Raw genomic sequence first — 230,686 nt, 5'->3', positions numbered from 1 at the left:
GCACGTCGATTGCCGCACGCCCGGCGGCTTCAGCGATGAGATACGCCCACCGGCGGGTATAGGGGCCGTTGTGCAGCGAAATCTTGCCTCCGCGCTCACCCACGATACGAAGATTGTCGGCGCCCTTGATCTGAAACGTGACGTCGTAGAGATCCACTGCGGCCTGACTGAGTTCGACATGGATCTCGAATCCACGGTACACGATCATCCGATACATGAGACGCTCCGTTGAGAGTCAGAGGGCAGCCGGTAACCAGCGCGGGGTTCGCTTCAGCCACTGCGGACCCGTGCGCAGCCCGCACCGCGGCCCGCGAGGCAATGTGCAAGCACATCGACGTTGATTCGCACGGCCGGGACCGGTCTGGAAGAAGCCCTGCGCCGGGCTCGTCGCTTCACGCCGAGGTGCGGTCCGCCGCTTTCCACCGCGGATCGATTCTTCCGAAAAAAACGATGGTGAAACAGGCCGGCAGCAGCAGCGCCGGTCAATTGCTCGCGTACGCCCGCAACGCTTTCACATGTCGACGACTGAAGCTCCGCTCACCTTTCCGTCGACGATGTCCTTTCCCTGCTGCCGGGCAGCACGCCTCGCCACGCCAAAATCGGAGAATGTATGGGGCTGGTTCAGCCGAAAAACGCGGCTTGCCGGAGCGCTTGCCATCGAGGCCGGACGACAGATTCGCACCGCGATGTCATACCCTTCGGCGTAACGGGAATGTCTGTCGAAGCGAATGAACGTGCGGGAGAAGACAAGAGGATGAAGTTCGTACCCCTTGTAGAGAAGAAACGGGTATGCCGGCATATTGGTCACTCCACAGGGGGAAGCTCACTATACAGGGGAACAGGCAACGCAGGGCGACGCGGATTTCTCCGCCCTGCATTTGCCGAAGGCGCTCTCGCGCGTATCGCGATCACCCGGTCTGCAAGCGGATCGCTGCCCGCACGTGACGACGGATATCGGCCGGCGAATCCGGCACCCGCACCGCCCGGACCGGCGGTGGCTCGTTCCCCTGCGCTCGCCCCCCCGAACGGCTCGCCCTGTTTGTTCGTAGTCTTTATAAATAGGCGATCACGAACGACGACATCGAATACGAGTACGTCGCGTCGCAGCCGAAATAAAACCGTTGCGTCATTGGCGATGCGCGTATGATGGTTTCATCCGAGCCCCGTGTGCAGATTGACGGCTCACCCCTCTCCCCGGTTTTGTGCCGCCCCTGTTTGCGCACAACCTTCCCGCCTCCTACCACACCCATCGTGCGGCAGTGCCCGTGCTCGGAATCGGCTCCTGCGCCGTGAACTCGAGTGTTCTCGCGGGGCAGCGCGTCAAGAGGCAAAACGTAATCAAAAGGCGGCAAACATGAGCGGGTACTGCGATATGAGCGGGTACTGCGATGCGGAACGCGAATTGGTCCATATCAGGCGAGCGATCGGACTGCTTGAGCAGGCCCGACATGCCTTCATCAACAGATCGTCTGTCAGCGATCCGGCGTATTGGCGAGTCAGGCTCAACAAACTTCGCACGCAATCCGAGCGAAACAGGATCCTCGAACTCCAGGTGGACGAGCTTTTGGGGCGTCTCGGACGAATCCAGGATTCGCGCCGCCGCAAATAGGCACCTTGTTTCGCACCCTTTTCCTGTGCACGCGTAATCCGGGAGGCCGTTCGAGCGAGTCGGATTCAAACTTCGGAGCAACATCATGATCGACGCCAATCCACGCAACACGTTTCGGCACCTTCCACTCTCGCCAGAGCAAGACGCGGAAATCCGGCACTACATCAAGAAGAAGAAACAAAGGGGCGAACCATGGGACACCCCGGAACTGGCAATGATGCTGGGAGACATGCTGTCCCCGCCGCCCAGCGACGACGAGGCGCCCGATCCTGACGTCGAGGAAACGAAGCTCGCGTGCGAGTACGCGTTGGCATCGATCGACGAAGCCATGGAATCCGGTTCCGCAAGCGAAGAACGACTCGCGGTCGTGGAAGCCGAGGAAATGAAGCACCCCAGGCGATAGGGCGTTGCCCGCGCTCACGTGTCATGTCCGCGACTTGACGATCACGGGTGGCCGCCGTCGCGGATACCTTCGAGAGCAGGTCGGATAGCGCTCCTCTCGCACAGGGACTAGCATGCGGGCAACAGCAGCAAGCCGCCGAGGTGATGGGCTCGATGATCGGCTCGAATGGGTCGACAGCGTTCTCGACGACGACCACGTCTGGAGGAGAAAATGCGCTTCGATTCGACACGATTCCGGATCGATCCGACACCACGCAGGGCCGATCGGCAGTACGTCGCACACGTGAGGATTACCACGACACTCGTTGACGGAGCGGAGCGAGAAGTCCACACCAGCGGCGATTTGGCGGCCTTCGAGCGTCGTGACGATGCAGTTGCGTACGCAACGAAATGGGCGGAGGGATGGCTGACGTCACAGTTTGGTTGACCGCCGTCTCGATACTCCGTCCCTCACTACGTTGTTGTGCAGGACGGCTGGCGGCCGGACAGAGGGATCGAGACCGCACATCAGGTGCGGTTGCCAGCAGATCCCTGAAGCGTGCGGCACAGCAATGCTTCGATCGACGGCAAGTCGCCGACAGCGGCGCAATGGATCTCCATCTTCGCCCCTTCGGTCGGATGCTAGATGCTTCGCTCGTTCATACGCCGTGAAAGCGCTTCGGCGCTCTCCTTCCGCTCGCTGTACCGATCGACCAGGTACGGGCCGACGTCTCTCGTCAGCAACGTAAATTTAACCAATTCTTCCATCACGTCCACGACGCGATCGAAATAAGCGGATGGCTTCATCCGCCCCGCTTCGTCGAACTCCATGAAAGCCTTCGCCACCGACGACTGGTTCGGGATGGTCAGCATGCGCATCCAGCGCCCGAGCACACGCATCTGGTTCACCGCGTTGAACGACTGCGAACCGCCGCTGACCTGCATCACCGCGAGCGTCTTGCCCTGCGTCGGCCGCACGGCGCCAACCGACAGCGGGATCCAGTCGACCTGCGACTTCATGATGCCGGTCATAGCGCCGTGCCGCTCCGGCGAGCACCACACCATCCCTTCCGACCACATCACGCATTCGCGAAGCTCGACGACCTTGGGATGACTGTCGGGCGCGTCGTCGGGTAGAGGCAGTCCGCTCGGATTGAACACGCGGGCTTCGGCGCCCATCGCCGTGAGCAAGCGTGCCGCTTCCTCGACCAGCAAGCGGCTGAACGAGCGCTCGCGGAGCGAGCCGTAGAGCAGCAGAATCCGGGGAGGATGGGTCGACGGCGTTGCTGGCCGCAATTGGGCGGCATCCGGCACGCGGAACAGCTCGGTGTCGAGTTGCGGTAAATCGTTCATGTAGTCAGTCATGTGCAGATCCCTGGTGTGCTCAGGCCCGGCACTCGTACCAGCCCTTCGACCGGTTGACGACACGCACGACCAGCAACATCACCGGCACCTCGATCAGCACGCCGACGACGGTCGCCAGCGCGGCGCCTGAATGAAATCCGAACAGGCTGATCGCCGCTGCGACGGCCAGCTCGAAGAAATTGGATGCACCGATGAGCGCCGACGGACAGGCAACGCTGTGCTTCTCGCCGACCGCGCGGTTGAGCCAGTAGGCCAGTGCCGAATTGAAGAACACCTGAATCAGGATCGGTACCGCGAGCAGCGCGATCACCAGCGGCTGCGCCAGAATCGCCTCGCCTTGAAATGCGAACAGGAGTACGAGCGTCGCGAGGAGCGCGGCGATCGACCAAGGCGCGATCGTCACCATCGCGGCATCGAATGCGGCCATGCCCTTGGCGAGCAGGCGCTTGCGCCACACCTGCGCGAGGATCACCGGAATGACGATGTACAGCACGACCGACGTGAGCAGCGTCGCCCACGGCACAGTGATCGCCGACATGCCGAGCAGCAGCCCGACCAGCGGTGCGAACGCGATCACCATGATGCTGTCGTTCAGCGCGACCTGCGACAACGTGAACAACGGATCGCCACCCGTGAGCCGACTCCACACGAATACCATCGCCGTACACGGCGCCGCGGCCAGCAGAATCAGGCCCGCGATGTAGCTATCGAGCTGGTCCGTCGGCAACATCGGTGCGAACAGGTGGCGAATGAACAGCCAGCCCAGGAAGGCCATCGAGAACGGCTTGACGAGCCAGTTCACGACGAGCGTGACGCCGATGCCTTTCACGTGTCGACGTACCTCGTGCAACGCGGCGAAGTCGACCTTGACGAGCATCGGGATGACCATCACCCAGATCAGCAGCCCGACGGGCAGATTGACCTGCGCGTATTCCATCCGGCCGATCTGCTGGAACAAACCGGGCAGCAGCCGGCCGAGCGCGATCCCCGCGACGATGCACAGCGCGACCCAGAGAGTGAGGTAGCGTTCGAAGAAATTGATGGCCGGCTTGGCAGCGGCCTTGCTCGGCGGGGCGGCGTTGTACGGGGTCATTGGACGGGGTCCGGTCTCGAAGGCGTCGCCCGCCGCTCACGCCGGCGGGCCGTCGTACGGGCGTCAGTTTCGCGAGATATCGGTCAACGCGTCCTGAAGCTCGGCATTGCTCATGCGCTCGAGCGGCAACGCCAGCAACTGCAGCATGCGATAGCCGATCGCTTGACGCGTAAGGTCGAAGACAAGTCGCTTGCCTTCGTCACCGCCGACCGCATTCGACGGATCGGCGTAACCCCAATGGACCTTGACGGGGCTGCCGGGCCAGTACGGGCACGTCTCGGCTGCCGCGCCATCGCACACCGTGATGACGACACGCATCTCAGGCGCCCCGTCGCCGACGAATTCGTCCCAGCTTTTGCTGCGGTATCCGTCGACGTCGGCGCCGGCGTTTGTCAACGCCTCCAGCGCGAACGGGTTCAGGCGACCGCTCGGCGCACTGCCGGCGCTGTACGCCCGGACGTCCTTGCCGAGCGTCGCGGCCCATAAATTGAGCATGCCCTCTGCCAGCACGCTGCGGGCAGCGTTGTGGGTGCAGAGAATCAGTACGTTCGTGGTCATTGGCGATGCACGCGAATGCGCGTCAGGATCGGCAGCTACCGGGCGTCGAGCACGCCGACACCGGCGAACAGGGATGACCGCCGCAGCAGTTCTCGGTGAGGTACGCCAGCAAGCCGTTCATCGTCGCGAAATTTGCGCAATAGAACACGAAGCGGCCTGCTTGCCGGCTCGTCACGAGCTGCGCGTACGCCAGCTCCTTCAAATGGAAGGACAGTGACGACGGCGGCACGTCCAGCAACGTGGCAATCTGCCCGGCGGACATGCCTTCCGGCCCGGCCTGGACGAGCGCGCGAAACACGGCGAGCCGGGACTCATGCGCGAGCGCTGCAAGCGCGGCGATGGTTTGGTTCGTTTCCATATTTCGATAATAGTCGAAATATGGAACACCGTATAGCTCTGCGCGCGAATTTTGAGTGGCATTAGGTTCGCTGCCAGCCTGCAAAAAGGGGGTATCAGAGGCCCTTACCAGTCGGGCATCTTACGCCCGCCCGCCGTTCGCTCTCGTTCGCTCGAAATCGCGCCCAGTCGGAAAAAGCGGGCATCGTTTGAAATCTTCAGGGACGATACCCGCTTTTTTCACCGTGCCACTTACCGACATCAAGATCCGACAAGCGAACGCAGCCAACAAGCCTGCCAAACTTGCCGACGGCAATGGACCGTACTTGAGGTGCGTCCGTCAGGTTCGACGCTCTGGCGATACCGATACAGAAGGGCCCCAAAGGAGAACGTAATCGCGATCGGCGCATATCCACGGTCGGTCTGCAAGACGCTTGCGAATCCGCGCGCAAACCGCTTCGGTCACCGCTGGCGCGAGTCTGACGGGAGGCGCAATGCAGCGATCTCCGTCAATCCGCCGGCTGTAGGGCGGCGACCTTGTTCCGACCGGTCGCCTTCGCGTAGTACAGCGCCTCATCAGCCGCCTTGATTACGGCATCAGGCTGCCCTTCCTGATCCGGCATCCAGCACGCCAGGCCAATGCTCGCAGTGACACGTCCGTATTCGCTGCCAGCGTGCTCAAGGGCCAACGCATCGATTGCCGCACGGATCCGCTCGGCAATCTGCGCCGCTCCGGTCTGTGGCGTGTCAGGGAGCAGCACGACGAACTCCTCTCCGCCATAACGAGCCGCCGTATCGGCCGGCCGGCGAATATTCTCGCCGATGCACCGCGCGACAGCCGCCAACGCATCGTCCCCGGCCTGATGACCGTATGTGTCGTTGTAAGCCTTGAACCGGTCCACATCCACGAACAGCAGCGAGAAAACGGAATGCGCACGTCGTGCGCGACGCCACTCCTGGTCCAGTACCTCGCCAAAGCTGCGGCGATTGCTCAGGCCGGTGAGACCGTCCGTCCGAGCGAGCAGCACGAGTTCCGACTCGGCCCGCATACGGCGCCGCAGCTGCGAACCGAGCAGAAGGGACAGCGCGATAAACGCCACCCCGAACGTCGCGACCAGTCCGCCGATCGTGATCGCACGTTGCCGCCATGCAGCGTAAATGTCCTGCTCGGCCTCTGCCACCATGATGATCAGTGGCAGTTTCGGCAAATGCTTGAAGTAGTACAGGCGGCGCACGCCGTCGATCGATGAGGTTTCGGAGAAGGAGCCCTCTCGCGCGGTCTGAAAGCGCCGGAACGTTGCGGCTTTGCTGAGGTCGCGGCCGATAGTATGCACATCGTACGGCTGACGCATCACCATCTTGCCGTCGTCGCCGATCAGCGAAATCGAGCCATGTTTGCCAAGCGAGAGCCCGGCGAAGAGTTGATGGAAATATTCAAGATTGACCGCGATAACGGCAATGCCGCCAAACGATCCATCGGGGTTCGAAATCCGCCGCGTGAGCGCGATACTGAGCATGCCTCCACGCAAACGGGATACGAACGGGTCACTGATATAGAGTCCGACGTTCGGATTATCGCGGTGGACCGTGAAGTATGGGCGATCGGCGAAATTGCCTTTGCGCGGCTCGTCGTAGCCCGAATCCAGAATGATATTGCCGCCCGCATCCATCACGAGCATCGAACCGAGAAATTGTGCGGTCATGGCGTGATCGAACAGCACCGCACGGCGCAGACTGGGCGAAGCGTCCATCACATCGTGGCGCTGCAACCCATGGATGACCGCTTGCAAAGACAGGTCGTACAACTCGATATTGCGTTCGATGTCGCGCTCGGCGACAAGTCCGAGGTTGCGTGAAGTTTCCCTTGCACGCTCCATCGCGTCGTCGCGGCTCTGCAAGAGTTGCAGCACGCAGAGTGCCATGAGAGCGCATGCGATCACGGAAGCAATTGCCACGATGACGTAAGGGGCAGTCTTACGGGGATGCATGGGTCTCCTCACGGCGAATGAGCGCCTCTCCCGTCGAGCGCAGATTGCTCATACTAAATCAGTTGGGCCGATATTCGCGCCCAGCGCGAACGGAAAAGCTCCGTCGTGCGCGATTATAAATATCCAGCGCGAAAAGTTGCCCGCTCGTAGCGGGCTTTTGCCTCCCGATACACGCGTTCGACGCGTTTATGGTTGTCTCGCCCGCCTTCCCGGCGAAGCATCCCGTACACGCGGGGCGCACCGTAATGCCCCCCACTTCCGTGATTGCCTCGATGCGCATCTCCAGCGCGCTTTGATCCCGCGCGACCGACTCGTAACGGTAGACCGTGCGGGACAGCTGCAACGACGCGCAGCTCTGCCGCTGGCTTGCGCGGATACGCTGGTCCGTGACCCGTTCACGGCACCGGGAATGCCTCGGAACTTTTGAACGCACATCCTGCAGTATGGCCTCGTCCAGCGACAGATCGACCACGAGCCGCTCGAGCTTCGCGTTCTCTTCCTCAAGCTGCTTCAGCCGGCGAAGCTCCGAAGGCGACAGCGCGCCGTACTTCGTCCTGGGCCGTTCGAGATCAGGCGACGATGCCTCGTAGTGCGGGCATGCGCAGGAACGCGGATTGCGGGGCTTCGCGCGCGCTGTTGCGGCGCATGCCGGCCTGTCACGACCCTGGTCGACACAATGCGGCGATTCGTTTCCTGTCCGGCATCAATCGCCGGCGCGATACGCCATTGCCGATCGCTTTGCCACTGGATATCCGGAGTGCATTAATCCGCATCCATTAAATCGCACATTTTACCGGCGCGACGGGTAATAATTGCGACCGGTTTTGCAATTCAATATTCGAAAACAAAAAACATTATTGACTTCGACTTTCCCGTAAATTTAGAATCGCCTACGACGGCTTACGTATCGTTTTCTTCGCTGCCCCGGATTCGTCACTCGCCTGCGCGAAGGCCTTTCGCATCGCCTTTTCCCGCGGGGCATCGGCGCGTCACCCCTGCTGTTTTCAGTTTTCGGCATTGATCGGCCATTCGGTTATTTGCCAACCCATTTTCCTTTCGAAGAATCGCAACACCCCGATTAATTCCCGTCATTCGCCAGAATGAATGCAAACCGGGATCAAACGGACCCAAGATCCGCCGATTAGAACATCCAGATAAAAATCGCCAGTCATCAGGAGGGACATCAACATGCATCGCCTTGCGAAGTCGCTGTGTCTCGGGCTCGTCTGTGCCGGCTTGCTGTCGGCCTGCAACGACGACGACGTCAAATCGAACAGCCCGCCGTCGAACACCGCCGCGTTGTCGTTCCGCATGGATACCGGCGGCCAGATCAACGCGTTCTACCGGCAGGACAAGGTCGCCGCGCACCTGCTGGTGCGCTCGTCGACGAAGCCGCGCCTGCTCGTGGTGTTCCCCGCCGGCAACAGCGGCACCGGGCTGTGGTTCGACGACACCGCGCAGCCGGTGAACTGGAGCCTCGACACGCCGCCGTCCGCGCTGTCGGCCCCGGACGCACACGGCCGCCCGCTGTATGGCATCGGCGCCGACGTGTCGGTCGACACCGGTACGCTGACGATCCGCCAGGGCGTGCTCAGCAACGTGCGCTTCCTGCGCGACTTCAACGGCGGCGCGACGATTCCGCAGCAGATCCTCACCGCGCCGACGGTCCAGGGCAGCGCCGCGCAATGGCAACGCGACCGGCTCGACGGCGCGCCCGGCTATGCGCTGCGCATCACGCTGCGCGACGGCGGCAGCATCGCGCCGGCAGCGGGCGGCAAGCTCGTGCTGAGCGCGCCGGCGGGCTCGCACACGCTGAAGCTGCACATCGATGCGCTATCGGGCGAGACGCCACTGTCGCCGATCACGCACGCCGACCTGTTCGCCCCGTCCGTGAATCCCGACCCGGTCAGCCAGAACGTGCTCGAATTCCTGAGCTTCAACGACAAGCTGCTGGCCGGCTCGTGGCAGTACGACACGTACTTCGGCCGCGACACGCTGATCTCGGTCCGCATGCTGATGCCCGTGCTCGAACCCGCGGCGATCGAGGCCGGCCTGTCGTCGGTACTGAGCCGCCTGTCGGCCGACGGCAAGGTCGCGCACGAGGAAGGCATCGGCGAATTCGCGCTGGTCGACAACCAGAAGAACGGACGGCCGAACGATGCGACACCGACCTACGACTACAAGATGATCGACAGCGACTACCTGCTCGCGCCGATCGCGGCCGCGTGGCTGGTCGACGATCCGCGCGGCCAGACCCGCGCGGCTGCGTATCTGGCGCAGCGCGGCAGCGACGGGCAGACCAACGGCAGCCGCCTCGTCGTCAATCTGCTGCACGTCGCGACGACCGCGCAGCCGTTCGCGCAGCAGCCGTCGGTCGCGAACCTGATCCACCTGCGGCCCGGCGAAATCGTCGGCAACTGGCGCGACAGCACCGACGGCCTCGGCGGCGGCGTCTACCCGTACGACGTGAACGCGGTGCTCGTGCCGGCCGCACTGCGCGCGGCGAACGCGTTCCTCGCCCGCGGCCTGCTCGATCCGTACCTCGATGCCGGGCAGCGCGCGACGCTCGCCAACACGGCGAACCAGGCGGCCACCTGGGAAACGCAGGCGCCGCCGCTGTTCCAGGTCAGCGTGCCGGCCGCTCAGGCGGCCACCGACGTGTCGGCCTATGCACCGTCCGCCGGCGTGCCGGCCGGCGCCGCGCCCAACGCACCGCTGGCCTTCTACGCGCTGTCGCTCGACCAGCAGGGCAACCCGATTCCGGTGGTGAATTCCGACGGCGGCTTCGCGCTGCTGTTCGGCACGCCGCCGGACGATCAGCTTCAGCGGATCGTCGCCGACGTCACGCGGCCGTTCCCGACCGGGCTCGTGACCGATGTCGGGATGCTGATCGCGAACCCCGCGTATGCGAACGCGTCGCTGTGGCCGAAGTTCACGAGCTCCGCGTATCACGGCACGGTGATCTGGTCGTGGCAGCAGGCGATGTGGGTGGCGGGGCTCGATCGCCAGCTTGCGCGCCAGGACCTGTCGGCCACGACACGCACGCTGCTCACGCAGGCGCGCCAGACGATCTGGCAGGTGATCTCGAACGGGCGCGACATGCGCACGTCGGAAATGTGGACGTGGTCCTACGTGAACGGCAAGTACCAGACCGACGCATTCGGCACGCGGAGCGCCGATGCGACCGAAGCCAACGCGGCTCAGCTCTGGAGTACGACGTATCTCGCGATCCGCGATCCGCAGCAGCGCGCGGGCAAGTACTGGTGGCAGGCGTCGCAGCCGAAGCAGGCGACGGCGGTGGCGTCGCGCTAGCGTGTCGCCGCGCGTGTGCCGGCCGTCACCGGCCCCGGCGCCGGCCTGCAAAAGCCCCGACGGCGCGCCCGCCGCCGGGGCGTCGGTGGAATGCGGATTACCGCGACACCACGCGGTTGCGCCCTTCCCGCTTCGCCTGGTACAGCCGCTCGTCGACCATCCGCAGCAGCGCATCGACCGTGCTGCCGTCGACGCCGTATTGCGCGACGCCGACACTGACCGTCACCTGCACGCGCTTGAAGTCGAGCCCGAACGGCGCACTCGCGATCGACGAACGCACGCGCTCGGCCGTCATCCGCGCGCCCTCGAGCGGCATCTCCGGCAAGAGCGCCATGAACTCCTCGCCGCCGACCCGCGCGAGCGCGCCCGCCGGCCGGATTGCCTCGAGGCACTGGCGCACGACGCCGCGCAGCACCTCGTCGCCGATCTGGTGCCCGTAGGCATCGTTGATGTTCTTGAAATTGTCGAGATCGAGCGCGAGCAGGCAGAACGGCGTGCCCTCGCGCTCGGCCCGCACGATCTCGCGCTCGACCTGCGCGATGAACTGCCGGCGGTTCGACGCGCCCGTCATCGGGTCGGTCGCGGCCATGTACTCGAGCTTCTGGTTCGTGCGCCGAAGCTCCTGCAGCGCGCTTTCGGCGCGCGCCATCGATTCCGACAGCCGGCTCATCAGGTCTTCCTGGCTGTAGATCGCCGAGAACGAGCGCGTCGTCTGCAGCGCCTGCACGACGCCGTAACTGAGCAGGAAGAATCCGCCCGCGAAGATCGCATGCGCGAGCCACCACATGTGATTCCACGGCTTGCCGAGGATGAACGCGAGCGACGACAGCGCGAACGCCATGATCGACACGCCGTAGATCACCATCAGCGGCGAGCGGATCCGCCGCGCGAGCAGCAGGCACACGTTCAGCAGCGAGAACACCAGCGCGCCGCCCTCCATCGACAGCCGCGTGCCCAGCGCGCCGGCGACCGGCGAATACGCGACGTACGCGACGGCCACGTTGACGATCAGGAAGAACACGATCCACGGCAGCCACGTCCGCACGCTCGTGCGCTTGTCGATCCGGTCGGGCGGACGCGAATACGACAGCAGGCCCGTAAGCAGCAGCGCCGACATCACGAACCGCGACGCGGGCCCATACAGCAGGAACAGCCAGATATTGTGGTGCGCCATCCCGGTGAATGCACCGTGCAGCGAATAGATCATCGCGAAGCCGAGAAAGCCGAGCGTCAGCCAGCGCAGCAGCGGCTCGCCGGACGACCGGTAGCACACCCACGTCACGTAGGTGACGAACGCGCCTTCGAGCGTCGCCGCCGCGATCGCGATTTCATGGAAGGCGTGGTTCTCGAACACGACGCTCCGGTCGCTGAAGAACCACAGATAGGCAATCAGATACGCAGGCAGCAACGCGAATCCGACCAGCAGGCATTTCGCGTAGAGCCTCGCGGCCGCGCTGACGACGCGCGGCGGTTCCCCGGCTGCATAGGTCGTACTCATTCGATCCCCGGTCGGTCTGCTGCGTTGGTTCGAATCTTCGCGGCACGGATCGCGCAACGCACGATCCGGCCCATCATGCCGAAAGGCAAATGTCAGAGCAAGTATAGGAGGGGTAATTCGTTTGACAAGTCAGGGGAAACGGCATTGCCGGGTGCATGCCTTTTGATTCCCGATTGTTTCGAATGGCGTGTCGGCCGCGCCGATTCGCTGCGGCGGCGCCGCGGTGGCGCCGATGCGCCGCCGCGGCGGCCGCCGGTCAAAGATCAGAGGATTTCGAACAGGCCGGCCGCACCCTGCCCGCCGCCGATGCACATCGTGACGACCACGTACTTCACGCCGCGCCGCTTGCCTTCGATCAGCGCATGGCCGGTCAGGCGCGCGCCCGACACGCCGTACGGATGGCCGACCGCGATCGCGCCGCCGTTCACGTTCAGGCGGTCCTCGGGAATCCCGAGCGTGTCGCGGCAGTACAGCACCTGCACCGCGAACGCCTCGTTCAGCTCCCACAGGCCGATGTCGTCGACTTTCAGCCCGGCCTGCTTCAGCAGCTTCGGCACCGCGAACACCGGGCCGATGCCCATTTCGTCCGGCTCGCAGCCGGCCACCGCGAAGCCGCGGAACACGCCCAGCGGCTGCAGCCCGTCGCGCTGCGCGGCCTCGGCGCTCATCACGACGCACGCCGACGCGCCGTCCGAGAACTGGCTCGCATTGCCCGCGGTGATCACGCCGCCCGGCACGGCCGAACGGATCTTCGACACGCCTTCGAGCGTCGTGTCGGGGCGGATGCCTTCGTCGGCCGATACCGTCACTTCCTGCGTGAACAGGCGGCCCGTCGCCTTGTCGGCGATGCCCGCGAGCACGGTGATCGGCACGATCTCGTCGCGGAAACGCCCGGCTTCCTGCGCGGCCGCGGCGCGCAGTTGCGACTGCACGCCGTACGCGTCCTGCCGCTCCTTCGAGATGCCGTAGCGCTTCGCGACGTTCTCGGCGGTCTGCAGCATGTTCCAGTAGATCTCGGGCTTGTGCTGGACGAGCCAGCCTTCCTGGACCATGTGCCGGTTCATCTCGTTCTGCACGCACGAGATCGATTCGACGCCGCCGGCCACGTAGACCTCGCCTTCGCCCGCGATGATCCGCTGCGCGGCCAGCGCGATGGTCTGCAGCCCCGACGAACAGAAACGGTTCACCGTCATCCCCGGCACGCTTACCGGCAAGCCGGCGCGCAGCGCGATCTGCCGCGCGATGTTCGCGCCCGTCGCGCCTTCGGGGTTCGCGCAGCCCATGATCACGTCCTCGACGCGCGCCGGGTCGAGCTTCGCGCGTTCGAGCGCGGCCGCAACCACGTGGCCGCCGAGCGTCGCGCCGTGCGTCATGTTGAAGGCACCGCGCCAGGATTTCGCCAGCGGCGTGCGTGCGGTCGATACGATTACGGCTTCGGTCATGCGAGTCTCCTTCGGTCCTGCTTCATGTCCTGAATCGGATGGGAATGCGCTACGCCGCCGGGCGCGCGCCCGCGGACGTCACATGTGCGACGCCCGCTGCCTGCATCTGCTGCCATGCGTGCGCGAGCGACCCGTTCAGGTCGATCGCACGGCACGCATCGTTGATCACCGCGGCTTCGAAGCCTGCCGCGCGCGCATCGAGCGCCGACCACGCGACGCAATAGTCGGTCGCGAGCCCGCAGCACCACACGCGCTTCGCGCCGAGTTCGCGCAGGTAGCCCGCGAGCCCCGTGCGCGTCGTGCGGTCGGCTTCGACGAACGCGGAATAGCTGTCGACCTGCGCGTCGCCGCCCTTGCGGATCACCAGCCGCGCGTGCGGGATGTCGAGGTCGCGATGCAGCGCCGCGCCGTCGGTGTTCTGCACGCAATGCACGGGCCATAGCACCTGCTCGCCGTACGGCAGCGCGAGCGTCGAGAACGGCTCGCGGCCCGGGTGGTTCGCCGCGAACGACACGTGCTCGCGCGGGTGCCAGTCCTGCGTGAGCACGACCTGGTCGAAACGTTGCGCGAGCGCGTTGATCACCGGCACGACCGCATCGCCGTCGGGCACCGCGAGCGCGCCGCCCGGCATGAAGTCGTATTGCACGTCGATCACGAGCAGGACGTCGTCGGTGCGTTTCATTGCGTGTCTCCAGACAGGATCGGTCGCGCCGCGATGCGGCGTCGTCAGCCGTTGAACCCGCGGCCGGCCTTCGCCAGTTCCGCGATCGACGGCGCGAGCTGCCAGGCGTCGCCGTTCGGCGCGGCCGCATAGCGGCGAATCGCGCGCTCGACGTTGTAGAGGCCGACCGCGTCCGCGTACAGCATCGGGCCGCCGCGCCACAGCGGGAAGCCATAGCCGGTCAGGTAGACCATGTCGATGTCGGACGCCTTCGACGCGATCTTCTCCTCGAGGATCTTCGCGCCTTCGTTGACGAGCGCGAACACCAGCCGCTCGACGATCTCGTCGTCGCCGATCTTGCGCCGCTCGACGCCGCGCTCCTTCGAATACGCGACGACCATCTCGTCGACGAGCGACGACGGCTTCGCCTTGCGATCGCCCGGCACGTAGTCGTACCAGCCGGCGCCCGTCTTCTGGCCGAAGCGGCCCTGTTCGCACAGGCGGTCGGCGATCTTCGAATACTGCAGGTCGGGCTGCTCGACGTAGCGTCGCTTGCGGATCGCCCAGCCGATGTCGTTGCCGGCGAGGTCGCTCATCCGGAACGGCCCCATCGCGAAGCCGAACTTCTCGATCGCGCGATCGACCTGCGCGGGCAGCGCGCCTTCCTCGAGCATGAACAGCGCCTGGCGGATGTACTGCTCGATCATCCGGTTGCCGATGAAGCCGTCGCACACGCCCGACACGACCGCCGTCTTGCGGATCTTCTTGGCCACCGCCATCACGGTCGCGAGCACGTCCTTCGCGGTCTGCGCGCCGCGCACGACCTCGAGCAGCTTCATCACGTTCGCCGGGCTGAAGAAGTGCATGCCGACCACGTCCTGCGGACGCTTCGTGAACGCCGCGATCTTGTCGACGTCGAGCGTCGACGTGTTCGACGCGAGGATCGCGCCCGGCTTCGCGACTTCGTCGAGCTTGCGGAACACCTGCTCCTTCACGCCGAGTTCCTCGAACACGGCCTCGACGATCAGGTCGGCGTCCTTCAGGTCGTCGTAGGACAGCGTCGGCGCGATCAGCGCCATGCGCGCGTCGAGCTTCTCCTGCGTGAGCTTGCCCTTCTTCACCTGCGCGTCGTAGTTCTTGCGGATCGTCGCGATACCGCGCTCGAGCGCGTCCTGCTTCGTCTCGAGCAGCGTGACGGGCAGCCCCGCGTTGATGAAGTTCATCGCGATCCCGCCGCCCATCGTGCCCGCGCCGATCACGCCGACCCGGCGGATCTCGCGCAGCGGCGTGTCGGCCGGCACGTCGGGAATCTTGCTCGCCGCCCGCTCGCCGAAGAACGCATGGCGCAGCGCGCGGCTTTCCGGCGTCATCATCAGCGCGACGAAACCTTCGCGCTCGGCGATGCTGCCCTGGTCGAAACCGTTCAGCACGCCAGCCTCGATCGCGTCGATGCACTTGTGCGGCGCGGGGAAATTCGGCGCGGCGGCCCGTGCGGAATTGCGCGCGAACTGGATGAAACCCGCCGCGTTCTCGTGGACGATCTTGCGATCGCGCACGCGCGGATGCGGCCCCTTCTGCGCGCCGACCTTGCGTGCGAACGCGACGGCCGCGTCGAGCAGGTCGCCGTCGGCCATTTCGTCGAACAGCCCGCTCTTCGCGAGCTGCTCCGACGGCACCGGCGCACCCGACACGATCATGTTCAGCGCGGTTTCGAGCCCGACCGCGCGCGGCAGGCGCTGCGTGCCGCCCGCGCCCGGCAGCAGGCCGAGCTTCACTTCGGGCAGCGCGACCTGCGCGCCGGGCGCCGCGACGCGGTAATGCGCGCCGAGCGCGAGTTCGAGGCCGCCGCCCATCACGACGCTGTGCAGCGCCGCGACGACCGGCTTCGCGCTCGCCTCCACCGCGCGGATCACGGTGTGCAGCGTCGGCTCCTGCAGCGCCTTCGGCGTATTGAATTCGGTGATGTCGGCGCCGCCCGAGAACGCGCGGCCCGCGCCGGTCAGCACGATGGCCGTGACCGACGGATCCTGCGCGGCGCGATCGAGCGCGTCCATGACGCCCTGGCGGGTCGACAGGCCGAGCCCGTTGACGGGCGGATTGTTGAGCGTGATGACGGCCACGCCGTCGCGAGTCGAGTAATCCACTGCCATCTGCCTGCCTCCATGCATCGCGCGCCGGATTGGCTGCGCTTCATTGTGCGCGGTCGAACGGCCGCATGTCCGGATGAACGCAGGCAGCATACAACGAAAAAGCACGGTCGTTCAATTTGAATTTCGTTCCCGATCCGGGGACGGATCGGGCGACCGGCATCGGGTGACCGGCATGGGCGACCGGCATCGGGCGACCGGTTCGCAGGCCGTCGCCAGCCCGGGCGCTGCGCTTACGGCTCGCACACCGCCGTCGGCAATACGTAGTCGCGGAACGTCTCGCGCAATTTCAGCTTCTGCAGCTTGCCGGTCGCGGTGTGCGGCAGCGATTCGACGAACACGACGTCGTCGGGAATCCACCATTTCGCGACCTTGCCCTCGTAGAACGCGAGCAGCGTGTCGCGGCTCAGGTTCGCGCCTTCGCGCGGCACCACGACGAGCAGCGGCCGCTCGGTCCATTTCGGGTGCGCGCAGGCGATGCAGGCGGCTTCGGCCACCCCAGGATGCGCGATCGCGACGTTCTCGATGTCGATCGAGCTGATCCACTCGCCGCCCGACTTGATCACGTCCTTGCTGCGGTCGGTGATCTGCAGGAAGCCGTCGGGGTCGATCGTCGCGACGTCGCCGGTCGGAAACCAGCCGTCCGACAGCGGCGACGCGTCGCCGCGAAAGTAGTGGTCGATCACCCATGGCCCACGCACCTGCAGTTCGCCGAACGCGACGCCGTCCCATGGCAACTCATGGCCATCGTCGCCGACGATGCGCATGTCGACGCCGCAGATCACGCGCCCCTGCTTCTCCAGCAGCCGGCGCTGCGCGTCGAGCGGCCGCTGCGACTGCGCCCAGTTGAGCTTCGCGAGCGTGCCGAGCGGCGACAGTTCGGTCATCCCCCACGCATGAATCACGCGCACGCCGTATTCGTCCTCGAACGTGCGCAGCATTGCGGGCGGACACGCGGAGCCGCCGATCACCGTGCGGTTCAGCGTCGAGAAACGCACGCCGGCTTCGCGCATGTAGTTCAGCAGGCCGAGCCACACGGTCGGCACGCCCGCGGAGAACGTCACGCGCTCGGCCTCCATCAGCTCGTACAGCGATTTCCCGTCGAGATCCTTGCCGGGCAGCACCAGCTTGCCGCCCGTCAGCGGCACCGCGTACGGCAGCCCCCAAGCGTTGACGTGGAACATCGGCACGACGGGCAGCACGGCGTCCATCGCGGACAGGTTCATCGCGTCGGGCAGCGCGGCGCCATACGCGTGCAGCACGGTCGAACGATTCGAATACAGCACGCCCTTCGGGTTGCCGGTCGTGCCGGACGTGTAGCAGAGCCCCGACGCCTGCTGCTCGTCGAGGCGCGGCCAGTCGTAGCGGCCGTCCTCGGCTTCGACGAGCGTTTCGTAGCAGAGGAACGGTGTGGCGCCGGACGGCAGGTGCGCGGCGTCCGTCAGCGCGATCCAGCCCTTCACGCGCGGGCATTGCGGCGCGATCGCGTCGACCAGCGGCGCGAAATTGATGTCGAACAGGACGTAGCCGTCTTCCGCGTGATTGACGATGTACGCGATCTGTTCGGGAAACAGGCGCGGGTTGATCGTGTGGCACACGGCGCCCATCCCGCCGATCCCGTAATACGCCTCCAGATGCCGGTAGCCGTTCCACGCCAGCGTGCCGACGCGCTCGCCGGTTTCGACGCCGAGCCGCGCGAGCGCCTGCGCCAGTTGCTTCGCGCGGCGCTCGCAATCGCGGTACGTATAGCGATGCAGGTCGCCTTCCACGCGCTTCGACACGATCTCCGTGTCGCCGGCGTGCCGCGCGGCATGCGAAATCAGCGACGACACCAGCAGCGGCACATCCATCATCTGGCCCAGCAACGGCTTACCCATCGTCTTGTTCTCCCTGAGGATGCGAATCGGTGACCAGCGTGGGGGCTGTTTCCGGACGGAAGCAGTCCCGCTGCGCGCCTGTCGGCGGCCCCGGACGGGCGTGGCGCGCGGTGCGCGGGCCGCCATGCGGGCGGCGCGGCGCCGCCTTACAATATCGGCTTACCCAGAGGCGCTCAACATGTCGTTTTCCCGAAGCGCAGCCGATGCGGCTGACACCCTGCCCGACCTCGCCGCGACGCTCGGCGCGCCCGCCGAACGCGCGTTCGTCACGCTCGGCGACGCGTTTCATACGCGGCTGCCGGCCGCGCCGCTCGCCGCGCCGTACGTGGTCGGCTGTTCCGACGAAGTCGCGCAACTGCTCGACCTGCCGCCCGAGATCGCCGCGCAGCCCGGCTTCGCCGAGCTGTTCGCCGGCAACCCGACGCGCGACTGGCCCGCGCACGCGATGCCGTACGCGTCGGTCTATTCCGGCCATCAGTTCGGCGTGTGGGCCGGCCAGCTCGGCGACGGCCGCGCGCTGACGATCGGCGAATTGCCCGGCACCGACGGCCGGCGCTACGAACTGCAGCTCAAGGGCGGCGGCCGCACGCCATACTCGCGGATGGGCGACGGCCGCGCGGTGCTGCGCTCGTCGATTCGCGAATTCCTGTGCTCGGAAGCGATGCATCACCTGGGCATCCCGACCACGCGCGCGCTGACGGTGATCGGCTCCGATCAGCCGGTGGTGCGCGAGGAGATCGAGACGGCGGCCGTCGTCACGCGCGTGTCGGAGAGCTTCGTGCGCTTCGGCCACTTCGAGCACTTCTTCTCGAACGATCGCCCGGACCTGCTGCGCCAGCTTGCCGATCACGTGATCGACCGCTTCTATCCGGCCTGCCGCGACGCGGACGATCCGTACCTCGCGCTGCTCGAAGCCGCGACGCTGCGCACGGCCGACCTCGTCGCGCAGTGGCAGGCCGTCGGCTTCTGCCACGGCGTGATGAACACCGACAACATGTCGATCCTCGGCGTGACGATCGACTACGGTCCGTTCGGCTTCGTCGACGCATTCGACGCGAACCACATCTGCAACCATTCCGATACCGGCGGCCGCTATGCGTACCGGATGCAGCCGCGCATCGCGCACTGGAACTGCTATTGCCTCGCGCAGGCGCTGCTGCCGCTGATCGGGCTGCAGCACGGCATCGCCGACGACGATGCGCGCGCCGAGCGCGCGGTGGACGACGCGCAGGCCGTGCTCGCGAAATTCCCCGAACGCTTCGGTCCCGCGCTCGAACGCGCGATGCGCGCGAAGCTCGGCCTCGAGCTCGAACGCGAGCACGACGCCGACCTCGCGAACAAGCTGCTCGAGACGATGCATGCGAGCCACGCGGATTTCACGTTGACGTTCCGCCGGCTCGCGCAGCTCTCGAAGCACGACGCGAGCCGCGACGCGCCCGTGCGCGACCTGTTCATCGACCGCGAAGCGTTCGACGCATGGGCGAACCTCTACCGCGCGCGGCTGTCCGAGGAAACGCGCGACGACGCGGCTCGCGCGGTTGCAATGAACCGCGCGAACCCCAAATACGTGCTTCGCAACCATCTGGCCGAAGTCGCGATCCGGCGCGCGAAGGAAAAGGATTTTTCGGAAGTGGAGCGGCTCGCGCAGATCCTGCGCCGCCCGTTCGACGAACAACCGGAGCATGAAGCGTACGCGGCGTTGCCGCCCGACTGGGCCGGCTCGCTCGAAGTGAGCTGCTCGTCCTGAGCCCGCAACCCGCGCATCTCGACCGACCGATCAGGAGAACCCCCATGTCACACGATTCCGACGATAAAACCTTCCCGTACCAGAAGGACGACGCCGAACTGCGCCGCCGGCTCACGCCGATGCAGTACGAGGTCACGCAGCACGCGGCGACCGAGCGCGCGTTCACCGGCGAATACACCGACACCGAGGATACCGGCATCTACAAGTGCGTCGTCTGCAGCACGCCGCTGTTCGAATCCGGCGCCAAGTTCCACTCGGGCTGCGGCTGGCCCAGCTACTTCAAGCCGCTCGACGGCGAGGTGATCGACGAGAAGGTCGACTACTCGCACGGGATGGTGCGCGTCGAGGTGCGCTGCAATCACTGCGGCGCGCATCTGGGCCACGTCTTCGAGGACGGCCCGCGCGACCAGACCGGTTTGCGGTACTGCATCAATTCGGCTGCGTTAAACTTCGAGTCCCGACCCGAAAACGAATGAGCGGCGCCGGGCGGATCGCCGAGGCAGCCAGCCCCGGGCTGGCCGCCCCGATCCGCGACGGCGATGCCTGGCGGGTCCCTACAACGATGACAGGCCGCGCCAGCGGCCCGTCACGCAGCTGCGAGCGCCATGAAATTCCTGTTCGATCTGTTTCCGATCATCCTGTTTTTTGTCGCCTTCAAGGTCTGGGGCATCTTTACCGCCACTGCCGTCGCGATCGTCGCGACGCTGGCCCAGGTCGCATGGGTCGCCTTCCGGCACCGGAAGGTCGACACGATGCTGTGGGTCAGCCTCGGCGTGATCGTCGTGTTCGGTGGCGCCACCCTCGTCCTGCATGACGAGAAATTCATTCAATGGAAACCGACTGTGCTGTACTGGCTGTTTGCGATCGGGTTGCTCGCCGCGCGTTATGCGTTCAGCAAGAACCTGATCGAGAAGATGATGGGCAAGCAGCTCACGCTGCCGTCCCCCGTGTGGGACAAGCTGAACCTCGCGTGGGCGCTGTTCTTCGCGGTGCTCGGCGTCGCGAACCTGTACGTGGTGCACAACTTCACCGAATCGCAATGGGTGAACTTCAAGCTGTTCGGTACGACGGGCGCGATGGTCGTATTCATCATCCTGCAGAGCCTGTGGCTCACCAAGTACCTGAAGGACGAGTGACATGAGCGACACCTTTCTCCACGCCTCCCCCGACGAACGCATCGCGCTGATCGAAGCGCGCCTGACCGCGTCGCTCGCACCGCAGTCGCTCACCGTGCGCGACGACAGCGCGCAGCACGCAGGCCATGCCGGCGCGGCTGCCGGCGGCCATTTCACGGTCGCGATCGTATCGTCCGCGTTCGCGGGCAAGCCGCGCGTCGCGCGGCATCGGCTGGTGTATGATGCGCTCGCTGATGCGATGCAGCGCGGCATTCACGCGCTCGCGATCGTGGCTTACACGCCCGAAGAATTCAACGAATCTTCAATCTAGTCTCATTAGGAATTCCCGATGATCCTGAAATCCCCCCGCCTGTGGGTCGCGGCGGCTGCTTTTGCAGCGGCACCTGCATTTGCCCAGAACATCGCCGTCGTCAACGGCACGCCGATTCCGAAGTCGCGCGCCGACGCGATGGTCGCGCAGCTCGTCCAGCAAGGCCAGACCGACGGCCCGCAACTGCAGCAGGCCGTGCGCCAGGAACTGGTGAACCGCGAAATCCTGATGCAGGAAGCGATCCGCGAAGGCATCCCGAATCGTCCGGACGTGAAGGCTCAAGTCGCCGTCGCGCAGCAGACCGTCGTGCTGCGCTCGATGATCGAGAGCTTCCTGAAGAAGAACCAGCCGACCGACGCCGAAGTGAAAGCGCGCTACGACGAACTCGTCAAGGGCGTGGGCGGCAACCGCGAGTATCACCTGCACCACATCCTCGTCGACAACGAGCAGCAGGCGAAGGACCTGATCGCGAAGATCAAGGGCGGCACGAAATTCGAGGATCTCGCGAAGCAATACTCGAAGGATCCGGGTTCGGGCAAGAACGGCGGCGATCTCGACTGGTCCGACCCGAAGGCATACGTGCCGGAATTCGCGGCGGCCGCGCAGAAGCTGCAGAAAGGCCAGATGACCGACACGCCGGTGAAGACGCAGTTCGGCTGGCACATCATCCGCGTCGACGACATCCGCGACATCGCCCCGCCGCCGTTCGACCAGGTGAAGGCGCAGATCGCGCAGCAGCTCGTGCAGCAGAAGCTGCAGGCGTTCGAGGAAGGTCTGCGCCAGCAGGCCAAGATCCAGTAACGCCGGCGCGCATCGCACGCGCATCGAAAGCCGCTCTTCGGAGCGGCTTTTTCTTTTGGCGCGCACGAACAGGTGTCTCGCGACGCGATGGCGTTCAGCCAACGCGCAATAAAAAACCGCTCCGAAGAGCGGCTTTTCCCGTGCCAGGCGTCACCCGCCCGCAGCGTTCGCTACGCGGGATAAAACACGTCGTGATAACGCGCTTCGCCCGACGGCGGCGGGGCCGATTCGTCGAACGGCAGCGCGAGGAAATACTCGGACGGCACGCCCGGAAACACGATGTCGCCATGCGGCTCGAACCCGAAACGCGCGTAATACGCCGGCTCGCCGAGCACCACGCAGCCGCGCGCGCCGAGCCGCCGCAACGCGTCGAGCCCCGTGCGCACGAGCCCCGCGCCGATGCTTTGCCGCTGGCAATCGGGCCGCACCGCGAGCGGCGCGAGCCCGTACCACGGCTGGCTGCCGGCCGGCTCGCGGCCAATCGCAACCGGCGAGAACGCGACGTGCCCGACGATACGCCCGTCGCGCTCCGCGACGAGCGATACGCTCAGCGCACCGTCCGCGCGCAGCGTCTCGACGATGCGCTGTTCGAACTGCCCGCCCTGCGGCTCGCCCGCGAACGCCGCCCGGATCACGCGGCCGATCGCGTCGGCCTCGCTCGCACGTTCGTCACGCAGCGTGACGACCTCGACCGGCGCGTTCGGGTCGAACATCATCCGGATCAGCCGATCCAGCGGCGTGCGTTGCGGAACACCCGCATCCACGGGCTCGCCTCACCCCAGCCTTCCGGGTGCCAGCTCATCGCGACCGTGCGATGCACGCGCTCCATGTGCGGCATCAGCACCGAGAAGCGGCCGTCGGCCGTCGTGACCGACGTGATGCCGGCCGGCGAGCCGTTCGGGTTGAACGGATAGCGCTCGGTGGCTTCGCCGCGGTGGTCGACGTAACGCATCGCGACCGCGACGCGATCGATGTCGCCCTGCTGCGAGAAGTCCGCATAGCCTTCGCCGTGCGCGACCGCGACCGGAATCCGCGAGCCTTCCATGCCCGCGAAGAAGATCGACGGCGACTTCTCCACTTCGACGAACGAGAAGCGCGCCTCGAACTGCTCGGACTTGTTGCGCGTGAACTTCGGCCAGGCTTCCGCGCCCGGGATCATCGACGCGATGCTCGACAGCATCTGGCAGCCGTTGCAGATACCGAGTGCGAACGTATCGGGGCGCGCGAAGAAGGCCGAGAACATGTCGGCGAGGTTCGCGTTGAAACGGATCGTCTTCGCCCAGCCTTCGCCCGCGCCCAGCACGTCGCCGTACGAGAAGCCACCGCACGCGACCGCGCCCGCGAAATCGGCCAGCGTCGCGCGGCCCGCGAGCAGGTCGCTCATGTGCACGTCGTGCGCGTCGAAGCCTGCGCGGTCGAACGCATACGCGGTTTCCAGATGCGAGTTCACGCCCTGTTCGCGCAGGATCGCGACGCGCGGCCGTGCGCCCGTCGCGATGAACGGTGCGGCGATGTCGTCGGCCGGATCGAACGTCAGCACCGGCGAGAGGCCCGGATCGGCGGCGTCCAGCAGTGCGTCGTATTCGGCATCCGCGCAGGCGGGGTTGTCGCGCAGGCGCGCGATGCGCCAGCTCACTTCGCTCCATGCGCGATGGAGTTCGGTGCGCGGCGCGTCGAAGATCTTCTTCGCGTCGCGGTACACCTCGATCACGTCGCGATCGTTGACCGTGCCGATCACGTGCGAGCACGTCGACAGGCCGAACTCGCGCAGCGCGCCGAGCACCGCGTCGCGGTCGGACGCGCGCACCTGCACGACGGCGCCGAGCTCTTCGGAGAACAGCGCGCGCAGCGTGCGGTCGTCGCGACGGCCGCTCGTCTGCTTCGCCCAGTCCTTCGCGTCGCCGTAGTCGGATTCGTGGTTCGGGTCGAGCGTCAGCATGTCGACGTTCAGCGATACGCCCGCATGGCCCGCGAACGCCATTTCGCACACGGTCGCCCACAGGCCGCCGTCCGAGCGGTCGTGGTACGCGAGCAGCTTGTCTTGCGCATTGAGCGACTGGATCGCGTTGAAGAAGCGCTTCAGGTCTTCCGCGTCGTCGACGTCAGGCGTCGCATTGCCGACCTGCTGCGTGACCTGCGCGAAGATGCTGCCGCCCATCCGGTTCTTGCCGCGGCCGAGATCGATCGCGATCAGCACGCTGTCGCCCGCGTCCGCCACGCGGCGCAGTTGCGGCGTGAGATGGCGGCGCACGTCCTCGACCGGCGCGAATGCGGAGATGATCAGCGACACCGGCGACACGACTTCCTTCGCGACGCCCTGCTCGTCCCACTTCGTCTTCATCGACAGCGAGTCCTTGCCGACCGGGATGCCGATCCCGAGCGCCGGGCACAGCTCCATGCCGATCGCCTTGACCGTGTCGAACAGCGCGGCGTCCTCGCCGGCCGTGCCGCACGCGGCCATCCAGTTCGCCGACAGCTTCAGCTTGTCGAGCGACGCGATCGGCGCGCTCGCGATGTTCGTGATCGCTTCGCCGACGGCCATGCGGCCCGATGCCGGCGCGTCGATCACCGCGAGCGGCGTACGCTCGGCCATCGTCATCGCTTCGCCCTTGAAGCCCGCGTAGTCGAGCGCGGTGATCGCGCAGTCGGCCACCGGCACCTGCCACGGGCCGACCATCTGGTCGCGCACCGACGTACCGCCGACCGAACGGTCGCCGATCGTGATCAGGAACGACTTGCTGCCGACCGTCGGGTGCTTCAGCACGTCGAGCGCGACTGCCGACAGCGCGATGCCCGTCACGTCGACCGGCGCACGCTCGGTGCTCACGCGCACGACGTCGCGGTGCATGCGCGGCGGCTTGCCGAGCAGCACTTCCATCGGCATGTCGACCGGGTATTCGTCGGCGCCCGTCGCTTCGTCGTCGACGAGCTTCAGCTGGCGTTCGTCGGTCGCGACACCGACCACCGCGAACGGACAGCGCTCGCGCGCGCAGATCGCCTCGAAGCGCGGCAGGTCGGCCGGCGCGATCGCCAGCACGTAGCGCTCCTGCGCCTCGTTCGACCAGATTTCGCGCGGCGACAGGCCCGATTCCTCGAGCGCGACCTTGCGCAGTTCGAAGCGCGCGCCCTTGCCCGCGCCGTCGACGATTTCGGGGAACGCGTTCGACAGGCCGCCCGCGCCGACGTCGTGGATGCTCAGGATCGGGTTTTCCGCGCCGAGCTGCCAGCAGCCGTTGATCACTTCCTGCGCGCGGCGTTCGATTTCCGGGTTGCCGCGCTGCACGGAGTCGAAGTCGAGCTCGGCCGTGTTCGCGCCGGTCGCCATCGAGCTCGCCGCGCCGCCGCCCATGCCGATTCGCATGCCGGGGCCGCCGATCTGGATCAGCAGCGAGCCAGCCGGCACGTCATGCTTGTGCGTGTGCTGATCCGCGATGTTGCCGAGGCCGCCCGCGATCATGATCGGCTTGTGATAGCCGTGCACCGTGCCGCCGACGTTCTGCTCGTACACGCGGAAGTAGCCGCCGAGGTTCGGGCGGCCGAATTCGTTGTTGAACGCGGCGCCGCCGAGCGGGCCGTCGATCATGATCTGCAGCGGCGACGCGATGCGGTCCGGACGGCCGTACGGGCCGTGCTGCTCGTTCGGGTTGCGCTCGGCCACCGGCTGCGCCGCGTCGCGCGCGTTTTCCCACGACTGGCGGGCGTCCGGCAGGTCGAGGTTCGACACGGTGAAGCCCGTGAGGCCGGCCTTCGGACGCGCGCCGCGGCCCGTCGCGCCTTCGTCGCGGATCTCGCCGCCTGCACCGGTCGCCGCCCCCGGGAACGGCGAGATCGCCGTCGGGTGGTTGTGCGTTTCGACCTTCATCAGCGTGTGCGTGAGCTCGGTGTGGCGGCCGTAGCGTTCGCCCGGCTCGCCGGCCGCGCCAGCCTTGCGCGGGAACCAGCGCTCGGCTTCGGCGCCGACCATGATCGACGAGTTGTCCGAATACGCGACGATCGTGCCTTGCGGGTTCAGCTTCTCGGTGTTGCGGATCATCGCGAACAGCGACATGTCCTGCGCCTCGCCGTCGATCGTCCACTGCGCGTTGAAGATCTTGTGGCGGCAGTGTTCGCTGTTCGCCTGCGCGAACATCATCAGCTCGACGTCGGTCGGGTTGCGTTCGAGCTTGCGGAACGCGTCGACCAGGTAGTCGATCTCGTCGTCGGCGAGCGCGAGGCCCAGCTCGACGTTCGCGCGCTCCAGCGCGCCGCGGCCCACACCCAATACGTCGACGCTCGCGAGCGGCTTGGCCGGCAGTTCGTCGAACAGGTGCTTCGCGTCGTCGCGCGTCGCGATCACGCTTTCGGTCATCCGGTCATGCAGCGCGGCCGCGACGGCTGCGCGCGCGTCGTCCGACAGCGCCTTCTTGCCGCCGAGCAGGCCCGACTTCAGCGTGACCGTGAATTCGACGCCGCGCTCGATGCGGCGCACCTGCGTGAGGCCGCAGTGCTGCGCGATGTCGGTCGCCTTGCTCGCCCACGGCGAGACCGTGCCGAAGCGCGGCAGCACGACGAAGGTCTCGGTCGCGCCCTTCTCGCCCGCCGGCTGGAACGGCGCGCCGTAGTGCATCAGCGCATCGATGCGCGCGCTGTCGTCGGCCGACAGCGGCTCGGCCGCATTGACGAAGTGCAGGAACTGGCCGCGCACCGCGACGATGTTGGCGTCGATTTGCCTGAGCGTGTCGAGCAGACGGGTTTGACGGAAATCGGAGAGGGCCGAAGCGCCGGGAAAACACGAGAAGTGAGCCATGGGCTGGACTGACGTCGATGAGTCGCGCGAGGTGGCGACGTGGGGCGAAAGGAAGGCCGTAATTATACCCGGAAGTCGGCCGCCCAAGACCGGCCGATCGGTAGTCCGCATGCACCGCACCGGTGCCCGGGCGCGCGGCGCGCACGGCCGCCCGCCGGGCCGGCCTGCGCGGGCCCGCGCGCCGGCCGCCGTGGCGCGACCGCACGGCCCATGCTCGGCCGGCGCCGGTTCGCGCACTTTTGGCGCTATCATTCCGGGTTCACCGGGCCCGGGCCCTCAGCGAATTCTCACCGGGCGGCGCGCGCGCCGCCCGTCATCGAAGCAATCCAATGGATGTCATCGTCATCGGCGGCGGAATCAGCGGCGTCGCCACCGCCTACCAGCTGCGCGCGGCCGGCCATCGCGTGTGCGTGGTCGAACGCCACGCGACCGTCGCGCAAGGCGCGACCTACGGCGACGGCGGCGCGCTGCTGCCGAGCCCGCTCGACGTCTGGTTCGGCCCGACCTTCATGCGCCAGCGCCAGCCGCGCGACAGCGGCATCGTCTACAAGCCGGGCTTCAACGGCGGCGTGCGCCACTTCGTCAAGCAGCTCGGCACGCTGCGCGAGCCCGACGCGTTCGCCGCGCAGTACGCGCGGCTGCGCCCGCTGATCGACGTGTCGCGCGACACGCTCGCCGATATCGAGGCGCGCCTCGAGCTCGAATTCGAACAGAAACCCGGCATCCTGCACGTCGTGCGCGATCCGCGCGACTGGGACGCGCTGCAACCCGCGCTCGACCTGCTGCGCACGCTCGACCAGCCGTACCGCACGCTCACCGCCGACGAATGCGCGGCGCTCGAACCGTCGGTGCCGGCCGAGCCCGGCTTTGCCGGCGGCGTGCTGCTCGAAACCGAGCGCACCGGCAACTGCCCGCTGTTCGCGAAACTGGTCAAGCAGACGCTCGACGAGCACGGCGTGCAGTTCCGTTTCGGCGCGGACGTCGCCGCGATCCGCGTCGACAACGGCCGGGCCGCGGTCGAGCTCGTGCCGCCGGGCAACCGGAGCGCGGCGAAGGCGCGCGAGGTCGACGTGATTTCCGCCGACGCGATCGTGGTCGCCGCCGGCGCCGGCAGCATTGCGCTGCTCGAACGGCTCGGCTGGCGCCTGCCGCTGCACCCGGTGCGCGTCCACACGCTCACCGCCCCCGTCGCATACGAAGAACACTCGCCGCACCTTTGCGTCGTCGATTCGATCAAGCGGATCTCGATCACGCGCACCCACCAGCGGCTGCGCGTCGGTGGCGCCGCCGTGCTGCAAAGTCTCGCCGACACCGCGAAGCCGCTCGCCGAACCGCTGTCCGAGGCCGCGCTCGCGCTGCTCGGCCAGGCCGTCCATGACTGGGTGCCCGGTGCTGCAAAGATCTCGGCCGCGCTGTCGTGGCGAGGCGTGCAACTGCTGTCGCCGGACGGCCTGCCCGTCGTGGGTCCGACCCCGCATCCGCGCGTGTTTGTCAATTTCGGCCATGGCCCGGCCGGCTGGGGCCTCGCGTGCGGGTCTGCTAAAGTGGTGACCGACTATCTGGGCGGCAACGTCCAGCACTGGCCCGCCGACACGCTCGCCGCGCTGAGCGCCGGCCGCTTCACGACCTGACCGCCGCGGGCCGACCCGTGGCGGCATCCTTGCCAGCCGCCACGATCCCGCGATGACCGTTACCCGCCCGCTTCCCGATTCCGACCCGATCGCGCTGCTGCGCGTCGCCGACCTGCGCGCGGCCGAAGCCGACGCAACCGCCGCGCTGCCGCCGCACACGCTGATGGGCCGCGCGGGCGCCGCCGCCGCGCGCTGGCTGTCCGAGCGCGTCGCCGGCGACGATCGCCCGGTCTGGTTCGCGGTGGGCCCCGGCAACAACGGCGGCGACGCGCTGGTAGCCGCCGCGCAGCTCCAGCAGCTCGGCGTCGCGACGCATGTGTGGATGCCGGTGCCGGTCAAGCCGGACGACGCGCAATGGGCGCTCGGTCTCGCGCGCACGGCGGGCGTGCCGCTGTCGGCCACCCCGCCCGCGTCGCTGGAAGGCTATGCGTGGGTCGTCGACGGGCTGTTCGGCATCGGTCTCGGCCGCGCGCTCGACGGCGCGTTCGCCGAGCAGGCCGCACGCATCGCCGCCCATGCGCGCAGCGGCGGCCGCGTGCTCGCGCTCGACGTGCCGAGCGGGCTCGACAGCGACACGGGCCGGATCGTCGGCGCGGGCGTCGCCGTCGCGGCCACCCACACGCTCACCTTCATCGGCGCGAAGCCCGGCCTCTACACGGGCGACGGCCGCGATCTCGCCGGCGCAATCCACGTCGCGTCGCTCGACGTCGCGCCGCCCGCCGCGCCGGCCATCGTGCTGAACGCGCCCGCGCGGTTCGCCGCGGCGCTGCCCGCGCGCGCCTTCGCGTCCCACAAGGGCACGTACGGCAGCCTCGCGGTGCTCGGCGGCGACACGGGCATGTGCGGCGCGCCGATCCTCGCCGCCCGCGCCGCGCTGTTCGCGGGCGCCGGCAAGGTGCACGTCGGCTTCCTTGGCGCCGGCGCGCCGCCGTACGACCCGCCCTTCCCCGAACTGATGCTGCATCCGGCCGACACCCTCGATCTCGGCGCGATGACCGCGATCGCGGCCGGTTGCGGGCTCGGCACGCGCGAAGCCGCGGCAACGCTCGCGCGCGACGTGCTCGCGCACGACATCGCGACGCTGCTCGATGCCGACGCACTGAACCTCGTCGCGACGCACGCGGATCTCGCGGCCGCCGTCGCCACGCGCGGCGCGCGCGGCAATCCATGCGTGCTGACGCCGCATCCGCTCGAAGCCGCGCGCCTGCTCGGCGGCGACACGGCAGCCGTGCAGCGCGATCGCGTCGCGGCCGCGCAGGCGCTCGCCGCACGTTACGCGAGCATCGTCGTGCTGAAAGGCTCGGGCACGGTGATTGCGGCGCCCGACGGGCGGGTGGCGATCAACCCGACCGGCAACGCGGCGCTCGCCACCGGCGGCACCGGCGACGTGCTCGGCGGCCTGATCGGCGCGCTGCTCGCGCAGCGGGTCGCGCCGTACGAAGCCGCGCTGGCCGGCGTCTATCTGCACGGCCTCGCGGCCGACACGCTGACCGCGAACGGCACCGGCCCGGCCGGGCTCACCGCGGGCGAGCTCGCGCCGATGGCGCGCACGCTGATCAATCGCCTTTTTTATCCGTCGCCGCGCGCCGACACGTAACGCCGCTATACTGACTGCCCCGCCGCACGGCGGGCCTTCTCGTCCGCCGGCTTTCCGATCCCGATGAGCCGGCGCGGCATTCCTCCCGATTCACGCTTCACTCGAACCGCCATGACGCTGAAATCGCTCCCCGCCTGGACTGCCCTTCAATCCCACTTCGAACAGATCCGCCACGCGCGGCTGCGCGACTGGTTCGCGCCGGAAAACGACCGCGCGCCGACCCGCGCCGAACGCTTCACGATTCCGGGCGGCGGTCTCGCGGCCGATTTCTCGAAGAACCGCATCGACGACGAAACGCTGCGCCTGCTCGTGCAGCTCGCGCGCGACGCGGGCGTCGAAGCGCGCCGCGACGCGATGTTCGCGGGCGAGATCGTCAACCCGACCGAAGGCCGCGCGGCGCTGCACACCGCGCTGCGCGCGACCGACCCGCAGGCGCCGTTCCACGCGCAGGTGAGCGCCGAGCGCGCGAAGATGGCGACGTTCGCGCGCGCCGTGCGCAGCGGCACGTGGACGGGCTATACGGGCAAGCGCATCCGCCACGTGATCAACATCGGCATCGGCGGCTCCGATCTCGGGCCGAAGATGGTCGTGCATGCGCTGCACCACGTCGCCACGCCCGAAATCTCGACCCACTTCGTGTCGAACGTCGACGGCGCCGATCTCGCGCGCGTGCTCGAACGGGTCGATCCCGAGGAAACGCTCGCGATCATCGTGTCGAAGACCTTCACGACGCTCGAGACGATGACGAACGCACGCTCGCTGCGCGACTGGTTCGTCGCGCGCGGCTGCCCCGAGGACGCGCTCGCGAAGCACTTCGTCGGCGTGTCGGCGAACCCGGCCGAAGTCGTGAAGTTCGGCATCGCCGCAGAGAACGTGTTCGAAATGTGGGATTGGGTCGGCGGCCGCTATTCGCTGTGGTCGGCGGTCGGCCTGTCGATCATGATCGCGGTCGGCCCCGAACAGTTCGACGAGCTGCTGGCCGGCGCGAACGACATGGACCGCCACTTCCGCGAAGCGCCGCTCGAGCGCAACCTGCCGGTGCTGCTCGGCCTGATCGGCATCTGGTACCGGAATTTCTTCGGCTCGCAGAGCTATCTCGTCGCGCCGTATTCGGAAGCGCTGCACTACCTGCCGTCGTACCTGCAGCAGCTCGAAATGGAGAGCAACGGCAAATCCGCGCGCCTGGACGGCACCTTCGTCGACTACCCGACGTCGGCCGTCACGTGGGGCGAGCCGGGCACCAACGGCCAGCATGCGTTCTTCCAGATGCTGCACCAGGGGCCGACGATCGTGCCGATCGACTTCATCGCGGTGCTGACGCCCGAGCATCCGCTCGCGAGCCATCACCCGAAGCTGCTCGCGAACTGCTTCGCGCAGAGCGAGGCGCTGATGCTCGGCCGCACGCTCGAAGAAGCGCGCCAGGTCGCCGGGCCCGGCAAGGAAGCGCTCGCGCCGCACCTGACGTTCCCCGGCAACCGGCCGACCACGACGCTGCTCGTCGATGCGCTGACGCCGCGCTCGCTCGGCGCGCTGATCGCGCTTTACGAGCACAAGGTGCTCGTGCAGGCGACGGTATGGGACATCAATCCGTTCGACCAGTGGGGCGTCGAGCTCGGCAAGATTCTCGGCAAGGTCGTCGAAGCCGACCTGTCGGCCGAATCGGTCGACCCGGCGAAACACGACTCGTCGACCACGGCGCTGATCGAGCGCGCCCGCGCGGCGCTCAAGCGTTGAAGCGTTGAAGCGCTGACGCGACGGCGTCATGCCCATGCCGGCCGCGCGATCCACCCTGCGCGGCCGGCACGAATATTCACGCGTTGCGCGAAGCCGCTTGCGGCGCGACGATGCGCCCGGCGTCGATGGTGACCGTCGTTGCGCAGCGGCGCGCGAGTTCGGCATCGTGCGTGACGAGCACGAGCGTCGCGCCATGCGTGCGGTTCAGTTCGAACATCAGGTCGATGACCGCGTGGCCGGTTGCCGCGTCGAGGCTGCCGGTCGGCTCGTCGGCGAACAGGATCGCCGGGCGCGTGACGAACGCGCGTGCGAGTGCGACGCGCTGCTGTTCGCCGCCCGACAGCAGCTTCGGATAATGCGCGGTGCGTTCGCCGAGGCCGACCTGCACGAGCAGCGCCCGGGCGCGATCGGCCGCATCGCGCGCACTGATGCCGCCCTGCAGTTCGAGCGGCAGCATCACGTTCTCGAGCGCCGTCAGATGCGGCATCAACTGGAACGACTGGAACACGAATCCGACCGCGCCGTTGCGCAGTGCCGCGCGTTCGTCCTCGTCGAGCTGGTCGAGCGCGCGGCCGAGCAGGCGAACCGTGCCGCTCGTCGCGCTGTCCAACCCCGCAAGCAGGCCGAGCAGCGTCGATTTGCCCGACCCGGACGCGCCGACGATCGCGAGGCTGCTGCCCGGCTGCACGGCGAGCGTGATGCCGTCGAGGATCGTCAGCTCGCCCGTGGCATCGGCAACCCGCTTGCACACGTCATGGACTTCGATGATCGGATCGGTAATCTTGAACATGGACACGACATTCCGCTGGAAAAGACGCGCGGCGGCCGCCGCGCTGCTGGGCACCCTGCTGGCCGTCACCGTGCCCGCACGCGCCGCGACGGCGCCGGCATCGAGCCCGCCCGTGATCGTCGTGCTCGGCGACAGCCTGTCGGCCGAATACGGATTGCCGCGCGACACCGGCTGGGTGTCGCTGCTGCGGCAACGACTCACGACAGAGCGAATCGATTATAGCGTCGCGAACGCCAGCGTCAGCGGCGACACCACGAGCGGCGGCCGCGCGCGGCTGCCCGCGGTGCTGCAGCGACTCAAGCCGTCGATCGTCGTCGTCGAGCTCGGTTCGAACGATGCGCTGCGCGGCGTGCCGCTCGCGACGACCGAGCAGAACCTGCGCGACATCATCGCCGGCGCGCGGCGTGCGCAGGCAAAGGTCGTGCTGGTCGGCATGTACGTGCCACCCAATTACGGCCCCGACTACACGCAGAAGTTCCACGCGGTCTATACGCGGCTGTCGAAAGACCTCGGCGTGCCGCTCGTGCCGTTCCTGCTGGCCGGCATCGAGAACAAGCCCGAGATGTTCCAGGCCGACCAGATGCATCCCGCGCAGCAGGCCCAGGGCGTCCTGCTCGACAATGTGTGGCCGGCACTGAAGCCGTTGCTCGGCAAGCCGCGCGGCTGACCGCCGTACACCGGAAAACAAAAAGCCCCGCTTCAAGCGGGGCTGTTTGATGGTTGCGGGCGAAACGATGCTCAGTTGTCGCCGTCCTGCTGCTGGCTGGCCGTCGTGCTGCCGTACAGCTTCACCTTCGAGCGATCGCGCAGCGCGGCGAGATACGCTTCGCCTTCGCTCTGCGCGTCGACCTGCGCCATCTGCTGCTGCGCGGCCGCCAGTTGCTGCGGATCGACCGCCGAACCCGGGATCACCGCGTTCACACGGTAGATCGCATAGCCGTCCGCGCCGAGATCGACACCGACGTAAGCCGGCAGCGTCTTCGCATCGACCTTGTAGACGGCGCTCAGCGCAGCCGGCGTCAGGCCCTGCGACTGCGTGCGCGACACCTTCTGCGCGGCCGCGAACCCGTCGGTCGACTTCGACTTCTGCAGCTCGGCCAGCTTCGCCGCACCGTCCTTCTTCGCGAGTTCCGCGGCCTGCTCGGCGATGACCTTCTGGCGCACGACGTCCTTGATCGTGTCGAGCGCGGGCACCGCAGCCGGCTTGTAGTCGGTCACGCGCGCCGAGATCAGCGTGTTGTTGCCGACGTCGATCGCCTGCGTGTTGTTCTGGTTCTTCACCGCGTCGTTCGCGAACACGGCGGCCAGGAACTTCGGATTGTTCAACGGGCTCGTCGGCGGCAGTTGCGGATTCGGCGTCGGCGTGACGGTGGCCGTCTGGATCGTCAGCTTGTACTTGTCCGCGGCCGGCTGCAGCGTCTTCGCCTTTTCATAGACGGTCGACGTGAAACCTTCCGCGTTGTCCGTGAACGCCTTCGATGCGTACTGCTGCTTCAGGTCGACCGCGATCTGGTCCTTCACTTCCGCGAACGGCTTGACGACCGCCGGCTTCACTTCGGTCGCCTTCAGGATGTGGAAACCGAGATCCGACTGCACGATCCCGCTCACGTCGCCCTGCTTGAGCGAGAACGCCGCATCGTCGAACGCCTTGCCGCCCGCGGTCGAACCGCGCGTGATGAAGCCGAGGTCGCCGCCCTTCGCTGCCGACGGCGCGTCCTGCGAGCTCTTCTGCGCGATCTGCGCGAATTGATCCGGATGCGCCTTCACGTCGGCGAGCAGTTGCTCGGCCTTCGCCTTTGCGGCTGTCTTGTCGGCCGCGCTGGCGCTCCCCGGCGCGGCGATGAAGATGTGGCTCACGCGCACCTGTGCTTCGCTACGGAAGTGCGTCGGATTGTCGTCGTAGAACTTCTTGATGTCCGCTTCGGTCGGCTGCGCGCTCGCGGCCGCTGCGGCCGGCGAATAGACGAGGTACTGGATCGTCGCGGTTTCCGGCGTCGCGAAGCTCTGCTTGTGTGCGTCGTAGTACGCGGTGAGCTGCGCGTCGGTCGGCTGGACCTTCGCTGCGAAGTCGCTCGTCTTCAGCACGAGCGCCTGCACTTCACGCTGCTGCGCGGCGAGTTCGGACAGGCGTTGCGCGAGGCTCTTCGGCGTGAACGCGCTCGACACGATGCTCGCCGGAATCTGCTGCAGCGAGAGGCTGTAACGCACGCGCTCCTGGTACTGCTCGGGCGTCATCCCCTGGAACGACAGCAGTTGCGCGTAGCGTTCGACGTCGATCGTACCGTCGGGCTTCTTCAGCGACGCGATCATCGGATCGCTCATCAGCGCGTCGCGCACAGCGTTGTCGGATGCGGTCAGGTGCAGGCGTTGCGTCTCGTCGGCCAGCACGCGTTGCTGGATCAGGCCGTCGAGCACCTGCTTGCGATGCTCGGGCGTGTCGAACATCTTGATGTCGAACTGGCCGCCGAGCGCCTGGCGCGCCTGGTCGATCTGCTGGCGGAACGCGCCGTCGAATTCGACCCGCGTGATCTTGTGCCCGTTGACTGCCGCGACGTTCGCACTGTCGTCGAAGAAGCCGCGGAAGCCTTGGATCCCGACGAAACCCAGCCCCGGCAATACGATCAGGAGCAGGAGCGCCATCATCAGGCGCTGGTGATTACGGAAGAAATCGAGCATGCGTGACGGGAAAATTGGACAAAACGACCGATATTACAACATACGGGGTGGGACGGGAAAAAAGCAGACGTGCCGCGGGCAGGCGCAGCCGGAAATACAAATGAAAAAGCCCACACGAGGCGGGCTTCTTCATTTTCTGGCGGAGCGGACGGGACTCGCCTACCTCCCGCAGGCCGCGGCTGCGCGTGCACGCGCAGCCCTTCGAGTCCCGCCGGAAGCCGCGCAGGCGGCTTCCTCCGCTCCGCAGTCACGCGCCCGCCCGCGGGCGCAACCGACAATACAAATGAAAAAGCCCGCACGAGGCGGGCTTTTTCATTTCTGGCGGAGCGGACGGGACTCGAACCCGCGACCCCCGGCGTGACAGGCCGGTATTCTAACCGACTGAACTACCGCTCCTTGGTCTGGCTGAATCGGGAAACTGGTGGGTGCTGAGGGGTTCGAACCCCCGACCTACGCCTTGTAAGGGCGCCGCTCTACCAGCTGAGCTAAGCACCCGTTTCCGATTCGTTCTGACTGCGATCTGCGTTTCCGCATCAACAATCAGCGAGCCCGCAAGTTTAATTCATCCCCGATCATTTTGCCAAGCCTGCGCGTGAATTTTTTTAACGCACGCGCTCGCACGATTCCGAAGCGCATAAAAAACCCGCGGACACCGCCGCGGGTTTCGTGAACGACCGTCAGCAACGACGGTGCTCGGGGCCTCAGTGCTTGACCACTTCCGTCGAGCCGGCATCCTTCGCCGCCTCGCCGACCGGCGCCGCTGCCTTCGCTTCTTCTTCCGGCGGCAGCGGAGTCGGCGAACGCTCGAGCGCGAGCTCCAGCACCTTGTCGATCCAGCGGACCGGCACGATCTCGATCGCGTTCTTCACGTTGTCCGGAATGTCCGCGAGATCCTTCACGTTCTCTTCCGGAATCAGCACGAGCTTGATGCCGCCGCGGTGAGCCGCCAGCAACTTTTCCTTCAGCCCGCCGATCGGCAGCACTTCGCCACGCAACGTGATTTCGCCCGTCATCGCGACGTCGGCCCGCACGGGAATACCCGTCAGCACCGACACCAGCGCGGTCGTCATCGCACCGCCGGCGGACGGACCGTCCTTCGGCGTCGCGCCTTCCGGCACGTGGATGTGGATGTCCTGCTTCTCGAACGCTTCGTCCTTGATACCGAGACGACGCGAACGCGAACGCACGACCGAACGCGCAGCCTCGACCGACTCCTTCATCACGTCGCCGAGCGAACCCGTACGGATCACGTTGCCCTTGCCCGGCATCACCGCGGCTTCGATCGTCAGCAGGTCGCCGCCGACTTCCGTCCACGCGAGGCCCGTCACCTGACCGACCTGGTTTTCCTTCGCCGCGAGGCCGAAGTCATACTTGCGCACGCCGAGGAACGTGTCGAGGTTCTCGCCATCGACCTTGATCGCGCCCGATGCCTTCTTCAGCAGCAGCATCTTCACGACCTTGCGGCAGATCTTCGACACTTCCCGCTCGAGCGAACGCACACCGGCTTCGCGCGTGTAGTAGCGGATGATGTCGCGGATCGCCTGCTCGGTGACGTCGATCTCGCCTTCCTTCAGCCCGTTGTTCTTCTTCTGCTTCGGCAGCAGGTAACGCTGGGCAATGCTGACCTTCTCGTCTTCCGTGTAGCCCGACAGACGGATCACTTCCATCCGGTCGAGCAGCGGCGGCGGGATGTTCAGCGAGTTCGACGTCGCGACGAACATCACGTCCGACAGGTCGAAGTCGACTTCGATGTAGTGGTCGGCGAACGTGTGGTTCTGTTCCGGATCGAGCACTTCGAGCAGCGCCGACGACGGATCGCCGCGGAAATCCATGCCCATCTTGTCGACTTCGTCGAGCAGGAAGAGCGGATTGCGCACGCCGACCTTCGCAAGGCTTTGCAGGATCTTGCCCGGCATCGAACCGATGTACGTACGGCGGTGGCCGCGGATCTCGGCTTCGTCACGCACGCCGCCGAGCGCCATCCGGACGAACTTGCGGTTCGTCGCACGGGCGATCGACTGGCCGAGCGAGGTCTTGCCGACGCCCGGAGGCCCGACGAGGCACAGGATCGGCGCCTTGACCTTGTCCACGCGCTGTTGCACCGCGAGATACTCGAGGATCCGTTCCTTGACCTTCTCGAGGCCGAAGTGATCCTCGTCGAGCACCTGCTCGGCGTTCGACAGGTCGTTGTTGACCTTGCTCTTCTTGCGCCACGGCAGGCCGATCAGCGTGTCGATGTAGTTGCGCACGACGGTGGCTTCCGCCGACATCGGCGACATCAGCTTCAGCTTCTTCAGCTCGGCGTCGGCCTTCTTCTTGGCTTCCTTCGGCATGCGCGCGGCGTTGATGCGCTTCTCGAGTTCCTCGAGATCCGCCCCTTCCTCGCCTTCGCCCAGTTCCTTCTGGATCGCCTTGACCTGTTCGTTCAGGTAGTACTCGCGCTGGCTCTTTTCCATCTGGCGCTTCACGCGCCCGCGGATGCGCTTTTCGACCTGCAGGATGTCGATCTCGGCTTCGAGCTGCGCGAGCAGGTGCTCGAGGCGCTCGATGACCGGGAACATCTCGAGGATGTGCTGCTTCTGGTCGAGCTTCAGCGGCAGGCGCTCGGCGATCATGTCGGCGAGACGGCCCGCTTCGTCGATGCCCGACAGCGACGTGAGGATCTCCGGCGGGATCTTCTTGTTCAGCTTCACGTACTGGTCGAACTGCGACACGATCGCGCGGCGCAGTGCTTCCGTTTCGGCGCTGTCGGCGTGATCGGGCTCGAGCGGCATCACTTCGCAGGAGAACTGCGTCTCCTGTTCTTCGATCGACAACGCCTTCGCGCGCTGCAGGCCCTCGACGAGCACCTTCACGGTGCCGTCCGGCAGCTTCAGCATCTGCAGGATGTTGGCGATACAACCGACCTCGTACATGTCCTTTTCGGTCGGTTCGTCCTTGGCCGCGGTTTTCTGGGCGACGAGCATGATGTGCTTGCCGCCTTCCATCGCTGCTTCGAGGGCCTTGATCGATTTCGGCCGGCCCACGAAGAGCGGAATCACCATGTGCGGGAAAACGACGACGTCCCGCAGCGGCAGCAGCGGGAGCGTGATGCGTTCCGGCGGGAGAAGTTGGGTGCCTGACATTTTCATTTCCCCATGAGTGGAATCAATTGTTCGGTAATTGAGGCCGCCACAACGAATTGCAAGCCTTCAAGTGCGGGAAATATTCGGTAAGAAAGTAACCACCGCGTGTCGAGTCAGAGTTACCCACAAGATAAACGAAAAAAAGCCGCCCACGGACTCATGAACGGCCTTTTTCGATGAACATCGTCGGCAAGCCGGTCAGTTCGAACCCGCCACCTTCGGCGTGTCCTCGTAGATCAGCAAGGGCTTGCCGTCCCCATCGATGACGTTCTCGTCGATGATGACCTTGCTGACCCCTTTCATCGTCGGCAGCTCGTACATCACGTCGAGCAACGCCTGTTCGATGATCGAACGCAAACCGCGCGCGCCGGTCTTGCGGCGGATCGCCTTGCGGGCGACTGCCTGCAGCGCGCCCGGCCGGATTTCCAGCTCGACGCGCTCCATTGCGAACAGCTTGTGATACTGCTTGACGAGCGCATTCTTCGGCTCGACCAGGATCTTCATCAGCGCGGCTTCGTCGAGCTTGCCGAGCGTCGCGACCACCGGCAGGCGGCCGATCAATTCGGGGATCAGACCGAATTTGATCAGGTCTTCCGGTTCCGTTTCGCGCAGCACTTCGCCCGCGTCGCGTTCCTGCTTGCTCTTGACCGTCGCGCCGAAGCCGATGCCGGTCTTCTCGGTACGATCGGTGATCACCTTTTCGAGACCGTCGAACGCGCCGCCGCAGATGAACAGGATGTTGGTCGTGTCGACCTGGATGAAATCCTGGTTCGGGTGCTTGCGGCCGCCCTGCGGCGGCACCGACGCCATCGTGCCCTCGACGAGCTTCAGCAGCGCCTGCTGGACGCCCTCGCCCGACACGTCGCGCGTGATCGACGGGTTGTCCGACTTGCGGCTGATCTTGTCGATTTCGTCGATGTAGACGATCCCGCGCTGGGCCTTGTCGACCTCGTAGTTGCAGTTCTGCAACAGCTTCTGGATGATGTTCTCGACGTCCTCGCCGACGTAGCCGGCTTCGGTCAGCGTCGTCGCATCGGCGATCACGAACGGCACGTTGAGCAACCGCGCGAGCGTCTGCGCGAGCAGCGTCTTGCCGGAGCCCGTCGGGCCGATCAGCAGGATGTTGCTCTTCGACAGCTCGACGTCGTCCTTCTTGTCGAGATGCTTCAGGCGCTTGTAGTGGTTGTACACGGCCACCGCGAGGATTTTCTTCGCGCGCTCCTGGCCGATCACGTACTGATCGAGGATGTCGCGAATTTCCTGCGGACTCGGCAGATCCGACCGGGACAGGGTGGCCTCGACGCCGGCGGCAGCCGCCTCGTCGCGAATGATTTCGTTGCAGAGGTCGATACATTCATCACAGATGAACACCGACGGGCCCGCGATGAGTTTTTTCACCTCATGCTGGCTTTTCCCGCAAAACGAGCAATACAACAGCTTCTCGCTGTTCGAACCTTTTTTGTCCGCCATGAATGTAGAGCCTCCGGACAGGTAAATGACATGATACGCCGATTGCTCCGAACGCCGCGCCTAGGGCGCGACCGGAGCCGGCTGGATGCGCTTGCCGCAGATGCTCAGGGGCACTCGGGACGTTTGGGGGCGCCGCGCGAATCGGGGCGGCACCCCGTTTAAGCTCACGGGCGCTTCAACAGCACCTGATCGATCAGCCCGTACGCCTTCGCGTCCTCGCTCGACATGAAGTTATCACGGTCGGTGTCGCGCGCGATGCGCTCGACGTCCTGGCCCGTGTGCTGCGCGAGCAGGTTGTTCAACCGTTCCTTCAGGTAGAGGATCTCGCGTGCCTGGATCTCGATGTCGGATGCCTGGCCGCGCGCGCCGCCCAGCGGCTGGTGAATCATCACGCGCGAATTCGGCAGCGCGAAGCGCTTGCCCTTCGCACCCGACGCGAGCAGGAACGCGCCCATGCTGGCCGCGAGGCCCATGCACAGGGTCGACACGTCCGGCTTGATGAACTGCATCGTGTCGTAGATCGCCATCCCGGCCGACACCGAGCCGCCCGGGCTGTTGATGTAGAGGCTGATGTCCTTGTCGGGATTCTCGCTCTCGAGGAACAGCAATTGCGCGACCACGAGGTTGGCGGTCTGGTCGTTCACTTCGCCGACCATGAACACCAGGCGCTCCTTCAGGAGACGCGAATAGATATCGTACGAACGCTCGCCGCGGCCGCTCGTTTCGACGACGATCGGCACCAGCCCCAGCGCTTGCGCCTCGAAACCCTGCGGCGCGTTCGAAGCAAGCATGTCCAGCAATTCAGCGCGAGTGATCATTCAATGAACCTTGTTCGAATGGAAAATTGAACGGAAGGAAGCCGCCCGCTCAATCGCCATATTAATGGCAACCGTGCGCTTGACGTAAAAACGGCGTGCGGGCCGTCGCTCCGACAGCCGGCACGCCGCTAGAGCGACACTTACGCTTGCGCCGATGCGCTCGCGAGTGCCTCGAAGCTCACTTCCTTGTCCGTCACCTTTGCCTTGCCCAGCACGAAGTCGACGACGTTGCTTTCAACGACGAACGCTTCCATCTCGGCGAGGCGCTGCTGGTTGGAATAATACCAGCGGACCACTTCCTTCGGGTCTTCGTAGCTCTTCGCGAACTCGTCGACTTCCGCGCGGATCTGTTCCGGCTTCGCTTCGAGGCCGTTCGACTTCACCAGCTCGGCCAGCACGAGGCCCAGCTTCACGCGGCGCTCCGCCTGGTCGGCGAACATCTCGGCCGGGATCGGTGCGTCCTTCGCGTTCGGCACGCCGCGCTGCGCCAGGTCCTGGCGAGCCATTTCGACGAGGCGTTGCTGGTCCTGCTCGATCAGTGCCTTCGGCACGTCGAGTTCGGAAATCTTCAGCAGCGCGTCCATCACCTGGTTCTTGACGATCGACTGCGTGCGACGCTTCGCTTCGCGCTCGAGGTTTTCCTTGATCTCGGCGCGCATCTTCGTGAGGTCGCCGTCTTCGATACCGAGCGACTTCGCGAATTCAGCGTCGATTTCCGGCAGGTGCGGCCACTCGATCTTCTTCATCGTGACCGTGAACTGCGCCGTTTTGCCGGCGACGTCTGCACCGTGGTAGTCGTCCGGGAACTTGAGGTCGAACGTACGCTGTTCGCCGACCTTCAGGCCCAGCGCTGCCGTTTCGAATTCCGGCAGCATGCGGCCTTCGCCGAGCACGAACGGGAAATCTTCGGCCGTGCCGCCCTGGAACGCGACATCGTCGATCTTGCCGACGAAGTCGACCGTCACGCGGTCGCCGTTCTTCGCTGCGGTGTCCGCGCCGCCGTCGCCGTGCTCGCCGGCTTCGCCACGCGCGTGGAAGTGCACGCGCTGCTTGCGCAGGATGTCCAGCGTACGGTCGATTTCGGCGTCGCCGATCGACGTCGTCGAGCGCTCGACTTCAGCCGTCGCCAGATCGCCGATCTTCACTTCCGGGTAGACCTCGAACGTCGCGTCGAACGCGTATGCGTCTTCAGCCTGTTCCTGCTTCGGCTCGAAGCTCGGCTGGCCGGCGACGCGCAGGTTTTCCGCGCGGCTGACCGTGAAGAATTCCTGGCCGATCTTGTCGCTCAGCACTTCGGCTTCGACCTGACCCGCGTATTGCTGGGCGACCATCTTCACCGGCACCTTGCCCGGGCGGAAACCCGGCATGCGCACGGTCTTCGCGAGTTTCTGGATGCGGGCGTCGATTTCCTTCTGCACGGTGTCTTTCGGCAAAGAAATCGTCACGCGGCGTTCAAGCTTGCCGAGGTTCTCAACAACGTTAGCCATGGCTTCAATCGTCCTAAAATTATTCGAGCGAATCGGGTTTTCCTTGCCGTGCCTGCCTGCAGCGTGAGGTGCATCACATGGGTGCGTCGCACTCACACGCCGCGCCGGAGCGCCACGCCATCCCTGCACGCGCCGGATGGCTAGCGCAAGCGGCTCGGAGCACGGCTTTGGCCGGAAGAATCGACTATTCTAGCAAACAATTTTCCTCGTACCGCCAGATCAGCGCGACACGCGTGCGTCCCCGCCCCATCGACGGCCCGTTGCACGACCCTGCACGCGGATCGCCGCTATGCCGAACGGCGTATCCACCCCGGGCCTGCCATCCTGTAAGCTCCGATAGCGTGTGAGCCACCCTCGTGGCACCACCGTTCATTCTTCACACCAATAAAGCCCTCCGGAGACACCATGCCGCACCACCCGTCCGCGCCTGTCGTCGTCATCGCGCCCGATTCGTTCAAAGGCTCGCTTTCCGCCGAGCAGGTCGCGGACGCGATCGCCACCGGCATTCGCCGCGCCCGGCCCGACGCCGTGGTGCGCTGCTGCCCGATGGCCGACGGCGGCGAAGGCACGCTCGACGCGATGCTGGCGGGCGGCGGCACGCGGCGCACGCTGCGGGTGGCCGGCGCGTCGCTGGCGGCACGCGACGCGGCGGTCGGCGTGATCGATGCGCGCACCGCGATCGTCGAGACGGCCGAGGTCGTCGGCATTACCGACCCGGTCGGCATGAGCGTGCCGGTCGACGCGCGCAGCACGCGCGGGATGGGCGAGGCGATCCGCACGCTGCTCGACGACGGCGTGCGCCGCTTCTTCGTCGCGCTCGGCGGCAGCAGCACCAACGACGCGGGCGCCGGGCTGCTCGCGGGCCTCGGCCTGCAGTGCTTCGACGCGGGCGGCCAGCCGGTCGAGCCGGTGCCGTCGCGGCTCGCCGATATCGCGCGCATCGACGCGTCGGGGCTCGATCCGCGCCTGAACGAAACGGAATTCGTCGGCATGTCCGACGTCGACAACCCGCTGACGGGAGCGCATGGCGCCACCGCCGTGTTCGGTCCGCAAAAGGGCGTGACGGCCGCACAGGTTGCGACCCTCGATGCGGCCCTCGCCCGCTTCGCCGACCTGCTCGAGGCCGCGCTCGACCGCCGCGGCCGCGATCTGCCGGGCGCGGGCGCCGCGGGCGGCCTCGGTTTCGCGCTGCACATGTTGGGCGCACGGTTCGAGGCCGGCGCCGAAGTGGTCGCGCGTCAGGTCGGGCTCGACGCCGCCCTGGCCGGCGCCGACTGGCTGATCACCGGCGAAGGCCGCTCCGACGTGCAGACGCTGCACGGCAAGGCGCCGTTCATCGCGTGCCGGCACGCGCAGGCCGCCGGCGTACCCGCATCGCTGCTGTCGGGCGCGGTCGATCCGGCCGCGCTGCCGCGCCTGTCCGAGCATTTCTCCGGCTGCTTTTCGCCGGCTCCCGGGCCGATCACGCTCGACGTCGCGATCCGCGACGCGGCCAACCTGCTCGCGAACGAGGCAGAACAGTTGACACGCCTGAAGTACGGTGCACACTGACCGTTGACCCGAGCGCGCGATACAGGAACAATCGGGCCCGCCCTTTTTCTTCAGGATTCGACATGAAAGGCCGTCAAGCCGGGCTCGATCAGTTTCTGACCTATCGCCTCCATGCGCTCACGAAGCGCTCCGACCGCGGGATCGGCGAGGTGTACCGGCACAAGCTCGACATCTCGCTGCCCGAGGCGCGCGTGATCGCCGCCGTCGGCGCGTTCGGCCCGTTCTCGATCATGGATCTCGCGCGCCACACCAATCTCGACAAGAGCCAGGCAAGCCGCGCGGCCGAAGCGCTGCTGCGCCAGGGGCTGCTCGAGCGCAGCGCGAGCGAGGAAGACGGCCGGATCGTGCTGATCGCGCTGACCACCGATGGCCGCGCGCTGCATCGCAAGATCATGCCGATCGTGCGCAAGTGGAACGACGGCTTGCTCGCGTGCCTGTCCGACAGCGAACGTCAGACGTTCGAGCGGCTGCTCGACAAGGTCGTTGCGCACGCAGTCGACCGCGACGACTGAGCCGCGTGTCGGCCCCGGCATCGCCAGTTCGCCGGATGGCCGAGCGCTGCCGGCAGGATTGATCCGATGAATCAGACAGACACGCCGCCCGGGTCGCGTCACGCGCGATCCGGGCGGCCCGTTTTGCATCATGCGGCGGCATCGCGCGAAGCGCGTGTGGCCGCGTTGCCGACGGCCGCGAATTCAGCGGCATCGCGCACACTACAACCCGCTGTTCGTCGCACGCTGACGCAACAATCCGAGCACCGCGTCGCAGTACGGCGTCGGCACACCAAGCTTGCGGCCGAGTTCCGGAAACACGCCGAGAATCGGCCCGATCTCGAGCGAGCGCCCCGCCTCGAAATCCTGCAGCATCGACGTCTTGAATGCGCCGAGCTTGCGCGTGACCGCGATCCGCTCGGGGCCGCTCATCCCCGTGGACAGGCCGAGCTTCGCGCCGATCGCGGCCGCCTCCTCCATCATCCGCAGCGCGAGATCCTGCGTGAACGGATCGTCGAGCAACTGCTCGGCCGTCGACCCGGTCAACGCGCTCAGCGGGTTCATGTTCATGTTGCCCCACAGCTTCGTCCAGATCTCGGTCCGGATCGCGGGCGTCGACTCGACGTCGAAACCGCCGGCCGCGAGTGCCGCGGCGAACCGCGCCGTGGCCACGTCGAGCCGCGGATCGGGCGCGCCGACGATCAGCCGGTTGCCGCGCCCGCGCCGCACGACGCCCGGCGCGTCGGTACTCGACGACAGGTGCACGACGCAGCCGATCGCCTGCGCGGGCGGCAACGCGGCCGACACCGCGCCGGCCGGATCGACCGCATCGAGCGGCACGCCGTCGATCGCCCCTTCGAGCCCGTGCGTGAACCACCACGGCAGCCCGTTCATCGCCGCGACGATCACCGTATCCGGCCCGACCAGCGGCGCAATGCGCGCGGCGAGCGCCGGCAGCGCCTGCGCCTTCAGCGCGATCACCACGTAGTCCTGCACGCCGAGCGCGGCCGCATCGTCGCTTGCGCGCACCGGTACCGACACGGTTGCGCCGGCCTCGTCGATCACGCGCACGCCGTGCGCATTCAGCGCGTCGAGCGTCGCGCCGCGTGCGTACGCGCTCACGGCCATGCCCGCTCGCGACAACGCGGCCGCGAGCAATCCGCCGATCGCGCCGACCCCGACCACCGCCGCGCGCACCGACCCTGAATTCGTGTCGTTCATGATGGAATTCCGTCTCCTGGGAGCTGACGAGCATAACGCTCAATGGTTGCGGGCACAACCATTCAGGCAGCGCAGTGCGCACCGTGCGGCACGGGTTCATGCGCGTCAGCGCGGCATGCCGCCGGCTTCCACCGCGTCGTCATCGGTCGCGCCTCCCGTCGCGCCGAGCACGCCGGCGATCTGGCTCTTGTCGTGCATGCCGAGCTTGCGGTACGCGCAGCGCAGGTAGTGGCGTACGGTCGTCGGCGAGATCGCCATCTGCTGCGCGACCTCCTTGTGCGAACGCCCGGCGCCGTAATAGCGGATCGCCGCGAGCTCGCGCGGGCTCAGCCGGTCGAGCAGCGAGCGCGGCCGCGCCTCGATCTGGAACAGCCCCGCGACGGGCACGCACTGGATGCGCAGCGCGTCGCCGACGAACGGCTGGCCCGACTGGCGCCGCAGGTGCGCGACGAGCGGCTCCGGCACGCGTGCGCCGGCCCAGGCCGGCCACTCGGTGCGCAGCACGTCGTCGAAACCGTGATCGGCATGGTGCAGCACACCGAAGTTGTCGCACAGCGCACGCGCCGCCGGCGCGACCGTGTCGGCGCGCTCGCGCGTGAGCTGGGCGGCGCGATTGATCGTCAGCGCGGCGGCCAGATGCGGAATCACTTCCTCGAAACGCCGCGCGTCGTCGTCGCTGAACGGCCGGTTCAGGCCCTGGCGGTAGATCGACATGAAGGTCGTCAGGCCGAAGCGGCGATCGAGCGTACACACGCACATCAGTTGCGCGAGCCCGTACTTCACGCACCAGTCGCGAAACCGCGCATCGAGCCCCGGCTCGACGACCGACAGCCGCACCGCGCGGCCATGCGCGCCGTGCAACGTGCGGTGCGCGAGCGGATCGCAATCGCGCACGCGCTTCCAGTCGGTGAAGAACGCGTGCGGCAATCGGTACAAGAAGCTGTTGTGCATCACCGGGCCGGTCGGCACATGGGTCGCGACGCCCGTCCACGCGGCATCGAACGGAACGAGCGCCTGCAGCAGCGAAAAGAACCGGTATTCGAATTCGCCGATGGCGGATTGCGCGGCCACCGCGTACAGGTCGAGCAGCATCAGCCCGAGTTCGCGCTGCGCCGCGTCGCCACGCGTGACGCCATCGAAATCGGCGCGCCGGGACGGCAGCGGCGGCCACGCGAATTCGTCGAGCGCGATGGCGGCCGGCACGTCGCGCAGCGCGTCGAGATCCTGCCCGATATCCGTCGTGATCCTCACTTTCCGCTCTCCTGTCCGGTCGGGCTGCTGATGCGCGCAACGACACCGGCCGATTATAGCGAGCGGCTTTTTTGGCGGCCCACGGCGCCGGAACGCTCGCCAGCCCCATCCATTTGAACGGTGCACCGCACGTTGCTGCTGCGCAGCACGGCGCGCGGCGGCATCGCGCGGCGTTCACGCCGCGCACCGCGGGTTTTCCGCACCGTTCATCTGGACGACTGTTCGACGGTTTTCCCGCTGCGGACACTGCGTCGCGACAACACCCACGACACACCGATGCAGGACGGTATGGAGAGCCCCACGTGACGACACCCCGCTTCATCCGCACGGCCGCGGCCGCCGCGACGCTTGCCGCGTGCGGCGCCGCCGCGCAGGCGCAGTCCGCCCTCACGCTGTACGGCGCGCTCGACGCCGGCGTGCAATACCTGACGCACGCCGACGGGCGCCACTCGGCCGTGCGGTTGCAGAACTACGGCATCCTGCCTTCGCAGGTCGGGATCAAGGGCCACGAGGATCTCGGCGGCGGCTGGCGGGCGCTGTTCAAGCTCGAACAGGGCTTGAACCTCAACGACGGCACCGCGACCGTGCCCGGCTACGCATTCTTCCGCGGTGCATACGTGGGCATCGCGGGGCCGGCGGGCACCGTCACGCTCGGCCGCCAGTTCAGCGTGCTGTTCGACAAGACGCTGTTCTACGACCCGCTCTGGTACGGGTCGTACAGCGGCCAGGGCGTGCTCGTGCCGATGAGCGCGAACTTCATCGATCACTCGGTCAAATACCAGTCGCCGACCTTCGCCGGCTTCGACGTCGAGGCGCTCGCCGCGACCGCCGGCGTCGCCGGCAATACGCGCGCCGGCCGTGTGCTCGAGCTCGGCGGCCAGTACACGAGCAACGGCCTGTCGGTGAGCGCGGTGCTGCATCAGGCGCACGGCGACGTATCGGCGGCGGCCGATGCGTCCGCGCGGCGTCGCGAACTCGGCACGCTCGCCGCGCGTTATGCATTCGCCACGCTGCCGCTCACCGTCCATGCAGGCGTCGAACGCCTGACCGGCGACCTCGACGCGGCCCGCACGATCGTCTGGGGCGGTGCGCGCTACCTGACGTCCAACGGGATCGGCCTGAACGCGGGCGTCTACCACACCGATTCGCGCACGCCGGCGATCGGCCACCCGACGCTGTTCATCGCGAGCACAACGTACGCGCTGTCCAAACGCACCGTTGCCTACGTGAACGTCGGCTATGCGCGAAACGGCGGCCAGAGTTCACAGACCGTCTACGAATACGACCCGACGCCACTCGCCGGCGCGTCGCAGTTCGGCGCGATGGTCGGCATGTACCACCTGTTCTGATTCCCTCAACGAGATCCCGCCATGAAAACCCTGTCCCCGGATGCCGCCCTCTCGCCCGACGGCCGCGCGTCGACGTTCGCGCGCTCGACGCTCGTCGCGCTCGTCGTGTTCGCGGCCATCACGCCGCTGTTGCTGCTCGTGGCGCCCGCCGTCGCCGGTCAGCTCGCGACGCAGCTCGGCTTGTCCGCGTCGCAGATCGGCACGTACTTCTTCGTCGAACTCGGCGCGTTCAGCCTCGCGACCGTGCCGTCGTACCTATGGCTCGGTCGGGTCGACGCGCGCCGCGTCGCCGCGTTCGCCATCGCGCTGTTCGGCGCGGGCAACCTGCTGACCGCGCTGTGGATGCCGGGGTTTGCCGCGCTGCTCGCGCTGCGCGCCGTCACCGCGCTCGGCGGCGGCTCGCTGATGGTGCTCTGCATGACGAGCGCGGCGACGAGCAGGAACAGCGATCGCGTGTACGGCCTGTGGGTCGTCGGCCAGCTGATCGCGGGCGCGGTCGGCCTGTTCGTGCTGCCGCACGTGTTCGCCGCGTTCGGGCTGCGCGCGCTGTACGTCGCGCTCGCCGTGCTCGCGCTGCTCGCGGCGCCGCTGTCGCGCGGCTTTCCGTCGTCGCTCGGCTCGCGGACGGCATCCGCGCACACCGCCCACGGCGACGCGCCGCCGACGCCGCGACGCTTCGTCGTGCTCGCCATCGGCGCGGTGCTGACGTTCTATCTCGCGATCGGCAGCGTGTGGACGTTCGCGAGCCGCGCGGCGGCCGAGGCCGGGCTCGATCCGCAGTCGACCGGCAACGTGCTCGCGATCGCGAGCGTGATGGGGATCGCCGGCGCGGCGCTCGCGTCGTGCGCGGGCGGCCGGCTCGCGCGGCGCGCGATGCTGGCGGCCGGCTACGCGCTGCTCGCGGCGTCGCTCGTCGCGCTCGCCGCGATGCGTCACACCGGCGGCTACAGCGCGGCGATCTTCGCATTCAAGTTCGCGTGGACCTTCGTGCTGCCGTTCATTCTCGCGACGGTCGCGCAGATCGACACGTCGGGCCGCCTCGTTGCGACGCTGAACTTCGTGATCGGCGCGGGGCTCGCCGCCGGCCCGCTGCTGGCCGGCCTGATGCTCGACGCCGGCGGCACGATGCGCGCGCTGTTCGCAGCCGCGACGGCCGTCGCGATCCTGTCGTTCGCCGCGCTGCGCCACATCGATCGCCGTTCTTCCATTTCCTCCCAACCGTGACAGGTCACGCATCCATGAATCGCACTGCCTTCTTCACCGACGAACGCACTTTCTGGCATACCGGCGGCACGCACGCGCTGTTCTTCCCGGTCGGCGGCTGGGTCCAGCCGCCGTCGAGCGCGGGCTACGCGGAATCGCCCGATTCGAAGCGCCGCTTCCTGTCGCTCGTGCAGGCGTCGGGCCTCGCCGCCCAGCTCGACCTGCGCGGCGCCGAGCCCGCGACGACGGCCGACCTGCTGCGCATTCATCCGGCGCACTATCTCGACGCGTTCCGCGCGCTGAGCGACGCGAACGGCGGCGACCTCGGCGATCTCGCGCCATTCGGCAAGGGCAGCTACGAAATCGCCGCGCTGTCGGCCGGTCTCGCGATCGCGGCGGTCGATGCGGTCGTCGGCGAGCGCGCGGCGAATGCGTTCTCGCTGTCGCGGCCGCCCGGCCATCACTGCCTGCGCGACCGCCCGATGGGCTTCTGCCTGCTCGCGAACATCCCGATCGCGATCGAGGCCGCGCGCGCGAAACACGGCATCGAGCGCGTCGCGGTGATCGACTGGGACGTGCATCACGGCAACGGCACGCAGTCGATCTACTACGACGATCCGGATACGCTGACGATCTCGCTGCACCAGGACCGCTGCTTCCCGCCCGGCTACAGCGGCGCGGACGATCGCGGCGAAGGCGCGGGCGTCGGCGCGAACCTGAACGTGCCGCTGCTCGCGGGCAGCGGCGACGATGCATACCGGTATGCGTTCGAGCGGATCGTGCTGCCGGCGCTGGCGCGTTTCCGGCCCGAGCTGATCGTCATCGCAAGCGGCCTCGATGCGAGCGCGGTCGATCCGCTCGCGCGCATGCAGTTGCATACCGACAGCTACCGGTTCATGACGCGCGCGGTGAAGGAAGCCGCGCAACGCCATTGCGGCGGGCGGCTCGTGATCGTTCACGAAGGCGGCTATTCGGAGGCGTACGTGCCATTCTGCGGGCTCGCGATCGTCGAGGAACTGGCCGGCCTGCGCACCGAGGTCGCCGATCCGATGCTCGACCTGGCGATCGCACAGCAGCCGGGCGAGCGGTTCGTCGCGTTCCAGCGCGCACTGCTCGACGAACTGGCCGTGTCGTTCGGGTTGTAACGCGCGCTGACGAACGATACCGGGCCGGCATGCGCCGGCCCTTGCGCGATCGATGCGGATGGGGTTTCCTGTGTCTTTACCCCTGTTCCGGCCCGAGGCCGCACTCTTCCGATGAAATCGTCCCCGCGCGATAACAACGACAACGCCAAAACGCGCCGCCAGCCGTCGAAGCTGGCCCTGAACATCGCCGCCGTGACGGTCGGCCTCATCACGTTCGCGATCGGCGCGGCGTGGGTGATCTATAGCTGGATCGTCGATCGCGAAGCGCAGTATTTCGCGATTCCGCTGGTGTTCTCGGTGCCGGTGATCGTGGCCGTCGCGATCCGCAGCTTCTGGGAATAGGCGCGCCGGAAACGACGAAGCGCCGCGGTCGGGCGACGCGCGGCGCTTCGTATCGCGCTGGTTTCAACTGAAGCGGTGCGCTCCGCGATCCGCTTGCAAGCGAGTCACAGGCCGGGACGCGGGCACGGATTGGGGGCGGCGCCCTGATATCCGCCGGCGACGGCACCCAGCGCGGCGCCGGCCGCCAACGTGCCGAGCGTTTTCAGCACACCCTCGGTCGACAGCGGCTGGCCGTTGCCCGACATCGCGCGCCCCGAGTACGCGGTGCATGCCGACGACGACGCGACCGTCTTCACAGGCTTGGCACTCCAGGCGATATTATCGGCAGGCGTATTGGCGAAGGCCGGTGCAGCCAGCATCAGCGCCAGAACGGAAATCGGGATACGTACGGTGTGTTTCATCGGCGGCCCCTCGGTGTCGTTGTGCTGCTTGTATGAAAAGTGAGCACGATATTACACGCGGCCGGTTTGTCGGGCGAGGCCCGGATGCCGGGCGAGGAAACCGGCGTCAATAGTCAATAAAAAAGCGCTGCGGTCAGCCGACCGGCAGCGCTTTTTCGCGAACGGCCCCTGACGGGGGCGCGTTCGACTTCTGGTGCGTGAGGCCGGACTCGAACCGGCACACCCTTGCGGGCGTCAGGACCTAAACCTGGTGCGTCTACCAATTTCGCCACTCACGCGCATTTCCGTCGCCTGACCGCGCGGACGCAAGATGCGTGCTCCACGCGCCTGGGACTTCACGCCGGCCCGAAAACCGGCACGCCCGATCAGGCGAGCGCGAGATTCTACCCGATCCGTGCGGCCTTGTCTCGCCCCGTCGGCGCCCGTCGTGCCGCGGTGCTAGAATGCCGCGCTCGACGTTTCGGCAGCGCGCCGCCGCGCGTCCCCCGAACCCGCCCCACCCGATTCAGCCCGTGAACTTCGACGACTACTGTCAGCAAAAGGCCGCCCCCGCAGGCTCCAGCGTCTACTACGCGCTGCGCCAGGCGCCGCTCGTCACGCAGCCGCGCCTGACCGCGCTGTTCGCGCTGCGCCGCGAACTCGAGGAAACCGTCAAGGAAACCAGCGATCCGACCATCGGACACACGAAGCTCGCGTGGTGGCACAAGGAACTCGCGGCACTCGCCGACGGGCAGCCGTCGCACCCCGTCACGAAGGCGCTCGCGCAGCATCACCCGGCGATCGCCGCCGAGGCCGATGCGCTGCGCACGCTCGTCAACGGTTACGGGATGGACCTCGAACAGGCGCGCTACCTCGACTTCGCGAATCTGCAGCGCTATATCGCGCAGGTCGGCGGCACCTTCGCGTCGCTGGTCGCGCGCGCCAGTTCGGCGAACCCGGCCGCCCCGCAGCCGTGGGCCGCGGACGTCGGCCGCGCGCTGATGCTCGCGCAATTCGTGCAGGAACTCGGCAACGACGCGCGCCACGGCCGCATCTATCTGCCGATCGACGAACTGCAGCGCTACAACGTGACCGCCGCCGATCTGCTGAACCGCCGCTACAGCCCCGCCTTCACCGAATTGCTGCAATTCCAGACGGCCCGTGCGCGCGAGGCGCTCGCGGCGGCCGATGCGGCGATTCCCGCCGCCGAACGCCGCGCGCAGCGCACGCTGCGCGCGCAGATCGCGCTGGCCGGCGCGCTGCTCGACGAAATCACGCGCGACGGCTACCAGGTGCTGCACCAGCGCATCGCGCTGACGCCGATCCGCAAGCTGTGGACCGCATGGCGCGCCGTTCGCCGCCGCTAAGCGGCGCGCATCACGCCTTCAGCAGCGGCAGCGTGTCGAAACGCTGCTGCAGCACGCGCGTCGCGTCGAGCCCCCACCAGGACCCAAGCACGGTCGCGTAAAGCTGGCGGAAATCGACCGCGACCGGCAGGTTGCCGTTGCCGTCGAGCCGCCCGAGCGCCGGCGGCGCACCGTACAGCCCGCCCGCCACGCGGCCGCCCATCACGAAATGCGGCGCGGCGGTGCCGTGATCGGTGCCGTTGCTCTGGTTCTCGCGCACGCGCCGCCCGAATTCCGCATACGTCATCACGAGCGTCTCGTTCCAGCGCCCGAGTTCGATCAACGCCGCGCGCATCGCGCTCATCCCTTCCGCGAACTGCTTGAGCAGCGCGGCGTGCTGCCCCGGCTGGTTCTGGTGCGTGTCGAAGCCGTTGAGCGTCAGGCGCAGCACCGCGACACCGTCCTGCGCGCCGGGCCCCGACGCTTCGCACGCGGCCAGCACCTGCATCGCGGTCTTGACCGACGTGCCGAACGCACCGGCCGGAAAGGCCGTCCTGAATTCCCGCATCCCGCCGCGCGGGCGCAGCCGGTCGGCCGCCTTCACGATGTCGTTCTCGACGTCGATGATGTGCGCGAGCGCCGGGTTCTGCTCGCGCAGCGACGACGGCTCGGCGAGCCGGGCCGCACGGATGAACTGCGCGGGATTGACGAGTGCGATCGCGCGCGCGCCGTTCGACAGCGGTCCCATCTCGGCGCTGCCGAGCACGACGCCGTCCGCGGCGAAACCGGGCGGCACGGGCGCCTGCGCGAACGTGCGCGTGAGCCAGCCTTCGTGCAGGTACTGATCCGAACGCGATGCGGTGTCCCAGATCTCGATCGAGCGGAAATGCGACAGGTTCGGCTGCGGATAGCCGACACCCTGCACGACCGCGACCTGCCCGTCGTGCCACAACGGCATCAGCGGCGCGAGCGACGGGTGCAGCCCCGTCTGCGCGTCGAGTTGCAGCACCTGCTCGCGCTTGATGCCGATGCTGCGCCGTAACGAGTAGTACAGCGGGTCCGCGTACGGCACCACCGTGTTGAGGCCGTCGTTGCCGCCCTTCAGCTCGACGAGGATCAGCACGTTCGCATACCCGGCCGCCGGCTTTCGCCCGGCCTGCGGCGCGGCAGCCGCCATCGCGGGCGCCTGCCACATCGACACGCCGGCCGCCGCCGCAGCGCCCGTCAGCGTCAGAAAATCACGTCGGTTCATCGCACATCCTTTGGTTCGCCGCCCGGCGCCTTTGCCGCGGCGGCCGCCCGCTTCGTCGTCGTTTGCATCATTTCAGTTGATAGGCCGGATCCATCAGCAGCGCCTCGAGATACGCGCTGCCGGTCGAATCCGTGTCGATCGCCGCGACCGGCGAAAGCTGCAGCACCGCGTGCTGCAACTGCAGCTCGGTCGACAATCCCGCGATCGCCTGCGGCCGCGCACGATACTGCGCAAGCCAGCGCTCGAGATCGAAACGCAGGCCGCCGCGCGCCGGCTTCGCGGGCGTGCCGCGCATGCCGGTGCCGGACGCCGCGTCGGCCACCGGCATCGCGCGCGCACGCGCGTTCGGCGGCGGCGCGATCGCACGGGCCGGCGGGCGCATGCCGGCCGTCTCGGTCGCGCGGAACAGCTGCTCGACGAACTGCTTGCGCGACAGCAGCGTGGTGCTGTTGATCCACAGCGCGCCGCCCGGCCAGCCCTTCACGTTCGGCGGATAGAACAGGTTCTGCCCGAGCGTGCGCACGGTGTCCGCGAGCATCTGCGGATCGCCGTACGCCACGTCGAACAGCCGCACCGAGCCGACCACGAATTCCGCCGGCGACTTGACCAGCACGCCGCGGTTGCGCGGATCCCAGAACGCGTCGGTCGACCACAGCGCGGCGAGCGCCGCGCGAATGTCGTAGCCGCTCGCGCGAAACCGTTCGGCCACCGCGTCGAGCGCGCCGGGCTCCGGCGTATCGGACACGAACTCGCGCCACAGCTTGCCGGCGATGAAGCGCGCGGTGCCCGGCCGCTTGAGCAGGATGTCGAGAAAGCCGTCGCCGTCGAACGGCCCGGTTTCGCCGAGGATCGTCTTGTCGCCGGTATCGTGCCACTCGGGCCGCACCGCGAAGCGCAGCGTGTCGGGATCGACCGTCCAGCCCGTCATCGCGCGCGCGGCCTCGGTCACGTCGGATTGCGTGTAATGCCCTTCGCCAAGCGTGAACAGCTCCATCACCTCGCGTGCGAAATTCTCGTTCGGACGGCCCTTGCGATTGCTCGCGCCGTCGAGATACTGCAGCATCGCCGGATCCTTCGCGACCGCGTGCAGCAGCGTGCCGAAGTTGCCGAGCGCCTCGCGGCGAAACAGCGCGTTCTGCGCGGCCATCGTCTGCGGGTAAGGCACCTTGTCCTGCCCGGACGTGAAATGCCCGTGCCAGAACAGCGTCATGCGCTCGGTGAGCGGCGACGGCGTCGCGACCATCTCGTTGACCCAGGCCGCACGCAACGCATCGTAGCGGCGATTGCGCTCGCGCTGCTCGTCGCGCCGCATGTCGGGCGTCAGCGCCTGGCGCTGCGCGCGCGTCGGCGGCAGCTCGGCGAGCCAGTCGGGCCATGTCGCGACGGGTTCGCGGCGCACGCTGCCGAGCGTATCGGCCACGACCTGCGCGCGCGTCATGCCGACGATGCGCGCGACCTCGGCGGGCGCGGGAGAGAAACCGGTGCGACTGAGGAAAAACAGCGCGTCGTCGGCATCGAGCGGCGACTGCATGGCAGGCGACGGCGCCGGTGCGGCAGCGTTCGCTTTCATCGTCAGGGACTCCCGGAACGCACCGGCGGTGCGGATGCCCGTACAACGGCATTCGGCAGCCGAAAGTTGACGGAAAAAGTGCTACGAATTCTTTCCGCGCGGAGATTTCCGCGCAAGGCGAACGACGGCACGCTTCAGCGCTTGTACAGCTCGCGAACGGCGTCTTCGATGTGCTGGCGCAGCAGGTGCCGCTCTTCGGGCGTCATGTGCCCGTCGCGGCGGCGCTGTTCGAGATCGGGAGGCACGGCGGAACGGACCGTCATCTCGGCGGCGCGATCGGGTTGCGGCGCTTTGCCGCGCGGCAGCTTGCGCGACGATGCGCCCTGCTCGGGGCGCTGCGCATACGCGAAGTTCGACGCATACGGACCGGCAAGCGCGATCGTCAGCATCAGTGCAATCCGGGCAGATCGCATGACCGTCCTCGCTTCTTTGGTCGATTTGTTCCCTTCGTCACGCGGCAACCGGCTACCTCTGGTACTTGAAAAACCCTGCGGAATTCGGGTGTGCAAAGATGAAAGATTGAGTGCAGGGGAGTATCTACCGAATTTCGGCTTCGAGTAAAGGAGTCTCTATAGACTGCCTTTACTCCGCGCGACACTACGGGTAAATTTTGTAACCGACTGTAACGCACGAAAATACGCGGCCGTGCGCCAATTCCCATTCGCGATAAGATGCCGATCATGGAAACGAAAAACCCCTCCAAGATTCTCGTCGTCGACGACGACCCTCGCCTGCGCGACCTGCTGCGCCGCTATCTCGGCGAACAGGGTTTCAACGTCTATGTCGCGGAAAACGCGACGGCGATGAACAAGCTCTGGGTCCGCGAGCGTTTCGACCTGCTCGTGCTCGACCTGATGCTGCCCGGCGAAGACGGCCTGTCGATCTGCCGCCGGCTGCGCGGCAGCAACGACCGCACGCCGATCATCATGCTCACCGCGAAGGGCGAAGACGTCGATCGCATCGTCGGCCTCGAGATGGGCGCCGACGATTACCTGCCGAAGCCGTTCAACCCGCGCGAACTGGTCGCGCGCATTCATGCGGTGCTGCGCCGCCAGGCGCCGGCCGAACTGCCGGGCGCACCGTCGGAAACCACCGAGGTGTTCGAGTTCGGCGAATTCTCGCTGAACCTCGCCACGCGCACGCTGACGAAGTCCGGCCAGGAAATTCCGCTGACCACCGGCGAATTCTCGGTGCTGAAAGTGTTCGCGCGTCACCCGCGCCAGCCGCTGTCGCGTGAAAAGCTGATGGAGCTCGCACGCGGCCGCGAATACGAAGTGTTCGACCGCAGCCTCGACGTGCAGATCTCGCGCCTGCGCAAGCTGATCGAGCCGGATCCGGGCAGCCCGCGCTTCATCCAGACCGTCTGGGGCCTCGGCTACGTGTTCATCCCGGACGGCGCCGCCTGAGCTTTTTCCTTCCCGGTTTCGCCCCGCCCACGGCCCGTCCCATGCGTATCGACCGGCGCCTTCTGCAGCTCGCGTTCGGCGGGCTGTTCTGGCGCACCTTCCTGCTGATCGCGCTGCTGATCTCGGTCAGTCTCGCCGCGTGGTTCCAGAGCTTTCGCGTGATCGAGCGCGAGCCGCGTGCGCAGCGCGTCGCGCTCCAGCTCGTCGCGGTCGTGAAGCTCACGCGCACCGCCCTGCTCTATTCCGATCCCGACTTGCGGCGCGCGCTGCTGCAGGATCTCGAGAGCAACGAGGGCGTGCGCGTGTACCCGCGCGAGAAAACCGACAAGTTCAAGCTGCAGCCCGACGAATCGCTGAACCGTCTGATCGAACACGACATCCGCAGCCGCCTCGGCGACGATACCGTGATCGCGCAGTCGGTCAACGACATTCCCGGCGTGTGGATCAGCTTCAAGATCGACGACGACGATTACTGGGTCGCGCTCGACCGCGACCAGCTCGACAACGTCACGGGCCTGCAGTGGGCCGGCTGGGGGCTGTTCGCGCTCGCGCTGTCGCTGTTCGGCTCCGCGTTCATCACGAGCCTCGTGAACCGGCCGTTCTCGCGGCTCGCGCTCGCGGCGCGCCAGGTCGGTTCGGGCCAGGCGCCCGAGCCGCTGCCCGAGCGCGGGATGGGCGTCGCGGCCGACACCAATCGCAGCTTCAACCAGATGGTGCGCGACCTCGAACAGCTCGAGGCCGATCGCGCGCTGATGCTCGCCGGCATCTCGCACGACCTGCGCACGCCGCTCGCGCGGCTGCGGCTCGAAACCGAGATGAGCCCGTCCGACCAGGCGACCAAGGACGCGATGGTCGACGACATCGAACAGATGGACCGCATCATCGCGGCCTTCATCGACTACGCGCGCCCGTCGCAGCGCAAGCCCGAGCCCGTCGACCTGTCGTCGGTCGCACAGGACGTCGCCGCGCGCGTGTCGGGCGAGGACGGCGTCGAGATCCGCACGCGGCTCGCGCCGAGCGCAATCATCGAAGCCGACGAGACCGACATGCGGCGCGTGATCGGCAACCTCGTCGAGAACGCGCGCAAATACGGCCAGAGCACGCAGGACGGCATCTCGCGCATCACGCTCGAGACGCGCGTGTCGCATGCGCGCGTCGAGCTGTCGGTGAGCGACGAAGGCCCCGGCATCCCCGAGGATCAACTGCCGCTCGTGATGCGGCCGTTCTACCGCGTCGACACCGCGCGCACCAAGGCGGACGGCACGGGCCTCGGGATGGCGATCGTGCTGCGGCTCGTCGGCCGCTATCGCGGTGCGCTGCGCCTGCGCAACCGCGACCCGGAAGCCGGCCTCGAAGTCACGCTCGAATTCCCTGGCGCCGGCAAGGCGCGTGCGACCGCGTGACACGCGCGCGCACGCATCTCGCGCGCCACACTATCGACCCGGTTGACAAAAGCTATGAGGGTCGTTAGTCAAAATCTATTGAAGCGCACCGTTAATAGTGTTACAGTGTTCCGCATGCTGTCACATCACCGTTGCAGCACCGAGGTAGCTTGACTCAGTCTTCTTCCCAACTCACACAGGAGTATCCGCATGAAAACCGTGGGCGATAAACTCGAAGCATTCACCGTCGTAGCCGCGAAGCCGGGCTTCAACAATCACGAGGAAAACGGCCAGTCGGCGTTCGAGACCGTCACCGAAGCGTCGTTCCCGGGCAAGTGGAAGATCATCTACTTCTATCCGAAGGATTTCACGTTCGTGTGCCCGACGGAAATCGTCGAGTTCGCGAAGCTGACGAAGCAGTTCGAAGAGCGCGACGCGGTCCTGCTCGGCGGCAGCTCGGACAACGAATTCGTGAAGCTCGCATGGCGCCGTGAGCACAAGGATCTGGACAAGCTGAACCACTACTCGTTCGGCGACGTCAAGGGCGAGCTGATCGACCAGCTCGGCGTGCGCGACAAGGAAGCCGGCGTGGCCCTGCGTGCAACGTTCATCGTCGATCCGGACAACACGATCCAGCACGTTTCGGTGAACAACCTGAACGTCGGCCGCAGCCCGGAAGAAGTCCTGCGCATTCTGGACGGCCTGCAAACGGACGAACTGTGCCCGTGCAACCGTGCAGTCGGCGGCGCAACGCTGTAAGCGCATCGATGCACGAAGCCCGCGGCGCACGTCTGCCGGCGGGCTTTTTTAACGGCCAACCCATAGGAGATATCAATGGAATTCATCGATTCGATTAAGGCGCGTATCCCCGACTACGCGAAGGACATCCGCCTGAACCTGGACGGCACGATCTCGCGCTCGTCGCTCGAAGGCACCGATGCGGTCGGCGTGGCGCTGGCCGCGGCGATCGCGGCGAAGAGCACCGTGCTCGTGAAGACGATCCGCGAAGCCGGCGTGCTGTCGCCCGAAGAGACGAACGCCGTGCTGACCGCGGCCGCGCTGATGGGGATGAACAACACCTGGTATCCGTATGTCGAGATGGCCGACGACGCCGACCTGAAGACGCAGCGCGCCGAATTGCGGATGGGCGCGTATGCGACGCACGGTGGCGTCGACAAGCGCAAGTTCGAGATGTACGCGCTCGCCGCGTCGATCGTCGGCAAGTGCCACTTCTGCGTGAAGTCGCACTACGCGCTGCTGAAGAACGAGCAAGGGATGACGACGACGCAGCTGCGCGACGTCGGCCGCATCGCGTCGGTGATCAACGCCGCCGCGCAGGTGATCGCCGCCGAAGGCGAATGAGCGATCCGGCCGCGCGGCCGTGAGCGGCGCCGGCTGCAAACGAAAATGCCACGCATTCGCGTGGCATTTTTCATTCTGGCGACGCGGCGTGCGGCGCGAACCGCACGCCGCCACGGCCGGACGTCAGCCGCCCTGCTTCACCAGCAGCGCGGCGGCCTGTGCCTCGATGCCCTCGCCGCGGCCGAGATAGCCGAGCTTCTCGTTGGTCTTCGCCTTCACGTTCACGCGCTCGAGCGGCAGCCCGAGATCCGCCGCGATGTTCGCGCGCATCCCGTCGATATGCGGCGCGAGCTTCGGCGCCTGCGCGATCACGGTGCTGTCGACGTTCTGGATCGCGAAGCCGGCCGCCTTCACGCGGGCGACGCACTCGCGCAGCAGCACGCGGCTGTCCGCGCCCTTGAACGCCGCGTCCGCGTCGGAGAAATGGCGGCCGATGTCGCCGAGCGCGGCCGCGCCGAACAGCGCGTCGGTGATCGCGTGCAGCAGCACGTCCGCGTCCGAGTGGCCGAGCAGGCCGCGCGCGTACGGAATCGTCACGCCGCCGATGATGAGGGGGCGCCCTTCGACGAGCTGGTGCACGTCGTAGCCTTGTCCGATTCTGAAGTCCATGCGTAATCCGGTTTGAGATGAGGTGAAAGTCAGGAAGCGTTCGCGGGGCGCGCGAGAATCGCTTCCGCGAGCGCGAAATCTTCCGGGTACGTGACCTTGAAGTTGCGCAGGCTGCCCTGCACGACGCGCGGCGTGTGGCCGGCCCATTCGATCGCGCTCGCTTCGTCGGTCAGGTCGTGCCCTTCGCGCTGCGCGCGCAGGATCGCGTCGCGCAGCATGCCGATGCGGAACATCTGCGGGGTCTGCGCCTGCCACAGCGCGTCGCGCGACTCGGTACGCGCGATCGCGTCGCCGCCGGCCGGCACGCGCTTGAGCGTATCGGCCACCGGCAGCGCGACGATGCCGCCGACCGGGTCGTCCTTCAGCGTCGCGACCAGTGTGCGGATCAACTCCGGCGTGATCCCGGGGCGCGCGGCGTCGTGCACGAGCACCCAGTCGTGGTCGGTCGCGCCGAATTCGGCCAGTTCCAGCAGCCCGTTCAGCACCGACGCCTGCCGCGAGCCGCCGCCGCAGCGGCGCACCGCGAAGCGCAGGCCCGCGAAGCGGCGTGCGTCGAAATGGGAATCGTCGGGCGCGAGCACGACGAGCGTCTGCGCGAATTCGCTGCACGCGTCGAACGCGGCAAGCGAGTAATGCAGGAGCGCGCGGCCGGCCAGCGTGCGGTATTGCTTCGGCACGGCCGAGCCGGAACGGCTGCCCGTGCCGGCGCAAGGAATCAGGGCGAAAAGTCGGGGAGTCACGAAGGGGAAACGCCGGAAAGATGAAATCGAGAAGCGGATTTTATAATAGGTCTTTCGTCTCGACCGGCGCGCCGCGCCGCGCCGTGCCCGCCACCCCTGCCGTCCCTATGCCAGACAACGCTTCCACCCCGTTCGCCTCGCCCGTCGCCCGCGTCAAACCGGGCCAGCGTTTCGCCTTCGACGGCGCGCACGGCTCCGCCGACGCGCTCGCCATCGCCCGCTATCTCGCCGACAACCGCGACGCGGTCCCGCTCCTTGCGGTGATCTGCGCGAACGCGGTCGACGCGCAGCGGCTGTCGCAGGAACTCCGCTACTTCTCGCCCGATGCGCGCGTGCGCCTGCTGCCGGACTGGGAAACGCTGCCCTACGACACGTTCTCGCCGCACCAGGATCTTGTCTCCGAGCGCCTGGCGACGCTGCACGACCTCGGCGAGGGGCGCTGCGACATCCTGCTCGTGCCCGCCACCACCGCGCTGTACCGGATGCCGCCGGCGTCGTTCATGGCCGCGTACACGTTCGCGTTCGCGCAGGGCGAGCGGCTCGACGAGGCGAAGCTGAAGGCGCAGCTCACGCTGGCCGGCTACGAGCACGTGAGCCAGGTCGTGCGGCCTGGCGAATACTGCGTGCGCGGCTCGCTGATCGACCTGTACCCGATGGGCTCGCCGCTGCCGTACCGGATCGACCTGTTCGACGACCAGGTCGACTCGATCCGCGCGTTCGATCCCGACACGCAGCGCAGCCTCTACCCGGTGCGCGACGTGCGCCTGCTGCCCGGCCGCGAATTCCCGTTCGACGAAGCCGCGCGCACGGCCTTCCGCAGCCGCTGGCGCGAAACCTTCGAAGGCGACCCGAGCCGCGCGCCGATCTACAAGGACATCGGCAACGGCGTGCCGTCGGCCGGCATCGAGTATTACCTGCCGCTGTTCTTCGACGAGACGGCCACGCTGTTCCACTATCTGCCGCAGGACGCGCATCTCGTGTTCACCGGCGATCTCGAAGCGTCGATCCGCCGCTTCACGGCCGATACGAAGCAGCGTCACGCGTTCCTGTCGCACGATCGCGAGCGGCCGATCCTCGAGCCGCAGCGGCTGTTCCTGTCCGACGAGGATTTCTTCGCGTTCGCGAAGCCGTTCGCGCGCGTCGTGCTGCCCGCGCAGCCGGCCGGCGGCTGGGCGACCGCCCTGCCCGAACTCACGGTCGACCGCCATTCGGACGATCCGCTCGCATCGCTGCGCACGTTCGTCGAATCGTCGGGCAAGCGCGTGCTGCTGACGGTCGAATCGGCCGGCCGCCGCGAGACGATCCTGCAACTGCTGGCCGAACACCACCTGCGCCCCGCGTCGAACGACCACTTCGCGGGCTGGCTCGCGAGCGACGACCGCTTCGCGCTCGGCGTCGCGCCGCTCGCGAACGGCTTCGCGGTGCCGGGCGAAGGCTATGCGATCGTCACCGAGACCGAGCTGTACGGCGCGCTCGGCCGCCGCGCGGGCCGCCGCCGGCAGGAGCAGGCGAGCAACGTCGACGCGATGGTGCGCGACCTGTCGGAGCTGAAGGTCGGCGACCCGGTCGTCCACGCGCAGCACGGCATCGGCCGCTACATGGGCCTCGTGTCGATGGATCTCGGCGAAGGCGAGACCGAATTCCTGCATCTCGAATACGCGGGCGACAGCAAGCTCTACGTGCCGGTCGCGCAACTGCACGTGATCTCGCGCTACAGCGGCGCGGACCCCGACAGCGCGCCGCTGCACGCGCTCGGCTCCGGCCAGTGGGAGCGCGCGAAGCGCAAGGCCGCGCAGCAGATCCGCGATACGGCTGCCGAGCTGCTGAACCTGTACGCGCGCCGCGCGGCCCGCGAAGGCCATGCGTTCTCGCTCGATCCGCGCGACTACGTGAAATTCGCGGAAAGCTTCGGCTTCGAGGAAACCCCCGACCAGGCCGCGGCGATCGCGGCCGTGATCGGCGACATGACGAGCGGCAAGCCGATGGATCGCCTCGTGTGCGGCGACGTCGGCTTCGGCAAGACCGAGGTCGCGCTGCGCGCCGCGTTCATCGCGGTGCTGGGCGGCAAGCAGGTCGCGCTGCTGTCGCCGACCACGCTGCTCGCCGAGCAGCACACGCAGACCTTCGCCGACCGCTTCGCGGACTGGCCGGTGCGGATCGTCGAGCTGTCGCGCTTCAAGACCACGAAGGAAGTGAATACGGCGATCGCGCAGATCAACGAAGGCAGCGTCGACATCGTGATCGGCACGCACAAGCTGCTGTCGTCGGACGTGCAGTTCAAGCGCCTCGGCCTCGTGATCATCGACGAGGAACACCGCTTCGGCGTGCGCCAGAAGGAGGCGCTGAAGGCGCTGCGCGCGGAAGTCGACGTGCTGACGCTCACCGCGACGCCGATCCCGCGCACGCTCGGGATGGCGCTCGAGGGGCTGCGCGACTTCTCGGTGATCGCGACCGCGCCGCAGAAGCGGCTCGCGATCAAGACCTTCGTGCGCCGCGAGGAAGAAAGCGTGATCCGCGAGGCGATGCTGCGCGAGCTGAAGCGCGGCGGCCAGGTGTACTTCCTGCACAACGAAGTCGAGACGATCGAGAACCGCAAGGCGATGCTCGAGGCGCTCGTGCCCGAGGCGCGCATCGTGATCGCGCACGGCCAGATGCACGAGCGCGAACTCGAACGCGTGATGCGCGATTTCGTCGCGCAGCGCGCGAACGTGCTGCTGTGCACGACCATCATCGAGACCGGCATCGACGTGCCGAGCGCGAACACGATCATCATGCACCGCGCGGACAAGTTCGGCCTCGCGCAGCTTCACCAGTTGCGCGGCCGCGTCGGCCGCTCGCACCACCAGGCCTATGCGTACCTGCTGGTCCACGATCCGCAGTCGCTGACCAAGCAGGCGCAGCGCCGGCTGGAAGCGATCCAGCAGATGGAGGAACTCGGCTCGGGCTTCTATCTCGCGATGCACGACCTCGAGATCCGCGGCACCGGCGAAGTGCTCGGCGACAAGCAGTCGGGCGAAATCCACGAGATCGGCTTCCAGCTCTATACGGACATGCTGAACGACGCGGTGAAGGCGCTGAAGAACGGCAAGGAGCCCGACCTCACCGCCCCGCTCGCCGCGACGACCGAAATCAACCTGCATGCGCCCGCGATCCTGCCGGCCGACTACTGCGCGGACGTGCAGGAGCGGCTGTCGCTGTACAAGCGGCTCGCGAACTGCGAGCACGGCGACGCGATCGACGGCATCCAGGAGGAACTGATCGACCGCTTCGGCAAGCTGCCGCCGCAGGCGCACGCGCTGGTCGAGACGCACCGGCTGCGGATCGTCGCGAAGCCGCTCGGCATCGTGAAGATCGACGCGAGCGAGGTCGCGATCGGCCTGCAGTTCGAGCCGAACCCGCCGATCGACCCGATGCGGATCATCGAGATGGTGCAGAAGCATCGCCACATCAAGCTCGCGGGCCAGGACAAGCTGCGCATCGAGACGCGCTCGCCCGACCTCGCGATCCGCGTGTCGACGATCAAGGAAACGCTGCGCGCGCTCGCCCCGAAACAGGGAGCAGCCGTCGCGGCCCGTTGATGCGATCCTGACGGGCGCGACGTTGCTGCACCGCATCGCGCCCGACGAAGGCGGGCCGGCGCGTTTTTGAGTATGATTTCCCATTCATCAGACGGAGTTTTGCCATGTCCACTCTCGACGCGACGGCGCCGTCCGCCGCACCCGAAGGCGACGCATCGCTCGTCAGCCTGCCCTGGGTCAAGCAACTCGTGTCGATGGACACGACGAGCCGCGTGCCGAACCTCGGCCTGATCGAAACGGTGCGCGACGCGCTCGCCGCGAAGGGCATCGCGTCGACGATCACGCACGATCCGCGCGAAGGCTGGGCGAACCTGTTTGCCACCGTGCCCGCGCACGATGGCTCGACGAACGGCGGCATCGTGCTGTCGGGCCACACCGACGTCGTGCCGGTCGACGGCCAGCAATGGGACAGCAACCCGTTCGCGCCGGAAATCCGCGACGGCCGCCTGTACGGCCGCGGCACCTGCGACATGAAGGGCTTCATCGGCACGGCGCTCGCGCTGCTGCCCGAAATGCAGGCGACGAAGCTCGCGAAGCCGATCCATTTCGCGCTGTCCTACGACGAGGAAATCGGCTGCGCGGGCGCGCCGCTGATGATCGCCGATCTCGTGAAGCGCGGCGTGCAGCCGTCCGGCTGCATCGTCGGCGAGCCGACCAGCATGCGGCCGATCATCGCGCACAAGGGCATCAACGCGTACCGCTGCTGCGTGCGCGGCCACGCGGCGCATTCGTCGCTGACGCCGAAGGGGCTCAACGCGATCGAGTATGCGGCGCGCCTCATCTGCCACATCCGCGACATCGCCGAGCGCTTTCGCGCCGAAGGCCCGTTCGACGAACTGTACGACGTGCCGTTCACCACCGCGCAGACGAGCACGATCCAGGGCGGCAACGCGATCAACACGGTGCCGGCCGAGTGCCGCTTCGACTTCGAGTTCCGCAACCTGCCGACGCTCGATCCCGAGCAGATCTTCACGCGCATCGAAGCGTATGCGCAGGAAACGCTGCTGCCGCAGATGCTGCGCGAACATCCGAACGCCGCGATCGAGTTCTCGAAGATCGCCGCGGCGCCCGGCCTCGACGCGACCGAACAGGCCGCGATCACGCAGCTCGTGCGCGCGCTGACGGCCGACCAGGACAAGCGCAAGGTCGCGTACGGCACCGAGGCCGGCCTGTTCGAACGCGCGGGCATTCCGAGCGTCGTGTGCGGCCCCGGCAACATCGAGCAGGCGCACAAGCCGAACGAATATGTCGAGCTCGCGCAGCTCGCCGGCTGCGAGCAGTTCCTGCGCAAGTTCATCCGCAGCATGTCGGTCGACGCACACTGACTGCCTCCCGCCACGCCGGCCCGCGTGTGCGGGCCGGCCCACTCCGCCACCCGCCACGTCATGTCGACTGAACAACAGGGCACTGCCCATACGACGATCGACGGCGAGCCGATTCCGACGCTCGACGAAATCGCCGCGCAGCATTTCGCGTTGTCACCGTGGGTCGCGCGCACGCCCGTATTCGAGCGCGCCGACCTGCCCTCCCTCGAAGGCACGCACGTCAACTTCAAGTTCGAGCTGCTGCAGGCGAGCGGCAGCTTCAAGGCGCGCGGCGCGTTCACGCACCTGCTCGCGCTCGACGAAGGCCGCAAGAACGCCGGCGTCACCTGCGTGTCGGCCGGCAATCATGCGGCGGCCGTCGCGTATGCGGCGATGCGGCTCGGCAGCAGCGCGAAGGTCGTGATGTTCCATACCGCGAGCCCGACCCGCATCGCGCAGTGCAAGCAGTACCGCGCGGAAGTCGTGCTGGCGGGCAGCGCGTCGCAGACGTTCGATCTCGTGCGGCGCATCGAGGCCGAGGAAGGCCGCTTCTTCATTCATCCGTTCAACGGCTATCACACGATCCTCGGCACCGCGACGCTCGGCTATGAATGGGCGACGCAGACGCCGGACCTCGACGCGGTGATCGTACCGATCGGCGGCGGCGGGCTCGCGGCCGGCATGGCGACCGCGCTGCGGCTCGCGAATCCGCGCGTGCACGTGTACGGCGTCGAGCCGGAAGGCGCCGACGCGATGAGCCGCAGCTTCGCGGCCAATCACACGATCAAGATGAGCGCGATGCAGACGATCGCCGATTCGCTGATGGCACCGCATACCGAGGAATACAGCTACCAGCTGTGCCGGCGCCACCTCGACCGCATCGTCACCGTCTCCGACGACGCGCTGCGCGCCGCGATGCTGTTCCTGTTCTCGCACCTGAAGCTGTCGGTCGAGCCGGCCTGCGCGGCCGCGCTCGCCGCACTGCTCGGCCCGCTGCGCGAAACGCTGCAGGGCAAACGTGTCGGCGTGCTGCTGTCGGGCACGAATACCGACCCGGCCACGCTCGGCATGCATCTGGCGCACGCGCAACTGCAGCACTGATCGCGCAGCGCGCGTGCGCAGGCCCTATGGTCTGTTTACATATGGAACGCACATGCGAATGCCCGAAATCGCCCGTCCCCCAAGGGGACTTCCTTCGGGGCGTATGGCAAGAAGTGAGGAGCGCCGTTTGGCCGCGCCAAACAAGCGACGCGCGACGCCGCCATACGGGCAATTTCGGACATTCCCGTAGAATGTTTTTTAACTTGGGGTTGCCACGAGAACGGCCGCTCGCCGCGTTGCGCTCCTTGCGAATACGTCAAGTATTCGCGGCGTCGCGCGCCTCGCGAGCGGCCGTTCTCGTGGCAACGCATGCGCGTTCCATATGTAAACAGACCCTAGGGTTATCCCCAGATTATGTTGACAGCCCTGTTGATAACCCGCCGGACACGCCCGCAAGTGGTTGAGCGCGCAGCGTTTTGCGCGCGCGAAGGTCGATCGTCACGAAATGGGCAGATGCGACGGCTGGCTGCATGCGCGGCGGCGCTCGCGCTGCTCGCCGGTTGCGCGGCACCACCCTCGTCCATTTCCAGCGCGCAACCTGCGTCCTGCACGCAACCGGGCGAAAGCCGCATGCTGCAGGCCGACCTGCTGTTCGGGCGCGACATCGCCGGGCGCGGCCCCGTTACCGATGCCGAACGCGCGGCATTCCTCGCCGACACGGTCACGCCGCGCTTCCCCGACGGCCTCACCTACTGGGACACGCATGGCCAGTGGCGCGACCGCACGACCGGCGGCGTCACGCGCGAAGACAGCTTCGTGATCCGTATCATCGCCGACGATACGTCCGACACGCGCGCACGCCTCGCCGCGATCCGGCAAGCATACGTCCAGCGATTTCACCAGCAATCGGTCGGCATGACCGTCGTGCCGGCCTGCGCGTCGTTCTGATTCACGGCCTTCCGCTTTCGGCCGCGCGCAAAAAAACGGGCGCCCGAAGGCGCCCGTCGCATGGGTGAAGCACAGCGTACCGCTTACTTGTTCTCGAACATGTCCATGATCTGCTGCTTCTCCTGCGGCGTGACGGGCGGCGGCGCCAGCCCTGCCGCGCCGGCCGAACCGAGTGCGTCGTTCGCGCTGATCGCGTTCTCGGCCGGGTTGATGTCGACGTTCGCGACGAAGCCGTTGCCCGGCGTGCGATCGGCGTAGTACAGCTCGCCGTCGATCGAGGTCAGGCCGTCCGGCATCGGCATCTGCTGTTCGGGCACGCCGTTCAGCGCGGTGCGCATGTAGTTCACCCAGATCGGCAACGCGAGCTGCGCGCCGAATTCACGGCTGCCGAGGCTCTTCGGCTGGTCGAAGCCCATCCACGCGACCGCGACGAGCGACTGCTGATAGCCGGCGAACCAGCCGTCCTTCGCGTCGTTCGTGGTACCCGTCTTGCCCTGCAGGTCGTTGCGGCCCAGCGCGTTGGTGCCCGCGCCCGTGCCGGCCGTCGCGACCGAATGCAGCAGGCTGTTCATCACGTACGCGTTGCGGCCTTCGATCGTGCGCGGCGCCGTGCCGCCCGCGACCACCGGCTGCGACTTCTGCAGCGGCTGGCCGCGCGCGTCGTCGACTTCGGCGATCAGGTACGGATCGACCTTGTAGCCGCCGTTCGCGAACACCGCGTAGCCGGTCGCGAGCTGCAGCGGCGTCACGAGGCCCGCGCCGAGCGCCATCGGCAGGTACGGCGGCGTCTTCGCCGGATCGAAGCCGAAGCGCTGCGTCACGTACTGCTGCGCATACTGCGTGCCGATCGACGCGAGGATCCGGATCGATACCAGGTTCTTCGAACGCTGCAGGCCGGTGCGCATCGTCATCGGGCCATCCGGCTGGTCGTCGTCCTTCGGCTCCCATGCGGTGCCGCCCGGCACGCTCGGCGGGAAGTACAGCGGCGCGTCGTTGATCATCGTCGCCGGCCCCATCCCCTTGTCGAGCGACGCCGAGTAGATGAACGGCTTGAACGACGAGCCCGGCTGCCGCCACGCCTGCGTCACGTGATTGAACTTGCTCTTGTTGAAGTCGAAGCCGCCGACGAGCGAGCGGATCGCACCGTCCTGCGGCGCGATCGCGACGAGCGCGCCTTCGACCTGCGGCAGCTGCACGACCTGCCAGCCCGTCTTGCCGTCCTTCAGCACGCGCACGACCGAGCCCGGCTTGATGCGCAGCGTGTTGTTCGCGCGGGCCCCCAGCGCGGCCGACACGAAACGCAGCCCGGCCGGGCCGATCGTCGTGGTCGCCCCGCCGACGAACTGCACCTCGACCGCGTTCGGCGATGCCGACAGCACGACCGCCGACTGCAGGTCGCCGTTGTCCGGGTGATCGGCGAGCGCGTCGTCGATCGCCTCGTCGCGTTCGTCGCCGGCCGCCGGCAGGTTGATCGACGCTTCGGGGCCGCGATAGCCGTGACGGCGCTCATAGTCGAGAATGCCGCGACGCACGGCCTGGTACGCGGCCTCCTGATCGGCCGAGTTGATCGTCGTTGTGACGGTCAGCCCGCGCGTGTAGGTTTCGTCCTTGTATTGCTGGTACATCATCTGCCGCACCATCTCGGCGACGTACTCGCCGTGCACCGCGTACTGGTTGCCCGGCGTGCGCACGTGGATCTCTTCCTTGATCGCTTCGTCGTACTGCGGCTGCGTGATGTAGCCGATGTCGAGCATGCGCTTCAGGATGTATTCCTGACGCACCTTCGCGCGCTTCGGATTGACGACCGGGTTGTACGCGGACGGCGCCTTCGGCAGCCCCGCGAGCATCGCCGCTTCCGCGAGCGTGATGTCCTTCAGGTCCTTGCCGAAGTACACGCGCGCCGCGGCCGCGAAGCCGTACGAACGCTGGCCGAGATAGATCTGGTTCATGTACAGCTCGAGGATCTGGTCCTTCGTCAGGGCCTTCTCGATCTTGTACGCGAGCAGCATCTCGTAGATCTTGCGCGTGTAGGTCTTCTCGCTCGACAGGAAGAAGTTGCGCGCGACCTGCATCGTGATCGTGCTCGCGCCCTGGCGCGCGCCGCCGTGCATCAGGTCGGCCACGCCCGCGCGCAGGATGCCGACGAAATCGACGCCGCCGTGCTCGTAGAAGCGGTAGTCCTCGATCGCGAGCACGGCCTTCTTCATCACGTCGGGAATGTCCTGGAAGCGCACGAGGCTGCGACGCTCCTCGCCGAACTCGCCGATCAGCACGTGATCGGCGGTGAACACGCGCAGCGGCACCTTCGGCTGGTAGTTGGTCAGCGCATCGAGCGACGGCAGTTGCGGCGCCATCACGACCAGCGCATAGCCGACGATCAGCGCGCCGACGACCGCCAGCGTCGCGAACAGGCCGACGAACCACAGCGCGACGCGCGAGCCGAACGTGCGGCGACGCCCTCCGCCACCGCCGCTGCGCTGCTGCGCGCGGCGGCCGTCGTCGTGATCGTCGTCATCGGGGTAATAGGCTCCGGACGGCGAACGGCGCAGCGTGTAGTGGGGTTCGTTCCTGTCGGAAGAAGAAGGCGGTCGTTTGATAATTGGCATGTCGGAATGGCGGGCGTACGTGGCGCCCTCGGACGCATGCGGAAATGCAAGCGGATGAATCAGAGTGGGTGCATCGAGATACGGCTGTCACGTCGACAGACCCCGCCGCGCGGCGATCCGTTCCCGCGACGTGACAGCGCATTTTAATGAAATCGACCGGGGGCCTTCGCGATTTTTTGTAAAAATTCCCGCAATGCCGTGATTTCCGGCACGTATTGTCGGCATCCTCGGCCTATGATGGACACGCAATGCGGCACGCGCGGGCGAATTTCTTTCAGCCGCGAAAGGTTGGGCGTCCTGATGCGCGAGCCGCTTGAACTCGCGCGTTTAAGCCGTATTTAAGTGAACCGGTGGTGTAATATCCGCCGGCTCACGCGGGTCGGAACCGGCTCGCAGCGGGCACTGCCGCGGTCACGCGGCGCCTTTCAACCACGGAGGATTTCATGTCGCTTTTCGACTCTATTTCGCGCACGATCAAAGGCCTGCTGAATGATGCGGCCGATTCGGTACAGGATCCGTCGCGCGACGCACGGCAGATCGTGCGGGAGCTCGACGACAGCATCGGCCGTGCCGAGAATTCGCTGATCGAGATCGAGGCACAGGTCGCGACCCAACGCAGCAAGCGTGATGCGGCCGACGACAAGGTGAAGAAGTACGAGGACGGCGCGAAGCGCGCGCTGCAGGGCGGCGACGAAGCGCTCGCCCGCGAGGCGCTCGCGGCCCAGTCGAACGCGGAAGCCGAGCGCGATGCGCTCGCGGCCGAGCTGACGACGCTCGAGCCGTCGGTCGAGAAGCTGAAGGGGCAGATCGCCGACATGCGTCAGCGCCGCAACGACCTGAATGCGCGCTCGAACATCCTGCAGGCCAAGCAGGAAATCGCGCAGGCGAAGGACGTGGCCGCCAGCGCGCTGGGCGGCATCGGCGGCAAGAACCTGTCCGAGGATTTCCAGAAGCTCGAGGACAAGGTCGCGCTGCAGAACGCACGCTCGGATGCACGCATCAATTCGGCCGACACGGCGAGCGGCAAGGCGCTCGACGACAAGCTCGCCGCGCTGAACAAGGGCCCGTCGGTGGAAGATCGCCTCGCCGCGCTGAAGAAGCAGCTCGATACGCCCGCGCAGTAACCGCCACGCGGGCAACCGCGCCGCGCCCCGGCCCGGGTGCGCGGCGCGAACCGATCGTCAGGAGACGGGCGCCTGCGCCCGGTTCGACCATGAAGAAATCCCTCGCCGCACTCGGCCTCTCGCTGATGTTGCTGTCGTCCGCCGCGTTTGCGGTCCCGTCGCTGCAGCAGGTCGAGCAATCGATCGCGCAGCGCGACTGGCAACGCGCGGACACGCAGCTGTCGCAAGTCATCGACGCCCATCCGAACAACGCGCACGCGCGCTACCTGTATGCGCAGGTGCTGGACCGCGAAGGCCGCGCGTCCGACGCGCTCGCGCAACTGCAGCGTGCGAAATCGCTCGATCCGCAACTGAAGTTCACCGACGCGTCGCGCTTCGCGCAGACGGAGTCGCGCATTCGCGCCGACGCCGCGCGCGTGAGCGGCAACACGCCGTCGGCCACGCAGGCCGGCACGCTGCAGCCGGGGCTCGCCCCCGCCGTCGCGCCGGCCGAAAAACATGGCCCGTCGACCGGCATGTGGATCGGCCTCGGGCTGATCGTCGCCGTGATCGCGCTGGTGCTGCGCTGGACGCTGCGGCGCGCGCGCACGGCCGACAACGGCCGCGCCGACGACGAACGCCGCACGCAGCTCAAGCGCTCGACCGACGTGCTGAACGACATCCGGCCGCTGAAACTCGATGCGAAATTGTCGACGGCGCCCGGCGCCGCCGCGCTGACCGGCGAACTCGAGGCGATCGAGAACGACGCGCGCACGCTCGTCGAGACGCTGTCGAACGGCAAGAATCCGGTGCCGCCGTATCGCGTCGATGAACTCGAACAGCGTCACGCCAGCGTGAAGGCGCGCGTCGAAGGCCGCCCCGACCCGGCCGCGCAGCCCGCGGCGCCGGCGAACGGCAGCGGCTCCGTATACGCACAGGAAGCCGATCGCATGACGGGCGCCCAGGGCCAGCCGTATCAGCAACAGCCCTACCCGCCGCAACAACCCTATCCGCAACAGCAGCCGCCCGTCGTGATCCAGCAAGGCGGCGGTTTCGGCGGCGGAATGGGCGGGCTGCTGACCGGCGTGCTGCTCGGCGAAGCGATGTCCGGCGGCCGCGAGCGCGTGGTCGAACGCGACGTGATCGTCGACGGCGAGCACCGCCGGCAGGAAGCCGATCCGGGCGTCGACCTCGGCCGCGGCGACGATTCGAACTGGAGCGACGGCAGCGGCGGCGGTAGTGGCGGCGGGATGGACCTCGGCAGCAACGACGACGGCTGGACCGACGACAACACCTGAGCACCCGCGCACCGGGCGTCGACCTGCGTGTCGACACCCGGCCACGCACGCCAGGCCCTGCTGCATGACCGGCCGCGCCGACGCGCGGATTTGTCAATCATTTCAAGATGGGCTACCGGCAATGGGGCACGTTCGCTATCATGCGGCCATCGGCGTGCCACCGACCGTCATCCGACGCAAAGCAATCCTGCGCGTCGCGGCACGCCTCCCCTCGCCCCAACCAGGAGAAAGCCGCTCATGAGCATCATCAAGGAATTCAAGGAGTTCGCCGTCAAGGGCAACGTGATGGATCTCGCCGTCGGCGTGATCATCGGCGGCGCGTTCTCGAAGATCGTCGACTCGGTCGTGAAGGACCTCATCATGCCGGTCATCGGCGTGCTGACCGGCGGTCTGGATTTCTCGAACAAGTTCGTTCTGCTCGGCACCATCCCCCCGTCGTTCAAGGGTAATCCCGATTCGTTCAAGGACCTGCAGGCCGCGGGCGTCGCCGCATTCGGCTACGGCTCGTTCATCACCGTGGCGATCAATTTCGTGATCCTTGCGTTCATCATTTTCCTGATGGTGAAATTCATCAACAAGCTGCGCAAGCCGGACGAAGCCGCGCCGGCCGCGACGCCGGAAGACACCGTGCTGCTGCGCGAGATCCGCGATTCGCTCAAGCAGCGCTGATCGCTACACGCTCCGCCAGCCAGGCCCGCCCCGTGCGGGCCTTTTTATTGCGCCCGCGATGCACCGCCGCATGCGGCTCATCTCATTTTTTTGTGACGAGCGAATGCACGCGCGGGAAAAGCAGGTCTATGATGGAGACTAAACGACAGTACGGGCGCCAAGACGCTGGCTGTGTCGATCATGGCGAGCAGGTCGACGGGAGACATTGATCGTCGTACTGCACGAATGCAGCATTTTCGTGTGCTATAAAGGATCGACATGCGGCGTACATAGCCGGGAGTGGGTCGCATGAAAGTGCCGCATTTCTTGCAATTGTTTTTGAGGCGAGTGTTTATGTCCTTCCCGAAAAAACGTCGGCGTGCGCCGCAGGATGGCCAGGAGTCGTTCCTCGCGGTCTTGCGCCACTCGAAACCGTTTGCCCAGCTCGACACCAAGATTGCCCGCGCCCGCGCGCAGGACGAACCCGTCCTCTATGCGCACGTGCTGCCCGGCCTCGACGTGCTCCTGTGCAGCGTGCGCGGCGCGCAGCCGCCCTATCCGGCCATTGCCGAGCTGCGCAAGCGCTGCATCGAGTCGATCGCCAACGCGCTCGAGCAGCCGCTCGACGGCCTCGAGAACGGCGGATACTGGTACGAAGCGAACGGCTTCGGCTTCCTCGTGTTCGCGAGCCGTGCGCGTGCGCGCATCCTGCCCGAGTTTGGTGCAGGCACGAAAGCGAGCCTGCGCGGCGGCCTCGGCCGCCAGAACGCGGGCGACACGACACCCCGCTCGCTCGGCTGATCCTCCAGTCATTCGATGGGCCGCCTCCGGGCGGCCCATCTGCCATTCACGCGTCCCGCTTGCCCGTCACGATACCTGCCGACGGCCGTTGTTCGGCCGCACGATGTCGATGAACGCGGCGAAATCGGCGCCGGCGAGCCCCTGCGCGGCGCCGAGCCTCAGCACCTGCTGCACGGTGGCCGACACGGGCATCACCGCGCCCGTGTCGCGCGCCGCGTCGGCGATTGCATCGACATCCTTCTGGAACGTGCCGAGTGCACCGATCGGAGCGTGACCGCCCGACGTCATGCGCGGCACGAACGTCTGCAGCAGCACCGAATCGGCCCAGCCGCCGGCCAGCGCCTCGGCCAGACGCGCGGCGTCGATGCCGCTCGCCTGCGCCAGGCCGACCGCCTCGGCGATCGCGGTGACCGTCGCGGTGACGATCGCCTGATTGCACAGCTTGGCCGTCTGGCCCGCGCCCGCGTCGCCCATGTGCGTGATGCGCGACGCATACGTATCGATCAGCGGGCGCACCGCGTCGAGATCAGCCGCGCGGCCGCCGGCCATCACCGCGAGCGTGCCGGCCTGCGCGCCCGGCACGCCGCCGGACACCGGCGCATCGACCCAGCCGACTCCCAGTGCGGCCGCACGCGCCGCATAGTCGCGCGTGGCGGCCGGCGGAATGCTCGAATGATCGACGATGCGCTGCAGGCGGCGCGCGCTCGCGTCACCGGAAAGCAGCCCGTGTTCACCGAACACGACATCACCGACCGCACGACCGTCGAGCACGCACACGCATACCGTATCGACGCGCTCGGCCAGCTCGCGCGGCGTACCGACCACCTGCGCGCCGTCCTTCACCAGCGCGTCGGCCTTGTCGCGCGAGCGATTCCACACGCTGACGCGATGCCCGGCCGCCAGCAAATGCCGAATCATCGGCGCGCCCATCAATCCCGGTCCGCAAAATCCGACTTCCACGATGTTCCTCGTCTCCGATATGGGTTGCACTTGCCGCCCATCATACCTATCACTCAAGAAGCCGGGCACGCACGGCACCGTTGTGGAACCGTAGCGGGACCGCGCCTTGCACCGGCCCACCATACGAACGTCCCAGGGAGCGCATCATGAGCGACCACGTGTACAAATTGATCGAACTGACCGGTTCGTCGCGGCAATCGAGCGACGACGCGATTCGCAACGCGATCTCGAAAGCCGGCAAGACGCTGCGCAACCTGCACTGGTTCCAGGTGACCGAAACGCGCGGCCACATCGAAGGCGACCAGGTCGTGCACTGGCAGGTCACGCTGAAGGTCGGCATGCGCATCGACGACTGACGCGCCGCGCGCGTCACGCGCGCCGCCCCACTACCGGATGCGTGCAATGCGCATCCGCGGGGCGTCGCGCCCGCCTGCATTTCACCCCATTCTGGCCCCTTGTCGCTGCCCGGCCGGCGGGTAGCCGCGGGTATCCATCGCTTGACGCTGATTTTCGTTCATATTAAAAACGATATACCCGACCGACCCCTCGATCAGCCCAGCCATATAAACCGGAGATAACATGAGTCAGCAACGCGAGGCGATCGACACGTACCTCTTGCGCGTCTTGCACACCTTGTTGATGGAGCGCAGCGTCACGCGCGCGGCCGTCAAACTGAACCAGTCGCAACCGGCGATCAGCGCCGCGCTGCGGCGCCTGCGCGACATCACCGGCGATCCGCTGCTGGTGCGCGGCAAGTCCGGCATGGTGCCGACCGAATACGGGCTGCGCCTGCTCGAACCGGTGCAGAACGCGCTGCGGGAAATCGAGCGCATCAAGTTCCAGCAGCACAACTTCGACCCGGCCACGTCGATCCGCTGCTACCGGATCGGCTGCCCCGACTACCTGAACGTGCTGTTCGTGCCGACCGTCGTCGAACGCTTTCGGCTGGCCGCGCCGAACGCGACGCTCGAGTTCCACTCGCTCGGCCCCGCGTTCGACTACGAGCTCGCGCTGGAAGACGGCAAGCTCGACATCGTCGTCGGCAACTGGCCCGAGCCGCCCGAGCAGCTGCACCTGTCGAACCTGTTCGTCGACGAAATCGTCTGCCTGATGAGCAACACGCACCCGTTCGCGAAGCGCGGCGGGCTCACGCTCGACCAGTACCTGAACGCGCCGCATCTCGCGCCGACGCCGTACTCGGTCGGCCAGCGCGGCGCGATCGACGTGCATCTCGCGCGCGAGCGGCTCAAGCGCCACGTGGTCGTCACGCTGCCGTACTTCAACCTCGCGCCTTACGTGCTCGTGAAGTCGGACCTGATCTTCACGACCACGCGGCTGTTCGCCGATCACTACGCGAAGTTCCTGCCGCTGTCGGTCGTGCCCGCGCCGCTCGACTTCCCGCCGATGCAGTACTACCAGCTGTGGCACGAGCGCTGCCATTACTCCGACGAAGTGCGCTGGCTGCGCAGCCTCGTCGCCGAAGCCACCCGCACGCTGATCGAGGCGTAATCGCGCACGACCCGCGCATCAGGCAGGCCGTTGCGGCGTGGCCTGGTGTGGCGCGGTGTGGCGGTCGACAACTACCGCCGCGCGCGGCGCCACATCCCCACCGACGCGTCAGCGCGATGCCTCCACGAGCGCGTGCGCAAGCACGTTGTGACGCTCGATCACGGGCGGCAGATCGAGCGTCGCCAGCCGCCCTTCCCGCACCACCACCTTCCCGTTCACCACCGTGTACGCCGTCTGCGACGGCGCGCAGAACACGAGCGCCGCGACCGGATCGTGCAGCGCGCCCGCGAACAGCGGCTGACGCAGGTCGAACGCGGCGAAATCCGCGGCCATGCCGGGTTTCAGCGCGCCGATGTCGTCGCGGTTCAGCACCTTCGCGCCGCCGAGCGTCGCGATCTCGAGCGCTTCGCGCGCGGTCATCGCGTCGGGTCCGAAACCGACCCGCTGCAGCAGCAGCGCCTGGCGCACCTCCGCCACCATCTGCGCGCCGTCGTTCGACGCGGAACCGTCGACGCCGAGGCCGACCGGCACGCCCGCGAGCCGCATCTTCTTCACCGGCGCGATGCCGGAAGCCAACCGCATGTTCGAGCACGGGCAATGCGCAACGCCCGTGCCGGTACGCGCGAACAGGCCGATGCCCGCATCGTCGAGCTGCACGCAGTGCGCATGCCACACGTCGTGGCCGACCCAGCCGAGATCTTCCGCATATTCGGCGGGCGTCATCCCGAATTTCTCGCGGCTGTACGCGATGTCGTTGACGTTCTCCGCGAGGTGCGTGTGCAGCGACACGCCGTATTCGCGCGCGAGCACGGCCGCGTCGCGCATCAGCTCGCGGCTCACCGAGAACGGCGAGCACGGCGCGACCACCACGCGCAGCATCGCGTAGCGCCCTTCGTCGTGATAGGTCTCGATCAGGCGCTGCGCGTCGCGCAGGATGTCGGGTTCGCGCTCGACGACCGAATCGGGCGGCAGCCCGCCGTCGCGCTGGCCGACGCTCATCGCGCCGCGGCTCGCATGAAAGCGCATGCCGATCCGCTGCGCGGCGGCGATGCTGTCGTCGAGCCGGCTGCCGTTCGGGTAGATGTACAGATGGTCGCTCGACGTCGTGCAGCCCGACTGCAGCAGCTCGGCCATCGCGGTGAGCGTCGACACCTCGATCATCTCGGGCGTCAGGTGCGCCCAGATCCGGTACAGGTTCGTGAGCCAGCCGAACAGTTCGGCGTTCTGCGCGGCCGGCACCGCGCGCGTGAGGCTCTGGTACATGTGATGGTGCGTGTTCACGAGCCCCGGGATCACGAGGTGGCCGCGCAGGTCGAGCACTTCGTCGGCCGTGTCGGGCAGCTCGGCGCTCGGGCCGACCGCGACGATCCGGTTGTCTTCGATGTAGAGCCCCGCGTCGCGCAGCTCGCGGCGCGTGTCGTCCATGGTCACGAGCACGTCGGCGTGCTTGACCAGCAGGGTCGTCGGGCGGGATGAGGAGGGGTTCGGCGCGCGTGCGCCAGCGTGCTGCTCGAGATTCATGCGTTCTCCGCGTCGGTCTGCCTCCAGGGGCTGTCCTGGAGGCGGTCACACAGCCGTTCGAACGCTGAATCGCGGCACGCCCCGGTGCCTGCGTCCGTTCGAACGCCCTGGCCCGGTTACCCGGCGTGCTCGCCGTCTTCGGGGTACGCGCCGGCCACGGGCCGACGCGCACGGCGGGAGGATCGCCCAAGCGCGCGCCGCGCACAATGCGCGATCCGGAATACCGCCCTTCAGGGATTCGGTATGGTACGCCGCCCGACGCCCCGCCGGGCGGCCGAAATCGGCGCGCGAAGCCGTATCCGGCGGGCCGTCGACAGCCGCTCATGCGCGGCGCATTATCTTCGATATCGCGCCCGTATTTGCGCGGGGAACCTTTTTACAATGCCTGCACGGCGCTCGCTTCACTCTCGCCGACGGGTATGTAGCCACGTGACGTGGAGCCTCGATCCGCCGCACAGTCATGGATCGAGTCGCCGCCGAACCTCGCATTCACACAAGGACACAACGAATGGGAAAGCTCACTACCCACGTACTCGATACGGCGCACGGTCGCCCCGGCGCGGCCATCAAGGTGGACCTCTACGCGCTGGACGGCGAATCGCGCCGCGCGATCAAGACCGTGCTGACCAATAGCGACGGCCGCTGCGACGAACCGCTGCTCGACGGCGCGGCGCTCGCCGCCGGCGAATACGAACTCGTGTTCCATGCCGGCGACTACTTCGCGGCGCTCGGCGTGAAGGTGCCCGAACCCCGCTTCGTCGACCGCGTCGTCCTGCGCTTCGGCATCGCCGACACCGGCTCGCACTACCACGTGCCGCTGCTCGTGTCGCCGTGGTCGTACAGCACCTATCGCGGCAGCTGACAGACGAATCAGCGCCTGCATCAAGACAAACGATCTGAGTCTGGAGGAGTTTCATGGAAGGCTTCATCACCGACTGGCTGAACCTCGCGCTGCGATGGCTGCACGTCATCGTCGCCATTGCGTGGATCGGCGAGTCGTTCTATTTCGTCGCGCTCGACAACAGCCTGAAACCGCCGACCGACCCGAACCAGCGCAAGCGCGGTGTGTTCGGCGAGCTGTGGCACGTCCACGGCGGCGGTTTCTACAACATGCAGAAGTACACCGTTGCCCCGCCGGAAATGCCCGATGACCTGCACTGGTCGAAGTGGCCGTCGTACACGACGTGGCTGTCGGGCTTCACGCTGTTCTTCGTGCTGTACCTGCTCGCACCGAACACGTACCTGATCGACAAGAACGTGCTCGACATGGGCCCGGTCGTCGCCGTCGCGTCCGCACTCGGCTTCCTCGCCGCCGGCTGGATCGTCTACGACTCGCTGTGCCGCATCCTCGGCACCAACGACCGCGTGCTCGGCATCTGCGTCGGCCTCTACGTCGTCGTCGCGGCGTACCTCGCATGCCACATCTTCTCGGGCCGTGCCGCCTACCTGATCGTCGGCGCGATGCTCGCGACGATCATGTCGGCGAACGTGTTCTTCGTGATCATCCCGGGCCAGCGCAAGATGGTCGACAAGATGCTCAAGGGCGAGGAACCGAACCCGATCTACGGCAAGCGCGGCAAGCAGCGTTCGGTGCACAACACGTACTTCACGCTGCCGGTCGTGTTCGCGATGCTGTCGAACCACTATGCGATGACGTACACGAACAAGTTCAACTGGGTCGTGCTCGTGCTGATCATGCTGGCCGGCGCGCTGATCCGCCAGTTCTTCGTGATGCGTCACCGCGGCAAGCAGCTGTGGTACCTGCCGATCGGCGGCGTCGCACTGCTGTCGGGCGCGCTGGTGTGGACGATGCCGAAGCCGGTCGCCCCGGAAGCGCAGGCCGCGAATGCGCCGAAGATCGTGATCAACGACATCATGCCGATCCTGCAGCAGCGCTGCGTCGAGTGCCATTCGTCGAAGCCGACGCTGATGGGCAGCGCCCCCGCGGGCGTGATGTTCGACACGCCGGACGAAGTGTCGAAGAACGCGCAGCGCATCTACGACCAGGCCGTGCGCCTGAAGGCGATGCCGATCGGCAACGTCACGCACATGACCGACGACGAGCGGACGAAGCTCGCCGCGTGGTTCGAGGGCGGCGCGGTCAAGTAGCCGCCGCGCGCCGGAAGTGTCATTCGCCGGCGCCATCCTCTCCGTTCGCGGGCCCGGTAACGGGCCCGTTTTTTTGCCCGCGCGCAATGCCCTTCGCGCGTCAGCCGCGCATCGCGTCGCGCTGCAGTGCGATGAGTGCATCGCATGCGCGCGGGCCGTCATCGAACGGCACGAAGATGTGATCGTGATACGCGGCGGCCATCACGTTGCAACTGATGCAGGCCGCGCCGAGCGCCCGCGCGAACGCCGCCGTGAGGCCGACGGCCGCGAGGCCGGAATGCACGGTCAGCGTGATCCACGCGGCGCGGAACAGCACCGGCCAGCCGCGACGCGCGGCCGTTTCCTCGTCGACCACGACCGTCAGCCCTTCCACTTCGCGGAACGTCGCGATCACTTCGGATAACGATACGTCTGCGTCGTGCGGCAGCGCTATGAATGCGAACGCGCCCGGATGCAGTTCGGGCTGCATCGTGCGCAGCAGGACCGCGAGGTCGTTTTCAGGCTGGCTCATCGGAGGAACACGCCCGGAACCGGACGTCGTAGGGTGGCGATGCGGGCACGATAGCACGCACTACGCGCGCACCATCGCGACTTCGTCCGCGAGCCAGCCGCGCAACGCGACGATGCGCGGATCGTCCTGCAGGTGCGCCGGATACACGACGTGATACGCAAGCGCGGGCGCGACGTCGACGTCACGTCGAACAGCCGCACGAGGCGCCCCGCTCACGCGCCGGCCGTCTCCGGCAGCCGCGCGATCGCCTTGATCTCGAACTGGAAGCCGTACAGCCAGGTCACGCCGACGGCGGTCAGCGTCGGATGCGGTGCGTCGCCCCAGTATTCGGGCACGATCTCCCAGACCCGCTCGAACGTCGCTTCGGGATCGACGAGAAACACCGTCACGTCGACGACGTCGTCGAACGTGCAGCCGGCCGCGCGCAGCACCGCATTCAGGTTGTCGAACGCGCGGCGCACCTGCGCGCCCAGTTCCGGCTCGGGCGAGCCGTCCTCGCGGCTGCCGACCTGCCCGGACACGAACAGGAAGCCGTTCGAGCGCAGCGCCGGCGAATAACGGTTGCGGTCATACAGCGCCTGGCGACCCGGCGGAAAAACTACGCTACGCTTTGCCATTCGACACCTCCATCGGTCTGTGGGGCGGCATGCCCGTGCATCAACGATGAAGGCACTTTAAGGACCGTTGCGCGGCGGATAAACCGGCAACCTTGTCCAACACTGTTTGGTCACTCCAAACAATCTGCGACCGACGCGGAGCCCCGACCCGATGGATCGATTCGACGCAATGCAGGCGTTCGCCCGCGTGGTGGAAGCCGGCAGCTTCACCAAGGCAGCCGACACGCTGCACATGAGCCGCACCACCGTCACGCAACTGGTGCAGCAGCTCGAAGCGCGGCTGCGCGTGAAGCTGTTCAACCGCACGACGCGCAAGGTCGTCGTCACAGCGGACGGCGCCGCGTACTACGAGCGCGTCGTGCGGCTGCTGGCCGACATGGACGATGCCGAAACGAGCCTGTCCGCGGCGTCGGCGTCGCCGCGCGGGCGGCTGCGCGTGGACGTGCCGAGCCCGTTCGCGCGCCTGATCCTGATCCCCGCGCTGCCCGCGTTCCATGCGCGCTATCCGGACATCCAGCTCGACATGGGCGTGAGCGATCGCGTGGTCGACGTGATCGGCGAGAACGTCGATTGCGTCGTGCGCGGCGGCGAGCCGACCGACCGCTCGCTGGTCGCGCGCCACATCGGCGACCTGCGGCTCGGCGTGTACGCGTCACCCGCCTATCTCGCGCGCGCCGGCACGCCGTCGCATCCGGGCGAACTCGAAGACACGCATCACCGGGTGGTCGGCTTTCTGTGGGCGCGCACCGGCAAGGCGCTGCCGTTTGCGATGGCAGGCGACGGCGAACAGGTCCACGTGCGCGGGCGCTACGTGCTCGCGGTCGACGACGGCAATGCGTACCTCGAAGCCGGCCTCGCGGGGCTCGGCATCCTGTGGTTGCCCGACTACATGGCCGCCGCGTATCGCGCGAATGGCGAGCTGGTGCCGCTGTTCGATCAATGGCAACTCGAACCGATGCCGATGTATGTCGCATTCCCGCCGAACCGGCACGTCAGCGCGAAGTTGCGCGTGTTCGTCGACTGGGTCGCCGAGCTGATGGCGCAGCATGCGCCGGTCGTGAACCGGCGGCGCGGCGGCCGTGGTTTGCGCGACACGCGCGAGGCCGCGCCGACCTGATTCGCGAGCCAGCGAGCGCCCATAAAAAAACCCGCGCGGATTGCGCGGGTTTCGACAGACGGACGATCAGCCTGACTCAGGCCGTCAGCGCATCCAGCGCATCTTCGGTGAGCCACAGCGACTCCTGCAGATCCTGCTCGTTCAGGTTCAGCCCGTCACCACCGCGATCGACGACGATGAAGTCGCTGACGCCGCCGAGCGCGATCAGCGGGTGATGCCATACGCCCTTCGCGTAGTTGACGCCCTGCCAGCCGCTCGTCACGAATGCGCGGATCTTCGCCGGATCGAGATCGCCCGCGGGCGCGACGACGACGAGATACGGCTGGTCGTTCAGCGGCACGAACGCCTGGCTGCCGAGCGGATGCCGCTCCAGCATCTTCACTTCGAACGGCAGCGTGCGCGGCTGGCCGCGGAACAGGTTGACGAGCGTGCGGCCGCCTTCATCGGTCACGTCGACTTTCGCGAGATCGTGAAAGCGGATCGTCGTGCCGAGGTTGATCGGGATCTGCTTCGCCCCTTCCGTTTCGATCACGTCGCCGAACGGCGCAAACGCTTCCTTGGTCAGCGGTTCGATGGCAAGCGTCTTCATTTGTCGAGCGTCCCCCACAAACGCAGGCGCGACACGCCGCCGTCCGGAATGATGTTCAGTCGCACGTGCGTGACGGGGCCGAGCGATGCGATCTCCTGTTCGAAGTAGTGCTGCTTGTCCATCTGCAGCTTCTGTTCGCCGAGCAGCACCGGCCAGAACATCGACTGCGTGATCAGCGAGCTGTCGGTGCCGCCCGATACATAGGCGGCCTGGATCGAGCAGCGATCCGGATAGTTGCCCTTGAAGAACGCGGTATCGACTTCGATCTTGCGGATCACGCCCGGCTGCGCGAGCGCGATGATTGCCCAGTCGTTGCCCGGTTCGCGACGGCGGCGGGTTTCCCAGCCGTCGCCCATGTTCACGCCGCGGCCCGGCAGCAGCAGGTTCGACGCGACGCCGAAGTGCTGGTTGTTCGCCGCCACGACGTAACCGCCGTTTTCCATCGCCGCGAGGTCGAACTGCTCGGTCGCGCTCGCGCCGGCCCAGTCGAGCTGCGGCTGGCCGTACACGCGCAGGCGCGCGATGCCGCCGTCCGGGTAGATGTTCACGCGCAGGTGCGTGAACGCCCGCGTGTCGCTCGCTTCGACGTAGTGATGGCTGTTGCCCTGCAGCGTCGTCGACGGGACGATCTCGACCCACTCGGTCGCCTGCGTCGGCGCGCCGTCGGCCACGAACGCGGCCTCGATCGACGCGGCCGGCGGGAAGTTGCCGGTGAAGTGGCTCGTGTCGATGTCGAAGCCCTTGATCACGCCCGGGCGCGCGAGCTTGACGATGCACCAGTCGTAGCCGGTCGTGCGCTTGCGGCGCGTTTCCCAGCCGTCCATCCACTTGCCGTGGTCGTCGTACTTGCCGGGGATGAAGACGGCCGGCTCGGGGTTCAGCATCCGGTCCTTCGGCGCGAAGAAATCGTCGCTGGCCTCGAGCGCCTGCGCACCGAGACGCGGGTCGGCAAGATTCACGTAGCGCCGCGTGAAATCGGGTGCGTTCGGATCGAGAAGCGGAACAGCCATGATGTTTCCTTGTTTCAGTGAGACGATCGGGCCGCCGCGACGCGGCGGGCCGTATTGCGGTGTCAGGCGGCGGTGTCAGGCGTCGATCAGGTCGTCGAGGCGAAAGCGCGCGATCCGGTAGATCTGGTCGAGGCTCGCGCGCAGCTCCTCGTCGCGCGAATGATTCACGCGCGACTCGAAGTTCGCGATGATGCCGTGGCGGTCGTAGCCGCGCACCGCGAGAATGAACGGGAAGCCGAATTTCTCGCGATACGTGCGGTTCAGCGTCAGCAGCTTGTCGAATTCTTCCTGCGTGCACTGGTCGAGGCCTGCGCCGCTCTGCTCGCGGGTCGACTCGGCCGTCAGTTCGCCGCGCACGGCGGCCTTGCCGGCCAGCTCCGGGTGGGCGTTGATCAGCGCGAGCTGGCGCGCTTCGTCGCCGGTTTCCACCGCATCCGACATCGTCTTGTGCAGCGCGTCGATACTCGCGAACGGCCGTTGGCCCGCGGCGACCTCGGCCACCCACGGCGAATGTTCGAAAATCCCCGACAGCGCCGCGACGAATGCGCTCGGCGCCATCGTGTTCAGTTGTTCCAACGTGTAGCGCATCGCCTTCATGCTTTCCCTTCGTTTCGATGATTGGGCTGATACGGATGATGCTCACGCCAGTGACGCGCGATATCGACGCGGCGCGTCACCCATACGCGATCGTGCTGCTCGATGTGATCGAGGAACCGCTGCAGCCCGCGGAACCGGCCCGGCCGGCCGAGCAGCCGGCAGTGCATGCCGATCGACAGCATCTTCGGCGCCTCGTCGCCCTCCGCGTACAGCACGTCGAATGCATCGCGCAGGTAGTCGAAGAAGTGATCGCCGGTGTTGAAGCCCTGCGGCGTCGCGAAACGCATGTCGTTCGTGTCGAGCGTGTACGGCACGATCAGTTGCGGCGACGTGCGGCCGCCCGACACTTCGACGTCCATCCAAAACGGCAGGTCGTCGCCGTAGTTGTCGGAGTCGTACAGGAAGCCGCCGTATTCGGCGACCAGGCGGTGCGTGTTGGGGCTGTCGCGGCCGGTGTACCAGCCGAGCGGACGCTCGCCCGTCACGCGCTCGATCGCTTCCATCCCGAGGCGCATGTGCTCGGCTTCGAGTTCCGGCGTCATGCTCTGGTAATGGATCCAGCGCCAGCCGTGGCACGCGATTTCATGGCCGAGCTCGACGAAGGCACGCGCGAGCTCCGGATGGCGCTCGATCGCCATGCCGACGCCGAATACCGTCAGCGGCATCCCGCGCTTCTCGAATTCGCGCAGGATGCGCCACACGCCGGCCCGCGACCCGTATTCGTAGATCGACTCCATGCTCATGTGGCGGTCCGGATACGCGGCCGCGCCGACGATTTCGGACAGGAACTGCTCGGAGCCCGGATCGCCGTGCAGCACGCAGTTCTCGCCGCCCTCCTCGTAGTTCAGCACGAATTGCACGGCAACGCGGGCGCGCCCCGGCCAGTTCGCCTGAACGGGATGGCGGCCGTAGCCGATCAGGTCGCGAGGATAGTTGGGATCGAGTGGCATGGTTCGAAGTGCAACGAAAGCCGGCTCAACGAGCGGGCTGAAGTAATGGGTTCGCATCGACCGTGCGGTGCCGGAGGTCGGCCGCACGAGCCGATGCGATGACGGCCCAGTGTAGCGAAAACGTTCATACGCGCCCATACAGCGGCGCAGATAGTGCGTGTCAGACGGTGTGTATGTGCGGTTGCGGCAAATTCGGGCCCGGTTCCGCCGCATCCCCGTCCGGCGGGCTGAAGCGGGCGAACGCGCCGTCGTAGCGCTTCGGCAGCGGCCGCGCGTAGTCGCCGCGCTTCGCGGTCGCGAGGCGCAGCGCGACGAGCGCCTCGGCCCACTTGACGGCCGCCGTGACGCCCTCGACCACCGGCGCGCCGATCTGCTGCTCGATCTCGTGCGCGAATTCGGCCATCCCCGCGCAGCCGAGCACGATCGCGTCGGCGCCGTCCTCGTCGAGCGCGCGCCGGCATTCGTCGACGATGATCCGGCGCGCGGCCGAACCGGGCCGGTCGAGTTCGAGCACCGCGACGTCGGTCGCGCGCACGTTGCGGCAGAACCGCTTCATCCCGTAGCGCTCCGCGAGGTGCCACGCCATCCCGCAGGTGCGCGCGAGCGTCGTGACGACCGAGAAGCCCGGCGCGAGCACGCTCGCCGCATGCATCGCGGCCTCGGCGATGCCGATCACCGGCCCGCGCGCAAGCTCGCGCGCCGCATACAGGCCCGGATCGCCGAAGCACGCGATCACGTACGCGTCGCAGCCGTCGCGCTCGCCCCGCGCGACCTCGGCGAGCAGCCCCGGCGTCGCGAGCGCCTCGTCGTAATACCCTTCGATCGACGGCGGCCCCATCGGCGGGCTCACGGCCACGATCTCCGTGCCGGCGGCCGCGACCTCGCGCGCGCAGCGGCCCATCGCGTCGGTCATCCGCTGCGTCGTATTCGGATTGATCAGTCGGATCTTCATCGCATGCTCCTCACGCCTTCGCGCTCACGAGCAGCCGGTAGAACACGAAGCCGAGCCCCGCGCCGATGAACCACGAGAAATTCGCGACGCCCTGCCAGCCCGGCACCATCACGCAGACGACCGCGATCACCGCGGCCGGCAGCAGCGCGGCCAGCGCGCGGCGGTTCACGCCGCCCGTATACCAGTAGGTGCCGCTTTCCGACATCGTGTACAGGTCGTCGCGCACGAGGCGGCCGCGCTTGACGAAGTAGAAGTCGGCGATCAGCACGCCGTACAGCGGGCCGATGAACGCGCCGAGCACGTCCAGCGTGTAGTGGATCACGGCCGGATTGTTGAACAGGTTCCACGGCGTGATGAAGATCGACGCGACGGCGGCAAGCATCCCGCCCGCGCGCCAGCTGATCAGGCGCGGTGCGACGTTCGAGAAATCGAACGCGGGCGACACGAAGTTCGCGACGATGTTGATGCCGATCGTCGCGATCGTGAACGTCAGCGCGCCGAGAATCACCGCGGTCGGATGGTCGATGCGGCCGACGGTCGCGACCGGGTCGGTGATCAGCTCGCCGAACACCGGCAGCGTCGCGGCGGTGGTGATCACCGTGACGAGCGAGAACGCGAGGAAGTTGACCGGCAGCCCCCAGAAATTGCCGCGCTTCACGTCGCCGAACGAGCGGCAGTAGCGCGAGAAGTCGCCGAAATTCAGCATCGGCCCGGAGAAGTACGACACGACGAGCGACACGGCGGTGATCATCACCGGGATCACTTCCGCGCCGTGATACTTGACGCCGCCGAGGTTGATGCCGATGTTGCGCCAGCCCGCGCGCCACACCATGTAGCCGGCGAGGATGAACATCACGACGTAGACGGCCGGGCCCGCGAAGTCGATGAACTTCTTGATCGTCTCCATCCCGTTCCAGAACACCAACGCCTGCAGCACCCACAGCAGCATGAAGCCAGCCCAGCCGACCGCCGACAGCCCGAGGAAGCCGTAGCGATGGACGTCCGCATACGGTAGCCATTGCGGAAAGAATTTCAGCACGACGATCACGAGCGCGCTCGACGCGAGATAGGTCTGGATGCCGTACCACGCGATCGCGATCAGCCCGCGGATCACGGCCGGCACGTTCGCGCCGAGCACGCCGAACGTCGCGCGGCACGCGACCGGATACGGCACGCCGATCTGCTGGCTCGGCCGCGCGATCAGGTTGCACAGCCCGTTCACGAGGCCGATGCCGACGATCAGCGCGATCAGCACCTGCCAGCTCGTCAGCCCGAGCGCGAACAGGCTGCCCGCGAACACGTAGCCGCCGACGCTGTGCACGTCCGACATCCAGAACGCGAAGATGTTGTACGCACCCCATGTCTGATTTTTAAGGGGTGCCAAATCTTCGTTGTACAGACGTTCGCTGTAACCATCCGGCAATGCCGGACCACCGCCCTCGCCGCCTTCTTCCGCCGGATAGGCGCTGTCGTGCGCCACACTGAACTGAGCCATGACTTCTCCTTGACGCGGCCGGGTGGCCGCTCACCGTCATCGATATCGCTCCGGATCGTCGCCCGGAGTCGGACCAGCGGCCCGCGGCAAACACCGCAGGCCTGCATTACGCTCGTCGTGTGGCGCGCGGCCGGGTTCGCGTCGCCGCTCAGGCGCCGCCGAACACTTCGCGCAAGTCGACCTGCCCTTGCGCGGGCCGGTCCAGCATCTTCAGTTCGACATGCTGCAGGTGGCGCGCCATCAGCGTCACCGCCTGCTTCGGATCGCCCGCCTCCAGTGCGGCGAGGATCTCGTCGTGGTCGTCGCACGAGCACGGGCTGCGCCCGTGCGATTCGTACAGCGCCGACATCAGCGTCGAGCGTGCGACGAGCCCTTCGAGGCACTCGCTGAGCGTCGCATTGCCCATCAGCGTCGCGAGCGCCGTATGGAATTCCCCCGACAGCCGGATCCACGCCGCGAAGTCGTGCCGCTCGAACGCCTTGCGTTCCTTATCGATCAGCGCCGCGACGCCCTTCAGCCGCTTGGCGCCGGGGCCGGTCGCGAGCCGTTCGACCACGGCAAGCTCGATGATCCGGCGCATCTCGAACACTTCGTGCACGTCCTGCAGCGTCGGGCTCGCGACGAACGCGCCGCGGTTCGGCTCGAGCTCGACCAGCTTGTCGGTCGCGAGCTGCGCGAGCGCCTGGCGGATCGTGCCGCGCTTCACGCCGAACACGTCGCAGAGCTGCGCCTCCGTCAGCTTCGCGCCGGGCGCGAGCCGATGCTCGAGGATCGCGGTGCGGATCCGCTCGGCGATCGCTTCGGGACCGGCTGCACCGGACGGATGGGAATCGGGCTCGTTCATGATCTGCATCGTGTGATGGTCCTCATCCTAGGATGGACATAAAGATTGTCAACAATTCTTTTGCGGAATGCCGCACAACCGGCGTGCGATGGCGTGTCCCCATTCGGTGCAGCGCGCACGAAATCCATGCACGACAAGCCTGACAAGCAAGACTGAGGCCGTTCTCGTCGTATACCCTCCCGGCTATTTTGTTGACAAAAATGGTGCAAAACCAGACGAAGATCGTGTGGGCGTTGACGAAAAATATGGACCGTTAGTTGCGCATTCACATAAAGAAAAAGGCGGGGAAACCCGCCTTTCGATCGATCGCGCCGGCATCAGCCGAGATGCGGATAGTCCGACAGCGTCAGCCGGAACCCATGCGCATTCGCGACCAGTTGCGCCTGTGCACCGAACGGCAGCGTCAGCAGGTCGGGCACATGGCCGAACTGGAGCCCCGTGACGACCGGAATCCCGACCACCGCGCGCACCTGGTCGATCATCGCCTGCATGTCGTAGCCGTTGTCGTACTCGAACGGCCGCGCGCCGGTGAACTGGCCGAGCACGAGCGCCTGCTGGCGCGCGAGCAGCCCCGACAGGTGCAGTTGATAGATCATCCGCTCGATCCGGAACGGCTGCTCGTTGACGTCTTCGATGAACAGGATGCCGCCCTCGATGTCGGGCATGTACGGCGTACCGACCAGCGACGTGAGGATCGCGAGGTTACCGCCCCACAGCGTGCCCGTCACGTTCACCGTCTGCACCTGCGGTGCGTCGGCGACGATCGTCGTGCTCGGCTGCGTCAGCGTCTGCCAGAAATGCTGCATCGTGAAGTCGCTCGGCGTTTCCGCGCCGAAATCCGCCGACAGCATCGGGCCGCCGAACGTCTTGATGCGCGCCTTCGCGTACAGCGCCAGCTGGATCGCCGTGAAGTCGCTGTGACCGACGAGCGCGACCGGCTGGTCGCGCAGCCGGCGTTCGAGCCCGCGATAGTCGAGCCCGTGCAGGATGCGCGCGGCGCCGTAGCCGCCGCGCACTGCGAGCCCGATGTCCGGCAACGGCCGCTCGGGATCGGCCAGGCGGTTCAGGTCGCCCGCCCGCTCGCCGTCGGTGCCGCCGAAACGCTGGAAGCGCCGCTGCGTCGCCTCGATGTTCTCGATGCGCTGCTGCGCGGTGCTGAGGCGCTCGAGCGCGCGGTTAATCGCATCGGGGTCGTGCGGATAGCCGGACGGCGCCAGCAGGCGGATGGTGTAGGACGCGGCGGGCTGGAAGGACATGGCGAAAGGTGTCGGGGTCGTCAAACCTGCTTAGAGGGTCCGAACCGTGTCCGGTTCACGAAAACCGTGCACGCCCGGAACGCCGGGCGCGGCGGGAGCGCCTATGACGCGCCGGATTCGGCGTCGCGGGCGAGCCGCGCTTCGCGCAACGCGCGACGGCGCTCGGCGAAGAACGACTTCAGCGCGGCGCCGCATTCGTCGGCGAGCACGCCGCCGGTCACTTCGGTGTGGTGGTTGAGCTGCGGATTCGCGAATGCATCGATCACGCTGCCGCACGCGCCCGTCTTCGGGTCCGCGGCGCCATAGACGACCCGCGCGATACGCGCATGCATGATCGCGCCTGCGCACATCAGGCACGGCTCGAGCGTCACGTACAGCTCGCAGCCGGGCATCCGGTAATTCTGCAGTTGCTGCGCGGCCATGCGCAGCGCGGCCATTTCGGCATGCGCGGACGGGTCGTGCCCGCCGATCGGATGGTTGAAGCCGCGGGCGATCACTTCGTCGCCGCGCACGAGCACCGCGCCGACCGGCACTTCGCCGGCCGCGCGCGCCTCTTCGGCGGCGGCCTGCGCAAGACGCATGAAATGCAGGTCGCGCGCCGATACGGGCGCGGTGTCGTGAACGGGAGAATCGGCGGCGGGGTCAGCGGCCGGGGCGGCTGCCGAGCGGGCTGCGTCGTGCAGCGCGTCGGACGTCACATCGTCCCCGCTTCGGCGGGCGCGTCGTCGAGCCCGCGTTCGCACAGGCGTTCAGCGATGCGCCGGCAGTAGTCGCGCGGCATCACCATCGGGCCGCCGCGCAGCGATTCGAGCGCCATGTCGAGCGCGAGGATCTTCGCCTGCAGCCGGCAGCGCGCGGCACGGTCGCTGACCGCCTGCACTTCGTCGTGCAGGTTGCGCAGCGCGCGCAGTTGCTCGACGGCCGGCGGCACGAAGCCCGCGTTCTTCAGGATACGGTTGGCCACCCGCACCTCCTCGGGCACGAGCAGGTCGTCATCCAGCGCCTGCGGCGCGCCGGTACCCGGCAAATCGTCGAACTCTCCCCGCGCGGCGGCGGCGGCAATACGTTGTTCGACCAGGGCGTCAAGCAGTCTCATCAGTCAATCGGAACAATGCGGCAGGCCGAATTCTAGCAGGGTGACGCCGGTATGACAGGCCCTTCGAATACATGCTCGATATTGCATTTTTAGGGGCCGAATCGCTGCGCATGCGCGCCGATCGCCGTCACTTGCCGCTCTGCTGCGCCGCAGCAGGCTGAGCGCCGTTTGGACGCTTCCGGACGGAGGCGATGTCCGGACCCAATTTTTTTATCCACGACGATGCGGCGACCCTGCCGATCCAGCGAAAAGGCGACGCGCCCCGCCTCCGTTCCCCCATTACGCAGCCATCGTTTCCGATCGCGCTTTCGCGAACGGGCGGAACATCGTCGCGATCAGGAACGCGCCGATCCCGATCGCGAACGAGCCGAGGTACAGCCAGCCGTAGCTGCCGAATGCATCGACGATCAGGCCCCCGGCGACCGGGCCCGCGGCCATCCCGAGGCTGCCGGCCATCGCGCAGCCGCCGATCACGGTGCCCATCATCCGCAGCGGGAAATTCTCGCGCGCGAGCACCGAATACAGCGGCATCACGCCCGCATAGATGAAGCCGAACAGCGTCGCGACCGCGTAGAAGCCGTCGAGCGTGCGCACGAAGTAGTAGCCGAGCGCGCCGAGCGCCTGCGCGAGCAGCCCAGCGACCAGCATGCGCTTCGCGCCGAGGCGATCGCCGAGGATCCCGAACGCGATCCGGCCGCCCATGCCCGCGAGCCCTTCGACGCTGTAGATCGACACCGCGACGATCAGCGGAATCCCGCAGGTCACCGCGTAGCTGACCGTATGGAAGATCGGGCCCGAATGCGTCGCGCAGCAGAAGAAGTTGGTCAGCAGCAGCACCATGAACTGCGGCGAGCGCAGCGCATCCGCGACCGACATCGCGGCGGGAGCGCCGGCGGACGCAGGCGCAGGCGTCGCGTGCGCGGGTGCAGCGTCGAGCGCGGGCGCCCGGCGCACCAGCAGCGACACCGGAATCATCACGACGGCCGCCAGCGCGGCAATCAGCAGCATCGACGTGCGCCAGTCGCGCACCGACACGAGCCATGCGGCCAGCGGCGCCATCGTCATCGGCGCCATCCCCATGCCGGCCGACACGAGCGATACCGCGAGGCTGCGGTGCGTGTCGAACCAGCCGGTCACGCACGCCATCATCGGCGCGAATATCGCGGCCGTCGCGCTGCCGACGGCCAGGCCGAAGGTCAACTGGAACATGAGCAGCGACGGCGCGCGGCTCGCCAGCGCCAGGCTCGCCGACAGCAGCACGGCGCCCGCGATGACGACCGGCCGCGTGCCGACGCGGTCCGACAGGCTGCCCCACGCCATGCTCGCAAACGCCATCGCGATGAAGCCGAGCGTCATCGCGGCGGAAATGCCGGTCATCGACCAGCCCGTATCGTGCGCGATGGCCCGCAGGAACACCGGTAACGAAAACATCGCGCCGATCGCGACGCAGCCCATCAGGCCGCCCGCGGCGACGATCACCCAGCGGTATCGGGAATCCGGCATGTGGCGTGTCATGTGGCCTCTCCTCGCTCGTTGCGCCATTCGCGGCAACCGGGTGCCGGCCGCATGGGCGGCGCATTGCCCGGTCGATATCGATACGACGGGCGACCCATCGGGAAATCGACATGCGTGGCGCATGGGTCGCGGATTTTTTATCGTCGGCGATTCCGCGCGGCTCGCAAGGGACGGATCACCCGGTCGCCTCACCGCCTGCCACCCCGCTTTTCCGCAACGGGAAATTCGAAATCAGAAATCGTTGGTTGGGGCGCGCACTCACGCTGGCTACACTCGCCCCATCTTGTCATAACAAGTTGACCGATGACCCCGTCCAACGTCGTGCCGCTGTCCGCGGCCCCGCTCTACGTGCAGATCAAGGACACGCTGCGCGCGCGCATTCTCGACGGCACCTACGCGCCGCACAGCCGGATGCCTTCCGAGCACGAGCTCTGCGCGATGTTCGACGTCAGCCGCATCACGGTGCGCCAGGCGCTCGGCGACCTGCAGAAGGAAGGTCTGCTGTTCAAGCTGCACGGCAAGGGCACATTCGTGTCGAAGCCGAAGGCGTTCCAGAACGTGACGTCGCTGCAAGGGTTCGCCGAGGCGATGTCGTCGATGGGCTACGAGATCGTCAACCAGTTGCGCAGCCTGCGCACCGTGAAGGCCGATCGCCATCTCGCGACGAAGCTGAACGTGCCCGAAGGCGCGCCGCTCGTCGAGATCCATCGCGTGCGGCTGCTGAACCGCGAACCGGTGTCGCTCGAACAGACCTGGGTGCCCGAAGCGCTCGGCAAGCGCCTCGCCGGCGCCGATCTCGCGACCCGCGACATCTTCCTGATCCTGGAGAACGACTGCGGCATCCCGCTCGGCCATGCCGACGTGTCGATCGACGCGATCCGCGCCGCCGACGAAATCGTCGACGCGCTGCACGTCGAGGAAAGCAGCCCCGTGCTGCGCATCGAGCGCCTCACGCACGACGCGTCGGGTGCGCCGATCGACTACGAATATCTCTACTTCCGCGGCGACGCCTTCCAGTACCGGTTGCGCGTCGACCGGCAGAAGGCGCGCAAACCTGCAAGGAACCCGCGATGAATACCCATGTGCACGAATACGACATCGTCGTGGTCGGCGGCGGCACGGCCGGCCCGATGGCGGCCATCAAGGCGAAGGAGCGCGATCCGTCGCTGCGCGTGCTGCTGCTCGAGAAGGCCAACGTGAAACGCAGCGGCGCGATCTCGATGGGAATGGACGGCCTGAACAACGCGGTGATTCCCGGTCATGCGACACCCGAGCAGTACACGCGCGAGATCACGATCGCCAACGACGGGATCGTCGACCAGGAAGCTGTGTACGCGTATGCGACGCACAGCTTCGCGACGATCGAGCAGCTCGATCGCTGGGGCGTGAAGTTCGAGAAGGACGGCACCGGCGATTACGCGGTGAAGAAGGTCCATCACATGGGCTCGTACGTGCTGCCGATGCCGGAAGGACACGACATCAAGAAGGTGCTGTACCGGCAACTGAAGCGCGCACGCATCGCGATCACGAACCGGATCGTCGCGACGCGCGTACTGACCGACGCGCAGGGCCGCGCGAGCGGCGTGCTCGGCTTCGACTGCCGCACCGCCGACTTCCACGTGATCCGCGCGAAGGCCGTGATCCTCTGCTGCGGCGCGGCCGGCCGCCTCGGGCTGCCGGCATCGGGCTACCTGATGGGCACGTACGAGAACCCGACCAACGCGGGCGACGGCTACGCGATGGCCTATCACGCGGGCGCCGCGCTCGCGAACCTCGAATGCTTCCAGATCAATCCGCTGATCAAGGACTACAACGGCCCGGCCTGCGCATACGTGACGGGCCCGCTCGGCGGCTTCACCGCGAACGGCAAGGGCGAACGCTTCATCGAATGCGACTACTGGAGCGGCCAGATGATGTGGGAGTTCTACCAGGAACTGCAGAGCGGCAACGGCCCCGTGTTCCTGAAGCTCGACCATCTCGCGGAAGAAACGATCCGGACCATCGAGCAGATCCTGCATACGAACGAACGGCCGAGCCGCGGCCGCTTCCATGCGGGGCGCGGCACCGACTACCGCAGCCAGATGGTCGAGATGCACATCTCCGAGATCGGCTTCTGCAGCGGGCACAGCGCATCGGGCGTGTACGTGAACGCACGCGCGGAGACAACCGTGCCGGGGCTGTACGCAGCCGGCGACATGGCGGCCGTCCCGCACAACTACATGCTCGGCGCATTCACGTACGGCTGGTTCGCCGGGCAAAACGCGGCCGACTACGTGGCCGGCCGCGACCACGCGCTGGTGGACGACCAGCAGGTCGACGCCGAGCGCACGCGCGTGCTCGCGCCGCTGCTGCGCGAGCGCGGCCTCGCGCCGGCGCAGGTCGAGTACAAGCTGCGCCGCATGGTGAACGACTACCTGCAACCGCCGAAGGTGACGCGCAAGATGGAAATCGGGCTGCAACGTTTTGACGGAATTACTGAGGATATCGAAGAAATAAAGGCCGATAACCCGCACGAACTGATGCGCGCGGCCGAAGTGCGCGCGATCCGCGACTGCGCGGAAATGGCCGCGCGCGCGTCGCTGTTCCGCACCGAGAGCCGCTGGGGGCTGTACCACCATCGCGTCGATTTTCCGCATCGCAACGACGCCGAATGGTTCTGCCACACGTGGCTGCGCAAGGATGCCGCGGGCGCGATGCGCAGCGAGAAGCGGCCGGTCGAACCGTACGTCGTGCCGCTTGCCGACGACGAACGCGGCGCCTACGCGCAGTTGCGCATCCGCGAACCGGCCACGCTCGCGGCCGCCCTTTGAGGAACCTTGCCATGTCCCATACCCCGCACGACATCTTCCAGCGCAGCAGCGCGCCCGTGACGATCGACGAGTCGCTGTGCATCGCCGACAAGGGCTGCACCGTGTGCGTCGACGTGTGCCCGCTCGACCTGCTCGCGATCGACGTCACCAAGGGCAAGGCCTATATGCAGTTCGACGAATGCTGGTACTGCATGCCGTGCGAACGCGACTGCCCGACCGGGGCGGTCAAGGTCGAGATCCCGTACCTGCTGCGCTGACCCGGCGCGCCACCCGTGCACCGCTCCCCCGCTACCGGACTCACGCTGTTTCCGTGGAAGCGCGTGATCGACAACGTCGCGTTCGGCCTGAAGATGATGAAGACGCTGCTGCTCGACATCTGGTCGCGCATCGGCACGACCGTGCTGTTCGTCACGCACGATATCGACGAAGCGCTGTTTCTCGGCGACCGCATCCTGATGCTGTCGCCGCGGCCCGCGCGCATCGTCGCCGACATCCGCGTGCCGCTCGCGCGGCCCCGCACCGACGACAGCACGATCGAGCCCGCGTTCGTCGACATCAAGCGCCGCTGTCTCGCGCTGTTGCGCGACGCCGCCTGAGCGCGCGTACCTGCCCATTCACCGCACCGACTTTTTTCCATGACCGCTTCTTCCTCCGCGTTCCCGCTGCCCGGCGTGCCGGCCGCCGATCATGCCGCGCTCGTCGCGCGCCTCGCCGCAGCCGATGCATCGGTGCGCCGCATCGCGTTGCTCGAACTCGCCGATCTCGAAGCGCCCGAACTTGTGCCGTCGTTCGTCGCGGCGCTGCGCGACGACCCGTCGGCCGACGTGCGCAGCGAGGCCGCGCGCGTGCTCGACGCATGGGAGCAGCCCGATGTCGTCGACGCGCTGTGCCACGCGCTGCTCGATCCGGACGATGGCGTGCGCGCGACTGCCGCGCAGAGCCTGTCCGAACTGAAGGATGCGGCATCGGGCGCCGTGCTGTGCCGTTGGGCCGACCGGCCTGAGCCGTTCGTACGCGGCGCCGTGCTGCGCGGCTTGCGCGAGTTGCGCGACCCCGACGCGTTCACACCCGCGCTGCGCGCACTCGATGCGAGCGCCGCTGCCGTACGCGCGGAGGCGGTCGTCGTCCTCGGCTGGCTCAAGGACGGCCGCGCGCTGCCGCCGCTCGCGCGCGTCGCGACCACGGACGCCGATGCCGACGTGCGGCGCGCCGCGGTCGGTGCAATTGGATTTGCATCTGCCGGCGATACGGCCGTCGTCACCGCGTTGCTCGCGGCGCTGCGTGACGCCGAATGGCAGGTTCGCGAGGAAGCAGCGGCCACGCTCGGCAAGCTGCGCGTCACCGTTGCGCACGACCCGCTCGTCGACGCGCTCGACGACGATTACTGGCAAGTGCGCGTGCGCGCCGTCCGCGCGCTCGGCCAATTGCGCGATGCGGCCGCGGCACCGGCCGTCGTCGCGCTGCTCTCGCATGCGATCAGCAATCTGCGCAAGGAAGCCGCGCTTGCGCTCGGTGAATTGCGCGATCGCGCGACGCTACCCGCGCTGCACGATGCGCTCGACGATCGCGACCCCGAAGTGCGCAAGGCCGTACGGATCGCGATCCAGCAAATCGATGAGGCGTCGCGATGATCGCGCCGACCGAAATCGCACTCGATCACCCGGCACGCGTACTGACGCTGCACTGGCCAGACGGCGCGACGCAACGCATCGACTATGCGCGGTTGCGCTGCGATTGCCCGTGTGCGGAATGCCGAAAGATTCGGCTCGACGGCGGCCACATCGACGTGCGGCCGGCCCTGAAGCTCGACGGCGTGGAAGCGCTCGGCTACGGGGTGCGCTTCCTGTTCGGCGACGGCCATGCACGCGGCATTTATCCGTGGCCGTACCTGGCGGACCTCGTGTAGCGGCGACGACGCGGCTTCCGCGGTCGCGCGGGCCAGATGCCAGATGGCAGGCGTGCGAAAACGCTGCGATACTGACGCCCACGATCGTCGCCACCTACCGTTGGAGCCGCACCATGCAAACCGCAGTCGGATTCGTCGGCCTCGGCGTGATGGGCACGCCGATGGCGCTCAATCTCGCGCGGGCCGGCACGCCGCTCGTCGTGTGGAGCCGTTCGCACGGCAGCGACGACGCGCTGCGCGACGCCGGCGCACGCGTGGCCGAGGACATCGACGACGTATTCGTGTCCTGCCGCACCGTGATCCTGATGCTCGCGAACGACGCGGCGATCGATGCCGCCCTCGCGCGCAGCACGCCCGCTTTTGCCGCCCGCGTCGGCGGACACACGATCGTCAACATGGGCACGAATGCGCCCGACTACTCGCGCGCGCTCGCCGATGACATCGCCGCCGCGTCCGGCCGCTACGTCGAGGCGCCCGTATCGGGCTCGCGCAAGCCGGCCGAAGCCGGTCAGCTCGTCGTGATGCTGGCCGGCGCGCCGGACGACGTCGATGCCGTCCGCGCGCTCGTGAAGCCGCTGTGCCGCGACAGCTTCGTGTGCGGCGACGTGCCGTCGGCGCTGACGATGAAGCTCGCCGTCAACCTGTTCCTGATCACGATGGTCACCGGTCTCGCCGAAGCCACGCACTTCGCGCAACGTCACGGTATCGACCTCGCGCGCTTCGCCGACGTGCTGAATGCCGGCCCGATGGCGAGCGACGTGTCGCGCGTGAAGCTCGGCAAGCTCATCGCGGCAGATTTCTCGGTGCAGGCCGCGATCACCGACGTGCTGAAGAACGCGCGCCTCGTCGCCGAATCCGCGCGCGGCATCGGCATCGCGTCGCCGCTGCTCGACATCTGCCACGCGCTTTACGCCGAAACCGAGCAGGCCGGACATGGCGCGGCCGACATGGCCGCCGTGATTCGTGCGATCGAACAGCGTACCGGGGACGCACGATGAGCCGCGTGTACGCCCACGTATTCGTTCCCACCGGCGGGTAGGCACAACCATGTCCGCACCCGGCCACGCTGCACCGTTGCGCCCCGTTCCCGCCATGATCGGCATCGTGCTGCGCGAGCGCGACGCGCTGCTCGTGCGACGCGCGAATCCGCCCGATGCAGGCTGCTGGGGCTTCCCCGGCGGCAAGATCGAGCCGGGCGAACCGCTCGCGGATGCGGTCGTGCGCGGGATCGCGGAAGAAACGACGGTCGACGTGGAGGCGCTCGACGCCTTTACCGCGCTGGACGCGTTCGATTACGATGCGCACGGCGCCGTGCGCCAGCATTTCGTCATGGTCGCGGTGCTGTGCAGATGGTTGCGCAGCATGCCGGCCGCCGGCGACGACGCGCTCGACGCGCGCTGGTTCGGCATCGACGAGGCTCGACCGCGACGATTTACCGATGAGCGCGGGCGGGCGCGACGTCGCGCGACGGGCGATCGAGCGGACGGCGGCGCTGGGCAACGCGCGTCCGCCAAGCGCCTGACACTTCGCTGTTGCTTGCGCATCACCGCGATGCGTTCGCTCCGTCACGGAGCCGGCTACCTGCCGAGCGCCGGATCACCACACATCAAACCATGATCAGAATTCGACAATCCACCGAGGCCGACGCCACACGCGTACTGGATATCTGGCGCAATGCCGTCGATGCCACGCATCACTTCCTGAGCGACGACGATCGTCGTTCGATCGAATCCGAAGTCGTCGCGTTTCTGCCGGGCGCACCGCTCGATCTGGCCGTCGACGAGAGCGATCGTCCGATCGGCTTCATGCTGCTCGACGGCAGCCACATGGAAGCGCTGTTCGTCGATCCCGCCCACCATGGTGCGGGAGTCGGGCGGCGGCTGGTCGAGGAAGCGCTCAAGCGCCATCCCGACCTGTCGACCGACGTCAACGAACAGAACCAGGCGGCGGCGGGATTCTATGAACGACTCGGATTCGAGCGCTGCGGGCGATCGGCGCGGGATGGACAAGGTCGGCCTTATCCGCTGATTCATCTTTGTTATCGGCAGGGCGATCGGGACTGAGCCGGAGTTCGGGCGAGAACGGGACACTGCATCGGCCCGCTCCGGATGCGCTGAAAACGACACCACACTGCGGCATCACAATCATCCCGAGGGGCTGCCGGTCGTCAGCGGCCAGCGCCCCAACACGTCGTAGTGCGACTTGCCGAGCCAGCTATCGACCAGGACGAAGTCGAACACGGTCCAGGTAATCGGCTCGATCCGATACTCATCGGGCCTCTGTGCGCCATACAGCAGCGTCACGTGCGGGGTGAAACTCGCGGGAAGAATGCTCAGCCCCGCCTCTTGTTTGAGCGCACGTCGCAACTGCCGTCGAAAGTCGATCAAGTCTTCCAGACCGGCCCGCCCCATCAGCACCAGCGGCTGATGACCGGGCCGCCCGTTGAAGCTGATGATCTTGTCGAACCTCACGGAGAAAGACGGCACATCCACGCGGTCCGCGACCGCACGGGCCAGCGCAAGCGTAGCGTCCGGCACGTAAGCGAAGTCGCCTAGAGAGCCCAGCGTGATGTGCAGACGCTCGGTGCCCACCAGGCTGTCCGTCTCCAGCCGCATGCTTTTGGCCATGCCGGCAATGCGCCCCGCCGCGGCCGGATCCGGCATCACGGCGAAAAAGAAGCGGTGCAGAGGGACCGGCGGCGGCGCATCGAATCCGGGTAGCGTCAGTTGAGTCACGGCAGCATGTCCGACAGGCCTGGAGCGAGATTTTCATTATCGTCAATCGGAAGCCGACCCGCTCGCCGCGCGATGAACCCGCCGTTCGCGCGCCCGAAGATGCTACCCTCTCGGCCAAACTCGACACCCTCTGATGACGCACCCGAATTCAACCATGCAAACCGTCGCGGTACTGGACTTCGAAACCACCGGGCTGTCGCCGAATCTGGGCGACCGCGCGACCGAAATTGCCGTCATCCTGCTGCGCGACGGGCAAGTCGTCGACCGTTTCCAGAGCTTGATGAATGCAGGCAGACGCATCCCGTCCGATGTCGTTGCGCTCACCGGCATCACGAACGACATGATCGCATCGGCGCCCCCGGCGTCGAAAGTCATGAAGGAAGCGGCGGCGTTCGTCGGCAAGCATGCGGTCGTGGCCCACAACGCCGGTTTCGACAAGCGCTTCTGGCAGTCGGAGCTCGGGCTGCTCGACATGTCGGCCGACCATGCGTTTGCGTGCACGATGCTGGTGGCGAGGCGCATCTACCCGGATGCCCGGAGTCACCGCCTGTCGAGCCTGGCCGAGATGCTGCGGTTGCCGCAATCGGGCCGCGCGCACCGGGCAATGGTCGATGCCGAGATGGCCGGCCATCTGTGGTGCCGTTTGCAGCAGGACATTTCGCGGACTTACGGGCTGGATCGCATCGATCATGCGCTGATGTCACGTGTCCAGGCAACGACCAAGGCTAAGGTGCCGACGTACTTGCGTTCGCTCGTGCGCCCGCACGCGTGAGCGGCGACGGCACGGGAACCGCTCCAGATGATGCGGGGGGATGTTCGCAGCGCGCTTGCCGCTGGCGGCCGCCATGCCGGCAAGGTAGCCTGGGCTGCCGATATCGATACAAGCCGGATCCTGCCTGGCGCCGCGGGGGCCAGCGCCTGCATGCGGCGCGCTGCCGCTGGATAGGTACGGTGCCTGCCCGGTAGCGTCAAGCGCGCTGCTTCAGCAGCCCTGCCAGAAGCGTCAGCGCTTCTGTCAGATCGTCGAACGACGAGCCGCCGAGGCAAAGTCGAATCCCGCTCGCCCCATCTTCCGGATTCACCATCATGGATTCCGGAGGGGTCAACTTGATACGCATCGCCGCAGCAACGGATGCGAAATGATTGGCAGCGTCACGCTCCATCGGCAGCCACGCGTTGTAGGCGCCAGGATGCGAGACCAGTTCGCTCGCGCCGAGGAGAGCGACGGCCAGATTGGATCGACGCCGCGCCTCATGGTGCAGATCCCGCTGGATCGAAGAGATGACGTCGGTGGCCAACCATTCCTCGACCACCGCGCAAGCAAGCGGCGACGGAGCCATGGGCAGGTCCCGCAATGTGTCTTCCGCTACGTCGTCGAGCCCGGCCGGCAGCGCGAGCACGCCGATCTGCAAACCGGGGCCGAGAGATTTGGACAGTCCGTTCACATGAAAGGCGATCTCGGGTGCCAACGCCGCAAGCGGGGGCAAAGCCGGCTCTGCCGACGCATAGACGCCGTCCTCGATGATCCACGCGCCCGCCCGGCGGCAAATATCCGCGATGGCCTGCCTTCGTTCCATGCCCATCGTCGCGGTGGTCGGGTTGTGCAGCGTCGGCGTGAGATAGACCGCCTTGTTGCCGGTCGATGCGGTGCCGTCGAGTGCGTCCGCCAATGCCCCCGGCACCATCCCTTGCGCGTCGGTCGCGACGCCTTGCATCCGATATCCGTTGCGCCGAGCCAGCGCGATCGCGCCGGGATAGGTGATCCGCTCGGTCAGAAGCAGCCCTTGCGAGCCGCAGGCAAGCTCGAAGGCCAATGACAGCGCCTGGCGGGCGCCGCTCGTCAGCACCAGATGCGACGGCTCCACCATCAGGCCCTGCGTTTCGAGCCAGCGGGCCAGCACACGTCGGTGCTCCATATGTCCAGCGGGCGGGGCATAGAGATTGAGATGGTCCGCATCGATCTTGCGTGCGATCCCCGTCAATGTTCGCGCCAGCAGGCGAGCGCTGAGCATGGCCGGCGGCACATTGGACGAAAGGTCGATCTGACGATCATGGTGCGCCTGGCGGATCGCCACGAAGGTTCCCCGGCCCTTGATGCTGCGCGTCAGGCCTCGCCGTTCAAGCGCGGCATAGGCTTTCGTCACCGTGCCAAGGCCGATCCCCAGTTTCAACGCGAGATCGCGATGAGCGGGCAGACGGTCGCCTCCCGTCAGCCGCCCCTCGATGATGTCGTCGGCCAGGGCGAGGACCAGCCGCTCGGCCGTATTCGCCTCGATGTCGGCAAGCCGTGGCGACCAGGGGGATTGCAGGAGCATGTTCGTCGCCTAGATATTAGTGTCACGTGACACTATTTATATAAACAACAAGGGTAACATGCATTTCTGGAAGCGCCCGATCGCCACGACGGGCGCGTGGAGGGTCAAATGTTCAGCCATGTAACTGTTGGGGCGCGTGATCTTGAGCGGGCAGGCCGTTTCTATGACGCGGTGCTCGTTCCGCTCGGACTGAAGCGTCGCGTCGTCATGTCCGATGGCGGGCCCGCGGCGCTTTGCTGGGTAAACGGTCAAACGCCGCTGCCGCGCTTCTATGTCTACCTTCCCTACGATGGCGCGCCGGCGACCATCGGCAACGGCAGCATGGTCGCTTTTCTGGCCCCCTCGCAAGAAGCCGTGAACACGGCCTACGCGAATGGTCTCGAGTACGGCGGGACGGACGACGGCGCACCTGGGTTACGCCCTCACTACGGTGACGGCTACTTCGGCGCCTATCTACGCGATCCTGACGGCAACAAGGTCCATATCGTTCATCGCGGAGATCTCCAGCGCTAACGCTGGAGACGCCCCGCCGCTCTGGAGAAAATCGAATGATCGCCAGTCAGATCGCACTCGCCTACGGCACCTATCTCATCGCGACCGCCAGTCCCGGGCCGAGCAACATGGCGATCATGGGAACGGCGATGCGTGACGGCCGTCTCCCGGCCCTCGTTCTGGCGGCCGGCGTCATCACGGGCTCACTCTTCTGGGCGATCCTGGCGGCGACCGGCATTTCCGCCGTGCTGACGGCCTATGCCGATGCGCTTATCGTCATCAAGATGGTCGGTGGTGTCTATCTGCTCTATCTGGCGTTCCGCACGGGCAGGTCGGCACTGAAACCGGGCTCCGACTTCGCGAAGACGGAACCGGGACGCTCGACACCTCGCTATCGGTGGCTCTACCGCCAGGGCATTCTGATGCATATCGGAAACCCGAAGGCCGTTCTGGCCTGGATGGCAATCATGTCCCTTGGGCTTCGGGAGAACGCCCCCGGCGGTATCTTGCCGGCGATCATCGGCGGTTGCGCGTTCCTCGGCGTCATCGTGTTCGGTGGTTATGCGGTCCTCTTCTCGACCGCTCCGATGATCGCCCTGTATGCCAGACTCCGGCGCTGGATTGAAGGGACGCTATCCGCGGTGTTTGCCGTTGCGGGAGTCGAACTGCTTGCCTGGCAACGTTGATATCCCGGCTTGTCGACGCCATCACGAACTGATCTGAATTGAAAGAGCGATGTCATGAGCTTTGCGATCCATATGGTCGATGTCTTCGGCGCCGGGCCGCTTTCGGGCAACCCTCTGGCGGTCGTCATCGGTGCCGATGCGTTGGCACCGGATGACATGCAGCGGCTGACGCAGTGGCTCAACCTGTCCGAGACCGCTTTTCTCTTGCCCCCCACGCATCCTGAGGCCGACTACCGGGTCAGGATCTTCACGCTGGACAGGGAAATGCCCTTTGCCGGGCACCCGACGCTCGGCAGTTGTCATGCGTGGCTCTCGACGGGCCACGTGCCGAAGCGCGCAGCGGAAATCGTCCAGGAATGCGGAGCCGGGCTGGTTCCGATCCGACGCGATCACGAGTGGCTTTCCTTCGCCGCCCCGCCACTGATCCGCTCCGGCGCGCCGACACAGGATGCATTGGAGCAGGCTCGGCGACTGCTGGGGATCGAATCTGCCGATATCCTTGATGCCGCCTGGATCGACAATGGCCCCGGATGGCTGGGCATCAGGCTGGTATCGGCGGAGACAGTGCTCGCCCTCGATCCGCTCCGCAGTTGGCCCGGCCGGATCGATGTCGGTGTGATTGGCCCTCATGCAGCAGGCGGCGATGCCGCCTTCGAGGTTCGCGCGTTCTTCAGCACCCATCTGGGCGCTATCGTCGAAGACCCGGTCACTGGAAGCCTCAATGCTTCAATGGCGCAGTGGCTGTTCGCGACAGGTGCGGTTGAGGACGACTATGTCGCCGCCCAGGGGACACGCGTCGGCCGCCATGGCCGCATTCATTTGACCCGCGATGAGGCTGGCCAGGTCTGGGTCGGCGGCAGGACGCGCACCCATGTCGAAGGCCGGCTCCGCGGCCTTTGAACAGGCAAACGAGAAAGCGCCAACTTGATGTTCGGACGGGCTCGCGCGCATAACGCCCGTCCGGGTCGCGCCATACGCTGAACAGCGTGCTCGCATGACTGCTTGCCGGTGTGGCGCGACAACACCGGATCAACCCGAGCATCGTTCTGACATTCGAAAACACGCAAGGAGTTTCAGCATGTCTACCCTCCCGCAGAACCCGATGGCGCCATCCGGAACCACCGATCGCATCACACTGCCCGCCCTGGCATCAGACACCTTGAAAATGCTGGTGCGCTACAAGTGCTGGGCGAATGGACTGACGTTCAAGAGCGTGATGGACCTGCCGGCTGGCGAAGCCCTTCGACAGCGACCGACGCGGTTCGGAAACATGGTGCATACGTTGAACCATGCCTATGTAGTTGACGACATTTTCAGACATCATCTGCAAGGAAAGAAACACACCTACACCTCGCGCAACACCGACCATACGCCTGCTGTTTCCGATCTTTGGAAAGCGGTTCAGGAAATGGACCGCTGGTACATCGATCTTGTCGACACCTGGTCGGACGAGGATCTCGCGCAAGCCGTTCATTTCGAGTTTGTGGGGGGAGGAGAAGGCGTCATGACCCGCGAGCAAATCGTGCTGCATGTCGTCAATCACGCCACCTACCACCGCGGTTTTGTCGGCGACATGATGTATCAGGTGCCTTTTGCGCCACCGTCAAATGATCTTCCGGTATTCATCAGGGATCACTATCGCGGCGCTCGGTGAGCGCCTTTCGGCCGACCTGGCGCCCGCCCGCCACTTGTCTCGTACCTGTGCCGGCCGCGACCGCGAAGACCGTCGGGCGGTGCTCAGCCGCGTAGCGACAGGCCATGTCGGCTGGCCACTTCCTGGCTGGTGCCGGGCGCATTGCATCGAAGCCGGCTCCGCGGTCCTGTCGCAACTGCCGGTGCACGTCGTGCGTCAACTGCGCCCAGCCCCCGGCATCGACGGCCTGGCCATTACTGACGATCTGCTGAGGAGCTAGGCTGAAAACGCAAAAAGCCCGCATTTACGCGGGCTTAGAGGGACTTTAATGCTCTTTTGGTGCCGGTCTATGCCGGACGCGGGATCACTCCCACTCCATCATCAACGGGTCTCGCAAACCCGCGTGGTTAAGGGATTTGCCTGTGATTGACATGGGGCTTTACCGCCGCTTTTACCGTCAGAAGCACACATCTGTTGCTAGCACTGAAGATGGTGCAATTTGCCGGGCAACGACTCTAGTGACCCTAAAATCAATCACCTCGTAAGAATATACGAGGCGGCGAGCCGTGTCCCCCTTCCCCGTATTCAATCCATTCGCCTACGCCGGCCTTAACAGCTTCTCAAGGCCAGTGGCCACCGCCCCCAAGGTGCCAATGGCACCATCCAAGACGAAATCGAGTGCTCGTCCATAACCTGCGTTGACATTTGCTGTGTCGAACCCAAGCCGCTGCAAAGTTATCAGGCACTCCTCCACAGCCTCGTGCGCATCGGCAATTCTCAGATCATTGTTCAAAAACAAAGGCGCCATAGCGTCATTGCGATCGTTCCAGTCTTCTGGCTCGCTCACTGACGCAAAAGCGTCAACGGCCTCCTCGTGAGCATTCAGCCGTTCAACGATATTCAGAAGTGCCTGCAGCAACCGAAGGCTTCCCAGTTCCTTGACAACCGCCCGCGGACAACCGGCCCGCTCCAACAATGATTTGAGGTACCCGTTTGGAACTCGCTGCCATACCTCGTGCAAGCTCTTGCAGCGAGCCAAGAACATCTGCTGAGTCATGTTCAACGGTGCAACCTGGCCCAACCTGCTAAGCGCCGGATAGGCCAGCCAACCATTAACGGCCACCTCGGCACGATCAAAGCCAACCAGCTCTGTCGCAGCTTTGTTCAGCCCAACGGTTGCACCGAGCGAGGAAAGACCGTCACCCAATCGGAGAAGTACATCAAGCAATCGCTGTACCTTGGCGACCACGTGCTCTTCATCCTGATCCAGGTGCGCTAGCTCTGCCGGATCGACCGCAAATGACCGGGCATGCACAATCTCCCGATCCGGCTTTGGCTTGTACAACTCTCGCATCGGCACCTGGATCAGATTTCTTCCGACGCGCCGGCACTCAGTAAAGGCCCACTGCCCTCTGTATGACGGACTGCAGTACCACTGATCCCAAACAAAAGCTGGTGTCGAGTCGTAAAAAACGCTCTGTTCGTATTTCTGAAGAAACCGATCGTCGAGATAAACCGGATCGTGTCCGACTAGAGCGTCCGCACGCGCGTGGGTCATGGGCTGCGCGTCGCCAGGCCACTGAATGCCCTCTGCAGTTTGCTCTGGACAGAGGTCCGGCATGACCGCCTCGACCGAAGCCCAGAGTTGGAGCAGAAGCCGGCCCTTATGTTCGCGAATGTCCAGTTCATACCAAGCCACTCCGTCCGTAGGCTTGCGGAACACATGAGGCTCCCCTCCCATGATTGCGCGGACTTCCGGGACATCTGGCAGCAAGACTGAGTAATAGAAGACTCGCACACCCCGTGCCGCACGCAGCCAAAGGTAGCGACGGAGGTACTCGTTCGACATGCGCCAACTAACCGGTCTCTTCAAGCTCCAGTGGTATTCACTGGACACCTCGCCCTCGGCCACCCCGAACTCAGGAAGTCCCAAGTCATCGTAAACCAGACGTTGTTGATCGTTCCCGACGCAGCGGGGTGTCAGTCCAAGCGTCATCCAGACCTTTTCGGCCAGGTTGAAGGTGTAGAACGAGCCATCACCCCACGCCGCTACAATGTAGTCATGCCCCGATATCGATGGACAAAAATTTGCTGAACAGCCTTGCTCGTCGCCGACAGGAACAGAATATTCCACCACACCACTGCGAGTTTCAGACAGCACTTCCATCGGGCCATCATCCAGCCCGGGAACCACGGCCATCAGCAAATGAAGGTGCTCGGCCTGCTCCCCGTGGGGATCGGATTCCTGCTTTGAGGCCACCTCAACGAATTGGTTTGGCGACAAGCCAACAGGCTCCAGTAACCCGCGTAGCCTCGGCGGAATAACATGAGTTGGAATAGGAAATGCTGCCAGATAATCAAACGGCATAATTGTTCTCGTGAGACCTCAATAGTGGTCAAGTACTAAGGGCCTTGCTGTTGTGGTCCCTCCACGGCCGGCAACATAGCATCGCGTCGCCCTAGCCCCATCGTTAGGCGATGGCACAACCTGTCAGTCGCTCATTCACTTAAATCAATCGACTCAAAGGTCTTTGCCGAAGGTACAGACTGACGGGGAAAGTCGTGCCGCAGTTGGCGCGCAAGCTCGCCCACGGCGTCATCCCGATCGATTGCATAGTGCACCATCAACGAAGCAACCTGCCGAGCTTGCGCCTTCGCGCCAGGCTCACGACCGCTCTCTAAACCACGAAGTGCGTTGCGCCATCCTTTCTCTGCCGTCTTAAAGTCGATCTGATCCAGTATTCGAGTTGGGCCACCTGGCTCCACCTGTGCGAGCAGTCGTAGAAACAGCAGGGCATCATCGTAAAAACTCGGACTGACTTGGGACAACGCCTCCGCCAACCCGCGATAATGAGGTTCGAGAAAACTAGGAACTAGTGTGGGCTGCTCAGAGTGAACCATTCGCGCTAGGACCAATGCTCCCAGTTGCCAATCGACGTGCCCCCACTGGCAAAGCGCAATGTGCTTGCCCGCCGCCACATGACGCAACGCGCTGGCAGGGGCCATAGCTGCGAGATGCGTCGACATGTTGATGATATGCGATTCATTGCTGGCAACCATCGCTTGTATTGCGAGTCTCGCCGTCGACACGCCGTATGCGACACCGAGCAGCATTCTTGCATCGCCAATATCATCCGCCCAATCTTCGCCGATCGTTTGATTAATCGCGTCCCAATCGAGCGCTAGTACCGTCGCCTCAAACTGCTTCGGTGACGCCCTTTGCATGAAGCTGAGAAGCCCTGCGGCGGTTTGGAAGTTACGTTGTGTGCTGCGCGACAAACAGATAGCGAGATCCCTCGGCGACCAGCAATCGCATATCTTTCGCCCCACTTGCCGCATTCGGCGAGAGGGCGCCAACTTGCCAACATATATGTCAAGAGGATCGTAGAGCCGCAACGCGTTCCATACGATATCGCGCAGTTCGTTGAACGCGTCTTGAGGGTCTGCACGTAGACGATCAGCAATGGCCGGAATCAACGCCTCGATCAGCGAAAATCCAAACTCGGGCTCCAAATAGCAGAAATGCTCGCAAAGATCGGCGACGACTGACAAGTAGGCGTCCTGCGGCCACGTTGATACGATGCGACGGCAGGCGTCGCGATCAACGTGCTCAAGATAGCGGGCTTTCCAAGCATCATCTCGGCCAGCCCCCATCATCGAAAGCAAATCGGCGATCTCACCAGCGTGCAACGGGGTCGCAGCGCTAATCGCCCTTGCTAATGCGCGTGGATCGGTTAGCGCAACTATGCTTTCACCAAGCGCCCCATTTTTATTAAGCACATGATTGATTACGCGGCCAATTGCGTAGCTTGCGCCATCGGGCGCTGCCTGTATCCACTCCGCAAGCGTTTCCTTGTGATCGGCAATTACGTCCATCTCGTCGGACAGGTAGCCATGCAGGTTGCCGATTAGCCAACAGGCATGCCGAATGCCGAGCGGGTCTGTCGCTGCCCAGCAGCGCTCTAGAACGGGAGTCAGCCATTCCGGCTTCACGAGCCAACGCCACTTTCCGTACTCACTAGTGGAAAGCTCGCCAAGTAGCACGCTCAGGCCTCCGAGTGGCATCTCAACATCGGTGAGCACCGCTCTGAGCATCATGCCAATTGCCTGGCGTGCCTCGGTTGTCTGACCGTCGAGAATACGCGCCAGGAGAACGCTAGCGAGACGCTGGTGCGGACAGCGAAGATCATCAGCACTTAGCAAAAAACGTTGCGCTACTAGCCAAGAAATCGCGGCGCTGCCGTCAAAGTTCGGCAACGCGTCCCCAACAAACTGCAGCAGCGCCTCGCGTGAACATCGCGCATCGCGCGTTGCTAACTGTCGAATCGATGCGGCGGCAAGCACCAAGTCCGCCCCTGCTGCGCGCGCAGAGCTTGCCATTGCACTCGCTCTCCGCCATCCCCCTCCGAGGATGAAACAAAACTGCCACGGATACAGCGCCTGTTCGGTTGCCTGTTCGAGGCGAAAATCGAGACGCTCCTCCCCTATACGATCGCCAATCCGATCATCAGCTCGACGAACGGCAGCAAGTGTCGCTTCTGGGGAAGCCCGCAAACCGTCCGCAATTACCCGAACCGCGCGCTTGGCATCGAGCTGGATAGCGCCCGGAAAACCACCTTTGTCTTCGGAAATTGTGTGCGCGCTCAATACCCATCGCGATTCGGTCGCCCGCTCTTCCAACTCACGAAGGAATGCGGGGCGTGTCAGGTGTGCGTCATCAACGATGTAGAGCGTCGGTCTGAGACTGTCATCAAAGGGGGGTACCTTGCCCATCGGGTCAGCTAATCGTAAAACCCGCCAGCCGCGACCATACATTTGCCGTGCCACCTGAAGGATTGAGATTGATTTTCCAGCCCCAGGCACACCTGCAAGTCGAGCAGATCCCGCGCGCTCCAAGTCAGTAGTAAGCAGCAATACTTCTGGAAGAGTAGGACAAGCGGCGACATCTGCTGGGCCAAGAGATCGCCCCATCAGGGCAGGTCCAAGATCACGTGCAGTCTCGAACTTAACTTCGGACCACGCAGGTGCGTCGAGACTGATTACTGCTGATCGTGGCGCGAACGCGACGAGGCTCCGGCGAATCTGATCGAGTTCGTCCGCTCGCGGTAACGCACGCAGAGCCGTCATGATTCTCGGAAGATCGCCAGCATGCTCCGGATAGAATTCTTCGACCACTGTCTGATGACTGGACAGCAATCCTTGAATGGTGTCCCATCCGATAGCAACAACAGGAAATTTCCCTTCGCTCACGCGCCGCTCGGATTTGAGCCGGGCATGCTCTTGAAGCGACGCGTCGTTTGGCGATGTGGTAGCAAACGTCCAATGCCCAAGCGCAGGCTTGAACTTCTCCGCCTTGGCGAGTTCTGCATCGAACTCCGCGATAGTCGCTTTGGCTCCGTAGCCTTCGTTCTTCCCTTTGCACTGCACACCAAAGTTCTTTTCCGGCGTAGCCTGAGGCGCCCCGTATACGTCAACACCGTGCTGTTGCTGGCCGGACCTGCCGTTTTTTTGCGCGAGAGGTGTCCCCCACACTGCGGCAAACAGTGCGCGAGTCAAATCCTCGAACTTTTCCCACGACTTCGGCGGCGGGATCTGCTTGTCAATAAAGTCCATTCCACAGGTTTCCGAAACTATGCGCTGGATATTAGACGAGCCAGTATGGCAATGATTACGGGCTTGAGTTTCTCCGGGGACAGACTCCGAGCTGATTTTTCGCGAGTACCGACGAGAAGATCAGCCATCTAGGATGGCAGCACAGAATTTCTCGAATTGATCATCACGCTGGCGAAGTGCGTCGATATCAAGCGTTTCAGCAGCGCTCCGAGAAACTTCGACGCGTGATTTTCCGAGGCGCTTCGCGCCCTCAAGGTTGAGACCAAGCCAAGTCTCAATCGATGGATTCGGGATTGCTGCGACCCATTCGTGAAATTCTAGGCCATTACCGAGCATCGTAGCAGTGCCAACTGGGTCATTGTCGCCATCAGTGACAATGAGGACCTTGGATTCCGAGTGGAATGTGTTCCACATGGCATTGGCGACGCGCGGGATGGTGACCTTGCCCATGGCAGTCAAAATCTTGATCGAGCGACTAGAGCCTGCGGAAGCGAGGATACGCTCAGCGAGCGTGGCGATTACAACGCGGTCGGAATCCCCCTCGCACACGATGAGCAGATCGGCCGTGGCCGGTTCGGCGGGCCGGGTGGCAACCACGCTCCCGGTCGTCTGATCGAAGCGCAGCAAATCAATCTCAATGCTTCGGGTTTTCTTGGCGGTAACGAGTTCGCCTTCTGTCGGGAAGTAGATCGCGCCCTCTTCCGCAGCCTTGCGGAGCTTCAGTTTCAGAACGTTCTTGAAGCCGCCGCCACGGATAATCGCGGCGTCCATGTCACGCTGATCAAGAAGAACGATGTTCAGCGCCTTTCCAAGAATAAGCGCGTCGACGGCATCTTCCGCATAGCCGGACATAGAGATGAAAATGCCGATCGTGCCGGAGAGCTTTCCATCTACCTTACCCTTGAACTGGTAGAGCGTAGATGCCGGCAACGGGTCAGCGTGCCATTTGGCTTCGAGAAGATAAACCCTACCGTCTAGGTAGATGGAGCCATCGATCTGCTCGCCCGATGGCCGGTAGCCAGTGCGTGGCTCAAGTCCCTCGTACACAAAGAGCTTGTTCAATAGTCGCTCGAAATGGAATCCGCGCCGCCGTTTGGCGTCGCCGTCAGCATCGGTCGGCAGGTTTGCAAGGCCTTCGTATTCTTTCCTGATCTCGTCCAATTTTCTCATCTGACCACTCGGATCATCTTCTTGTCTGCAATAGTCGCATCGAAGGAAATAGCTCCTTTCGGCGAACCGATGGCGTACATGGCTGTATATAGCTCTACCCGATCATGCGGGGACGATTCGTCGATAAACTAGAGACCATCGGATTGTTCTTGGATTGCTCTGGGATGGCGGCGCTGGACTCCAATAGGGCAAAGTGGACTTCCCTGGCCTATCCATGACGATGGCAACGCTCTGCCTTGCTCGGGTCACGGCGACGTAGAAGCTGGAAGCGGAATTCGCTTCCAAATGGACACCCGTCGCAATGAACTTGGCGATTGGCCCAGTCGGCACGATCAGCACTCGTTCGTATGTCATACCGACGGTTGATACCGTCACGTACATCCCATCGCGGTCAGAAGCCTTATAAGTCTTGGACTTAGGCTTAAGGTTGCGCAGTGCGGTGTCGGTAAGCATCGAGGTTTTTCCTCCTGTTCGTGACGGCTTTTACCGTCAGGGGCCAGGAGACCTGCTGATGCCGGGAAAGCCGCATAAAACAAGCTTTCCCGAGGAGACTTTTACCGTCAAAGACCGGTTTGGTCTGAATAGTAAACGGGAGGGTCTTAATCCGGCCTCCGGTTCCTACCGTCAGTTCTACCGCCAACTCGTTCTGCTGGCCGGCGATAGTCATCGATAGCCACCGCGACGTATTTCTTTCAAATTCAATACGTTACGACATCTTTTCGATAGCTGACGATAGTCCCCGAAGGACCTGATTTCACTCCCACTCGATCGTCGCCGGCGGCTTCCCCGAGATGTCGTACACGACCCGGTTGATCCCGCGCACTTCGTTGATGATCCGGTTCGACGCGCGGCCGAGCAGCGCGTACGGCAGATGCGCCCAGTGTGCGGTCATGAAGTCGGTCGTCTGCACCGCGCGCAGCGACGTCACATAGTCGTACGTGCGGCCATCGCCCATTACGCCGACCGACTTGACCGGCAGGAACACCGCGAACGCCTGGCTCGTCAGGTCGTACCAGCTCTTGCCGACGTCGGCCTCGCCGCACAGGCCGGCAGCCGCATCCTGCGCGGTCGCGGTCGTGTTGCGCAGTTCCTCGATGAAGATCGCATCCGCGCGACGCAGCAGCTCCGCATATTCGCGCTTCACTTCGCCGAGGATCCGCACGCCGAGGCCCGGGCCCGGGAACGGATGGCGGTACACCATCTCCGGCGGCAGGCCGAGCGCGACGCCCAGCTCGCGCACTTCGTCCTTGAACAGGTCGCGCAGCGGCTCGAGCAGCTTCAGGCCGAGCGTTTCCGGCAGGCCGCCGACGTTGTGGTGGCTCTTGATCGTCGTCGCCTTCTTCGTCTTCGTGCCGCCCGATTCGACCACGTCCGGGTAGATCGTGCCCTGCGCGAGCCACTTCGCCTTCGACAGGTTCTTCGCTTCAGCCTGGAACACCTCGACGAACTCGCGGCCAATGATCTTGCGCTTCGCTTCCGGATCGGTCACGCCGGCCAGATGGCCGAGGAACTGCTCGGACGCGTCGACGTGCACGACCTTCGCATGCAGGCGGCCCTCGAACATGTCGAGCACCATCTTGCCTTCGTTCAGGCGCAGCAGGCCGTGATCGACGAACACGCAGGTCAACTGATCGCCGATCGCGCGATGGATCAGCGCGGCCGCGACGCTCGAATCGACGCCGCCCGACAGGCCGAGAATCACTTCCTCGTCACCGACCTGCTCGCGGATCTTCGCGACGGCTTCCTCGATGTGGTTCTTCATGATCCAGTCGGGCTTCGCGCCGGCGATCTGCAGCACGAAGCGTTCGATGATCTGGCGGCCCTTCACCGTGTGCGTGACTTCCGGATGGAACTGCACCGCGTAGTAGCCGCGCGCCTCGTCGGCCATGCCGGCGATCGGGCAGCTCGGCGTGGACGCCATCAGCGCGAAGCCCGGCGGCAGCTCGGCCACCTTGTCGCCGTGGCTCATCCAGACCTTCAGCATCCCGTGGCCTTCGGCCGTCGTGAAATCCTCGATGCCGTCGAGCAGGCGCGTATGGCCGTGCGCACGCATTTCCGCGTAGCCGAATTCGCGATGGTCGCTCCACTCGACCTTGCCGCCGAGCTGCACGGCCATCGTCTGCATGCCGTAGCAGATGCCGAGCACCGGCACGCCGAGATCCCACACGGCCTGCGGCGCGCGCAGCTGATGGTCTTCGTACGTGCTCGCGTGGCTGCCCGACAGGATCACCGCCTTCGGCGCGAACTCGCGGACGAAGTCGTCGGACACATCGTTCGGATGGATTTCGCAGTAGACGTGCGCTTCACGCACGCGCCGTGCAATCAGTTGGGTGACTTGCGAACCGAAGTCGAGAATCAGGATTTTGTCGTGCATGGCTGCGGACGGGATGAAGAGAATAAGAAAAGCAGCGCACGAAGCGCTGCGTCAAAAGCATGGACAGCGGCGTCGGGCGGCAGGCGGCACGCGCGACGCATCGCCGGTCAATCCTGCGACGGCGGGCGCGCGTCGAACGCGACGCTGCCTGACGCGCGGTCGGATGCGGCCGATGGGGCAGCCGCGGCCGGCGCCGAAGGCGCCACCGGACGGCTGACGACCGGCTCGACCCGCGGTTGCGCTGCGGAGGCCGGCGCCGGTTCGACCGGACGCTTCGCGTCCCGGCCCTCGAGCGCCTGCGCTTTCTCGCGCCGGCGCACGGCCGATGCGAGCCGCACGCCGCCGAGGCCCAGCACGATCAGCGCGACCCCGGCCAGCGCCGACAGCACCCGGCCGGCGGCCGCGAGCGCGGGCCCGCTGCCGGTGCCGATCGACCACACGATCGTCAGCACGCCGGTCAGCCAGTACACATGGCCGACCGCCCGTGCGACGGGCGCCGTGAGGTCGCCGTTGAGCGCCGCATGGCACGCGAGCCACGCGAGCCCGAGCAGCGCGATACCGAACGCCTGGCCGAGCATCGCCGGCTGGATGTTCGCCAGTTGCAGCGCGTTGAACAGCGCCTGCCAGGGCGTCAGCACGAACAGCACGCCGAACGCCAGCAGCAGCACGGCATCGACGATCAGCACGGCTCGCAGCAGCGGTTTCATCGGCGCTCAGTCCACGTGATAGTTCGGCGCTTCCTTCGTGATCTGCACGTCGTGCACGTGCGACTCGCGCATGCCCGCCGCGGTGATCTGGACGAATTCGGCCTTCTCGTGCAGCTCGTCGATCGTCTTGCAGCCGCAGTAGCCCATGCTGGCGCGCACGCCGCCGACCAGCTGGAACAGGATCGCGTTGACCGACCCCTTGTATGCGACGCGGCCTTCGATGCCTTCCGGCACGAGCTTGTCGATGTTCGCCGAGTTGTCCTGGAAGTAGCGGTCTGCCGCGCCGTCCTTCATCGCGCCGACCGAACCCATGCCGCGGTACGACTTGTACTGGCGGCCCTGGTACAGGAACACGTCGCCCGGCGCCTCTTCGGTGCCCGCGAGCATGCTGCCCATCATCACCGCGTTCGCGCCGGCCGCGAGGGCCTTCGACACGTCGCCCGAGAAGCGCACGCCGCCGTCGGCGATGCACGGCACGCCGGTGCCCTTCAGCGCTTCCGACACGTTCGCGATCGCGCTGATCTGCGGCACGCCGACACCCGCGACGATCCGCGTCGTGCAGATCGAGCCCGGGCCGATCCCGACCTTGACCGCGTCCGCGCCGTATTCGACCAGCGCCTTCGCGGCGGCGGCCGTCGCGATGTTGCCGCCGATCACCTCGACGTGCGGGAAGTTCTGCTTGACCCAGCGCACGCGCTCGAGCACGCCCTTGCTGTGACCGTGCGCGGTATCGACGACGATCACGTCGACGCCGGCCTGCACCAGCAGCTCGACGCGCTCTTCGTTGTCCGCACCGACGCCGACCGCCGCGCCTGCGCGCAGCTTGCCGTGTTCGTCCTTGCACGCGTCCGGGTGCTCGGTCTGCTTCGTGATGTCCTTGACGGTCATCAGGCCGCGCAGCTCGAACGCGTCGTTGACGACCAGCACGCGCTCGAGGCGGTGGCTGTGCATCAGCGCCTTCGCTTCGGCGAGCGGCGTGCCTTCCTTGACCGTGACGAGGCGCTCGCGCGGCGTCATGATCGACTTGACCGGCTCGTCGAGGCGCGTTTCGAAACGCAGATCGCGGTTCGTGACGATGCCGACGAGCTGCGGGCCTTCGACGACCGGGAAGCCCGAGATGCCATGCTGGCGCGACAGCGCGATCACGTCGCGCACCTTCATTTGCGGCGGCACCGTGATCGGGTCGCGGACGACGCCCGACTCGAAACGCTTGACCTTCGCGACTTCGCGGGCCTGTTCGGCCGGCGTGAGGTTCTTGTGGACGATACCGACGCCACCCTGCTGCGCCATCGCGATCGCGAGGCGACCTTCGGTGACCGTGTCCATCGCGGCGGACACGAGCGGCATGTTCAGGGAGATGTTGCGGGTCAGCTTGGTCTTGAGGCTGGTGTCGCGCGGGAGAACGTCGGAGAAGGCGGGAACGAGGAGCACGTCATCGAAAGTGAGTGCTTTTTGGATCAGACGCATGGCAAATCCTATGGGCGCAAAAGCGAATTATACGCGAAGCGCCGCGAATTTTCACAACACGAACAACGGCTTAGCCGGCTTCGGCGGTTCGGGGGCCGAATCGTTCGGATCGCCGTTCGGTTCGTTTTCGATCGCTTTTCGTTTCACCGCCGCATCGAGCCATTCGCGCAACCGGCGGCCGGGCGGCACGTGCCCGTGTCGCGGCGGGGCCACACGGCCGCGACGGCGGCGGCCGCGTACAGTCCGGCGACACGCCGCCGATGCGGCTTGCCTGCCCCGCCTCACGCCAGCCCGGCCGCGCGGACGATCATCACCATGCCGCCCGCCATCACCCCGCAACCGACGATCTGCGCGACGCGTCCGCCGGCCCGCGCCACGCGTTCGGCGGCGATCGCCACCGCGACGGCGGCCATCACGCGCAGATCCATCATGCCGGCCGCCAGCGCGACCGCCATCAGGTTCCCGCAACACGCGCCGCACCGGATGGCCGCGTGCACGCCGTACCGCCATGCCGTGACGACCGCCGGCCGCGGCCGGTGCGCGTGTGCCGCCGTGTGCCGGCAGCACGCCAGCCGGCGCACCTTCCATCTAGAGAATTGCCACGCGCCCGCGGCCAGCACGACGGCGCCGGCCGCGAACGGCAGCGCACGGGCGAGCGCCGGCAACCGGGCAGCGGCCGTCGTCAGTGCGGCGCCGGCCGGAAACACGAGCGCCCCGAGCGCCATCCAGACCGAGAAATATCCCGCCCCTGCGACGACGATGAGCCATGCCGACCGCGCCGTCTGCGGACCGATGCGCTGCCAGTAATGCCAGAGCTGCGGCGCGAGCACGGGCAGCATCATCGTCACCGTCATCGCGCCCCACATTCCGGCGAACGCCGCGAATGCGCGCGCGGCACCCTGGCCGCACGGCCGCAGCCATACGGCCGAGGCCATCCAATCGCCGGGCATCGGGTCGCCTCCCATCGCGGCCATCGACGCGTGCTGCGCCAGCGTCGCCATCGCGGCGACCGCGAACACGGCCACAGCCACCGCGCCGAATGCGCGCGGATCGGCGGCCGTCTCGCCGGTTGTCGGCCGTATCATCGCGCGCTCCCGCCCGTCGCCGGCCCGCTCAGCCGCGCGCGTACTCGTCGTGACGGCGCCACCACGGGCCGGCCTCGTTGCGACCGCGTGGCGCGCGATCGAGCCACTGGTACATCCCCCACAACCCGTCGAGGCCGCGCGCGTAGGTCGAATACGTGTGATAGACGGCGCCGTCCTCGCGCACGAACGCGCTCATCCCCGGCCGGTCGAGCGAATACGTGGCCGCGTCGGTGCCGCACGTGGCCGCGAACTGCACGACGGGCGCCGGCGGCGGATCCATGTCCATCGCGTGACCGGCCCGCGCATAGTTGTATTCGACGTCGCCCGCGCGCTGCTGCGTTTCGGTGAACGACACGTTGAAGTCGAAATTGAAATCGCTGCCGACCGACGACGCCCACGGGAACGTCCACCCCATCCGCTGCCGGTACGCGAGCAGTTTCGCGAGCGGCGCGCGCGACACGGCCGCGAGCGTCACGTCGTGGTTCGCCAGATGCACGGCGAAGCCGTCGAAGCCGTCGGCGAGCGCCGAGCACGACGGGCAGCCCGCCTTGTAGTCGGGGCCGAACATGAAGTGATAGACGAGCAGTTGCGACCGGCCGCGAAACAGGTCGTCGAGCGTCGCCTGCCCTTCCTCGGTATCGAACCGGTAGGTCTTGTCGATGCGCACCCACGGCAGCGCCTGGCGCCGCCGCGCGAGTTCGTCGCTTTGCCGCGTCAGCGCCTTTTCCGCGTCGAGCAGCGCGCGGCGTTCGGCCAGCCATTCGTCGCGGGTTCCTGTGAGATGGGTCGTCATTGCGGGTTCCTCCTTCCGATGGGTATCCGGGCACGGCGTACGGGGCCGTGTGCGTGGTGCTAGATTAGTGCCGGGCATCGGACCGGAGGGAGTGACAAGTGTGTCGGGATTCGAATGGATTCGCTGATCACGGCGGCCGCGCGCGCGCTCGCGGCCGGTGACGCGCTCGGTGCGCTGAACCGCGTCGCGCTGCGCGACGATGCGCCGGCGCTCGCGCTGCGCGGGATCGCGCTGGCGCAGCTCGGCGATTTCGAACGCGCACGGGCGCTCGTGCGCGGTGCCGCACGTGCATTCGGCGCGAAGGAAGCGGTCGCGCGGGCGCGCTGCGTCGTCGCCGAAGCCGAGATCGCACTCGCGTCGCGCGACCTGCACTGGCCGACGCGTGCGCTCGATGCGGCCTGTGCGACGCTCGACGCGCACGGCGACCGCGCGAACGCCGCGCATGCCCGCTATCTCGGCGTGCGCCGGTTGCTGCTGATCGGCCAGCTCGACGAGGCCGAGCGGCTGCTCGCGCATCTCGATCCCGCGCCGCTGCCGCCCGCGTCGCGCGCCGCCCATGAATTGATCGCGGCCGGCATCGCGATGCGCCGCATCCGCACGCACGCGGCCCGTGCGGCGCTTGCCCGGGCGCAGGCAGCCGCCCGCGCCGCCGGCATCGCCGCGCTGACGGCCGAGGTCGACACCGCGGCGCGCGTGCTCGACGCACCGGCCGCGCGGCTCATCGCGCGCGGCACGTCGCGGCTCGTGCCGCTCGACGAAGTCGAGACGCTGTTCGAGTCGAATGCGCTGGTCGTCGACGCATGCCGCCACACGGTGCGCGATGCGCGCACGACCGTGTCGCTCGCGCGGCGTCCGGTGCTGTTCGTGCTCGCCCGTGCGCTCGGCGAGGCGTGGCCGGCCGACGTGTCGAGAAACGCGCTCGTCGCCGCCGCGTTCCGCGCGAAACAGGCCGACGAATCGCATCGCGCGCGGCTGCGTGTCGAGATCGGCCGGCTGCGCGCGGTACTGCGTCCGCTCGCGAACGTCGTCGCGACACAGCGCGGCTTCGCGCTCGAACCGCTCGGCGTGCGCGAAACCGTCGTCCTCGCGCGCCCAGTCGACGATCGCCACGCAGCCGTGCTCGCGCTCCTCGCCGACGGCGAAGCGTGGTCGAGCTCCGCGCTGGCGCTCGCACTTGGCGCCAGCCAGCGCACCGTGCAGCGCGCGCTCGATGCGCTCGCGGAAACCGGCAAGGTGCAGGCGCTCGGCCGCGGACGCGCGCGCCGCTGGATGACGCCGCCGCTGCCCGGATTCGCGACGACCTTGTTACTCCCGGTTGCGCTGCCGGGCGATTAGGATGGCCCCATCGAACGACGAGGTGACGAACATGAAACGCTCCCCTGCAGACATCCTTCGCGAGTACGGCCCGTTTCCGGGCGTCGACGGCGTGCACGGCGTCACGTTCGACGGGCAGCACGTGTGGTACGCGTCCGGCGACAAGCTGAATGCGCTCGACCCCGAGCGCGGCACGATCGTCCGTTCGCTCGACGTCGCCGCGCACGCGGGCACCGCGTTCGACGGCCGCCACCTGTTCCAGATCGTCGAGGACCGCATCGAGAAGATCGACCCCGAATCGGGCCGCGTGCTCGCGACGATCCCGGCGCCCGGCGGCGGCGCCGATTCGGGGCTCGCGTGGGCGGAAGGCACGCTGTGGGTCGGCCAGTACCGCGAACGCAAGATTCATCAGGTGGATCCGCAATCGGGCGCCGTGCTGCGCACGATCGAATCGAACCGCTTCGTCACCGGCGTGACGTGGGTCGATGGCGAGCTGTGGCACGGCACGTGGGAAGCCGACCAGAGCGACCTGCGGCGCATCGATCCGCGCACGGGCCAGGTGCTCGAGCAGATCGACATGCCGGCCGGCGTCGGCGTCTCGGGGCTCGAGTCCGACGGTCATGACCGCTTCTACTGCGGCGGCGGCAACAGCGGCAAGCTGCGCGCCGTGCGGCGCCCGGTGCGAGCGCGGGTGTCGGGCGACGGCGCCGGTGCGACGCCCGATCCTGCCGACGGCTGATTCGACCGACAGCTGATCCGCACCATACCGCGGCCGCGAACCCTCGATAATCAGGAACGGATCGAGGCCGCTCCGTCGCGCGGCACGCCGAAGCCCCGCCATGCCCCGAGTGCAGGAATGAACAAGACGCCGCCGCGATGGCATCGCTAAGATGCGCGCACCTTGGTCATGTGTTCGGAGCGGTCGATGCAGCGCGGCGTGGTGTACGGTGTCCTGGCAGGCGCCCTGTGGGGCATGGTGTTTCTCGTTCCGCGGCTGCTGACCGATTTCTCGCCGCTGCTGCTGAGCGCCGGCCGCTACACGATGTACGGCCTCGTATCGCTCGCGGCCGCGTTGCCCGCCGCCCGCTCGCTGCTCGCACGGCTGACCCGCGAGGATCTCGTCGCACTGACGAAGCTCGCCGTCATCGGCAACGTCGCGTATTACATGCTGCTGTCCGGCGCCGTGCACCTGATCGGCATCGCGCCCAGTTCGCTGATCGTCGGCGTGCTGCCGGTGACCGTCACGCTCGCGGGCCTCGGCGACCACGGCGCCGTGCCGCTGCGGCGGCTCGCCGCCCCGCTCGCGCTGGTGATCGCGGGCATCGTCTGCATCAACGTCGACCTGTTTACGTCCGAAGCCGCGCACGCGACGACGCTCGCCCAGAAGCTCGCGGGCATCGCCTGCGCGGCGGGCGCGCTCGCGAGCTGGACCTGGTATGCGGTGGCGAACGCGCGCTACCTGCAGCGCCACCATCGTTTCGGCGGCAACGAATGGTCGGTGCTGTGGGGTGTCGTGACGGGCCTGCTCGGCGGCCTCTGCTGGCTGGCGATCCTCGCGCTGCCGGCCGGCATGGTGCAGGCGGCCGTCCCGGCATCGCGCTGGCAGTTGTTCTGGCTGCTGAACCTCGTGCTCGCGATCGGCGCGTCGTGGCTCGGCAACGGGCTGTGGAACGCCGCGTCGAAGCGGCTGCCGCTCACGCTGTCGGGTCAGCTGATCGTGTTCGAAACCGTGTTCGCGATGCTGTACGCGTTCGTGTACGACCAGCGGATGCCGCACGCACTCGAGATCGCCGCACTCGTGCTGCTGCTCGCCGGCGTATACGGCTCGGTGCGACGGCACGGCGACACGCCGGGCAGCGCAGGCAGCGCGTCGGCAAACGCAAACGCCGCGGCCCATTGAGCGCCGCGGCGTTTGATCAGACCAATCCGAGCGAACAACGCGTCAGCGCGCGTCCTTGTGCATCCACTTGCGGCCCTCGATCGAGCCGTCACGGCGGGATTTGTCGACACGCCGCTGGCGCGCGAGCTTCGGATCGACGATCAGCGGACGGTAGATCTCGACGCGGTCGTGATCGACGAGCGGCGCATCGAGCGACGCGAGCTTGCCGTACACGCCCGTCTTCGCCTGCGCGAGATCGATCTCCGGGTGCAGCGCGAGCACGCCGCTCGCGTCGATTGCGGAGCGCACGGTCGCGCCTTCGGGCAGCGACAGCGGAATCAGCGTCTGGCGGTCCGGCAGTGCGTAGCAGACTTCGATCGACAGCATCGCGTCACCCCTTTCCGTAGCGCTGGTCCGCGCGCTTCACGAACGAATCGACGAACGTGTTCGCGATGTGGCTGAACACCGGCCCGATGATCTTCTCGAGCAGGATGCTCGAAAACTCGTAGTGCAGCGCGAATTCGATCTTGCACGCATCGGCACGCAGCGCCGTGAAACGCCACGAGCCCGTGAATTTCTTGAACGGACCGTCGGTGAACTCCATGTCGATCCGCGTCGGGCGCTGCTGCGTGTTGCGCGTCGCGAAATGCTGCTTGATGCCCTTGAAGTTGATGTCGATGCGCGCTTCCATTCCGCTCTCGTCCTGACGGCGAACCTCGACACCGCCGCACCAGGGCAGGAAATTGGGGTAGTCGGCCACGTCGGTGACGAGGTCGAACATCTGTTCCGCCGAGTGACGGATCAATACAGTTTTCTGGACATCTGCCATAAATCGCGCGGCATCGCTTAAAGTAGGAGCGCCAAGCCGGGCGATTCTCGCCCCGCTTTGCTAAAATCGTGATTTTAAACGAGTTGGCCCGATCCTTTCATGAGCATCATCGACAACAGGAAAGCGCACTTCGATTATCACATCGAGGAACGCTACGAGGCGGGGCTCGTGCTGGAGGGCTGGGAAGTCAAGGCGCTGCGCGCCGGACGCGGCCAGATCAAGGAAGGCTACGTCGTGGTGAAGAACGCCGAGATCTTTCTGATCGGGACCCATATCAGCCCGCTGCCTGAAGCCTCGACGCACATCCAGCCCGACCCGGTTCGCACGCGCAAGCTGCTGCTGCACCGCGAGGAAATCAAGAAACTGATCGGCAAGGTCGAGCAGCGCGGCTACACGCTCGTGCCGCTGAACTTCCACTACAAGGGCGGTCGCGTGAAATGCGACATCGCGCTCGCGAAGGGCAAGAAGCTGCACGACAAGCGCGAAACCGAGAAGAAGCGCGACTGGGAACGCGAGAAGGCCCGCATCATGCGCGCCGGCACCTGACGCCCACGGCGTTCATCACAAACGACACGGCCCGCTCGAAGCGGGCCGTGTTGCTTTGGACTCTCTGAATCGCGCCGGCGGGTCACCCGGCTGCGCGACGATTCGCCGCACAACGATGCGCACGCGGCAGCCGCGTGCGCCTCGATCGTCGGGCTCAGCCCTTCGCGCCGGACGCCGCTCCCGCGCTCTTGACGATCGTCAGCGCCGACGAGATCGCGGTGCCGAGATCCGACAGGTTCGACGGCACGATCAGCGTGTTGCCCTGCTTCGCGAGATTCGAGAATGCGCCGACATACTGCTCGGCGACCTTCAGGTTCACCGCATCCATCCCGCCTTGCGACTGAATCGCGCTCGCGATCTTCTGGATTGCCTGCGCGTTCGCCTCGGCCACCGCCAGAATCGCGGCGGCTTCACCCTGCGCCTGGTTGATCGCGGCCTGCCGCTCGCCTTCGGACTTCTGGATCGCGGCTTCGCGCGCACCCGACGCGAGGTTGATCTGTTCCTGCTTGCGGCCTTCGGACGCGGCAATCAACGCACGCTTTTCGCGCTCCGCGGTGATCTGCGCCTGCATTGCGTGCAGGATCTCCTTCGGCGGCGTCAGGTCCTTGATCTCGTAGCGCAGCACCTTCACGCCCCAGTTCGCCGCGGCGTCGTCGAGCGCCGACACGATGCTGTGGTTGATGAAATCGCGCTCCTCGAAGGTTTTGTCGAGCTCGAGCTTGCCGATCACCGAGCGCAGCATCGTCTGCGACAGCTGCGTGATCGCGAGCACGAAGTTGCTCGACCCGTACGATGCCTTCATCGGATCCATGACCTGGAAATACAGCACGCCGTCGACCTGCAACTGCGTGTTGTCACGCGTGATACAGACCTGGCTCGGCACGTCGAGCGGAATTTCCTTCAGCACGTGCCGGTACGCGATGCGATCGACGAACGGCAGCACGATATTGAGACCGGGCGACAGCGTCGCGTGGTAGCGCCCGAAGCGCTCGAGCACCCATGCATGCTGCTGCGGCACGATCTTCACCGTCTTCGACACGATCACGATCGCGATGACGAGCAGGACAACCCAGATGATCAGCGAATCCATGAATATTTCCTCCTTGTTGTATCAGCGGACGGTCAGCCCGCGGGTTTCGCCACGACCACGAGGCGATTGCCGCGCACGGCGCTCACCTGGTACACGTGCGCATCGTCGCGCTCGCCGTGCGCGAGCTCGACGTCCCAGTCGGCGCCGCGATACTGCACGCGCGCGCGGCCGTCACGCCACGCGTCGACCGTGACGGTCGAGCCGATATCGAGATTGACGTCGGGATTCGTCGACGTGTCGCGCTTCTGCTTGCGGCCGAGCCCCGAGCGACGCAGCACGATCATCGCGACGATCGCGACCGCGGCCGCCGCGCCGAACTGCACGTGCGGCGCGAAACCGGCCAGTTGCAACAACCCGCCCGCGAGAAAGCCGAGCGCGATCATCAGCAGATAGAACGTGCCCGTCAGCAACTCGGCGACGACCAGCACGCCCACCCCGACCCACCAGAACAGATGCCCCGACATCATTATGGTCTCCAGAAAAACGTCCCCGATGCTCACTATATTCGCTGCGCTCGCAGCTGTGCGAAGCGGTCGGCGCTCCCGGGGCGGTCGGAACCCTGCGAACTGCCCGGCGAGTACCGACGAAAAAAAACACCCCGGTGCTTACCGGGGTGTTTATAGCACGAACCTTGCATTTTGCCTTCAACGAAAGCGCGGCGGACCGCCCTTTCGCCGAAGTTGCACGACGGATCGTTACTTGCGGTTGGCGGCGAGCGCCTGCCACGTATCGATGATCGTGTCGGGGTTCAGCGAGATCGACACGATGCCTTCGTCGGTCAGCCATTGCGCGAAGTCCGGATGATCGGACGGGCCCTGGCCGCAGATACCGACGTACTTGCCCATCCTGAGGCAGGTATCGATCGCACGCTTCAGCAGGAACTTGACGGCCGGGTCGCGCTCGTCGAAGTCGACAGCCAGCAGTTCCATGCCCGAATCGCGGTCGAGGCCGAGCGTGAGCTGCGTGAGGTCGTTCGAGCCGATCGAGAAACCGTCGAAGTGTTCCAGGAACTCTTCGGCAAGAATCGCGTTGGTCGGGACTTCGCACATCATCACGAGGCGTAGGCCGTTTTCGCCGCGCTTCAGGCCGAACTTCTCGAGCAGGCCAACGACGCGCGCCGCCTGCTTCACGGTCCGCACGAACGGCACCATGATCTCGACGTTGGTCAGGCCCATCTCGTCACGCACGCGCTTCAGTGCACGGCATTCCATCTCGAACGCCTGCGCGAAGTCGTCGGCGATGTAGCGCGACGCGCCGCGGAAGCCCAGCATCGGGTTTTCCTCGTCCGGCTCGTAGCGCGAACCGCCGATCAGCTTCTTGTACTCGTTCGACTTGAAGTCGGACAGACGCACGATCACGGGCTTCGGGTAGAACGCCGCGGCGATCGTCGCGACGCCTTCCGTCAGCTTGTCGACGTAGAACTGACGCGGCGACGCGTGACCGCGCGCCACGCTCTCGACCGCCTTCTTCAGGTCCTGGTCGATGTTCGGGTACTCGAGAATCGCCTTCGGGTGGACGCCGATGTTGTTGTTGATGATGAACTCGAGACGCGCGAGACCCACGCCGCCGTTCGGCAGTTGCGAGAAGTCGAACGCGAGCTGCGGGTTGCCGACGTTCATCATGATCTTGACCGGGATTTCCGGCAGCTCGCCGCGCTGCACTTCCGTGACTTCCGTCTCGAGCAGGCCGTCGTAGATCTTGCCTTCGTCGCCTTCCGCGCACGACACGGTGACGAGCGCGCCGTCCTTCAGGATGTCGGTCGCATCGCCGCAGCCGACGACTGCCGGCACGCCGAGCTCACGCGCGATGATCGCCGCGTGGCAGGTACGGCCGCCGCGGTTCGTGACGATCGCCGCCGCACGCTTCATCACCGGCTCCCAGTTCGGGTCGGTCATGTCGGCCACCAGCACGTCGCCCGGCTGCACGCGTTCCATTTCCGACGGATCCTGGATCACGCGCACGGGGCCCGCGCCGATCTTCTGGCCGATCGCACGGCCCGTCGCCAGCACCTGCGACTGGCCCTTCAGCTTGAAGCGCTGCTCGGCCTTGCCGCTCGCCTGGCTCTTCACCGTTTCCGGACGGGCCTGCAGGATGAAGATCTTGCCATCGCGGCCGTCCTTGCCCCACTCGATGTCCATCGGACGCTGGTAGTGCTTCTCGATGATGACCGCGTACTTCGCCAGCTCGATCACGTCTTCATCCGTGATCGAGTAGCGGTTGCGCTGCTCGTGCGGCACGTCGACCGTCTTCACGCGGCCCGGCTCGCCCGGCTGCGTGAATTCCATCTTGATCAGCTTCGAGCCGATCGAGCGGCGGATGATCGGGTACTTGTCCTGCGCGAGCGTCGTCTTGAACACGTAGAACTCGTCCGGGTTCACCGCGCCCTGCACGACGGTTTCGCCCAGGCCGTAGCTCGACGTGATGAACACGGCGTCCTTGAAGCCCGATTCGGTATCGATCGTGAACATCACGCCGGCGGCGCCGACGTCCGAGCGGACCATGCGCTGCACACCGGCCGACAGCGCGACTTCGGCGTGCGTGAAGCCCTTGTGCACGCGGTACGAGATCGCGCGGTCGTTGTACAACGATGCGAACACGTGCTTCATGCGGTCGAGCACGTCGTCGATGCCGACGACGTTCAGATACGACTCCTGCTGGCCGGCGAACGACGCGTCGGGCAGGTCTTCCGCGGTCGCCGACGAGCGCACGGCGAACGACAGCTCAGCCGGCGAGCCGTTCTTCAGCACTTCGAACTGTTCGCGGATTTCCTGCTCGAGGCGCGCCTGCATCGGTGCGTCGACGATCCACTTGCGGATTTCGGCGCCGGCTTCGGCGAGCGCCTTCACGTCGTCGATGTCGAGCGACTCGAGACGCTTGGCGATGCGATCGGTCAGGTCGTTGTGCTTGAGGAAATCGCGGAATGCGAGCGCGGTCGTGGCGAAACCGGTGGGTACGCGAACGCCTGCTTCGGAAAGCTGGCTGATCATCTCGCCGAGCGACGCATTCTTGCCGCCCACGATCTCCACATCGGTCATCCGCAACTGCTCGAACGGAATTACATACGCCTGGTCCTTTGCGACGTTTGCTGCGTTAGTCATACAAGCCCCTAAGTGTGAAAAAAATGCTCGATCGCGCAAGTGGGCTCGGACGCGGGCGCCTGCAAAAAGGCGCGGCGCGTCTTGCGCAACCTGTTAGATAAACACTCGCAGCGGCGGAAATCTTCCGACCCGATTTGCAAAAATCCCGGCAGAAGGGCGATATTTGCAGACAAATCGCCAGACTTGCCGGGAATTATGGAATCGCGCGGCCCAGCCACGGGGCGCCGTCCGCGCCCTGCCCCCGCAATTGCTTATCCAACAGGTTGCCGCTATTCTACCGTGCCGGCTGCCGGATGTGGCGCGACCTTGTCACTGGGTCTGGAGGCACACCTCCAGCCGCCCGCGCAACCGCCCTTCACGCTCGACGTCCAGATTCATGCTGCCTACCGTATTCATCGTCTCCGACGGCACCGGGATCACTGCCGAAACCTTCGCGCATTCGATCCTCTCCCAGTTCGACCAGAAATTCCGCCTCGTGCGCGTGCCGTTCGTCGATTCGCTCGACAAGGCCTATGCGACCGTCGAGAAGATCAACGAGGCCGCCGTGCACGACGGCCGTCGCGCGATCGTGTTCACGACGCTCGTCGACAGCGAATCGAACGACATCGTCAAGCGCTCGAACGCGCTCGTGCTCGACATGTTCCAGCGCTTCGTCGAACCGCTCGAGCAGGAACTGGAGCTCAAGTCGAGCCACGCGATGGGCCGCGGCCACCAGAACGCGGACACCGAGGAATACAAGACGCGGATCGAGGCGATCAACTTCTCGCTCGCGCACGACGACGGCCAGTCGAACCGCAACCTGTCGGAGGCCGACGTGATCCTCGTCGGCGTGTCGCGCAGCGGCAAGACGCCGACGAGCCTGTATCTCGCGATGCAGTACGGCGTGAAGGCGGCCAACTATCCGCTGATTCCGGAGGATTTCGAACGCGGCAAGCTGCCGTCGGCGCTGTCGCCATACAGCGACAAGCTGTTCGGGCTGTCGATCGACCCGCAGCGCCTGTCGGAGATCCGCAACGAGCGCCGGCCGGGCAGCAAGTACGCGGCGCCCGAAAACTGCCGCTACGAGATCAACGAGGCCGAGGCGATGATGCGCCGCGAAGGGATCAAGTGGCTGTCGTCGACGCACAAGTCGATCGAGGAAATCGCGACGACGATCCTGCAGGAAATCCGCCTCGACCGGCAGTCCTACTGAGCGCGGGAGCGCTGGCGCGGCCGTCCGGCCGCCGCCGCCGAAAACAACAAGGCCGCGTCAAACGCGGCCTTGTTTCGTTTTACGGCAAATGCAACGTGTGCGGCATCACGCAGGCCGCTGCTGCCGCACCTGCTCGAACAGGCATACTGCCGCCGCCGCAGCAACGTTCAGCGACTCCATCCCGCCCGGCTGCGGAATCGTCACGCGATGCGTGGCCGCGTCGCGCCAGAATGCCGACACACCGGCGCCTTCGTTGCCGAACACCCATGCAACGGGCCCCGACAGGTCGCAGTCGTAGACCGCCTGCGCGCCGTGCGAGTCGGTCAGCGCGACCGGTACGTCGAGGCGCTCGGCAAGCGCCGCCGCTTCGACGTCCTCATGGATCGACAACAGGAAATGCGCGCCCATGCCCGAGCGCAGCACCTTCGACGACCACGCATAGGCGGTGCCCGGCGCGCAGAACACGTGACGCACGCCGGCCGCCGCCGCGCTGCGCAGGATCGAACCGACATTGCCGGCATCCTGCACGCCGTCGAGCACGACCGACGTATGCGTGACGCGCCCGGGCAGCGGCTGCGCCGGCCGGTCGACCAGCAGCAGGAAGCCGACGCCGTTGACGACGTTCGACAACTGCCCGAACAGCGCGTCCGGCAGCGTGACGATCCGCTGCGCGTCGATGCGCGCGACGATCGCCTGCGCCTCGGCGTGGCCGAGCGCACCTTCGGTCGTGACGCACAGCTCGGGTGTCGCACCCGTGTCGAGATACGCGCTCGCGAGATGGAAACCTTCGAGTAGCGCCTGGCCGCTGCGGCGCTGATGGGGCGTCGAACCCGCGAGCGCCTTCAGGCGCTTGTACAGCGGGTTGTCGCGGGAAGTAATGCTTTTCATCGAATCAGATCAAGCGCCGCACGAACCGGCGCGAACGAGCGCCGATGCGCTTCGCACGGGCCGTGCTCGCGCAATGCGGCAAGATGTTTCGCGGTGCCGTAGCCCGCATGCACGTTGAAGCCGTACACCGGAAAGCGTTCGTGCAGGTCGACCAGCATCCGGTCGCGCGTGACCTTCGCGAGGATCGAGGCGGCCGAGATGCTCGGCACGAGCGCGTCGCCGCTGACGATCGCTTCGGCACGCACGGTCAGCGTCGGGCAACGGTTGCCGTCGATCTGCGCGAGCGTCGGCAGCACCGACAGACCTTCGACGGCCCGCTTCATCGCGAGCATCGTCGCGTGCAGGATGTTCAGCGTATCGATCTCGTCGACGCTCGCCGACGCGACGCAGTACGCGTGCGAACGCGCGACGATCAGGTCGTACAGCATGTCGCGCTTCTTCGCGGACAGCACTTTCGAATCGTCGAGCCCGTCGATCGGCTGCGCCGGATCGAGGATCACCGCGGCAGCCACGACCGGCCCCGCGAGCGGGCCGCGGCCGGCTTCGTCGACGCCGCAGACGATCTCGTCCGGGCGGCTGAAATCGAAACCGCCCTGCACGTCGCTCGACGCACGGCGGCGGGGTGCACGGATTGCGGTCATGCGCGCCCCTTGCGTTGTTCGAGCACGCGCACGACGGCCTCGGCCGCCTTCGCGGCCGTGTTCTGCCGCAGCGAGAGATGCATTTCGGTAAACACTTCGGTCAGCGTGCGGCGGTTCGCGTCGTCGCGCAGCTGCGTGAGCGTCGCATCGGCGAGCGCCTCGGGCGTCGCGAAATGCTGCAGCAGCTCCGGCACGACGAAGCGCCCCGCCAGGATGTTCGGCAAGCCGACATACGGCAGGTAGCCCTGCCGACGCATGATCTGCCCGGTCAGCCAGGGCACCTTGTACGAGATCACCATCGGCTTCTTCAGCAGCGCGGCTTCCAGCGTGACGGTGCCGCTCTTCACGAGGATCGCGTCGGCGGCCGTCATCGCGACCTGCGAGCGGCCGTCGGTGATCGTCAATGCGAGTTGCGGGTGCGCGTCGACGAGCGGCCGCAGCAGTTCGCGCAGCGCGGGCGTCGCGGCCGGCATCACGAACCGCACGCCGGGCTCGCGCTGCTGCATCAGCGCCATCGCCGCGAAGAACGTCGGGCCGATCAGCGCGATCTCCGAGCGCCGGCTGCCCGGCAGCACCGCGATCACGGGGCCGTCAGCCGGCAGACCCAGCGCGATGCGCGCGCCGTGCGTGTCGGGCTCGAGCGGAATTTCGTCGGCGAGCGGATGGCCGACGTAGGTCGATGCGACGCCGGCCTTGTCGAGTATCGCCGGTTCGAACGGGAACAGGCACAGCATGTGGTCGACGGACTTCGCGATCTTCTTGATCCGGCCGCCGCGCCACGCCCAGATCGACGGGCACACGAAGTGGATCGACGGGATGCCCGCGTCGCGCGCGGCCTGTTCGACGTTGAAGTTGAAATCGGGCGCGTCGACGCCGATGAACGCGTCCGGCCGCTCGGCGAGCAGTTGGCGCTTCAGTTCGCCGCGAATCCGCAGGATCTCGGGAATCTGACCCAGCGCCTCGACATAGCCGCGCACGGTCAGCTTGTCCATCTGCCAGTGCGAGTCGAAGCCCTGCGCGATCATGCGCTGCCCGCCGATCCCGTAATACTGGGCCGATTCGGGCAGACGCTCGCGCAGCCCGCCGAGCAGCGACGCCGCGAGCAGGTCGCCCGACGGCTCGCCGGCCACCATCGCGAGCCGCAGCTGATTGGTCGGGAGCGCCATCGCTTAGCGGATGATGCCGCGTTGCGACGCGTCGATGAACTCGACGAGCGCCGTCACCGGTGCATCGCCGTCGCCGCCCGCTTGCGCGAGCTCGCGCAGTTGCACCTTCGCTTCCTCGAGCGACAGGCCGTTCTTGTACAGCAGGCGGTACGCGCTGCGCAGCGCCGAGATCGCGTCGGGCGAGAAGCCGCGCCGGCGCAGCCCTTCGACGTTGATGCCGTGCGGCTCGGCCTTGTTGCCGGCCGCGATCACGAACGGCGGAATGTCCTGCACGAGCGCCGACGCGCCGCCCAGCATCGAATGCGCGCCGATGCGCACGAACTGGTGCACGCCCGACATGCCGCCGACGATCGCCCAGTCGCCGATCTCGACGTGGCCGGCCATCTGCGCGTTGCTCGACAGGATCACGTGGCTGCCGACGGTGCAGTCATGGCCGATGTGCACGTAGGCCATGATCCAGTTGTCGTCGCCGAGCGTCGTCACGCCGACGTCCTGCACGGTGCCCGTGTGGATCGTCGTGAATTCGCGGATCGTGTTGCGGTTGCCGATCACGAGCCGGGTCGGCTCGTCCTTGTACTTCATGTCCTGCGGACGGCCGCCGACCGACGCGTAATGGCCGATGCGGTTGTCCTCGCCGAGCGTCGTGTGACCTTCGATCACGCTGTGCGAGCCGATCGTCGTGCGCGCGCCGATCGTGACGTGCGGGCCGACGATCGCGTACGGGCCGATCTCGACCGATTCGTCGATCTGCGCACCCGGCTCGACGATCGCGGTAGGATGAATCCTGGTCATGCGCCGTTGCCTCTCGATATGATGTGTCGCGTTGCTCGCGTTACGTTACCCATGCGTGCCGCGTCGCTCAGGGCGCCGCGTCGGTCGTCTTGACCGTGCACATCAGTTCGGCTTCCGCCGCCACCTTGCCGTCCACTTCCGCCACCGCCTTGAACTTCCAGATGCCGCGGATGTAGCGTTCGAACGTCACGTTCAGGATCAGTTGGTCGCCCGGTTCGACCACGCGCTTGAAGCGCGCGCCGTCGATGCCGACGAAGTAGTACAGCGTGTTTTCCGGATCCTTCGGCTGCTCTTCCGAGAACGTCAGCAGCGCGGCCGCCTGAGCAAGCGCCTCGAGGATCAGCACGCCCGGCATCACCGGCCGCTTCGGGAAATGCCCCTGGAAGAACGGCTCGTTGATCGACACGTTCTTCAGCGCTTTGATCCCCTTGTGCGGCTCGAGTTCGAGCACGCGATCGACGAGCAGAATCGGGTAGCGATGCGGCAGCAGCGTGAGGATCTTGTGGATGTCGAGATTGATTTTTTCAGTGCTCATGATGGTTCGTCTCACGCAGAGGCTGCGCGGTGGTGATGCAAAGGCTGAAGCGGGCCGCCGCGCGGCCCTGTCTGGCAAACCGGGCCGGTTGCGCTGGCCGTGCCCGGTTGGTGGTCTCGCATGACGCGCTCAGGCGTCGGTGCCGCCCTGGGCGGCGAGCGCGGCTTCGAGCGCCTTGATGCGCTCGCGCAGCTTGTCGAGGTTGCGCACGAGCGCGGCGCTCTTGTTCCATTCGCCGTGGTCGACGGCCGGGAACGCGCTGGTATAGATGCCGGCCTTCGGCAGCGACTTCGATACGCCCGACTTCGCGGTGATGATGACATAGTCGCCGAGCGTCACGTGGCCGGCGATCCCCGCCGCGCCGCCGATCATGCAGTGGCGGCCGATCGTCGTGCTGCCCGCGATGCCGGCGCTGCCGGCGATCACCGTATACGCGCCGATCCGGCAGTTGTGACCGATCTGGACCTGGTTGTCGATCTTCACGCATTCCTCGATGACGGTGTCCGCCATCGCGCCGCGGTCGATCGTCGTGTTCGCGCCGATTTCGACGTCCGGGCCGATCGTCACGCCGCCGACCTGCGGGATCTTGACCCAGCTGCCGGTGCGCGCGTCGCCGTCGCCGACGAAATCCGGTGCGAAGCCGAAGCCGTCGGAGCCGATCACGGCGCCCGAATGGACGATCGCGCGCGGGCCGATCTTGCAGCCGTGGTACACCGATGCGTTCGGATAGAAATGCGAGCCGGCGCCGATCGTCGTGCCGCGGCCGACGAATACGTTCGCGTCGAGCTGCACGCCGTCTTCGATCACCGCGCCGGCCTCGACCGTCACGTGCGGGCCGATCACCGCGGTCGCGGCGACCTGCGCGGCCGGATCGATCGTCGCGCTCGGATGCACGCCGGCCGCGCGCGGCGGCGTGGCGAGATCGATGAACATCTGCGCGACGCGCGCGAAGTACGCGTACGGATTCGGCGTCACGATGAAGTTGCGACCATGGGCAGCCGCACCCAGCTTTTCGAGATCCTTCGGCGCGATCAGCACCGCGCCGGCGCGGGTCGTCTCGACCTGCGACAGGTACTTCGGGTTCGCGAGAAACGCGAGTTGCTGAGGGCCTGCCTGGTCGAGCGGCGCGAGGCCGCTGACCGTGCACTGTGCATCGCCGGCGATCTCGCCGCCGAACCGCTTTACGAGTTCCTCGAGCGTCAATGCCATTCGTCGTCTGCTCCGTTCAGTTCGTCGAGCCGGACGCGAGCGCCTTGAGCACCTTGTCGGTGATGTCGATGCGCGGGCTGACGTACACGGCTTCCTGCACGATCAGGTCGTAATTCTGCTGCTCGGCGATCTGCTTGATGACCTTGTTCGCCCTTTCCAGCACGGCCGCCAACTCTTCGTTGCGGCGCTGGTTCAGGTCTTCGCGGAACTCGCGCTGCTTGCGCTGGAAGTCGGTGTCGAGCTGCGCGAGATCGCGCTGCTTCTGCGCGCGATCGGCCGCCGACAGCGACGTGCCGTTCTTGTCGAGCGAATCGGACATCGACTTCAGCCGTGCCGCCAGGTCCTGCAGATCCTTGTCACGCTTCGCGAACTCGGCTTCGAGCTTCGTCTGCGCCGCCTTCGCGGGCGCCGACTCGCGCAGGATCCGATCCGAATTGACCGCCGCGATGCGGGCGACGTCCTGTGCGTGCACCGTCGCCGCGCCCAGGGCCAGCGCAACGGTCAGCGCGCACATCACTCGTTTCGAAAACTTACCGGTTAGCAAAATTACCCTCTCGTTGCTGTTGTCATGCGTTCGGTCAGAACGCCGTCCCGATCTGGAACTGGAATTTCTGGTACTGGTCGCCTTCATGCTTCTGCAGCGGGAAGCCGAGGCTCAGCTTCAGCGGGCCGATCGGCGAGATCCACGCGAGACCCACACCGTAGCCGTAGCGCAGGCCGTTGGAGCCCGTACTCGTGCCGCCCGGCGCATTGCCCCACACGTTACCGCCGTCGAGGAACGTGAACACACGCAGCGTGCGGTCGTAACCCGTGCCCGGCAGCGGGAACGTCAGTTCGATGTTGCCGACCAGCATCTTCGAACCGCCGATCGGATCGTTCGTCTTCGTGTCGCGCGGGCCCAGCGAGCTCGGCTCGTAGCCACGCACGGAGCCGATACCGCCCGCGTAGTAGTTCTTGAAGATCGGGTACGGGTTGCCGATACCGTTACCGTACCCGCCCTGCAGGTTCAGGCCCAGGATGAAGCCGCGCGAGAACGAATAGTAGTATTGCGCCTGCAGGTCGGCCTTGTAGTACTGGATCTTGCCGACCGGCACGCCGTACTCCATGTTCGCCTGCGTGAAGTAGCCGCGGCTCGGGATCAGCGCGCTGTCGCGCGCGTCGCGCGACCATGCGACCGTCAGCGGCACCGTGTTCGACACGCGGCCGAACTCGTTCACGTAATCCTGGTAGCTCTGCGGCGTGTTCGAATCGACGTCGAGGCGGTTCTGCTCGAAGCCCGCGCCGAAGTACACGGTATCGACTTCCGAGAACGGAATGCCGAACTTCAGGTTGCCGCCCGCGCTGATGATCCGGAAGCTCGAGTTCGTCGAATAGTAGAGCGGCTGGTACGTGCGGTAGAAGACGTCCGTGATCCGCTTGATGCCGTCGACCGTGAAGTACGGGTCGACCTGCGTGACGGTCAGCGTGCGGTAGCTCTTCGCGGTGTTGACGTTCACCGACAGGCTCGTGCCCGAACCGAACACGTTGTCCTGCGACACGCCGGCCGACAGCACGACCTTGTCCGTCGACGAGAAGCCGGCGCCCAGCGTGATCGCGCCGGTCGGCTTTTCGTCGACCTTCACGTTCACGTCGACCTGGTCGTTCGTGCCTTCGACCGGCAACGTCGTCACGTCGACGTTGGTGAAGTAGCCGAGGCGGTTCACGCGGTCCTTCGACAGCGCGAGGCGGTTCGAGTCGAACCACGAGCTTTCGAGCTGGCGCATTTCGCGGCGCACCACTTCGTCGCGCGTGCGCGTGTTGCCGACCACGTTGATGCGGCGAACATACACGCGGCGGCTCGGGTCGACGACGAGGTTCAGGTTGACCTTGTGGTTAGCCTGGTCGATGTCCGGCTGCGCGTTGACGGTCGCGAATGCGTAGCCGTATTCACCGAGCTTGTCGACGATCGACTTGGTGGTCTGCTGCAGCTTTTCGGCCGAGAAGCGGTCGCCCGGCTTGATCTTGATCAGCTTGTTGAGTTCGGCCTCGCGATCGAGCAGGTTGCCCGACAGCTTGATGCCCGACACCGTGTACGGCTCGCCTTCGTGCAGCGTGACCGTCAGGTACATGTCCTTCTTGTCCGGCGAGATCGACACCTGGGTCGACTCGATGTTGAACTCGAGGTAGCCGCGGTTCAGGTAGTACGAGCGCACGGCCTCGAGGTCGCCCGTGAGCTTTTCCTTCGAGTACAGGTCGTTCTTCGTGTACCAGGAGAACCAGTTCGGCGTCGACAGCTGCATCTCGTCGCGCAGCGTGCTGGTGCTGAACGCCTTGTTGCCGATGAAGTTGATCTGGCGGATCTTCGCGCTCGGGCCTTCGGCGACCGCGAACAGGATCGACACGCGGTTCGCGTCGACCGGCGTGATCGTCGTCTTGACCTCGGCCGCATAGAAGCCGCGCGTCAGGTACTGGCGCTTGAGCTCCTGCTCCGCCTTGTCGACGAGCGCCTTGTCGTAGTAGCGGCCATCGGCGAGGCCGACCGCGCGCAGCGCCTTCGTCAGGTTGTCCTTGTCGAATTCCTTCGTGCCGGTGAAGTCGATCGACGCGATGGCCGGACGCTCCTGCACCTGCACGATCACGACGTTGCCCTGCGTGGCGATGCGCACGTCGTTGAAAAAGCCCGTCGCGTACAACGCACGGATTGCTTCGGATGCCTTGTCGTCCGTGAAGGTATCGCCCTGCTTGATCGGCAGATAGGCGAACACCGAACCCGCTTCGACGCGCTGCAGCCCCTCGATCTTGATGTCTTGCACCACGAACGGTGCCGCTGCATGCGCCGCGAGGCCGTGCGCGGCGAGCGCGGCCGCCGCAACTGTCTTAGGTACAAAGCGATGAGGTTTGAACAACATGCATCCCCAATATTTAGCTGCATCAAATCGGGCGGCTGGCCAGCGGCCGCCGCCTGACGCTTCAGAAATGGATTAACCGAGCCAGATCGTTGAACAGCGCGATCGCCGACAACGCGACGATGCAGATCAACCCGGCTCTTTGCAGAATCAGCTGCCAGCGCTCCGAGACGGCTTTCCCGGTCGCGGCTTCAACCGCATAATATAACAGATGCCCCCCGTCCAAAACGGGAATCGGCAACAAGTTCAGGACGCCAAGGCTAATGCTGACAAGGGCGAGGAACGACAGGAACGCCGACGGACCGAGCCGCGCGCTCTTGCCTGCGTAGTCGGCGATCGTCACCGGTCCGGACAGGTTCTTCAGCGACGCGTTGCCCGTGATCATCCGCCCGAACATCTTCAGCGAATACACGGAAATGTCCCACGTGCGGTGCGCGCCGAGCCGCAGGCTGTCGATCGGCCCGTAGCGCACGTCCACCGACGGCGCGTGCATCGACAGCGCCGCGCCGATGCGGCCGACCTGCTGCCCGGATTCGTCGTCGCGCTGCGTCTGCGGCACGATCGACACCGTCCGCGCGGCGCCGTCGCGCTCGATCTGCAGCTCGAGCGGCCGGCCCGCATGGTGCTTCACCGTATCGATGAAACGCGCCGCGCCGCCGATCGGCTTGCCGCCGAGCGCGACCAGCTTGTCGCCGGCCTTCAGGCCGGCCCGCTCCGCCGCGCTGCCCGGCTGCACCGACGCGACCGACAACGTGCCGCCGCCGGCCTCGAAGCCCAGGTGGGCCATGAAGTCGTCGTCGAGCTGGCTGTCGGGCACGTTGCGCAGGTCGACGCGGAAATCGAACGTCGCATTGCCGTCGCGCGCGCCGAGCACGACCTCGCGATGGTCGAACGCGGCCGACAGCAGCTTCCAGCGCAGGTCGGACCACGATCGCACCGGCTCGGACTCGCCGCCCTGCGCGTCGCGGATCGACACGACCGTCTCGCTGCCGTCGAAGCCCGCGCGGGCCGCCGCCGTGCCGGCGGCCGGCGGCGCGACGATCGCGGTCGGCTCGGTCACGCCGGTGGCGAATACGATGGAGAACAGCGCGATTGCCAGCAGGAAGTTCGCAATCGGCCCGGCCGCGACGATCGCGATGCGCTTGTAGACCGACTTCCGGTTGAATGCCTGGCCGAGCTCCTCGGGCGGAATGCCGGGGCCCGGATCGCGCTCGTCGAGCATCTTCACGTAGCCGCCGAGCGGCAGTGCGGACAGCGTCCACTCGGTGCCGGTCCTGCGGCTGACCCAGCGCGCAACGGGCTGGCCGAAGCCGATCGAGAAACGCAACACCTTCACGCCGCACCAGCGCGCGACACGATAATGTCCGTACTCATGCACGACGACCAGTACCCCGATCGCCACCGCAAACGCGACCAGTTCGACCAGCACGTTCATGAGCACCCCATTCAGACCGTACGCTCCACGCGTGGCGCAGGCGCTTTTGCAATGATCGCGGCGGCGAGGCGGCGAGCCTCGGCATCCGCCGCGAGGACGTCGTCGAGCCCGTCGGGCGCGCGGTTCGGCAGCGCGTTGAGCACTGCGTCGACCGTCGCCGCGATCGCCATGAAGCCGATCCGGCGCTCGAGAAATGCTTCGACCGCCACTTCGTTCGCCGCGTTCAATGCGGCGCTCGCGATGCCGCCTTCCTCGAGCGCCTTCAGCGCAAGCGCGAGGCACGGGAAGCGCGCGTAATCGGGCTTCTCGAATGACAGCTGGGCGATCTGCGCGAGGTCGAGCTGATCGACGCCCGCATCGACGCGCTCGGGAAACGCGAGCGCGTGTGCGATCGGCGTGCGCATGTCGGGGTTGCCGAGCTGCGCGAGCACCGAACCGTCGCGGTACGACACGAGCGAATGGATCACGCTCTGCGGATGGATCAGCACGTCGATCCGGTCGCCCGGCAGCCCGAAGATCCAGTGCGCCTCGATCACCTCGAGGCCCTTGTTCATCATCGTCGCGGAATCGACCGAGATCTTGCGGCCCATCACCCAGTTCGGGTGCTTGCACGCCTCGTCCGGCGTCACGTCGACGAGCGTGGCCGGCTCGCGCGTGCGGAACGGGCCGCCCGACGCGGTCAGGATGATCTTCGAGATCCCGCCGTGCTCGGCCGCGTCGCGCGGCATGCACTGGAAGATCGCGTTGTGTTCGCTGTCGACCGGCAGCAGGATCGCGCCATGGTCGCGCACGGCGTCCATGAAGATCGCGCCCGACATCACGAGCGCTTCCTTGTTCGCGAGCAGGATCCGCTTGCCGGCGCGGGCGGCCGCCAGGCTCGGCGCGAGGCCGGCCGCGCCGACGATCGCCGCGACCACCGTGTCGCAGCCGTCGCTCTTCGACACGTCGACGAGCGCCTGCGGCCCGTGCAGCACGACCGTCCTGCTGCCCGCCGCGCGCAGTTTCGCGTCGACGTGCGCGGCCGTCGCGGCATCGCCGACCACCGCCACTTCAGGCGCGAAGCGCAGACACTGCTCGACGAGCTTGTCGCCGTTGCGGTGCGCGGTCAGCGCGTAGACCGAGAAGCGCTCGGGATGGCGCGCGACCACATCGAGCGTGCTGTCTCCGATCGAGCCCGTGGAACCGAGCAATGTCAGACGTTTTTGCATAACAGAAATAAGGGTTTAACCAAGCAGCAGCATCGCGAGCGGCAGCACCGGCAGCAGCGCGTCGACACGATCGAGCACGCCGCCATGGCCCGGCAGCAGTCCGCTCGAATCCTTCACGCCCGCCTGCCGCTTCAGCAGCGACTCGAACAGGTCGCCGATCACGCTGTACGCGACCAGCAGCGTCAGCGCGGCCCACGCGCCGGCCATCCCGTAGCGCGCGGCGAATGCAGAAAACAGGGTCGGTTCGAATGCGTGCACGGCCATCGCGACACCGGCGACGACCATCACTGCGAACCAGCCTCCGATCGCGCCTTCCCAGCTCTTGCCGGGGCTGATCGTGATGGCCAGTTTACGCTTTCCGAAGGCCTTGCCCGCGAAGTATGCGCCGATATCGGCCAGCCAGACGACCAGAAGCAGCGACAGCACGAACGGCACGCCCTGCGCGCGGGCTGCAACGAGCGCGTGCCAGCAGGCGGCGAACACGACGAGGCCGGCGGCCAGCAGGAACGCCCGCCAGACGCCGCCCGCGAGGTCGGGCTTGCGCCGCAGCGCGAACGGGCCGACCAGCAGCCAGAACACGCCGGCCGCCATGAAAAGGGGACGGGACGAAGCCGCGTCGACGCCGAGCGGCGCGGTGGCCGCGAGCGCGAGCGCCGCGACGACCGCATAGACGACCGGGCCCGCGCCGCCGAGCTTCAGCAGGCGCGCCCACTCCCACGCGGCGAACACGAGCACGACGCCGATCAGCGCGCCGAACCCGTTGAGCGGCGCGAACAGCGTCACCGGCAGCAGCACTGCCAGCATCACGATCGCCGTGATCACACGGGTTTTCAGCATGAAAGGGAGTCGGCGCTCTGCGATTGCGGTTCGAGCTGCGCACTCGTGCGCCCGAAACGGCGCTCGCGCTCGGTATACGACGCCATCGCGTCGGCCAGTGCCGCGCCGTCGAAATCCGGCCAGTACTTGTCGGTGAAATAGAATTCGGCGTACGCGAGCTGCCACAGCAGGAAGTTGCTGACGCGCTGCTCGCCGCCGGTGCGGATGAAGAGATCGGGCTCCGGCGCGTAGGCCATCGCCAGATGCGGCGCGAACGCGTCCTCGGTCACTTCGACCTCGCGACCTTCGCGCACGGCCTGCTCGACGAGCTTCTTCGTCGCCTGCAGGATGTCCCACCGGCCGCCGTAGTTGGCTGCGATGGTGAGCGTCAGACGGGTATTGCGCGCCGTCTTGGTTTCGGCGCGGCGAATCAGTTCGCGGATGCGCGGCTCGAAACGGTCGAGATCGCCGACGACACGCAGGCGGATCCCGTTCGCATGCAGCTTGCCCACTTCGCGCTCGAGCGCGGTGATGAACAGCCGCATCAGGAACGACACTTCGTCGTTCGGCCGGCGCCAGTTTTCCGAACTGAACGCGAACAGCGTCAGGTATTCGACGCCGGCGCGCGCGCAGCCTTCGACCACCGCCCGCACGGCATCGACGCCGCGGGTATGCCCCGCGACGCGCGGCAAGCGGCGTTCGGTCGCCCAACGGCCGTTGCCGTCCATGATGATCGCGATGTGACGCGGCACGACACCGACGTCAGGCACGCGAACGGTAGAGCTGGTATAGGTCATGGCCGTTGAGACAGTAATGCGGGAAGAAGGCGGCGCGCGAGGACGGTCGTCAGACCGTCATGATCTCGGCTTCCTTGGTCTGCACGAGCTTGTCGATTTCGGCAACGTGCTTGTCGGTCAGCTTCTGCACGTCGTCGCTCGCACGGCGCTCGTCGTCTTCCGAGATTTCCTTGTCCTTCACGAGCTTCTTCAGCGCTTCGTTCGCGTCGCGGCGCAGGTTGCGGATCGCGACCTTGGCCGTTTCGCCTTCGCTCTTCACGACCTTGGTCAGCTCGCGGCGGCGCTCTTCGGTCAGCGCGGGCATCGGCACGCGGATCAGGTCGCCGGACGTTGCCGGATTCAGGCCCAGATCGGCTTCGCGAATGGCCTTCTCGACCTTCGCGACCATCGGCTTTTCCCACGGCTGCACACCGATCGTGCGTGCGTCGACGAGCGTCATGTTGGCAACCTGCGAGATCGGCACCATCGACCCGTAGTAGTCGACCTGCACGTGATCGAGCATGCCGGTGTGCGCACGGCCCGTACGGATCTTCGCCAGATCGCTCTTGAATGCATCGATCGAGCGTTGCATCTTCTGCTCGACGCCCTTCTTGGTATCAGCGACACTCATTTCAACCTCCGAACCTTCAAACCTTCAAAAAACGCGGGCCCTGCCCGGCGCGCCACGCGCACCAGGGCCGATGACCCGCATCCGCGGGAGTTTACACGTGGACGAGCGTACCTTCGTCCTCGCCCAGCACGATGCGCTTGAGCGCGCCCGGCTTGTTGATCGAAAACACGCGAATCGGCAGCTTCTGGTCGCGGCACAGCGCAAACGCCGTCGCGTCCATCACCTGCAGGTTGCGGCTGATCGCCTCGTCGAAGCTGATCGTCGTGTAGCGCGTGGCCGACGGATCCTTCTTCGGATCGGCAGAATATACGCCATCGACCTTGGTCGCCTTCAGCACCACTTCGGCGCCTACTTCCGAGCCGCGCAGCGCGGCGGCGGTATCCGTCGTGAAGAACGGGTTGCCGGTGCCGGCCGCGAAGATCACGACGCGGCCTTCCTCGAGCTGACGGATCGCGCGGGGCCGGATGTACGGCTCGACGACCTGATCCATGCGCAGCGCGGACTGCACGCGCGCCTCGATGCCGGCGTGGCGCATCGCGTCCTGCAGTGCCAGCGCGTTCATCATCGTCGCCAGCATCCCCATGTAGTCGGCCGTCGCGCGGTCCATGCCGGCCGCGCCGCCCGCGACGCCGCGGAAAATATTACCGCCACCGATCACGACCGCGAGCTGCGTACCGAGACGCACGACTTCCGCGATATCGGCCACCATCCGTTCGATCGTCGCGCGATTGATGCCGAAGGCATCGTCGCCCATCAGCGCTTCGCCGGAGAGTTTGAGGAGGACGCGTTTATAGGCATTGGACATAGGGGCTTCCGAGCGACGAGAGGATGACAACCACGAACTGTAGGGGCGAAATACTGATTCGGGCAAGCGCCGACGACCGGACCGGGGTTCCCGGCCGGCCGGCGACGCCGCCGGCCGCGGCGGAGCGGACGCCCGCCGCGGATACTGCCTGACTGCTTACTGCTGCTTGGCTGCTGCGACTTGCGCGGCCACTTCGGCGGCGAAGTCGTCCTGGCGCTTCTCGATGCCTTCGCCGACGACGAACAGCGCGAACTTCTGCACTGCGGCATTCGCTGCCTTCAGCATCTGCTCGATCGTCTGCTTGTCGTTCTTCACGAACGTCTGGTTCAGCAGCGACACTTCCTTCAGGTACTTCTGGACGCTGCCGTCGACCATCTTCGCGACGATTTCGGCCGGCTTGCCCGATTCGGCAGCCTTCTGCTCGGCCACGCGGCGTTCCGTATCGATCAGTTCCGCCGGCACGTCGGCCGACGACAGTGCGACCGGCTTCATCGCGGCGATGTGCATCGCGACGTCCTTGCCGACCTGCTCTTCAGCACCCGTGTACTCGACGATCACGCCGATACGCGCGCCGTGCAGGTACGTGGCGATCTTGTTCGCGGTTTCGAAACGGACGAAACGGCGGATCGACACGTTCTCGCCGATCTTGCCGACCAGCGCCAGACGCACTGCGTCGACCGTCGAGCCGTCGAGCGGCAGCGCCGACAGCGCGGCCACGTCGGCCGGGTTTTGCGTCGCGACGAGTTCTGCCACCGTCTTCGAGAACGCGAGGAAGTCGTCGTTCTTCGCGACGAAGTCGGTTTCGCAGTTCAGTTCGACCAGCGCGCCCGCGTTGCCGCCGACGAACGAGGCGACGACGCCTTCGGCCGTCACGCGCGATGCCGCCTTGCTCGCCTTGTTGCCGAGCTTGACGCGCAGCAGCTCTTCAGCCTTGGCCAGATCGCCGTCGGCTTCCGTCAGCGCCTTCTTGCACTCCATCATCGGTGCGTCGGTCTTTGCGCGCAGTTCTGCCACCATGCTTGCGGTAATTGCCGCCATCATTCGCTCCTTGAGTCTGTATTCACAACGCCGCCCGCTTGGACGCGAACGGCCGAGATTCGTTTCCGGACCCGCGCCGATTCGGCGCGATCAGGTCCGGCGCACAAGCTTAAAAAAAGGGGGCCTGTTGAGAGCCCCCTTTTTGCGCCGGCTCGGGGCCAGTTACGCGTTTTCCTCGACGTACTCGTCGTCGCCGCGTGCGGCCTGGACCACTTCGTTGACCGCATTCGCACGGCCTTCGAGGATCGCGTCGGCCACGCCTTCGGCGTACAGCGCGACTGCCTTGCTCGAGTCGTCGTTACCCGGGATCACGTAGTCCACACCTTCCGGCGAGTGGTTCGTGTCGACCACGGCGATGACCGGCACGCCCAGCTTGTTCGCTTCCGTGACGGCGATCTTGTGGTAGCCGACGTCGATGACGAAGATCGCGTCCGGAATGCCGCCCATGTCCTTCACGCCGCCGATCGACTTCTGCAGCTTGGCGATTTCACGTTCGAACAGCAGCGCTTCCTTCTTGCTCATCTTCTCGGTTTCGCCCGATTCGACGGCCGCTTCCATGTCCTTCAGGCGCTTGATCGATACCTTCAGCGTCTTGAAGTTGGTCATCATGCCGCCGAGCCAGCGTGCGTTGACGTACGGCATGCCCGCACGTTGCGCTTCCTGGGCGATCGTGTCACGCGACTGGCGCTTCGTGCCGACGAACAGGATCGTGCCGCGGTTCGCTGCCAGCTGGCGCACGTACTTCTGTGCGTCCGTGAACATCGGCAGCGTCTTTTCGAGGTTGATGATGTGAATCTTGTTGCGGTGACCGAAAATGAACGGAGCCATCTTCGGGTTCCAGAAGCGCGTCTGGTGACCGAAGTGGACACCCGCTTCCAGCATTTGGCGCATCGTAACTGCCATGTAAATTCTCCACGAGGGTTGGGTCTTAAGCCGGCTGCCGTACCGCCGCGCGAACCCGCCCGAAGGGCGCGAATTCCGCGCGGCCGGCACCCTTGGTTGCGCCGGCTTGCGAGTCGGCACGTGCAAAATGCCCGTGCCGTAAGCCTTTCACCGTGATGCCGCCCCAAGATGGGGAAAATTCGGCATTTGGATATCGACTTAGCCAAAGAGTATAGCACGCGGATTTGTCCGCTCTCAAGTCGCGCGGCACTTTCGCGTGCCGCGCGGCAGCGGGCCGGACAATCCGCGAAAACCCGCATCCGCGCGGCCCGCAGGGGCTGCGAGGCCCGCCATAAGGTGCGATAATCCGTCAATTCACCGCATTCCAGGCATACCTCGATGGCTATTACGCTCAAAAACGAACACGATATCGCGGAGATGCGCGTCGCCTGCCGTCTCGCGAGCGAAGTGCTCGACTTCATCACGCCGCACGTCGTCGCGGGCGTCACGACCGCCGAACTCGACCGGCTCTGCCACGAGTTCATGCTCAACGAGCAAGGCACGATCCCCGCGCCGCTGAACTACCAGCCGCCCGGCTATCCGCCGTACCCGAAGGCCACCTGCATTTCGGTCAACGACGTGATCTGCCACGGCATTCCCGGCGAGAAGGTGATCAAGAACGGCGACGCGCTGAACATCGACATCACCGTGATCAAGAACGGCTATTTCGGCGACACCAGCCGGATGTTCATCGTCGGCGAGGGATCGATCCTCGCGAAGCGCCTCGTGCAGACCACCTACGAATGCATGTGGCTCGGCATCGACCAGGTCAAGCCCGGCGCGCACCTCGGCGACATCGGCTACGCGATCCAGAAGCACGCGGAGGCGCAGGGCTACAGCGTCGTGCGCGAATACTGCGGCCACGGCATCGGCACGGTGTTCCACGAGGATCCGCAGGTCGTCCACTACGGCCGCCCGGGCACCGGCATCGAGCTGAAGGCCGGGATGATCTTCACGATCGAGCCGATGATCAACGCCGGCAAGCGCGACATCCGCACGATGCCCGACCAGTGGACGGTCAAGACGCGCGACCGCAGCCTGTCCGCGCAGTGGGAGCACACGGTGCTCGTCACCGAAACCGGCTACGACGTGCTGACCGTGTCGGCCGGCACGCCGGCGCGCCCCGTGTTCGCGCAACCGGCCGCGGCCGTCTGAGCGCCGTCGCGCCCGCCCCACTTTCGCACCTGAACGGCCGCCCATGAGCGCTCACGCTGCCCCCTCGCCCGAAGCGCTGTCGCGGCGCGCCGAATTCAAGGCCGCCAAGACGGAGATGCTCGAGCGCTTTCGCCGCGCGGCGAACGTCGCGTCGCTGATGCACGCGCTGTCGAAACTCACCGACGACGCATTGAAGCGCGTGTGGGACGACTGCGGGCTGCCCGCGACGCTCGCGCTCGTCGCCGTCGGCGGCTACGGGCGCGGCGAGCTCGCGCCCTACTCCGACGTCGACATCCTCGTGCTGCTGCCCGATGCGCACGACCCGGCACTCGACGCGCGCATCGAGCGCTTCATCGGGATGGCGTGGGATCTCGGCCTCGAGATCGGCAGCAGCGTGCGTACGGTCGCGCAGTGCATCGAGGAGGCGTCGCAGGACGTCACGGTGCAGACCTCGCTGCTGGAAGCGCGCCGCATCGTCGGCAGCACCGCGCTGTTCGAGCGCTTCACCGTGCGCTATCACGAAGCGCTCGACGCACGCGCGTTCTTCACCGCGAAGGTGCTCGAGATGCGCCAGCGCCACGCGAAGTGCCAGGACACGCCGTACAGCCTCGAACCGAACGTGAAGGAAAGCCCCGGCGGGCTGCGCGACCTGCAGACGATCCTGTGGATCGCGCGCGCGGCCGGCTTCGGCAGCAGCTGGCGCGAACTCGACACGCGCGGCCTCATCACCGACCGCGAAGCGCGCGAGCTGCGCCGCAACGAAGGCTTCCTGAAGACGCTGCGCGCGCGGCTGCACGTGATCGCCGGGCGCCGCCAGGACATGCTCGTGTTCGACCTGCAGACGCAGGCCGCGGAGAGCTTCGGCTACCAGCCGACCCAGGCCAAGCGCGCGAGCGAGCAGCTGATGCGCCGCTACTACTGGGCCGCGAAAGCCGTCACGCAGCTCGCGACGATCCTGATCCAGAACATCGAGGCGCAGCTGTTCCCCGCGACGAGCGGCATCACGCGCGTGCTGTCGGCCGATCGCTTCGTCGAGAAACAGGGGATGCTCGAGATCGTCGACGACGGCGTGTTCGAACGCCATCCCGACGCGATCCTCGAAGCGTTCCTGCTGTACGAGACGACGCGCGGCGTGAAGGGCCTGTCCGCCCGCACGCTGCGTGCGCTGTACAACTCGCGCGAAATCATGAACAACGCGTGGCGCCGCGATCCGCAGAACCGCGACACGTTCATGCGGATCCTGCAGCAGCCCGAAGGGATCACGCACGCGTTCCGGCTGATGAACCAGACGAGCGTGCTCGGCCGCTACCTGCTGAATTTCCGCCGCATCGTCGGGCAGATGCAGCACGACCTGTACCACGTGTACACGGTCGACCAGCACATCCTGATGGTGCTGCGCAACATCCGCCGCTTCGCGGTGGCCGAGCATGCGCACGAATATCCGTTCTGCAGCCAGCTGATCGGCAACTTCGAGCGTCCGTGGGTGCTGTATGTCGCGGCGCTGTTCCACGACATCGCGAAGGGCCGCGGCGGCGATCACTCGACGCTCGGGATGGCCGACGCGCGGCGCTTCTGCCGCGAGCACGGCATCGCCGGCGACGACGCCGCGCTGATCGTGTGGCTCGTCCAGCATCACCTGACGATGAGCCAGGTCGCGCAGAAACAGGACACGAGCGACCCCGAAGTCATCAAGCGCTTCGCCGAGGTCGTCGGCAACGAACGGTATCTCACCGCGCTGTACCTGCTGACCGTCGCCGATATCCGCGGCACGAGCCCGAAGGTGTGGAACACGTGGAAGGGCAAGCTGCTCGAGGATCTCTACCGCATCACGCTCGCGGTGCTCGGCGGCGCGAACCCCGACGCGCATTCGGAGCTGAAGTCGCGGCAGGAGCAGGCGCTCGCGCTGCTGCGCCTGGAAACCGTGCCCGACGATGCGCACCGCGCGTTGTGGGATCAGCTCGACGTCGGCTTCTTCCTGCGTCACGACGCGGCCGACATCGCGTGGCAGACGCGCGTGCTGTACCGGCACGTGAACGCCGAAACCGCGATCGTCCGCGCGCGGCCGTCGCCGATCGGCGATGCGCTGCAGGTGCTCGTGTACGTGAAGGACCGCCCCGACCTGTTCGCGGGCATCTGCGCGTATTTCGACCGCAACGGGCTGTCGGTGCTCGATGCGCGCGTCAGCACGACGCGGCACGGCTATGCACTCGACAACTTCATCGTCACGCAGACCGAACGGGACGTCCGCTACCGCGACATCGCGAATCTCGTCGAGCAGCAGCTCGCGACGCGGCTCGCCGAAACCGCACCGCTGCCGGAGCCGTCGAAGGGCCGCCTGTCGAGGCTGTCCCGGACGTTTCCGATCACGCCGCGCGTCGACCTGCGGGCCGACGAGCGCGGCCAGTACTACATCCTGTCCGTGTCGGCCAACGACCGGCCGGGCCTTCTCTATTCGATCGCGCGCGTACTCGCCGAACATCGGATCGGCGTCCATGCGGCGCGGATCAATACGCTCGGCGAGCGCGTCGAGGACATCTTCCTGCTCGCGGGCGTCGGCCTGTCCGACAACCGCCTGCAGATCCAGCTCGAAACCGAATTGCTGCGCGCGATCGCAGTCTGAATGAATCCCAGCGTTTATGCGCACCAAATTAACCGTCAAGAATCCGAAGCCGGCGTCGCCGACCCGCGCCCCTGTTCGCTCCGGCAGCCTCGTCGCCCGCAAGGCGGTGCGCCCCGCTGCGCCGCCCGCCGGTGACAAGCCGGCCCGCCCGAAGAAGGCGTCTCCGGCAGCCGCCACCGGCGAGCGCTCGTTCAAGCCGCGCGGTGCCGCCGGCGCCGAGCGCCCGGGTGCGGACCGCGCACCGGCCAAGCGTGCGCCGCGTGACGGCGGTGCCGAACGCGGCCCGCGCGCCCCTTATCGCGACAACGCGGCCGGCGAAGGCGCGAAGCGTAGTTTCGGCGACCGACGCACGTCGTCGGATCGCCCGCCGCGCCGTAGCGATGACGATGCACGGCCGCGTCGCGCCGGTGCCGACGAAGGCAAGCGTCCGTCCTATCGTGACAACGCAGCCGGCGAAGGTGCGAAGCGCAGTTTCGGCGATCGACGCACGCCGTCGGATCGGCCGCCGCGCCGCAACGATGACGATGCACGGCCGCGTCGTGCAGCAGGTGGTGACGACAGCAAGCGTCCGTCCTATCGCGACAACGCAGCCGGCGAAGGCGCGAAGCGCAGCTATGGCGAGCGCCGCACGCCGTCGGATCGGCCCGCTCGCCGCAGCGATGACGATGCACGCCCGCGCCGTGCAGGCGCCGAAGGCGGCGCACGCACGCCCTATCGCGACAAGGCGGCCGGTGAAGGCGAGAAGCGCAGCTATGGCGAGCGTCGCACGTCGTCGGACCGCCCGCCCCGCCGCGATGACGATGCACGTCCGCGCCGTGCGAGTGCCGAAGGCGGCCCACGCGCGCCCTATCGCGACAAGGCTGGCGGCGAAGGCGAGAAGCGCAGCTTCGGCGAGCGCCGCACGTCGTCCGATCGACCGCCGCGCCGCGATGACGATGCACGTCCGCGCCGCGCAGGCGCTGAAGGCGGCGCACGCGCACCTTATCGCGACAAGCCGGCCGGCGAAGGCGAGAAGCGCAGCTTCGCCGACCGCCGCACGTCGTCCGATCGCCCGCCGCGCCGCAGCGACGACGATGCGCGTCCGCGCCGCGCAGCCGGCGGTGACGACAGCAAGCGTCCGTCCTATCGCGACAAGGCAGCCGGCGAAGGCGCGAAGCGCAGCTTCGGCGACCGCCCGGCCCGCCCCGCGCGCGACGACGAGCGCCGTTCGTTCGGCGCGGTGAAGACCGCGCAACCCGTCAAGCGCGCGGCGGCCGACGTCGACTACGGCGACGAAACGGGCCTGATGCGCCTGTCGAAGCGGATGTCCGAACTCGGCATGTGCTCGCGCCGCGAAGCCGACGAATGGATCGAAAAGGGCTGGGTGCTCGTCGACGGCGAACGCATCGACACGCTCGGCACCAAGGTGCGCGCCGACCAGAAGATCGAGATCGACGAGCGCGCGAGCGCCGCGCAGGCCGCGCAAGTGACGATCCTGCTGCACAAGCCGGTCGGCTACGTGTCGGGCCAGGCGGAAGACGGCTACGAGCCGGCGGCCGTGCTGATCACGCGCGCGAACCGCTGGAGCGGCGATCATTCGCCGGTGCGCTTCTCGCCGCAGCACCTGCATGCGCTCGCACCGGCCGGCCGTCTCGACATCGACTCCACCGGCCTGCTCGTGCTGACGCAGAACGGCGTGATCGCGAAGCAGCTGATCGGCGAGCAGTCGGACATCGACAAGGAATACCTGGTGCGCGTGCGCTTCGGCGAACAACTGATCGACATCGACCAGCACTTCCCGGCGGAATCGCTCGCGAAGCTGCGCCACGGCCTCGAGCTCGACGGCGTCGCGCTGAAGCCCGCGCTGGTGAGCTGGCAGAACGGCGAGCAGCTGCGGTTCGTGCTGCGCGAAGGCAAGAAGCGCCAGATCCGCCGCATGTGCGAACTGGTCGGCCTCGAGGTGATCGGCCTGAAGCGCGTGCGGATGGGCCGCGTAATGCTCGGCGCGCTGCCGCAGGGCCAATGGCGCTACCTGTCCGCCGACGAGACGTTCTGACCGCGGGCACGCAACGTGCGCCCCGCCTTGGAGAAGCCCGCTCGCGCGGGCTTTTTCGTTTCTGCGAGAGAGCGGACGATCAGTCGTCGTCGGCCGGATCGAGCCCCGGGAACAGCACCTCGGTGAAGCCAAAGCGCGTGAAGTCGGTGATCCGCATCGGATACAGCTTGCCGATCAGGTGATCGTATTCGTGCTGGACCACGCGCGCATGGAACCCCTCGGCGACGCGATCGATCTTCTCGCCGAACTGGTCGAAGCCGCTGTAGCGCACCTTCGCGTAGCGGCTGACGACGCCGCGCATGCCCGGCACCGACAGGCAGCCTTCCCAGCCCTCTTCCATGTCCGGCGGCAGGTACTCGATCTTCGGGTTGATCAGCACGGTCTCCGGCACCGGCGGCGCATCCGGGTAGCGGTTGTTGTTGCCGAAGCCGAAGATGATGATCTGCAGCCCGACGCCGATCTGCGGCGCGGCGAGCCCGGCGCCGTTCGCGTGGTGCATCGTCTCGAACATGTCCGCGACGATCTCGTGCAGCTCGGCCGTATCGAACCGCTCGACCGGTTGGGCGATTTCGAGCAGGCGCGGATCGCCCATCTTCAGGATCTCGCGAATCATGGCGTATTGCCCTCCAGGAGTTGGTGCAGACCGTCTTCGTCCAGCACGGGGATGCCGAGTTCCTCGGCCTTCGCGAGCTTGCTGCCGGCGTCGGCGCCCGCGACCACGTAATCCGTCTTCTTCGATACCGAACCGGCCACTTTGGCGCCCGCCGCTTCGAGCATCTCCTTCGCCGCATCGCGCGTGAGAGTCGGCAGCGTGCCCGTCAGCACGACCGTCTTGCCGGCGAGCACGCCCTGCGGCGCCTTCGGCGCGGGCGGCCCTTCCTGCCACGTGACCTTGCCCGGCGCGCGCAACTGCTCGATCACGGTCCGATTGTGCTCCTCCGCGAAGAACTGGTGGAGCGACTCGGCGACGATCGGGCCGACGTCGTTGACTTCGAGCAGTTCCTCGATCGACGCGTCCATGATCGGCGTCAGCGAGCCGAAATGCTTCGCGAGATCCTTCGCGGTCGATTCGCCGACATGGCGGATGCCGAGCCCGTAGATGAAGCGCGCGAGCGTCGTATGCTTCGCCTTCTCGAGCGAATCGAGCAGATTCTGCGCGGACTTCTCGGCGAACCGGTCGAGTTCGGCCAGCGTCGCGAAACCGAGATTGAACAGGTCGGCCGGCGTGCGGACCAGATTCAGCTCGACGAGCTGGTCGATGATCTTCTCGCCGAGGCCGTCGATGTCGAGCGCGCGGCGCTGCGCGAAATGCCACAGCGCCTGCTTGCGCTGCGCCGGGCAGAACAGCCCGCCCGTGCAGCGCGCGATCGCCTCGTCCGGCAGGCGCTCGATCTTCGAGCCGCACACCGGGCACTCGGTCGGCATCACGAATTCGGCCGCGTCCGCCGGGCGCCGGTCGAGCAGCGCGCCGACGACTTCCGGAATCACGTCGCCCGCGCGGCGCACGATCACGGTGTCGCCGATCCGGATGTCCTTGCGGCGCACTTCGTCCTCGTTGTGCAGCGTCGCATTGGTCACGGTCGCGCCGCCGACGAACACCGGCTCGAGACGCGCGACCGGCGTGATCGCGCCGGTGCGTCCGACCTGCACGTCGATCGCGACGAGCTTCGTCAGCGCTTCCTGCGCGGGAAACTTGTGCGCGAGCGCGAAGCGCGGCGCGCGCGACACGAAGCCGAGCCGCTCCTGCTCGTCGCGCCGGTTGACCTTGTAGACGACGCCGTCGATGTCGTACGGCAGCGCATCGCGCTTCTCGCCGACCTTGCGGAAGAAATCGAGCAGGCCTTCGGCGCCGTGCACGACCGCGCGCTCGCGGTTCACGGGCAGGCCGAACGCCTCGTACCAGTCGAGCAGCGCGCTATGCGTGTCGGGCATCGGCATCCCGTCGAGCACGCCGATCCCGTACGCGAAGAACGACAGCGGCCGCTGCGCGGTGATCTTCGAGTCGAGCTGGCGCAGGCTGCCGGCCGCCGCGTTGCGCGGGTTCGCGAATTCGCGCTGCTCGGCCGCGCGCTGGCGTTCGTTCAGGCGTGCGAAATCGCGCTTGAACATCAGCACCTCGCCGCGCACGTCGAGCACGGCCGGCACGTGCTTGCCCTTCAGCTTCAGCGGAATCGAGCGGATCGTGCGCACGTTCTCGGTCACGTCCTCGCCCGTCGTCCCGTCGCCGCGGGTCGATGCCTGCACGAACACGCCCTGCTCGTAGCGCAGCGAAATCGCGAGGCCGTCGAACTTCAGTTCGCACGCGTATTCGACCGGGTCCGTCACCGAGCCGGCGAGATCGGTCGTCTTGGCCAGCGCGTCGGCGACGCGCTTGTCGAACGCGACGATGTCCTCGTCGGCGAAGCCGTTGTTCAGCGACAGCATCGGCGCATCGTGGACGACCGGCGTGAAGCCGCCGGCCGCTTCGCCGCCGACGCGCTGCGTCGGCGAATCGGGCGTCACGAGTTCGGGATGGTCGGCTTCGAGCTGCTGCAACTCACGGAACAGCCGGTCGTATTCGGCGTCGGGCAGATCCGGCTGGTCGAGCACGTAATAGGCGTAATTCGCCCGCTCGAGTTGGTCGCGCAGCCACGCGGCGCGTGCGTCGGGCTGGCTGGCTGGCGGTTCGGCTTGGGTTCGGGCCATGCTGGCGGCAGATTCGTTCTGAAAAAAATCGGATGCCCGATTATCTCAGTTTGACGCCGCGGCGGGGCACGCAATGCGGGCCGGATGACGTGCTGCAGCGCACACGAAACGGTGCGCGCCGCGGCGACGAACGACGGCGCCGAAGACCGCCGTCCGCGCCATCGCGTTACTGGCTGAAGAGGCGGCGCGTGACCGGCGAACCGGCCGGGATGCCGGCTTCCTCGAGCTTCGCGTACAGCTTCATCAGTTGCTGGTCGATCGCGACCAGCGTCGATTCCGGCAGCGGCCGGCGTGAATCGTCGACGACGCGCGCGCCGATCCGCTCGGACAGCGACTTCGCGTAATCGCACATCAGCCGGAACGGCAGGATGTCCTCTTCGGCCACCGGCACGTCGAGCACCAGCGTGATCATGTTGCCGCCCTTGTACGTCAGGTCGTCGCGCAGGAAGTTCGTATCGCCGAACTGCAGCATGAACACCGGGTTCTGCTTCGCGTCGAGCTTCACGAAGCGCGTGCCGTCGCGCGACAGCAGCAGCCCGTCCTGGGACGCGACCGCCTGCACGTAGTTCGCGGACCACGGCGCGCCGTCCGACATCACGTTGATCGACAGTTGCGCGTCGCACTGCGCGGCAAACGCGTCGAGCTCGCGCGCCATCGCGACCGTTTCCATCATGTCCGGGAATTCCGGCGCGCCGTCGATCGCGTCGGCGAACTGCTGGACGCCCGTCACGAATTCGGAGAATTCGAGCTCGTTCAGCGCGCCGCTGCGGTTCGCGAGCTGTGCGGCCGCGCGCAGCTCTTCGTAGCGCACGCCGTTCTGCAGCAGCTCCCATTGGCCGCCTTCCGGCTTGCCTTCGATGTGGACGGGCTTGCTGCCCGCGCGGCGCAGCCGCTGCGCGACCGGCAGAATCTTGTCGCCCGGCAGCGGCCCGGTGAGGCGGATCGGCACGATGCAGTCGATCCGGCGGTCGACGATCGCGGGCGGCGCCGACGAGACCGTCGTCGCGGCCGGCATCACCGGTTCGGTCGGCTCGGCCGGTTCGGCCGCCGCTTCATGCGTGGCGGCGGGCACGGCTTCTTCGCCGGCAGCCGATTCGGTCGATTCGGACGACGCGTCGACGCCCGTCGCCTCGGCCTGCAGGTCGGCCGGCGTATCGGCCGGCGCCGCGCCGCCCACGGCTGCGCCGAACGTCGGCTCGACGCGCGCGGCTTCGGCCGCTGCCGCCGTCGCCGCGACCGGTGCCGCGGGCTCGCGGCGCACCGGCTGACGCACCGGTTCGATGAACGGCAACTCTTCGTCGCGCTCGGGGCGGTTCATCGCCTCGGCCGTTTCCTCCGGCATCGGGCGCGGCATCCTGCGCCGCACCTTCGCGCCCTGCCACGCGTTGTAGACCACGACGCCGCCCACCACGACGGCGCCCGCGCCGATCAAACCGAGTGTCAACTCGTCCATGCACGCTCCATCAGCAATTCTTTTTCGTCGGAACCGCGAACGGGCGCCCATGCGCCGCGCGAACGCGGTCCGGTTTCGTCAAACGTCAATTCTGGGCAAAACCCGCGGCGGTTTCCATGTCCACCGCAACGATCCGCGACACGCCCTGCTCCTGCATCGTCACGCCGATCAGCTGCTGCGCCATTTCCATCGCGATCTTGTTGTGCGAGATGAACAGGAACTGCGTCTTGTTGGACATCGCGCGCACGAGATTCGCGAAACGCTCGGTGTTCGCGTCGTCCAGCGGCGCGTCGACCTCGTCGAGCAGACAGAACGGCGCCGGGTTCAGCTGGAACATCGCGAACACCAGCGCGGTCGCGGTCAGCGCCTTCTCGCCGCCCGACAGCAGGTGAATCGTCGCGTTCTTCTTGCCGGGCGGCTGCGCCATCACCTGCACGCCGGCATCGAGAATCTCGTCGCCCGTCATGATCAGCTTCGCCTGGCCGCCGCCGAACAGGCGCGGGAACAGGTCGCTGAAATGACGGTTGACCTCGTCGAAGGTGCCCTGCAGCAGCGTGCGGGTTTCCTGGTCGATCTTGTGGATCGCGTCCTCGAGCGTCGTGATCGCGTCGATCAGGTCGGCCGATTGCGCGTCGAGGAACACCTTGCGCTCGCTCGCGGCCTTCAGCTCGTCGAGCGCGGCCATGTTGACCGGGCCGAGCGCGTTGATCGCGTTGTTCAGGCGCGTGACTTCGCCCTGCAGGTACGACGGCTTCAGATCCGGCGTCAGCTTCGCGGCCAGCGCGGCCTCGTCGACCTCGGCGGTCGCGAGCTGCTCGGCGAACTGCTCGACGGACAGGCGCGCGGCCTGCTCCTTCAGTTGCAATTCGGTGATGCGGTCGCGCAGCGGCTGCAGCGAACGCTCGGCGACGAGTCGCTGCTCGTCCGACGCGCGCAGCTTCGCGGTCAGGTCGTCGAGCTCGATCCGCGCGGCCTGCAGCGCCTCTTCCTTCACCGCGCGAATCTCGAGCGCGTCCTGCAGGCCCGTGTGCGCGGTCTGCTCGTTGATCGTCTCGAGTTCGGCGCGCGCGTCTTCCAGCGACGCGGCAACGCGCTCGCTCTGCTCGTGCGCCACCTGGATCGTGCGCTTGAGTTCGTCGATCCGGGTCACCGCGTTGCGGGCGGCGAAGCGCGCGTCGTTCGCGCCGCGCTCCAGGTCGCGCGCTTCCTGACGCGCCTGCGTCAGCGATTCGTCGAGCGACTCGAACGCGAGCTGGTTGTCCTCGAAGCGCGCCTGCAGTTCCGCGAGCTCGCCGTCGAAGCGCTCGAAATTCGCTTCCGACTCCGCGCGCAATGCACGCTGCTCTTCGATCTGCGCGCCGATTTCCTCGAGTTCCTCGCGGATCTGCGTGCTGCGCTGCGTATAGCGTTCATGCGCCTGCGCGAGCTTCAGCACGTCCATCTGCAGCGCATGCACGCGCTGCGTCGCACGTTCGGCCTGCGCGCGCAGGTCGCCGAGCGCCTGCGTGGCCTGCGTGTGCGCGGCTTCCGCACGCACGGCAGCCGTGCGCGCCTCGTCGGCGAGCAGCGCCTGCGCACGCACCTGGCGCGCCAGGTTTTCGATTTCCTGCTGGCGGGCCAGCATCCCGGCCTGCTCCGAATCGGCCGCGTACAGCTGCACGCCGACGCGCGTGACGATATGGCCGGCCTTGACGACGAACGCGCCGCCTGCCGGCAGCTGCGCGCGCGTCGCGAGCGCCTGCGCGACGTCGTCGGCGACATACACGTTGCCGAGCCAGTCGTTCAGCACCGCGCGGATGCCTGCGTCGTCGATGCGCACGAGCGACAGCACCGGGCGCAGCCCGGCCACCGCGGCGGGCGGCTCACCGGCCGCGGGCGGCGCGTAGAACGCGAGCTTCGCGGGCGGCGCATCGGTCGCGAATGCCTTCACCCAGTCGAGATTCGATACTTCGAGCGCGGCGAGACGCTCGCGCAGCACGGCCTCGAGCGCCGCTTCCCAGCCGGCCTCGACATGCAGCTTCTTCCACAGACGCGGCAGCGCGCCGAGCTCGTGCTTGTCGAGCCACGGCTGCACCTTGCCTTCGGTCTGCACGTTTTCCTGCAGCTGCTTCAGCGCGGCGAGGCGCGCCTCCAGCTGGTGGATCTGCGCGGCTTCGGCCTGCACGCGCTCCTGCGCGGCGCGGCGTTCGCCGTCGAGACGCGGCACCGTTTCCTGTGCGTCGGCAAGGCGTGCCTGCGCTTCCGCGAGGATCTCTTCCTGCTCGGCCAGCTGCATGCGCAGCTCCTCGAGCTGCGTTTCGTCCGGCGCGTCGAGCCCGCCCGCTTCGCTCTTCAGGCGCTCGTGGCGCTGCTGAAGCTGCTGGAGCTGCTGGTCGGCGTTGCGCTGGTGCGCGGCTTCGAGCTTCAGCGACTGCTCGGTCTGCGCGATCCGCGCGCGCTCGTCGTTGAGCTGCGCCTGTGCGTCGCGCCACTTCGCTTCGAGCGCCGGCAGCGCATCGTGCTTCGCGGCCGCGTTGTCTTCGGCGAGCGCGGCCTTCTCGTCGGCCATCGCGCGCGCCTCTTCGGCTTCCTCGAGCTCGTCCTGCGACTTCTCGGCCTGCGCGCGCCACTGCTCGCGCTGCGCGTTCAGCGCGGCGATCTGCGCCTGCACGCGATTGCGCGATTCGACGATGAACTTGATCTCGGCTTCGAGGCGGCTCACCTCGGCATTCGCCTCGTAGAGCGAACCCTGCGCGCCCTGCATCGCGTCGCTCGCCGAGTAGTGCGCGACGCGCAGCGTCTCGAGCTGCGCCTCGACTTCGCGCAGCTTCGCCGTCTGCGCCTCGAGGTCGATCTGCGCCTGTTCGATCGCGCGCTGCTGCTTCTGCTGCTCGCCGGCGGCCTCGTTCTTGCGCAGCAGCCACAGCAGGCGCTGCTTCTCCTCGCCGTCGGCGACGAGTTCCTTGTACTTGGTCGCGACCACCGCCTGCGCCTCGAGCTTCTCGAGGTTCGCGCCGAGTTCGCGCACGATGTCCTCGACCCGCGTCAGGTTCTCGCGCGTGTCGTGCAGGCGGTTCTCGGTTTCGCGGCGGCGTTCCTTGTACTTCGACACGCCGGCGGCTTCCTCGAGGAACACGCGCAGCTCTTCGGGCTTCGCCTCGATGATCCGCGCGATCATGCCCTGCCCGATGATCGCGTACGCACGCGGCCCGAGGCCCGTGCCGAGGAAGATGTCCTGGATGTCGCGGCGGCGCGCCGGCAGGTTGTTGATGTAGTAGCTCGACGTGCCGTCGCGCGTCAGCACGCGCTTGACGGCGATCTCGCCGTACTGGCCCCACTGCCCGGCCGCGCGGCCGTCGGAGTTGTCGAAGATCAGTTCGACGCTGGCCCGGCTGCCGGGCTTGCGGGCGGTCGAACCGTTGAAGATCACGTCCTGCATCGATTCGCCGCGCAGCTCGGACGCGCGCGACTCGCCGAGCACCCAGCGCACGGCATCGATGATGTTGGACTTGCCGCATCCGTTCGGGCCGACCACGCCGACAAGCTGGCCCGGAACCTGGAAATGCGTGGGATCGACGAAGGATTTGAAGCCAGCGAGTTTGATCGAGCTCAGACGCACGGCGGTATCGGATGTGAAGAAGGTGTGAAACGGACGGGGCCGCCCGGCGCGGGGCCGGAGAGCCCCTGCGCGCCACGCGCCCCGGAATTCAAAAACGGGGCCGCGCGCATCCAGCGTTGGGCCCCGCAAACGGCTTCCATCATACCATCGCGCGTGCACCGCCCCGACCGTCGCCGGGTTTGTCCGGTGCCGGCGCGGCACGATGGACCCGGCTCGACAGCAGCGTCGCCAGCACGATGCACGCGCCGCCCGCCCACTCGCGCGCGCTCGGCAGCTCGTTCGCGAACACCCACGCCGACAGCGCGGTGATCACGATCTCGAACAGCATGATGATCGACGCGCGGTTCGCCGGCACGCGCGCAAGGCCGTACTGGACGAGCAGGTTGTTCGACGCCATCGTCACGCCGATCGCCGCGATGATCAGCGCGGCCACGCCCAGCTGGCCACTCGCTGGCGCGGCCGGCAGCCCTTCGAACAGCGATGCGATCGCGCCGAACACGGCCGCGCCGCCGAACAGCGTCGCGGTGCGCATTTCGGCGCGCATGTCGGGTAATTCACGGCTCGCCTTGATCACCAGCACGTTGCTCATCGCGAAGCTCAGCCCGGCCGCGAGGCCGGCCCATTCGGCCGGGTTGGCCGGCAGCGGCAAGCCGAGCGTTGGCGACCACAGCATCAGCATCGCGCCGCCGATCGACAGCGCAGCCAGCCCCGCGCCGGCCCAGGTCAGCCGTTCGCGCAGCAGGAAGTGCGCGTAGATCGCGGTCCAGGCCGGCGTCAGGTAGAACAGCAGCATCACGCGCAGCACCTCGCCGTGAATCGTGCCCCATACGAACCCGAGGTTCGTCACGCCGGCCGTCACCGCGATGCCCGGCAGCACCCAGTGCCAGCGCAGCGTCGCGATCGTGCGGTGCCGCGCGACGATCACGAACAGGAACGCGACGAGGCTCGTCAGCGCGCTCGCCAGCGTGCCCGTCACGTCGAGCGACGCGAGGATCCGCAGCGGATACCAGATCAGGCCCCATACCGACGCGCCGATCAGGATGGCCAGCGTCGGCAGGCTGCCGCGTACCGCGTTGTTCATTTGTTCGATACCCTTTATTCGACCGGCCCGGCCGCCGCTCCGGCAGGCCGTGACCGCATTCCGTCACGCTATAATTGTCCGTTGCGAGCCGCGCGCCCCGGCGCCCGTTCGCAGCCGCGCGGCGCGCCCGCCGCTTCTTTCGCTCCAACCGGCCGCGATGGCCGCTTCGCCCGTGAACCCTCGACTCGACTCGCTCCAGCCCTATCCCTTCGAAAAGCTGCGCGCCCTGTTCAAGGACGTGACGCCTTCCGGCGACCTCAAACCGATCAGCTTCGGCATCGGCGAGCCCAAACACGCGACGCCGGCGCTGATCCGCGACGCCGTGGTGGCTGCGCTCGACGGCCTCGCGTCGTACCCGGCCACCGCCGGCTCGGACGCGCTGCGCACGTCGATCGCGCACTGGCTCGAGCACCGCTACGGGCTGCCGGCGATCGATCCGGCCACGCAGGTGCTGCCGGTGTCGGGCTCGCGCGAGGCGCTGTTCTCGCTCGCGCAGACCGTGATCGACGCGCGCCCGCGCGCGGACGGCAAGAAGGCGATCGTACTCTGTCCGAATCCTTTCTATCAAATTTACGAAGGCGCGGCGCTGCTGGCCGGTGCCGAACCCTATTTCGCGAACAGCGACCCGGCGCGCAACTTCGCGTGCGACTACGCGGCCGTGCCCGATGACGTGTGGGCGCGCACGCAGCTGCTGTACGTGTGCTCGCCCGGCAACCCGACGGGCGCCGTGCTGACGCTCGACGACTGGCGCGAGCTGTTCGCGCTGTCGGACCGCCACGGTTTCGTGATCGCGTCCGACGAATGCTATTCGGAAATCTATTTCGACGAAGCGGCGCCGCCGCTCGGCGGCCTCGAGGCCGCGCACCGCCTCGGCCGCGGCTTCGAGCGGCTCGTGATGCTGTCGAGCCTGTCGAAGCGCTCGAACGTGCCGGGCATGCGCTCGGGCTTCGTCGCCGGCGACGCCGCGCTGCTGAAAAAGTTCTTGCTGTACCGTACGTACCACGGCGCCGCGCTGTCGCCGGTCTGGCAGCACGCGAGCATCGCCGCGTGGAACGACGAGGCGCACGTGCGCGAGAACCGCGCGCTGTATCTGCAGAAGTTCAATACGGTCACGCCGATGCTCGCCGACGTGATCGACGTGAAGCTGCCCGACGCCGCGTTCTACCTGTGGGCCAACGTCGCGCGCACCGGCCTGTCGGACACCGAGTTCGCCCGCCGCCTGTACGCCGACTATAATGTGACGGTTCTGCCCGGCTCGTATCTGGCGCGCGACGCGCACGGCACGAATCCGGGCCGCGATTTCATCCGGATCGCGCTCGTCGCGGGCACCCCCGAATGCGTCGAGGGCGCGCAACGCATCGTCGATTTCTGCCGCGCTCTCGCACGGTAAGACGTCCATCCCGATCAATTCCATTCATCTCCTGCGAAAACGAACATGTCGCAACAACTTCAGCAAATCATCGATACCGCCTGGGAAAACCGCGCCGAGCTGTCGCCGAAGGCCGCGCCCGCCGACGTCCGCGAGGCCGTCGCTCACGCGATCGAGCAGCTCGACAAAGGTGCACTGCGCGTCGCCGAGAAAATCGACGGCAACTGGACCGTGCACCAGTGGCTGAAGAAGGCCGTGCTGCTGTCGTTCCGCCTGGAGGACAACGCACCGATGCCGGCCGGCGGCTACTCGCAGTTCTACGACAAGGTGCCGTCGAAGTTCGCGAACTACACGGCCGAAGACTTCGCCGCGGGCGGCTTCCGCGTCGTGCCGCCGGCCATCGCGCGCCGCGGCTCGTTCATCGCGAAGAACGTCGTGCTGATGCCGTCGTACACCAACATCGGCGCGTACGTCGACGAAGGCACGATGGTCGACACGTGGGCGACGGTCGGTTCGTGCGCGCAGATCGGCAAGAACGTGCACCTGTCGGGCGGCGTCGGCATCGGCGGCGTGCTCGAGCCGCTGCAGGCGAACCCGGTCATCATCGAAGACAACTGCTTCATCGGCGCGCGCTCGGAAGTCGTCGAAGGCGTGATCGTCGAGGAGAACTCGGTGATCTCGATGGGCGTGTACCTCGGCCAGAGCACCAAGATCTACGACCGCGAAACGGGCGAAGTCAGCTACGGCCGCATCCCGGCCGGCTCGGTCGTCGTCGCCGGCAACCTGCCGTCGAAGGACGGCTCGCACAGCCTGTACTGCGCGGTGATCGTGAAGAAGGTCGACGCGAAGACGCGTGCGAAGGTCGGCCTGAACGAGCTGCTGCGAGGCGACTGATGGCGAAGCCGCACACCGTGGTCGTCTACGGCATTCCGAACTGCGACACCGTGAAGAAGGCCCGCGTGTGGCTCGACGATCACGGCGTCGAATTCGAGTTCCACGATTTCAAGAAGCTCGGCGTCAGCGCGCCGCTGGTCGAAGACTGGCTGAAGGACGTGTCGCTCGACGCGCTCGTGAACAAGCGCGGCACCACGTGGCGCGGCCTGGACGACGCGATGAAGGCGGCCGCCGAAACGAAGACCGGCGCGGTCGCGCTGATGATCCACAAGCCGTCGGTCATCAAGCGCCCCGTGCTCGTCGTCAACGGCCGCGTGAAATCGCTCGGCTTCGTGGCCGATCAATACGCGGCGCTGTTTGCCGCATAGGGCCGCCCGCGCTGCGCCTGCGGGCGTAGGGCCTGTTCACGCTAATAACGGGCTTGCGAACGTGCCTTTCCGCCCGTCCCCCAAGGGGACTTCCTTTGGGCGCGTGCAAGGAGTAAGGAGCGCCGTTTGGCCATGCCAAACAAGCGACGCACGACGCCGCAATGTGGGCGGAAAGGCACGTTCCCCTGTTTGGAAAAATGCATTCGTGGGGCTGCCCCCCAGAAGGGCCGATCGCCGCGTCATGCTCCTCGCGAATACGTCGAGTATTCGCTTCGTCGCAATCCTTGCGCTCGGCCCTTCTGGGGGCCAGCGCAAGCCCGTTATTAGCGTGAACAGGCCCTGGCCCGACGCCCTGTCGCTGCCGGCCATCGCGCCGGCATTTTTTATCGAAAGTGGTCCGAACCATGTCCGCCACCCTAGCCCTTACCGAACAACTGATCGCACGCGCGTCCGTGACGCCCGACGACCAGCACTGCCAGCAGATCATGACCGAGCGCCTCGCCGCGCTCGGCTTCGAATGCGAGACCATCGCGTCGCACGGCGTGACCAACCTGTGGGCCGTCAAGCGCGGCACCGACGGCCGCGACGGCAAGCTGCTCGCGTTCGCGGGCCACACCGACGTCGTGCCGACCGGCCCGCTCGAGCAGTGGACCTCGCCGCCGTTCATCCCCGCCCATCGCGACGGCAAGCTGTACGGCCGCGGCGCGGCCGACATGAAGACGTCGCTCGCGGCGTTCGTCGTCGCGTCCGAGGAATTCGTCGCGGCCCATCCCGGCCACCGCGGCGCGATCGCGTTCCTGATCACGAGCGACGAGGAAGGCCCGGCCACCGACGGCACCGTAAAGGTCGTCGAGCTGCTGCAGGAACGCGGCGAACGCCTCGACTACTGCATCGTCGGCGAGCCGACGTCGAGCGCCGAGCTCGGCGACGTCGTCAAGAACGGCCGCCGCGGATCGATGTCCGGCGAACTCGTCGTCAAGGGCGTGCAGGGCCACATCGCGTATCCGCACCTCGCGAAGAACCCGATCCACCTGCTCGCGCCGGCGCTCGCCGAGCTCGCGGCCGAACGGTGGGACGAAGGCAACGAATACTTCCCGCCGACCACCTGGCAGGTGTCGAACCTGCATGCCGGCACCGGCGCGACCAACGTGATCCCCGGCCACGCCGACCTGCTGTTCAACTTCCGCTTCTCGACCGCGAGCACGGTCGAAGGCCTGCAGGCCCGCGTGCACGCGATCCTCGACAAGCATGGTCTCGAATACACGCTGAAATGGTCGGTGAGCGGCCTGCCGTTCCTCACGCCGCGCGGCGACCTGTCGGGCGCGCTGGAAAACGCGATCCGCGCCGAGACCGGCATCACGACCGAGCTGTCGACGACGGGCGGCACGTCCGACGGACGCTTCATCGCGCGCATCTGCCCGCAGGTGATCGAGTTCGGCCCGCCGAACGGCAGCATCCACAAGATCGACGAGCACATCGAGGTGCGCTTCGTCGACCCGCTGAAGAACGTGTACCGACGCGTGCTCGAACAACTGATTGCCTGACGGAGCCTCGCATGACGACACCTTTTGCCACCATCCGCGACCTGCTGCGCTACGCGGTCACGCGCTTCTCGAAAGCGAAGCTCGCGTTCGGCCACGGTTCCGACAACGCGTACGACGAAGCGGCCTACCTCGTGCTGCATACGCTCGACCTGCCGCTCGACACGCTCGAGCCGTTCCTCGACGCGCGCCTCTTGCCCGACGAAATCGCGGCCGTGCTGGCGGTGATCGAACGACGCGCGACCGATCGCGTGCCGGCCGCCTACCTCACGCATGAAGCGTGGATGCATGGCCACCGCTTCTACGTCGACGAACGCGTGATCGTGCCGCGCTCGTTCATCGGCGAACTGCTCGACGACGGGCTGCAGCCGTATGTCGCCGATCCCGAGCAGGTCGGCGCGGTGCTCGAACTGTGCACCGGCTCCGGCTGCCTCGCGATCCTCGCGGCGAGCGCGTTCCCGAACGCCGAGATCGACGCGGTCGACCTGTCGGACAAGGCGCTCGAGGTCGCGGAAATCAACGTGCGCGACTACGGCCTCGAAGACCGCATCGGGCTGCACCGCGGCGACCTCTACGCGCCGCTGCCCGCATTCCGCACCGATCCCGACTCGCGCTACGACGTGATCCTGACGAACCCACCGTACGTGAACGCCGCGTCGATGGCCGCGCTGCCGCCCGAATACCGGCACGAGCCGGAAATGGCGCTCGCCGGCGGCGACGACGGGATGGACATCGTGCGACGCATCGTCGCCGAAGCGCACCGCTGGCTGCATGACGACGGCGTGCTCGTCGTCGAGATCGGCAACGAGCGCGAGCACGTCGAAGCGGCGTTCGGCGGCCTCGAGCTCACGTGGCTGCCGACCAGCGCGGGCGACGACGCCGTGTTCCTGATCCAGGCGTCGGACCTGCCGCGCAAGGCCTGAGCGGTTCCGGCCCGCCCGCCGTGCGGCGCACCATTGCGCCGCACGGTTGGGTAAGATGCGCGTAGGCGGCCGCCCGGCCGCACGACCGCCGGAATCCCTCGGGGAGTCCGCTCGGGAGTCCTTTACGCGCCCATGACCCTCGACTGGCTACATCTCGGCACCCTGATCCTGACCATCCACGTGCTCGGGATCCTCGCGGCGTGCCACGCAATCATGAACACGCGCACGTCGCAAGGCGCGATCGCGTGGGCCGTCTCGCTCGCGGCCATGCCGTACCTGACGCTCGTTCCGTACCTGTTCCTCGGCCGCAGCAAATTCTCCGGCTACGTCGACGCCCGGCGCCACGAGCTGGAAATGTTGCGCACGCACACACCGCGTTCGCCGTGGCGCACCACCGACGCGACCGACGGGCCGGCCGCCGACGCGCTGGGCCAGGCCGCCGTGCTCGCGCTCACGCGGCTCGGCGGCATGCCGTTCCTCGGCGGCAATTCGGTGCGCACGCTCGTGAACGGCGACGCGACGTTCTCGGCCATCCTGTCGGCGATCGACGCCGCGCGCGACTACGTGCTCGTCCAGTTCTTCATCGTGCGCGACGATGCGCTCGGCCGGATGCTGCGCGACTCGCTGCTCGCGCGCGCGGCAGCCGGCGTGCGCTGCTGCCTGCTGTACGACAGCATCGGCAGCTTCGACCTGCCGCACAGCTACGTCGACGCATTGCGCCGGGGCGGCGTCGAAGTCCGTCCGTTCGCGACCAACCGGAAATTCGTCAACCGCTTCCAGCTGAACTTCCGCAACCATCGCAAGATCGTCGTCGTCGACGGCAATCGCGCGTTCGTCGGCGGCCACAACGTCGGCGTCGAATATCTCGGCGCGAAGTCGCGCCTGTCGCCATGGCGCGATACCCACATCGAGATACGCGGCCCCGTGGTGGCGAGCATCCAGTACGTGTTCGCCGAAGACTGGCACTGGGCGACGCAGAAGCTGCCGCCCATCGCGCTGCCGCCGCCCGCGCAGCCCGGCGACGGCATGCATTGCCTCGCGGTGCCGATGGGGCCGGCGGACAAGCAGGAAACCGGCTCGCTGTTCTTCGTCGAATCGATCAATGCCGCCCGCGAGCGGGTCTGGATCACCACGCCGTACCTGGTTCCCGACGAAGCCGTGCTCTGCGCGCTGAAGCTCGCCGTGATGCGCGGCGTCGACGTGCGCATCCTGATCCCGAGCCGGCGCGACCACTACGTCGTGTTCGAGGCGTCGAAGCTTTACGCGCGCGACCTCGTCGATGCGGGCGTGAAGGTGTTCCGCTACCGGCCCGGCTTCCTGCACCAGAAGGTCGTGCTGATCGACCGCGTCGCGGCGGCGATCGGCAGCGCGAATCTCGACAACCGCTCGTTCCGCCTCAATTTCGAGGTCATGGTGCTGACCGTCGACCCGGCGTTCGCCGACGAGGTCGAGACGATGCTCGACGCCGACTTCGCGCAGGCGTACGAGGTGGATGCGGACGAATACCGGCAGTCGCCCGCCTGGCGGCGCATCGCGATGCACGTCGCGCGGCTGTTCGCGCCGATCCTGTAACGGCGCTGACGACCGCCGCGCCCGCGCGATCCGCACCGGCACGGCGCACGCCGCGCTGCGCCGTCACAGCAGCTTGTCGATGTCCGCGGCGATTTCGTCGGGCTTGGTGGACGGCGCGTAGCGCTTGACGATGCGCCCTTCGCGGTCGATCAGGAATTTCGTGAAATTCCACTTGATCGCCTTGAGGCCGAGAATGCCGGGCGCCTCGTCGGTCAGGTAGCGATACAGCGGATGCGCATGGTCGCCCTTCACGTCGATCTTCGCGAACATCGGGAACGTGACGCCGTAGTTGCGCTCGCAGAACGCACCGATCTGCGCGGCATCGCCCGGCTCCTGCTTGCCGAACTGGTTGCACGGGAAGCCGAGCACGAAGAAGCCGCGCGCCGCGTACTGGTCGTACAGCTTCTGCAGACCCGCGTACTGCGGCGTGAAACCACACTCGCTCGCGGTATTGACGATCAGCAGCACCTTGCCGCGATACGCATCGAGCGATACCGGCGCACCGGCGAGCGTCTCTGCGCTGAACGAATACAGGGTGGACATCGGGCACTCCTTTTACGAAACCGGATCGACGTGGAGTCTAGGCGAAATTGCGCCGTTGCGGCACCCGCCGAACGGCCGATGCCCGGCGCGAGCGGCGCGCAGTCTAGAATAGCGGTTTTGGCCAGTCATTTCCGCCGTGATCCGTTTCAATCAGTTCAGCCTTGCGCGCGGCACCAAGCCGCTGTTCGAGTCGACCTCGTTCGTGCTCAATCCCGGCGAGAAAGCCGGCCTGATCGGCGCGAACGGCGCCGGCAAGTCGACGCTGTTTTCCGTCCTGCGCGGCGAGCTGCATTCCGACGGAGGCGATTTCTCGATGCCGCCGTCGTGGCGGATCGCCCACGTGTCGCAGGAAACGCCCGCGGTCGACCGCTCGGCGCTCGACTACACGCTCGACGGCGATGCCGCGCTGCGCGAGATCGAGGCCCGCATCGCCGCCGCGTCGGCCGCGCATGACGGCGCCGCCGAAGCCGACGCGCACGCGGCGTTCGCCGATGCCGACGGCTACACCGCGCCCGCCCGCGCCGAAGCGCTGCTGCTCGGCCTCGGCTTCACGCTCGCGCAAACGCGCGAATCCGTCGCGAGCTTCTCCGGCGGCTGGCGCATGCGCCTGAACCTCGCGCAGGCGCTGATGTGCCGCTCCGACCTGCTGCTGCTCGACGAACCGACGAACCACCTCGACCTCGATGCGATCGTCTGGCTCGAGGACTGGCTGCACCGCTACCCCGGCACGCTCGTCGTGATCTCGCACGACCGCGAATTCCTCGATTCGATCTGCAACGTCACGCTGCATCTGGAAAACCGCCAGGTGAAGCGCTACGGCGGCAACTACTCGCAGTTCGAAGTGCTGCGCGCGCAGCAACTGGCGCTGCAGCAAAACGCGTACGAAAAGCAGCAGAAGACGATCGAGCACCTGCAGAGCTTCGTCGACCGCTTCAAGGCCAAGGCGACCAAGGCCAAGCAGGCGCAAAGCCGGATGAAGGCGCTCGAGAAGATGGAGCTGATCGCGCCCGCGCACATCGCGTCGCCGTTCACGTTCGAATTCCGCACGCCCGATGCCGCACCGAACCCGATGATGGTGATGGAAGACGTCCGCTGCGGCTACCACGCCGACGACGGAGCGGAGATCCCGATCGTCGAGCGCGTCGCGCTGTCGATCCAGAACGGCCAGCGCATCGGCCTGCTCGGCGCGAACGGCCAGGGCAAGTCGACGCTGATCAAGACGCTGGCCGGCACGCTCGCGCCGCTGTCGGGGCAGGTCCGCGACGGCAAGGGGCTGACGATCGGCTATTTCGCGCAGCACCAGCTCGAGACGCTGCGCGAAGACGATTCGCCGCTCGCACACCTGGCGCGGCTCGCACCCGACACGCGCGAGCAGGAATTGCGCGACTTCCTCGGCGGCTTCAATTTCTCGGGCGACATGGCGACCAGCCCGGTCGGGCCGTTCTCGGGCGGCGAAAAAGCCCGCCTCGCGCTGGCGCTGATCATCTGGCAGAAGCCGAACCTGCTGCTGCTCGACGAACCGACGAACCACCTCGACCTCGAAACGCGCCACGCGCTGACGATGGCGCTCGCGCAGTTCGAAGGCACGCTGATCCTCGTGTCGCACGACCGTCACCTGCTGCGTGCGACGACCGACCAGTTCATGCTGGTCGCGAAGCACCGGCTGCAGCCGTTCGACGGCGACCTCGACGACTACCGCGACTGGCTGCTGCAGCATGCGGCCGAGCAGCGCGCGGCCGCGAAGGCCGACAGCGCGGCAGCCGCGGGCGCCGATCCGGGCGTGAATCGCAAAGATCAGAAGCGCCAGGCGGCCGAGGAGCGCCAACGGCTGTCGCAGCTGAAGAAGCCGCTGCAGAACCGCATCACGAAGCTCGAAAAGGAAATGGAAACGCTGCACGCGGAGAAGGCGCGCCTCGACGCGTTCGTTGCCGATCCGGCGAGCTACGAAGCCGCGCGCAAGACGGAACTGACCGACGCGATCCGCAAGCTCGGCGAGGTCAACACCCGGCTCGAGACGGTCGAGGCGGACTGGCTCGCCGTGCAGGAAGAACTCGAGCAGATCGGCTGAACGCGGCCGCCGGGGCCGTCAGCCGATGATCGCGTCATCGGCGGCACGGCGCGTCGGGGCGTCAATGACCCACGAACCCGCCCGGCCGCGCCGGCCGCGGAAACGACGAAGCCGGGCACCCTGGCCCGGCCTCGTCGTCATTGCTGCATTTGATGTGGCTGCGTCGGCCGGCGCCCGTATGCCCGCCCGCGCCATCCGCTCAGCGGCGCGGCAGCGTGTCGCGCGGCATCTGCTCGTCGTCGCCCATCAGGTACCGGCGCCCTTGGGTCGGCCGGCGGATCGCCGCGGCGACTTCCGCTTCCGTCACATCCTCGGACACGACCTTGCGCGCGAGGCGCCCTTCTTCGTCGATCCACTCGACGATCCGGCATCCGCCGCCCCACGGCTGGCGAATCGGCTCCGACACGCGGCAGCCGCGCAGGTTGTAAAGGCGTCCGCCAGGCGCTTCCCCGTACGATTTCAACATAGGTTCCCTTCGCATTGCGCGGTTCGACAATCCGGCAAAGGATAGGGAAAAGCGATGTCCGGCGGGTTACAGCAGCCTACATATTCTTTACAGCGAATTACGCGACAGATCGCCCGGCGGCGCACGGCCCGTGCGTGCGCCGGGCCGCTCATTCAAGATCGCGCACGCGGTCGATCGCCTGCTCGAGCCGCTCGACGGCCATCACGTTCAGCCCTTCGATCGGCTGTTTCGGCGCATTCGCCTTCGGGATCAGCGCAGACGTGAAGCCGAGCTTCGCCGCTTCGCGCAGCCGTTCCTGCCCGCGCGGGGACGGCCGGATCTCGCCCGCCAGCCCCACCTCGCCGAACACGATCAGCCCTTTCGGCAGCGCCTTGTTGCGCATCGACGAGTGAATCGCGAGCAGCACCGCGAGGTCGGCGGCCGGCTCGGTGATCTTCACGCCGCCCACGGCATTCAGGAACACGTCCTGGTCGAAGGCGGCGATGCCCGCGTGCCGGTGCAGCACCGCGAGCAGCATCGCGAGCCGGTTCTGCTCGAGGCCGACCGCGAGCCGGCGCGGGTTCGGCACGTGCGCCGTATCGACGAGCGCCTGGATTTCGACGAGCAGCGGGCGCGTGCCTTCCTGCGTGACGAGTACGCACGAACCGGGCACGACCTGCTCGTGCTGCGACAGAAACAGCGCGGACGGGTTGGCTACGCCGCGCAGCCCGCGCTCGGTCATCGCGAACACGCCGAGTTCGTTGACCGCGCCGAAGCGGTTCTTGAACGCACGCACGAGCCGGAACGACGAATGCGTGTCGCCCTCGAAGTACAGCACCGTGTCGACGATGTGCTCGAGCACGCGCGGGCCGGCGAGATTGCCCTCCTTCGTCACGTGCCCGACCATGATGATCGCGGTGCCCGACTGTTTCGCGATGCGCGTGAGCTGCGCCGCGCATTCGCGCACCTGCGCGACCGAGCCCGGCGCCGACGTGAGCGCGTCCGAATAGACGGTCTGGATCGAGTCGATGACGGCCACGTCCGGCCGCTCCGCATCGATCGCGGCCTGGATCTTCTCGAGCTGGATCTCGGCGAGCAGCTTCAGCTCGGCCGCCGGCGTGCCGCCGTCGAGCAGTGCGAGCCGTTGCGCGCGCAATGCGATCTGCGCGGCCGATTCCTCGCCGCTGATATAGAGGGCGCGCCGCTCGTTCGCGATATCCGCGAGCGACTGCAGCAGCAGCGTCGACTTGCCGATGCCCGGGTCGCCGCCGATCAGCACGACGCCGCCGGGCACCAGCCCGCCGCCCAGCACGCGGTCGAATTCGCCGATGCCGGTCGAGAAGCGCGGTACGTCGGCGGCCTCGATGTCGACGAGGCGCTGCACCGGAGCCCGCTTCGCGAGCGACTGGAAACGATGGACAGCCGGCGATTCGGCGACCGATTCAACGAGGGTGTTCCACGCTTGGCACGACGGGCACTGGCCCTGCCACTTCGGGGTTTGTCCGCCGCACTCGCTGCAGACGTAAACGGTTTTCTGTTTGGCCACGCGCGACGCCCTTATTCCGCTCGCACCGGCACGCGGCCGGCGACCGCGCACATCAGCTCGTAGCCGATCGTGCCGCAATGGCGCGCGACGTCGTCGATCGGCAGCGCGTTGCCCCACAGCTCGACGCGCGCGCCGACGCCGGCCTGCGGGCACGGCGTCAGGTCGACGGTGATCATGTCCATCGAGACGCGACCGACGATCCGCGTGCGGATGCCGTCGACGATCACGGGCGTGCCTTCCGGCGCGACGCGCGGATAGCCGTCCGCGTAGCCGCACGCGACGACGCCGATCCGCATCTGCGCCTGCGCGGAGAACGTCGAGCCATAGCCGATCGCCTGGCCCTTCGCGATCGTCTGCACCGCGATCAGCTCGGACGCGAGCGTCATCGCCGGCTTCAACCCCGTGTCGGCGATATCGGACGACAGCCCGGACGGCGACGCCCCATACAGCACGATCCCCGGCCGCACCCAGTCGAAGTGCGTATCGGGATGCCACAGCACGGCCGCCGAATTCGCGAGACTGCGCGCGCCGGCGATGTTTTCCGCGCCGCGCTCGAACGTCGCGAGCTGCTCGGCGACGCCGCGCTCGTTGTCCGCGTCCGAAAAATGGGTCATCAACGTGATCTGGCCGATGCCGGGGCACGCGCGGGCGCGTTCCCACGCGGCACGGTATTTTCCCGGCACGTAACCGAGCCGGTTCATCCCGCTGTTCATCTTGAGCTGCACGTTGACGGGCTTCGACAGCCGCGCCGTTTCCAGCATCCGCATCTGCTCGTCGTTGTGGACGGTCGTGGTCAGGCTGTAGCGGTCGATCACGTCGATGTCGGTCGAGCGGAAGAAGCCTTCGAGCAGCAGGATCGGGCCTGCCCAGCCGAGCTCGCGCAGCTTCACGGCCTCGTCGAGGTCGAGCAGGCCGAAGCCATCGGTGCCGCGCAGGCCGGGAAACGCGCGGGCGAGACCGTGGCCGTACGCGTTGGCCTTGACGACCGTCCAGACCTTGGACGGGCCGGCAAATCGGCGGACGACGGAGAGATTGTTCGCGAGAGCGGCGGTGTGGATGGTGGCGGAGATCGGGCGCGGCATGGGAAATTTACGTAAAGACGCTTGCGAATCATCAGCTTACCGCGCCTTTTGAGCACCGAAGCCGACAATTTGCGGAACGATCGGGGGATCTTGCTAGTCCGAATTCGCGTATTTTCATGTTATAAAGCCGTGCGCACAACCCATTTCGAACGGAATAAGCCGATCGCATACGAGGCGGCCTACGCGGCCCTGCCGCAGCGACGAAAGCATCGCATCAGATGAAAAAAGGTTTTTACACCATCATGGCCGCGCAGTTTTTCTCGTCGCTGGCCGACAATGCGCTCCTCATCGCCGCCATCGCCCTGCTGAAAGACCTCCACGCCCCCAACTGGATGACACCGCTGCTGAAGCTGTTCTTCGTGTTGTCGTATGTGGTGTTGGCGGCGTATGTGGGTGCGTTCGCGGATTCGCGCCCGAAGGGCCGCGTGATGTTCATCACCAACTCGATCAAGGTGGTCGGTTGCCTGATCATGCTGTTCGGCGCCCACCCGCTGATCGCGTACGGGATCGTCGGCTTCGGCGCGGCGGCCTACTCGCCGGCCAAGTACGGGATTCTCACCGAGCTGCTGCCGGCCGACCGGCTGGTCGCCGCGAACGGCTGGATCGAAGGCACGACCGTCAGCTCGATCATCCTCGGCACCGTGCTCGGCGGCGCGCTGATCAGCCCGCACATCGCATCGCACGTGATCGCCCACACGCCCGCGTGGATCGGCACGCCCGCCGAAGCCGCGATGGCGATCATCATGGCGATCTACGTGGTCGCCGCGCTGTTCAACCTGCGCATTCCCGACACGGGCGCCCGCTATCCGAAGCAGGAACGCGGCCCGGTCAAGCTGCTCACCGATTTCGCCGACTGCTTCATGGTGCTCTGGCGCGACAAGCTCGGCCAGATCTCGCTCGCGGTCACGACGCTGTTCTGGGGAGCGGGCGCGACGCTGCAGTTCATCGTGCTGAAGTGGGCCGAGGTGTCACTCAACATGTCGCTGTCCGAAGGCGCGATCCTGCAGGCCGTGGTCGCGGTCGGCGTCGCGGGCGGCGCAATCGCCGCCGCCGCCCGGATTCCGCTGAAGAAGTCGCTGAGCGTGCTGCCCGTCGGCATCATCATGGGCATCGCGGTGATGCTGATGGCGTTCTACACGCGCGACCTGTTCCCGTCGCACTGGGCCGTGCATTTCGGCCATCTGCGCATGCCGTTCTACCTGATCGTCGCGTACATCTTCCTGATCGGCGTCGGCGCGCTGTCCGGCTACTTCGTCGTGCCGATGAACGCGCTGCTGCAGCATCGCGGCCACGTGCTGCTGTCGGCCGGCCATTCGATCGCGGTGCAGAACTTCAACGAGAACCTGTCGGTGCTCGTGATGCTGTGCCTGTATGCGGTGCTCGTGTGGCTCGACGTGCCGGTCGGCGTCGTGATCGTGCTGTTCGGCACGTTCGTCTGCCTGACGATGTGGCTCGTGATGCGCCGCCACCAGGCGAACCAGCGTCAGTTCGACTCGGTCGCGCTGATCGGCGAATCGCGGCACTGACGCTACACTTTCGGTTTTCGTCCGCCGGCGCCGGTCCTCGAACCAGCGCGTTGCCCTCATGACGCACCCGATACCCAACATCCTGACGATCGCCGGCTCCGATTCGGGCGGCGGCGCAGGCATCCAGGCCGACCTGAAGACGTTTTCCGCGCTCGGCGCGTATGGCGCGAGCGTGATCACCGCGCTGACCGCGCAGAACACGCGCGGCGTGACGGGCGTGCATGCGCCGGACGCCGCATTCGTGACCGCGCAGCTCGACGCGGTGTTCGACGACATCCGCATCGATGCGGTCAAGATCGGGATGCTCGCCAACGCGGCGATCGTGCAGGCGGTGGCCGACGCGCTGCGCCGTTACGCGCCGCGCTTCGTCGTGCTCGACACGGTGATGATCTCGAAGAGTTCGCACGCGCTGCTCGCGCCCGATGCCGTCGACGCGCTGCGCGACACGCTGCTGCCGCTCGCGACGGTCGTCACGCCGAACCTGCCCGAAGCGGCCGCGCTGCTGAACGTTGCGCCCGCCACCACCGAAGACGACATGGTGCGGCAAGGCCAGGCCCTACTGCAGACCGGCGCGCGCGCCGTGCTGATGAAGGGCGGCCACCTGCCCGACGCGTCCGCGAGCCCCGACTGGCTCGTCGAAGCGACACGCACCGTGCGGCTCGACGGCGCGCGCGTGCCGGTCAGCAACACGCACGGCACCGGCTGCACGCTGTCGTCGGCGATCGCCGCGCTGCTGCCGCAGCAGCCCGACCTGGAAAGCGCGGTACGGGAAGCCAAGACCTACCTGACCGGCGCGATCGCCGCGAGCGGTCACCTCGACGTCGGCCACGGCGTCGGCCCGGTCCATCACTTTCATCGCTGGTGGTGAGCGCCGGCTGACGCGGCGTCAGTGATCCTGCGCTGCGAACGCCTGCGCGCGCACCGGCCAGTCGTCGGGCACGACGAAACCGCGCGCCGTCTCGCGCCACGTGCCGTCGCCGCCCTTTTCATGGATGCCGATCAGGTCGGGTGCCTGGCGCGTCGCCAGCACGGGCGGCAGTTCCGGTGCGCTCGCCAGCGGCTCGGGCTCGAAACCCGTACCGGCGGCGGCACGCCGCGGCGCCAGCCACGCCAGCCTCGGCAACACGCTCCATGCCGCACCGTCACGCTGCGCGGCCGCCCACGCCGGCCACTGCGCGTGCGTCAGCCAGAAACCGCGCGGATGATCCGGCGCGATTTCGGCGGACACCGGCGGCACCGGCGCGCCGTACGGATGGAACAGCCAGCCCTTGATGAACATCTGCGCGTCGGACGGCGCGCCGTAGCCGAGCCGGGCAAAGCCGTCGTGTTCGCCGAGCCGCAACTGATGGTCGAGCAGCCGGCTGCGCTTGCGGTCGAACCGGTCGACGAGATTGGGGCCGACGAAGTCGGCGAGCGACGCGCCGTCGCGGACCGGCGCGCACAGATAGCACTTCACCGCGAGTTCCCAGTGCAGGCGCCGGCCGTCCGGCGTATCGACGAGAAAGTCGACTTCGCCGAGCGTGCGACCGTTGCTGCGCAACGGGAGATTGGCCGCGACGAGCCGCAGCGACGGCCCGTGCGTCAGAAAGTACTCGAGCAGGCATTCGGCGTAGCGACCGAGCCGGGTGGGCCGAAACCCGTCGAGCGCGCGATGCAGCGGCCCGGGCTGCGCATCGAGCGCGGCGAGCCACGCTTCGACGGCCGCTTGCCCGGCCGCATCCGGCCACGGGCGCGCGAGCGGCGCGCCCGGCACCGCGGTGAGCAGGCTCGGGCTGGCCAGCAGCCAGCCCAGGTCGCGCACCGCGACGTCATGCAGCGTATCGACGAACGCGAACGCCGCGCCGGTCGTCATTGCCCGGCCGGGCCGTTCGCGTCGGCGCCATCCGCGCGCCGGAACGTGTCGCGCGCGAGGCACAGGTCGGCCCACGCCTTCGACTTGTCCTGCAGGCTGCGCAACAGGTAGGCCGGGTGGTAGGTGACGATCACCGGCACGCCCTCGTACGCATGCACGCGGCCGCGCAGCGACGCGATGCTCGCGTCCGTCTTCAGCAATGTCTGCGCGGCAAAACGGCCGAGCGCGACGATCAGCTTCGGCTTCACGAGCGCGACCTGACGCTGCAGATAAGGCTCGCAGCTCGCGACCTCGTCCGGCTCCGGGTTGCGGTTGCCGGGCGGCCGGCACTTGATCACGTTCGCGATGTACACGTTGTCGCCGCGCTCGAGCGACAGCGACTGCAGCATGTTGTCGAGCAGCTTGCCGGCCTGGCCGACGAACGGCTCGCCCTGCTTGTCCTCGTTCTCGCCCGGCGCTTCGCCGATCAGCATCCAGTCCGCTTCGCGGTCGCCGACACCGAACACGGTGTTGGTCCGCTTCTCGCACAGACGGCACAGCGTGCAATCGGCCACGCGCGCGGCCAGCGCATCCCAGTCGAGCGCGGCGACCGGCGTGCCGGCGGGGCGCGATGCGGCGGCCGGCACGGGCACGGATTCGCCCGGCGGCGCCGCGTCGAACCATGCGAAATCGTCGTCCCCGGCAGGCGGCGCATCATCCGTCGGCGGCATCGAATCGGGCGATGCGGCCGATGCCGCCTGCGCAGGCAGGCGATCGCCATCGCCGACACCGTGCGCCGACGCCCCCGACTCGCGAGCCGGCAAGCCGCCGCCAGAGCCACGCGCGACGGCCGGCGGCGCATCGTCCTGCACCGGTGCTCGCGCTGCACGCACCGGCCGATCGGCCGCGACGACGGCCCCGTCGTCGGCCGCCGCAGTTTGCGCGGCGGCAGGCGCGTCGGCTGCCGCGCCCTCGTCCGCGCGCTGCCCGCGCCGCACCCAGATCTGCGCGAGGCCCAGTTCCTCGAGCGCCGCTTCAGCCCACGCCATGCGCATTCCCCTCGTCCTTGTTCAGCGTCAGACGCATCACGATCGCGTCCTCCCGGCCACGATGCTTCGCCGGATAATAGTTCTTGCGCCGGCCGATCGTCACGAAGCCGAAGCGCTCGTACAGATGGATCGCGCGCGGATTGGACGGCCGCACTTCGAGCAGCACGCCGTCGAGCCGCTCCGCGCGCGAAATGCGCACCGCCTCGCGCAGCAGCGCGAGGCCCGCGCCCGCATGCTGCGCGGCCGGCGCGACACACAGGTTCAACAGATGCATCTCGTCGACCACGGGCATCAGCACGCAATAGCCGACGAGCGCCCCGGTCACGTGCCGCAGGCACACGCCCAGATAGCCGTTGCGCAACGAATCCTCGAAGTTGCCGCGGCTCCACGGGAATTCGTACGCGACGTGCTCGATCGCGACGACCTCGTCGAGATCGGCGTCCGTCATCGGCGCCAGATAGCGGTCGCTCAGCAGGACACCCGTCATCCCTTCGCCCCGCCCGTCTGCGCGGCCCGTGCCGCGATGCGCTCGGCGGTGGTCTGGGCGACCTTGTCGCGCACGTATTCGGGCGCGGCCTGGTCGGCCGGCACCGCACGCCCCGCGCGGAACGCGCGCAGCGCGGCATGCGCGACCGCCAGCGCATGCGGCATCGCATCGCCGTCGATCGCGGCTGCCCGCGCGGCGGCCGGCAATTGCGCGCCGAACGCTGCAGCCGCATTGCCGGCGAGCGTGAACGGCGCGTCGGGTACGCCGACGGCGCCCGGTGCGTCGAGCGACGCCGGATGCAGCGTGCGCCAGTCGCCGGCGCTGTCGTCCCACGCGAAATCCGCCCAGTAGGCTTCGTCCATCCGCGCGTCGAGCGCGGCGAGCACGCGGGTCGTGCCGGGTGCGCGCAGCCGCGCGTGCTCGGCGCACGCGAGCAGCGTGCCGATCGGCACGACCGGCAGCCCGCCCCCGAACGCGAGGCCCTGGGTAATGCCCGTCGCGGTACGCAGGCCCGTGAACGAGCCGGGGCCCGCGCCGAACGCGATCGCGTCGCAGTCGGCGAGCGTCAGTCCGGATTCGGCGAAGAGCTCCTGGATCGCCGGCAGCACGCGCGTGCTCGACACGGCGCCCGTCAGCTCGTGACGGACCCAGGTTTGCGGGGTGGAAACGGCGTCATCGGCCGGGGCCGAGCGCAGCAGCGCGACCGAGCAGTATTCGGTCGACGTATCGATGGCGAGGAGCACTGTTTGCGTCATGGCCGACATTGTAATGCGCCGCCCCGCTCCCACGGGCGATCAGGCCCGATCTGTGCGCGCGTGCGGCGCCGGTGGCGGTTTGGAAGGATCGCTCGACCCCGCGCGGCGGTCCGCTTGTTAAGATCGGCCGATCTGAAACCCTTACGGAGACACCCGATGAGCGAACTCGCCGCCCAATTCGACCAGGCCCAGATCGACGTCAAGCAACTGACGGAACGGCCGGGCAACCTGACCCTGCTGCGCCTGTACGCACTCTTCAAGCAGGCGACCGACGGCGATGCGCACGGCGACAAGCCGGGCTTCACCGACATCGTCGGCAAATACAAGTACGACGCGTGGGACGCGCTCAAAGGCACGTCGCAGGATGCGGCGAAACAGCAGTACATCGAACTCGTCGAATCGCTGAAAAACGGCACGGCGTCCTGACCGGATCGCCCCCGCCGCAATCGGCAATCAAATCAGTGGCGCAGCGCAGCAAATTTCTTTATAATGCGGCCTGCGTCACCTCCGCGCTCGGCTCGCAAGCCGTCCGGCCCGACGCTTCATAGCGTTAAGCTCCAATCCGGTTTAGAACCTGTCCCCTCCTGCTTCGACCCTTGCGGTCGTCAACTAGGCTGGCGGCCCCGCTCCAGAAGCGCGCCGCACCCAAAACAGCTTCTAATGCCTCATCCGCCGACGGTTCGGCGGATTGCACCCGTTTCCCGATTTGCTCGCTGAATCCGACGACTTGGGTATGCGCGATTGGCGCCGACGTTTCACCCACTGTGTTTCAAGGATTGTTATGACTTCGAGCATCAACTCCAGCCCGCTCAACGCGATCGCCGACCAGGCGCTCGGTCTCGACGACGCCGCCGCACCGGCCGCGGTCGAACCGGCGTCGGACGAGCCGACTTTCGCGTCGCTCGGGTTGTCGCCGGAGATCGTCTCCGCGCTGGAGGCCGCCGGCTACGCCAAGCCGACCCCGGTCCAGCAGCGCGCGATTCCGGCCGGCATCGCCGGTCGGGACCTGCTGGTGTCGAGCCCGACCGGTTCGGGCAAGACCGCCGCATTCATGCTGCCCGCGATCGAGCGTTTCGCGCAGCTCCAGAAGACGCAGGCGCAGCAACCGCGCGCGCCGCGTGAACCGAACCAGGGCGACCGCCGCGTGCGCCGCCCGCAACCCGTCGCCCGCCCGGGCCTGCTCGTGCTGACGCCGACCCGTGAACTCGCGATGCAGGTCACGACGGCCGCATCGACGTACGGCAAGCACCTGAAGCGCCTGCGCACGGTCAGCATCCTCGGCGGCGTCGCCTACGGCCAGCAGCTGATGCTGCTCGCGAAGAACCCGGAAATCCTGGTTGCCACGCCGGGCCGCCTGCTCGACCACCTCGAGCGCGGCCGCATCGACCTGTCGGAACTGAAGATGCTCGTGCTCGACGAAGCCGACCGCATGCTCGACATGGGCTTCATCGACGACATCGAGACGATCGTCGCCGCCACGCCCGCGTCGCGCCAGACGATGCTGTTCTCGGCCACGCTCGACGGCAAGATCGGTTCGCTGACGGGCCGCCTGCTGAAGGATCCGGAACGCATCGAGATCCAGCAGCGTCTCGAATCGCGCACGAACATCGCACAAACCGTGCATTACGTCGACGACCGCGACCACAAGGATCGCCTGCTCGATCACCTGCTGCGCGACGACGCGCTCGACCAGGCGATCATCTTCACGGCGACCAAGATCGACGCCGACCAGCTCGCCGGCCGTCTCGCCGACGCAGGCTTCGAATCGGCCGCGCTGCACGGCGACCTGCCGCAGGGCGCACGCAACCGCACGATCCGCGCGCTGCGCGAGCGTCGCGTGCGCGTGCTGGTCGCGACCGACGTCGCGGCACGCGGCATCGACATCCCGGGCATCACGCACGTGTTCAACTACGACCTGCCGAAGTTCGCGGAAGACTACGTGCACCGTATCGGCCGTACCGGCCGAGCAGGCCGTTCGGGCACCGCGGTGAGCCTCGTGCACCATGCCGAGCAAGGCGCGCTCAAGCGTATCGAGCGCTTCGTGCGCTCGCCGCTGCCGGTCAACGTGGTCGAAGGTTTCGAGCCGCGCAAGTCGGCCCCGCGTAACGGCGGCACCGGCGGCCGCGGCCGTCCGGGCGGCGGCAACGGCGGTGGTCGACGCTTCGGCGGCAAGCCGGGCGGCGGTAATAGCGGCAACGGCCGCAGCTACGGCGGCGGCAATGGCGGCGGCTGGAGCGGCAAGCCGGGCGGCAGCCGTGACGGCGGCCCGCGTCGCGATGGCCAACGCAGCGCCGGCCCGCGTCGCAGCAATTCGGCGTCGTAAGCACGCCCGGGCGGCCCTCCGGCCGCCCCGCCCATCCGGCAGACCGGCGCACCCGCGCCGGTTTTTTTTCGTCCCGCACCAAATTTCACGATGCGGAAAATTTTTTTGCGTCGTAAAAAGTCATGCTGCGCGGCACAACCTTACAATTGCGGGATGGGAAAAATCGCTTCTCATTGCAAAATTCACAATTCAAGTCATTGATTAATAACAATTAAAAAGTTTCAAACTTCCTGATGTCGCCCCTGTTTCACTTCGATCGGTTTGCCTAGACTCTTATACAAGACTTCACGAAATGGACTGCACTCCGTCCCGCTTCGAGAACAGCATCACTACCGTCCGATTCGCACCATTAGGCAACACACCGCATCAAGGAGCTCATCATGTCGCGTCAGCAACAGGCACAGGAACTGCAGCAGCAATGGGAAACCGATCCGCGCTGGAAGGGCATCAAGCGCAGCTACTTGGCTGAAGACGTGGTCCGCCTGCGCGGCTCGATCCCGATCGAGCACACACTGGCCAAGCGCGGCGCGGAAAAACTGTGGAGCCTCATCAACAACGAGCCGTTCGTCAACGCACTCGGCGCGCTGACCGGCAACCAGGCGATGCAGCAGGTGAAGGCCGGCCTGAAGGCCATCTACCTGTCCGGCTGGCAAGTGGCCGGCGACGCGAACGTCGCGGGCGAAATGTACCCGGACCAGTCGCTGTACCCGGCGAACTCGGTGCCGCTCGTCGTGAAGCGCATCAACAACACGCTGACGCGCGCCGACCAGATCCAGTGGTCGGAAGGCAAGAACCCGGGCGACGAAGGCTACGTCGATTTCTTCGCGCCGATCGTCGCGGACGCCGAAGCCGGTTTCGGCGGCGTACTCAATGCGTTCGAGCTGATGAAGGCAATGATCGAGGCCGGCGCGTCGGGCGTTCACTTCGAGGACCAGCTCGCGTCGGTGAAGAAGTGCGGCCACATGGGCGGCAAGGTGCTCGTGCCGACGCGCGAAGCCGTCGCGAAGCTGTCGGCCGCGCGGCTCGCGGCTGACGTGATGGGCACGCCGACCGTGCTGGTTGCCCGCACCGACGCGGAAGCGGCCGACCTGATCACGTCCGACGTCGACGACAACGACAAGCCGTTCCTGACGGGTGAGCGCACGGTGGAAGGCTTCTTCCGCACCAAGCCGGGCCTCGAACAGGCGATCTCGCGCGGCCTCGCGTACGCGCCGTACGCCGACCTGATCTGGTGCGAAACGGGCAAGCCCGATCTCGAGTACGCGAAGAAGTTCGCGGAAGCGATCCACAAGCAGTTCCCGGGCAAACTGCTGTCGTACAACTGCTCGCCGTCGTTCAACTGGAAGAAGAACCTCGACGACGCGACGATCGCGAAGTTCCAGAAGGAGCTCGGCGCGATGGGCTACAAGTTCCAGTTCATCACGCTGGCTGGCTTCCATGCGCTGAACTACTCGATGTTCAACCTCGCGCACGGCTATGCCCGCACCCAGATGAGCGCGTTCGTCGAACTGCAGCAGGCCGAGTTCGCGGCCGCCGACAAGGGCTTCACGGCCGTCAAGCACCAGCGCGAGGTCGGCACCGGCTACTTCGACGCGGTGACGCAGACGGTCGAACGCGAAGCATCGACGACCGCGCTGCATGGCTCGACCGAAGACGAACAGTTCTTCGACGGCAAGAAGGTCGCGTAACACGCACAGGCGTTACGCCGATGCCGCGTCTCGCGACGCCGCGGCATCGGCCACCGGAACAACAATCAGGGAGGAGACGGCAGGCGCGCGATGAACGTCGCGCGACCGGCCGCGCGGCCTGCGGGCCGCCAGCAACGACGCGCGCCGGCTTCGTCCGGCGCGCCCTTTTTCTGCGGTGCAGCCCGCCCGGCCACGGCCGGCGCTGCCCTACCGATAGACGATCACCGGAATTTTCGTATGGGTCAGCACGCGCTGCGTCTCGCTGCCGATCAGCAGGCTGCCGAGCCCGCGGCGTCCGTGGGACGCCATGAAGATCACGTCGCAGCCGCCGCGCTCGGCCGCCTCGATGATGCCGAGATACGGCGACGGATGCACGCTCGTCCACGTGTCGCACGCGACCCCGGCCGCCTTCGCGGCCGCTTCCACCTCGTCGAGATGCGCGCGCGCCTCGCGCTCGCTGCGCGCGCGGAAATCGGCGGGCGGCTCGATGATCACTTCGGAAAACGGCGAGTACGGATACTGCGGCAGGCACGCGTAGGCCGTGACCTGCGCGCCGACCGCGCGCGCCAGGTCGATCGCGCCGTCGATCGCCTTCTGCGACAGTTCGGAACCGTCGGTTGGAACCAGGATGTGCCGGAACATCGCGCCCTCCTGCGTCAGTCGCACCGCGCGCGCCGCGAACCCATGCGAGCCGGCTTCGGCGCGTCGCGCATGCCAGTCTCGATTGTAGTGCGCGAAATCGAGCGACCGGCATCGGCAGCGGGTTCGCCCTCATATCGGAAACGCGCGGGCCGCGCCGGCCACGGCCCGCTACCGGCGCCGCCCCGCGCGCCGGGCGGGCGCGCCCTACTCGCCCCAATAACCGGGCCGCTCGTACGTGTGCTTCAGGTAATCGAGAAACAGGCGCACCCGCAGCGGCAGATGCCGGCGCTGCGGAAACACCGCGTGGATGCCGATCGGCGGCGCGGCGAACGCATCGAGCACGCTGACGAGCCGGCCGGCCGCGATGTCCTCGCCGACTTCCCACCACGAGCGCCACGCCAGGCCATAGCCCTCGAGGCACCACTCGTGCAGCACCGCGCCGTCCGAGCATTCCATCGTGCCGTTCACGCGGATCGACACCACCTTGTCGTCCTCCAGGAACGCCCAGCCGCGCTGCTGGTTCGCATTCGCCGCGAGCGCGAGGCAGTTGTGACGCGCGAGTTCCGCGAGCGTGGCCGGCGTGCCGCGCCGCGCGAGATACGCGGGCGACGCGACGCACACGCGGCGGTTCTCGCCGAGTTTCAGCGACACCAGCGACGAATCGGGCAGCTCGCCGAGCCGCACCGCGCAATCGAACCCTTCGTTGACGAGGTCGACCATCCGGTCGGACAGGTCGAGCGTGACCGACACGTCCGGATGCGCGCCGCTGAATTCGGGCACGAGCGGCGCGACGTGCCGCCGGCCGAAGCCGGCCGGCGCGGAAATCCGCAGGTGGCCGCTCGCCTTCACGCCGCCGGCGGACACGCTCGCCTCCGCGTTCTGCATGTCGTTGATGATGCGCAGGCAATCCTCGAGGAACGCCGAACCTTCGAACGTCAGCGTGAGCTTGCGCGTCGTGCGCACCAGGAGCTTGACGCCGAGCCGCTCCTCGAGCGCGTCGAGGCGACGGCCGATGATCGCCGGCGCGACGCCTTCCGCGTGCGCGGCCGCCGACAGGCTGCCTTTGGCCGCGACCGCGGCGAACGTTTCGATCTGTTTGAACCGGTCCATAAGTCGGGAGGACGGCATCGCCGCCCTTCAAATAGCTTGAGCCGCTCGAGATTAGGTATATGAAAGTAAAAGATCAAGTGATGATTAGCGTCTTTTTTAGCACCTTCGATCACGAATAGAATCGACCCCGACCTCTGAAACTGGAGCGCAAGGCTATGTCGGCCACAACGACACTCTCCTCTCCCGACGCCATCCTCTTCGACGCATTCGGCACGTTGTTCGACGTGCATGCGGTCGTGGCCGCGGCAGAGCAGATGTTTCCCGGTCACGGGGACCGGTTGTCGCAGCTGTGGCGACGCAAGCAAATCGAATACTCGCAGTTGCGCACGCTCGCCGATCCGGCCGGCGCGCGCTATCGCCCGTTCCGCGACATCACGCTCGACGCGCTGCGGTTCGCCGCGCGCGCGCTCGGCCTCGCGCTGAACAGCGCGGCCGAGAAGCGGCTGATGGACGAATATGCGTGCCTGTCGACCTATCCCGACACGGTGCCCGCGCTGCGCAAGCTGCGCGCGCTCGACCCGCGCCCGCCGCTCGCGATCCTGTCGAACGGCAATCCGCAGATGCTCGACATCGCGATCAAGAGCGCCGGCATGACCGGCCTGTTCGATCGCGTGCTGTCGGCCGACGCGGTGCGCGCGTACAAGCCGAGCCCGGCCGCCTACGCGCTCGGCACCGCCGCGTTCGGCGCGAATCCGCGCGACATCGTGTTCGTGTCGTCGAACGGCTGGGACGTCGCGGGCGCCACCTGGTTCGGCTACACGACGTTCTGGCTCAACCGCACGGGCGCGCCCGCCGAGGAACTCGGCGCGCCGCCCGACGGCACGGGCACCGGCATGGCCGACCTGCTCGCCTTCCTCGCCACCCCGGCTCCGTCCGGCAGACCCGCGAACCGCGCGCGCCCCGGCCCGGGCGCATGACGTTCGCAGCGCTGCTGCCTTCCCCCTTCACTGAAACCGCAACTGACCGACCAAGGAGATGAGACTCATGAGCACCCCGATCACGCTGCCGCAAGGCATGACGATCACCGGCGAAATCAAGCCGGGTTACGAAGCCATCCTGACGCCCGACGCGCTGGCACTCGTCGCGGCGCTGCACCGCACGTTCGAATCGCGCCGCCAGGCGCTGCTGCAGGCGCGCGTCGAGCGCACGAAACGCCTCGACGCAGGCGAGCGCCCCGACTTCCTGGCCGAGACGAAGGCGATCCGCGAAGGCGACTGGAAGGTCGCGCCGCTGCCGGCCGACCTGCAATGCCGCCGGGTCGAGATCACGGGCCCCGTCGAGCGCAAGATGATCATCAACGCGCTGAACTCGGGCGCCGATTCGTACATGACGGACTTCGAGGATTCGAACGCGCCGAGCTGGACGAACCAGATCGACGGCCAGATCAACCTGAAGGACGCGGTGCGCCGCACGATCTCGCTCGAGCAGAACGGCAAGTCGTACCGGCTGAACGACAAGGTCGCGACGCTGATCGTGCGGCCGCGCGGCTGGCACCTCGACGAGAAGCACGTGACGGTCGACGGCCAGCGCGTGTCCGGCGGCATCTTCGATTTCGCACTGTTCCTGTTCCACAACGCGAAGGAACTGATCGCGCGCGGCTCGGGCCCGTACTTCTACCTGCCGAAGATGGAAAGCCACCTCGAGGCGCGCCTGTGGAACGACATCTTCGTCGCCGCGCAGGAAGCGGTCGGCGTGCCGCGCGGCACGATCCGCGCGACGGTGCTGGTCGAGACGATCCTCGCCGCGTTCGAGATGGACGAGATCCTGTACGAGCTGCGCGAACACAGCTCGGGCCTGAACGCCGGCCGCTGGGACTACATCTTCTCGGCGATCAAGAAGTTCAGGAACGACCGCGACTTCTGCCTGGCCGACCGTTCGAAGATCACGATGACGGTGCCGTTCATGCGTGCGTATGCGCTGCTGCTGCTGAAGACCTGCCACAAGCGCAACGCGCCGGCGATCGGCGGGATGAGCGCGCTGATCCCGATCAAGAACGATCCGGAAGCGAACGACAAGGCGATGGGCGGCGTGCGCTCGGACAAGCAGCGCGACGCGACCGACGGCTACGACGGCGGCTGGGTCGCGCACCCGGGCCTCGTGCCGATCGCGATGGAAGAGTTCGTCAAGGTGCTCGGCGACAAGCCGAACCAGATCGCGAAGCAGCGCGACGACGTGCAGATCGAAGGCAGGAACCTGCTCGACTTCCAGCCGGAAGCGCCGATCACCGAAGCCGGCCTGCGCAACAACATCAACGTCGGGATCCACTACCTCGGCGCGTGGCTCGACGGCAACGGCTGCGTGCCGATCCACAACCTGATGGAAGACGCGGCCACCGCCGAGATTTCCCGCTCGCAGGTGTGGCAATGGATCCGCTCGCCGAAGGGCGTGCTCGACGACGGCCGCAAGGTCACGGCCGAACTCGTGCGTGAATACACGAAGGCCGAGCTCGACAACGTGAAGCGCTCGGTCGGCGGCAACACGCAGCCATACGAACGCGCCGCGGCGATCTTCGAGCAGATGTCGACGTCGGAAGGCTTCACCGAATTCCTGACGCTGCCGCTGTACGAGGAAATCTGACGACGCTGTCTGCTGCGATCGCCGGCTGGCCACGCCGTGCCGGCGGTCGCATGCGATGACGGCATGAAAAAAGCGCCCCGCGGGGCGCTTTCTCTTTGCGGCGAATCCAGCCGCCGCCCGCAGGCACGCTCAGGCGGCTTCCTGCTCGCGCCGGTGCTGAACCCAGTCGCCCGACGCGATGCGCGGGCGCCCGGCCGCCGCATGCGCGGCCACCGGATAATACAGGCACGCGTACTGCCGGCCGCCGAGCTCGACGGTCACCTCTTCCGGCTTGAACAGCGAGTCGACGCCCGGATAGACGCGCTCGATCTCGTCGAGCACCGGGACGAGTTGCTCGTCGACCTCGTAGACGTCGCCCCAGACCAGCGACTTGCCGGCCGGCCCGGCGATCATGCCCGGATACGTGCCGAAATCGACCAGTTCGCCCGGCAGCGCGGCGGCGCCCAGCAGCGTCGGCGCGGCGATTCCGTGGCGGGCGGCCGCATGGCCGATGTCGTTGGCCTGTCCGGCTCTCAAGGTGCCATAGACGAATACGTGGCGCATCGTGGTTCTCCTCTTCGATTCGTGTGTTGCCGTGTTCGCGTGCGATCGGTGCGCGATGGGCGTGCAATTGCGCACGCATCGATAGACCGCGATACCGGCCTGATGGTTCGAACCGTCGGCGCGGGCAGCCGCCCCGGATTCGCCGGTGCCCACACAAAGTTCATTTGAACCCGGCATGATGGCCCGAAAAACCGCCGCATGCGCAAGCGCGGCGCCTTCTAAAATAACGGCATCGCCGCCGCGCCGCCCGAACCGTTCATGAATCCGCCCGCCCAAGCCGACGTATCGAACCCGTACGACGTCATCGACATCCCGCCGGAATTCGCGCCGACCGCCGTCCATCCGATGCGCGTGCGCGCACGACAGGTCGATGCCGGCCGCCGCATTCCGCTGCACACGCATGCGTGGGCGCAGCTCGCGTACGCGTCGCGCGGCGTGCTGCGCGTCGCGACGACCGGCACGACCTGGATGGTGCCGCCGTCCCGTGCGATCTGGGTGCCGCCGCACGTGTCGCACGAAGTCGTGATCGTCGAAGAGGCCTATCTGCGCACGCTGTATATCGACGAGTCGATCGTGCCGGACGGGCTCGATGCGTGTCGTGTCGTCGAAGTGACGGGACTGCTGCGCGAGCTGATCGTCGCACTCGACGCGCGCGACCTGAGCGCCGCACGCGAGCGCCTGCTGTGCGGGCTCGTGCTCGACGAACTGAGTCATGCCGAACCGTTGCCGCTCGCGGTGCCGATGCCCGACGAGAAACGGCTGCGCCTGCTGTGCGAAGCGGTACTCGCGCACCCCGCGCATGCGGAGTCGCTCGAGCACTGGGCGAGCGAGGTCGGCGCGAGCACGCGCACGATATCGCGGCTCTTCAAGCAGGAACTGGGCGTGAGCTTTTCGCAGTGGCGCCAGCAGGCGCTGCTCGCGCGGGCGATCCCGCTGCTGAACCAGGGGCGCCCGCTGTCGCATATCGCGCGTGAGCTCGGCTACCAGAGCCAGAGCGCGTTCTCGGCCATGTTCCGCCGCGCATTCGGCGAAAGCCCGCGCGCGTTCATGCTGCGCGGCTACGAGCATCGAGGCCCGGAAGGCGGCGTCGCGGAAAACGAAACGCCGGACGACGACGACGCGATCGACACGGTGCGCTGATTGCGCGCTCCCGCGCGCCGGCCCCTCAGACCGGCCGCACCATGTGCCGGATCGAGCCGAGTTGCGCGAGCCGCGGCCCGGTGACCTGGTAGCCCATGCGCAGGTACAAACGCGCGGCAGGATTGTCGACGAACACGCGCAACTGCAGTTCGTGCAGCCCGCGCGCACGCGCCCAGCGATGCGACATCTCGAGCATGTAGCTGCCGGCGCCCTGCCCGCGATGGCCGGCCGCGATCTGCACGTCGCGGATATGCAGCGAATCACCCTCCTCGGTCACGCGCAGCACGCCGATGCGCTCGCCATCGGCCTCGAGGATGAAGTTCTCGGATTCGCGCCAGCTCGCATAGAACAGGTCGCTGCGCCACACGAGCCCATGGCGCTTGTAGTAGCCGCCCATGTTGCCGTGCGTCAACGCTTCGGCATACGGAAAATCGCCGGGCTCCGCGGGCCGGAGCTGATACAGGAGTCGCAGGTCGGTCGGATCGAGCATCGTGCAGGAGTCAGAAACGCATCCCGCCACGATAGCGTAGTCGCGTGCGGATGCAATCGCGAATTTCTCGTAGGGGCGCGATATCCGATGCAGCACGTGATATGGGCGGAAGACGCCCCCAGAAGTGCCAATGAAAAAGCCCGCACGAGGCGGGCTTCTTCATTTTCTGGCGGAGCGGACGGGACTCGCCTACCTCCCGCAGGCCGCGGCTGCGTTTGCAAGCGCAGCCCTTCGAGTCCCGCCGGAAGCCGCGCAGACGGCTTCCTCCACTCCGCAATCACGTGCCCGCGAGCGGGCACAACGAGCGATACCAATGAAAAAGCCCGCGCAAGGCGGGCTTCTTCATTTACTGGCGGAGCGGACGGGACTCGAACCCGCGACCCCCGGCGTGACAGGCCGGTATTCTAACCAACTGAACTACCGCTCCAGTCTTGCTGCTTGCCTGGCAGGCGTCGGTTACTTCCTGCCGGCGCGTCGTTTGTTCGAACGACGCCGAAATCTGGCGTCCCCTAGGGGATTCGAACCCCTGTACTCACCGTGAAAGGGTGATGTCCTAGGCCTCTAGACGAAGGGGACAACGTACTGCTTACATCTTTAATACAAAAGCCCGCTCAAAAACGTCTTGAACGGGCTTCGTTCTGGCGGAGCGGACGGGACTCGAACCCGCGACCCCCGGCGTGACAGGCCGGTATTCTAACCGACTGAACTACCGCTCCAGCTTTCTTACCCAACCTGCAGGACGTCGGTTACGTTCCTGCAAGCCTTGCGACACTTCTACGAAACGCCGCTGAATCTGGCGTCCCCTAGGGGATTCGAACCCCTGTACTCACCGTGAAAGGGTGATGTCCTAGGCCTCTAGACGAAGGGGACAAAATCTTTTCAGATTTGTCTGACTTTCGCTATTTACTTCCGGTCAACAGCGAAGGCCGAAATTCTAACTGCTTTGAATCATTTTGTGAAGCATTTATTACTACCGCTACTTCGCAAATCAATCCAGCTTGTTCTGTTGGTGGAGGTAAGCGGGATCGAACCGCTGACCTCTTGCATGCCATGCAAGCGCTCTCCCAGCTGAGCTATACCCCCTTGCAGAACAGAAATGAGATTATATGGACCGATTCTGAACTTGTAAATACCCTTTTTACGATTCGCACGAAATTTTTTGCGAAGCCGCCGCGCACTCACGCGCGGACAGCTTCGCTCGCATACGAACGTCAGGTCAGCGCAGCCTCGATGCGCGACACCACGACGTCGCGACCGAACAGCACGAGCACCGCGTCGATCGACGGCGTGTGCGTCGTGCCCGCCACCAGCAGACGCACCGGCATCGCGAGCTGCGGCATCTTCAGCTTGTGCGTGGCGAGCGTCGCCTTCAATGCGGCGGACACCGCTTCCTTCGTCCAGTCGGCCGCCTTCAGCGCGGCGACGAGATCGGCCAGCGCCGGGCGCACCGCATCGGTCACGTGCTGCGCGAGCGCATCGGCCTCGGGCGCCGGCACGCGGTAGAACATCGTCGCGCCTTCCGCGATCTCCTTGACCGTCGTCGCACGATCCTTCATCAGGCCGACCACCGCGTCGAGCGCGGGGCCCGTCGCGATCGCCGCGTCTTCGATGCCGAGCGCCGCGAGGAACGGTTTCGCGAGTTCGGCGAGGCGCGCGTTGTCGGCTTCCTTGATGTAATGCGCGTTCAGCCAGCTCAGCTTGCTGTGGTCGTACTGCGCGGGCGACTTGCCGAGATGCTCGAGATCGAACCATTCGACGAACTGCTCGCGCGAGAAGATCTCGGCGTCGCCGTGCGACCAGCCCAGACGCGCGAGATAGTTGACGACGGCCTCCGGCAGGAAGCCCGCGTCGCGGTACGCCATCACGCTCATCGCGCCATGCCGCTTGCTCATCTTCTCGCCCTGCTCGTTCAGCACGGTCGGCAGGTGCGCATAGACGGGCGGCTCGCCGCCGAGCGCATTCAGGATGTTGATCTGGCGCGGCGTGTTGTTCACGTGGTCGTCGCCACGGATCACGTGCGTGATGCCCATGTCCATATCGTCCACCACCACGCAGAAGTTGTAGATCGGCGTGCCGTCCGGGCGCGCGATCACGAGGTCGTCGAGTTCCTCGTTCGAGATCTCGACACGCCCCTTCACCGCGTCGTCCCACACGACCGTGCCCGTCAGCGGGTTGCGGAAGCGCAGCACCGGCTTCACGCCGGCCGGCGGCTCCGGCAGCACCTTGCCCGGCTCCGGACGCCACGTGCCGTCGTAGCGCGGCTTCAGGCCGGCTTCGCGCTGGCGTTCGCGCAGCGCGTCGAGTTCCTCGGCCGACATGTAGCACGGGTACGCGAGGCCCTTCTCGAGCATCTGCGCGAGCACTTCGCGATAGCGGTCCATCCGCTGCATCTGGTAGATCGGCCCTTCGTCGAAATCCAGCCCGAGCCATTGCATCCCTTCGAGGATCGCATCGACCGCTTCCTGCGACGAGCGCTCGACGTCGGTATCCTCGATGCGCAGCACGAACGTGCCTTTCATCTTGCGGGCGAACGCCCACGGATAAAGCGCGGAGCGGATGTTGCCGAGGTGGATGAAGCCGGTGGGACTCGGCGCGAAGCGGGTACGGACAGGACGGGTCATAAACGGTAACTCGAACGCCTGGGGCGCATGAATGATTCGACGCGGGACGACGACGGCAGCCCGGACAGCAACGGAGCCGGCGACGCCCGGAACGGGAAAGAAGCCGGAATTATACTCGCGCCGGACATCGCGCCAAGCGCACCGCTTGCTTTATGATGTGCGCGCCGCGGCCGCCAGCCGGCGCGGCGCCGGCCGCACGGAACCCGCTGCGCGGCCGCTCGGAACCTATCGCCGCCGCGGGCCGTGTAACCCGCCGCCAAGCCGCCGGAGAACCATTCGATGTCGTCCCCTCGCCTGTCGCGCCGCCACTTCACGATCGCGTGCGCGTCCGCCAGCCTCGCCGCCTGTACGTCCTTCGGCGACAAATCCCGCTCCGGCACGGCCCTGCCGCAGGAGAAGCCCGTCAAGATCGGCATCGCGCTCGGCGGCGGCGCCGCGCGCGGCTTCTCGCACATCGGCGTGCTGAAGGCGCTCGAGGCGCGCGGCATTCCGATCGAGATCGTCGCCGGGACGAGCGCGGGCTCGGTGGTCGGCGCGCTCTACGCGTCCGGCATGAGCGCGCTGCAGATCAACAAGATCGCGCTCGACATGGACCAGGCGTCGATCAGCGACTGGGCGCTGCCGTTTCGCTCGCGCGGCCTGCTGCAAGGCGTCGCGCTGCAGAACTTCCTGAACAAGACGCTCAACAACCGGCCGATCGAGAAGATGGCGAAGCCGCTCGGCATCGTCGCGACGGACCTGCAAAGCGGCCAGCCGATCCTGTTCCAGCAAGGCAATACCGGGCTCGCGGTACGCGCATCGTGCAGCGTGCCGTCGGTGTTCGAGCCGGTGAAGATCGGCAATCGCGAATATGTGGACGGCGGCCTGGTGAGCCCGGTGCCGGCGTCGTTCGCGCGCAAGATGGGCGCGAGCTTCGTGATCGCGGTCGACATCTCGGCCCGGCCGGACGGCGCGGCGACCAACAACCCGATCGAGATGCTGCTGCAGACCTTCACGATCATGGGCCAGACGATCAAGACCTACGAGCTCGACAAGTATGCGGACGTCGTGATTCGCCCGAACCTCGCGGCGATGGGCGGCAGCGACTTCAACCAGCGCAACGCGGCGATCCTCGCGGGCGAGGAAGCGGTCGCGCGCATCATGCCGGAACTGCAGCGCAAGCTTGCGGCGGCACGCGGCGTGGCTACGACCGCGTAAGCCGCGAGGTGCGGGAGGCCGCGGCACACGCCGCCTCCCGGTGGCCGACGGAACGACTTCCGCCTCGTCGGCCGCGCCGGCCCCAAAACAAAAAACCCTGCCGCCTTTCGGTGACAGGGTTTTTTATCGTCCGGCCCGACCAGCCGGCAACCGTCAGTTGTTGCCGTTCGCCGAATCGTCGCCGATCGTCGCGCGCACACGCCGCAAGTCTTCCGGCTTCATCGGGAATTCCGATTCGATCCGGCGCGCGCCGGTGAAACGCTTTTCCCAGTAGCCGCTGTCGAGATCGTCGACGCGGACGGTGCTGCCCGTCGACGGCGAATGCACGAACTTGTTGTCGCCGATGTAGATGCCGACGTGCGAGAACGTGCGGCGCATCGTGTTGAAGAACACGAGATCGCCCGGCTTCAGGTTGCTCATGCTCACCTTCTCGCCGACGCGGCTCATTTCTTCCGCGCGACGCGGCAGCGACATGCCGAGCGTGTCCTGGAACACGTAGCGCACGAAGCCGCTGCAGTCGAGGCCCGAATCCGGCGAGTTGCCGCCCCAGCGATAGCGCACGCCGATCATGTTCAGCGCGCCGACCACCACGTCGCCTGCCTTGCCCGCCATGCCGGCAAGGAACGACTTCGCACCGCCGCTCGACGGCTGCGCGCTGGTCTGCTGGAGGGAGGCACCCGACCCGATTTGAGTCGAATTGGTGACATTCTGGTTAAAACTGCTGACTTCGTCGGCGAACGCGCCGGGAGCTGCTGCGAACAGGGCGCCGATGAAGAGCCCGGCGATGGTGCGCGCGCATGCCTGGGTCAGGGATCGATGCTGCATTGGTCGATGGAATTTGCTTAAAAATCAGCTGATTGGCGGAAAATTTCGGTCGATACTAGCCAGCGCGTAATCGTTTGTCAAAACAAATTAATAAATACAATCGAGATGGTCAGACCATTGGACGCCTATCACGCTTTCCAGACCGCTTTCAACAGCTTTTGTGTGTAAGGATGTGACGGTCTGGCGAAGATCTCGGACACCTCCCCCGACTCGACGACGGCGCCGTCCTGCATCACCGCGACGCGGTGCGCCATCGCGCCGATCACCTCCAGGTCGTGGCTGATGAAGACATAGCCGAGGTTGTATTTCTGTTGCAAATTCGCGAGCAGCTTCAGCACCTGCTGCTGGATCGACACGTCGAGCGCCGACGTCGGCTCGTCGAGGATCAGGATGCGCGGCTCCAGCACCAGCGCGCGCGCGATCGCGATCCGCTGGCGCTGGCCGCCCGAGAATTCGTGCGGATAACGATGCAGCACCGTACGGTCGAGGCCGACTTCGCGCAGCACCGCGAGCGACTTCGCGCGGCGCGCGTCGGGCGTCATGTCCGGGCGATGCAGCTCGAGCCCCTCGCCGACGATCCGCTCGATCGTGTGACGCGGCGAAAGCGAACTGAATGGATCCTGAAAGACCACCTGCATGTTCGAGCGCAGCGCGGTCTGTTCGCGGCCGCGATAGGTCGACAGCGCGCGTCCCTGGAATTCGATCTCGCCGCCGGCCGTCTTCTGCAGCCCGAGCAGCGCCATCGCGAGCGTCGATTTCCCCGATCCCGATTCGCCGACGATGCCGAGCGTTTCGCCCTGCCTCACCGACACCGACACGTCGGCAACGGCCGTCACCGGCACCGTGCCGAACCAGCCCGCGAAGCCCGGCCGCTTGCGCGCGAACTGCACGCTCACGTGGCGCGCGTCGAGCACGACGGGCGCGATCGGCATTACCGGCGTGACTGTGCGCTGCGGCCGGCTGTTCAGCAGCCGCTGCGTGTACGGATGCTCGGGCGCCGCGAAGATCCGCTCGACCGGCCCGCTCTCGACGAGCCGGCCGTGCTCCATCACCGCGACGCGCTCCGCGAAGTGCCGCACGAGATTCAGGTCGTGCGTGATCAGCAGGATCGACATCCCGCGCTTTTCCGCTTCGTCGCGCTGCAGCTCCAGCAGCAGGTCGACGATCTGCGCGCGGATCGTCACGTCGAGCGCGGTGGTCGGCTCGTCGGCCAGCAGCAGGCGCGGCCGGCACGCGAGCGCCATCGCGATCATCGCGCGCTGCCGCTGGCCGCCCGACAACTGGTGCGGGTAGCTGTCGACGCGCCGCTCGGGCTCCGCGATGCCGGTGCGCGCGAGCAATGCGATCGTGCGCTTGCGCGCCTCCACGGCCGATACGCCGTCGTGCAGCACGATCGTCTCGCCGATCTGCACGCCGATCGTATACAGCGGGTTGAGCGCCGTCATCGGCTCCTGGAAGATCATCGCGATGTCCGAGCCGCGCAGCCCGCGCATCTCGCGCTCGCTCTTGCCCATCAGGTCCTGCCCCGCGAAGCGGATCGCGCCGCCGACTTCGGCGTCGTGCAGCAACCGCAGGATCGACAGCGCGGTCACGCTCTTGCCGGACCCCGACTCGCCGACGAGCGCGACCCGCTCGCCGCGCCCGATCGCGAGCGTCACGTCGTCGACGGCCACCGTGTCGCCGAAGCGCACATGCAGATGCTCGAGCGACAGCAGCGGTTCGTCCGCCTTCGATACGACCGCGTCGCTCATCGCTGGCCTCCCGCTGCGCGCACCGAATCGGCGATCCGCGTGTCGAGCGCGTTGCGCAGTGCATCGCCCATGAAGGTCAGCAGCAGCAGCGTCGCGACCAGCACGCCGAACGTCGACAGCGAGATCCACCACGCATCGAGGTTGCCCTTGCCCTGCGCGAGCAGCTCGCCGAGGCTCGGCGTCGGCGGCGGCACGCCGAGCCCGAGGAAGTCGAGGCTCGTCAGCGCGAGGATCGAGCCGCTCATCCGGAACGGCAGGAACGTGATCACCGGCGTGAGACTGTTCGGCAGCACGTGGCGCCAGATGATCTGCCCGTTCGTGAGCCCCATCGCACGGGCCGCGCGCACGTAGTCCTGCGTGCGGTTGCGCAGGAATTCCGCGCGCACGTAGTCGGCGAGGCCGATCCAGCCGAACAGCGACAGCAGCACGATCAGCAGCAGGAAGCTCGGCTCGAAGATCGACGCGAAGATGATCAGCAGGTACAGCTCCGGCAACGAGCTCCAGATCTCGATCAGCCGCTGCCCGACGATGTCGATGCGCCCGCCGAAGAAGCCTTGCACGGCGCCCGCGGCGATCCCGAGCAGCGTGCCGATCACGGTCAGGATCAGCCCGAACTCGACCGAGATGCGGAACCCGTACACGAGCCGCGCGAGCAGGTCGCGGCCCTGCGCATCGGTGCCGAGCCAGTTCTCGCGCGACGGCGGCGCCGGGTTCGGCACGTTCGAGAAGTAGTTCAGCGTGTCGTAGTAATAGCGGTTCGGCGGATAGACGACGAAGTTGCCGGGCGCCTCGAGCCGCTTGCGCACGTACGGATCGAGATAGTCGGCCGGCGTCGGGAAATCGCCGCCGAAGGTCGTCTCCGGGTACGCATGGAACATCGGGAAATAGGTCTGCCCGTCGTAGCGCACGACGAGCGGCTTGTCGTTCGACCACAGCGGCGCCGCGAGGCTCGCGGCAAAGGCCACGACGAAGATCACGAAGCTCCAGTAGCCGAGACGCTGCTGCCTGAAGCGCTGCCACACGCGGCGGGTGGGCGACGGCGACACGCGCGCCCGCGCGGCTTCGATGCGGGTAGAGGCGACGGCCCGGTTCATCGCGCGCCTCGCCGGCTGGCGCCGGGCATGCGAATGGCTCGTTTCATGTCAGCGCTCCAGGTTGTCGAATTGAATGCGCGGATCGACCCACACATAGCAAAGATCGGAGATCAGCTTGGTCGCGAGCCCGATCAGCGTGAACAGGTACAGCGTGCCGAGCACGACCGGATAGTCGCGCCGCACCACCGATTCGTACGACAGCAGCCCGAGGCCGTCGAGCGAGAACAGCGTCTCGATCAGCAGGCTGCCCGTGAAGAACGCACCGATGAACGCGGCCGGGAAGCCGACGATCAGCGGCAGCATCGCATTGCGGAACACGTGCTTCCACAGCACGCTGCGCTCGGAGAGCCCCTTCGCGCGCGCGGTCAGCACGTATTGCCGGCGGATCTGGTCGAGGAACGCGTTCTTCGTGAGCATCGTGACGACCGCGAAGCTGCCGACGACCGACGCGGTGATCGGCAGCGCGATGTGCCACAGGTAGTCGAGCACCTTGCCGGCGAGCGACAGCTGCGCGAAGTTGTCCGACGTGAGGCCGCGCAGCGGAAAGAGCTGCCAGAACGAGCCGCCGCCGAACAGCACGAGCAGCAGCACGCCGAGCACGAAGCCCGGAATCGCATAGCCGACGAGCACGACGAGACTCGTCGCGACGTCGAACGGCGAACCGTTGCGCACCGCCTTCGCGATACCGAGCGGCACCGAGATCAGGTACGTGAGGAAGAACGTCCACAGCCCGATGCTGATCGACACGGGCAGCTTCTGCACGACCAGCGACCACACGCTCTGGTGACGGAAATAGCTGTCGCCGAGATCGAAGCGCGCGAAGCGCTTCAGCATCAGCCAGTAGCGTTCGAGCGGCGGCTTGTCGAAACCGTACAGCGCCTTGAGCTGCGCGAGCTGCTGCGCGTCGACGCCGGTGTGCGCGCGCATCCCGAACGGCGTCGCGCCCTGCTCCGTCGCGCCCTTGCGCAACTCCTGCACGGCCTGCTCGACCGGGCCGCCCGGCACGAACTGGATCACCGCGAACGTGAGCGTCAGCACGCCGACGAGCGTCGGGATCATCAGCAGCAGGCGTTTGAGGATGTAGCTCCACATAGGGCGTCGACTCGTGATCGGGTGGCGGGGTTGGACGTAGGGCCGGCGCGGCTCAGTGATCGGGCTTCGCCCACCAGGTCGACACGACCCAGCCCTCGGCCGAATAGTACAGCGGCAGCGTCTGCGGATAGGCGAGCGTGCGCCTGTACGCGACGCGGTGCGTCGTGCTGTACCACTGCGGGACCGCGTAGTAGCCGTGCATCAGCACGCGATCGAGCGCGTGCGTCGCGTCGAGCAGTTCCTCGCGCGTCTGCGCGGTGCCGAGGGCATGCAGCAACGCGTCGACGGCCGGCGACTTCAGCCCAATGACGTTGTCCGATCCCGGTTCATCCGCGAACTTGCTGCCGTAACGCGCGAACTGTTCGCTGCCGGGCATCTGTACGCCGATGTAGCGGATCGGCGTCATGTCGTAGTCGAACGCGTCGAGGCGCTTTTGCAGCAGCGCGTAATCGGCCGTGCGAAAGCGCACGTCGATGCCGAGCTTCGCGAGGTTGCGCTGGTAGGCTGCAACGATCCCCTTGAACGGAGAACCCGCATCGTCGAGGATCTCGAATGTGAACGGCTCTCCTTGCGCATTGCGCAACGCGCCGTCGCGATAGGTCCAGCCTGCCTGCGCAAGCAACTCCCGCGCCTTCAGCAGGTTCGCGCGTAGCGAATTCGGCGGATTCGTGTTTGGCTGCACGACCATCGGGCCGAACACGGCCGGGTCGAGCTGCGCCCGCAGCGGTTCGAGCAGCTTGAGTTCGCCCGGCCCCGGCAGACCGGTCGCCTGCAGGTCGGTGTCGGCGAAATAACTGTCGAGGCGCGTATAACCGCCATAGAACAGCTGGCGATTCAACCATTCGAAGTCGAGCGCAAGATCAAGCGCCTGGCGCACGCGCACGTCGCGAAACAGCGGCCGGCGCAGGTTCATGAAGAACCCCTGCATGCCCGCGCCGTTGTGCTGCCGGAACTCGCGCTTGATCAACTCGCCGCTGTCGAAACGCTTGCCGACATCCTGCCGTACCCAATTGCGCGCAATGTTCTCGACGAGCACATCATATTCACCCGCCTTGAACCCCTCGAGACGCGCGACGCCCTCGCCGTACAGCTTGTAGACGATCCGATCGAAGTTGTGGGTGCCGACTCGCACCGGCAGGTCGGCGCCCCAGTACGCGGAATTGCGCCGGTAGGTGATATTGCGGCCGTTGTCGTAGCGCTCGATCACGTACGGGCCGCTGCCAATCGGCTGCTCGAACGCGAGCTGGTCGAACGGGATGCGCGAGCCGTCCGCGCGCAATCCCCACTTGCGTGAAAATACCTGCATCCCCCCGGCGATCAGCGGCAGCTCGCGATTTGCGCTGCGGAACTCGAACCGCACGGTCGCCGGATCGACGACCACGGCCTTCGCGATCTCCGCGAAATACGCACCGAACTGCGGTGCGGCCTGCTTGCTCTTCAGCGTGTCGAACGAAAACTTGACGTCGTCGGCCGTGACGCGATCGCCGTTCGAGAAGCGTGCGCGCGGATTCAGGTGGAACGTGACCGAGCGGCGGTCCGGCGCGACGTCGATGTCGTCGGCCAGCAGCCCGTATGCGGACGCCGGTTCGTCGGAGCTGCCGGTCGCGAGGCTCTCGAACAGCATGTCGATGCCGGGTGCGGTGTTGCCGCGCATCGTGAACGGATTGAACTTGTCGAACGACATCAGCCGGCTCGGGTTCGCGAGCACGAGCGTGCCGCCCTTCGGCGCGTCGGGGTTCACGTAGTCGAAATGCCTGAAGCCCGGCGGATACTTCGGCTCGCCGTACTGCGCAATGGCGTAGGCCGCGTGCGCGGCCGGCGCGGCCAGCGCCGCGTGCAGCGCCAGCACCGCGGCCACGCGGCCGGCGGCCCGCAGCGCGCCGAGGCAGGCGCGCGCGGCGGCGGCCCGGGGCGAACCCTTCGTCATAGAGGCTCTTCGGTCGAATGAGGGTAGTAACGTGGAACGATTCTACCCATTCAATCCGTCGAGCCAAAAGAAAACCGCCACGCGGGCGGTTTTCTCACGAGCAGTTGTCGCGCACGCGGCACGCATGCGCGACCGGCCGATCAGCGCCAGCCGTTGTGGCGGCCGTTGTCCCAGTGACCGTGACCGCGATCGCCGCCCCAGCCGCGGCCGTGACGGCGGTACCACTCGTCGCGGCCCCAGTAGCGGCGGCCGTCCCAGTAGCGGTCGCCGTGCCAGCCGATCACGACCGCCGGTGCGTACACGGGCGCCGGTGCATAGACAGGCGCCGGCTGATAGACGACCGGCGGAGGCGGCGGCGCATACACGGGCGCGGGCGCGACGTAGACCGGTGCCGGCACGCCGACGTTGATCCCGACATTGACTCCCGCCATTGCTGCGCCCGACACGAGCAAGGCCGTCATACCGGTCAGGAGCGAGGCAACACGCAAAGTCTTCATGGATTCCTCTTCTGGTTGTGTCATGTGTGATTCGACTATAGCGGCAAGCGCCGCCCCCGCATATTTCAAGTTTGTAAGAACTGATGCGCGGCATCGCAACGGGAAGCCCGCGCTAACGTCTTGTAACAATCGATGCCGATTTGCCGTCCGAGCCCGCGCACATCGAGTCGCAGTCGTTCCGCAACGCCGGGATCGTCAGGATATTCCTCCGCTCGAGCGTCGATATCCGCACCCGTCATCCGCCCGTGTCGAACCGGAAGCCGAATCGCGCAACCGTTTCGATCCGCGCGGAAAACGCATGCGCGGCCAGCTTGCGCCGCAACCGTACGACCAGCGCATTGACCGTTTCGGGTTCGATGTCGGCATCGTCCCAGGCATAACGCAGCACGGCGTCGCGCCCGACCGGCCGCCCTGCTTCGCGCAGCAGGCATTCGACCACGCGAAACTCCCGTGCGCTGAGCGCGAGCCGCCGGCCACGCTCGTCGAGTGCGCGCGTCGCCGTGTCGAGCCGGATCGATTCACGCATCGCGATGATGCCCGCGCGGCGCCATAGCGCGTGCAACCGCTCGTGCAATTCGACGAACGAATACGGATAGGCAAGACATACATCGCAGCCGGCCTTGAGCATCTGCGCGCGCTGGGCGGACGTTGTGCCGGCGACGATCGCGACGATCGTGGCGCTGCCAGCCGACGCGGCGAGCAGTGGCAATCCGTCGAGAATCGCCGGCGTGGAAGCACCATCGGTCGCGACGATCACGAGCGCGTCGAACCGCTCCTGCGTCGCCGCGAAACAGCCGTCGCGCCATTCGCCGACGCGCTCGACGCCGTGCATGCTCTCTCGAAACGCCTTGTCGAGCCGCAACGCGTCCGGAGTCGGCGGAGCAATCAGCAGGATGCGCATCGATCGGCCCCCTCCTCCGTCACGCGAGCGAACGCGGCCAGCATTCGACCGTGATCGCCGCACCGGCCGGCTGCGCATCGCCGATCCGCAGCGCGAAACCGTGCACACGCATCACCGCCGACACGATGCTCAACCCGAGCCCCGAGCCGTTCACATGACGCGTGCGCTCGCCGCGATAGAAGCGTTCGAGCACCGCATTGCGCTCGCCGGGCGGGATGCCCGGCCCGGTGTCCTCGAACCGGACGAGCGGACCATGCGGCGCCGTCTGGAGCACGATGTGCACGCGGCCGCCCGGCGGCGTGAACTTGATCGCGTTGTCCGCGAGATTGCTGAACGCCTCGAACAGCAACGCACGATCGCCATGGATGCCGTCGACCGTGGCCGCATCGAGCTCGAACGACACGTCGACGGCCTCGGCGAGCGGCTCGTAAAGCTCGCACACGTCGCGCAGCAAGGCCGCGACGTCGACCGCGGCAAACCCGCCGCGCCGGCTCAGCGTGCCGATCTCGGAGATGCGCAGCATCGCGCGAAAACGTTCGAGCAGGCGGTCGGTTTCGTCGCGCGCCGACGCCAGCAGCGCCGCCGACGCGGGATCGTGCGTGCAGAACGGCTGGTCGGCGAGCCGCGCCAGCATCGTATGCACGCGTGCGAGCGGCGTGCGCAGGTCGTGCGCGATCCCGTCGCAGGTATGCCGCACCTCGCCCATCAGCCGCTCGACTTCGTCGAGCATGTGGTTCACCAGATGCGCGAGCAGATCGAGTTCATCGTAGCGGCCGACCGGCAGCCGCTTGCCGAGATCGCCTTCGGCGATCTGTCGCGTGACGCGCCGGATCGCGGCGACGCGGCGCATCTGCCGCATGCCGAGCATGCTGCCACCGGCGATGCCCGCGATCAGGATCATCACGCCGCCGATCACGAGCCCCCGGATCGCGACGTCGCGGACCTGGATGAAGTGCGACAGGTCGCGTGCGACGACCAGCGTCATCCCGTTGTCGCGGCGCACGGCCATCGCGCGCGCGATCGGTGAGGATTGGCCGTCGAGCGGTGCGAGCGTGCGGTTCAGCGTCCGGCCGTGGCGATCGGTGTGCAGCGCCGGCGGCGTCGCGATGTCGCCGGCCACGCGGCGCCCGCTCGCATCGAACAGCCCGTAGAAATTCGTATGCATGTGCTCGTGCTCGAGCCGCCGATGAATCGCGAGCGGCAGCTCGGCGTCGGGAATCGAATCGAAATAGATCAGTTGCCACGCGAGCACCTCGTCGGTGTCGCGTGTCATCGTGTGCGTCGCGGCCACGCTGACCACGCCCGCGAGCAGCAGCAGCGACACCGAGAAGATCGCCGCGTACGCACACAGCCAGCGAAACGTCGTCGTATGCCAGCGGCGCGTGAAGTTCGCCGCGCGGGCTGCGTCCATTCGTGCCTCCGTCAAGCGAGCATGTAGCCCGACCCGCGCACCGTCTGGATCATCGGGTTCGCGCCGGGCGGGTCGATCTTCTTGCGCAACCGCCCCATGTGGACGTCGATCAGATTAGTGCCGGGATCGAAGTGATAACCCCACACGGCCTCGAACAGCATCGTGCGCGTGATCGTCTGGCCCGCGTTGCGCATCATGAATTCGAGCACGCGGAACTCGGTCGGCAGCAGCGGAATCTCGTCGGCGCCGCGGCGCGCGCAGCGCGAAATGAGGTCGAGCTCGAGCGCGCCGACCTTCAGCAGCGTCTGCTGCGGCACGCCCGATGCCTGCCGGCGGCGCAGCAGCACTTCGATGCGCGCGCTCAGTTCGCCGGAATCGAACGGCTTCGTCAGGTAATCGTCGCCGCCCGCGCGCAGCCCGCGGATGCGCTCGTCGACGTCGCCGAGCGCGCTCAGCATCAGCACGGGCGTATCGATGCCGACGGTGCGCATCGCGGTCAGGATCGCGAGGCCGTCCGCGCCCGGCAGCATCCGGTCCAGCGTGATCGCGTCGTACGATGCGCTCATCGCGCGCATCATCCCTTCGCGGCCGTTGTCGATCCAGTCGACCTCGAACCCGCGTGCGTTCAGTTCGCCGACGATTTCGTTCGCGGTCACCGCATCGTCCTCGACCGTCAGTACTCGCATGATTCTCCTCGCAATGAACTTCAAGACGGGCGCGCAGGATGCGCCCGCCACTATCGTAAGCGCTGCGATCGCCGTGCAGCGCGAGATGAAAATAGCTTCATCCTGCATCGCGCCGAGCGCACATGAAACATGTTTCATCCGTGCGTCGCCCGCGCTGCGACCGGGGCCGCCTACGCTGACGTCATGCGGCATCGGGCCGCGAAACCAGGAGCTACCGGATGAAACTGTCGACCACCGTCGCCTGCATGCTGCTCGCATGCGCCAGCACCGCCGCGTTCGCGGGGCCGCACCTCACACCGCAGGAATGCAACGCGTACCCGTTCGTGCACACGGGTCGCGGCGTCACGCGTGCGGACCTCGTGCGCGAGCTGACCGAGCTCGAACAGGTCGGCTACGAGCCAGCCCACGCGAGCCCGTACTACCCCGACGATCTCGACGGCGCGAAGCATCGGCTCGCCGTCGAGTACCGCGCCGACTGCACGCATGCGCTGACGGCCGACGCGGGCGCGCGGCACTGACCGCACTGTCCGGCGCAACGCAACAGCCGGAAAAAGCAAAAAGGCGGCACGTGCGTGCCGCCTTTTCTTCGTGAACGCGCATGGATATGGACCCGCTGCGCCACGCTGCCGCTCAGCGCGACATCATGTTCATGCTGACGTTGTGCATCACCCACAGCGTGCCGACGATCAGGATCGCCACGGTCAACACCGTATAGCTGAACGCCATCACGTTCCAGCGCTGGCCCGACGAGCCGTTCATGTGCAGGAAGTACACGAGGTGCACGACGATCTGCACGAACGCGAGCACGGCCAGCCCGATCAGCGACGCATGCGGCGACAGCACGCCGCCCATCACGAGGCCGAACGACGCGACCGTGAGCAGCACCGACAGGATGAAACCGGCGACGTAGCCGCCGACACTGCCGTGCCCTTCTTCGAGTTGAGACGAATGCGAATGGGCCATTTAGATCACGCTCGCGAGATAGACAAAGGAAAACACGCAGATCCACACGATGTCGAGGAAGTGCCAGAACAGGCTCAGGCACGTCAGGCGTCGCAGGTCGCGATCGGTCAGGTCGCCGCCGCGCAACACGATCTGCCCGGCAAGCACGATCATCCACATGAGGCCGGCCGTCACGTGCAGCCCGTGCGTGCCGACCAGCGTGAAGAACGCCGACAGGAACGCGCTGCGCTGCGGGCCGGCGCCTTCCGCGATCAGGTGCGAGAACTCGCGCAGTTCCATCGTGAGAAACGCCGCGCCGAGCACGAACGTCACCGCGAGCCACGCGAGCAGCGCGCCGCGCCGCTGCTTGTACGCCGCGAGCATCGCGAAACCGTACGTGATGCTCGACAGCAGCAGCGCGGCGGTTTCCACCGCGACGCCCGGAATGTCGAACAGCTCTTTCGCGGTCTGCCCGCCCGCGTACTGGTGGCCGAGCACCGCGAACGTCGCGAACAGCGCCGCGAAGATCACGCAGTCGGTCATCAGGTACAGCCAGAAACCGAACACCGAATGCGACGGCGGATGGTCGTCGTGCTCGAGCAGGGTCGCGCTCAAGGTTTTCTGCAACATCAGTTGGCCTCCAGTTCGACGTCGTCGACGCGCGCCGTGCGCTTCGTCGGCTGCTTGTCTTCGGTCTTGCGCACCGTCGACGCAGGGATGTAATAGCCGTCGTTATCGCGCGAGCTGTAGATCACGAGCGTCGCGATGATCCCGACGAGCCCGCCGATCGCCATCCACCAGATGTGCCACACCAGCGCGAAGCCGAGCACCAGGCTGAAGATCGCGATCACGAGGCCCGCACAGGTATTCGACGGCATGTGGATGTCGCGAATCGATGCGGGGTTCGGCCGGCCTTCGCCGCGCGCCTTCATGTCCGCATACGCGTCGAGCGTGCGCACCTGCGGGATCACCGCGAAGTTGTAGTCGGCCGGCGGCGACGAGGTCGCCCATTCCAGCGTACGGCCGCCCCACGGGTCGCCCGTCGTGTCGCGGTACTCGGGCAGATGGCGATTGCGGATGCTGACCACCAGCTGCAGCAGCTGGCACGCGATGCCGATCGCGATCAGCACGGCGCCGAACGCGGCGACCAGCAGCCACGGATGCCAGGCCGGGTTGTCGTAGTGGTTCAGGCGGCGCGTCATGCCCATGAAGCCGAGCACGTAGAGCGGCACGAACGCGACGTAGAAGCCGACCTGCCAGAACCAGAACGCGGCCTTGCCGAGCTTCTCGTTCAGCTTGAAGCCGAACGCCTTCGGGAACCAGTAGTTGAAGCCCGCGAGATAGCCGAACAGCACGCCGCCGATGATCACGTTGTGGAAGTGCGCGATCAGGAACAGGCTGTTGTGCAGCACGAAGTCCGCGCCGGGAATCGCCATCATCACGCCGGTCATGCCGCCGATCGTGAACGTGACCATGAAGCCGATCGTCCACAGCACGGGCGTCGTGAATTCGATCCGGCCGCGGTACATCGTGAACAGCCAGTTGAACACCTTCACGCCGGTCGGAATCGCGATGATCATCGTCATGATCCCGAAGAACGCATTCACGTTCGCGCCCGAGCCCATCGTGAAGAAGTGATGCAGCCACACGAGGAACGACAGCACCATGATCGCGCAGGTCGCGTACACCATCGTCTTGTAGCCGAACAGCGGCTTCTTCGCGAACGTCGCGATGACTTCCGAGAAGATCCCGAATGCCGGCAGGATCAGGATGTACACCTCCGGATGACCCCACGCCCAGATCAGGTTCAGGTACAGCATCGCGTTGCCGCCGGCGTCGTTCGTGAAGAAGTGCATGCCGAGGTAACGATCGAGGCCGAGCAGCGCGAGCGTCGCGGTCAGGATCGGGAACGACGCCATGATCAGCACGTTCGTGCAGAGGGCCGTCCACGTGAACACCGGCATCTTCATCAGCGTCATGCCGGGCGCGCGCATCTTGATGATCGTCACGAAGAAGTTCACGCCGGTCAGCAGCGTGCCGACCCCAGAGATCTGCAGCGCCCACAGGTAGTAGTCGACCCCTACCCCCGGACTGAACTGCAGCTCCGACAGCGGCGGGTACGCGAGCCAGCCCGTCTGCGCGAATTCGCCGATCACGAGCGACAGGTTGATCAGGATCGCGCTGACCGCCGTCATCCAGAACGACAGCGAGTTGATGAACGGGAACGCGACGTCGCGCGCGCCGATCTGCAGCGGCACGACCAGGTTCATCAGGCCGACCATGAACACCATCGCCATGAAGAAGATCATGATCACGCCGTGTGCCGTGAAGATCTGGTCATAGTGGTGCGGCGGCAGGTAGCCGGGCGCGTTGTACGCGAGCGCGAGCTGCATGCGCATCATGATCGCGTCGGCGAAGCCGCGCAGCAGCATGATCAGCGCGACGATGATGTACATCACGCCGAGTCTCTTGTGGTCGACCGTGGTCAGCCATTCCGTCCACAGCCATTTCCAGCGGCCGGTGATCGTCAGCGCGGCGAGAATGCCCAGTACGACCAGCCCCATGAAGGCACCGGCCCCCATGATGATGGGCTGATCGAACGGGATCGCCGAAAGTGTGAGTTTGCCGAACATGCGTTACCCCTTCGTGCCGCAGGCGGCGTCCTTCAGATCGAGGACGTGGCCATCGTTGTATTTCGCGATGATGTTGTGGAAGAGCCGCGGATCGACCGACGAGAAGTAGCGCACCGGCGCCTTCTCGCTCGGCTGCGCGACGCTGCCGTATAGGGTCGCGTCGAGCCGGTCCGGCGACGCCTTCACCTTCTGCACCCAGGCGTCGAACTGCTCGCGCGGCTCGGCAAGGGTGCGGAACTTCATGTCGGAGAAACCGCGGCCGCTGAAGTTGGCGGACGTGCCCGCGTAGTTGCCGGGCTCGTCAGCGATCAGGTGCAGGCGCGTCTGCATGCCGGCCATCGCGTAGACCTGGCCGCCGAGCTGCGGGATGAAGAACGAATTCATCACCGAATCCGACGTGATGCGGAAGTTCACCGGCGTGCCGACCGGAATCGCGAGCTGGTTCACCGACGCGATGCCGAGTTCCGGATAGATGAACAGCCACTTCCAGTCGAGCGCGACCACCTCGACGTCGATCGGCTTCACCGCCGATTCGAGCGGCTTGTACGGGTCGAGCTCGTGCGTGGTCTTCCACGTGAGCACGCCGAGGAACAGGATGATCAGCGTCGGCACCGTCCAGATCACGACTTCGATCGCGGTCGAGTGCGACCAGTTCGGCGCGTAGGCGGCGTTGCGGTTCGACGCGCGGTAACGCCACGCGAACCACAGCGTGAGCAGGATCACCGGCACGACGACGATCAGCATCGCCCACGTCGAGGTTGCGATCAGCGCCTTTTCGGCGGCGCCGACGCTTCCTTTCGGATTTAGTACATCTAAATTACAGCCTGACAGGCTCAACGCCGCGCCGATTGATATCAGCGCCGCCCCGCCTCTTGAAGCTCTTCTTTTCATCACACCGCCCGAGGGTCATTGAATCCATTTGCGTATGCCCGATGCGCATTCGATTCACGAAATTGGCCGAATCATACGTCGCGCGAGTGCGATGAAAAACCGGTGCATGCGGCAAATCATCATTGCAAAATCTGCCGTGAGTCACATTGTCGCGGGGCAATTTCACGCAGCCGGAAGCGGGCCCGGCACTCCCCGTGCCGGGCCTCGATCGATGCGTGCGCAACGATGCCCGCCGCGCGACGCGGCGCGCTTGTGCGGCGCGGTGTGCCGCGCTCAGTCGTGCGTCGATGCCATGTACGACGGCAGCGCCCGCGCGGGGCCATCCCCTGCCGGCACCTTCGAATGGCTCGCTTCCTGGATCAGCTTGCCGACGGTCGGATCGATCGCATCGGTGAACGGCTTCGGATCGATGCCGACCGCCAGCACGATCAGCGCGAGCGACGCGAACATCACGATCTCGCGGCGGTTCAGGTCGGCGAGCTTCGCGATCCGCTGGCTCGCGACCTTGCCGAACACCACGCGCTTGAGCATCCACAGCGTGTACGACGCGCTGAGGATCAGCGTGAGCGCCGCGATCGCGCCGATCCAGAAGTTGAAGCGGATCGCGCCCATGATCACCATGAACTCGCCGACGAACCCCGACGTGCCCGGCAGGCCGACGTTGGCCATCGCGAACAGCAGCGTGAAGGTCGCGAAACGCGGCATCACGCCCGCCACGCCGCCGTACGCGGCGATCTCGCGCTGCTGGGTGCGATCCACGAGCACGTTCACGCACAACAGCATCGCGCCCGCCACGAAGCCGTACGACACGAGCTGCACGATCGCGCCTTCCACGCCGATCCGGTTGAACAGGAACAGCCCGAGCGTGACGATCCCCATGTGCGCGACCGTCGAATACGCGAGCAGCTTGCCGAGATCGGTCTGCGCGAGCGCGATCAGGCTCGCATAGACGATCGCGAACAGCGACAGCGCAATCACGGCCGGCGCGAAGAAGTGGCTCGCGTCGGGCGTGATCGGCAGCGCGAAGCGCAGGAACCCGTAACCGCCGAGCTTGAGCATCGCGAGCATCAGCGCGGCACCCGTCGGGCCGTCCGTGTACACGTCGCTCAGCCACGTGTGGACCGGCCACATCGGCACCTTGACCGCGAACGCGGCGAAGAAGCCGAGGAACACCAGCAACTGCGGCGCGAAGCCGAGTTGCAGCGTGCGCCACACGGCCATGTCGAACGTATGCGACTGCGCGTACAGGTACAGCATCGCCATCAGCAGCAGCAGTGAGCCGGCGAACGAGATGAAGAAGAACTTCACGGCCGCATACACGCGGCGCTCGCGCCCCCACGTGCCGATCAGCAGGTACAGCGGGATCAGCGTCGCCTCGAAGAAGATGAAGAACAGCAGCCCGTCCTGCGCGACGAACACGCCGACCATCAGCCCCGACAGGATCAGGAACGACGCGTAGTACTGCGCGACGCGCACCGTGACCGATTCCCACGACGCCACCACCACCACGAGCGTCGTGAACGCGGTCAGCACGACGAGCCACAGCGACACGCCGTCGATGCCGACCCGCCATCCGGCATTGAATGCCGCCAGCCAGTCGCGTCTTTCGACGAACTGCATCGCCGCCGAATGCGCGTCGAAACCGGCAATCAGCGGGACGACGGCCGCCAGCCCGGCAATCGCGCCGACCAGCGCGATCAGTCGTATCCGGCGTGCATGCTGGTCGGAACCGGCGCGCAGCAGCCCCGCGCCGAACAGTATCGGAACCCAGATGGCCAGGCTCAGGAAGGGGAAATCATGCATGTCAACAAGGCCTTGAGGAGGTCGCGCCTTGCATCGGGGACAGGCGCGACGAAAGGAACGAAATCAAATCGACAGGTAGATTTCGTGAATCGCCAATGTTGGCAAAATGTAAAGCGGCATCACTGGAAAACTTGACGCCACTCAAACGCGATCGGGTTAACCAGCATAAGACGATTGATTATTTTCTGCAGCGCAGCAGAACATTGTTTTTCAGCGTCGGCGTAGTTCGCTGATTTATATGAGTAATTTTTTGTATTGCTCGATGCGCTACGCGACGAAAATCGACGCGGCGCCGCATTTTTGATGTCAAGGGTCATGTCGAAGGGCCGGAACGACAGGATCATCGTTCCGCAGTGCCGCGATCGCGCGGCACCTCTTACCTTACACCGATACTTTCATTGTTATTTCATTCGACCTCGTGCCGCGCATACCGGAGATCGAGCGGCCGTCGCCCACCTCTTCTCACGCGACCGGCCGTTAGCGCAGGTGACTCAAGCGATCCCATACGCGCATCGTCACCGCGCGATAGTGATCATGCTGGGCGGGGAAATGGACGAAGCGGCTGTCGCGCGTCGCATAGACGGGCGATGACGCGAGTGTCGTCGCATCGACGATATAGCGTGCGTCGATCATGCCGGATTCGAGCAACTCCACATAGATCGCCTGCTGATCGCCACCACTGGCGTAGACCGACGAACGATCGTCGAACCGCTCGATGCGCGCGCAGAGGCGCTCGACCAGTTCGCGCATCGGCGCCACGTTGCGCACACCGATCATGCACGAGTTGATCGCCCACGCCGTGTGATCGGTGCCGATCACGAAGTCGCGCCCCTCGATCGTGCCGTCGATGCGCTGGCGCTGGTCGATCGCGAGGATGTCCGCATCGACCCAGAACACGAATGCGTGATGCGGCAGATGTTCGCGAATCAGATGCAGCTTCGCCCAGTTCGCATCGATGCCGTCCGGCAGGAATGCGGGCGCGGCGCGATACGTGTGGTACGCATAGCCATGTCGCGTGCAGTAGCGCACGAAATTCTCCTCGTGCAGGTCGCCGTAGCCCGCGATATGCGACGTATGCAGGCTCACGAACGCAATCCGCACGTGCGGATTCACGTGCCGCTCCGCTTCGCGCGGTCGCTGCTGCGCGGCGCGCCAGTCGTCCATCGCGCGCGGGCAGTCGCCGCGCTGGTACCGTTCGGCATCGTCGACGAGCGCCGTCACGTAACGGAAGTCGTAATCGGGCGCCGGCGCCCAGACGCCGTTCACGTCTCGCCACTCGGGTGCCTGGTGCGCCACGAGCGGCCGTGCGCCGGCGATCGAATCGATCGAGACGCCATCGCTCCAGACCGTCTGGGCCGACGCGAAATGACCGTTCGCAAGCGGGGCGTCGAACGGCAGCGGTGGAAAGTGCTCCGCCAGCAGCGTCGCCTCGCACGCGTGCCGCCGCTCCGGAAGATGCATCGCCCACTTGCCCAGTTCGACCGCCAGCCGGCGTAACTGCTCGCGCACTTCGCGCACGTTGCGAAAGATCATGCCGCTCGCGGCGGGCAACGCCGATTGCGACGTCTGCGTCGTGACGATCGCATCGTAACCGTGCGCGACGTCCGGCAGCGCGTGCGGATCGAACACGACGGAGAACGGATCGAGCACCAGCAGCAACGCACCCTGCTCCATCGCAACGAGTTGCGCGATGATCGCGTGGTACTTGTGCAGCACCTGCTGGCGCTCGCCGTACACGTGCATGCCGTCGACCGTCACATGCCGGTAGCCGTGCAGGTGCGCGTAGCGTGCGTGGTTGTCGATCAATCCGTCGACAGGTCGATGAGACAGGATGGTCAGAACGGAATGCGGGTTTGCCAAGAGCATCACCTCGAGTCGCGTCGGACGATACGCGATATGTAGCGCATGACCGCCACTCAAGTCGAGCACTCATTGCCCGAATGCCGTATCGACGATGCGCGCCCGAGGGTGAGATTCGACGGCATCGATGCTTGGCGCACGGCACCGCACGGTGCGTGCCGGAAAAAGAAAAAGCCCCGCAAGTCCGAGAACTTGCGGGGCTTTGTCACCGCTTTTGGCGGAGACGGAGGGATTCGAACCCTCGATCCAGGTTTTGGCCCAGATGCTCCCTTAGCAGGGGAGTGCCTTCGACCTCTCGGCCACGTCTCCCAAACTTTCGCTCGCACCAGGGAGGCAGTGCGACGAGAACGAAATAATATAGGGTTTCGAACCGCACGTCAATTTCCGTGATGCATTTTCTTCAATGCATCACGGAAAATTCACGATGCCTGGTCGAGTTCGAACACCTTGTGCAGCGCGCGGACGGCCAGCTCCATGTATTTCTCGTCGATCAGCACCGAAATCTTGATTTCGGACGTCGAGATCATCTGGATGTTGATGCCCTCTTCCGACAACGTGCGGAACATCTTGCTCGCGACGCCCACGTGCGAACGCATGCCGACGCCGACGACCGACACCTTCGACACCTTCGGGTCGCCCTGCACGCGCTCGGCGCTCACATGGCCCTGCACCTGGTTGGTGAGGATGTCCATCGCCCGCTGGTAGTCGCCGCGACCGACCGTGAACGTAAAGTCGGTCTTGCCTTCGACGCTCTGGTTCTGGATGATCATGTCGACGTCGACGTTCGCATCGGCCACCGGGCCGAGGATCTGATATGCGATGCCCGGCTTGTCGGGCACGCCCATCACCGCAATGCGTGCTTCGTCGCGCTGGAACGCGATGCCGGAAATGACTGCCTTTTCCATGGTCTCGTCTTCTTCAAAAGTAATCAGGGTGCCCGAGCGCATTTCTTCGTCGAGCGCAATCAGCGGATCGGTCAGGCTCGACAGCACACGCGTCTTCACCTGATATTTGCCGGCGAATTCGACCGAGCGGATCTGCAGGACCTTCGAGCCGAGGCTGGCCATTTCCAGCATCTCCTCGAACGTCACGCGGTCGAGGCGGCGCGCCTCTTCGACGACACGCGGATCGGTCGTGTAGACGCCGTCGACGTCGGTATAGATCAGGCACTCTTCGGCACCCAGCGCAGCCGCCACCGCCACCGCCGACGTGTCCGAGCCGCCACGGCCCAGCGTCGTGATGTGGCCGTCCGGATCGACGCCCTGGAAGCCCGTGATGATCACGACCTTGCCTGCGTTCAGATCGTCCTTCACGCGCTCGTCGTCGATCGAGTGAATGCGTGCTTTCGTGAATGCGCTGTCGGTCTTGATCGGCACTTGCCAGCCGGCATAGCTCACGGCCTCGACGCCGATTTCCTGCAGCGCGATCGACAGCAGGCCGACGCTGACCTGCTCGCCGGTCGCCGCGATCATGTCGAGCTCACGCGGGCTCGGCTGGCTCGAAATCTCTTTCGCAAGACCGAGCAGACGGTTGGTTTCGCCGGACATCGCCGAAGGCACGACCACCATCTGGTGCCCGGCCTGATGCCATTTTGCGACGCGTTTCGCGACGTTCTTGATGCGCTCGACCGAGCCCATCGAAGTGCCGCCGTATTTGTGTACGATGAGTGCCATTGTCGTTCTGAACTGGAGGAGAAACCGCACGGGCGCGCTGGGCAGGCCGCATGGCCGTTCGGTCACGCGGCTTGTGGCTGTGGACGGACGACGAGGGGAACGGCTGGGACGCAACGCACAAGCGTGACGGATTTTGCCCGGAAGGCCGATCAGGCCGCGCAAACCGGGTACGTCACGCGGAAAACCTGCACAAAACGCTCAAAAATCGAGCCGAGCAAACGACCGAGCGTACCCGATAGAAGCCCGCTTGACAAGCCGCGCGCCGTGTCGGCGGCCGTTCCGGCGCTGTTTACCAAATGGTGAAAATGGGCACGCCATCGCGCCGCCGGCAGCCCGCCGCCGCTAGGCGATCAGCAGGTCGGGACGCCACTCGATCCGGCGCCATGCGGCGGCGCCGGGCGCCGCGCCGTCAGGCACGTCGATGTCGCGATTGACGCCCAGCCGCGGCACGTAGATCAGCCGGTCGCCCGCGAACAGCAGCGGCACGTCGCGCTGCCAGGCCGGCACGCCGCGCTCCTGGAACAGGTTCTTCAACGTGCGGCCCGGCCCGCCCGGCGACGTACGCATCCGTTCGCCGCCGGCCCGGGCGCGCGCCGCCAGCCGCGCACCGCGCAGCAGCCCCTCCGGCACCGCATCGGCGCTGCCCGCGTCGGCCGGCGCGAACACGAACGTGCCGCGCCATCCCGGCAGGCGCCACACTTCCTGTCCGTCCCATGCGAGCGCCGCCTCCGGTTGCGGCGTCCCCGTGCCGTCGTCGGCCGGTTCGCTGCTGTCGCCCGCTTCCCAGTAGACGACATCGCGATAGAGCCGCAGGCACTGCCCCGCGTGATCGACGCGCAGCGCATGCGCGTCGTGCGCCGCGCGCAGTTGCCGCATCATGTTGGCGAGCCGGGCAGCCGATGCGCCCGGCAAACCGAGCCGGCGCATCCAGAAGCGCAGCAGGTTTGCGCCGCGCGTATCGTCGAAGCCGATCAGCGCGTCGCGCGACAGCGCCTGACCGTCATCGCGCGCGGCGACGGCGAAATCCAGCTCGGCCAGATCGTCGAGCAGCCGCTGAGCGGCCGCCGCATGCTGGGCCGCGCGACCGAGCGCGTCGCGAAAGCCCGGGAAATGCACGGCCAGCGCCGGCAGCACGTCGAGGCGGAGCGCATTGCGCGCATAACGCGTATCGCCGTTCGATTCGTCGTCGATCCACGCGAGCGCATGCTGCTCCGCATAGCGCTCAAGTTGTGCGCGCAACAGTCGCAGCAATGGACGCACACGCTCGATGCTCACGCCGTCGGGGCGATAACGCGGCGCCATCGCGGCCAGCCCCGCGATTCCCGCCCCGCGCAACAGTTGCAGCAACACCGTCTCGGCCTGGTCGTCCGCATGTTGCGCAAGCCACAGCGCTGCCACGCCGTGGCGTTCGCCCATCTCGTCGAGCGCCGCGTAGCGACGCTCGCGCGCCGTCGCCTCGATACCGAGCCCGCTGTCGCGCGGCACGTCGACGCGCATCGATTCGAATGCGACACCGAGCCGCGCGGCTTCCGCCTCGGCATGCGCGACCCACGCGTCGGCGTTCGCGCTCAGGCCGTGATGCACGTGCAGCGCGACGCAGCGCGATGCGCCCGCGACGCGCACGGCCGCATCGAGCAGCACCGTCGAATCGAGGCCGCCGCTGTAGGCGATCGCGATGCGCGCCTCCGGCGGCAGGCCGGAAAGCGCAACGCCGACCGCGTCGAGTACGACGCGGTCGGCGGAGAATTCGGTCGGGGGGATCACGAGAGAAACGCGCGCCGAACGGCGCGCGATGCGAGCACGCCGGTCATGCGCCGGGCGTGGTTTCCTTGAACTTGCCGTAGGCCATCAGGCGCTCGAAGCGGCGCTCGCGCAGCGCGTCGATGCTCATGCCCTGGAACTGGCGCAGCGAATCGGCGAGCGCACGGCGCAGCAGCGCGGCCATGCCCTTCGGATCGCGATGCGCGCCGCCGAGCGGCTCGTTGATGATCTTGTCGATCAGGCCGAGCGCCTTCAGGCGATGCGCGGTCAGGCCCAGCGCTTCCGCGGCTTCCGGCGCCTTCGCGGCGCTCTTCCACAGGATCGATGCGCAGCCTTCCGGCGAGATCACCGAGTAGGTCGAGAACTGCAGCATCATCACGGTGTCGGCCACGGCGATCGCGAGCGCGCCGCCCGAGCCGCCCTCGCCGATCACCGTGGTAATGATCGGCGTCTTCAGCTCGGCCATCACGTACAGGTTGCGGCCGATCGCCTCCGACTGGCCGCGCTCTTCCGCGCCGATGCCCGGGTACGCGCCCGGCGTGTCGACGAACGTGAAGATCGGCAGCCCGAACTTCTCGGCCAGACGCATCAGCCGTTCGGCCTTGCGATAGCCTTCCGGGCGCGGCATCCCGAAGTTGCGCGCCGCGCGTTCCTTCGTGTCGCGGCCCTTCTGGTGACCGATCACCATGCACGGATGGCCGCCGAAGCGTGCGAGACCGCCGACGATCGACAGGTCGTCCGCGAACGCGCGGTCGCCATGCAGCTCGTGGAAATCGGTAAACAGTTCCGCAACGTAATCGAGCGTGTACGGACGCTGCGGGTGCCGCGCGATCTGCGACACCTGCCACGGCGACAGGTTCGCGTAGAGGTCTTTCGTCAGTTGCTGGCTTTTCTTCGACAGCCGCTCGATTTCTTCCGAAATATCGACAGCCGAGTCGTCCTGCACGAATCGCAGCTCTTCGATCTTGGCCTCGAGTTCGGCGATCGGCTGTTCGAAATCCAGAAACGTGGTCTTCATGTGTTCGAATCCTTGGGTCTTGCGGCAGCGCGTATTCTACCCGCGCGGGCGACGCTCAAAACCGGCTCTCAACTATTGATGTTTAAAACCCGATAGCCAACGCTCAGGCGTCGGCGTCAGGCGCATCGAGGCTGCGCCACATGTACCAGGTCGCGACGGTGCGCCACGGCTCCCAGTTGGCGGCCACCTCGCGCGCCTCGCTGCGCGTGACGGGTTCCCCGCTGAAGTAATTGACGCTGATCGCACGGATCAGGCCCGGGTCGTCGAGCGGCAGCACGTCCGGCCGCGACAGGTTGAAGATCAGGAACATCTCGGCCGTCCAGCGGCTGATGCCGCGGATCTGCGTGAGTTCCGCGATCACGTCCTCGTCATCCATCGACGTCCATTTGTCGACGTGCAGCGCCCCCGACACGAAATGCTGCGCGAGATCGAGAATGTATTCCGTCTTGCGCTTCGACAACCCACACGCGATCAGCTTGTCCGCGCCGAGCCGGATCACCGGTTGCGGCGCGAGTTTCGGACAGGCGTCCTCGATGCGCGCCCACAGCGACTGGGCAGACGGCACCGAAATCTGCTGACCGACGACCGAGCGCGCGAGCGTGACGAACGGGTCGCCGCGCTTCACGAGATGCGCGGGGCCGAACTTCGGAATCAGTTTCTTCAGGATCCGGTCGCGCTTGACGAGGTCCGCGCACGCCTTGTCCCAATAGGCAGGACGCACGACGACCTCCGCGCCGTCCGCTTCGGACACACGTGTCTTGCGGGCCGCGTCGGCGGCCGGCAGCGCGGCCGCGGGCTGCGCATGACCGTTCAGCGCGCCGTTCGGCACGGCGCGCGTCGCGTCCGTCTTCGCCGCCGACGCACGCTTGGCTGCCGGACGCGCGGCGACCGGGGTCGCGCGCCTGACCGGCGCTTTTCTGGCCGTTGCCATCTTGCCTCCTACCTGACGGATCGGTCAGTGGAACGCGCCGCGCTCATACGCGACGCCATTCGGTCGATCCGCCCGGTTTGTCTTCAAGTGCGATACCGGCTTCGAGCAATTCCGCCCGGATCCGGTCCGCTTCGGCATAGTCCTTCGCTTGCTTCGCCGCGACGCGCGCGGCGATCTTCGCGTCGATCTCGTCGGCAGCGAGCCCGCCCGCCTGCGCGGCGCCGGACGCCTGCTGCAGGAACGCGCGCGGTTCGCGGCCCAGCAGGCCGAGCAGGCCCGCCAGCTGTTTCAGTTGCCGTGCGAGCGACGCGTCGCGCGTGCGGTTGACTTCGCCCGCCAGCTCGAACAGCGTGGCCACCGCGACCGGCGTGTTGAAATCGTCGTTCATCGCGGCCGCGAAACGCTGCGCGTGCGGCTCGTTCCAGTCGAGCGCGAGCGTATCGGCATCGACATCCTTCAGCGCGGTGTACAGACGCGTGAGCGACGCGCGCGCATCGTCGAGATGCACGTCGCTGTAATTGAGCGGCGAACGGTAGTGCGTGCGCACGATGAAGAAGCGCATGACTTCCGCGTCGTAACGCTCGAGCACTTCGCGGATCGTGAAGAAGTTGCCGAGCGATTTCGACATCTTCTCGTTGTCGACCTGCACGAAGCCGTTGTGCATCCAGTAGTTGACGAACGTCTGGCCGGTCGCGCCTTCGCTCTGCGCGATCTCGTTCTCGTGGTGCGGGAATTGCAGATCCTGCCCGCCGCCGTGGATGTCGAAGTGATTGCCGAGCAGCGAGCAGCCCATCGCCGAGCACTCGATGTGCCAGCCCGGGCGCCCCATCCCGTACTTCGACGCCCACGACGCGCCGTCCGGCTCGTCCTCCTTCGCGCGCTTCCACAGCACGAAGTCGAGCGGATCCTGCTTCGCATCGTTCGCGGCGACGCGCTCGCCCGCGCGGAGGTCGTCGAGCGACTTGCCCGACAGCTTCCCGTAGTTCGCGAACTTGCGCACCGAGTAATTGACGTCGCCGTCGCTCGCCTGGTACGCGTAGCCGTTCGCTTCGAGCGTCTCGATCATGCCGAGCATCTGCGGAATGAACTGCGTCGCGCGCGGCTCGATGTCGGGCCGCTGGATGCCGAGCGCGGCTTCATCCTCGTGCATCGCGCCGATGAAGCGGTCGGTCAGCGACTTGATCGTCTCGCCGTTCTCGACCGCGCGGCGGATGATCTTGTCCTCGATGTCGGTGATGTTGCGCACGTACGTGACCCGATAGCCGATCGCACGCAGCCAGCGCTGGACGAGGTCGAACACGACCAGCATGCGCGCGTGGCCCACGTGACAATAGTCGTAGACGGTGATCCCGCATACGTACATCCGCACTTCGCCGGACTGGCGCGGCACGAAAACTTGCTTGTCACGCGCGAGCGTGTTGTAGATGCGCAGTGATTCCATAGAGATGAACCGTGAGCCGAAGGAAACCGCCCTGGCGAAGCTCGCCCAGCATGTGAAACGGACGGACCATCTGCCGTGGCGCCAGGCCGCGCGTCCTCGATATCACATGGGGCGGTCAGGCTGCAAGCACAGCGGTGACGGCCACGAGAGGCTAAGAAAGACTGTCTGACGCTCGCCGGAACGCGCAGACGTTTTGTTAGAATGGGTCGGAGTATAACATTCCGATTTACGCCTATGAAACCTCATCGCGGCCGCGCGCCGAGCGCTGCGACCCTCGTTGCGACCACCGTCATGGGCGTCGCGCTGACGCTTTTCGCGGCTCCCGCGGCGCATGCGCAAAAGGCCCCGGCGGTCGCCGACGGCACGCCCGAAGTCGACGCGTCGATCGCCGGCAAGCAGTGGAAGCAGGCGCTCGCGCAGCTCGACGCGCGCATCGCGTCGAACCCGCACGACGTGCAGGCGCAGTTCAAGCGCGGCACCGTGCTGGCCCGCCTGAACCGCGACGACGACGCAATCCAGCAGTTCGTCGCGATCACGCAGGCGTACCCCGAACTGCCCGAGCCGTACAACAACCTCGCGGCGCTCTACGCGAAGCACGGCCGCTATGACGAAGCGCGCACCGCGCTCGTCACCGCGACGCAATCGAACCCGGGCTACTCGCTCGCGTACGAGAACCTCGGCGATCTCTACCTGCGGCTCGCGGCCGAATCGTACAAGCGCGCGCAATCGCTCGGCCGCACGAGCGGCGCGACCGCGCAGCGCCTCGCCGATCTGCAGAAGATCGTGTCGCCGTCGAAGGCCGCGCCGAACGCCCGCGCGACGACGCCGGCCACGCGCGACTACACCGACCGCGCCGCCGCGAACGTGAGCACCACCACGCTGCCGATGTCGCCGACGTTCCAGTTCAGCGGTCCGTCGGGCGCACTGGCGGCGCCGTACGTCGCGCCGTCTAAATAAGCGGCGCGGCCTCCTTTCCCTCCCAACCTGAGGATCGCAATGAAACGTCTGTTGCTGGCGCTTGGCGGCGCCGCCCTTCTCGCGACCGCGCCCGCGTTCGCGCAAACGGCCACCGCGCACCCCGTCGTGCAGCTGAAGACCTCGCAGGGCGACATCCGCGTCGAGCTCTACCCGGAGAAGGCGCCGAAGTCGGTCGCCAACTTCCTCGATTACGTGAAGTCCGGCCAGTACAACGGCACGATCTTCCACCGCGTGATCAAGGGCTTCATGATCCAGGGCGGCGGCTACAAGACCAACTTCGAGGAGAAGCCGACCCGCGCGCCGATCCCGCTGGAGAGCCGCAATGGTCTGAAGAACCTGACGGGCACGATCGCGATGGCGCGCACCAGCGACCCGAATTCGGCCACCGCGCAGTTCTTCATCAATACGGTCGACAACAGCGGCCTCGACTACCCGAACCCGGACGGCAACGGCTATGCGGTGTTCGGCAAGGTCGTGTCGGGTCTCGACGTCGTGAAGAAGATCGAAGGCGTGGCGACGACCTCGCGCGGGCCGATGCAGGACGTGCCGGCCCAGCCGGTCCTGATCGAATCGGCGAGCATCGTCTCGAAGTAAGAACCTGCCGGCACGTCCGGCGCCTCACGCGGCCGCGTCGCACGACCGGCCGCGTGCCATTTAAACTGCCTCACCGAAGGAATTCATCATGGTTGAACTGCATACGAACCACGGCGTGATCAAGCTCGAACTCGACGCCGCGAAGGCACCGAAGACGGTCGAGAACTTCCTGAACTACGTGAAGAAAGGCCACTACGACGGCACCGTGTTCCACCGCGTGATCAACGGCTTCATGATTCAAGGCGGCGGCTTCGAGCCGGGCCTGAAGCAGAAGCCGACCGACGCGCCGATCGACAACGAAGCGAACAATGGCCTGAAGAACGACAACTACACGGTCGCGATGGCGCGCACGAACGATCCGCACTCGGCGACCGCCCAGTTCTTCATCAACGTGAACGACAACGACTTCCTGAACCACTCGTCGCCGACGCCGCAGGGCTGGGGCTACGCGGTGTTCGGCAAGGTCGTCGAAGGCCAGGACGTGGTCGACAAGATCAAGGGCGTCAAGACGGGCAACGCCGGCTTCCACCAGGACGTGCCGGCCGACGACGTCGTGATCGAAAAGGCCGTGGTGGTCTGACGCACCAGCCGTTACGGAGGCACTTCGATGTTGCAGGAGAGTCCGCCGCGAAGCGTCTCCGCGGGCGTGCCGGGCGAGCGCGAGTACGCGCAAGCCGCACGCCCGTTCCTGTTTCTCTCCGATCTGCACCTGAGCGAAGCGATTCCGAAGACGGTCGCCGCGTTCGAGCATTTCGTGAAATACACCGCCGACAGCGCCGATTCGGTGTTCATCCTCGGCGACCTGTTCGAATACTGGATCGGCGACGACATCCTCGACGACGATCCGTTCGCCGCGCGCATGGCCGCGCTGATGCACACGTTCTCGGAACGCGGCATCGCGCTCTACGTGATGCACGGCAACCGCGATTTCCTGCTCGGCCGGCGCTTCATGAAGGCCGCCGGCGCGATGCTGCTGCCCGATCCTTCGCTGATCATCGCGTTCGGCCAGCGCATCGTGCTCGCGCACGGCGACGCGCAATGCACGGCCGACCGCGGCTACCAGGTGTTTCGTCACTTCGCGCGCAACCGCGCTGCGCAATGGCTGTTTCTCGCGTGGCCGTTGCGCTGGCGCCGCGCGCTCGCGCAGCGCATGCGCTCGACCAGCGAAGCGGGCCGGACGCGCCCTGCGTCGGCCATCTACGACGTCACGCGGGAAGGCGTGGCCGCGCTGTTCCGGAAAAGCCGCGCGAGCGTGATCATTCACGGCCACACGCACCGCCCCGCGCGCCACGCGGAACCGGGCGGGGTCCGCTGGGTGCTGCCCGACTGGGATCTCGATCACGGCACGCGGCGCGGCGGCTACCTGCGCGTCGACGCGGAAGGCATCCACGCGATGCCGCTCGACTGACGCCGCCGCTGCCGCGCTGACCGGCAGCCGTCGGCACCCTTCTCGTTCGTTACATCTGGCGTTCGACCGTCTTGCCTTCCAGCACCGCCGACAGCCTGCGCAGGTCGAGGCGCGCCGCGTCGGCGCCCTGCAGCGTTTCCAGATGCGTGCCGAGCCGCTCGAGCGCCGCGACGATCTCGTCGACGCGGCGGCTTTCCTTCGCCGCGTGATCGATCAGCCCGTGAATCGCGAGCGACATCGGATCGTCGGCGTTCGGCGTGATCCCGTACGCGCAGAATGCCGCGCGCTCGGGCTGCGGCTTCGGCTGCGCCGGCATCACGATGCGCGCCGGATTGCCGACCGCCGTGCCGCCCGCCGGCACCGGCTTGACGACCACCGCGTTCGAGCCGATCTTCGCGCCCGCGCCGACCGTGAAACCGCCGAGCACCTTCGCGCCGGCGCCGACGATCACGCCGGCCTCGAGCGTCGGGTGGCGCTTCGCGCCGCGCGTGAGCGACGTGCCGCCCAGCGTCACGCCCTGATAGATCGTGCAGTCGTCGCCGATGATCGCCGTCTCGCCGACCACGACACCCATGCCGTGATCGATGAACACGCGCCGGCCGATCGTCGCGCCGGGGTGGATCTCGATCCCGGTCAGGAACCGGCCGGCCTGCGACGCGAACCGCGCGAGCCAGTAGCGTTTCGCGCGCCAGCATGCGTGCGCGAAACGGTGCAGCACGAGCGCATGCAGCCCCGGATAACAGGTCAACACTTCCCACGCACTGCGAGCGGCGGGATCCCGCTCGCGAATCGTTGCAACGTCTTCGCGCAGTCTCGTGAACATGATGTGATCTGGGAAAAGGCCGGCGCGCATCGCCGGCAATGCCGGCCGTTATCGCGCCGGGTCATTTGCTTATGACGTCCGGCGATTGTAGGGCCAGTCGCGCCGGGCCGCACGCGGTCGCGCGTTCACCCCGCCGCCGGCGCGGGTATTCGGCCGGGACGCTTGCTGCGGCGGGGTTTCCGGGGACGGTCGGTCCGAAGAAAGCGCCGCTGCGACGCTCCCGGTCGGTCGCCGCATGGCCTGCCCGGCCACACGCCGCATCCGCCGGACTCCCCCGCGCCCGGCAATCGGAGCGCCGGCTGCTTACGCGTCGCCGCCCGGCTTGCCCGACTTCAGCAGGATGTGCTTCGCGACGCCGCGCAGGATGTTGACTTCCTCGCGCTCGAGGCCCGTGCGCGCGAACAGGCGCCGCAGCCGCGGCATCAGCTTCTTCGGATTGCGCGGATCGAGGAAGTCGAGCGCGATCAGTGCGTTCTCGAGGTGCACGTACATCCGCTCGATCTCATCGCTCTGCGCGAGCGTGCCGGCTTCGGCCGGCGGCTGCGCCGACGGCTCGCTCGCCTGCTCGAGAAACGCGACGCGCAACTCGTACGCGAGCACCTGCACGGCCTGCGCAAGATTCAGCGAACTGTAGGCCGGATTGGCCGGAATGTGCGCGAGCGCGCTGCACTGCTCGACATGCTCGTTCGCGAGACCGGTGCGCTCGTTGCCGAACACGAGCGCGATGTCGCCCGCGCCGACCTGCGCGCTCGCCTGCGCGGCGGCCGCGCGCGGCGCGAGGCGCGGCGGCCCGTATTCGCGGGTGCGCGCGGTCAGCGCGATCGACCAGTGCACGCCGGACAGCGCTTCGCCGAGCGTCGGCACGACGTGCGCGGACGCGAGGACGTCGTCCGCGCCGCTGGCCATCGCGATCGCCTCGGGATCGCTCTGCACGTGCGGCACGCGCGGCGCGACCAGCACGAGGCGCGAGAAGCCCATCGTCTTCAGCGCGCGGGCGGCCGCCCCGACGTTGCCGGGATGGCTCGGCTCGACGAGCACGAAGCGGGTGGACGTGAAGCCGCCGGACGGCGGCGGGGACGAGGCCGCGCCCGATTCGGACGGCGCGGCGGTGTTCTGCGGAGTTTCCACTACGATACGACTCGGTTCATCAGAATGGCCGTATGGTATCGCCATCGCTCCCGCAAACCCACTCGTCCGGACGGCCAGTGGGGTTTCCCCGCATGTCGCTCGCCTGAAACCGACGAAAATCGGGTAAAATCATGCCTTTACGCGTTGCGCATCGCGCGCAGCGCGGGTCGTACCCCGCTCTTTGTCAATTCGCGTCTCACCTCGCCCCGGCACGCTTGCGCCGTTCCGGGCGGTTGTCCCACTTCGTGGCGGCCCGTGCCGCCGGCTACAGGATCCAGGCTCATGCATCCCATGCTCAACATTGCTGTCAAGGCTGCGCGCCGCGCCGGACAGATCATCAATCGCGCGTCCCTCGATCTCGACCTGATCGAGATCCGCAAGAAGCAGCAGAACGACTTCGTCACCGAAGTGGACAAGGCCGCCGAAGACGCGATCATCGAGACGCTGAAGACCGCCTACCCCGACCACGCGATCCTCGCGGAGGAATCGGGCGAATCGGAGAACGAATCCGAATTCAAGTGGATCATCGATCCGCTCGACGGCACGACCAACTTCATCCACGGCTTCCCGTATTACTGCGTATCGATCGCGCTCGAGCACAAGGGCGTCGTCACGCAGGCCGTCGTCTACGATCCGAACAAGAACGACCTGTTCACGGCCACCCGCGGCCGCGGCGCGTACCTGAACGACCGCCGCATCCGCGTCGGCCGCCGCGACCGCCTGTCGGATGCGCTGGTCGGCACGGGCTTCCCGTTCCGCGAGAAGGACGGCCTCGACGCGTACGCGCGCCTCTTCACCGAAATGACGCAGGCCTGCACGGGCCTGCGCCGCCCGGGCGCGGCGGCGCTCGACCTCGCGAACGTCGCGGCCGGCCGCCTCGACGCGTTCTTCGAGCAAGGCATCAACGTGTGGGACATGGCGGCGGGCAGCCTGCTGATCACCGAAGCCGGCGGCCTCGTCGGCAACTACACGGGCGACGCCGATTTCCTGCATCGTCATGAGATCGTTGCCGCGAACCCGAAGATCTACGCGCAGATGATCCCGATCCTGAACCGCTACAGCCGCGTGCATCCGGCAGCGGAGTAAGCCCGGGCCGCGCCCGCGTGGCGCGGCTTTCGCGCAAACCGCTCGCGCGGCATCGTCATGATGGCGCGCCGATCGCCCGACACGCGGGACAATCTTCCGTGCACACGGGTTGCTTCGTGCGCCTATCCTGAAGTTGCTCGAGTTGCCCGTACGGGTCGGCGTACTGCCGCTCGCACCGCTTGTCCCGCAACGACAGCGCATGGTTTGCGTCCGGCATGCCCGCGCGGCGAACACCGCCGCCGGCGTGCCGGCCCCGCCTGTATCAACACCGCCACGGCGCCGTGGCAATCGCATCCGAGTCCCCATGTTACGGCTAAGCGAAATTAAACTCCCCCTCGACCACCCCGACAGCGCGCTCGAGGCCGCGATTCGCGCGCGCCTCGCGGAACTCGGCGTGGCGGCAGACGGGCTGCTCCGTTACACCGTGTTCCGCCGCGCGCACGACGCGCGCAAGCGCGCCGACATCAAGCTCACGTACATCGTCGATATCGAAGTCGACGACGAAGCGGCCGCGCTCGAGCGCATCTCCGGCAAGCCGCATTGCGGCGTGACGCCCGACATGGCGTACCACTTCGTCACGAAGGCGCCCGAACACGCCGATTTCCTGCGCCCGGTCGTCATCGGCATGGGGCCGTGCGGGCTGTTCGCCGGGCTGATCCTCGCGCAGATGGGGTTCCGTCCCATCATCCTCGAACGCGGCAAGGCCGTGCGCGAGCGCACCAAGGACACCTTCGGCCTGTGGCGCAAGAGCGTGCTCAATCCCGAATCCAACGTGCAGTTCGGCGAAGGCGGCGCGGGGACGTTTTCCGACGGCAAGCTGTACAGCCAGATCAAGGATCCGAACCACTATGGCCGCAAGGTGCTGGACGAATTCGTCAAGGCCGGCGCGCCCGAGGACATCCTGTATCTGAGCCGGCCGCACATCGGCACGTTCCGGCTCGTCAGCATGGTGGAAAAAATGCGCGCGTCGATCCACGAACTCGGCGGCGAAGTGCGTTTCGAAACCCGCGTCGACGACATCGAAATCGACCAGGGCAAGGTGCGCGCGCTCAAGCTGTCGAACGGGGAAACGCTGCGGTGCGACCGCGTGGTGCTGGCCGTGGGCCACAGCGCGCGCGACACGTTCCAGATGCTGCACGACCGCGGCGTCTACATCGAAGCCAAGCCGTTCTCGCTGGGTTTTCGCATCGAACATCCGCAGGGGCTGATCGATCGCAGCCGCTTCGGCAAGTTCGCGGGCCACAAGCAGCTCGGCGCGGCCGACTACAAGGTGGTCCACCACGCAAGCAACGGGCGCGCCGTCTACAGCTTCTGCATGTGCCCGGGCGGCACGGTGGTCGCCGCGACCTCGGAGCCCGGCCGCGTGGTCACCAACGGGATGAGCCAGTATTCCCGCGCCGAGCGCAATGCGAATGCGGGCATCGTCGTCGGCATCACGCCGGACGACTATCCGGGCGGCCCGCTCGCCGGCATCGCGTTCCAGCGCAAATGGGAAGAACGCGCGTTCGAACTCGGCGGCGGCGACTACCGCGCGCCGGGCCAGTTGGTCGGCGACTTCATCGCGGGCCGGCCGTCGACGTCGCTGGGCGCCGTGGAGCCGTCGTACAAGCCCGGCGTGAATCCGACCGATCTCAGCACCGCGCTGCCGGACTACGTGATCGAAGCGATCCGCGAAGCCCTGCCCGAGATCGACAAGAAGATCGCCGGCTTCGCGATGCATGATGCCGTGCTCACCGGCGTGGAAACGCGCACGTCGTCGCCGATCCGGATTCGACGCAAGGACGACTACCAGAGCATGAACGTCGAAGGCCTGTATCCGGCCGGCGAAGGCGCCGGGTATGCGGGCGGCATCTATTCGGCAGCGATCGACGGCATCGAGGTCGCGCAAGCGGTGGCGCTCAGTCTGACGTCGGGACACGCGTCCTGATCTGCGATACGGGGCCGGCGCGCGCAGGTTCGTGACCTGAGCGCGCCGGCTTTCGCAGGTCCGCCGCACCCATGCGCGTCATCGACGCTCAGCCATGGCGCGCTTTCGGCATTCCCGTCAGAACACGCCTGGAATCAGCCGGTACCGTACCTTCGTCTTGTACGCACGATAATCCGCATCTTCCGACAACACCCGCTCCTCCATTCTGATTCGCCCGATCTGCAACAGCATCCAGACGCCGATCGTGAGCGCGTTCCGGGTACTGAAGTTCGCGAGCAGAAAACCGATTTCGGACAGCAGGTAACCGGCATAGATCGGGTGACGCATGAACCGGTACGCACCCGTCGAGACGACCCCGCGATTGGCTGGCAGCAGGCCGAACGAGCGCCCCAGCGACAGCTTCGCGAACAGTTGCCACGCAATCCCGCAAATTTGCCAGGTGCCTCCGGCCCACTCCGGAATCAGTTGCGTACTGGCGGTCAGTTGATAAGCCAGGCAATAGAACGATCCGCCAAGAGAAAAGCACACCGCGACGGGGTGCCAGTCCCGCCGCGTCGGCAATTTCGCAAAAGCCGACATGCCGACGGTCAGTATCGCGGAAACCAGCAGCAGGATCAGCGTGATCCGGCTCGGATCCGATCGCCACGACATGTAAATCAGATAAGCAAACACACCCAGCACGGTCACTGACGCCACGCGCGCGCCAAGCTCGATCAGATTGATCCGCTCCGACTCGTCTGCGCCCGCTGCAGCGGGCGGCGCCAGGGTACTTTGCGCGCATGCGCCCCCCACGTCCCCTATGGCCTGCTTCATGTTTGTGCCCCGTTATTTATTGCGTTTTTATATATTGCCATTTCAGACTATCACGCCCATTCCATTTAAACGTATTTAAGTTTCGGTTTTGCGCGGTTGATTGGTATAAGTCCCGAGTGCCTCGGCAAATAAAAAGGCCGACGGACCGGATTAAGCGGACTGCCAAACGTTTCACCGGTCTATCAGAACATGAACATCGAAGACCTGTATCCCTCCGGCGAAGATGCCGGGTATGCGGGCGCTATCCATTCGGCGGCGATCGCGCCTAAAGCGATACCCGCTCCAGAAACTTCCGGATCTCGAGCGAATAGGCACCGGGGTGCGAGAACCTGAACATGTGGCCGGTGCGCGGCATGACGACTTCCTGCGCGCCCTTTATGCCGTTCAGGAGAATCCCCGCGGCTTCCTTGCCGATCAGCTTGTCCTCTTCCGGCGTCAGGATCAGCGTCGGAACGTTGATCTGCTTCAGCCGGGTCGTATAGTCCGCCTTCTCGATCGAACGCATGCGGTTGACGTACGCGCGGTGCGGCGTCTCCCGGACGAAGAAGGCGCGACTCTTTCCGGCAGACCACGGAATCTCCCCTTCGCTGTCGAACGACGAAGCCAGTTGCGCCGCGTGGATCCGAAGCGTCGTCTGCCGGTAAAACGGCCCCGGGAAGAACGGTGCAAGCGCCGCCAGCGCCTTCAGCAACGGCGACGTGATCGGGCTCCTGGCGAAGCCGCCGGAAATCACGAGGCCCTCGAGGCCCTTCGGCTGCCGCGTCACCACCGCGATCGACGAGACCGCGCCATACGAATCGCCCACCAGCACGTAGCGCTCGAGGTCCTTCACCTGGTCGACGATGAAATCGGCCAACGTTTCCAGTTCGTACACGTCATCCGGCAAACGAAGCGTACGCATCGCGCGGTTCTGCAATGCGGTCAACTGGTCGAGCTGCCACGGAGCCCCGGCGAAGCAAGGGATCATCACCAACGTGGGCGCGGTTTTCATCGGGTACTCCTGGGGGGTTGATTGAACGACGCCCCCACTCTAGGAGGACCGCGGCATACGATCCAATGGCATCGGCACATCGAGTCGATGCACGAGATTCATGACGTCGCGTCGCTCGGGCCGCACCAGGCCCCCGCCGCTGCGTGACCGGAGATCATCATGTTCGTCACCCACTCGACGGCGGGCTCGTTGGCGCGCCCGCGGGCTCGAATGACGAGCACTTCCCAGGTCGGCAGCGCCAGCGGCAATTCGAACAGACTGAGCTGCGCGGTCTCCTGCAACCGCAATGCGATTCGCTCGGCAACCACGGCAATCGATTGTGACGCGCCGACCATGAACGGAACGGCCAGGAAGCCGGGGCAAGTGACGTGCACGTTGCGGGTACGACCGAGGCTCTCCAGCGCCTCGTCGACCGCGCCCCGTGCATCGCCGCGCGGCGAGACCAGGATGTGCGGCAGTCGAGCGAAGTCGTCGAGGTCCATGTGCAGCTTCCTGCCCCGCTTGATCAGCGCGGGATGGCCCTTGCACGCGATGCCGACGAAGCGCTCCTTGTGGACGAGCCGGCAATCGAAACGCTGCGGGATCCGGGCAAAAGAGCCGGACCCCAGCACGATGTCGAATTCGCCGGCGTCCAGCATGCGCAGCGCGGATTCGCTGTCGGCCGGCCTCAGTTGCAGCACGAGCCCCGGTGCGGCGGCCTGGATCGTGGCGAGAACGGGCGCGATCACGGTCAGGACGGCGTGATCGGTGGCCGCCACCGACAGCGTCGCCTGCAAGCGGCCGGGATCGAACGGGCCGCGCGGGCTGGCCACGAGCCTGACCGACTCGAGCACCGCCGCCACTCGCGGCATCAATTCCACGGTCAGCGGGGTCGGCACGATCCCGCGCGGATTGCGGATGAAAAGCTGATCGTCGAAGGCCGTACGCAGCCTCGACAACGCATGGCTGGTAGCGGACTGGGTCAAATGCAATCGTTCGGCCGCGCGGCCGACGTGCCGCTCGACCCACAGCGCTTCGAGCACGACCAGCAGATTGAGATCGAAACGCGTCAGATCCAGTGGCTTCATAGACTCTTCATTCGTGGCTCGACGCACGGAATGTCGTCCCGCCCTTGCCGCGGCGGCGAGCATACCCGATCAGGGCAACGGAGCGCGACCTGCGCCACGATAGCGCGAGCGCTCCGTCGCTACGCCATACGCGGAGGCGGTGCTTGGCGATATCCGAACCTTGGTCAGCCTTCCGAACGCTCCACGACCACTTCACTGATTTGCAGCACGGGTTGTATATCCGTGTAATTGGCTATGTCGGCCATGATCTCCTGCGCGTGCGGGTCGCGGGCTGCCTGGAAAGCTTCGACGGACGTGCAGACGAAGTCACACTTGGCGACATAAACAGGGTCGGCGCCAGGCGCACCGCCTGCGATGCCTTTGTCCACCGTGTAGTACAGACATGCCGCGCCGAGCCGCTGTTTCACCATGGGCATATGCCTGTCGCGGTAGTAAGTATGGTCGAATCGCGCGCCTGCGGCGTACGGGTACATGACACTGACTTTGATCATCGGGTTCTCCTGTTGCTGCACGGTAATCGAGGCGCCGCCGCCCGCGAGACGACATCGAGGTCGCCAATGTAGGCGTCGTCAAGGCTTCTTCCGGAATCGGCGCGCTCATTTTTCTGATTGTAAGCAGCGGCGAACCCGTCTTGCCAATTTGGTGGCGCTGGGTGCCCAGCGATTCGGGAGCGGTTAGGCGATGTCGGACGCTTCGTGGGTCGGCAGTCGCGTGAGTACGTCTTTCAAATCGCTACTCCTCGGCACCACCGGTAATCGGCCAAACGGCCAACTTCGCACGTTCACATCGAAGCCACTGGTAAACTCGGGCAACCCAAGCAACAACTTCATGCCTGACCTATGACCACGCTGTCGCCCGAGGCCTTTGCCGGCCACACCCCGATGATGCAGCAGTACCTGCGCATCAAGGCCGATCATCCGGACACGCTCGTCTTCTACCGGATGGGCGACTTCTACGAGCTGTTCTTCGAGGATGCGGAAAAAGCGGCACGCCTGCTCGACCTGACCCTCACGCAGCGCGGCGCGTCGGCCGGCACGCCGATCAAGATGGCCGGCGTCCCGCATCACGCGGTCGAGCAGTATCTGGCGAAGCTCGTGAAGATGGGCGAATCGGTCGCGATCTGCGAGCAGATCGGCGATCCGGCCACGTCGAAGGGCCCGGTCGAGCGCAAGGTCATGCGCGTCGTCACGCCCGGCACGCTGACCGATGCCGCGCTGCTGTCCGACAAGAACGACGTCTACCTGCTCGCGATGTGCACCGGCCACAACAAGCGCGGCGTCGCGGTCAATGTCGGCCTCGCGTGGCTGAACCTCGCGAGCGGCGCGTTGCGGCTCGCCGAAATCGAGCCCGAGCAGCTTGCCGCCGCGCTCGAACGCATCCGGCCGGCCGAAATCCTGACGCCGGACGGCGCGACCGACGCCATTCCCGCCGGCACGGGCGCAAGCAAGCGCGTGCCGGCGTGGCACTTCGACATCGCATCGGGCACGCAGCGTCTGTGCGACCAGCTCGACGTCGCGAGCCTCGACGGGTTCGGCGCGCATTCGCTGACGAGCGCATGCGGCGCGGCCGGCGCGCTGCTGCTCTATGCCGCGGCCACGCAAGGCCAGCAACTGCGGCACGTGCGCAGCCTGAAGGTCGAGAACGAAACCGAATACATCGGGCTCGATCCGGCCACGCGCCGCAACCTCGAACTGACCGAGACGCTGCGCGGCACCGAGTCGCCCACGCTGTATTCGCTGCTCGACACCTGCTGCACGACGATGGGCAGCCGCCTGCTGCGTCACTGGCTGCATCACCCGCCGCGCGCCTCGGTTGCCGCGCAGTCGCGCCAGCAGGCGATCGGCGCGCTGCTCGATGCACCGGCCAGCGCGAGCCTCGATGCGCTGCGCAGCGCGCTGCGCCAGATCGCCGACGTCGAACGGATCACCGGGCGTCTCGCGCTGCTGTCCGCGCGCCCGCGCGACCTGTCGAGCCTGCGCGACACGTTCGCCGCGCTGCCGGCACTGCGCGAGCGCATCGGCGCGATCGTCGCGAACGCGGATGCGCTCGCGCGCGTCGACGCGGCGCTCGCGCCGCCCGCCGAATGCCTCGACCTGCTGACGAGCGCGATCGCCACCGAGCCGGCCGCGATGGTGCGCGACGGCGGCGTGATCGCGCGCGGCTACGATGCCGAGCTCGACGAGCTGCGCGACATTTCGGAGAACTGCGGGCAGTTCCTGATCGATCTCGAAGCGCGCGAGCGCGCACGCACCGGCATCGCGAACCTGCGCGTCGAATACAACAAGGTGCACGGCTTCTACATCGAGGTCACGCGTGGCCAGACCGACAAGGTGCCCGACGACTACCGCCGCCGCCAGACGCTGAAGAACGCCGAGCGCTACATCACGCCGGAACTGAAGACCTTCGAGGACAAGGCGCTGTCCGCACAGGAGCGCGCATTGGCGCGCGAGCGCGCGCTGTACGACTCGGTGCTGCAGGCGCTGCTGCCGTTCATCCCCGAGTGCCAGCGCGTCGCATCGGCCCTCGCCGAGCTCGACCTGCTCGCCGCCTTCGCCGAACGCGCGCGCGCGCTCGACTGGGTCGCGCCGACCTTCACCGATGAGATCGGCATCGAAATCGAGCAGGGTCGCCATCCGGTGGTCGAAGCGCAGGTCGAGCAGTTCATCGCGAACGACTGCCGGTTCGGCACCGAGCGCAAGCTGCTGCTGATCACCGGGCCGAACATGGGCGGTAAGTCCACGTTCATGCGGCAGACCGCGCTGATCGCGCTGATGGCGTACGTCGGCAGCTACGTGCCGGCGAAGTCGGCATGCTTCGGCCCGATCGACCGGATCTTCACGCGCATCGGCGCGGCTGACGATCTCGCGGGCGGCCGCTCGACCTTCATGGTCGAGATGACCGAAGCCGCGGCGATCCTCAACGACGCGACGCCGCAAAGCCTCGTGCTGATGGACGAAATCGGCCGCGGCACGTCGACCTTCGACGGCCTCGCGCTCGCCTGGGCGATCGCACGCCACCTGCTGGCGCACAACGCGTGCTACACGCTGTTCGCGACGCACTACTTCGAGCTGACGCAACTGCCGGCCGAATTCCCGCAGGCGGCCAACGTCCACCTGTCGGCCGTCGAGCACGGTCACGGGATCGTGTTCCTGCACGCGGTCAACGAAGGCCCGGCAAACCAGAGCTACGGCCTTCAGGTCGCGCAGCTCGCGGGCGTCCCGGCGCCGGTGATCCGCGCCGCGCGCAAGCACCTCGCGTATCTCGAACAGCAGTCGGCCTCCCAGCACACGCCGCAACTCGACCTCTTCAGCGCGCCGCCGGCGGCC

General features: G+C 66.6%; 200 protein-coding genes, 9 tRNA genes and 3 pseudogenes (2 of these 212 running past the window's edge). 82 read left to right on the top strand and 130 right to left on the bottom strand.

The genetic code is table 11. The features are described from left to right. Positions 1-217 carry the 5' portion of a hypothetical protein gene (locus HWX03_RS09370; RefSeq protein ID WP_175871054.1) on the bottom strand. It extends 41 nt beyond the left edge of the window, so the window shows 217 of its 258 coding nt (coding positions 1-217); it begins with the start codon at positions 215-217; the stop codon falls past the left edge of the window. A gap of 294 nt (positions 218-511) precedes the next feature. Further along, positions 512-799 (bottom strand): hypothetical protein, encoded by a 288-nt coding sequence (locus tag HWX03_RS09365; protein WP_174388148.1) that lies wholly within the window; start codon positions 797-799, stop codon positions 512-514. 895 nt (positions 800-1,694) lie between these two features. On the opposite strand from HWX03_RS09365, the gene HWX03_RS09360 reads away from it, so the two are divergent. After that, positions 1,695-2,012 (top strand): hypothetical protein, encoded by a 318-nt coding sequence (locus HWX03_RS09360; protein ID WP_175871053.1) that lies wholly within the window; start codon positions 1,695-1,697, stop codon positions 2,010-2,012. 210 nt (positions 2,013-2,222) lie between these two features. After that, positions 2,223-2,438 carry a hypothetical protein gene (locus HWX03_RS36880; RefSeq protein WP_244132612.1) on the top strand — a complete coding sequence of 72 codons (216 nt, stop codon included), beginning with the start codon at positions 2,223-2,225 and terminating at the stop codon, positions 2,436-2,438. Between the two features lie 194 nt (positions 2,439-2,632). Here the strand turns inward: HWX03_RS36880 and arsH are convergent, their stop codons facing one another. From arsH to HWX03_RS09330, 6 genes and pseudogenes are all read right to left on the bottom strand, one after another. Then, positions 2,633-3,355 carry an arsenical resistance protein ArsH gene (gene arsH, locus HWX03_RS09355; protein WP_279612219.1) on the bottom strand — a complete coding sequence of 241 codons (723 nt, stop codon included), beginning with the start codon at positions 3,353-3,355 and terminating at the stop codon, positions 2,633-2,635. Between the two features lie 19 nt (positions 3,356-3,374). After that, positions 3,375-4,448, bottom strand: a complete 1,074-nt coding sequence (gene arsB, locus HWX03_RS09350) for an ACR3 family arsenite efflux transporter (RefSeq protein ID WP_175871052.1) — start codon at positions 4,446-4,448, stop codon at positions 3,375-3,377. A 63-nt stretch (positions 4,449-4,511) separates the two neighbouring features. Beyond that, complete coding sequence (locus HWX03_RS09345; RefSeq protein WP_175871051.1) at positions 4,512-5,006, bottom strand: arsenate reductase ArsC; 495 nt, start codon at positions 5,004-5,006, stop codon at positions 4,512-4,514. 22 nt (positions 5,007-5,028) lie between these two features. After that, complete coding sequence (locus tag HWX03_RS09340; RefSeq protein WP_175820682.1) at positions 5,029-5,364, bottom strand: metalloregulator ArsR/SmtB family transcription factor; 336 nt, start codon at positions 5,362-5,364, stop codon at positions 5,029-5,031. A gap of 487 nt (positions 5,365-5,851) precedes the next feature. Then, a complete protein-coding gene (locus HWX03_RS09335) occupies positions 5,852-7,330 on the bottom strand; it encodes a sensor domain-containing diguanylate cyclase (protein ID WP_175871050.1) in 1,479 nt (492 codons plus the stop codon). Positions 7,331-7,491: 161 nt separating this feature from the next. Then, positions 7,492-7,886, bottom strand: a pseudogene (locus HWX03_RS09330) (IS3 family transposase); the annotation flags it as partial. A 632-nt stretch (positions 7,887-8,518) separates the two neighbouring features. Here HWX03_RS09330 and HWX03_RS09325 point away from each other — a divergent pair. After that, complete coding sequence (locus HWX03_RS09325) at positions 8,519-10,642, top strand: hypothetical protein (RefSeq protein WP_175871049.1); 2,124 nt, start codon at positions 8,519-8,521, stop codon at positions 10,640-10,642. 97 nt (positions 10,643-10,739) lie between these two features. Here HWX03_RS09325 and HWX03_RS09320 read toward each other — a convergent pair whose 3' ends face one another. The 5 genes from HWX03_RS09320 to HWX03_RS09300 form a co-directional block, all read right to left on the bottom strand. Then, the gene (locus HWX03_RS09320; RefSeq protein WP_174431633.1) at positions 10,740-12,140 is read right to left on the bottom strand and encodes a GGDEF domain-containing protein; all 1,401 of its coding nucleotides are present in this window, start codon (positions 12,138-12,140) and stop codon (positions 10,740-10,742) included. 263 nt (positions 12,141-12,403) lie between these two features. After that, complete coding sequence (locus tag HWX03_RS09315) at positions 12,404-13,582, bottom strand: acetyl-CoA C-acyltransferase (protein WP_175871048.1); 1,179 nt, start codon at positions 13,580-13,582, stop codon at positions 12,404-12,406. Positions 13,583-13,631: 49 nt separating this feature from the next. Then, positions 13,632-14,264 carry a bifunctional nicotinamidase/pyrazinamidase gene (gene pncA / locus HWX03_RS09310; RefSeq protein WP_175871047.1) on the bottom strand — a complete coding sequence of 211 codons (633 nt, stop codon included), beginning with the start codon at positions 14,262-14,264 and terminating at the stop codon, positions 13,632-13,634. Positions 14,265-14,308: 44 nt separating this feature from the next. Then, entirely contained in the window at positions 14,309-16,393 is a 2,085-nt protein-coding gene (locus HWX03_RS09305; RefSeq protein WP_175819657.1) for a 3-hydroxyacyl-CoA dehydrogenase NAD-binding domain-containing protein, read from the bottom strand. 230 nt (positions 16,394-16,623) lie between these two features. Further along, on the bottom strand, positions 16,624-18,267 hold the full coding sequence (locus tag HWX03_RS09300) for a 3-(methylthio)propionyl-CoA ligase (protein WP_175871046.1): 1,644 nt from the start codon (positions 18,265-18,267) through the stop codon (positions 16,624-16,626). A gap of 178 nt (positions 18,268-18,445) precedes the next feature. Between HWX03_RS09300 and HWX03_RS09295 the strand changes: the two genes are divergently transcribed. The 5 genes from HWX03_RS09295 to HWX03_RS09275 all read left to right on the top strand — a co-directional run bounded on the left by HWX03_RS09295 (position 18,446) and on the right by HWX03_RS09275 (position 22,261). Continuing rightward, complete coding sequence (locus tag HWX03_RS09295) at positions 18,446-20,014, top strand: protein adenylyltransferase SelO (RefSeq protein WP_175871045.1); 1,569 nt, start codon at positions 18,446-18,448, stop codon at positions 20,012-20,014. Between the two features lie 44 nt (positions 20,015-20,058). After that, the gene (msrB, locus tag HWX03_RS09290; protein WP_175871044.1) at positions 20,059-20,490 is read left to right on the top strand and encodes a peptide-methionine (R)-S-oxide reductase MsrB; all 432 of its coding nucleotides are present in this window, start codon (positions 20,059-20,061) and stop codon (positions 20,488-20,490) included. A gap of 129 nt (positions 20,491-20,619) precedes the next feature. Beyond that, entirely contained in the window at positions 20,620-21,150 is a 531-nt protein-coding gene (locus HWX03_RS09285; RefSeq protein ID WP_006483893.1) for a septation protein A, read from the top strand. Between the two features lies 1 nt (position 21,151). Then, on the top strand, positions 21,152-21,460 hold the full coding sequence (locus tag HWX03_RS09280) for a BolA family protein (RefSeq protein WP_175871043.1): 309 nt from the start codon (positions 21,152-21,154) through the stop codon (positions 21,458-21,460). Between the two features lie 18 nt (positions 21,461-21,478). After that, on the top strand, positions 21,479-22,261 hold the full coding sequence (locus HWX03_RS09275) for a peptidylprolyl isomerase (protein WP_175871042.1): 783 nt from the start codon (positions 21,479-21,481) through the stop codon (positions 22,259-22,261). A gap of 170 nt (positions 22,262-22,431) precedes the next feature. Here the strand turns inward: HWX03_RS09275 and HWX03_RS09270 are convergent, their stop codons facing one another. Both HWX03_RS09270 and purL read right to left on the bottom strand, forming a co-directional pair. Then, the gene (locus tag HWX03_RS09270; protein WP_175871147.1) at positions 22,432-22,977 is read right to left on the bottom strand and encodes an N-acetyltransferase; all 546 of its coding nucleotides are present in this window, start codon (positions 22,975-22,977) and stop codon (positions 22,432-22,434) included. A gap of 5 nt (positions 22,978-22,982) precedes the next feature. Further along, a complete protein-coding gene (gene purL / locus HWX03_RS09265; protein ID WP_175871041.1) occupies positions 22,983-27,047 on the bottom strand; it encodes a phosphoribosylformylglycinamidine synthase in 4,065 nt (1,354 codons plus the stop codon). A gap of 329 nt (positions 27,048-27,376) precedes the next feature. Here purL and HWX03_RS09260 point away from each other — a divergent pair, with 329 nt between their 5' ends. From HWX03_RS09260 to pgi, 3 genes are all read left to right on the top strand, one after another. Then, positions 27,377-28,678 carry an FAD-dependent oxidoreductase gene (locus HWX03_RS09260; RefSeq protein ID WP_175871040.1) on the top strand — a complete coding sequence of 434 codons (1,302 nt, stop codon included), beginning with the start codon at positions 27,377-27,379 and terminating at the stop codon, positions 28,676-28,678. A 52-nt stretch (positions 28,679-28,730) separates the two neighbouring features. Beyond that, a complete protein-coding gene (locus HWX03_RS09255; protein WP_175871039.1) occupies positions 28,731-30,275 on the top strand; it encodes an NAD(P)H-hydrate dehydratase in 1,545 nt (514 codons plus the stop codon). 111 nt (positions 30,276-30,386) lie between these two features. Continuing rightward, positions 30,387-32,009 carry a glucose-6-phosphate isomerase gene (pgi, locus tag HWX03_RS09250; protein WP_175871038.1) on the top strand — a complete coding sequence of 541 codons (1,623 nt, stop codon included), beginning with the start codon at positions 30,387-30,389 and terminating at the stop codon, positions 32,007-32,009. Between the two features lie 76 nt (positions 32,010-32,085). On the opposite strand, the gene HWX03_RS09245 is transcribed toward pgi, so the two are convergent. After that, positions 32,086-32,799: an ABC transporter ATP-binding protein gene (locus HWX03_RS09245; RefSeq protein WP_174388798.1), complete on the bottom strand. Its 714-nt coding sequence runs from the start codon at positions 32,797-32,799 to the stop codon at positions 32,086-32,088. Here HWX03_RS09245 and HWX03_RS09240 point away from each other — a divergent pair. Beyond that, positions 32,798-33,466, top strand: coding sequence for an arylesterase (locus HWX03_RS09240; protein WP_175871037.1), 669 nt, complete (start codon positions 32,798-32,800; stop codon positions 33,464-33,466). The genes HWX03_RS09245 and HWX03_RS09240 overlap by 2 nt on opposite strands. 71 nt (positions 33,467-33,537) lie before the next feature. On the opposite strand, the gene HWX03_RS09235 is transcribed toward HWX03_RS09240, so the two are convergent. From HWX03_RS09235 to tig, 7 genes are all read right to left on the bottom strand, one after another. Next, positions 33,538-35,475, bottom strand: coding sequence for a SurA N-terminal domain-containing protein (locus HWX03_RS09235; RefSeq protein ID WP_175871036.1), 1,938 nt, complete (start codon positions 35,473-35,475; stop codon positions 33,538-33,540). A 319-nt stretch (positions 35,476-35,794) separates the two neighbouring features. Then, positions 35,795-35,871 (bottom strand) — tRNA-Asp (locus HWX03_RS09230). A 23-nt stretch (positions 35,872-35,894) separates the two neighbouring features. Further along, a tRNA-Val gene (locus HWX03_RS09225) sits at positions 35,895-35,970 on the bottom strand. Positions 35,971-36,176: 206 nt separating this feature from the next. Beyond that, positions 36,177-38,600 carry an endopeptidase La gene (lon, locus tag HWX03_RS09220; RefSeq protein WP_006489349.1) on the bottom strand — a complete coding sequence of 808 codons (2,424 nt, stop codon included), beginning with the start codon at positions 38,598-38,600 and terminating at the stop codon, positions 36,177-36,179. Between the two features lie 198 nt (positions 38,601-38,798). Next, on the bottom strand, positions 38,799-40,070 hold the full coding sequence (gene clpX, locus HWX03_RS09215) for an ATP-dependent Clp protease ATP-binding subunit ClpX (protein ID WP_031399287.1): 1,272 nt from the start codon (positions 40,068-40,070) through the stop codon (positions 38,799-38,801). Between the two features lie 164 nt (positions 40,071-40,234). Continuing rightward, complete coding sequence (clpP, locus tag HWX03_RS09210; RefSeq protein ID WP_006496351.1) at positions 40,235-40,888, bottom strand: ATP-dependent Clp endopeptidase proteolytic subunit ClpP; 654 nt, start codon at positions 40,886-40,888, stop codon at positions 40,235-40,237. Positions 40,889-41,028: 140 nt separating this feature from the next. Next, the gene (gene tig / locus HWX03_RS09205) at positions 41,029-42,375 is read right to left on the bottom strand and encodes a trigger factor (protein WP_174434690.1); all 1,347 of its coding nucleotides are present in this window, start codon (positions 42,373-42,375) and stop codon (positions 41,029-41,031) included. Positions 42,376-42,780: 405 nt separating this feature from the next. On the opposite strand from tig, the gene HWX03_RS09200 reads away from it, so the two are divergent. Both HWX03_RS09200 and HWX03_RS09195 read left to right on the top strand, forming a co-directional pair. After that, complete coding sequence (locus HWX03_RS09200; protein ID WP_175871035.1) at positions 42,781-43,926, top strand: glycerate kinase; 1,146 nt, start codon at positions 42,781-42,783, stop codon at positions 43,924-43,926. A 62-nt stretch (positions 43,927-43,988) separates the two neighbouring features. After that, positions 43,989-44,438 carry a MarR family transcriptional regulator gene (locus tag HWX03_RS09195; protein WP_174434688.1) on the top strand — a complete coding sequence of 150 codons (450 nt, stop codon included), beginning with the start codon at positions 43,989-43,991 and terminating at the stop codon, positions 44,436-44,438. Positions 44,439-44,639: 201 nt separating this feature from the next. Here HWX03_RS09195 and HWX03_RS09190 read toward each other — a convergent pair whose 3' ends face one another. Then, positions 44,640-45,638, bottom strand: a complete 999-nt coding sequence (locus HWX03_RS09190) for a 2-dehydropantoate 2-reductase (protein ID WP_175871034.1) — start codon at positions 45,636-45,638, stop codon at positions 44,640-44,642. Between the two features lie 105 nt (positions 45,639-45,743). Further along, a complete protein-coding gene (locus tag HWX03_RS09185) occupies positions 45,744-46,889 on the bottom strand; it encodes a helix-turn-helix transcriptional regulator (RefSeq protein WP_174431474.1) in 1,146 nt (381 codons plus the stop codon). A gap of 302 nt (positions 46,890-47,191) precedes the next feature. Between HWX03_RS09185 and HWX03_RS09180 the strand changes: the two genes are divergently transcribed. From HWX03_RS09180 to HWX03_RS09165, 4 genes are all read left to right on the top strand, one after another. After that, entirely contained in the window at positions 47,192-48,238 is a 1,047-nt protein-coding gene (locus tag HWX03_RS09180) for a porin (protein WP_175871033.1), read from the top strand. 21 nt (positions 48,239-48,259) lie between these two features. Beyond that, entirely contained in the window at positions 48,260-49,462 is a 1,203-nt protein-coding gene (locus tag HWX03_RS09175) for an MFS transporter (protein ID WP_175871032.1), read from the top strand. A 14-nt stretch (positions 49,463-49,476) separates the two neighbouring features. Next, the gene (locus HWX03_RS09170) at positions 49,477-50,586 is read left to right on the top strand and encodes a class II histone deacetylase (RefSeq protein ID WP_175871031.1); all 1,110 of its coding nucleotides are present in this window, start codon (positions 49,477-49,479) and stop codon (positions 50,584-50,586) included. Between the two features lie 111 nt (positions 50,587-50,697). Beyond that, on the top strand, positions 50,698-50,928 hold the full coding sequence (locus HWX03_RS09165; RefSeq protein ID WP_050013292.1) for a hypothetical protein: 231 nt from the start codon (positions 50,698-50,700) through the stop codon (positions 50,926-50,928). A 104-nt stretch (positions 50,929-51,032) separates the two neighbouring features. On the opposite strand, the gene HWX03_RS09160 is transcribed toward HWX03_RS09165, so the two are convergent. Both HWX03_RS09160 and HWX03_RS09155 read right to left on the bottom strand, forming a co-directional pair. Beyond that, a complete protein-coding gene (locus HWX03_RS09160) occupies positions 51,033-51,329 on the bottom strand; it encodes a hypothetical protein (protein WP_175871030.1) in 297 nt (98 codons plus the stop codon). A gap of 191 nt (positions 51,330-51,520) precedes the next feature. After that, positions 51,521-51,607, bottom strand: a tRNA-Leu gene (locus tag HWX03_RS09155). A 234-nt stretch (positions 51,608-51,841) separates the two neighbouring features. On the opposite strand from HWX03_RS09155, the gene hpnD reads away from it, so the two are divergent. Continuing rightward, a complete protein-coding gene (gene hpnD / locus HWX03_RS09150) occupies positions 51,842-52,675 on the top strand; it encodes a presqualene diphosphate synthase HpnD (RefSeq protein WP_175819641.1) in 834 nt (277 codons plus the stop codon). A 10-nt stretch (positions 52,676-52,685) separates the two neighbouring features. Here hpnD and HWX03_RS09145 read toward each other — a convergent pair whose 3' ends face one another. The 3 genes from HWX03_RS09145 to HWX03_RS09135 all read right to left on the bottom strand — a co-directional run bounded on the left by HWX03_RS09145 (position 52,686) and on the right by HWX03_RS09135 (position 55,889). Beyond that, complete coding sequence (locus HWX03_RS09145; RefSeq protein WP_175819640.1) at positions 52,686-53,906, bottom strand: DUF1501 domain-containing protein; 1,221 nt, start codon at positions 53,904-53,906, stop codon at positions 52,686-52,688. A 67-nt stretch (positions 53,907-53,973) separates the two neighbouring features. Next, a complete protein-coding gene (locus HWX03_RS09140; RefSeq protein WP_175871029.1) occupies positions 53,974-55,476 on the bottom strand; it encodes a DUF1800 domain-containing protein in 1,503 nt (500 codons plus the stop codon). A gap of 134 nt (positions 55,477-55,610) precedes the next feature. Further along, positions 55,611-55,889: a hypothetical protein gene (locus tag HWX03_RS09135; RefSeq protein ID WP_174390393.1), complete on the bottom strand. Its 279-nt coding sequence runs from the start codon at positions 55,887-55,889 to the stop codon at positions 55,611-55,613. 267 nt (positions 55,890-56,156) lie between these two features. Between HWX03_RS09135 and ompR the strand changes: the two genes are divergently transcribed. The 4 genes from ompR (at position 56,157) to HWX03_RS09115 (ending at position 59,626) form a co-directional block, all read left to right on the top strand. After that, on the top strand, positions 56,157-56,882 hold the full coding sequence (ompR, locus tag HWX03_RS09130; RefSeq protein WP_004199523.1) for a two-component system response regulator OmpR: 726 nt from the start codon (positions 56,157-56,159) through the stop codon (positions 56,880-56,882). A gap of 41 nt (positions 56,883-56,923) precedes the next feature. Continuing rightward, positions 56,924-58,285: an ATP-binding protein gene (locus HWX03_RS09125; RefSeq protein WP_174390394.1), complete on the top strand. Its 1,362-nt coding sequence runs from the start codon at positions 56,924-56,926 to the stop codon at positions 58,283-58,285. A gap of 189 nt (positions 58,286-58,474) precedes the next feature. Then, positions 58,475-59,023 carry a peroxiredoxin gene (locus HWX03_RS09120; RefSeq protein WP_006478563.1) on the top strand — a complete coding sequence of 183 codons (549 nt, stop codon included), beginning with the start codon at positions 58,475-58,477 and terminating at the stop codon, positions 59,021-59,023. Positions 59,024-59,098: 75 nt separating this feature from the next. Then, entirely contained in the window at positions 59,099-59,626 is a 528-nt protein-coding gene (locus HWX03_RS09115; RefSeq protein WP_050013297.1) for a carboxymuconolactone decarboxylase family protein, read from the top strand. Positions 59,627-59,749: 123 nt separating this feature from the next. On the opposite strand, the gene ispF is transcribed toward HWX03_RS09115, so the two are convergent. Both ispF and ispD read right to left on the bottom strand, forming a co-directional pair. Next, positions 59,750-60,235 (bottom strand): 2-C-methyl-D-erythritol 2,4-cyclodiphosphate synthase, encoded by a 486-nt coding sequence (ispF, locus tag HWX03_RS09110; protein ID WP_175871028.1) that lies wholly within the window; start codon positions 60,233-60,235, stop codon positions 59,750-59,752. 29 nt (positions 60,236-60,264) lie between these two features. Next, positions 60,265-60,975 (bottom strand): 2-C-methyl-D-erythritol 4-phosphate cytidylyltransferase, encoded by a 711-nt coding sequence (ispD, locus tag HWX03_RS09105; protein ID WP_174431465.1) that lies wholly within the window; start codon positions 60,973-60,975, stop codon positions 60,265-60,267. Between the two features lie 20 nt (positions 60,976-60,995). On the opposite strand from ispD, the gene mfd reads away from it, so the two are divergent. The 4 genes from mfd (at position 60,996) to HWX03_RS09085 (ending at position 67,846) form a co-directional block, all read left to right on the top strand. Next, entirely contained in the window at positions 60,996-64,553 is a 3,558-nt protein-coding gene (gene mfd / locus HWX03_RS09100) for a transcription-repair coupling factor (RefSeq protein ID WP_175871027.1), read from the top strand. 104 nt (positions 64,554-64,657) lie between these two features. After that, positions 64,658-65,878 carry an acetylornithine deacetylase gene (argE, locus tag HWX03_RS09095; RefSeq protein ID WP_175871026.1) on the top strand — a complete coding sequence of 407 codons (1,221 nt, stop codon included), beginning with the start codon at positions 64,658-64,660 and terminating at the stop codon, positions 65,876-65,878. A gap of 60 nt (positions 65,879-65,938) precedes the next feature. After that, the gene (locus HWX03_RS09090; protein WP_175871025.1) at positions 65,939-66,958 is read left to right on the top strand and encodes a threonine/serine dehydratase; all 1,020 of its coding nucleotides are present in this window, start codon (positions 65,939-65,941) and stop codon (positions 66,956-66,958) included. Positions 66,959-67,411: 453 nt separating this feature from the next. Next, positions 67,412-67,846, top strand: coding sequence for a DUF3574 domain-containing protein (locus tag HWX03_RS09085; RefSeq protein ID WP_174431461.1), 435 nt, complete (start codon positions 67,412-67,414; stop codon positions 67,844-67,846). A gap of 83 nt (positions 67,847-67,929) precedes the next feature. Here HWX03_RS09085 and HWX03_RS09080 read toward each other — a convergent pair whose 3' ends face one another. Further along, positions 67,930-70,452, bottom strand: coding sequence for a penicillin-binding protein 1A (locus tag HWX03_RS09080; RefSeq protein ID WP_175871024.1), 2,523 nt, complete (start codon positions 70,450-70,452; stop codon positions 67,930-67,932). Between the two features lie 443 nt (positions 70,453-70,895). On the opposite strand from HWX03_RS09080, the gene HWX03_RS09075 reads away from it, so the two are divergent. The 4 genes from HWX03_RS09075 to HWX03_RS09060 all read left to right on the top strand — a co-directional run bounded on the left by HWX03_RS09075 (position 70,896) and on the right by HWX03_RS09060 (position 74,302). Further along, complete coding sequence (locus HWX03_RS09075; protein WP_175819633.1) at positions 70,896-71,576, top strand: PspA/IM30 family protein; 681 nt, start codon at positions 70,896-70,898, stop codon at positions 71,574-71,576. 89 nt (positions 71,577-71,665) lie between these two features. Further along, positions 71,666-72,853 (top strand): tetratricopeptide repeat protein, encoded by a 1,188-nt coding sequence (locus HWX03_RS09070; protein ID WP_175871023.1) that lies wholly within the window; start codon positions 71,666-71,668, stop codon positions 72,851-72,853. 237 nt (positions 72,854-73,090) lie between these two features. After that, positions 73,091-73,522 carry a large conductance mechanosensitive channel protein MscL gene (gene mscL, locus HWX03_RS09065; protein ID WP_059529603.1) on the top strand — a complete coding sequence of 144 codons (432 nt, stop codon included), beginning with the start codon at positions 73,091-73,093 and terminating at the stop codon, positions 73,520-73,522. 333 nt (positions 73,523-73,855) lie between these two features. Next, positions 73,856-74,302, top strand: a complete 447-nt coding sequence (locus tag HWX03_RS09060) for a hypothetical protein (protein WP_006488003.1) — start codon at positions 73,856-73,858, stop codon at positions 74,300-74,302. A gap of 66 nt (positions 74,303-74,368) precedes the next feature. Here HWX03_RS09060 and HWX03_RS09055 read toward each other — a convergent pair whose 3' ends face one another. Beyond that, complete coding sequence (locus tag HWX03_RS09055) at positions 74,369-75,262, bottom strand: NAD(P)-dependent oxidoreductase (protein WP_175871022.1); 894 nt, start codon at positions 75,260-75,262, stop codon at positions 74,369-74,371. A gap of 146 nt (positions 75,263-75,408) precedes the next feature. On the opposite strand from HWX03_RS09055, the gene HWX03_RS09050 reads away from it, so the two are divergent. Beyond that, positions 75,409-75,618, top strand: a complete 210-nt coding sequence (locus HWX03_RS09050; protein ID WP_175871021.1) for a dodecin — start codon at positions 75,409-75,411, stop codon at positions 75,616-75,618. Between the two features lie 223 nt (positions 75,619-75,841). Beyond that, positions 75,842-76,771, top strand: coding sequence for a LysR substrate-binding domain-containing protein (locus tag HWX03_RS09045; protein ID WP_006478550.1), 930 nt, complete (start codon positions 75,842-75,844; stop codon positions 76,769-76,771). A 108-nt stretch (positions 76,772-76,879) separates the two neighbouring features. Here the strand turns inward: HWX03_RS09045 and HWX03_RS09040 are convergent, their stop codons facing one another. After that, positions 76,880-78,292, bottom strand: coding sequence for an 8-oxoguanine deaminase (locus HWX03_RS09040; RefSeq protein WP_175871020.1), 1,413 nt, complete (start codon positions 78,290-78,292; stop codon positions 76,880-76,882). Positions 78,293-78,800: 508 nt separating this feature from the next. On the opposite strand from HWX03_RS09040, the gene uraH reads away from it, so the two are divergent. Continuing rightward, entirely contained in the window at positions 78,801-79,154 is a 354-nt protein-coding gene (gene uraH / locus HWX03_RS09035; protein ID WP_175871019.1) for a hydroxyisourate hydrolase, read from the top strand. A gap of 53 nt (positions 79,155-79,207) precedes the next feature. Next, positions 79,208-80,401, top strand: a complete 1,194-nt coding sequence (locus HWX03_RS09030) for a urate hydroxylase PuuD (protein WP_174431454.1) — start codon at positions 79,208-79,210, stop codon at positions 80,399-80,401. 100 nt (positions 80,402-80,501) lie between these two features. On the opposite strand, the gene HWX03_RS09025 is transcribed toward HWX03_RS09030, so the two are convergent. Genes HWX03_RS09025 through HWX03_RS09015 form a run of 3 tightly spaced genes read right to left on the bottom strand, consistent with a single transcriptional unit; the run spans position 80,502 to position 81,529 of the window. Next, the gene (locus tag HWX03_RS09025) at positions 80,502-80,912 is read right to left on the bottom strand and encodes an ACT domain-containing protein (RefSeq protein ID WP_175871018.1); all 411 of its coding nucleotides are present in this window, start codon (positions 80,910-80,912) and stop codon (positions 80,502-80,504) included. Positions 80,913-80,972: 60 nt separating this feature from the next. Beyond that, positions 80,973-81,128, bottom strand: a complete 156-nt coding sequence (locus HWX03_RS09020) for a hypothetical protein (protein WP_244132610.1) — start codon at positions 81,126-81,128, stop codon at positions 80,973-80,975. Further along, a complete protein-coding gene (locus HWX03_RS09015) occupies positions 81,125-81,529 on the bottom strand; it encodes a RidA family protein (RefSeq protein WP_174431452.1) in 405 nt (134 codons plus the stop codon). Before HWX03_RS09015 ends, HWX03_RS09020 begins: the two co-directional genes overlap by 4 nt. Positions 81,530-81,680: 151 nt before the next feature. Here HWX03_RS09015 and HWX03_RS09010 point away from each other — a divergent pair, with 151 nt between their 5' ends. Continuing rightward, on the top strand, positions 81,681-82,646 hold the full coding sequence (locus HWX03_RS09010) for a LysR family transcriptional regulator (protein ID WP_175871017.1): 966 nt from the start codon (positions 81,681-81,683) through the stop codon (positions 82,644-82,646). 76 nt (positions 82,647-82,722) lie between these two features. Here HWX03_RS09010 and HWX03_RS09005 read toward each other — a convergent pair whose 3' ends face one another. The 11 genes from HWX03_RS09005 to HWX03_RS08955 all read right to left on the bottom strand — a co-directional run bounded on the left by HWX03_RS09005 (position 82,723) and on the right by HWX03_RS08955 (position 92,950). Further along, the gene (locus HWX03_RS09005; RefSeq protein WP_175871016.1) at positions 82,723-83,235 is read right to left on the bottom strand and encodes an ureidoglycolate lyase; all 513 of its coding nucleotides are present in this window, start codon (positions 83,233-83,235) and stop codon (positions 82,723-82,725) included. After that, positions 83,232-84,245 (bottom strand): allantoicase, encoded by a 1,014-nt coding sequence (gene alc, locus HWX03_RS09000; protein WP_175871015.1) that lies wholly within the window; start codon positions 84,243-84,245, stop codon positions 83,232-83,234. Before alc ends, HWX03_RS09005 begins: the two co-directional genes overlap by 4 nt. Positions 84,246-84,320: 75 nt before the next feature. Continuing rightward, positions 84,321-84,842: a 2-oxo-4-hydroxy-4-carboxy-5-ureidoimidazoline decarboxylase gene (uraD, locus tag HWX03_RS08995; protein ID WP_175871014.1), complete on the bottom strand. Its 522-nt coding sequence runs from the start codon at positions 84,840-84,842 to the stop codon at positions 84,321-84,323. Beyond that, positions 84,839-85,792: an allantoinase PuuE gene (puuE, locus tag HWX03_RS08990; RefSeq protein WP_124677763.1), complete on the bottom strand. Its 954-nt coding sequence runs from the start codon at positions 85,790-85,792 to the stop codon at positions 84,839-84,841. Before puuE ends, uraD begins: the two co-directional genes overlap by 4 nt. A gap of 160 nt (positions 85,793-85,952) precedes the next feature. Then, entirely contained in the window at positions 85,953-86,744 is a 792-nt protein-coding gene (locus HWX03_RS08985) for an aspartate/glutamate racemase family protein (RefSeq protein ID WP_174431447.1), read from the bottom strand. Positions 86,745-86,754: 10 nt separating this feature from the next. Continuing rightward, complete coding sequence (locus HWX03_RS08980) at positions 86,755-88,239, bottom strand: NCS1 family nucleobase:cation symporter-1 (RefSeq protein WP_175871013.1); 1,485 nt, start codon at positions 88,237-88,239, stop codon at positions 86,755-86,757. Between the two features lie 148 nt (positions 88,240-88,387). Then, complete coding sequence (locus HWX03_RS08975; protein WP_174389323.1) at positions 88,388-89,092, bottom strand: GntR family transcriptional regulator; 705 nt, start codon at positions 89,090-89,092, stop codon at positions 88,388-88,390. Between the two features lie 308 nt (positions 89,093-89,400). After that, positions 89,401-90,339 (bottom strand): muramoyltetrapeptide carboxypeptidase, encoded by a 939-nt coding sequence (gene ldcA / locus HWX03_RS08970; RefSeq protein WP_175871012.1) that lies wholly within the window; start codon positions 90,337-90,339, stop codon positions 89,401-89,403. Between the two features lie 101 nt (positions 90,340-90,440). Further along, positions 90,441-91,037 (bottom strand): tRNA adenosine(34) deaminase TadA, encoded by a 597-nt coding sequence (gene tadA / locus HWX03_RS08965; protein WP_175819618.1) that lies wholly within the window; start codon positions 91,035-91,037, stop codon positions 90,441-90,443. Beyond that, on the bottom strand, positions 91,034-91,435 hold the full coding sequence (locus HWX03_RS08960; RefSeq protein ID WP_027784729.1) for a DnaJ family domain-containing protein: 402 nt from the start codon (positions 91,433-91,435) through the stop codon (positions 91,034-91,036). The genes tadA and HWX03_RS08960 overlap by 4 nt, the downstream gene beginning before the upstream one ends. 279 nt (positions 91,436-91,714) lie before the next feature. Next, complete coding sequence (locus HWX03_RS08955; RefSeq protein ID WP_244132608.1) at positions 91,715-92,950, bottom strand: MFS transporter; 1,236 nt, start codon at positions 92,948-92,950, stop codon at positions 91,715-91,717. 303 nt (positions 92,951-93,253) lie between these two features. Here HWX03_RS08955 and HWX03_RS08950 point away from each other — a divergent pair, with 303 nt between their 5' ends. The 9 genes and pseudogenes from HWX03_RS08950 to HWX03_RS08910 all read left to right on the top strand — a co-directional run bounded on the left by HWX03_RS08950 (position 93,254) and on the right by HWX03_RS08910 (position 99,729). Then, positions 93,254-94,024, top strand: coding sequence for a GntR family transcriptional regulator (locus HWX03_RS08950; RefSeq protein ID WP_175871011.1), 771 nt, complete (start codon positions 93,254-93,256; stop codon positions 94,022-94,024). Then, the gene (locus tag HWX03_RS08945; protein WP_175871010.1) at positions 94,021-95,760 is read left to right on the top strand and encodes a fumarate reductase/succinate dehydrogenase flavoprotein subunit; all 1,740 of its coding nucleotides are present in this window, start codon (positions 94,021-94,023) and stop codon (positions 95,758-95,760) included. The genes HWX03_RS08950 and HWX03_RS08945 overlap by 4 nt, the downstream gene beginning before the upstream one ends. Positions 95,761-95,771: 11 nt before the next feature. Then, the gene (locus tag HWX03_RS08940; protein ID WP_175871009.1) at positions 95,772-96,017 is read left to right on the top strand and encodes a ferredoxin family protein; all 246 of its coding nucleotides are present in this window, start codon (positions 95,772-95,774) and stop codon (positions 96,015-96,017) included. A gap of 42 nt (positions 96,018-96,059) precedes the next feature. Continuing rightward, positions 96,060-96,356: pseudogene (locus tag HWX03_RS08935) on the top strand (hypothetical protein); the annotation flags it as partial. Between the two features lie 39 nt (positions 96,357-96,395). Continuing rightward, positions 96,396-97,391 (top strand): HEAT repeat domain-containing protein, encoded by a 996-nt coding sequence (locus tag HWX03_RS08930; protein ID WP_175871008.1) that lies wholly within the window; start codon positions 96,396-96,398, stop codon positions 97,389-97,391. Continuing rightward, positions 97,388-97,666 (top strand): gamma-butyrobetaine hydroxylase-like domain-containing protein, encoded by a 279-nt coding sequence (locus tag HWX03_RS08925; RefSeq protein WP_175871007.1) that lies wholly within the window; start codon positions 97,388-97,390, stop codon positions 97,664-97,666. The genes HWX03_RS08930 and HWX03_RS08925 overlap by 4 nt, the downstream gene beginning before the upstream one ends. Positions 97,667-97,779: 113 nt before the next feature. Then, complete coding sequence (locus tag HWX03_RS08920) at positions 97,780-98,664, top strand: NAD(P)-dependent oxidoreductase (RefSeq protein ID WP_175871006.1); 885 nt, start codon at positions 97,780-97,782, stop codon at positions 98,662-98,664. 49 nt (positions 98,665-98,713) lie between these two features. After that, positions 98,714-99,188 (top strand): annotated as a pseudogene (locus HWX03_RS08915) (NUDIX hydrolase). A gap of 91 nt (positions 99,189-99,279) precedes the next feature. Continuing rightward, positions 99,280-99,729 (top strand): acetyltransferase, encoded by a 450-nt coding sequence (locus HWX03_RS08910; protein ID WP_175819614.1) that lies wholly within the window; start codon positions 99,280-99,282, stop codon positions 99,727-99,729. A gap of 81 nt (positions 99,730-99,810) precedes the next feature. On the opposite strand, the gene HWX03_RS08905 is transcribed toward HWX03_RS08910, so the two are convergent. Then, positions 99,811-100,401, bottom strand: a complete 591-nt coding sequence (locus HWX03_RS08905) for a 2'-5' RNA ligase family protein (protein WP_175871005.1) — start codon at positions 100,399-100,401, stop codon at positions 99,811-99,813. 154 nt (positions 100,402-100,555) lie between these two features. Here HWX03_RS08905 and HWX03_RS08900 point away from each other — a divergent pair, with 154 nt between their 5' ends. Beyond that, on the top strand, positions 100,556-101,173 hold the full coding sequence (locus HWX03_RS08900; protein WP_175871004.1) for a 3'-5' exonuclease: 618 nt from the start codon (positions 100,556-100,558) through the stop codon (positions 101,171-101,173). A gap of 196 nt (positions 101,174-101,369) precedes the next feature. Here the strand turns inward: HWX03_RS08900 and HWX03_RS08895 are convergent, their stop codons facing one another. Beyond that, positions 101,370-102,716 (bottom strand): PLP-dependent aminotransferase family protein, encoded by a 1,347-nt coding sequence (locus HWX03_RS08895; protein WP_175871003.1) that lies wholly within the window; start codon positions 102,714-102,716, stop codon positions 101,370-101,372. Positions 102,717-102,824: 108 nt separating this feature from the next. Between HWX03_RS08895 and HWX03_RS08890 the strand changes: the two genes are divergently transcribed. From HWX03_RS08890 to HWX03_RS08875, 4 genes are all read left to right on the top strand, one after another. Next, on the top strand, positions 102,825-103,229 hold the full coding sequence (locus HWX03_RS08890; RefSeq protein WP_175871002.1) for a VOC family protein: 405 nt from the start codon (positions 102,825-102,827) through the stop codon (positions 103,227-103,229). Positions 103,230-103,264: 35 nt separating this feature from the next. Further along, positions 103,265-103,894, top strand: coding sequence for a LysE family translocator (locus HWX03_RS08885; protein ID WP_175819609.1), 630 nt, complete (start codon positions 103,265-103,267; stop codon positions 103,892-103,894). A 54-nt stretch (positions 103,895-103,948) separates the two neighbouring features. Further along, complete coding sequence (locus HWX03_RS08880) at positions 103,949-104,794, top strand: PhzF family phenazine biosynthesis protein (RefSeq protein ID WP_175871001.1); 846 nt, start codon at positions 103,949-103,951, stop codon at positions 104,792-104,794. Between the two features lie 178 nt (positions 104,795-104,972). Continuing rightward, on the top strand, positions 104,973-105,548 hold the full coding sequence (locus tag HWX03_RS08875; RefSeq protein ID WP_208456798.1) for a DinB family protein: 576 nt from the start codon (positions 104,973-104,975) through the stop codon (positions 105,546-105,548). Positions 105,549-106,125: 577 nt separating this feature from the next. Here HWX03_RS08875 and HWX03_RS08870 read toward each other — a convergent pair. From HWX03_RS08870 to HWX03_RS08830, 8 genes are all read right to left on the bottom strand, one after another. Further along, positions 106,126-107,895 carry a hypothetical protein gene (locus tag HWX03_RS08870; RefSeq protein ID WP_175871000.1) on the bottom strand — a complete coding sequence of 590 codons (1,770 nt, stop codon included), beginning with the start codon at positions 107,893-107,895 and terminating at the stop codon, positions 106,126-106,128. A gap of 131 nt (positions 107,896-108,026) precedes the next feature. Beyond that, positions 108,027-111,140 carry a hypothetical protein gene (locus tag HWX03_RS08865; protein WP_175870999.1) on the bottom strand — a complete coding sequence of 1,038 codons (3,114 nt, stop codon included), beginning with the start codon at positions 111,138-111,140 and terminating at the stop codon, positions 108,027-108,029. A gap of 120 nt (positions 111,141-111,260) precedes the next feature. Further along, positions 111,261-112,310 (bottom strand): TOPRIM nucleotidyl transferase/hydrolase domain-containing protein, encoded by a 1,050-nt coding sequence (locus HWX03_RS08860; protein WP_175870998.1) that lies wholly within the window; start codon positions 112,308-112,310, stop codon positions 111,261-111,263. Positions 112,311-113,064: 754 nt separating this feature from the next. Continuing rightward, the gene (guaA, locus tag HWX03_RS08850; RefSeq protein WP_174431428.1) at positions 113,065-114,684 is read right to left on the bottom strand and encodes a glutamine-hydrolyzing GMP synthase; all 1,620 of its coding nucleotides are present in this window, start codon (positions 114,682-114,684) and stop codon (positions 113,065-113,067) included. Positions 114,685-114,791: 107 nt separating this feature from the next. After that, positions 114,792-115,391, bottom strand: a complete 600-nt coding sequence (locus HWX03_RS08845; protein ID WP_174431427.1) for a hypothetical protein — start codon at positions 115,389-115,391, stop codon at positions 114,792-114,794. Positions 115,392-115,397: 6 nt separating this feature from the next. Continuing rightward, a complete protein-coding gene (gene guaB, locus HWX03_RS08840; RefSeq protein ID WP_174431426.1) occupies positions 115,398-116,858 on the bottom strand; it encodes an IMP dehydrogenase in 1,461 nt (486 codons plus the stop codon). Positions 116,859-117,139: 281 nt separating this feature from the next. Beyond that, a complete protein-coding gene (locus tag HWX03_RS08835; RefSeq protein ID WP_175870997.1) occupies positions 117,140-117,943 on the bottom strand; it encodes a DUF2182 domain-containing protein in 804 nt (267 codons plus the stop codon). A gap of 28 nt (positions 117,944-117,971) precedes the next feature. After that, positions 117,972-118,736 (bottom strand): DUF899 domain-containing protein, encoded by a 765-nt coding sequence (locus HWX03_RS08830; RefSeq protein ID WP_175819604.1) that lies wholly within the window; start codon positions 118,734-118,736, stop codon positions 117,972-117,974. A 114-nt stretch (positions 118,737-118,850) separates the two neighbouring features. Here HWX03_RS08830 and HWX03_RS08825 point away from each other — a divergent pair, with 114 nt between their 5' ends. From HWX03_RS08825 to HWX03_RS08815, 3 genes are all read left to right on the top strand, one after another. Then, positions 118,851-120,071: a helix-turn-helix domain-containing protein gene (locus tag HWX03_RS08825; protein WP_175870996.1), complete on the top strand. Its 1,221-nt coding sequence runs from the start codon at positions 118,851-118,853 to the stop codon at positions 120,069-120,071. A gap of 31 nt (positions 120,072-120,102) precedes the next feature. Beyond that, a complete protein-coding gene (locus HWX03_RS08820) occupies positions 120,103-120,789 on the top strand; it encodes a glutamine cyclotransferase (RefSeq protein WP_175870995.1) in 687 nt (228 codons plus the stop codon). A gap of 186 nt (positions 120,790-120,975) precedes the next feature. After that, complete coding sequence (locus HWX03_RS08815; protein WP_175819601.1) at positions 120,976-121,950, top strand: DMT family transporter; 975 nt, start codon at positions 120,976-120,978, stop codon at positions 121,948-121,950. Positions 121,951-121,992: 42 nt separating this feature from the next. On the opposite strand, the gene HWX03_RS08810 is transcribed toward HWX03_RS08815, so the two are convergent. Together HWX03_RS08810 and HWX03_RS08805 are read right to left on the bottom strand one after the other, a co-directional pair. Further along, positions 121,993-122,316, bottom strand: a complete 324-nt coding sequence (locus HWX03_RS08810) for an RnfH family protein (protein WP_174431420.1) — start codon at positions 122,314-122,316, stop codon at positions 121,993-121,995. A 4-nt stretch (positions 122,317-122,320) separates the two neighbouring features. Further along, on the bottom strand, positions 122,321-122,758 hold the full coding sequence (locus HWX03_RS08805; RefSeq protein WP_021159121.1) for a type II toxin-antitoxin system RatA family toxin: 438 nt from the start codon (positions 122,756-122,758) through the stop codon (positions 122,321-122,323). Positions 122,759-122,857: 99 nt separating this feature from the next. Here HWX03_RS08805 and smpB point away from each other — a divergent pair, with 99 nt between their 5' ends. Beyond that, positions 122,858-123,304: an SsrA-binding protein SmpB gene (gene smpB, locus HWX03_RS08800; protein ID WP_027784754.1), complete on the top strand. Its 447-nt coding sequence runs from the start codon at positions 122,858-122,860 to the stop codon at positions 123,302-123,304. Between the two features lie 154 nt (positions 123,305-123,458). Here the strand turns inward: smpB and HWX03_RS08795 are convergent, their stop codons facing one another. From HWX03_RS08795 to ppsA, 3 genes are all read right to left on the bottom strand, one after another. Continuing rightward, a complete protein-coding gene (locus tag HWX03_RS08795) occupies positions 123,459-124,394 on the bottom strand; it encodes an SPFH domain-containing protein (RefSeq protein ID WP_174431419.1) in 936 nt (311 codons plus the stop codon). A gap of 32 nt (positions 124,395-124,426) precedes the next feature. Further along, positions 124,427-124,861, bottom strand: a complete 435-nt coding sequence (locus HWX03_RS08790) for an NfeD family protein (RefSeq protein ID WP_174431418.1) — start codon at positions 124,859-124,861, stop codon at positions 124,427-124,429. A gap of 228 nt (positions 124,862-125,089) precedes the next feature. After that, entirely contained in the window at positions 125,090-127,492 is a 2,403-nt protein-coding gene (gene ppsA / locus HWX03_RS08785; RefSeq protein WP_175870994.1) for a phosphoenolpyruvate synthase, read from the bottom strand. 376 nt (positions 127,493-127,868) lie between these two features. On the opposite strand from ppsA, the gene HWX03_RS08780 reads away from it, so the two are divergent. Next, the gene (locus HWX03_RS08780) at positions 127,869-128,684 is read left to right on the top strand and encodes a pyruvate, water dikinase regulatory protein (RefSeq protein WP_034207652.1); all 816 of its coding nucleotides are present in this window, start codon (positions 127,869-127,871) and stop codon (positions 128,682-128,684) included. Between the two features lie 105 nt (positions 128,685-128,789). Here the strand turns inward: HWX03_RS08780 and HWX03_RS08775 are convergent, their stop codons facing one another. The 16 genes from HWX03_RS08775 to rpsB form a co-directional block, all read right to left on the bottom strand. Continuing rightward, positions 128,790-129,572 carry an RNA methyltransferase gene (locus HWX03_RS08775; protein ID WP_174431416.1) on the bottom strand — a complete coding sequence of 261 codons (783 nt, stop codon included), beginning with the start codon at positions 129,570-129,572 and terminating at the stop codon, positions 128,790-128,792. Beyond that, positions 129,569-130,213, bottom strand: a complete 645-nt coding sequence (rnhB, locus tag HWX03_RS08770) for a ribonuclease HII (RefSeq protein ID WP_175870993.1) — start codon at positions 130,211-130,213, stop codon at positions 129,569-129,571. The genes HWX03_RS08775 and rnhB overlap by 4 nt, the downstream gene beginning before the upstream one ends. Beyond that, a complete protein-coding gene (lpxB, locus tag HWX03_RS08765; protein ID WP_175870992.1) occupies positions 130,210-131,379 on the bottom strand; it encodes a lipid-A-disaccharide synthase in 1,170 nt (389 codons plus the stop codon). Before lpxB ends, rnhB begins: the two co-directional genes overlap by 4 nt. Positions 131,380-131,382: 3 nt before the next feature. After that, entirely contained in the window at positions 131,383-132,171 is a 789-nt protein-coding gene (lpxA, locus tag HWX03_RS08760; protein WP_175870991.1) for an acyl-ACP--UDP-N-acetylglucosamine O-acyltransferase, read from the bottom strand. Between the two features lie 67 nt (positions 132,172-132,238). Then, positions 132,239-132,706, bottom strand: a complete 468-nt coding sequence (gene fabZ, locus HWX03_RS08755) for a 3-hydroxyacyl-ACP dehydratase FabZ (RefSeq protein ID WP_174390161.1) — start codon at positions 132,704-132,706, stop codon at positions 132,239-132,241. Between the two features lie 129 nt (positions 132,707-132,835). After that, complete coding sequence (gene lpxD, locus HWX03_RS08750) at positions 132,836-133,915, bottom strand: UDP-3-O-(3-hydroxymyristoyl)glucosamine N-acyltransferase (RefSeq protein WP_175819594.1); 1,080 nt, start codon at positions 133,913-133,915, stop codon at positions 132,836-132,838. 16 nt (positions 133,916-133,931) lie between these two features. After that, on the bottom strand, positions 133,932-134,429 hold the full coding sequence (locus HWX03_RS08745; protein ID WP_048248617.1) for an OmpH family outer membrane protein: 498 nt from the start codon (positions 134,427-134,429) through the stop codon (positions 133,932-133,934). A gap of 64 nt (positions 134,430-134,493) precedes the next feature. Further along, positions 134,494-136,803, bottom strand: coding sequence for an outer membrane protein assembly factor BamA (gene bamA, locus HWX03_RS08740; RefSeq protein ID WP_174431411.1), 2,310 nt, complete (start codon positions 136,801-136,803; stop codon positions 134,494-134,496). A gap of 61 nt (positions 136,804-136,864) precedes the next feature. Next, the gene (rseP, locus tag HWX03_RS08735) at positions 136,865-138,235 is read right to left on the bottom strand and encodes an RIP metalloprotease RseP (RefSeq protein ID WP_175870990.1); all 1,371 of its coding nucleotides are present in this window, start codon (positions 138,233-138,235) and stop codon (positions 136,865-136,867) included. Positions 138,236-138,246: 11 nt separating this feature from the next. Then, a complete protein-coding gene (locus HWX03_RS08730; protein WP_175819592.1) occupies positions 138,247-139,443 on the bottom strand; it encodes a 1-deoxy-D-xylulose-5-phosphate reductoisomerase in 1,197 nt (398 codons plus the stop codon). A gap of 15 nt (positions 139,444-139,458) precedes the next feature. Beyond that, positions 139,459-140,280, bottom strand: coding sequence for a phosphatidate cytidylyltransferase (locus tag HWX03_RS08725; RefSeq protein WP_175870989.1), 822 nt, complete (start codon positions 140,278-140,280; stop codon positions 139,459-139,461). Beyond that, complete coding sequence (gene uppS, locus HWX03_RS08720) at positions 140,274-141,056, bottom strand: polyprenyl diphosphate synthase (protein WP_175870988.1); 783 nt, start codon at positions 141,054-141,056, stop codon at positions 140,274-140,276. Before uppS ends, HWX03_RS08725 begins: the two co-directional genes overlap by 7 nt. A 49-nt stretch (positions 141,057-141,105) precedes the next feature. Further along, entirely contained in the window at positions 141,106-141,666 is a 561-nt protein-coding gene (gene frr, locus HWX03_RS08715; RefSeq protein ID WP_047901007.1) for a ribosome recycling factor, read from the bottom strand. A gap of 91 nt (positions 141,667-141,757) precedes the next feature. After that, positions 141,758-142,471, bottom strand: coding sequence for a UMP kinase (gene pyrH / locus HWX03_RS08710; RefSeq protein ID WP_006402648.1), 714 nt, complete (start codon positions 142,469-142,471; stop codon positions 141,758-141,760). Between the two features lie 156 nt (positions 142,472-142,627). Beyond that, complete coding sequence (tsf, locus tag HWX03_RS08705; RefSeq protein ID WP_174390153.1) at positions 142,628-143,509, bottom strand: translation elongation factor Ts; 882 nt, start codon at positions 143,507-143,509, stop codon at positions 142,628-142,630. Between the two features lie 162 nt (positions 143,510-143,671). Continuing rightward, positions 143,672-144,412 carry a 30S ribosomal protein S2 gene (rpsB, locus tag HWX03_RS08700; protein ID WP_006758564.1) on the bottom strand — a complete coding sequence of 247 codons (741 nt, stop codon included), beginning with the start codon at positions 144,410-144,412 and terminating at the stop codon, positions 143,672-143,674. A 378-nt stretch (positions 144,413-144,790) separates the two neighbouring features. On the opposite strand from rpsB, the gene map reads away from it, so the two are divergent. The 3 genes from map to HWX03_RS08685 are packed head-to-tail and all read left to right on the top strand — an operon-like array spanning position 144,791 to position 150,261. Continuing rightward, the gene (gene map / locus HWX03_RS08695) at positions 144,791-145,606 is read left to right on the top strand and encodes a type I methionyl aminopeptidase (protein ID WP_046545985.1); all 816 of its coding nucleotides are present in this window, start codon (positions 144,791-144,793) and stop codon (positions 145,604-145,606) included. Positions 145,607-145,649: 43 nt separating this feature from the next. Then, positions 145,650-148,226, top strand: a complete 2,577-nt coding sequence (locus HWX03_RS08690) for a [protein-PII] uridylyltransferase (RefSeq protein WP_175870987.1) — start codon at positions 145,650-145,652, stop codon at positions 148,224-148,226. Positions 148,227-148,242: 16 nt separating this feature from the next. Continuing rightward, positions 148,243-150,261, top strand: coding sequence for a pseudouridine synthase (locus HWX03_RS08685; protein ID WP_175870986.1), 2,019 nt, complete (start codon positions 148,243-148,245; stop codon positions 150,259-150,261). 79 nt (positions 150,262-150,340) lie between these two features. On the opposite strand, the gene def is transcribed toward HWX03_RS08685, so the two are convergent. The 5 genes from def to HWX03_RS08660 form a co-directional block, all read right to left on the bottom strand. Continuing rightward, entirely contained in the window at positions 150,341-150,874 is a 534-nt protein-coding gene (def, locus tag HWX03_RS08680) for a peptide deformylase (protein ID WP_175819588.1), read from the bottom strand. Then, entirely contained in the window at positions 150,871-152,946 is a 2,076-nt protein-coding gene (ligA, locus tag HWX03_RS08675) for an NAD-dependent DNA ligase LigA (RefSeq protein WP_175870985.1), read from the bottom strand. Before ligA ends, def begins: the two co-directional genes overlap by 4 nt. Before the next feature lie 166 nt (positions 152,947-153,112). After that, entirely contained in the window at positions 153,113-154,399 is a 1,287-nt protein-coding gene (locus tag HWX03_RS08670; RefSeq protein ID WP_175870984.1) for a cell division protein ZipA C-terminal FtsZ-binding domain-containing protein, read from the bottom strand. Positions 154,400-154,484: 85 nt separating this feature from the next. Further along, positions 154,485-157,997 carry a chromosome segregation protein SMC gene (gene smc / locus HWX03_RS08665; protein ID WP_175870983.1) on the bottom strand — a complete coding sequence of 1,171 codons (3,513 nt, stop codon included), beginning with the start codon at positions 157,995-157,997 and terminating at the stop codon, positions 154,485-154,487. A gap of 139 nt (positions 157,998-158,136) precedes the next feature. After that, positions 158,137-159,078 carry a DMT family transporter gene (locus tag HWX03_RS08660; protein ID WP_175870982.1) on the bottom strand — a complete coding sequence of 314 codons (942 nt, stop codon included), beginning with the start codon at positions 159,076-159,078 and terminating at the stop codon, positions 158,137-158,139. Positions 159,079-159,235: 157 nt separating this feature from the next. Here HWX03_RS08660 and dapC point away from each other — a divergent pair, with 157 nt between their 5' ends. The 6 genes from dapC (at position 159,236) to cls (ending at position 165,745) form a co-directional block, all read left to right on the top strand. After that, a complete protein-coding gene (dapC, locus tag HWX03_RS08655; protein WP_175819583.1) occupies positions 159,236-160,468 on the top strand; it encodes a succinyldiaminopimelate transaminase in 1,233 nt (410 codons plus the stop codon). A 45-nt stretch (positions 160,469-160,513) separates the two neighbouring features. Next, a complete protein-coding gene (gene dapD / locus HWX03_RS08650) occupies positions 160,514-161,341 on the top strand; it encodes a 2,3,4,5-tetrahydropyridine-2,6-dicarboxylate N-succinyltransferase (RefSeq protein ID WP_006478479.1) in 828 nt (275 codons plus the stop codon). Then, positions 161,341-161,709, top strand: a complete 369-nt coding sequence (locus tag HWX03_RS08645) for an ArsC family reductase (RefSeq protein ID WP_014896722.1) — start codon at positions 161,341-161,343, stop codon at positions 161,707-161,709. The genes dapD and HWX03_RS08645 overlap by 1 nt, the downstream gene beginning before the upstream one ends. Positions 161,710-162,113: 404 nt before the next feature. Then, positions 162,114-163,253, top strand: coding sequence for a succinyl-diaminopimelate desuccinylase (gene dapE, locus HWX03_RS08640; RefSeq protein WP_175870981.1), 1,140 nt, complete (start codon positions 162,114-162,116; stop codon positions 163,251-163,253). An 11-nt stretch (positions 163,254-163,264) separates the two neighbouring features. Further along, complete coding sequence (gene prmB, locus HWX03_RS08635) at positions 163,265-164,173, top strand: 50S ribosomal protein L3 N(5)-glutamine methyltransferase (RefSeq protein ID WP_059780841.1); 909 nt, start codon at positions 163,265-163,267, stop codon at positions 164,171-164,173. 132 nt (positions 164,174-164,305) lie between these two features. Then, the gene (cls, locus tag HWX03_RS08630) at positions 164,306-165,745 is read left to right on the top strand and encodes a cardiolipin synthase (RefSeq protein ID WP_175870980.1); all 1,440 of its coding nucleotides are present in this window, start codon (positions 164,306-164,308) and stop codon (positions 165,743-165,745) included. 63 nt (positions 165,746-165,808) lie between these two features. Here cls and HWX03_RS08625 read toward each other — a convergent pair whose 3' ends face one another. After that, positions 165,809-166,288 carry a glutathione peroxidase gene (locus tag HWX03_RS08625; RefSeq protein ID WP_011549528.1) on the bottom strand — a complete coding sequence of 160 codons (480 nt, stop codon included), beginning with the start codon at positions 166,286-166,288 and terminating at the stop codon, positions 165,809-165,811. A gap of 136 nt (positions 166,289-166,424) precedes the next feature. Between HWX03_RS08625 and HWX03_RS08620 the strand changes: the two genes are divergently transcribed. Beyond that, complete coding sequence (locus HWX03_RS08620; RefSeq protein WP_175819579.1) at positions 166,425-168,356, top strand: ATP-binding cassette domain-containing protein; 1,932 nt, start codon at positions 166,425-166,427, stop codon at positions 168,354-168,356. 199 nt (positions 168,357-168,555) lie between these two features. On the opposite strand, the gene HWX03_RS08615 is transcribed toward HWX03_RS08620, so the two are convergent. The 3 genes from HWX03_RS08615 to alr form a co-directional block, all read right to left on the bottom strand. Continuing rightward, entirely contained in the window at positions 168,556-168,822 is a 267-nt protein-coding gene (locus tag HWX03_RS08615) for a DUF2866 domain-containing protein (RefSeq protein ID WP_174390238.1), read from the bottom strand. Positions 168,823-168,970: 148 nt separating this feature from the next. Continuing rightward, positions 168,971-170,347, bottom strand: a complete 1,377-nt coding sequence (radA, locus tag HWX03_RS08610; RefSeq protein ID WP_175819578.1) for a DNA repair protein RadA — start codon at positions 170,345-170,347, stop codon at positions 168,971-168,973. Between the two features lie 11 nt (positions 170,348-170,358). Then, the gene (gene alr / locus HWX03_RS08605) at positions 170,359-171,429 is read right to left on the bottom strand and encodes an alanine racemase (protein ID WP_174434596.1); all 1,071 of its coding nucleotides are present in this window, start codon (positions 171,427-171,429) and stop codon (positions 170,359-170,361) included. A 218-nt stretch (positions 171,430-171,647) separates the two neighbouring features. Between alr and lplT the strand changes: the two genes are divergently transcribed. Both lplT and thiD read left to right on the top strand, forming a co-directional pair. After that, positions 171,648-172,955 carry a lysophospholipid transporter LplT gene (gene lplT, locus HWX03_RS08600; protein ID WP_175870979.1) on the top strand — a complete coding sequence of 436 codons (1,308 nt, stop codon included), beginning with the start codon at positions 171,648-171,650 and terminating at the stop codon, positions 172,953-172,955. Between the two features lie 58 nt (positions 172,956-173,013). Further along, positions 173,014-173,823, top strand: a complete 810-nt coding sequence (gene thiD, locus HWX03_RS08595; protein ID WP_174434594.1) for a bifunctional hydroxymethylpyrimidine kinase/phosphomethylpyrimidine kinase — start codon at positions 173,014-173,016, stop codon at positions 173,821-173,823. A gap of 18 nt (positions 173,824-173,841) precedes the next feature. Here thiD and HWX03_RS08590 read toward each other — a convergent pair whose 3' ends face one another. Genes HWX03_RS08590 through tsaB form a run of 4 tightly spaced genes read right to left on the bottom strand, consistent with a single transcriptional unit; the run spans position 173,842 to position 177,086 of the window. Further along, entirely contained in the window at positions 173,842-174,807 is a 966-nt protein-coding gene (locus HWX03_RS08590; protein WP_175870978.1) for a DUF1853 family protein, read from the bottom strand. Continuing rightward, positions 174,804-175,835, bottom strand: coding sequence for a uracil-DNA glycosylase (locus HWX03_RS08585; protein ID WP_175870977.1), 1,032 nt, complete (start codon positions 175,833-175,835; stop codon positions 174,804-174,806). Before HWX03_RS08585 ends, HWX03_RS08590 begins: the two co-directional genes overlap by 4 nt. Further along, the gene (rimI, locus tag HWX03_RS08580) at positions 175,822-176,322 is read right to left on the bottom strand and encodes a ribosomal protein S18-alanine N-acetyltransferase (RefSeq protein ID WP_174390231.1); all 501 of its coding nucleotides are present in this window, start codon (positions 176,320-176,322) and stop codon (positions 175,822-175,824) included. Before rimI ends, HWX03_RS08585 begins: the two co-directional genes overlap by 14 nt. Continuing rightward, positions 176,319-177,086 carry a tRNA (adenosine(37)-N6)-threonylcarbamoyltransferase complex dimerization subunit type 1 TsaB gene (gene tsaB, locus HWX03_RS08575; RefSeq protein WP_175819572.1) on the bottom strand — a complete coding sequence of 256 codons (768 nt, stop codon included), beginning with the start codon at positions 177,084-177,086 and terminating at the stop codon, positions 176,319-176,321. Before tsaB ends, rimI begins: the two co-directional genes overlap by 4 nt. A gap of 147 nt (positions 177,087-177,233) precedes the next feature. Between tsaB and HWX03_RS08570 the strand changes: the two genes are divergently transcribed. The 3 genes from HWX03_RS08570 (at position 177,234) to aceA (ending at position 181,088) form a co-directional block, all read left to right on the top strand. After that, positions 177,234-177,503 carry an acyl-CoA-binding protein gene (locus HWX03_RS08570; RefSeq protein WP_175870976.1) on the top strand — a complete coding sequence of 90 codons (270 nt, stop codon included), beginning with the start codon at positions 177,234-177,236 and terminating at the stop codon, positions 177,501-177,503. Between the two features lie 355 nt (positions 177,504-177,858). Then, positions 177,859-179,400, top strand: coding sequence for a DEAD/DEAH box helicase (locus HWX03_RS08565; protein WP_175819571.1), 1,542 nt, complete (start codon positions 177,859-177,861; stop codon positions 179,398-179,400). Between the two features lie 380 nt (positions 179,401-179,780). Continuing rightward, positions 179,781-181,088, top strand: a complete 1,308-nt coding sequence (gene aceA / locus HWX03_RS08560) for an isocitrate lyase (protein WP_089467751.1) — start codon at positions 179,781-179,783, stop codon at positions 181,086-181,088. Positions 181,089-181,295: 207 nt separating this feature from the next. On the opposite strand, the gene HWX03_RS08555 is transcribed toward aceA, so the two are convergent. Both HWX03_RS08555 and HWX03_RS08550 read right to left on the bottom strand, forming a co-directional pair. Then, positions 181,296-181,730, bottom strand: coding sequence for a universal stress protein (locus tag HWX03_RS08555; protein ID WP_050012929.1), 435 nt, complete (start codon positions 181,728-181,730; stop codon positions 181,296-181,298). A 204-nt stretch (positions 181,731-181,934) separates the two neighbouring features. Further along, positions 181,935-182,840 (bottom strand): LysR family transcriptional regulator, encoded by a 906-nt coding sequence (locus HWX03_RS08550; RefSeq protein ID WP_175870975.1) that lies wholly within the window; start codon positions 182,838-182,840, stop codon positions 181,935-181,937. A 155-nt stretch (positions 182,841-182,995) separates the two neighbouring features. Here HWX03_RS08550 and HWX03_RS08545 point away from each other — a divergent pair, with 155 nt between their 5' ends. Both HWX03_RS08545 and aceB read left to right on the top strand, forming a co-directional pair. Further along, positions 182,996-183,757 (top strand): haloacid dehalogenase type II, encoded by a 762-nt coding sequence (locus HWX03_RS08545; protein WP_175870974.1) that lies wholly within the window; start codon positions 182,996-182,998, stop codon positions 183,755-183,757. Positions 183,758-183,824: 67 nt separating this feature from the next. Beyond that, positions 183,825-185,417, top strand: a complete 1,593-nt coding sequence (aceB, locus tag HWX03_RS08540) for a malate synthase A (RefSeq protein ID WP_175870973.1) — start codon at positions 183,825-183,827, stop codon at positions 185,415-185,417. Between the two features lie 129 nt (positions 185,418-185,546). On the opposite strand, the gene HWX03_RS08535 is transcribed toward aceB, so the two are convergent. Next, entirely contained in the window at positions 185,547-185,960 is a 414-nt protein-coding gene (locus HWX03_RS08535; RefSeq protein ID WP_174390225.1) for a gamma-glutamylcyclotransferase family protein, read from the bottom strand. A 258-nt stretch (positions 185,961-186,218) separates the two neighbouring features. Between HWX03_RS08535 and HWX03_RS08530 the strand changes: the two genes are divergently transcribed. Next, positions 186,219-187,100 (top strand): helix-turn-helix transcriptional regulator, encoded by an 882-nt coding sequence (locus HWX03_RS08530; RefSeq protein ID WP_175870972.1) that lies wholly within the window; start codon positions 186,219-186,221, stop codon positions 187,098-187,100. A gap of 25 nt (positions 187,101-187,125) precedes the next feature. Here the strand turns inward: HWX03_RS08530 and HWX03_RS08525 are convergent, their stop codons facing one another. The 7 genes from HWX03_RS08525 to gltX form a co-directional block, all read right to left on the bottom strand. Next, positions 187,126-187,590, bottom strand: a complete 465-nt coding sequence (locus HWX03_RS08525; RefSeq protein WP_174390223.1) for a GNAT family N-acetyltransferase — start codon at positions 187,588-187,590, stop codon at positions 187,126-187,128. Between the two features lie 350 nt (positions 187,591-187,940). Then, positions 187,941-188,017, bottom strand: a tRNA-Asp gene (locus tag HWX03_RS08520). A gap of 73 nt (positions 188,018-188,090) precedes the next feature. Then, positions 188,091-188,166: transfer RNA gene (locus HWX03_RS08515), tRNA-Glu, on the bottom strand. 63 nt (positions 188,167-188,229) lie between these two features. Continuing rightward, positions 188,230-188,306, bottom strand: a tRNA-Asp gene (locus HWX03_RS08510). 78 nt (positions 188,307-188,384) lie between these two features. After that, positions 188,385-188,460 (bottom strand) — tRNA-Glu (locus HWX03_RS08505). A gap of 137 nt (positions 188,461-188,597) precedes the next feature. Beyond that, positions 188,598-188,673, bottom strand: a tRNA-Ala gene (locus HWX03_RS08500). Positions 188,674-188,801: 128 nt separating this feature from the next. Beyond that, positions 188,802-190,211, bottom strand: coding sequence for a glutamate--tRNA ligase (gene gltX / locus HWX03_RS08495; protein WP_175870971.1), 1,410 nt, complete (start codon positions 190,209-190,211; stop codon positions 188,802-188,804). A gap of 279 nt (positions 190,212-190,490) precedes the next feature. Here gltX and HWX03_RS08490 point away from each other — a divergent pair, with 279 nt between their 5' ends. After that, the gene (locus tag HWX03_RS08490; RefSeq protein ID WP_175870970.1) at positions 190,491-191,408 is read left to right on the top strand and encodes a patatin-like phospholipase family protein; all 918 of its coding nucleotides are present in this window, start codon (positions 190,491-190,493) and stop codon (positions 191,406-191,408) included. Positions 191,409-191,561: 153 nt separating this feature from the next. Here HWX03_RS08490 and HWX03_RS08485 read toward each other — a convergent pair whose 3' ends face one another. From HWX03_RS08485 to HWX03_RS08445, 9 genes are all read right to left on the bottom strand, one after another. Further along, complete coding sequence (locus HWX03_RS08485; RefSeq protein ID WP_174390220.1) at positions 191,562-192,233, bottom strand: C40 family peptidase; 672 nt, start codon at positions 192,231-192,233, stop codon at positions 191,562-191,564. Between the two features lie 128 nt (positions 192,234-192,361). After that, positions 192,362-193,984: a dipeptide ABC transporter ATP-binding protein gene (locus tag HWX03_RS08480; protein ID WP_175870969.1), complete on the bottom strand. Its 1,623-nt coding sequence runs from the start codon at positions 193,982-193,984 to the stop codon at positions 192,362-192,364. Beyond that, positions 193,981-195,078 carry an ABC transporter permease gene (locus HWX03_RS08475; RefSeq protein ID WP_175870968.1) on the bottom strand — a complete coding sequence of 366 codons (1,098 nt, stop codon included), beginning with the start codon at positions 195,076-195,078 and terminating at the stop codon, positions 193,981-193,983. The genes HWX03_RS08480 and HWX03_RS08475 overlap by 4 nt, the downstream gene beginning before the upstream one ends. Before the next feature lie 48 nt (positions 195,079-195,126). Then, on the bottom strand, positions 195,127-196,170 hold the full coding sequence (locus tag HWX03_RS08470; RefSeq protein WP_175870967.1) for an ABC transporter permease subunit: 1,044 nt from the start codon (positions 196,168-196,170) through the stop codon (positions 195,127-195,129). Between the two features lie 52 nt (positions 196,171-196,222). Next, the gene (locus tag HWX03_RS08465; protein WP_175870966.1) at positions 196,223-198,097 is read right to left on the bottom strand and encodes an extracellular solute-binding protein; all 1,875 of its coding nucleotides are present in this window, start codon (positions 198,095-198,097) and stop codon (positions 196,223-196,225) included. Positions 198,098-198,237: 140 nt separating this feature from the next. Next, a complete protein-coding gene (locus HWX03_RS08460; protein WP_174431828.1) occupies positions 198,238-198,594 on the bottom strand; it encodes a hypothetical protein in 357 nt (118 codons plus the stop codon). Positions 198,595-198,829: 235 nt separating this feature from the next. Next, positions 198,830-199,495, bottom strand: a complete 666-nt coding sequence (locus HWX03_RS08455) for a winged helix-turn-helix domain-containing protein (RefSeq protein WP_175870965.1) — start codon at positions 199,493-199,495, stop codon at positions 198,830-198,832. Between the two features lie 19 nt (positions 199,496-199,514). Next, on the bottom strand, positions 199,515-200,906 hold the full coding sequence (locus tag HWX03_RS08450; RefSeq protein ID WP_175870964.1) for a HAMP domain-containing sensor histidine kinase: 1,392 nt from the start codon (positions 200,904-200,906) through the stop codon (positions 199,515-199,517). Positions 200,907-200,917: 11 nt separating this feature from the next. After that, positions 200,918-201,592 carry a response regulator transcription factor gene (locus tag HWX03_RS08445; protein WP_174431825.1) on the bottom strand — a complete coding sequence of 225 codons (675 nt, stop codon included), beginning with the start codon at positions 201,590-201,592 and terminating at the stop codon, positions 200,918-200,920. Positions 201,593-201,810: 218 nt separating this feature from the next. Between HWX03_RS08445 and HWX03_RS08440 the strand changes: the two genes are divergently transcribed. Next, positions 201,811-202,110, top strand: coding sequence for a DUF4148 domain-containing protein (locus tag HWX03_RS08440; protein WP_175870963.1), 300 nt, complete (start codon positions 201,811-201,813; stop codon positions 202,108-202,110). A gap of 112 nt (positions 202,111-202,222) precedes the next feature. Here the strand turns inward: HWX03_RS08440 and cyoD are convergent, their stop codons facing one another. The 12 genes from cyoD to cysS all read right to left on the bottom strand — a co-directional run bounded on the left by cyoD (position 202,223) and on the right by cysS (position 216,545). Further along, positions 202,223-202,555 carry a cytochrome o ubiquinol oxidase subunit IV gene (gene cyoD, locus HWX03_RS08435; RefSeq protein WP_174388095.1) on the bottom strand — a complete coding sequence of 111 codons (333 nt, stop codon included), beginning with the start codon at positions 202,553-202,555 and terminating at the stop codon, positions 202,223-202,225. After that, the gene (gene cyoC / locus HWX03_RS08430) at positions 202,556-203,164 is read right to left on the bottom strand and encodes a cytochrome o ubiquinol oxidase subunit III (RefSeq protein WP_175870962.1); all 609 of its coding nucleotides are present in this window, start codon (positions 203,162-203,164) and stop codon (positions 202,556-202,558) included. Beyond that, positions 203,164-205,167, bottom strand: a complete 2,004-nt coding sequence (cyoB, locus tag HWX03_RS08425; RefSeq protein ID WP_175870961.1) for a cytochrome o ubiquinol oxidase subunit I — start codon at positions 205,165-205,167, stop codon at positions 203,164-203,166. Before cyoB ends, cyoC begins: the two co-directional genes overlap by 1 nt. A 3-nt stretch (positions 205,168-205,170) precedes the next feature. Next, positions 205,171-206,058, bottom strand: a complete 888-nt coding sequence (cyoA, locus tag HWX03_RS08420; protein WP_175870960.1) for a ubiquinol oxidase subunit II — start codon at positions 206,056-206,058, stop codon at positions 205,171-205,173. A 273-nt stretch (positions 206,059-206,331) separates the two neighbouring features. Beyond that, complete coding sequence (locus HWX03_RS08415) at positions 206,332-207,861, bottom strand: NADH-quinone oxidoreductase subunit M (RefSeq protein ID WP_175870959.1); 1,530 nt, start codon at positions 207,859-207,861, stop codon at positions 206,332-206,334. 477 nt (positions 207,862-208,338) lie between these two features. Further along, a complete protein-coding gene (locus HWX03_RS08405; RefSeq protein WP_175871144.1) occupies positions 208,339-209,727 on the bottom strand; it encodes a hypothetical protein in 1,389 nt (462 codons plus the stop codon). Between the two features lie 209 nt (positions 209,728-209,936). After that, positions 209,937-210,030: transfer RNA gene (locus HWX03_RS08400), tRNA-Ser, on the bottom strand. A gap of 110 nt (positions 210,031-210,140) precedes the next feature. Then, on the bottom strand, positions 210,141-211,394 hold the full coding sequence (locus HWX03_RS08395; protein WP_174388090.1) for an aspartate kinase: 1,254 nt from the start codon (positions 211,392-211,394) through the stop codon (positions 210,141-210,143). Between the two features lie 342 nt (positions 211,395-211,736). Continuing rightward, on the bottom strand, positions 211,737-213,158 hold the full coding sequence (tilS, locus tag HWX03_RS08390; RefSeq protein WP_175870957.1) for a tRNA lysidine(34) synthetase TilS: 1,422 nt from the start codon (positions 213,156-213,158) through the stop codon (positions 211,737-211,739). A 43-nt stretch (positions 213,159-213,201) separates the two neighbouring features. Further along, entirely contained in the window at positions 213,202-214,173 is a 972-nt protein-coding gene (locus HWX03_RS08385; RefSeq protein ID WP_006478433.1) for an acetyl-CoA carboxylase carboxyltransferase subunit alpha, read from the bottom strand. Between the two features lie 103 nt (positions 214,174-214,276). Then, entirely contained in the window at positions 214,277-215,104 is an 828-nt protein-coding gene (locus HWX03_RS08380; protein WP_175870956.1) for a DNA-3-methyladenine glycosylase, read from the bottom strand. A gap of 43 nt (positions 215,105-215,147) precedes the next feature. After that, positions 215,148-216,545, bottom strand: a complete 1,398-nt coding sequence (gene cysS / locus HWX03_RS08375) for a cysteine--tRNA ligase (RefSeq protein ID WP_175819553.1) — start codon at positions 216,543-216,545, stop codon at positions 215,148-215,150. A gap of 234 nt (positions 216,546-216,779) precedes the next feature. On the opposite strand from cysS, the gene HWX03_RS08370 reads away from it, so the two are divergent. The 4 genes from HWX03_RS08370 (at position 216,780) to HWX03_RS08355 (ending at position 219,525) form a co-directional block, all read left to right on the top strand. Further along, positions 216,780-217,502, top strand: a complete 723-nt coding sequence (locus HWX03_RS08370) for a tetratricopeptide repeat protein (RefSeq protein ID WP_174431816.1) — start codon at positions 216,780-216,782, stop codon at positions 217,500-217,502. A 39-nt stretch (positions 217,503-217,541) separates the two neighbouring features. Next, a complete protein-coding gene (locus tag HWX03_RS08365) occupies positions 217,542-218,117 on the top strand; it encodes a peptidylprolyl isomerase (protein ID WP_027784821.1) in 576 nt (191 codons plus the stop codon). A gap of 88 nt (positions 218,118-218,205) precedes the next feature. Continuing rightward, positions 218,206-218,697, top strand: coding sequence for a peptidylprolyl isomerase (locus HWX03_RS08360; RefSeq protein ID WP_011352518.1), 492 nt, complete (start codon positions 218,206-218,208; stop codon positions 218,695-218,697). Positions 218,698-218,724: 27 nt separating this feature from the next. Then, on the top strand, positions 218,725-219,525 hold the full coding sequence (locus HWX03_RS08355) for a UDP-2,3-diacylglucosamine diphosphatase (RefSeq protein ID WP_175870955.1): 801 nt from the start codon (positions 218,725-218,727) through the stop codon (positions 219,523-219,525). 49 nt (positions 219,526-219,574) lie between these two features. Here the strand turns inward: HWX03_RS08355 and cysE are convergent, their stop codons facing one another. Both cysE and HWX03_RS08345 read right to left on the bottom strand, forming a co-directional pair. Beyond that, positions 219,575-220,348, bottom strand: coding sequence for a serine O-acetyltransferase (gene cysE / locus HWX03_RS08350; protein ID WP_244132607.1), 774 nt, complete (start codon positions 220,346-220,348; stop codon positions 219,575-219,577). Positions 220,349-220,651: 303 nt separating this feature from the next. Beyond that, positions 220,652-221,476: an RNA methyltransferase gene (locus HWX03_RS08345; RefSeq protein WP_175870953.1), complete on the bottom strand. Its 825-nt coding sequence runs from the start codon at positions 221,474-221,476 to the stop codon at positions 220,652-220,654. A gap of 282 nt (positions 221,477-221,758) precedes the next feature. Between HWX03_RS08345 and HWX03_RS08340 the strand changes: the two genes are divergently transcribed. Both HWX03_RS08340 and HWX03_RS08335 read left to right on the top strand, forming a co-directional pair. Next, positions 221,759-222,562, top strand: coding sequence for an inositol monophosphatase family protein (locus HWX03_RS08340; RefSeq protein ID WP_059608913.1), 804 nt, complete (start codon positions 221,759-221,761; stop codon positions 222,560-222,562). 304 nt (positions 222,563-222,866) lie between these two features. Further along, on the top strand, positions 222,867-224,489 hold the full coding sequence (locus HWX03_RS08335; RefSeq protein ID WP_175870952.1) for an NAD(P)/FAD-dependent oxidoreductase: 1,623 nt from the start codon (positions 222,867-222,869) through the stop codon (positions 224,487-224,489). A gap of 117 nt (positions 224,490-224,606) precedes the next feature. On the opposite strand, the gene HWX03_RS08330 is transcribed toward HWX03_RS08335, so the two are convergent. From HWX03_RS08330 to HWX03_RS08315, 4 genes are all read right to left on the bottom strand, one after another. Next, entirely contained in the window at positions 224,607-225,302 is a 696-nt protein-coding gene (locus tag HWX03_RS08330; RefSeq protein WP_175870951.1) for an isoprenylcysteine carboxylmethyltransferase family protein, read from the bottom strand. A gap of 265 nt (positions 225,303-225,567) precedes the next feature. Further along, positions 225,568-226,293 (bottom strand): alpha/beta hydrolase, encoded by a 726-nt coding sequence (locus HWX03_RS08325; protein WP_175870950.1) that lies wholly within the window; start codon positions 226,291-226,293, stop codon positions 225,568-225,570. A 98-nt stretch (positions 226,294-226,391) separates the two neighbouring features. After that, positions 226,392-227,360, bottom strand: coding sequence for a LysR family transcriptional regulator (locus HWX03_RS08320; RefSeq protein WP_175870949.1), 969 nt, complete (start codon positions 227,358-227,360; stop codon positions 226,392-226,394). 164 nt (positions 227,361-227,524) lie between these two features. Then, a complete protein-coding gene (locus tag HWX03_RS08315; RefSeq protein ID WP_174431808.1) occupies positions 227,525-227,851 on the bottom strand; it encodes an EthD family reductase in 327 nt (108 codons plus the stop codon). Between the two features lie 348 nt (positions 227,852-228,199). Between HWX03_RS08315 and mutS the strand changes: the two genes are divergently transcribed. Continuing rightward, positions 228,200-230,686: the 5' portion of a DNA mismatch repair protein MutS gene (gene mutS / locus HWX03_RS08310; protein WP_175870948.1), read on the top strand. Its footprint extends 171 nt past the window's final position; 2,487 of the gene's 2,658 nt are visible here — the first part of the coding sequence; it begins with the start codon at positions 228,200-228,202; the stop codon falls past the right edge of the window.

This window comes from Burkholderia sp. BCC0397, assembly GCF_902832865.1.
Lineage (GTDB): Bacteria > Pseudomonadota > Gammaproteobacteria > Burkholderiales > Burkholderiaceae > Burkholderia.
The sequence above is the reverse complement of the archived record's forward strand: the minus strand, read 5'-3'. Positions and strand labels throughout refer to the sequence as shown.

Coding starts and splice junctions, on each gene's coding strand:
- HWX03_RS09365 (WP_174388148.1), bottom strand. CDS start 799: ATGCCGGCATACCCGTTTCTTCTCTACAAGGGGTACGAACTTCATCCT.
- HWX03_RS09360 (WP_175871053.1), top strand. CDS start 1,695: ATGATCGACGCCAATCCACGCAACACGTTTCGGCACCTTCCACTCTCG.
- HWX03_RS36880 (WP_244132612.1), top strand. CDS start 2,223: ATGCGCTTCGATTCGACACGATTCCGGATCGATCCGACACCACGCAGG.
- arsH (WP_279612219.1), bottom strand. CDS start 3,355: ATGACTGACTACATGAACGATTTACCGCAACTCGACACCGAGCTGTTC.
- arsB (WP_175871052.1), bottom strand. CDS start 4,448: ATGACCCCGTACAACGCCGCCCCGCCGAGCAAGGCCGCTGCCAAGCCG.
- HWX03_RS09345 (WP_175871051.1), bottom strand. CDS start 5,006: ATGACCACGAACGTACTGATTCTCTGCACCCACAACGCTGCCCGCAGC.
- HWX03_RS09340 (WP_175820682.1), bottom strand. CDS start 5,364: ATGGAAACGAACCAAACCATCGCCGCGCTTGCAGCGCTCGCGCATGAG.
- HWX03_RS09335 (WP_175871050.1), bottom strand. CDS start 7,330: ATGCATCCCCGTAAGACTGCCCCTTACGTCATCGTGGCAATTGCTTCC.
- HWX03_RS09325 (WP_175871049.1), top strand. CDS start 8,519: ATGCATCGCCTTGCGAAGTCGCTGTGTCTCGGGCTCGTCTGTGCCGGC.
- HWX03_RS09320 (WP_174431633.1), bottom strand. CDS start 12,140: ATGAGTACGACCTATGCAGCCGGGGAACCGCCGCGCGTCGTCAGCGCG.
- HWX03_RS09315 (WP_175871048.1), bottom strand. CDS start 13,582: ATGACCGAAGCCGTAATCGTATCGACCGCACGCACGCCGCTGGCGAAA.
- pncA (WP_175871047.1), bottom strand. CDS start 14,264: ATGAAACGCACCGACGACGTCCTGCTCGTGATCGACGTGCAATACGAC.
- HWX03_RS09305 (WP_175819657.1), bottom strand. CDS start 16,393: ATGGCAGTGGATTACTCGACTCGCGACGGCGTGGCCGTCATCACGCTC.
- HWX03_RS09300 (WP_175871046.1), bottom strand. CDS start 18,267: ATGGGTAAGCCGTTGCTGGGCCAGATGATGGATGTGCCGCTGCTGGTG.
- HWX03_RS09295 (WP_175871045.1), top strand. CDS start 18,446: ATGTCGTTTTCCCGAAGCGCAGCCGATGCGGCTGACACCCTGCCCGAC.
- msrB (WP_175871044.1), top strand. CDS start 20,059: ATGTCACACGATTCCGACGATAAAACCTTCCCGTACCAGAAGGACGAC.
- HWX03_RS09285 (WP_006483893.1), top strand. CDS start 20,620: ATGAAATTCCTGTTCGATCTGTTTCCGATCATCCTGTTTTTTGTCGCC.
- HWX03_RS09280 (WP_175871043.1), top strand. CDS start 21,152: ATGAGCGACACCTTTCTCCACGCCTCCCCCGACGAACGCATCGCGCTG.
- HWX03_RS09275 (WP_175871042.1), top strand. CDS start 21,479: ATGATCCTGAAATCCCCCCGCCTGTGGGTCGCGGCGGCTGCTTTTGCA.
- HWX03_RS09270 (WP_175871147.1), bottom strand. CDS start 22,977: ATGATGTTCGACCCGAACGCGCCGGTCGAGGTCGTCACGCTGCGTGAC.
- purL (WP_175871041.1), bottom strand. CDS start 27,047: ATGGCTCACTTCTCGTGTTTTCCCGGCGCTTCGGCCCTCTCCGATTTC.
- HWX03_RS09260 (WP_175871040.1), top strand. CDS start 27,377: ATGGATGTCATCGTCATCGGCGGCGGAATCAGCGGCGTCGCCACCGCC.
- HWX03_RS09255 (WP_175871039.1), top strand. CDS start 28,731: ATGACCGTTACCCGCCCGCTTCCCGATTCCGACCCGATCGCGCTGCTG.
- pgi (WP_175871038.1), top strand. CDS start 30,387: ATGACGCTGAAATCGCTCCCCGCCTGGACTGCCCTTCAATCCCACTTC.
- HWX03_RS09240 (WP_175871037.1), top strand. CDS start 32,798: ATGGACACGACATTCCGCTGGAAAAGACGCGCGGCGGCCGCCGCGCTG.
- HWX03_RS09245 (WP_174388798.1), bottom strand. CDS start 32,799: ATGTTCAAGATTACCGATCCGATCATCGAAGTCCATGACGTGTGCAAG.
- HWX03_RS09235 (WP_175871036.1), bottom strand. CDS start 35,475: ATGCTCGATTTCTTCCGTAATCACCAGCGCCTGATGATGGCGCTCCTG.
- lon (WP_006489349.1), bottom strand. CDS start 38,600: ATGTCAGGCACCCAACTTCTCCCGCCGGAACGCATCACGCTCCCGCTG.
- clpX (WP_031399287.1), bottom strand. CDS start 40,070: ATGGCGGACAAAAAAGGTTCGAACAGCGAGAAGCTGTTGTATTGCTCG.
- clpP (WP_006496351.1), bottom strand. CDS start 40,888: ATGATCACTCGCGCTGAATTGCTGGACATGCTTGCTTCGAACGCGCCG.
- tig (WP_174434690.1), bottom strand. CDS start 42,375: ATGGCTAACGTTGTTGAGAACCTCGGCAAGCTTGAACGCCGCGTGACG.
- HWX03_RS09200 (WP_175871035.1), top strand. CDS start 42,781: ATGCCGCACCACCCGTCCGCGCCTGTCGTCGTCATCGCGCCCGATTCG.
- HWX03_RS09195 (WP_174434688.1), top strand. CDS start 43,989: ATGAAAGGCCGTCAAGCCGGGCTCGATCAGTTTCTGACCTATCGCCTC.
- HWX03_RS09190 (WP_175871034.1), bottom strand. CDS start 45,638: ATGAACGACACGAATTCAGGGTCGGTGCGCGCGGCGGTGGTCGGGGTC.
- HWX03_RS09175 (WP_175871032.1), top strand. CDS start 48,260: ATGAAAACCCTGTCCCCGGATGCCGCCCTCTCGCCCGACGGCCGCGCG.
- HWX03_RS09170 (WP_175871031.1), top strand. CDS start 49,477: ATGAATCGCACTGCCTTCTTCACCGACGAACGCACTTTCTGGCATACC.
- HWX03_RS09165 (WP_050013292.1), top strand. CDS start 50,698: ATGAAATCGTCCCCGCGCGATAACAACGACAACGCCAAAACGCGCCGC.
- HWX03_RS09160 (WP_175871030.1), bottom strand. CDS start 51,329: ATGAAACACACCGTACGTATCCCGATTTCCGTTCTGGCGCTGATGCTG.
- HWX03_RS09145 (WP_175819640.1), bottom strand. CDS start 53,906: ATGAACCGACGTGATTTTCTGACGCTGACGGGCGCTGCGGCGGCGGCC.
- HWX03_RS09140 (WP_175871029.1), bottom strand. CDS start 55,476: ATGAAAGCGAACGCTGCCGCACCGGCGCCGTCGCCTGCCATGCAGTCG.
- HWX03_RS09135 (WP_174390393.1), bottom strand. CDS start 55,889: ATGCGATCTGCCCGGATTGCACTGATGCTGACGATCGCGCTTGCCGGT.
- ompR (WP_004199523.1), top strand. CDS start 56,157: ATGGAAACGAAAAACCCCTCCAAGATTCTCGTCGTCGACGACGACCCT.
- HWX03_RS09125 (WP_174390394.1), top strand. CDS start 56,924: ATGCGTATCGACCGGCGCCTTCTGCAGCTCGCGTTCGGCGGGCTGTTC.
- HWX03_RS09120 (WP_006478563.1), top strand. CDS start 58,475: ATGAAAACCGTGGGCGATAAACTCGAAGCATTCACCGTCGTAGCCGCG.
- HWX03_RS09115 (WP_050013297.1), top strand. CDS start 59,099: ATGGAATTCATCGATTCGATTAAGGCGCGTATCCCCGACTACGCGAAG.
- ispF (WP_175871028.1), bottom strand. CDS start 60,235: ATGGACTTCAGAATCGGACAAGGCTACGACGTGCACCAGCTCGTCGAA.
- mfd (WP_175871027.1), top strand. CDS start 60,996: ATGAAATCGAGAAGCGGATTTTATAATAGGTCTTTCGTCTCGACCGGC.
- argE (WP_175871026.1), top strand. CDS start 64,658: ATGTCCACTCTCGACGCGACGGCGCCGTCCGCCGCACCCGAAGGCGAC.
- HWX03_RS09090 (WP_175871025.1), top strand. CDS start 65,939: ATGTCGACTGAACAACAGGGCACTGCCCATACGACGATCGACGGCGAG.
- HWX03_RS09085 (WP_174431461.1), top strand. CDS start 67,412: ATGCGACGGCTGGCTGCATGCGCGGCGGCGCTCGCGCTGCTCGCCGGT.
- HWX03_RS09080 (WP_175871024.1), bottom strand. CDS start 70,452: ATGCCAATTATCAAACGACCGCCTTCTTCTTCCGACAGGAACGAACCC.
- HWX03_RS09075 (WP_175819633.1), top strand. CDS start 70,896: ATGTCGCTTTTCGACTCTATTTCGCGCACGATCAAAGGCCTGCTGAAT.
- HWX03_RS09070 (WP_175871023.1), top strand. CDS start 71,666: ATGAAGAAATCCCTCGCCGCACTCGGCCTCTCGCTGATGTTGCTGTCG.
- mscL (WP_059529603.1), top strand. CDS start 73,091: ATGAGCATCATCAAGGAATTCAAGGAGTTCGCCGTCAAGGGCAACGTG.
- HWX03_RS09060 (WP_006488003.1), top strand. CDS start 73,856: ATGTCCTTCCCGAAAAAACGTCGGCGTGCGCCGCAGGATGGCCAGGAG.
- HWX03_RS09050 (WP_175871021.1), top strand. CDS start 75,409: ATGAGCGACCACGTGTACAAATTGATCGAACTGACCGGTTCGTCGCGG.
- HWX03_RS09045 (WP_006478550.1), top strand. CDS start 75,842: ATGAGTCAGCAACGCGAGGCGATCGACACGTACCTCTTGCGCGTCTTG.
- HWX03_RS09040 (WP_175871020.1), bottom strand. CDS start 78,292: ATGAATCTCGAGCAGCACGCTGGCGCACGCGCGCCGAACCCCTCCTCA.
- uraH (WP_175871019.1), top strand. CDS start 78,801: ATGGGAAAGCTCACTACCCACGTACTCGATACGGCGCACGGTCGCCCC.
- HWX03_RS09030 (WP_174431454.1), top strand. CDS start 79,208: ATGGAAGGCTTCATCACCGACTGGCTGAACCTCGCGCTGCGATGGCTG.
- HWX03_RS09025 (WP_175871018.1), bottom strand. CDS start 80,912: ATGAGCCAGCCTGAAAACGACCTCGCGGTCCTGCTGCGCACGATGCAG.
- HWX03_RS09015 (WP_174431452.1), bottom strand. CDS start 81,529: ATGGCAAAGCGTAGCGTAGTTTTTCCGCCGGGTCGCCAGGCGCTGTAT.
- HWX03_RS09010 (WP_175871017.1), top strand. CDS start 81,681: ATGGATCGATTCGACGCAATGCAGGCGTTCGCCCGCGTGGTGGAAGCC.
- HWX03_RS09005 (WP_175871016.1), bottom strand. CDS start 83,235: ATGAAGACGCTTGCCATCGAACCGCTGACCAAGGAAGCGTTTGCGCCG.
- alc (WP_175871015.1), bottom strand. CDS start 84,245: ATGGCTGTTCCGCTTCTCGATCCGAACGCACCCGATTTCACGCGGCGC.
- uraD (WP_175871014.1), bottom strand. CDS start 84,842: ATGAAGGCGATGCGCTACACGTTGGAACAACTGAACACGATGGCGCCG.
- puuE (WP_124677763.1), bottom strand. CDS start 85,792: ATGCCACTCGATCCCAACTATCCTCGCGACCTGATCGGCTACGGCCGC.
- HWX03_RS08985 (WP_174431447.1), bottom strand. CDS start 86,744: ATGAAGATCCGACTGATCAATCCGAATACGACGCAGCGGATGACCGAC.
- HWX03_RS08980 (WP_175871013.1), bottom strand. CDS start 88,239: ATGGCTCAGTTCAGTGTGGCGCACGACAGCGCCTATCCGGCGGAAGAA.
- HWX03_RS08975 (WP_174389323.1), bottom strand. CDS start 89,092: ATGCAGATCATGAACGAGCCCGATTCCCATCCGTCCGGTGCAGCCGGT.
- ldcA (WP_175871012.1), bottom strand. CDS start 90,339: ATGTCCTTCCAGCCCGCCGCGTCCTACACCATCCGCCTGCTGGCGCCG.
- HWX03_RS08960 (WP_027784729.1), bottom strand. CDS start 91,435: ATGAGACTGCTTGACGCCCTGGTCGAACAACGTATTGCCGCCGCCGCC.
- HWX03_RS08955 (WP_244132608.1), bottom strand. CDS start 92,950: ATGACACGCCACATGCCGGATTCCCGATACCGCTGGGTGATCGTCGCC.
- HWX03_RS08950 (WP_175871011.1), top strand. CDS start 93,254: ATGACCCCGTCCAACGTCGTGCCGCTGTCCGCGGCCCCGCTCTACGTG.
- HWX03_RS08945 (WP_175871010.1), top strand. CDS start 94,021: ATGAATACCCATGTGCACGAATACGACATCGTCGTGGTCGGCGGCGGC.
- HWX03_RS08940 (WP_175871009.1), top strand. CDS start 95,772: ATGTCCCATACCCCGCACGACATCTTCCAGCGCAGCAGCGCGCCCGTG.
- HWX03_RS08930 (WP_175871008.1), top strand. CDS start 96,396: ATGACCGCTTCTTCCTCCGCGTTCCCGCTGCCCGGCGTGCCGGCCGCC.
- HWX03_RS08925 (WP_175871007.1), top strand. CDS start 97,388: ATGATCGCGCCGACCGAAATCGCACTCGATCACCCGGCACGCGTACTG.
- HWX03_RS08920 (WP_175871006.1), top strand. CDS start 97,780: ATGCAAACCGCAGTCGGATTCGTCGGCCTCGGCGTGATGGGCACGCCG.
- HWX03_RS08910 (WP_175819614.1), top strand. CDS start 99,280: ATGATCAGAATTCGACAATCCACCGAGGCCGACGCCACACGCGTACTG.
- HWX03_RS08900 (WP_175871004.1), top strand. CDS start 100,556: ATGCAAACCGTCGCGGTACTGGACTTCGAAACCACCGGGCTGTCGCCG.
- HWX03_RS08895 (WP_175871003.1), bottom strand. CDS start 102,716: ATGCTCCTGCAATCCCCCTGGTCGCCACGGCTTGCCGACATCGAGGCG.
- HWX03_RS08890 (WP_175871002.1), top strand. CDS start 102,825: ATGTTCAGCCATGTAACTGTTGGGGCGCGTGATCTTGAGCGGGCAGGC.
- HWX03_RS08885 (WP_175819609.1), top strand. CDS start 103,265: ATGATCGCCAGTCAGATCGCACTCGCCTACGGCACCTATCTCATCGCG.
- HWX03_RS08880 (WP_175871001.1), top strand. CDS start 103,949: ATGAGCTTTGCGATCCATATGGTCGATGTCTTCGGCGCCGGGCCGCTT.
- HWX03_RS08875 (WP_208456798.1), top strand. CDS start 104,973: ATGTCTACCCTCCCGCAGAACCCGATGGCGCCATCCGGAACCACCGAT.
- HWX03_RS08870 (WP_175871000.1), bottom strand. CDS start 107,895: ATGCCGTTTGATTATCTGGCAGCATTTCCTATTCCAACTCATGTTATT.
- HWX03_RS08865 (WP_175870999.1), bottom strand. CDS start 111,140: ATGGACTTTATTGACAAGCAGATCCCGCCGCCGAAGTCGTGGGAAAAG.
- HWX03_RS08860 (WP_175870998.1), bottom strand. CDS start 112,310: ATGAGAAAATTGGACGAGATCAGGAAAGAATACGAAGGCCTTGCAAAC.
- guaA (WP_174431428.1), bottom strand. CDS start 114,684: ATGCACGACAAAATCCTGATTCTCGACTTCGGTTCGCAAGTCACCCAA.
- HWX03_RS08845 (WP_174431427.1), bottom strand. CDS start 115,391: ATGAAACCGCTGCTGCGAGCCGTGCTGATCGTCGATGCCGTGCTGCTG.
- guaB (WP_174431426.1), bottom strand. CDS start 116,858: ATGCGTCTGATCCAAAAAGCACTCACTTTCGATGACGTGCTCCTCGTT.
- HWX03_RS08835 (WP_175870997.1), bottom strand. CDS start 117,943: ATGATACGGCCGACAACCGGCGAGACGGCCGCCGATCCGCGCGCATTC.
- HWX03_RS08830 (WP_175819604.1), bottom strand. CDS start 118,736: ATGACGACCCATCTCACAGGAACCCGCGACGAATGGCTGGCCGAACGC.
- HWX03_RS08825 (WP_175870996.1), top strand. CDS start 118,851: ATGGATTCGCTGATCACGGCGGCCGCGCGCGCGCTCGCGGCCGGTGAC.
- HWX03_RS08820 (WP_175870995.1), top strand. CDS start 120,103: ATGAAACGCTCCCCTGCAGACATCCTTCGCGAGTACGGCCCGTTTCCG.
- HWX03_RS08815 (WP_175819601.1), top strand. CDS start 120,976: ATGCAGCGCGGCGTGGTGTACGGTGTCCTGGCAGGCGCCCTGTGGGGC.
- HWX03_RS08810 (WP_174431420.1), bottom strand. CDS start 122,316: ATGCTGTCGATCGAAGTCTGCTACGCACTGCCGGACCGCCAGACGCTG.
- HWX03_RS08805 (WP_021159121.1), bottom strand. CDS start 122,758: ATGGCAGATGTCCAGAAAACTGTATTGATCCGTCACTCGGCGGAACAG.
- smpB (WP_027784754.1), top strand. CDS start 122,858: ATGAGCATCATCGACAACAGGAAAGCGCACTTCGATTATCACATCGAG.
- HWX03_RS08795 (WP_174431419.1), bottom strand. CDS start 124,394: ATGGATTCGCTGATCATCTGGGTTGTCCTGCTCGTCATCGCGATCGTG.
- HWX03_RS08790 (WP_174431418.1), bottom strand. CDS start 124,861: ATGATGTCGGGGCATCTGTTCTGGTGGGTCGGGGTGGGCGTGCTGGTC.
- ppsA (WP_175870994.1), bottom strand. CDS start 127,492: ATGACTAACGCAGCAAACGTCGCAAAGGACCAGGCGTATGTAATTCCG.
- HWX03_RS08780 (WP_034207652.1), top strand. CDS start 127,869: ATGCTGCCTACCGTATTCATCGTCTCCGACGGCACCGGGATCACTGCC.
- HWX03_RS08775 (WP_174431416.1), bottom strand. CDS start 129,572: ATGAAAAGCATTACTTCCCGCGACAACCCGCTGTACAAGCGCCTGAAG.
- rnhB (WP_175870993.1), bottom strand. CDS start 130,213: ATGACCGCAATCCGTGCACCCCGCCGCCGTGCGTCGAGCGACGTGCAG.
- lpxB (WP_175870992.1), bottom strand. CDS start 131,379: ATGGCGCTCCCGACCAATCAGCTGCGGCTCGCGATGGTGGCCGGCGAG.
- lpxA (WP_175870991.1), bottom strand. CDS start 132,171: ATGACCAGGATTCATCCTACCGCGATCGTCGAGCCGGGTGCGCAGATC.
- fabZ (WP_174390161.1), bottom strand. CDS start 132,706: ATGAGCACTGAAAAAATCAATCTCGACATCCACAAGATCCTCACGCTG.
- lpxD (WP_175819594.1), bottom strand. CDS start 133,915: ATGGCATTGACGCTCGAGGAACTCGTAAAGCGGTTCGGCGGCGAGATC.
- HWX03_RS08745 (WP_048248617.1), bottom strand. CDS start 134,429: ATGTGCGCGCTGACCGTTGCGCTGGCCCTGGGCGCGGCGACGGTGCAC.
- bamA (WP_174431411.1), bottom strand. CDS start 136,803: ATGTTGTTCAAACCTCATCGCTTTGTACCTAAGACAGTTGCGGCGGCC.
- rseP (WP_175870990.1), bottom strand. CDS start 138,235: ATGAACGTGCTGGTCGAACTGGTCGCGTTTGCGGTGGCGATCGGGGTA.
- HWX03_RS08730 (WP_175819592.1), bottom strand. CDS start 139,443: ATGCAAAAACGTCTGACATTGCTCGGTTCCACGGGCTCGATCGGAGAC.
- HWX03_RS08725 (WP_175870989.1), bottom strand. CDS start 140,280: ATGCTGAAAACCCGTGTGATCACGGCGATCGTGATGCTGGCAGTGCTG.
- uppS (WP_175870988.1), bottom strand. CDS start 141,056: ATGACCTATACCAGCTCTACCGTTCGCGTGCCTGACGTCGGTGTCGTG.
- frr (WP_047901007.1), bottom strand. CDS start 141,666: ATGAGTGTCGCTGATACCAAGAAGGGCGTCGAGCAGAAGATGCAACGC.
- pyrH (WP_006402648.1), bottom strand. CDS start 142,471: ATGTCCAATGCCTATAAACGCGTCCTCCTCAAACTCTCCGGCGAAGCG.
- tsf (WP_174390153.1), bottom strand. CDS start 143,509: ATGGCGGCAATTACCGCAAGCATGGTGGCAGAACTGCGCGCAAAGACC.
- rpsB (WP_006758564.1), bottom strand. CDS start 144,412: ATGGCAGTTACGATGCGCCAAATGCTGGAAGCGGGTGTCCACTTCGGT.
- map (WP_046545985.1), top strand. CDS start 144,791: ATGGCTATTACGCTCAAAAACGAACACGATATCGCGGAGATGCGCGTC.
- HWX03_RS08690 (WP_175870987.1), top strand. CDS start 145,650: ATGAGCGCTCACGCTGCCCCCTCGCCCGAAGCGCTGTCGCGGCGCGCC.
- HWX03_RS08685 (WP_175870986.1), top strand. CDS start 148,243: ATGCGCACCAAATTAACCGTCAAGAATCCGAAGCCGGCGTCGCCGACC.
- def (WP_175819588.1), bottom strand. CDS start 150,874: ATGATTCGCGAGATCCTGAAGATGGGCGATCCGCGCCTGCTCGAAATC.
- ligA (WP_175870985.1), bottom strand. CDS start 152,946: ATGGCCCGAACCCAAGCCGAACCGCCAGCCAGCCAGCCCGACGCACGC.
- HWX03_RS08670 (WP_175870984.1), bottom strand. CDS start 154,399: ATGGACGAGTTGACACTCGGTTTGATCGGCGCGGGCGCCGTCGTGGTG.
- HWX03_RS08660 (WP_175870982.1), bottom strand. CDS start 159,078: ATGAACAACGCGGTACGCGGCAGCCTGCCGACGCTGGCCATCCTGATC.
- dapC (WP_175819583.1), top strand. CDS start 159,236: ATGGCCGCTTCGCCCGTGAACCCTCGACTCGACTCGCTCCAGCCCTAT.
- dapD (WP_006478479.1), top strand. CDS start 160,514: ATGTCGCAACAACTTCAGCAAATCATCGATACCGCCTGGGAAAACCGC.
- HWX03_RS08645 (WP_014896722.1), top strand. CDS start 161,341: ATGGCGAAGCCGCACACCGTGGTCGTCTACGGCATTCCGAACTGCGAC.
- dapE (WP_175870981.1), top strand. CDS start 162,114: ATGTCCGCCACCCTAGCCCTTACCGAACAACTGATCGCACGCGCGTCC.
- prmB (WP_059780841.1), top strand. CDS start 163,265: ATGACGACACCTTTTGCCACCATCCGCGACCTGCTGCGCTACGCGGTC.
- cls (WP_175870980.1), top strand. CDS start 164,306: ATGACCCTCGACTGGCTACATCTCGGCACCCTGATCCTGACCATCCAC.
- HWX03_RS08625 (WP_011549528.1), bottom strand. CDS start 166,288: ATGTCCACCCTGTATTCGTTCAGCGCAGAGACGCTCGCCGGTGCGCCG.
- HWX03_RS08615 (WP_174390238.1), bottom strand. CDS start 168,822: ATGTTGAAATCGTACGGGGAAGCGCCTGGCGGACGCCTTTACAACCTG.
- alr (WP_174434596.1), bottom strand. CDS start 171,429: ATGCCGCGCCCGATCTCCGCCACCATCCACACCGCCGCTCTCGCGAAC.
- lplT (WP_175870979.1), top strand. CDS start 171,648: ATGAAAAAAGGTTTTTACACCATCATGGCCGCGCAGTTTTTCTCGTCG.
- thiD (WP_174434594.1), top strand. CDS start 173,014: ATGACGCACCCGATACCCAACATCCTGACGATCGCCGGCTCCGATTCG.
- HWX03_RS08590 (WP_175870978.1), bottom strand. CDS start 174,807: ATGACGACCGGCGCGGCGTTCGCGTTCGTCGATACGCTGCATGACGTC.
- HWX03_RS08585 (WP_175870977.1), bottom strand. CDS start 175,835: ATGGCGTGGGCTGAAGCGGCGCTCGAGGAACTGGGCCTCGCGCAGATC.
- rimI (WP_174390231.1), bottom strand. CDS start 176,322: ATGACGGGTGTCCTGCTGAGCGACCGCTATCTGGCGCCGATGACGGAC.
- tsaB (WP_175819572.1), bottom strand. CDS start 177,086: ATGTCGGCCATGACGCAAACAGTGCTCCTCGCCATCGATACGTCGACC.
- HWX03_RS08570 (WP_175870976.1), top strand. CDS start 177,234: ATGAGCGAACTCGCCGCCCAATTCGACCAGGCCCAGATCGACGTCAAG.
- HWX03_RS08565 (WP_175819571.1), top strand. CDS start 177,859: ATGACTTCGAGCATCAACTCCAGCCCGCTCAACGCGATCGCCGACCAG.
- aceA (WP_089467751.1), top strand. CDS start 179,781: ATGTCGCGTCAGCAACAGGCACAGGAACTGCAGCAGCAATGGGAAACC.
- HWX03_RS08555 (WP_050012929.1), bottom strand. CDS start 181,730: ATGTTCCGGCACATCCTGGTTCCAACCGACGGTTCCGAACTGTCGCAG.
- HWX03_RS08550 (WP_175870975.1), bottom strand. CDS start 182,840: ATGGACCGGTTCAAACAGATCGAAACGTTCGCCGCGGTCGCGGCCAAA.
- HWX03_RS08545 (WP_175870974.1), top strand. CDS start 182,996: ATGTCGGCCACAACGACACTCTCCTCTCCCGACGCCATCCTCTTCGAC.
- aceB (WP_175870973.1), top strand. CDS start 183,825: ATGAGCACCCCGATCACGCTGCCGCAAGGCATGACGATCACCGGCGAA.
- HWX03_RS08535 (WP_174390225.1), bottom strand. CDS start 185,960: ATGCGCCACGTATTCGTCTATGGCACCTTGAGAGCCGGACAGGCCAAC.
- HWX03_RS08530 (WP_175870972.1), top strand. CDS start 186,219: ATGAATCCGCCCGCCCAAGCCGACGTATCGAACCCGTACGACGTCATC.
- HWX03_RS08525 (WP_174390223.1), bottom strand. CDS start 187,590: ATGCTCGATCCGACCGACCTGCGACTCCTGTATCAGCTCCGGCCCGCG.
- gltX (WP_175870971.1), bottom strand. CDS start 190,211: ATGACCCGTCCTGTCCGTACCCGCTTCGCGCCGAGTCCCACCGGCTTC.
- HWX03_RS08490 (WP_175870970.1), top strand. CDS start 190,491: ATGTCGTCCCCTCGCCTGTCGCGCCGCCACTTCACGATCGCGTGCGCG.
- HWX03_RS08485 (WP_174390220.1), bottom strand. CDS start 192,233: ATGCAGCATCGATCCCTGACCCAGGCATGCGCGCGCACCATCGCCGGG.
- HWX03_RS08480 (WP_175870969.1), bottom strand. CDS start 193,984: ATGAGCGACGCGGTCGTATCGAAGGCGGACGAACCGCTGCTGTCGCTC.
- HWX03_RS08475 (WP_175870968.1), bottom strand. CDS start 195,078: ATGAACCGGGCCGTCGCCTCTACCCGCATCGAAGCCGCGCGGGCGCGC.
- HWX03_RS08470 (WP_175870967.1), bottom strand. CDS start 196,170: ATGTGGAGCTACATCCTCAAACGCCTGCTGCTGATGATCCCGACGCTC.
- HWX03_RS08465 (WP_175870966.1), bottom strand. CDS start 198,097: ATGACGAAGGGTTCGCCCCGGGCCGCCGCCGCGCGCGCCTGCCTCGGC.
- HWX03_RS08460 (WP_174431828.1), bottom strand. CDS start 198,594: ATGAAGACTTTGCGTGTTGCCTCGCTCCTGACCGGTATGACGGCCTTG.
- HWX03_RS08455 (WP_175870965.1), bottom strand. CDS start 199,495: ATGCGCATCCTGCTGATTGCTCCGCCGACTCCGGACGCGTTGCGGCTC.
- HWX03_RS08450 (WP_175870964.1), bottom strand. CDS start 200,906: ATGGACGCAGCCCGCGCGGCGAACTTCACGCGCCGCTGGCATACGACG.
- HWX03_RS08445 (WP_174431825.1), bottom strand. CDS start 201,592: ATGCGAGTACTGACGGTCGAGGACGATGCGGTGACCGCGAACGAAATC.
- HWX03_RS08440 (WP_175870963.1), top strand. CDS start 201,811: ATGAAACTGTCGACCACCGTCGCCTGCATGCTGCTCGCATGCGCCAGC.
- cyoD (WP_174388095.1), bottom strand. CDS start 202,555: ATGGCCCATTCGCATTCGTCTCAACTCGAAGAAGGGCACGGCAGTGTC.
- cyoC (WP_175870962.1), bottom strand. CDS start 203,164: ATGTTGCAGAAAACCTTGAGCGCGACCCTGCTCGAGCACGACGACCAT.
- cyoB (WP_175870961.1), bottom strand. CDS start 205,167: ATGTTCGGCAAACTCACACTTTCGGCGATCCCGTTCGATCAGCCCATC.
- cyoA (WP_175870960.1), bottom strand. CDS start 206,058: ATGAAAAGAAGAGCTTCAAGAGGCGGGGCGGCGCTGATATCAATCGGC.
- HWX03_RS08415 (WP_175870959.1), bottom strand. CDS start 207,861: ATGCATGATTTCCCCTTCCTGAGCCTGGCCATCTGGGTTCCGATACTG.
- HWX03_RS08405 (WP_175871144.1), bottom strand. CDS start 209,727: ATGCTCTTGGCAAACCCGCATTCCGTTCTGACCATCCTGTCTCATCGA.
- HWX03_RS08395 (WP_174388090.1), bottom strand. CDS start 211,394: ATGGCACTCATCGTACACAAATACGGCGGCACTTCGATGGGCTCGGTC.
- HWX03_RS08385 (WP_006478433.1), bottom strand. CDS start 214,173: ATGAAGACCACGTTTCTGGATTTCGAACAGCCGATCGCCGAACTCGAG.
- HWX03_RS08380 (WP_175870956.1), bottom strand. CDS start 215,104: ATGGCAACGGCCAGAAAAGCGCCGGTCAGGCGCGCGACCCCGGTCGCC.
- cysS (WP_175819553.1), bottom strand. CDS start 216,545: ATGGAATCACTGCGCATCTACAACACGCTCGCGCGTGACAAGCAAGTT.
- HWX03_RS08370 (WP_174431816.1), top strand. CDS start 216,780: ATGAAACCTCATCGCGGCCGCGCGCCGAGCGCTGCGACCCTCGTTGCG.
- HWX03_RS08365 (WP_027784821.1), top strand. CDS start 217,542: ATGAAACGTCTGTTGCTGGCGCTTGGCGGCGCCGCCCTTCTCGCGACC.
- HWX03_RS08360 (WP_011352518.1), top strand. CDS start 218,206: ATGGTTGAACTGCATACGAACCACGGCGTGATCAAGCTCGAACTCGAC.
- HWX03_RS08355 (WP_175870955.1), top strand. CDS start 218,725: ATGTTGCAGGAGAGTCCGCCGCGAAGCGTCTCCGCGGGCGTGCCGGGC.
- cysE (WP_244132607.1), bottom strand. CDS start 220,348: ATGTTCACGAGACTGCGCGAAGACGTTGCAACGATTCGCGAGCGGGAT.
- HWX03_RS08340 (WP_059608913.1), top strand. CDS start 221,759: ATGCATCCCATGCTCAACATTGCTGTCAAGGCTGCGCGCCGCGCCGGA.
- HWX03_RS08335 (WP_175870952.1), top strand. CDS start 222,867: ATGTTACGGCTAAGCGAAATTAAACTCCCCCTCGACCACCCCGACAGC.
- HWX03_RS08330 (WP_175870951.1), bottom strand. CDS start 225,302: ATGAAGCAGGCCATAGGGGACGTGGGGGGCGCATGCGCGCAAAGTACC.
- HWX03_RS08325 (WP_175870950.1), bottom strand. CDS start 226,293: ATGAAAACCGCGCCCACGTTGGTGATGATCCCTTGCTTCGCCGGGGCT.
- HWX03_RS08320 (WP_175870949.1), bottom strand. CDS start 227,360: ATGAAGCCACTGGATCTGACGCGTTTCGATCTCAATCTGCTGGTCGTG.
- HWX03_RS08315 (WP_174431808.1), bottom strand. CDS start 227,851: ATGATCAAAGTCAGTGTCATGTACCCGTACGCCGCAGGCGCGCGATTC.